207 protein-coding genes, 9 tRNA genes, 7 pseudogenes and 1 riboswitch (1 of these 224 only partly in view) are annotated in these 230,686 nt (G+C 43.4%); of the genes and pseudogenes, 155 read left to right on the top strand and 68 right to left on the bottom strand.

Annotated features, from left to right (window positions below; genetic code table 11):
* The 34 genes from TY03_RS22645 to TY03_RS11060 all read left to right on the top strand — a co-directional run.
* Positions 1 to 3,032, top strand: partial view of a hypothetical protein gene (locus tag TY03_RS22645; RefSeq protein WP_074434167.1) — the 3' portion only. The gene continues 115 nt to the left of window position 1, outside the view; only the last 3,032 of its 3,147 coding nucleotides appear in the window; the start codon falls outside the window, past its left edge; its stop codon occupies positions 3,030 to 3,032.
* 12 nt (positions 3,033 to 3,044) lie between these two features.
* Positions 3,045 to 4,082 carry a hypothetical protein gene (locus TY03_RS11225; protein ID WP_027317988.1) on the top strand — a complete coding sequence of 346 codons (1,038 nt, stop codon included), beginning with the start codon at positions 3,045 to 3,047 and terminating at the stop codon, positions 4,080 to 4,082.
* Entirely contained in the window at positions 4,082 to 9,331 is a 5,250-nt protein-coding gene (locus TY03_RS11220; RefSeq protein WP_024996425.1) for a beta strand repeat-containing protein, read from the top strand. The genes TY03_RS11225 and TY03_RS11220 overlap by 1 nt, the downstream gene beginning before the upstream one ends.
* 56 nt (positions 9,332 to 9,387) lie before the next feature.
* Positions 9,388 to 9,696: a hypothetical protein gene (locus TY03_RS11215; RefSeq protein ID WP_024996426.1), complete on the top strand. Its 309-nt coding sequence runs from the start codon at positions 9,388 to 9,390 to the stop codon at positions 9,694 to 9,696.
* A gap of 37 nt (positions 9,697 to 9,733) precedes the next feature.
* Positions 9,734 to 10,057 carry a hypothetical protein gene (locus tag TY03_RS11210; protein ID WP_024996427.1) on the top strand — a complete coding sequence of 108 codons (324 nt, stop codon included), beginning with the start codon at positions 9,734 to 9,736 and terminating at the stop codon, positions 10,055 to 10,057.
* Between the two features lie 89 nt (positions 10,058 to 10,146).
* Complete coding sequence (locus TY03_RS11205; RefSeq protein WP_051260477.1) at positions 10,147 to 10,827, top strand: hypothetical protein; 681 nt, start codon at positions 10,147 to 10,149, stop codon at positions 10,825 to 10,827.
* Positions 10,820 to 11,758: a hypothetical protein gene (locus TY03_RS11200; protein ID WP_024996429.1), complete on the top strand. Its 939-nt coding sequence runs from the start codon at positions 10,820 to 10,822 to the stop codon at positions 11,756 to 11,758. The genes TY03_RS11205 and TY03_RS11200 overlap by 8 nt, the downstream gene beginning before the upstream one ends.
* Entirely contained in the window at positions 11,742 to 12,638 is an 897-nt protein-coding gene (locus TY03_RS11195; protein WP_024996430.1) for a hypothetical protein, read from the top strand. Before TY03_RS11200 ends, TY03_RS11195 begins: the two co-directional genes overlap by 17 nt.
* Positions 12,628 to 13,194: a hypothetical protein gene (locus TY03_RS11190; RefSeq protein WP_024996431.1), complete on the top strand. Its 567-nt coding sequence runs from the start codon at positions 12,628 to 12,630 to the stop codon at positions 13,192 to 13,194. The genes TY03_RS11195 and TY03_RS11190 overlap by 11 nt, the downstream gene beginning before the upstream one ends.
* Positions 13,191 to 15,773 carry a hypothetical protein gene (locus tag TY03_RS11185; protein ID WP_024996432.1) on the top strand — a complete coding sequence of 861 codons (2,583 nt, stop codon included), beginning with the start codon at positions 13,191 to 13,193 and terminating at the stop codon, positions 15,771 to 15,773. Before TY03_RS11190 ends, TY03_RS11185 begins: the two co-directional genes overlap by 4 nt.
* A gap of 129 nt (positions 15,774 to 15,902) precedes the next feature.
* Positions 15,903 to 16,382, top strand: a complete 480-nt coding sequence (locus TY03_RS11180; protein WP_051260478.1) for a hypothetical protein — start codon at positions 15,903 to 15,905, stop codon at positions 16,380 to 16,382.
* A gap of 210 nt (positions 16,383 to 16,592) precedes the next feature.
* A complete protein-coding gene (locus TY03_RS11175) occupies positions 16,593 to 17,858 on the top strand; it encodes a hypothetical protein (RefSeq protein WP_027317989.1) in 1,266 nt (421 codons plus the stop codon).
* 83 nt (positions 17,859 to 17,941) lie between these two features.
* Complete coding sequence (locus TY03_RS11170) at positions 17,942 to 18,997, top strand: metallophosphoesterase family protein (protein WP_034781877.1); 1,056 nt, start codon at positions 17,942 to 17,944, stop codon at positions 18,995 to 18,997.
* A 2-nt stretch (positions 18,998 to 18,999) separates the two neighbouring features.
* Positions 19,000 to 21,315, top strand: a complete 2,316-nt coding sequence (locus TY03_RS11165; RefSeq protein ID WP_027317991.1) for a hypothetical protein — start codon at positions 19,000 to 19,002, stop codon at positions 21,313 to 21,315.
* Positions 21,293 to 21,766, top strand: a complete 474-nt coding sequence (locus TY03_RS11160) for a crossover junction endodeoxyribonuclease RuvC (protein ID WP_024996433.1) — start codon at positions 21,293 to 21,295, stop codon at positions 21,764 to 21,766. The genes TY03_RS11165 and TY03_RS11160 overlap by 23 nt, the downstream gene beginning before the upstream one ends.
* A gap of 101 nt (positions 21,767 to 21,867) precedes the next feature.
* Positions 21,868 to 22,476 carry an RNA polymerase sigma factor gene (locus tag TY03_RS11155; protein WP_024996434.1) on the top strand — a complete coding sequence of 203 codons (609 nt, stop codon included), beginning with the start codon at positions 21,868 to 21,870 and terminating at the stop codon, positions 22,474 to 22,476.
* A complete protein-coding gene (locus TY03_RS11150) occupies positions 22,460 to 23,074 on the top strand; it encodes a hypothetical protein (protein WP_024996435.1) in 615 nt (204 codons plus the stop codon). Before TY03_RS11155 ends, TY03_RS11150 begins: the two co-directional genes overlap by 17 nt.
* Positions 23,067 to 24,425 carry a DnaB-like helicase C-terminal domain-containing protein gene (locus TY03_RS11145; protein ID WP_024996436.1) on the top strand — a complete coding sequence of 453 codons (1,359 nt, stop codon included), beginning with the start codon at positions 23,067 to 23,069 and terminating at the stop codon, positions 24,423 to 24,425. Before TY03_RS11150 ends, TY03_RS11145 begins: the two co-directional genes overlap by 8 nt.
* A 4-nt stretch (positions 24,426 to 24,429) precedes the next feature.
* On the top strand, positions 24,430 to 25,458 hold the full coding sequence (locus tag TY03_RS11140; RefSeq protein ID WP_027317993.1) for a toprim domain-containing protein: 1,029 nt from the start codon (positions 24,430 to 24,432) through the stop codon (positions 25,456 to 25,458).
* On the top strand, positions 25,458 to 27,197 hold the full coding sequence (locus tag TY03_RS11135) for a PHP domain-containing protein (RefSeq protein ID WP_187373990.1): 1,740 nt from the start codon (positions 25,458 to 25,460) through the stop codon (positions 27,195 to 27,197). Before TY03_RS11140 ends, TY03_RS11135 begins: the two co-directional genes overlap by 1 nt.
* Positions 27,166 to 27,924 carry a DNA-methyltransferase gene (locus TY03_RS11130; RefSeq protein WP_024996438.1) on the top strand — a complete coding sequence of 253 codons (759 nt, stop codon included), beginning with the start codon at positions 27,166 to 27,168 and terminating at the stop codon, positions 27,922 to 27,924. The genes TY03_RS11135 and TY03_RS11130 overlap by 32 nt, the downstream gene beginning before the upstream one ends.
* 35 nt (positions 27,925 to 27,959) lie before the next feature.
* Entirely contained in the window at positions 27,960 to 28,862 is a 903-nt protein-coding gene (locus TY03_RS22180) for an NUMOD4 domain-containing protein (protein WP_051260479.1), read from the top strand.
* A complete protein-coding gene (locus tag TY03_RS11115) occupies positions 28,853 to 31,030 on the top strand; it encodes a helix-hairpin-helix domain-containing protein (protein ID WP_024996440.1) in 2,178 nt (725 codons plus the stop codon). Before TY03_RS22180 ends, TY03_RS11115 begins: the two co-directional genes overlap by 10 nt.
* Positions 31,031 to 31,564 (top strand): hypothetical protein, encoded by a 534-nt coding sequence (locus TY03_RS11110; RefSeq protein ID WP_024996441.1) that lies wholly within the window; start codon positions 31,031 to 31,033, stop codon positions 31,562 to 31,564. It begins immediately after the preceding gene.
* Positions 31,546 to 32,316, top strand: coding sequence for a 3'-5' exonuclease (locus TY03_RS11105; protein ID WP_024996442.1), 771 nt, complete (start codon positions 31,546 to 31,548; stop codon positions 32,314 to 32,316). The genes TY03_RS11110 and TY03_RS11105 overlap by 19 nt, the downstream gene beginning before the upstream one ends.
* A gap of 3 nt (positions 32,317 to 32,319) precedes the next feature.
* Entirely contained in the window at positions 32,320 to 32,598 is a 279-nt protein-coding gene (locus tag TY03_RS11100) for a hypothetical protein (RefSeq protein WP_024996443.1), read from the top strand.
* Positions 32,599 to 32,654: 56 nt separating this feature from the next.
* The gene (locus TY03_RS11095; RefSeq protein WP_024996444.1) at positions 32,655 to 33,143 is read left to right on the top strand and encodes a hypothetical protein; all 489 of its coding nucleotides are present in this window, start codon (positions 32,655 to 32,657) and stop codon (positions 33,141 to 33,143) included.
* A 141-nt stretch (positions 33,144 to 33,284) separates the two neighbouring features.
* Positions 33,285 to 33,572 carry a hypothetical protein gene (locus tag TY03_RS11090; protein WP_024996445.1) on the top strand — a complete coding sequence of 96 codons (288 nt, stop codon included), beginning with the start codon at positions 33,285 to 33,287 and terminating at the stop codon, positions 33,570 to 33,572.
* The gene (locus tag TY03_RS11085) at positions 33,569 to 34,021 is read left to right on the top strand and encodes a glycoside hydrolase family protein (protein ID WP_024996446.1); all 453 of its coding nucleotides are present in this window, start codon (positions 33,569 to 33,571) and stop codon (positions 34,019 to 34,021) included. Before TY03_RS11090 ends, TY03_RS11085 begins: the two co-directional genes overlap by 4 nt.
* A 12-nt stretch (positions 34,022 to 34,033) precedes the next feature.
* Positions 34,034 to 34,246 (top strand): hypothetical protein, encoded by a 213-nt coding sequence (locus tag TY03_RS11080; RefSeq protein ID WP_051260480.1) that lies wholly within the window; start codon positions 34,034 to 34,036, stop codon positions 34,244 to 34,246.
* Between the two features lie 34 nt (positions 34,247 to 34,280).
* The gene (locus TY03_RS11075) at positions 34,281 to 34,832 is read left to right on the top strand and encodes a DUF6549 family protein (RefSeq protein WP_230201965.1); all 552 of its coding nucleotides are present in this window, start codon (positions 34,281 to 34,283) and stop codon (positions 34,830 to 34,832) included.
* A gap of 6 nt (positions 34,833 to 34,838) precedes the next feature.
* Complete coding sequence (locus TY03_RS11070) at positions 34,839 to 35,054, top strand: hypothetical protein (protein WP_024996449.1); 216 nt, start codon at positions 34,839 to 34,841, stop codon at positions 35,052 to 35,054.
* Between the two features lie 289 nt (positions 35,055 to 35,343).
* On the top strand, positions 35,344 to 35,559 hold the full coding sequence (locus tag TY03_RS11065) for a winged helix-turn-helix domain-containing protein (RefSeq protein ID WP_024996450.1): 216 nt from the start codon (positions 35,344 to 35,346) through the stop codon (positions 35,557 to 35,559).
* A 36-nt stretch (positions 35,560 to 35,595) separates the two neighbouring features.
* Positions 35,596 to 36,552 carry a PCMD domain-containing protein gene (locus TY03_RS11060; protein WP_024996451.1) on the top strand — a complete coding sequence of 319 codons (957 nt, stop codon included), beginning with the start codon at positions 35,596 to 35,598 and terminating at the stop codon, positions 36,550 to 36,552.
* 153 nt (positions 36,553 to 36,705) lie between these two features.
* On the opposite strand, the gene TY03_RS11055 is transcribed toward TY03_RS11060, so the two are convergent.
* From TY03_RS11055 to TY03_RS11010, 10 genes are all read right to left on the bottom strand, one after another.
* Complete coding sequence (locus tag TY03_RS11055) at positions 36,706 to 37,473, bottom strand: LytR/AlgR family response regulator transcription factor (protein ID WP_042370023.1); 768 nt, start codon at positions 37,471 to 37,473, stop codon at positions 36,706 to 36,708.
* Positions 37,474 to 37,476: 3 nt separating this feature from the next.
* Entirely contained in the window at positions 37,477 to 38,541 is a 1,065-nt protein-coding gene (locus TY03_RS21465; protein WP_187373989.1) for a sensor histidine kinase, read from the bottom strand.
* A gap of 10 nt (positions 38,542 to 38,551) precedes the next feature.
* Positions 38,552 to 38,770: a winged helix-turn-helix domain-containing protein gene (locus TY03_RS11045; protein WP_024996454.1), complete on the bottom strand. Its 219-nt coding sequence runs from the start codon at positions 38,768 to 38,770 to the stop codon at positions 38,552 to 38,554.
* A gap of 243 nt (positions 38,771 to 39,013) precedes the next feature.
* Positions 39,014 to 42,082, bottom strand: coding sequence for an efflux RND transporter permease subunit (locus tag TY03_RS11040; protein WP_074434166.1), 3,069 nt, complete (start codon positions 42,080 to 42,082; stop codon positions 39,014 to 39,016).
* Positions 42,079 to 43,116: an efflux RND transporter periplasmic adaptor subunit gene (locus TY03_RS11035; RefSeq protein ID WP_027317996.1), complete on the bottom strand. Its 1,038-nt coding sequence runs from the start codon at positions 43,114 to 43,116 to the stop codon at positions 42,079 to 42,081. Before TY03_RS11035 ends, TY03_RS11040 begins: the two co-directional genes overlap by 4 nt.
* Positions 43,117 to 43,136: 20 nt before the next feature.
* The gene (locus TY03_RS11030; RefSeq protein WP_024996460.1) at positions 43,137 to 44,429 is read right to left on the bottom strand and encodes a TolC family protein; all 1,293 of its coding nucleotides are present in this window, start codon (positions 44,427 to 44,429) and stop codon (positions 43,137 to 43,139) included.
* A 245-nt stretch (positions 44,430 to 44,674) separates the two neighbouring features.
* Positions 44,675 to 45,223: a flavodoxin gene (locus TY03_RS11025; RefSeq protein WP_024996461.1), complete on the bottom strand. Its 549-nt coding sequence runs from the start codon at positions 45,221 to 45,223 to the stop codon at positions 44,675 to 44,677.
* Between the two features lie 38 nt (positions 45,224 to 45,261).
* Positions 45,262 to 45,813: a flavodoxin family protein gene (locus TY03_RS11020; protein ID WP_024996462.1), complete on the bottom strand. Its 552-nt coding sequence runs from the start codon at positions 45,811 to 45,813 to the stop codon at positions 45,262 to 45,264.
* Positions 45,814 to 45,821: 8 nt separating this feature from the next.
* The gene (locus tag TY03_RS11015) at positions 45,822 to 46,628 is read right to left on the bottom strand and encodes an AraC family transcriptional regulator (protein ID WP_187373988.1); all 807 of its coding nucleotides are present in this window, start codon (positions 46,626 to 46,628) and stop codon (positions 45,822 to 45,824) included.
* A 171-nt stretch (positions 46,629 to 46,799) separates the two neighbouring features.
* Positions 46,800 to 48,434 carry a phosphoethanolamine transferase gene (locus TY03_RS11010; protein ID WP_226992511.1) on the bottom strand — a complete coding sequence of 545 codons (1,635 nt, stop codon included), beginning with the start codon at positions 48,432 to 48,434 and terminating at the stop codon, positions 46,800 to 46,802.
* Positions 48,435 to 49,024: 590 nt separating this feature from the next.
* Here TY03_RS11010 and TY03_RS11005 point away from each other — a divergent pair.
* The 12 genes and pseudogenes from TY03_RS11005 to TY03_RS10950 all read left to right on the top strand — a co-directional run bounded on the left by TY03_RS11005 (position 49,025) and on the right by TY03_RS10950 (position 59,608).
* Positions 49,025 to 50,200, top strand: coding sequence for an acyloxyacyl hydrolase (locus TY03_RS11005; protein WP_081698277.1), 1,176 nt, complete (start codon positions 49,025 to 49,027; stop codon positions 50,198 to 50,200).
* A 277-nt stretch (positions 50,201 to 50,477) separates the two neighbouring features.
* Positions 50,478 to 50,726, top strand: a complete 249-nt coding sequence (locus TY03_RS11000; RefSeq protein ID WP_024996466.1) for a transporter suffix domain-containing protein — start codon at positions 50,478 to 50,480, stop codon at positions 50,724 to 50,726.
* A 301-nt stretch (positions 50,727 to 51,027) separates the two neighbouring features.
* The gene (locus TY03_RS10995) at positions 51,028 to 53,679 is read left to right on the top strand and encodes a DUF5686 and carboxypeptidase-like regulatory domain-containing protein (RefSeq protein ID WP_230201964.1); all 2,652 of its coding nucleotides are present in this window, start codon (positions 51,028 to 51,030) and stop codon (positions 53,677 to 53,679) included.
* 258 nt (positions 53,680 to 53,937) lie between these two features.
* Entirely contained in the window at positions 53,938 to 54,249 is a 312-nt protein-coding gene (locus tag TY03_RS10990; RefSeq protein ID WP_051260482.1) for an HU family DNA-binding protein, read from the top strand.
* A gap of 148 nt (positions 54,250 to 54,397) precedes the next feature.
* Positions 54,398 to 54,832 (top strand): DUF5675 family protein, encoded by a 435-nt coding sequence (locus TY03_RS10985; RefSeq protein WP_024996468.1) that lies wholly within the window; start codon positions 54,398 to 54,400, stop codon positions 54,830 to 54,832.
* Positions 54,832 to 55,098: a hypothetical protein gene (locus TY03_RS10980; protein WP_024996469.1), complete on the top strand. Its 267-nt coding sequence runs from the start codon at positions 54,832 to 54,834 to the stop codon at positions 55,096 to 55,098. The genes TY03_RS10985 and TY03_RS10980 overlap by 1 nt, the downstream gene beginning before the upstream one ends.
* Positions 55,099 to 55,333: 235 nt before the next feature.
* Positions 55,334 to 56,686: pseudogene (locus tag TY03_RS10975) on the top strand (phage terminase large subunit); the annotation flags it as partial.
* Positions 56,687 to 56,696: 10 nt separating this feature from the next.
* A complete protein-coding gene (locus TY03_RS10970; protein WP_024996470.1) occupies positions 56,697 to 57,716 on the top strand; it encodes a hypothetical protein in 1,020 nt (339 codons plus the stop codon).
* A gap of 169 nt (positions 57,717 to 57,885) precedes the next feature.
* Entirely contained in the window at positions 57,886 to 58,239 is a 354-nt protein-coding gene (locus TY03_RS10965; protein WP_024996471.1) for a hypothetical protein, read from the top strand.
* Between the two features lie 17 nt (positions 58,240 to 58,256).
* Entirely contained in the window at positions 58,257 to 58,844 is a 588-nt protein-coding gene (locus TY03_RS10960) for an SLOG family protein (RefSeq protein ID WP_074434165.1), read from the top strand.
* 213 nt (positions 58,845 to 59,057) lie between these two features.
* Positions 59,058 to 59,336 carry an HU family DNA-binding protein gene (locus TY03_RS10955; RefSeq protein ID WP_024996473.1) on the top strand — a complete coding sequence of 93 codons (279 nt, stop codon included), beginning with the start codon at positions 59,058 to 59,060 and terminating at the stop codon, positions 59,334 to 59,336.
* On the top strand, positions 59,336 to 59,608 hold the full coding sequence (locus TY03_RS10950; protein WP_024996474.1) for a hypothetical protein: 273 nt from the start codon (positions 59,336 to 59,338) through the stop codon (positions 59,606 to 59,608). The genes TY03_RS10955 and TY03_RS10950 overlap by 1 nt, the downstream gene beginning before the upstream one ends.
* Positions 59,609 to 59,660: 52 nt before the next feature.
* Here the strand turns inward: TY03_RS10950 and TY03_RS10945 are convergent, their stop codons facing one another.
* From TY03_RS10945 to gltB, 6 genes are all read right to left on the bottom strand, one after another.
* The gene (locus TY03_RS10945; RefSeq protein ID WP_024996475.1) at positions 59,661 to 59,837 is read right to left on the bottom strand and encodes a histone H1; all 177 of its coding nucleotides are present in this window, start codon (positions 59,835 to 59,837) and stop codon (positions 59,661 to 59,663) included.
* Positions 59,838 to 59,891: 54 nt separating this feature from the next.
* Complete coding sequence (locus TY03_RS10940) at positions 59,892 to 61,172, bottom strand: phage integrase SAM-like domain-containing protein (RefSeq protein WP_024996476.1); 1,281 nt, start codon at positions 61,170 to 61,172, stop codon at positions 59,892 to 59,894.
* A gap of 265 nt (positions 61,173 to 61,437) precedes the next feature.
* Positions 61,438 to 62,199, bottom strand: a complete 762-nt coding sequence (locus tag TY03_RS10935) for a glycerophosphodiester phosphodiesterase family protein (protein WP_042370210.1) — start codon at positions 62,197 to 62,199, stop codon at positions 61,438 to 61,440.
* A gap of 66 nt (positions 62,200 to 62,265) precedes the next feature.
* Positions 62,266 to 63,930: an asparagine synthase B gene (gene asnB, locus TY03_RS10930; RefSeq protein WP_042370014.1), complete on the bottom strand. Its 1,665-nt coding sequence runs from the start codon at positions 63,928 to 63,930 to the stop codon at positions 62,266 to 62,268.
* Between the two features lie 22 nt (positions 63,931 to 63,952).
* Positions 63,953 to 65,299, bottom strand: coding sequence for a glutamate synthase subunit beta (locus TY03_RS10925; protein WP_042370012.1), 1,347 nt, complete (start codon positions 65,297 to 65,299; stop codon positions 63,953 to 63,955).
* Between the two features lie 47 nt (positions 65,300 to 65,346).
* Entirely contained in the window at positions 65,347 to 69,888 is a 4,542-nt protein-coding gene (gene gltB / locus TY03_RS10920; protein WP_042370010.1) for a glutamate synthase large subunit, read from the bottom strand.
* A gap of 363 nt (positions 69,889 to 70,251) precedes the next feature.
* Between gltB and glmS the strand changes: the two genes are divergently transcribed.
* From glmS to carB, 4 genes are read left to right on the top strand one after another with little or no spacing between them, the layout of a single operon-like run.
* Positions 70,252 to 72,096 (top strand): glutamine--fructose-6-phosphate transaminase (isomerizing), encoded by a 1,845-nt coding sequence (gene glmS / locus TY03_RS10915; protein ID WP_042370008.1) that lies wholly within the window; start codon positions 70,252 to 70,254, stop codon positions 72,094 to 72,096.
* Entirely contained in the window at positions 72,096 to 73,979 is a 1,884-nt protein-coding gene (locus TY03_RS10910; protein WP_042370006.1) for an amidophosphoribosyltransferase, read from the top strand. The genes glmS and TY03_RS10910 overlap by 1 nt, the downstream gene beginning before the upstream one ends.
* A gap of 31 nt (positions 73,980 to 74,010) precedes the next feature.
* A complete protein-coding gene (carA, locus tag TY03_RS10905; protein ID WP_042370004.1) occupies positions 74,011 to 75,120 on the top strand; it encodes a glutamine-hydrolyzing carbamoyl-phosphate synthase small subunit in 1,110 nt (369 codons plus the stop codon).
* A gap of 4 nt (positions 75,121 to 75,124) precedes the next feature.
* Positions 75,125 to 78,376 carry a carbamoyl-phosphate synthase (glutamine-hydrolyzing) large subunit gene (carB, locus tag TY03_RS10900; protein ID WP_042370002.1) on the top strand — a complete coding sequence of 1,084 codons (3,252 nt, stop codon included), beginning with the start codon at positions 75,125 to 75,127 and terminating at the stop codon, positions 78,374 to 78,376.
* A 99-nt stretch (positions 78,377 to 78,475) separates the two neighbouring features.
* On the opposite strand, the gene TY03_RS10895 is transcribed toward carB, so the two are convergent.
* The 6 genes from TY03_RS10895 to TY03_RS10870 form a co-directional block, all read right to left on the bottom strand.
* Positions 78,476 to 80,290 carry a helix-turn-helix domain-containing protein gene (locus TY03_RS10895; RefSeq protein WP_042370000.1) on the bottom strand — a complete coding sequence of 605 codons (1,815 nt, stop codon included), beginning with the start codon at positions 80,288 to 80,290 and terminating at the stop codon, positions 78,476 to 78,478.
* A 203-nt stretch (positions 80,291 to 80,493) separates the two neighbouring features.
* Positions 80,494 to 81,792: a Na+/H+ antiporter NhaC family protein gene (locus TY03_RS10890; RefSeq protein ID WP_042369998.1), complete on the bottom strand. Its 1,299-nt coding sequence runs from the start codon at positions 81,790 to 81,792 to the stop codon at positions 80,494 to 80,496.
* Positions 81,793 to 81,963: 171 nt separating this feature from the next.
* Positions 81,964 to 83,628: a RagB/SusD family nutrient uptake outer membrane protein gene (locus TY03_RS10885; protein ID WP_042369996.1), complete on the bottom strand. Its 1,665-nt coding sequence runs from the start codon at positions 83,626 to 83,628 to the stop codon at positions 81,964 to 81,966.
* Positions 83,629 to 83,650: 22 nt separating this feature from the next.
* Entirely contained in the window at positions 83,651 to 86,983 is a 3,333-nt protein-coding gene (locus tag TY03_RS10880) for a TonB-dependent receptor (RefSeq protein WP_081713091.1), read from the bottom strand.
* Positions 86,984 to 87,151: 168 nt separating this feature from the next.
* Positions 87,152 to 88,141, bottom strand: a complete 990-nt coding sequence (locus tag TY03_RS10875) for a FecR family protein (protein WP_042369994.1) — start codon at positions 88,139 to 88,141, stop codon at positions 87,152 to 87,154.
* 170 nt (positions 88,142 to 88,311) lie between these two features.
* Entirely contained in the window at positions 88,312 to 88,860 is a 549-nt protein-coding gene (locus tag TY03_RS10870; protein ID WP_042369993.1) for an RNA polymerase sigma-70 factor, read from the bottom strand.
* 540 nt (positions 88,861 to 89,400) lie between these two features.
* On the opposite strand from TY03_RS10870, the gene TY03_RS10865 reads away from it, so the two are divergent.
* Positions 89,401 to 92,706 (top strand): TonB-dependent receptor, encoded by a 3,306-nt coding sequence (locus TY03_RS10865; RefSeq protein WP_042369992.1) that lies wholly within the window; start codon positions 89,401 to 89,403, stop codon positions 92,704 to 92,706.
* Between the two features lie 14 nt (positions 92,707 to 92,720).
* Entirely contained in the window at positions 92,721 to 94,493 is a 1,773-nt protein-coding gene (locus TY03_RS10860; RefSeq protein ID WP_042369991.1) for a RagB/SusD family nutrient uptake outer membrane protein, read from the top strand.
* A 117-nt stretch (positions 94,494 to 94,610) separates the two neighbouring features.
* Here the strand turns inward: TY03_RS10860 and TY03_RS10855 are convergent, their stop codons facing one another.
* Positions 94,611 to 95,507, bottom strand: coding sequence for an AraC family transcriptional regulator (locus TY03_RS10855; RefSeq protein WP_042369988.1), 897 nt, complete (start codon positions 95,505 to 95,507; stop codon positions 94,611 to 94,613).
* A gap of 137 nt (positions 95,508 to 95,644) precedes the next feature.
* On the opposite strand from TY03_RS10855, the gene TY03_RS10850 reads away from it, so the two are divergent.
* From TY03_RS10850 to TY03_RS10840, 3 genes are all read left to right on the top strand, one after another.
* The gene (locus TY03_RS10850) at positions 95,645 to 97,021 is read left to right on the top strand and encodes a sugar porter family MFS transporter (protein ID WP_042369986.1); all 1,377 of its coding nucleotides are present in this window, start codon (positions 95,645 to 95,647) and stop codon (positions 97,019 to 97,021) included.
* Positions 97,022 to 97,035: 14 nt separating this feature from the next.
* Positions 97,036 to 100,329, top strand: coding sequence for a DUF5107 domain-containing protein (locus tag TY03_RS10845; RefSeq protein ID WP_042369983.1), 3,294 nt, complete (start codon positions 97,036 to 97,038; stop codon positions 100,327 to 100,329).
* A 64-nt stretch (positions 100,330 to 100,393) separates the two neighbouring features.
* Positions 100,394 to 103,117 (top strand): sugar-binding domain-containing protein, encoded by a 2,724-nt coding sequence (locus TY03_RS10840; protein WP_230201971.1) that lies wholly within the window; start codon positions 100,394 to 100,396, stop codon positions 103,115 to 103,117.
* A 101-nt stretch (positions 103,118 to 103,218) separates the two neighbouring features.
* Here TY03_RS10840 and TY03_RS10835 read toward each other — a convergent pair whose 3' ends face one another.
* The gene (locus tag TY03_RS10835) at positions 103,219 to 104,283 is read right to left on the bottom strand and encodes a LacI family DNA-binding transcriptional regulator (RefSeq protein WP_042370206.1); all 1,065 of its coding nucleotides are present in this window, start codon (positions 104,281 to 104,283) and stop codon (positions 103,219 to 103,221) included.
* Between the two features lie 244 nt (positions 104,284 to 104,527).
* Here TY03_RS10835 and TY03_RS10830 point away from each other — a divergent pair, with 244 nt between their 5' ends.
* On the top strand, positions 104,528 to 105,553 hold the full coding sequence (locus TY03_RS10830) for a sugar kinase (protein WP_042369979.1): 1,026 nt from the start codon (positions 104,528 to 104,530) through the stop codon (positions 105,551 to 105,553).
* A 33-nt stretch (positions 105,554 to 105,586) separates the two neighbouring features.
* Positions 105,587 to 106,255: a bifunctional 4-hydroxy-2-oxoglutarate aldolase/2-dehydro-3-deoxy-phosphogluconate aldolase gene (locus TY03_RS10825; RefSeq protein ID WP_042369977.1), complete on the top strand. Its 669-nt coding sequence runs from the start codon at positions 105,587 to 105,589 to the stop codon at positions 106,253 to 106,255.
* A 140-nt stretch (positions 106,256 to 106,395) separates the two neighbouring features.
* On the opposite strand, the gene TY03_RS10820 is transcribed toward TY03_RS10825, so the two are convergent.
* Both TY03_RS10820 and TY03_RS10815 read right to left on the bottom strand, forming a co-directional pair.
* Entirely contained in the window at positions 106,396 to 106,929 is a 534-nt protein-coding gene (locus TY03_RS10820; RefSeq protein WP_148335643.1) for a threonine/serine exporter family protein, read from the bottom strand.
* Entirely contained in the window at positions 106,926 to 107,699 is a 774-nt protein-coding gene (locus TY03_RS10815; protein ID WP_042369973.1) for a threonine/serine exporter family protein, read from the bottom strand. The genes TY03_RS10820 and TY03_RS10815 overlap by 4 nt, the downstream gene beginning before the upstream one ends.
* 268 nt (positions 107,700 to 107,967) lie before the next feature.
* Between TY03_RS10815 and TY03_RS10810 the strand changes: the two genes are divergently transcribed.
* Positions 107,968 to 109,566, top strand: coding sequence for an aspartate:alanine exchanger family transporter (locus tag TY03_RS10810; RefSeq protein WP_042369970.1), 1,599 nt, complete (start codon positions 107,968 to 107,970; stop codon positions 109,564 to 109,566).
* 133 nt (positions 109,567 to 109,699) lie between these two features.
* On the top strand, positions 109,700 to 110,677 hold the full coding sequence (locus TY03_RS10805) for a uroporphyrinogen decarboxylase/cobalamine-independent methonine synthase family protein (protein WP_042369968.1): 978 nt from the start codon (positions 109,700 to 109,702) through the stop codon (positions 110,675 to 110,677).
* Here the strand turns inward: TY03_RS10805 and TY03_RS10800 are convergent.
* Positions 110,674 to 112,323 carry a B12-binding domain-containing radical SAM protein gene (locus tag TY03_RS10800; RefSeq protein ID WP_042369966.1) on the bottom strand — a complete coding sequence of 550 codons (1,650 nt, stop codon included), beginning with the start codon at positions 112,321 to 112,323 and terminating at the stop codon, positions 110,674 to 110,676. The two genes, TY03_RS10805 and TY03_RS10800, sit on opposite strands and share 4 nt — an antisense overlap.
* A gap of 114 nt (positions 112,324 to 112,437) precedes the next feature.
* On the opposite strand from TY03_RS10800, the gene TY03_RS10795 reads away from it, so the two are divergent.
* On the top strand, positions 112,438 to 112,842 hold the full coding sequence (locus tag TY03_RS10795) for a hypothetical protein (protein ID WP_042370204.1): 405 nt from the start codon (positions 112,438 to 112,440) through the stop codon (positions 112,840 to 112,842).
* A gap of 80 nt (positions 112,843 to 112,922) precedes the next feature.
* On the opposite strand, the gene TY03_RS10790 is transcribed toward TY03_RS10795, so the two are convergent.
* Together TY03_RS10790 and rlmD are read right to left on the bottom strand one after the other, a co-directional pair.
* Positions 112,923 to 113,870 (bottom strand): RluA family pseudouridine synthase, encoded by a 948-nt coding sequence (locus TY03_RS10790; RefSeq protein WP_042369963.1) that lies wholly within the window; start codon positions 113,868 to 113,870, stop codon positions 112,923 to 112,925.
* Positions 113,867 to 115,294, bottom strand: a complete 1,428-nt coding sequence (gene rlmD / locus TY03_RS10785) for a 23S rRNA (uracil(1939)-C(5))-methyltransferase RlmD (protein WP_042369960.1) — start codon at positions 115,292 to 115,294, stop codon at positions 113,867 to 113,869. Before rlmD ends, TY03_RS10790 begins: the two co-directional genes overlap by 4 nt.
* Positions 115,295 to 115,491: 197 nt before the next feature.
* Between rlmD and ppdK the strand changes: the two genes are divergently transcribed.
* Both ppdK and TY03_RS10775 read left to right on the top strand, forming a co-directional pair.
* Positions 115,492 to 118,212, top strand: a complete 2,721-nt coding sequence (gene ppdK, locus TY03_RS10780; RefSeq protein WP_042369959.1) for a pyruvate, phosphate dikinase — start codon at positions 115,492 to 115,494, stop codon at positions 118,210 to 118,212.
* A gap of 204 nt (positions 118,213 to 118,416) precedes the next feature.
* Positions 118,417 to 118,932, top strand: coding sequence for an outer membrane beta-barrel protein (locus TY03_RS10775; RefSeq protein ID WP_042370201.1), 516 nt, complete (start codon positions 118,417 to 118,419; stop codon positions 118,930 to 118,932).
* Between the two features lie 84 nt (positions 118,933 to 119,016).
* Here the strand turns inward: TY03_RS10775 and TY03_RS10770 are convergent, their stop codons facing one another.
* The 9 genes from TY03_RS10770 to TY03_RS10730 all read right to left on the bottom strand — a co-directional run bounded on the left by TY03_RS10770 (position 119,017) and on the right by TY03_RS10730 (position 127,908).
* Entirely contained in the window at positions 119,017 to 119,625 is a 609-nt protein-coding gene (locus TY03_RS10770) for a thiamine phosphate synthase (protein ID WP_042369958.1), read from the bottom strand.
* Between the two features lie 62 nt (positions 119,626 to 119,687).
* Entirely contained in the window at positions 119,688 to 120,380 is a 693-nt protein-coding gene (locus tag TY03_RS10765; RefSeq protein ID WP_042369956.1) for a HesA/MoeB/ThiF family protein, read from the bottom strand.
* The gene (gene thiH, locus TY03_RS10760) at positions 120,370 to 121,539 is read right to left on the bottom strand and encodes a 2-iminoacetate synthase ThiH (protein ID WP_042369954.1); all 1,170 of its coding nucleotides are present in this window, start codon (positions 121,537 to 121,539) and stop codon (positions 120,370 to 120,372) included. Before thiH ends, TY03_RS10765 begins: the two co-directional genes overlap by 11 nt.
* A 25-nt stretch (positions 121,540 to 121,564) precedes the next feature.
* Positions 121,565 to 123,259 (bottom strand): phosphomethylpyrimidine synthase ThiC, encoded by a 1,695-nt coding sequence (thiC, locus tag TY03_RS10755; protein ID WP_042369952.1) that lies wholly within the window; start codon positions 123,257 to 123,259, stop codon positions 121,565 to 121,567.
* A gap of 24 nt (positions 123,260 to 123,283) precedes the next feature.
* Positions 123,284 to 124,060: a thiazole synthase gene (locus TY03_RS10750; RefSeq protein WP_042369949.1), complete on the bottom strand. Its 777-nt coding sequence runs from the start codon at positions 124,058 to 124,060 to the stop codon at positions 123,284 to 123,286.
* 11 nt (positions 124,061 to 124,071) lie between these two features.
* Positions 124,072 to 124,692 (bottom strand): thiamine phosphate synthase, encoded by a 621-nt coding sequence (locus TY03_RS10745; RefSeq protein WP_042370200.1) that lies wholly within the window; start codon positions 124,690 to 124,692, stop codon positions 124,072 to 124,074.
* Between the two features lie 3 nt (positions 124,693 to 124,695).
* Entirely contained in the window at positions 124,696 to 124,896 is a 201-nt protein-coding gene (gene thiS / locus TY03_RS10740; protein WP_042369947.1) for a sulfur carrier protein ThiS, read from the bottom strand.
* A 58-nt stretch (positions 124,897 to 124,954) separates the two neighbouring features.
* Positions 124,955 to 125,048: riboswitch (TPP riboswitch) on the bottom strand.
* Between the two features lie 55 nt (positions 125,049 to 125,103).
* Positions 125,104 to 127,095: a sensor histidine kinase gene (locus tag TY03_RS10735; protein WP_042369945.1), complete on the bottom strand. Its 1,992-nt coding sequence runs from the start codon at positions 127,093 to 127,095 to the stop codon at positions 125,104 to 125,106.
* Positions 127,096 to 127,290: 195 nt separating this feature from the next.
* Positions 127,291 to 127,908 carry a superoxide dismutase gene (locus TY03_RS10730; protein ID WP_042369943.1) on the bottom strand — a complete coding sequence of 206 codons (618 nt, stop codon included), beginning with the start codon at positions 127,906 to 127,908 and terminating at the stop codon, positions 127,291 to 127,293.
* A 112-nt stretch (positions 127,909 to 128,020) separates the two neighbouring features.
* Here TY03_RS10730 and TY03_RS10725 point away from each other — a divergent pair, with 112 nt between their 5' ends.
* The 7 genes from TY03_RS10725 (at position 128,021) to TY03_RS10695 (ending at position 132,497) form a co-directional block, all read left to right on the top strand.
* A complete protein-coding gene (locus TY03_RS10725) occupies positions 128,021 to 130,336 on the top strand; it encodes an ATP-dependent helicase (RefSeq protein ID WP_042369941.1) in 2,316 nt (771 codons plus the stop codon).
* A 399-nt stretch (positions 130,337 to 130,735) separates the two neighbouring features.
* A complete protein-coding gene (nspC, locus tag TY03_RS10720; protein ID WP_042369939.1) occupies positions 130,736 to 131,875 on the top strand; it encodes a carboxynorspermidine decarboxylase in 1,140 nt (379 codons plus the stop codon).
* Positions 131,876 to 131,985: 110 nt separating this feature from the next.
* Positions 131,986 to 132,058, top strand: a tRNA-Gly gene (locus tag TY03_RS10715).
* A gap of 20 nt (positions 132,059 to 132,078) precedes the next feature.
* Positions 132,079 to 132,159 (top strand) — tRNA-Leu (locus TY03_RS10710).
* A 34-nt stretch (positions 132,160 to 132,193) separates the two neighbouring features.
* Positions 132,194 to 132,276 (top strand) — tRNA-Leu (locus TY03_RS10705).
* Positions 132,277 to 132,294: 18 nt separating this feature from the next.
* A tRNA-Gly gene (locus TY03_RS10700) sits at positions 132,295 to 132,367 on the top strand.
* Between the two features lie 57 nt (positions 132,368 to 132,424).
* A tRNA-Gly gene (locus tag TY03_RS10695) sits at positions 132,425 to 132,497 on the top strand.
* A gap of 223 nt (positions 132,498 to 132,720) precedes the next feature.
* On the opposite strand, the gene TY03_RS10690 is transcribed toward TY03_RS10695, so the two are convergent.
* The 4 genes from TY03_RS10690 to TY03_RS10675 all read right to left on the bottom strand — a co-directional run bounded on the left by TY03_RS10690 (position 132,721) and on the right by TY03_RS10675 (position 139,729).
* Positions 132,721 to 134,805 (bottom strand): S9 family peptidase, encoded by a 2,085-nt coding sequence (locus TY03_RS10690; protein WP_042369937.1) that lies wholly within the window; start codon positions 134,803 to 134,805, stop codon positions 132,721 to 132,723.
* Positions 134,806 to 134,841: 36 nt separating this feature from the next.
* Positions 134,842 to 136,173 (bottom strand): MATE family efflux transporter, encoded by a 1,332-nt coding sequence (locus tag TY03_RS10685; protein WP_042369935.1) that lies wholly within the window; start codon positions 136,171 to 136,173, stop codon positions 134,842 to 134,844.
* Positions 136,174 to 136,261: 88 nt separating this feature from the next.
* Positions 136,262 to 138,097 carry a membrane protein insertase YidC gene (gene yidC / locus TY03_RS10680; RefSeq protein ID WP_042369933.1) on the bottom strand — a complete coding sequence of 612 codons (1,836 nt, stop codon included), beginning with the start codon at positions 138,095 to 138,097 and terminating at the stop codon, positions 136,262 to 136,264.
* A gap of 30 nt (positions 138,098 to 138,127) precedes the next feature.
* On the bottom strand, positions 138,128 to 139,729 hold the full coding sequence (locus TY03_RS10675; RefSeq protein WP_042369930.1) for a CTP synthase: 1,602 nt from the start codon (positions 139,727 to 139,729) through the stop codon (positions 138,128 to 138,130).
* Positions 139,730 to 139,942: 213 nt separating this feature from the next.
* Between TY03_RS10675 and TY03_RS10670 the strand changes: the two genes are divergently transcribed.
* The 15 genes from TY03_RS10670 to TY03_RS10600 all read left to right on the top strand — a co-directional run bounded on the left by TY03_RS10670 (position 139,943) and on the right by TY03_RS10600 (position 153,402).
* Positions 139,943 to 141,373 carry a DUF3078 domain-containing protein gene (locus TY03_RS10670; protein ID WP_042369929.1) on the top strand — a complete coding sequence of 477 codons (1,431 nt, stop codon included), beginning with the start codon at positions 139,943 to 139,945 and terminating at the stop codon, positions 141,371 to 141,373.
* Positions 141,374 to 141,562: 189 nt separating this feature from the next.
* Complete coding sequence (locus TY03_RS10665) at positions 141,563 to 141,982, top strand: SoxR reducing system RseC family protein (protein ID WP_042369927.1); 420 nt, start codon at positions 141,563 to 141,565, stop codon at positions 141,980 to 141,982.
* 4 nt (positions 141,983 to 141,986) lie between these two features.
* Entirely contained in the window at positions 141,987 to 142,856 is an 870-nt protein-coding gene (locus TY03_RS10660) for a Fe-S cluster domain-containing protein (RefSeq protein ID WP_042369926.1), read from the top strand.
* 38 nt (positions 142,857 to 142,894) lie between these two features.
* Positions 142,895 to 144,232, top strand: coding sequence for an electron transport complex subunit RsxC (gene rsxC / locus TY03_RS10655; protein ID WP_042369924.1), 1,338 nt, complete (start codon positions 142,895 to 142,897; stop codon positions 144,230 to 144,232).
* A 5-nt stretch (positions 144,233 to 144,237) separates the two neighbouring features.
* On the top strand, positions 144,238 to 145,233 hold the full coding sequence (locus tag TY03_RS10650) for an RnfABCDGE type electron transport complex subunit D (protein WP_042369922.1): 996 nt from the start codon (positions 144,238 to 144,240) through the stop codon (positions 145,231 to 145,233).
* Positions 145,230 to 145,883 carry an RnfABCDGE type electron transport complex subunit G gene (locus TY03_RS10645; RefSeq protein WP_042369920.1) on the top strand — a complete coding sequence of 218 codons (654 nt, stop codon included), beginning with the start codon at positions 145,230 to 145,232 and terminating at the stop codon, positions 145,881 to 145,883. Before TY03_RS10650 ends, TY03_RS10645 begins: the two co-directional genes overlap by 4 nt.
* 17 nt (positions 145,884 to 145,900) lie before the next feature.
* Positions 145,901 to 146,485 (top strand): electron transport complex subunit RsxE, encoded by a 585-nt coding sequence (rsxE, locus tag TY03_RS10640; protein WP_042369919.1) that lies wholly within the window; start codon positions 145,901 to 145,903, stop codon positions 146,483 to 146,485.
* Positions 146,486 to 146,503: 18 nt separating this feature from the next.
* Positions 146,504 to 147,076 carry an electron transport complex subunit RsxA gene (gene rsxA, locus TY03_RS10635; RefSeq protein ID WP_042369917.1) on the top strand — a complete coding sequence of 191 codons (573 nt, stop codon included), beginning with the start codon at positions 146,504 to 146,506 and terminating at the stop codon, positions 147,074 to 147,076.
* A 191-nt stretch (positions 147,077 to 147,267) separates the two neighbouring features.
* On the top strand, positions 147,268 to 148,302 hold the full coding sequence (galE, locus tag TY03_RS10630) for a UDP-glucose 4-epimerase GalE (RefSeq protein ID WP_042370197.1): 1,035 nt from the start codon (positions 147,268 to 147,270) through the stop codon (positions 148,300 to 148,302).
* A 555-nt stretch (positions 148,303 to 148,857) separates the two neighbouring features.
* Entirely contained in the window at positions 148,858 to 149,061 is a 204-nt protein-coding gene (locus TY03_RS10625) for a DUF6132 family protein (RefSeq protein WP_042369915.1), read from the top strand.
* Positions 149,062 to 149,103: 42 nt separating this feature from the next.
* Positions 149,104 to 149,538, top strand: coding sequence for a thioredoxin (trxA, locus tag TY03_RS10620; protein ID WP_394330884.1), 435 nt, complete (start codon positions 149,104 to 149,106; stop codon positions 149,536 to 149,538).
* A 373-nt stretch (positions 149,539 to 149,911) separates the two neighbouring features.
* Positions 149,912 to 150,856, top strand: a complete 945-nt coding sequence (locus TY03_RS21860; protein WP_081713089.1) for a redoxin domain-containing protein — start codon at positions 149,912 to 149,914, stop codon at positions 150,854 to 150,856.
* A 150-nt stretch (positions 150,857 to 151,006) separates the two neighbouring features.
* Positions 151,007 to 152,290, top strand: coding sequence for an IS1380 family transposase (locus tag TY03_RS10610; protein ID WP_042366226.1), 1,284 nt, complete (start codon positions 151,007 to 151,009; stop codon positions 152,288 to 152,290).
* 241 nt (positions 152,291 to 152,531) lie between these two features.
* Entirely contained in the window at positions 152,532 to 153,101 is a 570-nt protein-coding gene (locus tag TY03_RS10605) for an RNA polymerase sigma factor (protein WP_042369911.1), read from the top strand.
* Positions 153,102 to 153,108: 7 nt separating this feature from the next.
* On the top strand, positions 153,109 to 153,402 hold the full coding sequence (locus tag TY03_RS10600) for a hypothetical protein (protein WP_042369909.1): 294 nt from the start codon (positions 153,109 to 153,111) through the stop codon (positions 153,400 to 153,402).
* Between the two features lie 58 nt (positions 153,403 to 153,460).
* Here the strand turns inward: TY03_RS10600 and TY03_RS10595 are convergent, their stop codons facing one another.
* The 4 genes from TY03_RS10595 to TY03_RS10580 are packed head-to-tail and all read right to left on the bottom strand — an operon-like array spanning position 153,461 to position 156,170.
* Positions 153,461 to 153,886: an FMN-binding protein gene (locus tag TY03_RS10595; RefSeq protein ID WP_042369907.1), complete on the bottom strand. Its 426-nt coding sequence runs from the start codon at positions 153,884 to 153,886 to the stop codon at positions 153,461 to 153,463.
* Positions 153,883 to 154,773 carry a dTDP-4-dehydrorhamnose reductase gene (gene rfbD / locus TY03_RS10590; RefSeq protein ID WP_042369905.1) on the bottom strand — a complete coding sequence of 297 codons (891 nt, stop codon included), beginning with the start codon at positions 154,771 to 154,773 and terminating at the stop codon, positions 153,883 to 153,885. Before rfbD ends, TY03_RS10595 begins: the two co-directional genes overlap by 4 nt.
* 12 nt (positions 154,774 to 154,785) lie before the next feature.
* Positions 154,786 to 155,328: a hypothetical protein gene (locus TY03_RS10585; protein ID WP_042369902.1), complete on the bottom strand. Its 543-nt coding sequence runs from the start codon at positions 155,326 to 155,328 to the stop codon at positions 154,786 to 154,788.
* Between the two features lie 59 nt (positions 155,329 to 155,387).
* Positions 155,388 to 156,170 (bottom strand): hypothetical protein, encoded by a 783-nt coding sequence (locus tag TY03_RS10580; RefSeq protein WP_042369901.1) that lies wholly within the window; start codon positions 156,168 to 156,170, stop codon positions 155,388 to 155,390.
* A 475-nt stretch (positions 156,171 to 156,645) separates the two neighbouring features.
* On the opposite strand from TY03_RS10580, the gene TY03_RS10575 reads away from it, so the two are divergent.
* Positions 156,646 to 158,313 carry a formate--tetrahydrofolate ligase gene (locus TY03_RS10575; RefSeq protein WP_042369898.1) on the top strand — a complete coding sequence of 556 codons (1,668 nt, stop codon included), beginning with the start codon at positions 156,646 to 156,648 and terminating at the stop codon, positions 158,311 to 158,313.
* A 159-nt stretch (positions 158,314 to 158,472) separates the two neighbouring features.
* Here TY03_RS10575 and glyA read toward each other — a convergent pair whose 3' ends face one another.
* From glyA to pyrB, 5 genes are all read right to left on the bottom strand, one after another.
* On the bottom strand, positions 158,473 to 159,753 hold the full coding sequence (gene glyA / locus TY03_RS10570; protein WP_042369896.1) for a serine hydroxymethyltransferase: 1,281 nt from the start codon (positions 159,751 to 159,753) through the stop codon (positions 158,473 to 158,475).
* A 103-nt stretch (positions 159,754 to 159,856) separates the two neighbouring features.
* The gene (locus tag TY03_RS10565; RefSeq protein WP_230201970.1) at positions 159,857 to 160,552 is read right to left on the bottom strand and encodes a porin family protein; all 696 of its coding nucleotides are present in this window, start codon (positions 160,550 to 160,552) and stop codon (positions 159,857 to 159,859) included.
* A gap of 47 nt (positions 160,553 to 160,599) precedes the next feature.
* The gene (locus TY03_RS10560; RefSeq protein ID WP_042369892.1) at positions 160,600 to 161,175 is read right to left on the bottom strand and encodes a flavin reductase family protein; all 576 of its coding nucleotides are present in this window, start codon (positions 161,173 to 161,175) and stop codon (positions 160,600 to 160,602) included.
* 11 nt (positions 161,176 to 161,186) lie between these two features.
* Complete coding sequence (gene pyrI, locus TY03_RS10555; protein ID WP_042369891.1) at positions 161,187 to 161,648, bottom strand: aspartate carbamoyltransferase regulatory subunit; 462 nt, start codon at positions 161,646 to 161,648, stop codon at positions 161,187 to 161,189.
* A 1-nt stretch (position 161,649) separates the two neighbouring features.
* Positions 161,650 to 162,579, bottom strand: coding sequence for an aspartate carbamoyltransferase (gene pyrB, locus TY03_RS10550; RefSeq protein ID WP_042369889.1), 930 nt, complete (start codon positions 162,577 to 162,579; stop codon positions 161,650 to 161,652).
* 438 nt (positions 162,580 to 163,017) lie between these two features.
* Between pyrB and TY03_RS10545 the strand changes: the two genes are divergently transcribed.
* The 5 genes and pseudogenes from TY03_RS10545 (at position 163,018) to TY03_RS10530 (ending at position 169,001) form a co-directional block, all read left to right on the top strand.
* The gene (locus TY03_RS10545; protein ID WP_042369886.1) at positions 163,018 to 165,345 is read left to right on the top strand and encodes a transglycosylase domain-containing protein; all 2,328 of its coding nucleotides are present in this window, start codon (positions 163,018 to 163,020) and stop codon (positions 165,343 to 165,345) included.
* Positions 165,329 to 165,694: pseudogene (locus TY03_RS22875) on the top strand (2-amino-4-hydroxy-6-hydroxymethyldihydropteridine diphosphokinase); the annotation flags it as partial. The gene TY03_RS10545 and the pseudogene TY03_RS22875, both read left to right, overlap by 17 nt.
* A gap of 30 nt (positions 165,695 to 165,724) precedes the next feature.
* Positions 165,725 to 166,477, top strand: coding sequence for a 3-deoxy-manno-octulosonate cytidylyltransferase (gene kdsB, locus TY03_RS10540; RefSeq protein WP_042370194.1), 753 nt, complete (start codon positions 165,725 to 165,727; stop codon positions 166,475 to 166,477).
* Positions 166,474 to 167,760, top strand: a complete 1,287-nt coding sequence (locus TY03_RS10535; protein WP_042369884.1) for a M16 family metallopeptidase — start codon at positions 166,474 to 166,476, stop codon at positions 167,758 to 167,760. The genes kdsB and TY03_RS10535 overlap by 4 nt, the downstream gene beginning before the upstream one ends.
* Before the next feature lie 86 nt (positions 167,761 to 167,846).
* Positions 167,847 to 169,001, top strand: coding sequence for an MORN repeat-containing protein (locus TY03_RS10530; RefSeq protein WP_042369882.1), 1,155 nt, complete (start codon positions 167,847 to 167,849; stop codon positions 168,999 to 169,001).
* 97 nt (positions 169,002 to 169,098) lie between these two features.
* Here the strand turns inward: TY03_RS10530 and TY03_RS10525 are convergent, their stop codons facing one another.
* Positions 169,099 to 170,052: a ribose-phosphate pyrophosphokinase gene (locus tag TY03_RS10525; RefSeq protein ID WP_042369881.1), complete on the bottom strand. Its 954-nt coding sequence runs from the start codon at positions 170,050 to 170,052 to the stop codon at positions 169,099 to 169,101.
* 150 nt (positions 170,053 to 170,202) lie between these two features.
* On the opposite strand from TY03_RS10525, the pseudogene TY03_RS10520 reads away from it, so the two are divergent.
* From TY03_RS10520 to TY03_RS10505, 4 genes and pseudogenes are all read left to right on the top strand, one after another.
* Positions 170,203 to 174,546 (top strand): annotated as a pseudogene (locus tag TY03_RS10520) (DUF5113 domain-containing protein).
* Between the two features lie 51 nt (positions 174,547 to 174,597).
* Positions 174,598 to 175,326, top strand: a complete 729-nt coding sequence (locus tag TY03_RS10515) for a DUF5932 domain-containing protein (RefSeq protein WP_042369879.1) — start codon at positions 174,598 to 174,600, stop codon at positions 175,324 to 175,326.
* Entirely contained in the window at positions 175,316 to 176,770 is a 1,455-nt protein-coding gene (locus tag TY03_RS10510) for an AbgT family transporter (protein WP_148335642.1), read from the top strand. The genes TY03_RS10515 and TY03_RS10510 overlap by 11 nt, the downstream gene beginning before the upstream one ends.
* 89 nt (positions 176,771 to 176,859) lie before the next feature.
* Positions 176,860 to 176,933 (top strand) — tRNA-Arg (locus tag TY03_RS10505).
* 386 nt (positions 176,934 to 177,319) lie between these two features.
* Here the strand turns inward: TY03_RS10505 and TY03_RS10500 are convergent.
* The 5 genes from TY03_RS10500 to TY03_RS10480 form a co-directional block, all read right to left on the bottom strand.
* On the bottom strand, positions 177,320 to 178,207 hold the full coding sequence (locus TY03_RS10500) for a hypothetical protein (protein WP_148335641.1): 888 nt from the start codon (positions 178,205 to 178,207) through the stop codon (positions 177,320 to 177,322).
* Positions 178,208 to 178,388: 181 nt separating this feature from the next.
* Entirely contained in the window at positions 178,389 to 179,255 is an 867-nt protein-coding gene (locus TY03_RS10495; RefSeq protein ID WP_042369873.1) for a hypothetical protein, read from the bottom strand.
* A 27-nt stretch (positions 179,256 to 179,282) separates the two neighbouring features.
* Positions 179,283 to 179,585, bottom strand: coding sequence for a hypothetical protein (locus TY03_RS10490; protein WP_042369871.1), 303 nt, complete (start codon positions 179,583 to 179,585; stop codon positions 179,283 to 179,285).
* A gap of 12 nt (positions 179,586 to 179,597) precedes the next feature.
* The gene (locus TY03_RS10485; protein ID WP_042369868.1) at positions 179,598 to 180,380 is read right to left on the bottom strand and encodes a LexA family transcriptional regulator; all 783 of its coding nucleotides are present in this window, start codon (positions 180,378 to 180,380) and stop codon (positions 179,598 to 179,600) included.
* A gap of 326 nt (positions 180,381 to 180,706) precedes the next feature.
* Positions 180,707 to 181,138, bottom strand: a complete 432-nt coding sequence (locus tag TY03_RS10480; protein ID WP_042369866.1) for a hypothetical protein — start codon at positions 181,136 to 181,138, stop codon at positions 180,707 to 180,709.
* Between the two features lie 189 nt (positions 181,139 to 181,327).
* Between TY03_RS10480 and TY03_RS10475 the strand changes: the two genes are divergently transcribed.
* The 14 genes and pseudogenes from TY03_RS10475 to TY03_RS22385 form a co-directional block, all read left to right on the top strand.
* Positions 181,328 to 181,531: a hypothetical protein gene (locus TY03_RS10475; protein WP_042369864.1), complete on the top strand. Its 204-nt coding sequence runs from the start codon at positions 181,328 to 181,330 to the stop codon at positions 181,529 to 181,531.
* 26 nt (positions 181,532 to 181,557) lie between these two features.
* Positions 181,558 to 181,881 carry an SH3 beta-barrel fold-containing protein gene (locus tag TY03_RS10470; RefSeq protein WP_042369862.1) on the top strand — a complete coding sequence of 108 codons (324 nt, stop codon included), beginning with the start codon at positions 181,558 to 181,560 and terminating at the stop codon, positions 181,879 to 181,881.
* Positions 181,882 to 182,587: 706 nt separating this feature from the next.
* Positions 182,588 to 182,683 (top strand) — tRNA-OTHER (locus tag TY03_RS22395).
* A 28-nt stretch (positions 182,684 to 182,711) separates the two neighbouring features.
* Positions 182,712 to 182,927 carry a hypothetical protein gene (locus TY03_RS10465; RefSeq protein ID WP_042369860.1) on the top strand — a complete coding sequence of 72 codons (216 nt, stop codon included), beginning with the start codon at positions 182,712 to 182,714 and terminating at the stop codon, positions 182,925 to 182,927.
* 19 nt (positions 182,928 to 182,946) lie between these two features.
* Positions 182,947 to 183,321, top strand: a complete 375-nt coding sequence (locus TY03_RS10460; protein WP_042369858.1) for a helix-turn-helix domain-containing protein — start codon at positions 182,947 to 182,949, stop codon at positions 183,319 to 183,321.
* Positions 183,318 to 183,614 carry a helix-turn-helix domain-containing protein gene (locus tag TY03_RS10455; RefSeq protein ID WP_042369856.1) on the top strand — a complete coding sequence of 99 codons (297 nt, stop codon included), beginning with the start codon at positions 183,318 to 183,320 and terminating at the stop codon, positions 183,612 to 183,614. The genes TY03_RS10460 and TY03_RS10455 overlap by 4 nt, the downstream gene beginning before the upstream one ends.
* Before the next feature lie 25 nt (positions 183,615 to 183,639).
* Positions 183,640 to 184,263, top strand: coding sequence for an ERF family protein (locus tag TY03_RS10450; RefSeq protein WP_042369854.1), 624 nt, complete (start codon positions 183,640 to 183,642; stop codon positions 184,261 to 184,263).
* Positions 184,260 to 184,898 (top strand): hypothetical protein, encoded by a 639-nt coding sequence (locus TY03_RS10445; protein WP_042369851.1) that lies wholly within the window; start codon positions 184,260 to 184,262, stop codon positions 184,896 to 184,898. The genes TY03_RS10450 and TY03_RS10445 overlap by 4 nt, the downstream gene beginning before the upstream one ends.
* Complete coding sequence (locus tag TY03_RS10440) at positions 184,870 to 185,307, top strand: hypothetical protein (protein ID WP_042369848.1); 438 nt, start codon at positions 184,870 to 184,872, stop codon at positions 185,305 to 185,307. Before TY03_RS10445 ends, TY03_RS10440 begins: the two co-directional genes overlap by 29 nt.
* A gap of 11 nt (positions 185,308 to 185,318) precedes the next feature.
* Positions 185,319 to 185,750: a hypothetical protein gene (locus TY03_RS10435; RefSeq protein ID WP_042369846.1), complete on the top strand. Its 432-nt coding sequence runs from the start codon at positions 185,319 to 185,321 to the stop codon at positions 185,748 to 185,750.
* Entirely contained in the window at positions 185,747 to 186,484 is a 738-nt protein-coding gene (locus TY03_RS10430; RefSeq protein ID WP_042369844.1) for a hypothetical protein, read from the top strand. The genes TY03_RS10435 and TY03_RS10430 overlap by 4 nt, the downstream gene beginning before the upstream one ends.
* 149 nt (positions 186,485 to 186,633) lie before the next feature.
* A tRNA-OTHER gene (locus TY03_RS22390) sits at positions 186,634 to 186,729 on the top strand.
* 240 nt (positions 186,730 to 186,969) lie between these two features.
* Entirely contained in the window at positions 186,970 to 187,431 is a 462-nt protein-coding gene (locus TY03_RS10425) for a recombination protein NinG (protein WP_042369842.1), read from the top strand.
* Positions 187,428 to 187,565, top strand: a pseudogene (locus tag TY03_RS22385) (DEAD/DEAH box helicase family protein); the annotation flags it as partial. The gene TY03_RS10425 and the pseudogene TY03_RS22385, both read left to right, overlap by 4 nt.
* A gap of 161 nt (positions 187,566 to 187,726) precedes the next feature.
* On the opposite strand, the gene TY03_RS10420 reads toward TY03_RS22385, so the two are convergent.
* Complete coding sequence (locus TY03_RS10420; protein ID WP_042366226.1) at positions 187,727 to 189,010, bottom strand: IS1380 family transposase; 1,284 nt, start codon at positions 189,008 to 189,010, stop codon at positions 187,727 to 187,729.
* A gap of 132 nt (positions 189,011 to 189,142) precedes the next feature.
* Between TY03_RS10420 and TY03_RS10415 the strand changes: the two are divergent.
* The 6 genes and pseudogenes from TY03_RS10415 to TY03_RS10385 form a co-directional block, all read left to right on the top strand.
* Positions 189,143 to 190,192: pseudogene (locus TY03_RS10415) on the top strand (DEAD/DEAH box helicase); the annotation flags it as partial.
* 176 nt (positions 190,193 to 190,368) lie between these two features.
* The gene (locus TY03_RS21460) at positions 190,369 to 191,268 is read left to right on the top strand and encodes a DUF4373 domain-containing protein (RefSeq protein ID WP_052332469.1); all 900 of its coding nucleotides are present in this window, start codon (positions 190,369 to 190,371) and stop codon (positions 191,266 to 191,268) included.
* Complete coding sequence (locus TY03_RS10405) at positions 191,198 to 191,905, top strand: P-loop NTPase family protein (RefSeq protein ID WP_148335640.1); 708 nt, start codon at positions 191,198 to 191,200, stop codon at positions 191,903 to 191,905. The genes TY03_RS21460 and TY03_RS10405 overlap by 71 nt, the downstream gene beginning before the upstream one ends.
* A 27-nt stretch (positions 191,906 to 191,932) precedes the next feature.
* A pseudogene (locus TY03_RS10400) lies at positions 191,933 to 192,397 on the top strand (PcfJ domain-containing protein); the annotation flags it as partial.
* A 107-nt stretch (positions 192,398 to 192,504) separates the two neighbouring features.
* The gene (locus tag TY03_RS10395) at positions 192,505 to 192,903 is read left to right on the top strand and encodes a hypothetical protein (protein ID WP_042369833.1); all 399 of its coding nucleotides are present in this window, start codon (positions 192,505 to 192,507) and stop codon (positions 192,901 to 192,903) included.
* Positions 192,904 to 193,256: 353 nt separating this feature from the next.
* Positions 193,257 to 193,604 (top strand): hypothetical protein, encoded by a 348-nt coding sequence (locus TY03_RS10385; RefSeq protein ID WP_042369829.1) that lies wholly within the window; start codon positions 193,257 to 193,259, stop codon positions 193,602 to 193,604.
* On the opposite strand, the gene TY03_RS21850 is transcribed toward TY03_RS10385, so the two are convergent.
* Positions 193,582 to 193,884 carry a PAAR domain-containing protein gene (locus TY03_RS21850; protein WP_042369827.1) on the bottom strand — a complete coding sequence of 101 codons (303 nt, stop codon included), beginning with the start codon at positions 193,882 to 193,884 and terminating at the stop codon, positions 193,582 to 193,584. The two genes, TY03_RS10385 and TY03_RS21850, sit on opposite strands and share 23 nt — an antisense overlap.
* A gap of 35 nt (positions 193,885 to 193,919) precedes the next feature.
* Complete coding sequence (locus TY03_RS10375) at positions 193,920 to 194,321, bottom strand: hypothetical protein (protein WP_042369826.1); 402 nt, start codon at positions 194,319 to 194,321, stop codon at positions 193,920 to 193,922.
* A 111-nt stretch (positions 194,322 to 194,432) separates the two neighbouring features.
* Between TY03_RS10375 and TY03_RS23115 the strand changes: the two are divergent.
* From TY03_RS23115 to TY03_RS10350, 5 genes and pseudogenes are all read left to right on the top strand, one after another.
* Positions 194,433 to 194,561 (top strand): annotated as a pseudogene (locus TY03_RS23115) (ASCH domain-containing protein); the annotation flags it as partial.
* 226 nt (positions 194,562 to 194,787) lie between these two features.
* Entirely contained in the window at positions 194,788 to 195,000 is a 213-nt protein-coding gene (locus TY03_RS10365) for a hypothetical protein (RefSeq protein ID WP_042369820.1), read from the top strand.
* Positions 195,000 to 195,299 (top strand): hypothetical protein, encoded by a 300-nt coding sequence (locus TY03_RS10360; RefSeq protein ID WP_042369817.1) that lies wholly within the window; start codon positions 195,000 to 195,002, stop codon positions 195,297 to 195,299. The genes TY03_RS10365 and TY03_RS10360 overlap by 1 nt, the downstream gene beginning before the upstream one ends.
* 43 nt (positions 195,300 to 195,342) lie before the next feature.
* Positions 195,343 to 196,065 carry a hypothetical protein gene (locus TY03_RS10355; protein WP_042369816.1) on the top strand — a complete coding sequence of 241 codons (723 nt, stop codon included), beginning with the start codon at positions 195,343 to 195,345 and terminating at the stop codon, positions 196,063 to 196,065.
* Positions 196,066 to 196,610: 545 nt separating this feature from the next.
* Positions 196,611 to 197,048, top strand: coding sequence for a hypothetical protein (locus TY03_RS10350; RefSeq protein ID WP_042369815.1), 438 nt, complete (start codon positions 196,611 to 196,613; stop codon positions 197,046 to 197,048).
* 60 nt (positions 197,049 to 197,108) lie between these two features.
* On the opposite strand, the gene TY03_RS10345 is transcribed toward TY03_RS10350, so the two are convergent.
* Genes TY03_RS10345 through TY03_RS10335 form a run of 3 tightly spaced genes read right to left on the bottom strand, consistent with a single transcriptional unit; the run spans position 197,109 to position 198,820 of the window.
* Complete coding sequence (locus TY03_RS10345) at positions 197,109 to 197,804, bottom strand: class I SAM-dependent methyltransferase (RefSeq protein ID WP_042369814.1); 696 nt, start codon at positions 197,802 to 197,804, stop codon at positions 197,109 to 197,111.
* Complete coding sequence (locus tag TY03_RS10340) at positions 197,791 to 198,594, bottom strand: dCTP deaminase domain-containing protein (RefSeq protein WP_042369813.1); 804 nt, start codon at positions 198,592 to 198,594, stop codon at positions 197,791 to 197,793. The genes TY03_RS10345 and TY03_RS10340 overlap by 14 nt, the downstream gene beginning before the upstream one ends.
* Positions 198,595 to 198,604: 10 nt before the next feature.
* Positions 198,605 to 198,820 (bottom strand): hypothetical protein, encoded by a 216-nt coding sequence (locus TY03_RS10335; protein ID WP_042369811.1) that lies wholly within the window; start codon positions 198,818 to 198,820, stop codon positions 198,605 to 198,607.
* A 153-nt stretch (positions 198,821 to 198,973) separates the two neighbouring features.
* Between TY03_RS10335 and TY03_RS10330 the strand changes: the two genes are divergently transcribed.
* The 26 genes from TY03_RS10330 to TY03_RS10200 all read left to right on the top strand — a co-directional run bounded on the left by TY03_RS10330 (position 198,974) and on the right by TY03_RS10200 (position 217,695).
* Complete coding sequence (locus TY03_RS10330) at positions 198,974 to 199,216, top strand: hypothetical protein (protein WP_042369809.1); 243 nt, start codon at positions 198,974 to 198,976, stop codon at positions 199,214 to 199,216.
* A 14-nt stretch (positions 199,217 to 199,230) separates the two neighbouring features.
* On the top strand, positions 199,231 to 199,416 hold the full coding sequence (locus TY03_RS10325; RefSeq protein ID WP_042369806.1) for a hypothetical protein: 186 nt from the start codon (positions 199,231 to 199,233) through the stop codon (positions 199,414 to 199,416).
* 156 nt (positions 199,417 to 199,572) lie between these two features.
* A complete protein-coding gene (locus TY03_RS21845) occupies positions 199,573 to 200,082 on the top strand; it encodes an HNH endonuclease (RefSeq protein WP_074434162.1) in 510 nt (169 codons plus the stop codon).
* Positions 200,060 to 200,133 (top strand) — tRNA-Val (locus tag TY03_RS10315). Before TY03_RS21845 ends, TY03_RS10315 begins: the two co-directional genes overlap by 23 nt.
* Before the next feature lie 32 nt (positions 200,134 to 200,165).
* Positions 200,166 to 200,564 carry a hypothetical protein gene (locus tag TY03_RS10310; protein WP_042369801.1) on the top strand — a complete coding sequence of 133 codons (399 nt, stop codon included), beginning with the start codon at positions 200,166 to 200,168 and terminating at the stop codon, positions 200,562 to 200,564.
* A gap of 160 nt (positions 200,565 to 200,724) precedes the next feature.
* Positions 200,725 to 201,399 (top strand): phosphoadenosine phosphosulfate reductase domain-containing protein, encoded by a 675-nt coding sequence (locus TY03_RS10305; protein ID WP_042369799.1) that lies wholly within the window; start codon positions 200,725 to 200,727, stop codon positions 201,397 to 201,399.
* Positions 201,386 to 202,069: a ParB N-terminal domain-containing protein gene (locus TY03_RS10300; protein WP_042369797.1), complete on the top strand. Its 684-nt coding sequence runs from the start codon at positions 201,386 to 201,388 to the stop codon at positions 202,067 to 202,069. The genes TY03_RS10305 and TY03_RS10300 overlap by 14 nt, the downstream gene beginning before the upstream one ends.
* 1 nt (position 202,070) lies before the next feature.
* Positions 202,071 to 202,565 (top strand): hypothetical protein, encoded by a 495-nt coding sequence (locus tag TY03_RS10295; protein WP_042369795.1) that lies wholly within the window; start codon positions 202,071 to 202,073, stop codon positions 202,563 to 202,565.
* Positions 202,562 to 203,830, top strand: coding sequence for a PBSX family phage terminase large subunit (locus TY03_RS10290; RefSeq protein WP_042369794.1), 1,269 nt, complete (start codon positions 202,562 to 202,564; stop codon positions 203,828 to 203,830). Before TY03_RS10295 ends, TY03_RS10290 begins: the two co-directional genes overlap by 4 nt.
* A gap of 11 nt (positions 203,831 to 203,841) precedes the next feature.
* Positions 203,842 to 205,338, top strand: coding sequence for a phage portal protein (locus TY03_RS10285; protein WP_042369792.1), 1,497 nt, complete (start codon positions 203,842 to 203,844; stop codon positions 205,336 to 205,338).
* Positions 205,339 to 205,531: 193 nt separating this feature from the next.
* Positions 205,532 to 206,197, top strand: a complete 666-nt coding sequence (locus TY03_RS10280; protein WP_042369790.1) for a DUF4145 domain-containing protein — start codon at positions 205,532 to 205,534, stop codon at positions 206,195 to 206,197.
* 223 nt (positions 206,198 to 206,420) lie between these two features.
* On the top strand, positions 206,421 to 206,720 hold the full coding sequence (locus TY03_RS10275) for a type II toxin-antitoxin system HigB family toxin (protein WP_042369788.1): 300 nt from the start codon (positions 206,421 to 206,423) through the stop codon (positions 206,718 to 206,720).
* Between the two features lie 10 nt (positions 206,721 to 206,730).
* The gene (locus tag TY03_RS10270; RefSeq protein WP_042369786.1) at positions 206,731 to 207,093 is read left to right on the top strand and encodes a helix-turn-helix domain-containing protein; all 363 of its coding nucleotides are present in this window, start codon (positions 206,731 to 206,733) and stop codon (positions 207,091 to 207,093) included.
* Positions 207,094 to 207,366: 273 nt separating this feature from the next.
* Positions 207,367 to 208,008: a hypothetical protein gene (locus tag TY03_RS10265; RefSeq protein ID WP_042369785.1), complete on the top strand. Its 642-nt coding sequence runs from the start codon at positions 207,367 to 207,369 to the stop codon at positions 208,006 to 208,008.
* Positions 208,009 to 208,010: 2 nt separating this feature from the next.
* Positions 208,011 to 208,598, top strand: a complete 588-nt coding sequence (locus TY03_RS10260; protein ID WP_042369784.1) for a head fiber protein — start codon at positions 208,011 to 208,013, stop codon at positions 208,596 to 208,598.
* A gap of 11 nt (positions 208,599 to 208,609) precedes the next feature.
* Positions 208,610 to 209,728, top strand: a complete 1,119-nt coding sequence (locus TY03_RS10255) for a hypothetical protein (RefSeq protein ID WP_042369783.1) — start codon at positions 208,610 to 208,612, stop codon at positions 209,726 to 209,728.
* 10 nt (positions 209,729 to 209,738) lie between these two features.
* Positions 209,739 to 210,062 carry a hypothetical protein gene (locus TY03_RS10250; protein ID WP_042369782.1) on the top strand — a complete coding sequence of 108 codons (324 nt, stop codon included), beginning with the start codon at positions 209,739 to 209,741 and terminating at the stop codon, positions 210,060 to 210,062.
* Positions 210,059 to 210,373: a DUF6706 family protein gene (locus TY03_RS10245; protein ID WP_042369781.1), complete on the top strand. Its 315-nt coding sequence runs from the start codon at positions 210,059 to 210,061 to the stop codon at positions 210,371 to 210,373. The genes TY03_RS10250 and TY03_RS10245 overlap by 4 nt, the downstream gene beginning before the upstream one ends.
* On the top strand, positions 210,370 to 210,693 hold the full coding sequence (locus TY03_RS10240) for a hypothetical protein (RefSeq protein WP_042369779.1): 324 nt from the start codon (positions 210,370 to 210,372) through the stop codon (positions 210,691 to 210,693). Before TY03_RS10245 ends, TY03_RS10240 begins: the two co-directional genes overlap by 4 nt.
* Positions 210,684 to 210,980 carry a hypothetical protein gene (locus TY03_RS10235; RefSeq protein ID WP_042369777.1) on the top strand — a complete coding sequence of 99 codons (297 nt, stop codon included), beginning with the start codon at positions 210,684 to 210,686 and terminating at the stop codon, positions 210,978 to 210,980. The genes TY03_RS10240 and TY03_RS10235 overlap by 10 nt, the downstream gene beginning before the upstream one ends.
* Complete coding sequence (locus TY03_RS10230; RefSeq protein WP_042369775.1) at positions 210,977 to 211,372, top strand: hypothetical protein; 396 nt, start codon at positions 210,977 to 210,979, stop codon at positions 211,370 to 211,372. Before TY03_RS10235 ends, TY03_RS10230 begins: the two co-directional genes overlap by 4 nt.
* Positions 211,369 to 211,920: a hypothetical protein gene (locus tag TY03_RS10225; RefSeq protein WP_042369773.1), complete on the top strand. Its 552-nt coding sequence runs from the start codon at positions 211,369 to 211,371 to the stop codon at positions 211,918 to 211,920. Before TY03_RS10230 ends, TY03_RS10225 begins: the two co-directional genes overlap by 4 nt.
* 69 nt (positions 211,921 to 211,989) lie before the next feature.
* Positions 211,990 to 212,403: a hypothetical protein gene (locus tag TY03_RS10220; protein WP_042369771.1), complete on the top strand. Its 414-nt coding sequence runs from the start codon at positions 211,990 to 211,992 to the stop codon at positions 212,401 to 212,403.
* Between the two features lie 197 nt (positions 212,404 to 212,600).
* The gene (locus tag TY03_RS21455) at positions 212,601 to 216,863 is read left to right on the top strand and encodes a hypothetical protein (RefSeq protein ID WP_052332466.1); all 4,263 of its coding nucleotides are present in this window, start codon (positions 212,601 to 212,603) and stop codon (positions 216,861 to 216,863) included.
* 17 nt (positions 216,864 to 216,880) lie between these two features.
* A complete protein-coding gene (locus TY03_RS10205) occupies positions 216,881 to 217,282 on the top strand; it encodes a hypothetical protein (RefSeq protein WP_230201962.1) in 402 nt (133 codons plus the stop codon).
* Positions 217,279 to 217,695 (top strand): hypothetical protein, encoded by a 417-nt coding sequence (locus TY03_RS10200; protein ID WP_042369768.1) that lies wholly within the window; start codon positions 217,279 to 217,281, stop codon positions 217,693 to 217,695. Before TY03_RS10205 ends, TY03_RS10200 begins: the two co-directional genes overlap by 4 nt.
* A gap of 32 nt (positions 217,696 to 217,727) precedes the next feature.
* Here the strand turns inward: TY03_RS10200 and TY03_RS10195 are convergent, their stop codons facing one another.
* The 5 genes from TY03_RS10195 to TY03_RS10180 all read right to left on the bottom strand — a co-directional run bounded on the left by TY03_RS10195 (position 217,728) and on the right by TY03_RS10180 (position 220,505).
* Positions 217,728 to 218,147 (bottom strand): protein-export chaperone SecB, encoded by a 420-nt coding sequence (locus tag TY03_RS10195; protein ID WP_042369767.1) that lies wholly within the window; start codon positions 218,145 to 218,147, stop codon positions 217,728 to 217,730.
* 2 nt (positions 218,148 to 218,149) lie between these two features.
* The gene (locus TY03_RS10190; RefSeq protein ID WP_148335638.1) at positions 218,150 to 218,530 is read right to left on the bottom strand and encodes a hypothetical protein; all 381 of its coding nucleotides are present in this window, start codon (positions 218,528 to 218,530) and stop codon (positions 218,150 to 218,152) included.
* Between the two features lie 2 nt (positions 218,531 to 218,532).
* Positions 218,533 to 218,928: a HEPN domain-containing protein gene (locus TY03_RS21840; protein ID WP_074434161.1), complete on the bottom strand. Its 396-nt coding sequence runs from the start codon at positions 218,926 to 218,928 to the stop codon at positions 218,533 to 218,535.
* 464 nt (positions 218,929 to 219,392) lie between these two features.
* The gene (locus tag TY03_RS10185; protein WP_042369764.1) at positions 219,393 to 219,872 is read right to left on the bottom strand and encodes a hypothetical protein; all 480 of its coding nucleotides are present in this window, start codon (positions 219,870 to 219,872) and stop codon (positions 219,393 to 219,395) included.
* 135 nt (positions 219,873 to 220,007) lie between these two features.
* The gene (locus TY03_RS10180; RefSeq protein ID WP_042369762.1) at positions 220,008 to 220,505 is read right to left on the bottom strand and encodes an FHA domain-containing protein; all 498 of its coding nucleotides are present in this window, start codon (positions 220,503 to 220,505) and stop codon (positions 220,008 to 220,010) included.
* Between the two features lie 311 nt (positions 220,506 to 220,816).
* On the opposite strand from TY03_RS10180, the gene TY03_RS22865 reads away from it, so the two are divergent.
* The 10 genes from TY03_RS22865 to TY03_RS10130 all read left to right on the top strand — a co-directional run.
* Positions 220,817 to 224,551 carry a collagen-like protein gene (locus TY03_RS22865; RefSeq protein WP_052332465.1) on the top strand — a complete coding sequence of 1,245 codons (3,735 nt, stop codon included), beginning with the start codon at positions 220,817 to 220,819 and terminating at the stop codon, positions 224,549 to 224,551.
* Positions 224,552 to 224,644: 93 nt separating this feature from the next.
* On the top strand, positions 224,645 to 224,902 hold the full coding sequence (locus tag TY03_RS10170) for a hypothetical protein (RefSeq protein ID WP_042369760.1): 258 nt from the start codon (positions 224,645 to 224,647) through the stop codon (positions 224,900 to 224,902).
* 8 nt (positions 224,903 to 224,910) lie between these two features.
* On the top strand, positions 224,911 to 225,345 hold the full coding sequence (locus TY03_RS10165) for a hypothetical protein (RefSeq protein ID WP_052332464.1): 435 nt from the start codon (positions 224,911 to 224,913) through the stop codon (positions 225,343 to 225,345).
* A 4-nt stretch (positions 225,346 to 225,349) separates the two neighbouring features.
* Positions 225,350 to 225,529 (top strand): hypothetical protein, encoded by a 180-nt coding sequence (locus tag TY03_RS10160; protein WP_042369758.1) that lies wholly within the window; start codon positions 225,350 to 225,352, stop codon positions 225,527 to 225,529.
* A 258-nt stretch (positions 225,530 to 225,787) separates the two neighbouring features.
* Positions 225,788 to 227,854 (top strand): hypothetical protein, encoded by a 2,067-nt coding sequence (locus TY03_RS10155; RefSeq protein ID WP_042369756.1) that lies wholly within the window; start codon positions 225,788 to 225,790, stop codon positions 227,852 to 227,854.
* A 35-nt stretch (positions 227,855 to 227,889) separates the two neighbouring features.
* A complete protein-coding gene (locus TY03_RS10150; RefSeq protein ID WP_042369754.1) occupies positions 227,890 to 228,768 on the top strand; it encodes an ATP-binding protein in 879 nt (292 codons plus the stop codon).
* A 2-nt stretch (positions 228,769 to 228,770) separates the two neighbouring features.
* A complete protein-coding gene (locus TY03_RS10145) occupies positions 228,771 to 229,427 on the top strand; it encodes a hypothetical protein (protein WP_042369752.1) in 657 nt (218 codons plus the stop codon).
* 63 nt (positions 229,428 to 229,490) lie between these two features.
* Positions 229,491 to 229,925 (top strand): hypothetical protein, encoded by a 435-nt coding sequence (locus tag TY03_RS10140; RefSeq protein ID WP_052332463.1) that lies wholly within the window; start codon positions 229,491 to 229,493, stop codon positions 229,923 to 229,925.
* Positions 229,909 to 230,202, top strand: coding sequence for a hypothetical protein (locus TY03_RS10135; RefSeq protein WP_042369748.1), 294 nt, complete (start codon positions 229,909 to 229,911; stop codon positions 230,200 to 230,202). The genes TY03_RS10140 and TY03_RS10135 overlap by 17 nt, the downstream gene beginning before the upstream one ends.
* Before the next feature lie 49 nt (positions 230,203 to 230,251).
* On the top strand, positions 230,252 to 230,686 hold a 435-nt coding region (locus TY03_RS10130), incomplete at its 3' end, for a Thoeris anti-defense Tad2 family protein (protein WP_148335650.1).

The raw sequence follows: 230,686 nt of genomic DNA, 5'->3' as shown, positions 1-230,686 counted from the left end.
TGATTTATTCGTTGATGATTGTACTTGAAACGGGTAGCGATATTGTCAGGGAGAAAGAGTCCCCCTATTTTATCGGAGCGTTAGTTGAGGGCGATGAACCTCAGCAGGGAGAACTACTCGACTTTGTACGTGTTACCAATCTTTTCAATAGCAATCGAAGTGGTGCGCTTTACCTGACCGCATCCGATTCGGAATCGCCTTATATGGATGTAATTGACGGTATGGCGACTGAGCATTCACTGTACCTTCAAGAAAAGCCTAAACGCATCACAGCCGGGAAATCGTTTAAATTCCCTGTCAACGGCACGGTTAGAAATCCCGAACGAATGGTCATTGCTTACAAAGTCAGAGCATCGAAAGCTCAGGCAGATGTGCCCCTCGCTTTTGGTTATACCGACGGCAGTGAAGAGGATGGCACAGACATGGTGGATATCTCAACCGACTGGCAATACAAGCTATCCCTTATCACGATTGATTATCCTGGGCAATATCCCCGTCAACTAACCATTGCTCCGGAGCTAACTGGTGATGACTGGTGCGAGATTTCAGATTTGAATATTGTTCGATTGTCGAGAATCGCCACCTTCGCAGATTCGACCAAAGCACGTATCGGCAAGATTACAGGGATCATTGACCCGGTGTTCGGCTTATTGGAGGGCTATGGGGCTTACTTTCAAAACCTATACGCTACCCGCAATGTGAACATTGCAGGAACATTAACAGCAGGTGATGAAAACGGATTCGCCTCTACTTTTTATGTGGGTAAGATTCACAAGAACGTGATTGCTAATTCAATTGGCGCACAGTTCTCTGGGGGAATAGTTGTGCAAGAGGTTGCTCCGGCAGGAATTGGCGATGTCGTTTGTACGGGTGGAGATACAGAACTATGTGTACAATCCTCTGCCTGGCGCATGGAACGTATCGGTAAACGATATACCTTTTCGATATGGGTAAAGGGAACGGAAGGAAGGATTGCTTTCTATCAAGACGAGCACTATATCCAAGATGTTGAAATAGATATTGCAGGAGAGTGGCGGCGTTATAAGGTCTCATTTGTCGTTCAAGACTCCCGGCAAGAGGCAATGTATATCCGATTCAAAACATCTCTTACAAATCTGCTCTTGACCGCTCCCCAACTCGAAAGTGGCAATAACGCTTCACAATACCAACCCACCGATGAACATTTGTCCTATGTAGAGGACTATGGAGCGTGGTTCAACAAAGGCGGTATAGGTGGTACCATTCAAAATCCGCTATTAAGGTTGAACGAGGATGGCTCTATCAGCTCCCGCAACGGTTCATTTATCATCAAGCCGGATGGTACGGGGTATTTTGCCGGAGGGAAATTCAAATGGACACTGGACGATATTGAACTGACAGATATCACTATTCGTTGGGGAGAACTGGACGATGAGGCCAAAGACCAGATACTGTCCCAAGCCAAACCATCAAATATTCGTGCGTTTGTTTCATCGAATTTATCCACCACACAGATATATGATAAAGAAACTCGCACATGGATGCCAAACTGGGCTCATACAAACCTGATATTGACCCCTTCACTTTTTATTAGCAACTATGGAGACAGTGACTTGATTGGTCAGCTCGCTGATCCGGCGACACAGCGTCCCGGCATTAAGTTGGGCTCTGCGTCGTGGAATAAAAACGGGAAACAAATCATATCGGGAACAGACAGTTGCTGGATTGGTGATACGACAGCTAAATACAACTTAACCATTAAAGCTAATCACATCGGCCAACACGCTCCCTATATGCGGTATGGTTTTCAAGCCATTTGGATCGACAGTAGTGGTAATGAGACTACTATTGCTGCCGACATCCAATTCTCACAGCTAACCAATCCGGGTGCAAGGGTGATGGCGTTGGCTTATGCGCCGGACGGCAATATCTTCAAAAATGGAGAATCGAAAAACTTAACGGCACGATGCGACCTGTGGCGAGGAGCACAGATAGACAGCACTAATGCAGAGTATCGTTGGGGTGTGCGTGATGAGTCTGTGTTTGCCAACGTTCAAATGGCGGCTCCTGTCAGCAAGGGCTCCTATACAATCAGTTTACGCTCGGTTGCCAATATGGTGCCGGGAGGCGTATTGTATTTGATTGGTGCAAACAAGCATATTATCCAATCGATAGATGAACTGACAAAGACAGTTACCCTAACCACCCCCTTAACACGGGATTATGTAACTAACTCTATTGTTACAACCCCTCTATATGACGCTCAACTTGGCCCCGGTTGGGCGGTTCTTAGTGAGACTTACCCACAGGGTGTTATTGCCGGATGGAGAACCTATGAGATTACTATAACGCCCAATGCCGTGCGTAATTTTGAGACCTTTAAGTGTGCCATCAAGGACACGGATACGACCATCGGTAACAGTTATGCCGGGCAGATCGTGTTTGATACTATCACCTTTACCGATATGACTGACCCCTTTGTGGTGGATATTGTCGGAACGAAAGGGTTTGTGATTAAGAACGGAGAGAATGATATTGAAGCTAAAGCACTGGTTTATCGCTCCGGCAAGGAAACAGATACCACCGGAACGGGATTCCATTATAGCTGGAAACTCTTTGACCCGGAAGGCATACAAGTTATTCACAATTATCAGGGAAAACAGATCCAAGTTCCTAAAACAGACATTGACACTCGTGGAGCTCTTGTCTGTGAAATTTATCAAGGGTTGAACCTGATAGCACGGGGACAAATCTCCATCGTGGAACTTTATGACGGAGAGGATGCCTACTCTGTGCAGATATTTACCAGTGACGGCAATCATTTTATCAATGGGAATATCTCAACGACATTAACAGCCAATGTCTATAAAGGAGCAAAAGAAATAACCGAAACCATTCCCGATAACCTATTCTGCTGGAAGAGAACATCACTCAATGCGGATGGCGATGCCGTTTGGAATGAACAGCACACCGGCATCGGTCGCCATCTGACGATTTCGGATGAAGATATTTTCCGCAGGGCGATGTTCACTTGTGAAGTGACTATCAATTAAAACTTTAGAAATATGGCAGTAATATCGAGAGGTCAGATTACCATTGTGGATCTTAACGATGGCAAATCCATCAACCTATATCTGGGCAGTAATGTAGCAACTACCCAGATTTTCAACAAAGAAAACTCAAGCTATGTTCCCAACTGGACGGCATCGCCCTTTTTGGTTATTACCCCGGAGGTGTATGTTACGGGAGTGGGTACCAATCAGGTTTCAAGACTTAAAGGTGTTCCGGTTTGGAAGATAAACGGTTCAACGACAATCGCTACTTTTGGGGCTACAGCAGCCACGATAGCTCCTTATGCGCTGACTATTAAAAACAACATGACTTCGGTGGGTCAGTTGCAGGTGGAGTGTGAGGTGATCTATGTAGACCCTGACACGACCGCAGAAACCAAGGCGAAAGCAAATATTACTTACACCAAAACGACCAATGCCGGACAACTCATCTGTGCAATCGCTTATGCTCCCAACGGAACGGTGTTCAAGAACGGTGATATAACGACTCTTAAAGCACACTGTGATATGTGGAGAGGGTCGGTTATTGACAATACTAACGTGACTTATAAATGGTACAAATTAGGTAGTGGCGCATGGACAGAAATAACCTCAGCAAATGCTGGTGGCATTACTGGATTTACTACCAATGAGATAGCCATACCGGAAGCGGCAGTATTGAACTTCGAATCGTTCAAGTGTGAAATCAAAGACACGGACGCGGCATCCGGCACTTACAATACGACCGTAAGTGATATTCTTTCGTTTGCCGACATGTCCGACCCGTATCAGGTAGAAATCATCGCCCCGGCAGGTACGACACTGACAAGCGGTTTGACTTCAACGAATTTGACCGTTAATTGTTGGCAAAATGGAGCTCTACTGCCTGATTCATTCTTTACGGGGGCTACTTGTACCTGGCGTAAGTTTAATAAACTTGGTGTACAAGATACCGCTTGGGGAACCGCCGGAGTCAAGACGGGTCGCTCATTGACTGTTACCCGTGACGAGGTTTCTGTTGCGGCTACATTTACTGTTGAAATCAGCAAGTAATGGCGGTAGTAGCGAGAGGACAAATAACCATCCGGATAGTTACCGACACCTATGCAGTTTATCAATCCATTGATAAGGCTGCCATTTCGTGTGACCATACTGGAAAGGTTCTCAGTACACTTACTGTTCATTCTGTCCTGTCTGTCCGATGTGGTGAAGCTCCGGTCACAGACTTTAGCATTGGAGCCATTGCTACACCTACCGGATTTTATTCCATCACGGTTAACCAGAGCACTAAAACCGTTTCCTTTACCATCTCTGGAAGCAATACGACACTTGCCGACACCGGAACGATTAGCATTCCTGTTATTATAAACGGACAAACGCTCAACGCTTCTTTTGGTTGGTACAAAGTAAAGTCGGGTGCTCCGGGAACACCCGGTACCGACAGTAACCAGCTTGATTGGGTAGCGGATTGGAACAGCGGAAAGACTGTGATCGATGCACAAAGCGTGATAACCCCCAAGATATTTGCAGGAACGAAGAATGCGAACGGTACTCTTACCGGTATGGCAATCGGTAAGTTTGTACTTAGCACCCAAAATGCAGCAGGAACGATAGCCAAAGAGACGGTAAACGGTATCTATGGTTTCAACAACGGAAAGAAGACCTTTGAAATTAATGCGACTGGCAATGTTCAGTTAGGTAATGGCAACGAGTTTATCAAGTACAATGCCGCAACCGGAAAGGTGGAGTTTGGTTCTGCGGTTGCTTTAGCATGGGTTGGGGCTACCTATATTGATGCGAGTGGAATATTTACAGGTACGTTGTCTGCAAATACGGTGAATGTGGTCAAGATTAATGCCTCTCAAATAACGGCAGGTACTATTGATGCTGCCCGAATCAACGTTGATGCACTTAAGGCAACGTTGATTACAGCAGGGAACATAGAGGCTTTGACTTTGAATGTAACCAAAGGGAAAATTGGCGGTTGGTCGCTGGATGCGGATTCCATTTTTCGAGGAACGAAAAACAACACATCAGGAGGACTGACGGCAGCTTCCGGTTCTATTACCATTGGCTCAAACGGAATCCGAGGATTGAAATGGCGGTTGGATGCAACAGGAGCCGGAGCGATAGCGGGTAGTCATATTACATGGGATACTGCGGGAAATATTACATTCTCCTCTTCCGTTTCTCTATTATGGACCAATGCGGCGGCTAATGCTGCCAACAGTGGAAAATTGTATGTACGGGGTACAGGGTTCAGTCATGCTGCTTCCCGTAAAGTGGTGCTGAATGGTACGACGGTTAATGAGACCAGTGCCAGAGGGCTAACATTGATTGTTATTGCCCGTGATACATTGGTTGCGAATTCTACTGTGAACTATGATGTTTATGGCAGTGAAGCGAACTGTGATACATTGGCAACAGCACTTAATGCACTGGGCAACGATAAAATTGTCATTTTGACTTCCTATGATGCCATCCGTATAAACGCAACACTGAATACAGCGATTCAACGTTGTGGTGGAAGTGACAGGATAGTTACCGACGAACGCATCCCTTTTGCTTTTATCGGTATTCCGGGAATCGGGAAAAACAACGGACTCTTTTCCATGTATGGTTTGGGCGCATCCGAACCTTACGCGGAACTATCTACAATTGTAATAAATGGCGTTCCGCAAGGAATTTCTATTAATGGCCAGCGTAACACGTTTATCAATGGGAATGGTATTTATACCGGAACACTTAATGCCAGTCAAATCACCGCAGGGACGATTGACACCGCCCGGCTGAATGTCGATGCGTTAAAAGCTACTCTGATTACCGCTGGAAATATCAATGCCCTTACCCTTACTGTAAATAAAGGAACTATCGGTGGCTGGACTATTAATTCCACATCTATCTCCGGCGGTCAAATTATTTTGGATAAGGCAAACAACCGTATTGCTGTTTATGGGGCATCATCGAGTCCGACCAGTGGAAATCGAGTACAAATATACCACAATAGCAATACCGATTTTGGGCTTTTCGCCACAGATACAGCAGGAAACACGGTTGTACAGTTGGGATATGTAAATCGCATTGCCGGTTGGACTATCAATGGCACACAAATTTACAAGAATAGTGTTTATCTCGGTGCTGACGGTTCGATTACCAACGGTACAAAATGGAAGTTGAACAATGATGGTTCGGGACAGGTTGCCAGTGGTAATATCGCTTGGGATGCCATCGGAAATGTCACATTTGGAGCATCCGTATCATTGCAATGGAAAAACGACATTGCAAACGCTCAAAAGGCAAACTTCGGCTATCCGTATTACCAGTCCATCGTGATTAACGGAGATGCCAATACCTATTATCCTGTCATTATCAAAGGTGGTGACCAGAACTTTAAACGAGAAATCGTAGTACGAAGAACATACAGCGAGCAAGCACCTGACTCATGGAATACAGCCACTCATAAAGGAGGTATTGTATTGCATCTGAAAACTAATTTTGGTGGATGGGGAGGAATTGAGTACTCGTGGGATATTTACGAGTTGTCGGAAACCTATTGCCGAATGTTTGCCGGTGCATTGCATTGTGGAAACAGTTGTATGTTCGCCATCTTTTTACGTGGCGGTGGTGCGACCGGAGCCAAGTATCATCTCTATTCAGATTTGCCTTTGGTCAGTTCGGAATTCAGCCCGTCTCCTATACCCGCAAGTCCGCAAATAGCCTACAATTCCGATTTGATGTTTCAAAGTGGCAGTACAACCGTGAATGCTCCTGCTCCTCGTACCTTGACTGTTGCTGTTGAGGAAGAGATTCGCAGGCGTAGATTTATCGGTCTGGCACAAGGCAATGATTCCACTTTATCCGCTCATCCGCTAACCTATATCAGTTCGACAGGCATCTATACGGGAACGCTGACTGCCAATCAAGTCAATGCGGTCGTTATCAATGCTTCAAGCATCACAACCGGAGTATTGAGTGCCGACCGTATTGCTGCCGGTAGTATCAATGCGACTAAACTGGATGCTGATAGTATCAGAGCCAATATCATCAATGTTGGTTACATAAATGGACTTAGTTGCACTTTTACCAAAGGAACTATTGGCGGCTTTACAATTGGAAGCGACCATATATCAACGGGAGGTATAGGAGGCGTAGGTACTATGCCGGTGCAAATAAGAACCGCTGCAAATGGTAGCGGATATTGGTACACTGGGGCATATAAGCCTGTGGGTATTTCTTTATTATGGCATCAGTCATCGAACGCAGGGCACATTGTGATTGGTCAGATAGCAGCTACCGGCAATACGGTTAAAACAGGATTTATGGGCATTCAAATGATGGCCTGGGACAATACTGAATACTTTTGTCTATCAACCAACTACTCCCGTTCCGGTAGTAAGGAGGTGTATAACCGTATTGCGGGTTGGGCTTTCGACAATGCGAATATTTGGAAAAATAGTGTTTATCTGGGTTCAGATGGCAGTGTTTACAACGGGACGAAATGGAGATTAAATAACGATGGTTCCGGACGATTGGCAAATGGCAATATCGTTTGGGATGCAGCCGGAAACGTTACGTTCGGCTCTTCCGTTTCCTTGAATTGGACAAATGCCGCCACCAATGCCCTAAACTCTGCCAAGAGCTATGCTGATACCAAGAAAGCAGAAGCCATTAGTAGTGCGGCCACAGATGCAACAAACAAAGCCAATGCCGCAAAAGAATTGGCATCTGCAATGGCTTACGGAAAGATGCTGTTCCGCGATCCGACATTCTTTGATGGTAATAACAGTACAAATGTCTACAATAATTTAGGCAATGGAACAGTGGCTGTTACCCGTGCCTATGACAGTACAGCCCCCAATGACAGCAAGTACCTGCTGAGGATTGTCAATACGGGTAGTGCATCTCCCGGATGCGGTGGCTTTCATTTTGGTCATGCTTGTTCCTATCGTAAAATTTTCATTACCCGAATCATTGCCAAAATCCCTACTGGACGAACAATTCAGTGGGCTTCCAATGCTATCGGTGATGGAGGTTGGAGTAAATGGCTTACTTCAAATGCAGGTACGGGAGACTGGTGTGAGTATGTGTATAAAGTAGTTTGTGGAACGGGAAACTTCTCCAGTACTAACTTCTTCTATATCGAAGGATCTGCAACACTAACATGGTATGTGGCTTATGCAACCGTGTTTGATGTAACTTCCACAGAGAAGTATACGACTACGATAGATTCCAATGGTATCTACACAGGGACATTGAGTGCCAACCAGATTACTGCCGGTACTATCAGTGCGGATCGTATTGCTGTCGGGAGCATCAACTCATCCAAATTAGATGCTGCCAGCATTAAAGCTAATATTATCAATGCGGGGTATATCAATGGCCTTAGCTGCACCTTTGATAAAGGAACAATCGGAGGGTGGTATATCAACTCTTATCAAATTTACAAAAATAGCGTGGCACTTTCCTCGGACGGTTCTATAATCAATGGTAGCCGCTGGCGGCTAAATAATGATGGTTCCGGACAACTGGCCAATGGAAACATATCATGGGACACAAAGGGGAATGTAACAGCTAAAGGTGCTGTATTCAATAATGTCCGTATTCAGGGTAGCGTGCGAAATAAGTTCGTATTAAACGACTCTTCGATTTGGATTGGCGGTGATACAGCAACACAGGAAAACTTTAATAACTACGACAACATTGTAGCCATTCGTGGTTCCTGGGATGAAAATATCTCTTTGCCGTGGTCTTTGGAACAGAGTGGACGTAGGGTTACACTGGTGAATTATAAATGGGGAGGTAATACCACGGTAGGATATATGACGATCTATGCCCCATCGGGAAAATATTTTTTTGAGGATGGCATACAGAAGACTTCCATCACTTTTTCACGGGAAATGGTTGAATTATTAGGCTATGGAGATAATGCAACTTTCTTTGGCTGGATTGTAATCAACAGGCGTGATGTAATGTGCAGTGGTAAGTATGGAAGTTATTTGCAGTGTCTGGCATCAGGTATCGCCACGGTTTCGGGCACCAGCGTTTCTCTTAAGCAGAAAACTTTTGATGGCACCAGAATGTCGATCAGTCGAACCGGAACAGGACGTTATACGGTTTATCTGCCTTGGGGGTTAAATAGTAACTACTTTGTTCAGATGACCGGATATTATACCGGTACACCCATTTACGCTACCATAATGGGTATATATAGTTCTTATTTCTATGTCCAAACACAAGATGATTCCAGTGCCAATGAAGGGTCGTTTTGTTTTCAGGTGTTTAGTACAGCCGATTGGTCTTAAAACTGATAAACTTTTGTCTTTGGATTATTCTATTCTACATGAAATAAAAGCAAATTATGAATATTACAAGCACAGTCCTAACAAAAACAGCGGAAGAGACTACCGCCAATGCCAGTTACCTCATAGAATATGTAACGGTCAACGATGTATTAACCCGTATCAATGCCAATGTTCAGGCAACAATGCTTGACGGAGTGGAAAAGTATAATGCGGGGTATATCACTTTTGAAAATGGAAACGTGTTCTGCAATCTGAATGGTCAGGCGAAAGTTTCTTTATTCTTCCTTGACTTCGAGCGATTTGTCGAAAAAATCAAGGAAAATGCAGGGGAAATGCAGCAACCTGAAAACTATGCCGACAGATAAGGGCTATACTACCTAAGTAAACTAAATCAAAAAGTATATGGAACTATCAATTAAAGACCGGTTGTACATTCCGGCATTTCTCCCCAAAGAGGGAAACTTCAAGCAGTTCAACCTAAAAAAGGAGATTCTGAAAAAGATTGAGATCAGTGATACTGAACGAGATGAAGTCAATCTGCGTGAGAACGAAGAAACCAAACGCATTGAATGGGACATCGAGAAAGAAACGCCCCTTCATGTCGATTTTTCCACCGATGAGATGGAATATCTTAAGATGATTTGTGAGAAAGTATCGGATGAACAGTTTCCGGATGACATGTGGATTTCCATTTCTAAGATATATGATTCAATAGCCGTAAATTAAACTATTCTGCCCGGTTCACTCTATTCTGCAAGAGAGTGAATGTTGCCGTTCACTTTCAAAAAAGGTGGGCGGTTTTTTATTACGCAACTATGGCAAGACAAGATATACAGATAGATACGAATTTTGGAGAGCTGGAAACAGCGGAGAATATTGTTGGCAAAAGCTACTACGATTTTGTATTGCTGGGGCGCGTCGATGGGTTGGATAACGATAATTTCTGCTATGGCGAGATTCTGATTCCCAAAGGCTTTGAAAAACGGGTCAAAGATGGGTTTCAAGTCCATATCCGTTTGCCCTATAAGCCACTGAACAAAGAGTTACAGGTGCGATTGCGGATGGATGTAGAGAACTCACAGCCGGAATATATTCTCAATCAAACGACCAATCGACCGTGGTATCGTGTGGTGTTGCCCGATAACAATATGATTCGGGTTGCCCAGTACCGGACACTCGGCAGCGAAGAGGTCTATAATTTCACGCTCAAGGAGGGAGTGTTTCAGATTTACAGTGGCCATGAGACCGATCTGCTTATCCAAGCTTCGTTGCCCCAGAATCAAAACTTCCTGCTCAAAGCCACAGCCGGAACACTCTACCAGCATCCACTTACGGGTGTCGGATTGATCGATTTTTTGCATGGTAATTTTGAGAATAGCGGACTGGCCGCCAAGCTGCAAAAAGAGTTTGAAGCGGACAATATGATTGTGGTAAACGCTTATATGAATTCTGAAACGGGAGAACTTTTACTGGAGGTCAAAGAGAAAAATGGGTAAATACATTGTCATACAAGGGCAAAACATCTATGATGTAGCCCTGCATATCTATGGAGCTGTGGAAGGCGTTACCGATTTGTTGGTGAACAATGAATCGGTATCGTTTGATACGGACTTGAAAGCCGGAGACGAGCTTATCTATTCAGATGATTATCAGATTAACAAGGAGGTGACCGCTTATTACAAGATGCACGGTATCACTCCGGCATCCGGAGAGCAGCATGTCTATCCGAAGGTGTTTTCGCTACCTAAAACGGTAGAGATCTATACATCCGCTAAAGAGGTTGGAGTCGAGTTTTCGGTTTCAGGTAATGGAAAAATCGAACTGGATTGGGGGGATAACTCCGAGGTTCAAACCATCACGTTGTCGGATAAGATAACTGTATTTAGTCATTTGTTCGATTCTACTATCGGGAATAAACGACACGTTTCAATGTATATGCAAGGGCATATCAATCAGCTTGATATTAGCGGATTGCGACCAATTGAACTGTATATATTAAAATCCATTCCGATTGAACGCTTTGTATTGAATAACGCTACTCTGTCAATTGATTCTCTACCGATGCTGGAAACTGCCTTTGGTGTGTCGCTCGATGGATTGAAAACAAACGACCTGACCCCACTCTTGGAGTTGAAAAACCTGATGTCACTCTCACTGACGCAAACCATCTATCGCCAGCCTACCATAGATGCCTACCTGATTGGATTAGTCCGGCAGCATGATAACCGTCGTAATTGTAAGGTGGTGATGACGGCCCGACCATCGGGAGAATATCGAGAACCGACCAGAGACAGCAACAGTCACTATCGCATCACTTCGGGTATGGAAGCCGTCTGGGTACTGACCCACGAGCCTGCATGGAACGAAGGTGGTATATGGGAATTTATCATTAATGAAACGACTTATAAATATGAGCAGAACCATTAAACAAATATACGAGAAGGCTATCAAGGAACGCAATAAACGCCTTGAGCTATCAGAGTTTGACAGTGACTCAAAGCTGTCTGTTCTAAACGGTATTACCTGGACTTTCGCTGCGGTAGTATTTAGCTTTGAAAGCATACTGGATGTCTTTGCCATTGACATTTCAAATGTAATCAACAATCGGATAAACGGTACGCCTACTTACTATATCAATGCCCTTATGCAGTATCAAAAGGGTGATGAACTGATGGTCAGGGAAGATGGCTTGGCGTTTGGTTATGCAGATATAGACGAAACCAAACAGATTATTACTCAGGCTTCGTACATGGAAAGTTCCAGTGATGTGAATTTGGATAATAAGCTGATATTAAAGGTGGCAACCGGAGAAAAGGGCAAGCTAAAAAGTATTCCACAGGAAGAGTTGATAATGATACAGGCATATATCAACAAGATAAAGTTTGCCGGAACGAGAATCGAAATAGCCAGTCAGGAGGGCGATGTACTGATACCCAGAGTATCGGTTTACCATGACGGTGCAGTGATGGAATCTGAGGTGTACGACCGCATTGAGGAGAAGTTGAACGAGTATATGATGAACATCAAGTTTGACTCTACCATCTATGTATCAGACATTATCGCTGCGATCCGTGGAGCGGAGCACGTGACGGATGTACACATCGATACGGACACGATCCCTACACAGGGAATTTTTATTGCCCCCTATGATTCGGACGGACATATCACACCTACCCGCAAAGTGGGCCGAATGACGCATACTTCATCCGGTTACTTGAAACAATCCGGTGGCAGCGGCGAAGAAAAAGAGATTCCGAACTTTCGTCAGGCTATCAAATTAATACTCGATGCAGGCAATGAGATATAAACTACCTACAGACAAACTCATCAACCGCTTAGTGCCCTATTATCTGAGTGGACGGCGGTACATTCTATTACTGCAAAGCTGGGTATGGCCGCTTCGGGTGCTGAACGACTGGTTCATGGGCTTTGCCCGTGAGAAACATATCGAAGCCCGGATGACTTCACAGGTAATGTACTTCGAGTGGTTTCTCAATTATAAATTCAGCAGGTATTTTGCCGATTCAACAGATCGAATTATCATTACCGAAAGCACTCCACTCGGTGTGGATATTTATCGGGAGAATGCCGTTAACAGCCGACCATTTACTGTCTGGAAGGAAAACGAACATGTAGCGACCGCCAACCCGTTGGAAGAGCCGCGCGAGTTTTATCAGATTGCTGAGGAACGAGCCATAAACAAAGTGAGTTTTATCGTGAATGTCCCCACGATTACCATTTCCACGAAAGAGTTTGTCTATATGCTCTCTTTTGGGGTAAACACCTATAAGGTTGCAGGTAAAACCTATCTGATTAAAATTGAAGGAGAAGAGATTAAGCCTACTAACAACATACATTTATGAAAGAATACATCGCAGAGACCGGAGGGCGTTATACCTACTCCGATGACATATTGAATTTGCAGGAACTTGCTCTGAGCATGACCGCCATTTTTGGCGAGTGTCCGGCATTTATTGTTTCCGGCTGTCAGATCGAAGGAACTGTTATAGCTCCAGGTTATGTCTGGCTGGGTGGAAAGGTTCGCTATTTTGAGGGAGCTAAAAACGCTGCATTTCCATACTTTATCTACGAGAAGAATAGTAATGAGTCTGTCGTTTATGCCAATGAGGTTAATAAACGAGGCCGCTCATGTTATCTATGTACAGGAGGGACTACTGTTCCGCAGATTACAGATCCTGTAACGGGATTTCCCCCTGTCTTTTTGGAGATTACCAAAGAATTTGCGCCCCGTCTGATTGATAAATTTTTCGGGCGTTATGCGCTACTGTTGGATTCTCCATCGCAACGGCAGCGGGTCAAAAAAGACGTAACCTTTGCGGGGGAAGTGTTAGTCGAGAAAGGTCTAAAATCATCCAAGGATGTATCGGTTCAATCCGCTGACGGGCGTAGCTTGCGTGGTCGAATCAAAGAGTCGGGAGCCACAACACTGGGGGCTTATCTGGGTGAGTTGTTAACCGCTGAGGTGGTAATAGATACAGATGGCTCTTTCCTGTTTATGAAAGGTGTGACTGAAATTGCCAAGCTGAGTGAAAGCGGGTTTATCTGTAATCATATCAACCTCAAGACGAGTCGCGTCGGCTCTGTGTACATCTACCAAACACATCTCATTAATATAGCGGATGATACGGACAATGGCTCTGTGAATATCAACCATGTCGGATTTAATCAGGGGACAAGCCGTTTTCGCAACTTCAATGTGTGGGACGGCAAAAGTTGTTCAGTACCACTATTCTCTGTCGAAGGAAAAACCAAAACCACGACCGTAAACGGAACATTCAAAGTTTGTGGCAATGGTCTGAGTGCTGTTTTGAAAAACACCTCGTTTGCCAAGGGAGATCCAGAACTGACAGCGTACTTTGAGTGGCAAGACCGGGATGGAGTATCGATAGCCTCTCTGGGGTATCTCTCTACCACCAATAATGATTTTACATTGGAAAACCTGTTCGGCAATCTGGTATTTACTTCTAAAGGGCATATTAATCTGAATGGTGAAGTCAAATTGAAGGGTGCGGATATTTATTCGGTATTTGTCACCCAAAAGAGCTTTACTGATGAATTGGCAAAGAAGGTGTCGGTAGTTACAGGCAAACAACTATCCACCGAAGATTTTACTTCCACTTACAAGAAAAAGCTCGATGCTATTTCGGGCGGTTCGATTAGTGGCGGTGGTGAAGGATATGTCACGGCTGACGATGTAGTTAAGGCACTTAAAGACAAGGCGGGGGTTGGTAATAACCTGAACGACCTTTTGGATAAAGGGGTTGCCCGAACGAATCTGTCTGTCTATTCCAAAAACGAGACGGACGAGAAATATCTTACAATTAACGGCAAATTGACAGAACTGGTCAATCTCTCTGCTGATGAGATTAACGGTATGTCACCAGAACAAGCTGCCGCCAAGAAAGCGGAGAAGCAAGCTGCGGTGCGGGGTGTAATCGATGCGGAGAAGACAGGCATCGGTGAACTGAAACTGACAAAAACAGCCAACCTCTCTGACCTTGCCAGTATGATTCAGGCACGAAAGAATCTTTGTGTTTATTCAACTGAGGAGATAGACGAAATGATGGCCGGGAAGCTCGGCAATGATGGTGCCTATCAGGGAGTGATATTTACCGATACGCTGAAAAAGAAGCTCGACGGTATTAAGACTGGGAACTTTGCATTTGTTGATAACTTCGGAGTGTCACAATCGCAAGTAGAAGGCTACGCTATGATTTCTGATATAGTGAAGGAATTAAAAAAATATGCTCCACGTCTGTTGGATGGTTATAACTCATCGGACAGAGACTCTGTAGCCACCAATATCGGAGTCTACACCAAGACAGCCGCAGATGGCAAGTTCGCAGCATTAGACCAACTCTTTCAGGATTATATTACTTATCTGGTTAAGAGTGGTAAAACCACCGCTCAGGCGCAACAGATGATGCGTGAGAAGTTTGATGTATTTTCTAAAAAAGAGGTTACGGACACTTATTTGACCAAAGATGGAAAACTTTCTGACTTGTCTTTGCCGAATGTTGATGCGAAAAAATTGGCTTGTCGCAATCTGGGGGCCGCTTATGCCGAGGAGTATCAGACCAAACTGATTGATACAGGTTGGTTGCAGATGAACAATTCCGGCGGTGGAACCGACACACGACAATTTTATGTGCGCCAAATTGGGAATGTGGTTTCTATACAAGGAATCATTAATACGGCGAAACGTGACGGTAGTAACCAAGGTGGTGTCATGGCTGTTATTCCCAACCAAATACAACCTCCCAAGTATGGGCTTCGGACGACTATTGCGGACTGGAATGATGATACGAAGTATAATCGTGGCTGTACTTTTATCATTCGAGGTAATTCACGTACCGTTCAGATATATGAGAGCGGCATGTATAATGTGTCTACTGAGATTAATTTCACCTATTTCGTTTAATAACAACTAATATGAAGAGAGTAAACATTCAATCAGACGTGGAGAGCAGGCGCAATATCGCCACAGCAATCCCAAATGCTCTGGTTACTAAACCGGAAATAGTAACAGAATCAAGAAATACCCAAGAAGATGGCAAAACCGAAGAAGTTCAAGGGGGCGAGAATCACGCTCCCACCCAAACCGAGTCCGACACCCCGTCGAAAAGAGGACGGAAGACCAAAGGGGACACTGAAAAAGTATAAGTTCGAGCAGACAAGATTGGGCTTTATGCTCAAGTATGAAGTTCCGGCAGTCTATGAAATAATTATGCGAATGACTCCCAAGGCTACTTATCCTGAACCTCGGGTGCGTACCATCGAAGTAGTTTGTCGGGCTTCGGATGATTCTGCGCTGAAAAAGCCCAAATTTTTCCGCTATTTGGAGGAATATCGAAAAAAAGGTATCTGCTGTAATCGACCTAAAAGATTGACAGCGGAGAGAGCGGTTTTTTATACTGCAATGCGTGAGAAAAAGCTCAATCAGTATATCCAGAGAAATAGCGATAAAGTACAGAAAATGAGAGTGGAAATGAAACAAAAAAGTAAAAAAAGTCATTGTGGTGACGAGTAAGTTTTGTACATTTGCACATCATCGGTCGAAAATGTGCCGATAGTTTTATTCTGACTGAGGCGCATGGTCGCCGAGAGAATCAAGGGAGCTCTCCCCGATTTCCTCCCATAATATAAACTGATTGTTAGTTGAGACGGACGGTGCAACCGAACTCGCCTGTCGTTTTGATTAGATTGCTTCGGGCAGTTTAATTTTTACACTATTGCAATCATGCAAGAATTCAATGAGGAAAAAGACCAACCCATGATGTCGGTCGAAGAGATGTTTTTAGCATCGCAAGAAAGTTATGAAGAGGCGCAAACCCGTGCCCTCGAAGAAAACAAGTCTTTTGCCAAGGCTGAGTTTTTCAGGATGGATAAGTTAGGTGTTTATCGCCTGCGTATCCTGCCTATCGCTCCGAATCGCGACGGAACGAATGATCGTCGCAGCTACGAGTATCCGGTTCGTCAACTGTTGATGGAACTGGAAAAACCGGCTACCGGTAATGGCAAGGTTACATCCATGTATGTGACAGTTCCCCGCACCACTGATGCGGGATTCACTGTTGACCTGATTGACACCTATCGTAAACTGGCGGTTGCCGAGGCCCAGAACCGGGGTGATGAGAAACTGGCAGAGAAGATTGGCGGTGGTTCATTTGGTGGTGGACTGAAGTTTAACTATGGACACGTGATGTATATCCTTGACCTGAACGAACGTGCCAAAGGTTTTCAGCTACTTACCCTTTCACACGCACAGTTTAAAGAACTTGACGAACGTAAGTTCAAGTTGTGGCAAAAGAAATTGGCAAAGTCTCCGGGCTTTCCATGTCCGATCTCATCGGTGTATAACGCTTATCCGGTAGAGATTGAAAAGAAGAAAAACGGTTCCAAAACCGAGTATTCGATTGAGATTGACAACGAATCAGAGAATGAAGTGTTGACCGGTGAAGAATTAACTAAACTGATGGCGGCAACCCGTATTCCTGAAATCATTTACCGTTATTCACGCTATCAGTACGAAGCTACCCTTGAGTATTTGAAGCAATGTGATGCCAAATACGGCATGTCAATTCTGGGTGATAGGGATATGCAGGAGGCTATCGAAACATTAGGCTCCGAGATTCCGAAGGAAGACACCAGCTCGTTCTCATTTGACAAACGCACCAAGGATGCCAAAGAGAACGCCTCGAACGGTACAGGTCTGCTGTTAGACGATCTTTTCAATCGCTACGATGAGTTACAAGACAAAGGACTTTCTGATAAGACCGAAGAGGGACAAGAACTCAGAGGGCTGATCCGTCAGTTTATTGAGCAGGAAAAACTATCTGTGCGTATCACCCGTTCTACTACCAACAAGGAACTGCTTGACCTGATTGAAGAGGCTTTGGAGACTGATCCCCAAGCAGAAGCCGAACAGGTTCCTACGCCTGAGCCGGAACCGGAGCTGGCAGCAGAACCGGCACAAGAATCAACTGAACGTCGCCGCCGTAGATAAGCGGATAATTCCAGATTATTTATTCACAAGTTTTGGAGAAGGCAGCCTTAAACTGCCTTTTCCATCACTCTTATACGCTTATTATGGCAGATAAAAGTTATCCGTACCTGCTTTTAATGAATGATTTGCACATTGGGAAGGAGAATATTCCCGAATTTGTGGCAAACTGGAATGAGGCACTATCAATATGTGAGAAATTAGATGTTAGGGAGATCGCCATTGGTGGAGATTTGTTTCTCTCGCGTGCTTCTCAAACTCTCGATATACTACTGGCTATACACGACTGCCTATTAACAGCCGCTGAAAACAACATCCGTGTGGTCTTGGCAAATGGCAACCATTGTAAAGTAAATCAAGAAGCAGTTCGGGGATATTGCCACGTTTTTGACCAACATCCAAATGTATTAGTAGCAGACAACTACGTTACCCTGCCCATTGGTGACGGGCAATATGCTTTACTGCACATCATCCCTTACTTTCCCGAAGATGGCAACTTCTCAGAAAAACTGGCTGAGGTAAAACAGAACGGTATTGACCCGGAGAAAAAGAATTTTCTCTATCTCCACGAGGGTATTAACGGCGCATTGTCTCAGCCCAGTGAGAAGGAGCTTCCGGCAAATATCTTTGATGAGTTTGAGCGTGTCTTTGTTGGGCATTACCACAATCGCTGTGTTATTCCTAAAACTCGAATTGAATACATCGGCAGTAGCCGTCAGCATAATTTTGGTGAGGATGAAGAGAAGGGATATACCGTATTGTATAGTGACGGCACCCACGAATTTATCCAGAACCGGGCTAATGTTCGATATAAAGTTATCGACATCGAAGCCGACAAGGTGGATATTCACTTGACAGATTTGCTGGACGAACTGAAAGAAACCGGGCGTTATCGTACCAAAGTAAGAGTTCACTCCACTTCTGCCAAAGCATCAGGTATCGACAAGGCAAAACTATTGGAAGCCGGAGCTTCGAAAGTGGAAATCATCACCGAAGAGCCGGAACAGGTGGATGTAGCCGCCTCGTCTTTGTTTGAGAAATTCGATAGCCATAAGATTCGCGAGACTTACACTGCGTTTTGTCGTGAGAAGGAGATTGAGGATGTGGAATTGGGATTGTCTTACCTTTCAAAAATCAGCTAACCATGTGGAAACTAAATAGAATTACAACACAGAATCTCTGTGCGTTTAAGGAATTGGATTACACGCTGACGCAAGGTGTAACCACGCTTATTTTCGGAGATAACCGGGATAACGAAAGCCAACGCTCGAACGGTTCCGGCAAGTCAGCACTTTTGGAGTGCATCGCTATCGGCATTACCGGCTCACCCCTTCGAAAAATAAAGAATGAGGAGATTATCAACGATGTAGCCGATGAATGCTATGTGTCGTTGGAGTTTGCCAATAGTTCGTCAAACGAAGTGTTTACCATTGAAAGATCCCTCTATCGCAAAGGGGCTTCAGGGGTTCGTTGTGTCATTGAAAGAGATGGTAAAACAGTCACTACTGACGAGGCAGTACAGCATTCAGTAGATGCCTACAACAAGTATATACTCGAAAAACTGGGTATTACCCGTGATGAACTCTTTAACAACTTTATCCTATCAAAACACCGCTACGAGGATTTCCTTTCGAGTTCCGACAAGGAGAAGAAAGAGATTATCAACCGTTTTTCAAATGGTATCGTAGTCGATGAAGCCATAGCTAAGATTACCGAGGATATTGCCCCCATTGAAAAGGAGCTGCACGAAGTGGATCTGGAACTGGCCGGAGTGGACGGGCGAATCAAGATGCTTGTTGAGCAGATAGAGCAGGAAGAAAACTTCAAGGAAGAGCGTGCTAAAAGCAAAGTTGAGAAGATTGCCGCCATTGAGAAAAGCATATCCGATAAACGGGAATTGCTCCGAGGCATGGGTGTCCAAATTGACGCTATTTCAGATGTGCTTCTTACTCTCGACACAACTGACAAGGAGATTCAGCTACTTGAAGATAGTGAAGAATCGTTGAAAATCTGTTTGAATGGCATTGAGGTGGTGCTTAAACCGTTCGGCAAGCTAACCGACTGGAATAGCGTTCTGCAAACAAAGACGAATGAATTATCACTGGCTGAGACTGAACAAGCGGCTCTTTCGGATGAGATTATTACTATCGGTGGTGAAGTTGAAAAGCAGACACATAAATGTGCCGAGATAAAATCTCTACACGCTCAGTTTGTTGTAGATGCCACCACCAAAAGCGAAGGCTATAAAAAACAGCTCGCTGATTTAGAAAAAGAGATGCAAGAGGCAAATAAACTCAGTACCTCACTTTTAGAAAAGAGGCGTGTACATAGTTCTACCATTGAATCACTTAAAAACAAAATTGCTGGAGTTATCACTTGCCCTAAGTGTGCATTTGAATTTGTGGCTTCAGACAAATCGTTCGATGTAGCTCAGGGTGAAGAAGAGTTAGAACTCCTAAAAACGGAGTTAGAAAAGACTACTCAGAAGCGTACTGAGACAGAAAAGACCATTGTCTTTATTGAGCAAGATCAGAAAGATATTCAACAGGCCAGACGCAAACTGAATACCGATAACAGCGAGTGGCTTGCCAAAGTGGATGTGGCGGAAAAGGAGTTGCAAACACTGAATTACAAATTCGAATCCTTGCAACGAAGGAGCCGACAGCTTTCAGACAAACTTGTCTCGATCCAAAATGACATAGAGAATACTCGCCGTAAAATGTTCGACCAAGCGTATGAGATTGTGGATGCTGCGACAACTTCCCGTAAGCGTGAAATTAAGAAGTTGGGAGAAGATATTGCTGCAATGGAAAGTTCTATCGAGACCTTATACATCACTATCGGGGAACTAAACAATGCTTTGCCGGATGAGGTGATTCTCTCTCTCAAAGCATCGCTTAAGACCTATCGTAAAAAGTCGGATGAGGTATTGAAGGAGAAAACGGAAATTGAGACGGAGCTGAGACGACTTCAGGAACAGGAACAACGGTTTATTCAGTTCCGTTCCTACCTCGCTAATACGAAGGTTGAAGCGTTGAGTAAGATTACCAACGAGTTTTTGGAGAGCATCGGCAGTGATTTGAGAATCCTATTTTCTGGATATACCCTGCTTAAAACAGGTAAGATGAGAGAAAAAATCTCTATCTCTATTTTGCGAGATGGCATTGATTGCGGCTCGTTTGGTAAGTTGAGCGCCGGAGAGTCTGCACGCCTGCAACTCGCCTCGATTCTTGCGATGCAGAAGCTGGTTAATAGCAACTGTGATACTGATAAAGGATTGTCGCTTATTGTGTTGGATGAAATTCTTAGTGCGGTTGACGAAGAAGGACTCGCAAAGATGTTTGAGTCATTGAACAAGCTTGGAATAACGGCACTTGTCGTTTCTCATAATCACGTGAGTGAGTCATACGCTCATACTTTAACTATACGCAAAGAGAATGGAGAATCAAGGATTGTGTAAGGAGCAAATACTCGCCATTGACATTGCTACCCAAACGGGATATTACTCTGTTCACGAATCGGGGGCATGGAATTTTTATGAATCCAAAGCCCGAAACGACAACAAGCAGCACAAGGCGTTTCGGGATACGTTGATTGATTTTATAACTAAGCACAGCATCAGGCTGGTAGTAGCCGAAGATGTTAATGTAAACAATCATTTCATTGATATGCGAAAGCTTTCCGAGTTCAGGGGTATTCTCTTAGAGGTGTGTGACACCCTGAACCTTCCGGAGCCTGTATTCTTAAACGTATCAAGTATCAAGAAATTCGGTGCAGGAAACGGCCGAGCGACCAAACTTGATATGATAAACGCCTGTGTTGCCAAATACAACTACCGTCCCCGAACGGACGATGAAGCGGATGCTTTCTGGGTGTTCAAATACTACTGCCACAAGTATCGTGTTTTCTAATGAATTGACCATTGCAAGAAGAGTTTAGATTGATGAATTGATGCGGATTAGCTGACAGATTGAGACGTAGTTTTTTTGTTTCACCATGTTGGCAAGAGCGTGTGAGAAAACAATCTTTACCCTCTGAGCGTGATTTAGACCCGGAGTCAATCAAGCGCAGAACCGAACTTTTTACTAAGTACATATTACCTCATAAGAGGTTGGTATATAGTATTTGTATCAAATACACATTCGAGGATGGCGATATAGAAGATAACTACAGCGAAGTGCTGGTTAATTTCTTTCGCTACATCGAGAGTTATAATCCGGAACGCCCACTCAAAAGCTGGATCTATGCCGTAGCGCAACGGCATGTGTTCGACCTGAACAAACGCAACAGCCTGATGAAGGTCAGCGATAATGTGGATGTCGTGGATCTTCCTGACACGGAAGATGATGATCACATCAGCGGTAACTGCATGGGGATGGAGAATTATCGGCAATATTACAATGACGATATTCTGGAAGCGTTGGATAAATTGGCTCCCATCCACAAAGAGGCACTGCTGCTTCAACAAGCAGGCTACAAGATGGAAGAGATTGTTGAAATCTCCTTCCAAAATGGCAATCTGAAAGCTAAGAATATGGACACCATCAAGAGCCGTATCTTCTTAGCCAAAAAGCAAATGCGAAACCTGATAACACGAGACGGCGATGCAAGAGAAGAGTAAGCTCATAAGCCGCTTGTTTGTGCTCCTCGTGCGTTTGAGCGTTCAATCCACTTTCGCCATGCCGGGTGGTCGGTTGGCGGAAAAGCAGATTGATGATGCACTGGACTACCTCACCAAACATTACGGTGAGGTAGGTCTGGAACGCATTGTCGATTACTGTGTGTGCCAGGTTCGTCAAATTTCCGAATATGGAGCAGATTATCTACCAAAATGGAAACTGCCTCATTCGTTTGGGATAAAGGCACTGACACGATTTGTAACCCGAAAGCCCGGACAGAAGTATTATGAAGATAGGTGGTTAGCGAATTTTAACCTGACTCGTGAGGATCTGCTACGTGAGATAGAAGACCGCAGCGTACATCCTCTGTTTCGGTTTATCTATCCCGATTATGAGGATTCGACCAAGCGCAGGGCACTATCCACAGAAGTCGGTTACTATATCTGTGGGGTTTCCACTTTGCTTTGGACACCTTTTTCTTCGGTATGCCGCAGTTGTGTAAAGTCGAAAGCGTGCAAGGTCAGAACCCAAAAGTTATACCCGGAGATATATCGTCTTCGGGTAGCCGAGTTTAAGGGGAAGGAGGTGCAAAATGGGTAAGCCGAAAACTAACCCACTAAGTGTGGAGTTCCTCTATGAACTGTATGCTACCGCCTTGCAAAGCGATACTATTTGTGGGGTATTGGTGCAATATATGGAGAAGGAGTTTTTGCCTGACCGCTCGTTTCAACGGATACAGGAGGTGGTGGCCAATCACTATCGCAACTATAAAAATCCTCCAACGTATGCTGTGCTTGCTCAGGCTTTCAGTACCGATTACGATGCCATTGAATTAATCAACACCTTTCAGGAGTATGATATTGACAGCAGTTCGGAAGCGGTGTTGGATATGTTTGAGAGTTATATCAAGGGAGTCAGACTACAAAATGTTTATTCGGAAGTTGGCAAACTCTATAATCAAAGCAAACAAGAGAAAGCGCAGGATTTACTGAAAGAGTACGCCGAGTGGTTGTCCGGCTTTACGCTTAAATCTTCTGCCTTTGTCGATGTTGCCAAGACCTTTACCGAGCGATTCCGACAAAACCAAGCCAAAGACCGGGAGGAACAAAACTCCTCGATGCCGCAAGTGACGCGATTTTATGTGCCATACCTCGATGCATTGAACGGTGGGCGTAACCTGCGTGGGCAGCTAACCTGCTTCCTGGCTTCTACAGGTGTAGGAAAATCCCACATTGTGAAACATATCGGCATCCGGGGTAACATTGATGACGGATTGCATATACTCCATTTCCAGTTGGAGGGTTCGGAGGAGGAGGCTCTGAATGCTTATTCGGGTGGTCTGGTATCAAAAAATGCCTACTACTTTGAGCGTGGCAAGATTTCCGAAACGGAGATGCGACAGTTTGAACGGACGGTAGAAGCCCTGAGCGGTTCGATTACCGTGCGTTGTTTTCCCCGTTTCAATGCCCGTGTCTCGACATTGGATATTAAAAACGGGATTGCCGAATACCGTAAAAAGTGCGGTCGTAATCCGGACATCGTGATTATCGACTCGATGGACTTGTTGACTGATGCCAGCCGCCGGGTATGGAATGCCGAACACGAACGCTCAAAACGTATTGCCGTTGCCAATGACCTGAAAGACCTTGCTGCCGACGAGAAGGTGTGGATGGTCGTGACTTATCAGGCGACCATCGAGAACCGGGACTGGCTTAACAACGAGAACAATGTACTGACCGAATACAACTGTTCGGAGGCAAAAGGATTGGCACGTCCATGTACTCACCTGATTTCATTGAACCAGTCATCGGCAGAACGTCAGGAGGATGTGATGCGGCTTCATATTGCGAAAGCCCGGTTTTTCAAAAAAGGTGATACGATTAAGATAGCCACAGACTACGACAATGAGGTATTCTGTGATTTCCAACGAACATTCTCTTTAAACAGCTAACCGTATGAATAAACACGAGACTGATTTTCTTATTGAGGAGATTACCCGCCATCTGGGAGCCAAACGGGACGGTGGTAATAAGAACCTGATTGCCCGTTGCCCCTACTGTGGCAAGGAAGATAAATACGGCATATACATAGGCAAAGAGACCCTTCGTAAAAAGCCGTTTATGGCACATTGTTTCAGTTGTGGTCGTTCTACGCTGACACGAGATAAATTGCTGGAAGAGATCGGTAGACCCGACCTGATGATAACGCCAACTGCGGATCTCTCGGCACCGCTTAATGCGAACCTATTGTTTCCCCTCGACAATGAAGAAGAGATAGACGATACGCTGGGAATAGTGGAATTACCGGATTTTTACAGACAGGTTTATACGCATCCATATCTCAAGGCAAGGGGTTTTGTCTATGACGATTACGAGCAGTTTCCGGTTGGTATTACCGCAGGGCTGAATCGCCGCTATGATGACTATGTGATTTTCCCGGTGATAGACTCCGGTGATGTGGTGGGTTATGTAGCCCGGCACACCTGGTCAAAAGAAGAGATTGATAACTATAACCGCAAAGCCAAACGAGCCGGAGAGTATCAGATACGCCGGTTTAACAACTCTACGCAGAATGATTTCGTGAAGCTACTCTATAACTACGATGCGGTGATTGAAGATGAAACCGATACGGTGATACTGGTTGAGGGCATCTTTGACGTAGTGGCGATCACCCGAAAGTTGGAATTGTACGACAACCCTCATTTTGTGGCGGTGGCAACTTTCGGCAAGAAGGTATCACAGGCACAGATTTACAAGCTACAAACGAAGGGAGTACGAACAGTGGTGCTGGGTTTTGATGGAGATGCAGTGTCGGCCATCAAACAGACCGCAACGGAACTATCACCATACTTTGAGGTCTTCATCGCAGATATTGCAGATCCTACAAAAGATTGGCAAGACCTGACCGATACCGATATTTTTGAGATTTTCTCAGGACGTCTCAGAAGTCCATTAGAATACAAACTATCAAAATTACAAGAATAATGAATGAATTAATCGCATGGCTGGAAGTGAATCGAATATGCTTTCGGAAGATAGACAGTGAATTGATAGAGATAGAAGATTTTGGGAAGATGCTACTCGCTGACTTATACGGGGTTAGCAGCATACTGAAAGTAACAGATTCCGGTGTCCGATTTAACCTGATGGAGTCGCCCGATGTATTGATGCAGGAAGAGATTTACTATGTAGTATTCCCATTCGGAAACAACTTTTACTATTACGATCTGCGTGAGGAGTTTCGGTTTAATCTGCTCCGCTACATTGGCAAACGGCAACCCACCCGGCTAAATGTTCCGTTTGTCAATCTGGGGGTACATACTTCGTTTGAACTCTTGAATGGTTCGGGTGATGTGGCTGACTGGGTACGAAAGGCTAAATATTTAGGGCATACGGCTCTCGGCATCTGTGATTACAATACGATGGCCGCCACGCTGACTTTACAGAAAGAGTGTGCCAAAGTAGAACTGAAATATGTCTTTGGGTACTCTTTTACGCTAAATCATCTGGATGAAAAGGTGGAAATGAAAGTTTATGCTCTTGCGGACAAGGGATTGCGAAACCTACTCCGTATTCAAAAGGCAATAATGGTTGACAGTGCTGACCAGACACTGACTTTCCGGCAACTGCTTGACTATGCCGAAGGGCTTGTATTGGTATTGGGTAAACGCTCCGGGCTATGGCTCAATCAGAGCAAGCACGTTGTAGCAATGCTTAAAGAAGCCTTTGGCAAGTTATACTTTCAGGTTGACCTTACCGAGTATAAAGCCGAGCGTATTGATGTGGAGGTGTTGCATTCTGTGGCGTGCTATTTTGAGAATTTTGCCGACCCCGTAACCTTTTCATTCGAGATTGAACCTATACTGATATGTGACTGCTACTATTTGGATAAGGAGGATGCGCGGAATAAGATTATTCTAAACAAGATAGCTACCAGTGCAGCCCATGAGCAGAGCGATGAGCAGTATTTTAAGGATGTAGATGAGCATTTTACGGTGATTGAGCCACTGTTCAGCAACAAATGGGATGTAGAAAAACTGTTTGAACGGATGTGTGGGGCAACGGTAGAAATAGCAGAGGCAGCGGAAGCAGCTTATGAGACCGACCGCAACTTTATGCCACGATACGATATGACCGATGAGGAGAAACAAAAATACGGCGACCGACACGCTATGTTCCTTGCCTTGCTGGAAGAAGGTTTTGAACGGTTGGTTCCCAAAGGAGAGGAAGAAGTGTATCGCAAACGGTTGGAGCACGAGATTTACATTTTGGAGAGTACGGATAATGTTGATTATTGCCTTGTGCAGTTTGATACCGTGAATTGGGCTCGAACGAATGGCATCTTGGTCGGGTGCGGTCGTGGTTCGGCTGGAGGTTGTCTGGCATTGTACCTGATGGGGATTACGCTCATTGACCCGATAAAGTACAACCTGCTTTTTGAGCGTTTCCTGCTTCCGGAACGAGCCGGGCTCTATCCGGCACAAGCGACGGTTCTTGCAGGTGAGATAGAATCAACCTCGCATGTCGAGTTGACGCTTGGAAATGGTAAGGTGCTGCGACTGGATAAGGATGCTCAGTTACTTGTTGTGCGAGACGAAACAGAGATAGTAGTATATGCAGATCAATTGAATGATGGTGACGATTTGGTTTTCGATCACAGAGATTATTTGTGGAACGTAAACTATTTCGACAATGAGAGACAATATAACGCTATATCACGGTGATTGTTTGGAGATAATGCCACAGCTTGCCCGGCAAGGGATAAAGGTCGATATGATTCTTTGCGACTTGCCCTACGGTGTCACTAATCACAAAGACGACAAACCTCTGTCTTTCGATAAACTCTGGGAGAGCTACAATGCCATCATCTCGGACAACGGAGTGATAGTCCTCTTTGCACAAGGACAGTTTTACGTGGATCTGGTGAATAGTAATCGCAAGATGTTTAAGTATGATCTTGTGTGGGACAAACAGCTCTCAACGGGATTTCTGAACGCCAGCCGTATGCCGCTGAGAAGACACGAGAGTATTGCCGTATTCTACAAGAAAGCCCCTGTCTACAATCCTCAAAAGAGTGTTGGAAAGCCAAATCACGATAAGGGAACAAAACACAAAACAGATGCACCGACCAATCAGAATTACGGAGTTTATAAGCCGGTTGACGCAGAATTGAGCAGGCTCAAACACCCTGCCAGTATCATATCGTTTCAGAAGCCTCACCCCAGCAAGTGTGTACATCGGACACAGAAGCCGGTTAGCCTCTTGGAGTATCTCATCAAAACCTATACCCATGAAGGTATGACTGTTCTTGACAACTGCTTTGGTTCCGGCTCAACGGGTATTGCTACTTTGAATACCAATCGGAAGTTTATCGGAATAGAAAAAGATAGCCACTACTTCAATGTGGCAAAAGAGATATTGATTGCTGAAATAAGCCTGAAGATTGAATAACAGATTATGTAGAAATTCAAGACAATTCAATTAGTATGGCTACAAAAAATGCAGTGCTGCTCTCAACGCAGCAAATTCTGAACCAGGAGGTTAATGTGTATGGTGATTTTGAGAATCCGCTATTTCTGGCTAAGGATGTGGCTGAGTGGATAGAACACGACAATTCCTCAGTGATGTTACGGTCAATCGACGATGACGAAAAGATACTAAACATTGTTTATACCATTGATGGTGAACAGGAGGCATGGATGCTGACAGAAAATGGAATATATGAAGTGCTAATGCAGAATTTCAATTCTAAGACGAAGGAAATTAGAAAAAATGTAAAAAACATCATTACAGGAATGCACAGAAAAGCAATGTTTCTGAAAGCAACTAAAATAATGGAAGATTCCATTATTCAAGAGAACTGGCGTAAGATTCCCGGATTTGAAGGATTTTATGAAGTGAGCAGCATTGGAAGAGTTAGAAGTACCGTTAGGTCGTTTATTGACAAGAATGGTAAAAAGACATCCTTCCCCTCAAAGATTTTAAGAGTTGGTAGTGGGAAAACATCTCCATACTTAGCGGTAAATTTAAGTATGCGTAATGTCGCCACAAAATACATGGTGCATAGATTGGTCGCAATGAGTTTTTTGTCAAACTGGGATTCTGAGTGCGAGATTAATCATATCGATGGTAATGTTTATAATAACTGCGTATGTAACTTGGAAATGTGCACTCGAAAAGAGAATTACCAACATGCAATTGACGAAAAGCTCAAAAAAGATTATGGTCAATTTAGTTCTAATGCCAAATTATCCAACATTGATGTCAAAAGGATTCGCAAACTGAATAATTTGGGAGTAGCGCAAAGAGATTTGGCCATAGCATTCGATGTATGCAAGCAAACTATATCCAGTATAGTTAATTTTAAAATATACAGGCAATGCAAATAGTATGTGTCAAACAAAAAATATCTAATAGTCCGATAGTCGTTCTTGATACAGTTGTTTTGGACGGTTATCGACAAGGGGGTGGTGGTAGCTGCGGTGATGTCGATTGTGATTTCCAAAGTGATAAAAGACAAGAAGTCAAGGAGTATCTGGAGAGACGATATAATGTCAATGGTAACCAACGTGTATTCTCAGCCGGAACGCTCGCCACACTAAAACTCAAAGCGGTGCTCAAAGATGTTTCGAGGGTGCATAAAGTGCCGTTGAGCATCGTAAACTACATCACAGCCATTTTTGAGGATGATAAGATGGGTTGGACGGAGCTATTTCAGTTGGCCGCAGTCAATAAGAAGGTAAACAAGTTTATTCAGGATTACCCACAGGTCATTGAGGACATTCGCCCTTTGATGGGGCAACCACGCTCGGCTTCGGTACACGCTTCGGCCATACTTATCACTCCGGAAACCAAAGATGGTGAAAAGATGGAGTGTTTTGATTACACGCCCATCAAGAAGGTTGATGATATGCTTGTCTCGGAGTTTGACGGCTATTCGCTGGACGAGGTGGGATTGCTCAAAAACGACTGTCTGGGCATCAAGGAATTATCTAAAATCCAATCCACCATCAACGAGTGTAACCGTGTGTATAATGCGGGAGTTACGTTTGAGGAGATTGTTAAGGGTGACCTAAATGATCCGAAGGCTTATAAGATACTTTCAAATGGATTTAGCCAAAACGTCTTTCAGTTCTCAGGCCGTGGTATGACCAAGTTCTTGATGGATATGCGTCCCGACTGTATAGGTGACCTGATTGCGGCAGCGGCTCTTTATCGTCCGGCTCCTATCGAGGCTGGCTCCACGGAGAAATATTTGGTTTACAAGCGTGGCGAGGTAGCGCCGGTTTATCTATGGGGCACATACGAGGCGTTGAAAAATACATACGGCTTGATTGTTATGCAGGAGCAGGTTGCCCAAATAGCCCGTGAAGTAGGTGGCTTTTCGTTAGGTGACGGTGTTAATCTGGTAAAGCTAATCTCTAAGAAGCGAATGGATAAGATTCACGCTATGAGAGAGCAGTTTATGTCAGGTGCGAAAGAGCGAGGTTGTCCTAAAGAAGATGCCGTGAAGATTTGGGATATTATACAACTGTCTGGCAGCTACCTTTTTAACTCCAGCCACGCCACTGCATACGCCATTACTGCCTATGTCGGAGCCTACCTTAAAGCCAACTATCCGACCGCATTCTACACCGTTGCCCTTCAATGGGCGGACGATAAAGAGATTCCCGCTTTGATGTCGGAAATGGAGCAATGTTCCAAGGCGAAGATTGTACCCCCGGATATAAATGTGTCCGACGTGAAGTTTTTTACCAACTATCAGACCGACGAGATATTTTGGTCGCTGACCCGCATTAAGATGCTCGGAGCAAAAGCAGTGGAGTATATTATAGCTGAAAGGAACCGAGGCGGTGTTTTTATTTCCATTGAAAACTTTATTCACCGGATATTCCGCTACAAACTGAAAAAATACAGTTACTGGGATGATCCGGACAATGCGGACGAAGTAACCCGTGTACCTGTCAATGCCCGGCATGTTAAGAATATGATTCTTGCAGGGTGCTTTGACAATATCGAACGGCTTGAAACCATCACTGACCGATACGGGATTGTGCAACGTGCTGCCAACGAGTTGGGCTTTGAGTTGCCGGAGAAAGATTTTCCGACCGATTTACTGGACAAACATTACTACTGGTCAATGCAACAGATAGCTGTTTCCGGTATCGGCTCTATTGATTACCGTAGAATTTTCGATGCCTCGAAGACTAAGCCGAAAGTCAAGGGTAAAGCCTCTTGGATGGAGCTTCGCAGCGCAATGGATTTGGATAACGAGGGCAAACGTATCGTTGTGTGTGCCACCGTGATCGAAGTCGAGGAGAAATCTTACAAAGACAAGACTAGCGGCGAGAAAAAGAAGTTTGCCAAGCTGACACTACAACAGAATAATGACCTGATGGAGTTGGTTTGTTGGAGCGACTTTCTCAACGAGTTCAAGGCTCCAATTACCACACTCAAAGATAAAGTGATTATCGTTACCGCCATCATTAAGTATAGTGATTACACGGGAGCGAACAGTTTGAACACTCATAAATCATCCATCATGGAACAAATGTAAATGAAACCCACCATCATTGCCATTGTGGGAGCTTCCGGTTCAGGCAAGACCTATCTTTCGAAGCTTCTGCAAAATGAATTGAACGTATTTCTGATCGTGTCATACACTACACGCCCGGCACGAGAGGGAGAGATTGAGGGCATTGATCACTATTACATCAGTAACACACACCGTTTCAGCTATTCGCAGATGTTGTCCTATACCCGATTTGCCGAGTATGAGTATTTTGCACTGGAAGACCAGGTACCACCACAAAAGCACTGCGCTTATGTGGTAGATGAACGAGGCTTGAAGTATCTGAAAGAGACAAAGAGCCACAAGTTCAATATTATTTCTATTCGGGTGGAATCAACAACAGACGCTTTGATTCAGCGGGGCATTGCACCGGATAGAATCAAGCGAGACGATGATAGAACACCACTGCCGCTGGATTATTACGATTACGTCATAGAGAACAACGGTACACTTGAAGAGTTTGAGCACAAGATTCGTGAAACCTATATAAAGATTCAGCAATGGCAGCACCTAAAGTAGAAGCAAAAATTTACACGGCCATCGTGCTGGATTTCGAGACCGGAGGATTGACCTGTGTTGATTCGGCTTGTACGCAGTTGGCTATGCAGGCGGTTCGAATGGATACATGGGAGGTGATTGACCGCTATGAGAAGTACATCACTCCCTACCGTAAACAAGAAGTCGGAGGCGTACCCAAACGCAAGGTACTTAAAACCCGTCAAACCCTTTTTGAGGAAGAACAAGGAGAGCCGATGAAATACGAACCCGCTGCTCTAACCTATTCAGGCATTACAATGGAAACTCTCAACCTGATGGGAGTGGATATAAAAGAAGTGGCAACCAGCGTGATAGAGTTTGCCAAACATAATACCCTGAGTAAGGGACATCAATCTAAACCCATACTCATCGGTCAGAACATCACATTTGATATTGGGTTCTTGCAACAGATGATGAATTACGCCGGATTGGTAAAAGAGTTTGAGAAAGTGTTCGCCGGAACAACTGATTTTTACGGAAACTTTCAGCCTCACTACGTCGATACCATTGATTTGGGACGATTCGCTTTTGCTCATCTGCCGGATGTAACCTCATACAAACTCGAACTATTAGCGGAACGATTAGGCATTGAACTCGATGATGCGCACGACGCGGGTGCCGACGTGACGGCTACGTTGAACGTGGCGGCTGTTTGCTCGGCCCGGCTCCGGCAAGAAGGTGGCGACGTTACTATTGCAAAAAAGGAAAAAACAAGAACCCATTTTAAGATTTAGAGTATGAATGAGGCCGAAAAGAACGAAGAGGTAGTTTCGTTCAAGCAATCAGACCGGATGACTTATGGAGCGGTGAACTATGATGGTACCGAGATGATGGCTGTAATATCAGGTTATGACCTGAATATAGCTTTTAATATGCGTACCATTAACTCTCTATCAGATGCCGAGGCCTCTGCCGATGCGTTGGCTCAGGTCTTTTATGAACTGTTGATGGAGCAATTAATCGAAGAAAAATCATATTTGGTTAAACCACCATCAGATGAAACCACTATTCCTTAATATACAAAGGAAACTAAGGCCTGGATTTCCTTCCGGGCTTTTTTTAGAAAGTAAGTATGGACGAGAAAGATATAAAATTAACCAATGCGGAGATTGAATTCTGCGAATTGTTTGTCGATGGTGATAAAGAGTTTGCCGGACAAGCTGAGGCGTGTTACAGGGAGGTGTTTGGAGAGGATAAGAAAAACATTGCCCTTGCTGCTCGCCGCCTGTTTGCCAAAGAGCATATTACCGCTTACATCAAGGAACTGATAGCCCAAAGGGATATAGATATTGAAGCGGCAGCCGTGAAACTGCAAGTCTCTGAGACGCTAAAGGCTGTAATGTCAGAAACGGCTAAAGGTGAGTATGTGGACAAATTTGGTGTCCCGCTTTCTCCGGCACCGCTTCGTGCCGTATCGGTTAATGCCGCTAAAGCTTTGATGGAGATTTATCCCATTAAGAACGTCCAGAGCCAAACGGGTAAGGGTGGTAATGAAAACAGCAATATTATTTTCAATGTCATTGTACCTCAAAATACACCGCCTCGTGAAACCGAAGATTAGTCAAAAAACAGCCGAAAGGATAGTATATGTTTTAATAATCATAATCCTTGTGATTTATGGAGTATTCAAAGATTCGGCTGCGGCAGATGCGCTTATCAGGGCAGTTAAAGACGCTTTTTCAATTTTAATACAATAATCATTATGACATCATTCAAAGACTTTGTTTCTAACAACATCCGCTCGCTCATTGTCGTCATTTCGTTCACGGTAACGATGTATGTGCAGCATGTAAACAACACCGCTCACATTCAGGAACTGACCACCAAGTGCAAGGCTCTCGAACTCAAAATTGCTGACCAGTACGACCGAATCGACGCTATCAAACTGGATAAAGCGGTATTCGAAGCCACTATGACGCAATTCGTATCTATCCAGACCGACTTGCGTGAGATGCGAGCAGATATAAAAGAACTGCTCAAACAGCGATGAGAAGAGTGTTGCTTGCCTTCGTATCGTCTTTATCGGTTCTCTCCGCTCAGGCTGGATCGCCCTTTGATGTTGCGGTAGAGTGCATCAAGCGATACGAGGGCTTGCACTCCTCAAAGCATCACCCGTATGTCGGCTATGGGCATAAACTATTACCAGGAGAACACTTTGCTAATATGAACGCACAAAGTGCCGATTCGTTGCTTCGTGCCGACTTGTTTCGCCGATGTAAAACATTTCGGGCATTTGGCAGAGATTCACTGCTACTGGCAACATTGGCTTACAACATGGGTGAGAGCAGAGTCCTGAAAAGCCGTTTGGCTCAAAAACTCAAAGCGGGATATCGAGACGTTTATCACGACTATATCACATTCCGACTCATTAATGGCAAGGTCTCAAGTCAACTTGAAAAGCGGAGAAAAGAAGAATTCAACCTATTATATAACGAATAATGAACAAAAGATATGATTACCACAGGAAGTCAAATAACAGTCATTCCTTCACAGGAACTGACGGAGCTGAAATTAGACGGGCTACTTGGTGAGGCCGGTATTGTTTTGGAGGCTTTAACAGAACCGGAACGTAAATCCAAAGGATATATGGTATTATTCCCCGATACCTATAAAGAAGAGTTTTTATGGTTTATCCCCCAAGAATCAGCCTATGAACAAGATTAAGTTATTAGGTGTGTTAGCCTTTATAGGGCTGGGAATGGCAGTATGGGTACAACAACGGCATATCGTCTCTATCAAAAAAGAGAGAGATCGATACCAGATGAACAGCAACGCTTTACTTTCTGAGATGAAGGAGTGGCGGATTGATTCCACGACGATGGCAACGGACGTAAAAACGCTTCGACTTACGGTTGATGAGATGGAGCGATACAGGGCTGAGGATTTAGTTAAAATCAAGCAGATGGGGGTCAAAATCAAAAACCTAAAAGCGGCTGCCAAGCATCAATTAGAGGTCAATGCCGATATAAAAGCATCCGTGAGAGATTCTATTGTCATTCGAGACACTGTTCCTGTGATAGTCAAATCGGTGTCGATGATTACACCCTATCTCCAGTTATCCGGTATTATCGAAAAGGATAGCCTGATAGGTAAAATTCATCTTCCTGTCACATTAAGACAAGCGGTATGGATAGAGTATAAACGCCGTTGGCTGTTTTGGAAAAAGGTAGTTGCGATTCATCAGACCATTACCAGTGACAATCCGCACGTGGAGATTAAATACTCAGAATACATCATCATTCAAAAATAAAAAAATATGTTTACGAAATCATTTCAAACGAGAATCGAAGAAGCGAATAAGGTATTTGTTTCAGCCATTGAGAAGTTAAAATCAGTTCATGCGGATATAACCAATCAGATTACCAATAACAATAGTCAAATTGAGATGCTGAAAGAAGATAATGCTTCTCTCGACACGATGAAGGTCAAAACGGAGAAACAGATTGAGGAAATCGGACGGTTTATTTGTTGATTTCTCGAAATGTATGGATAATATATATTTATTGATATATAGTTCCATAAGATCAAGCTTTCTGTGAAGTTGTTTTCCAATAAAATTCTTACTTAAAGCAAATACATCTACGATTATTTTCTGTCGTTTTATTATTTTATACAGTTGCTTTTGTAATTATCAGCTCATCTTTCCCATTTACAGTTTATTCGCCTTAAAAGGCAGCTTATTCCATAATCTATATGCAATTACATTTACTGATGTAACTTTGTTTTCAAATAGAAACTTATAAAACAGTAAACTACAAACCATGTACAACGATAAAATCCGTATTAATGCGGGTATTATTTCCCGCTTGATGAATAATACTGCTGGTCTCACATTTAATGAGTTGAAAGAAAAGAGTGGATTACCTGACAAAGACTTGTATTTGGCAATAGGTTTGTTAATTGGTGAAGACAAAGTAATATTCTCATCTACTCATGGTGAAGAAAGGTTGTATTTGAATATTTACTTCTACTTTTAAACGAGTGTTAGGATATATAAAACAAACTGCATAAAAATGGAATATATGAATAGATTATCAGCTATTGCAATAATTATTATTCCACTGTACAGTTGGCCTCAAGAAAAAATTGTACCTATAAAATATGGAGATATGGATCAGTGGGAAACCCGTAAGATTCATGAATCCAATATTATTGGAGGCAAATATAAGCTTCTTTATGAAATAGGTCCAGCGCGAAATATTGAAACCAACAATCCATACAAAAATCTGGGGGACTCTCCTTGGGGAACTTCCAACGTAATGGCGAAAGTAGCGGGAATTACAAAGACAAACACAACGGTTTATAAAGAGACACGCGATAAGGGATATTGTGCCCGCCTGGAAACTCATATTGAAAGCGTGAAGGTACTGGGCCTCGTTAATATAAGAGTTTTAGCAACAGGTTCCCTTTTCCTCGGTGATATGCAGGAACCGATTACAGGGACTTCAGATGCAGAGAAATATATAAATTGTGGAATTCCCTTTACTCAACGTCCCAGAGCTGTATGCTATGACTACAAAGTTAAAGTGTCTAATGCCGGAGACCGCATCCGGTTGACCGGTTTCAGTAAAAAAGGACAGGTGGAAGGACGTGATTGCGCAATCGTAGTTTTTTTTCTGCAAAAACGTACGGAGGATATTTATGGAAATATCACGGCAAAGCGAGTGGGAACAATGGTTGCGAAATATGATAAGAATTCGAATGATTGGATAAATGGTGCCATGTATGAAATCCTTTACGGTAACATTACCAGGCATTCTTCTTATGTATCAGAAATCATGGGATTAAGAACAGGAGATTATGCAAGGAACAGTAAAGGAGAAAGCGTTCCGATAAAAGAAATAGGATGGGCTGCTGCCGATGAAATCCCGACACACATGATGCTACAGTTTTCATCCAGTCATGGAGGCCCTTTCATCGGTTCGCCCGGGAACACTCTTTGGATTGATAATGTAAAATTAGTGTATTGAACGAAAGATTATTTCCTGCATCAGTAATTTGCGTATACAAATAACTCATTACATTGTTTATATACGTAAACAAAAAGTAAAAACAATGAATCTGGGAATAAGAGTTATCACAAGACTGGAGTCTGATTATGAAATTACTCTATGGTAATAATATTATTCCGTCAGCCACTTTTTCAATTCCTGCACATTGGTTCTGCTCACGATGATACGTTCTGGAACAGATACGTTAAGATTGACTATCATACGGTTGCTAAACCAAGTCGTAATATCAGTTATAGCTGCCTTTGACACTATGAACTGCCGGTTTGCCCGATAGAACATCGTAGGATCAAGTTGTTTCATCAAGTCATCCAGTAAACCGCCGATGCGACTTTTTGTACCGTCATATTGTATGGCAATAGCATTTTTATCTTCCAAATAAATATATGCGATACTGCTAACTTTGATGGGGATTAGTTTGTCTCGAACAGATACCAACAGCGATGATTTATAGGAAGTGGTTCTCTGTAGTATCGTATCGGCAACCTTTTTGATCAGTTCGGCAGTCTCCTGCGGTTGATAAACAGCAGAAAAACGTTTCAGTTTGTCCAATGCCCGTTGCAGGGACGTGCGACTGACGGGTTTTAGCAGGTAATCAATACTATTCACCTCAAATGCTTTTAAGGCATATTCGTCATAAGCAGTAGTAAAGATAATAGGGCATGTTATTTCCACACTTTCGAATATGGAGAAGGAAAGATTATCAGCCAAGTGTATGTCCATGAAAATCAAATCGGGCATCAGGTTATTCCCAAACCATTCAATACTTTCACTAACTGATTGCAATATGCCCATGACAACAGCATCAGGCGTTAATTCTTTTAACAAACCAACCAGCTTTTTGGCTGTCAGTTTTTCGTCTTCTATGATGATTACTCTCATGGCTTATGTGGTTTTAGGAGATTCGAATACTAAAGGTATTGTCACTTCAAATACATCTTCTGTCTGTTCGATAGTAATATCTTTTTGCCACTTTAACGCATATCGTTCCGACAAGTTTGCCAAACCGATGCCTACACCTGCACTTGGCATAGTTTTGGGTTGATAGTTATTGCTCACAATCAGTTGGCGATCGTTAGTCGTTTTGATTGTGATGCAGAGTGGATGCTGCCGGGAAATGATATTATGCTTCACCGCATTCTCGATTAGTATTTGCAAACTGAGCGGAACGACAGAATAGTTTTTGAGCGCAAAGTTTATCTCTGTTTTAAGCTGAAGACACTCGCCATAGCGGACTTGCAGTAGCCCGAAGTAATCATCAGTAAAATGGAGTTCTTCATCCAGAGTCACAATTTCCTTGGTCTGAAGAATGTAACGGTAAACGGAGGAAAAGCGCTGAATGTATTCATGTGTTCTTTGCTTATCTTCATCCACCAGTGAATCAAGAATACTCATTGTATTGAACAAAAAGTGCGGGTCGACTTGATTCTTAAGTGCCTGGTAGCGTATTTGCATATTCTCCACTTTGAGGGATTCGTACTGAAGAGCCAGGAACTGACGCTTCTCGGACAAATAAATAATGTACGAAACGGCTACCACCATTAAAGCAAGCGATACATTCATCAGAATGATTGATCCGAATATGTAGGAAGAGAAAGACCATACATTCTCCGATGTGAACAGGCTGTTATATAACGGCAACTGTAAAAAGCTGAATAGCAGCGTTATCAGGAGCACTCCGCCCATAAAATACCAGTTCCGCTCCGTTACTGCATATCTCCCCTTCAACAATTGAAAATCGAATACGAAGAGCAAAAATGTAAGGAGGAAGAAGCTCCCTGTACTGTAGAGCAAAGACACATATTTGGGTACAGAGTCTACAAAGCCGAACATCTCGCCTCCCATCATTTTGAGATACAAGGGAGAAAATACTGGTAACACGAATATCAGTGTGATAAAGGCGGCAAGACAGAAAGCTGTCTGCCAGTTCATATAACTTTTTTGTGCCATAACTTTGTTTTTAAAAGTAAAAGTAGACATTCAGATACAATCTATCATTATCCAGATCAGATAAATACATGATTTTATTTTCACGTACTAACCAGCCTATGGCCATACTTAAATCTTTATCTGATAAATGACACCTTTCTTTCAATTCATTATATGTCAAACCGGAGGGAGTATTGTTCATCAATTGTAGAACAATATCTGCATTGATGCTAATTTGATTATTATCCATAAACTTTGTTTTTAGGTATTATTATTTTCTCGACACAAAGATACGAAACCATTCACAACCACTCATAAGTTGACTGACAAACTGTTATTCTTGATAACTGAATTGCTCCTGACCAAAATAAACTGGTTGAATGAGTCGTTAAAAAGACAATATACTCTTAAAAAAAGCCCGTCAAGCGCAAGTGCCTGACGAACTAAATTACTACTCATCAAAAAACAGTACCCATCATTTGGAAGGTTTCTTTTATAATCCAGGTAATTTTGTACGCTTCTTCACCATGTAGAACAAAGCAGGAACTACATATAGTGTCAGGATAGTCGAGGTAATGATACCTCCGATAGTTACTAATGCCATCGGAGTACGGAAGGAAGCCCCGGCTCCTCCACCGAATTCCAGCGCATTGGGAAGTGTACCGACAGCGATAGCCACACTGGTCATGATAACCGTTTTCAACTTTGTCTTTGCCGACTGTATGGTTGCCTGGTGTAACGACTCTCCCCGGGCAAGCAGTTGCCGGTTGTAATCGTATATCAGGATACTATCATTCACCGCCAATCCCAATAAAGTGATAATGGCAATCAGCGAAAGCATATTCATTGATGTTCCGCTTAGGAAGATAAGTACCAGTACCCCGATCATAGCCATCGGCAAGGTGGTAAGCAATAGAAACGGATGCCAGAAGTTTTCCAGCAACGAAGCCATTAGCATATATAGTAGTATAATCGACAGGATTAGCGTAAATGAGAGATCGCGCAGCGACTCATCCATATCCTCTGCCATACCTGCCCATTTCACGGTCACGGATTTCGGTGCCTGAAGGTTGTCCATCAACTGATTGATTTTGCCCTGCATCTCCATGTCCGAAACATTGTCTTTAGGCATTATGCCAAATTCCACCGTCGGGAGTTTGTTGACGTGATAGATCTGCGCCTGCGAAATATCATAGGAGATGTCAGCCAACCGTTCCACCGTATAATGCTGCCCATTAGCCAGAACAGGAATATTCTTGATGCGCGCTAAGTCGCTAATATCATTTTCATTATAGCTGATTCGGATGTCGTATTCCTTTCCATTCTCCTTGTAAACACCCACTTTGATCCCATTTATGGCACTATTGATGGCTGTTGCGACATCGAATACCGATAGATTGAGCCGTGAAACGATTTCCGGCCTTGGAATAATGCGAATCAAACGGTTACCGTTACGGTTGCTCGCTTCGTAGCCGGAGATTCCTTCCATATCCAACAAAGCAGCCTCTACCTTGGCGCTTGTTGCTTTGAGCTCTTCCGTGTTTTCCGACTGTAACAGGAAAGCAATCGGCAGACCGCCTTCGATACCGCTGGCAGACACCAGTGCTTTCACTGACGGAATGCTGTCAAGTTGAGCTTTCAAAGTCTCGGCCAGTTGTATGTTGCTTCTCTCTCGTTCGTTAACTGGGTATAAGTGTGCCATTATCTTGAGCAGGTTTGGTCCTTTGGGCATGATGCCTTTCTCGCCAATCACTGTTTGCATGGCCGACACTTCGGGATGCCGCATGATGATCGCCTCCAGTTTTTTGGCATATTCGCCCGAAGTTTCCAGCGAGGAGCCTGCCGGAAGCTCGACTTCCACAAACACCAGGTTCATATCTTCTTTCGGCATGAAATTGAAGTCGATGAACTTCATCAGACCGAATGAAGCGATGAAGATTCCCATCATGGAGACAAAAAGTAATACACCCCTGCGTTTTTTGGCCAGTAGTTTTTCCAGCGAACGTCCATACCGTTCGGAGAGGTTGTCGAAGAAGCGATCCAGAAAACCGTTGAATTTAGTGGCTTTCAGGTCTTTTTTCAGCAAAACGCTGGCAAGCATGGGTGTCAACGTGAACGATACGAGCAGAGAGAATACGGTCGCAACAGAAATAGTCAGCGCATATTCCACAAAGTACACACCCACCATGGAGGTCATCATAGCCATCGGTAGGAATACCACTAAGTTGGTTCCTGTCGATGCAATCACCGCCATCGTAACTTCCGACGTACCATCTATTGCAGCTTGTTTGATCGGCATCCCCTCTTTTTTCAGGCGGATGATGTTTTCGATTACCACGATGGAATTGGATATCAGCGCACCGATAGAGACGGCAAAACTCATCAGCGTCATCATGTTGAGCGTAGCATTGAGTTGCTTCAGCACGATGAAGCTGGCGATGAGAGATATCGGAATGGATATGCTCACGATAATCACCGTCCGATAGTCCCCGATAAAGAGATAAAGGATGACCCCTGTCAGAATAATGCCGAGAATGACATTCACCAAAGCATCGTCTACGGCACTTTCCGTATATGCAGAATTATCGAACGGAATACTCAGCGTTACACCCTCGGGCAGCTCGTTCTCGAATTCAGGGAGTTTCTCCTTTATGGCTCTCGCCAATTTTACTTCATTGGCATTCGGTTCTTTGAGAATATTGAGCGTAACAACACTGCTGTAATAGTGGTCGTTTTTCAGATCGTGGAAAGTCGACTTATTGGTGGGACGCTTGACACTGTCGCTCACCACAGCGAACTCGCGGACAGACAACGGATAACCTTTGTGCGAGATCATCAGTTCGCTGATGGCTTGAGGGGAAGATGCTTCCTGGCCGGTTTCGATAGAAAAGTTCATTCCGTCGTAGTCGTACGTACCGCCGGGCAGTTTGGTGTTGGCAGCCTGAATGGCTGCTCCTACTTGAGTCAGGTCTAAACCTAATTCGGCGGCTCGCCGCATATCGGCCAGAATCTTGATCTCGCGTTTCTCGCCACCGATAATGTTCACTTTAGTGACACCGTTGATGCGAGTGAAGAGATTCTTCAATTTCTGATCTGCAAGGTCGTACAGCTCCTTGCCGGACTTATTGCCACTCATCACGATCGTCAGTACAGGAACATCGCTGATATTTGTTTTTTGTATCAGAGGACGCTCGATAGACTGCGGCATCTCAGCCATAGCCAGCTCTACTTTCTCCTTGACCTCGTTCATCGCTTCGTTCTCGTTCTTGCTGGAACGGAACTCGGCTTGTACGGTCGACACATTCTCCATCGAGTAGGAGATGACCCGTTTCAGATTGCTCAATCCGGAAATTTCTTTCTCTATTTTTTCGGTCACATTCTTTTCCAGCTCTTCAGGCGTAGCGCCGGGCAGGACGGTAGTGACCATAATGGAAGGGCTGTTCACTTTCGGCATCATATTGACACCTACGTTTACATAAGCCATTACCCCGAAAAATGCCAATGCAATGAAAAGCATCGTGGTGGTAACGGGACGTTCTATTGCAAATTTCGTTATTTTCATAAGTTTGAGTTCGTGGCTCTGATAGCCGATTTGTCGGATATTTTTTCTACGCCCACAGTGACATATTCATCTCCCGATTGTACGCCTGCTTCGATAATGGCCTGTTGTCCCACAATACGGACTATGCGGACGGGAGTGGCGGTAGCATATCCTTGAACACATTTGTAGATCAGGTCTTTCCCTCCGACAGAAGCAATAGCGGTCAGCGGTATGCGAATGGAATTACCGCTTCCCGCCAATTTCATCCTTATGTTGGCGGTCACTCCTCCGGCAGCTATGGCTTGCTGATTGCTGAATTCTGCCCTGATTCGATAAGCCTTGCGTGTGTCGTCCATAATGGTACTTTTCTGTGCCACCCTGCCTTTTAATTCAGGTAGTGAACCCAATTCAAGTGTCACGCCGTCGCCATCCTTAATTAGAAATGCCTCTTTCATTGACACAAAAAACTCTGCGGTCAGTTTGTCCGTTTCAGACAGAACAAAAAGTTGTGTCCCTGCCATCACATGGTCACCTTCGGTTACCGATACATCTGTTATAGTACCCGAGAACGGAGCTTTGACAACATATTGCTCTTCCAGTATCCGTATCTCTTTGGCTTTGTTCTTCACTTCCAGTTCAAGGTCTTCCACCGCCTGTCGTGCTACGAAACCTTTGGCAAGGAGCGTTTTCTGTTTCTCTAATTTACTCTGCATATCTTTATAAACAGCCTGTTGCTGTTCCATTTGAAGCTGATAATTCTGTACCGGGTAAGCGATAAGCGCTTGCCCTTCGGACACCTTTTGCCCGGGACTAATCATCACTTTTGTAGCAATGCCATTTGTTTGTGGTGCAAACTTAAAGGAGCGTGCATACTGCAAATCCGCATGATAGAGTTTCTCCTCACTACCATCATCATACGCTATCCGGGCAGTATTGACAATTACGGCCGCATCTTTTGAATTCTCTACAGGAGTCTGTGGTGTCGGGTTTCCACCGCAGGCAACCAATCCCAGCAAGGAAATAATTATTCCCCCTATCATTCCAATTTTTCTCATGATATAATTTGTTCTAATTTTTATTTCAGTAAGTTTTTAATATTCACAATTGCAGCCTGATAGTCGAGAGTAGCGTTGAGTAGTTGTAGCTTTGCCTGTATATAGGAAATACGCGTTTCGCGAAGTTCGAGATTTGAGACCAATCCCAAACGCAGTTTCTCTTCCGAAGCCTGTATTTCCTTGTCCGCCAGCTCCACCATCTTACGAATGGTGTTGATTTGGGTAGAGGCAACGGTTTTGTCAGCCAACAGGCTTTGATACTCCTTTTCCAGTTGGTTGCCAAGTTCCATATATTCCATCTTGCTCTTTTCGTAGGCAAGATGCGATTTCCGTACTTTGGAGCGATTGTATCCACCTGAAAAAATGGGGATGCTCAAGTTGATCGTTCCATAGCCGACTCCGTTTCTGTCTTTGAACCGGAATTTATCGTCATAAGCGTCCAGCGAGTAACCCAGATTGAAAGTGACTTTAGGAAGAAACGCCGCCTTGGATAAAGAGATCTCCTGCTTTGCTAAATCCATACGTTTGATGCTTTGTTCCATTTTCAGTGTACCGCCGGGGAAACGTTCTTGACCGGTTGCTTCAAGAGAGGCGTCCGGCAAGGCAATCTCACCTTTTATCTCGAACGGTTCCTCCTCCGTCATGTTGGCAAGCAAGCGAAGTTCACGTAATAGATTACCGACAGTTTTCCGTGCATTCTCAATATCGGGCAATGTCTGCTGATAGTAGAGTTCGGATTGCTTCATGGCAAACTCGCTGACAAGTCCGTTTGCAAACATTTCGCAGACTTGTTGGTATTGATTCTGTGCCAATGCACTATTTTCTAAAAAAATAGTGAGCGACTCTTTCGCATAGAGCGCCTGATAAAACAGGAGTGTACCTTGCTTAACCACCTGATTGGTCTGATCTGCCTGAGACAGTTTCATGTAGGCGTTTGCCAACTTGGCTATTTTTTGGTTGGCAAGGGCAGGGGCATTATAGATAGACTGCTCCAGAGTGACGGCACCATTGAGTGTATTTTTGAAATTCACAGGGAATTTGTTGGGAACCCCCTCCATCCCAGACTCTCCCTCGTTGATAAACATATAGCTGTTATTGAAATCCCTACGATAACCCGCCGTGGCTCCTATCTGCGGCAAATACTCGGAACGTGCCATTTTCACATCCTCTGCACTTTGCTGCGTTTCGTTCTGCGCTTTTTTGATACTTATATTCTCTCGTTCGACTTTCTCAAGATATTGCTCCAGAGAATATTCCTGTGCGTTCCCGACAAACGGAATAAGTACGGATAATAAGATTAAGACTTTTTTCATCAGAAATAATAATTAGTTTATTCTGACGCAAAATTACAGAGGTAATTATTGAGGTATATAGGCTATAGGATAAACAGTCATATTTGCCGAATGAGTTGCGTATAATGGGAATAAACTGCCGAAAACAAATAAAAATAGCGGAATAGGATTAATTATTCCGCTATAATTCCTGTTGATGAGGTTATTAAAGCATTCTGTTTTGTTGATTATCGGGTCAGGGGATAGGATAGGTTCTTCGCGTGTTTTCAGTTCTTCACCCTTCCGATTCGCTTCAACCATTGTTCGACGTTCGGTTTGTCTGAAGTAGCCCTGCTGCCTTTAACTTGGTATCCTTCAAGGTATTTAGCTGAGGAGGCATATTTCTTCACCTGGTCGAAAGCCTGTCCGGAGCCGCCACCACCATGCGTGCAGAACGGAACAACGGTTTTGCCTGTGAAGTCGTGGTTCTCCAGAAAAGTGGCGATGATCATCGGAGCGTCTTCCCACCAAATGGGGAATCCGATAAAGATGACGTCATACTCGTTCAGATTCTCTACTTCGGCTTTCAATGCAGGTCTTGCCTGTTCGTCCCTCTCTTTCTTTGCTATGGGTTCGTGCTGTTCGTATACCGAGGGATAGGGCATAACAGGTTCTATACGAAAAGTATCGGCATCGGTTAGAGATTGGATATATTCAGCAATAGTAGCCGTGTTATTGGTGTGCGAGAAGTAAACGACGAGCGTTTTTTCTTGTGCGTGCTGTCCGCAAGACGTGATAGCAAAAGCCGTAACCAACATTAAAAAAAGTTGTTTCATGATGTTCTGTATTTTTCTGTTAGAATAAAAGAGATGTTTCAGATGCTTTCCCCCAGATTTTCAGCCTGCGAGAGATAACCCGGCTGTTTCAAAATATCGTTTACAGCCAATACGCCTGGAACCAACAACGGTTCTTGGGCACTCCATTGAAGTGCTGAAACCGTCATTTTGTACTCCTGTAAAAGCAGGTCGAACACGGCTGTATTTTGATCTCCGGCGGCTGCCAGCAGAAGCGTCTCTTTGTTTTTGGTCTCCGGTCGATCCGTCATCAGGAATGAATAGAACTTATCGATGACAGCTTTCATTTTCGCAGGATAGGTATACCAATAGACTGGCGTCGCGAACACCACCATATCCGATTGCATAATGAGGGTTGCCGCTTCGTTAAAGTCATCCTTGGATATACAGGCACAATCCTCTTTTGAAAAACAATTATTGCAACCGATGCAGGGTTTTATCTCTTTGGACGAAGCGTCGAAGCGCGACACCTGATGTCCGGCTGAGGTTGCCCCTTTAATGAATGCTTCGGCCAACTTATTGCTGTTGCCGTCTTTGTGTGGGCTGGAGGTAATTACTACAATTCTTTTCATGTTGCTTTTTATTGATTATTTAATTTATAATGAGCGGGGGAATATCCGTACTGTTTCTTAAACGCACGGGAGAAATGGGCAGGACTCTCAAATCCCAGTGTGAAGCATATATCGGTAACGCTCATGGGTGTATTTTTCAGCATATCCGCTGCCCTCTCCAGCCGCTTGCCGAGGAGCCATTGTGCAGGCGGCATATTGTAGATGGCTTGAAATTCGCGTTTGAATCCCGACAGGCTGCGACCGGACAAATAAGCAAGTTCCGGTAAGATTAAAGGGTTGGTATAATTATGTTCGACTACGTGGCGAATATCGGCTTTTACGGGCTTCAGCAACTGTAACATCTGCCTGAACGCATCCTCACTGCATTCCGCCACATTGAAAAGCAGTTCCATGACTTTCAGTTTCAATAACGCCGGGTTTATTGTTACCGGGGCATTATAGTAGGGTGCGAGTGACTGCACGAAAGATATCAGTCGGCTATCCATCGGGTGTACCGCTGTTTTTACAATATCCTTTACTTGAGGTGTTTGGATCTTAGCAGTTGTGATAAACTCTTTCAGTAGTTCATTCTGAATGCAGATCATCGTCCCGTCATAAATATCCCCGTTTTCAGCGTCTCCCATCATCTCGAACTGCACAGAGGTCGCTTTTTTTAGCAAAATCATTTCGTTCTTGCGAACCACATGGGACTGTTTTCCATGTCTGAATGTGATCTGCCCGTCGAGCATCAGAATCAGCACGTGCGACTGCATAAACATCGTCCCGCTGCGAGCCATACTGTCGATGCACTGCTGGATGACGGTACAGCCGTCCATTTCGAGCGTGCCGTACAAGACGGGCTTGGCTACTAAAGTCGTCGGTACTTTGATAATTTTTTCCATCTTCATTTCTCAGTAACCACATTTCTAATTGATTGATGCTGCAAAGTTAGCGATAATCAAGCCTACTCATTTGACTTTTTGATTCAATTTACTTGACTAATTAGTCTATCTCGATGTATTATTGCAGTTACTCTGTTCCTCATTCAATAAACATGCCTTGTTGTGATCATTCAGATAGACTCCCGGTCTTCCCGCATAAAGATGACTAGTTACAGACAATGAATCATTGAGATAAGGTGTTTTGATCCCACCTAATTCCAGCATCGTTTGAAAAAATGATGCACTGGATGATACACGCTTTACCTTGTTTGCCTGAACTGCTTTGAGCGATTCCGGATAGGTCTGTTGGTATTTATCAGACATCCATATCAGAAACGGAACGTGCAACTGATAGCTGGAGGCTATCGGAGAGGCATGCAGGAAGAGATGTCTGTCATCGTCATAGATGTCTTCGCCGTGATCCGAAGTGTATAGCAGTGCGGCATTCATATCTTCTTCGTTCAACAACCGGATGAGCCGAGCTAAAAAATAGTCCGTATAGCGGATGGTATTATCATATGCGTTCAATAGCGAATTTCTATTTTTCGCAGTTGCATCCATAGGGGTATCAGGTTTGAAGAAAGCCATTTCTGAGGGATAACGCTCCTTGTAGTTGAAATGAGAACCGTATGTATGAAGCACGATAAACTGCTTCCGGTCACGACTCTTCAACTCGTTGGATACGAGCTCAAGGAGCTCGTCGTCATAAACGATATGGTTGGCATTGATAGCACGCTCTTTAAGGAAGTTCCAAGTGTCCGCTTCTTTACCCAAAAAGTCGATAAGCGAATTATTATAGCGTTGATTGGAGAAGAAAGCCGTCCGGAATCCTGCTTCCTTGAAAGCGGTGATGATACCTTTTTGATAATAGATAGAATCAAAATTGTAGGCTGTTATTGGTGAAAGTAGCATCGGAACGCTTTTGTGCGTCGTGTTAGTCTCCGTGAATGCCTGTGTAAAGGAAGTCAGCCCCTTTACTTTTCTTAGTTCGGGATTAGTGGGACGGTCGTATCCATTTAATGCCCAATTTTGGGAACGGGCAGTTTCGCCAACCACCATCACATAGACTTCTCGCTCTTTTAATGGGTGGGAGGCTTTTGCCTGATACGTGAAGCTGTCGGATGTCTGGTAGTAACGGCATGTTTTTGCATCCCGCTGAAAAGCAAGGTACACGTTATAACATACGTTTACCGGATATAAATCGGTCATTGGCTTGTAATTCTTATCTGCCAGATAAGATATCCCCAATGAGAATATGCCGATGATCAAAGCCAATATGGCTATAGGTCGTTCCCGGGAGAGGAATACGGATGACAGCTTCCGTTTCCCGATGATGGACATGGTAGCAAAGATTAATGCAGGGACATAGAGTAGTACAACGAGAGTGATTGCCGGCATCAGATTATCCAGCAGTTCCATCGCTTCGCCATAATTGGTTGTTATCAGGTTCAGGAACATGTCTACTGCAATAACCGATTGCCCGTACAAAAAAAGCAGTACGATCTGAAATGCACCGAAAAACAGAACAGGAAACAGTATCCAAAACGTCCTGCCATAATTCCTCGACAATGTCATTACCAGGTAATAAACACCAAACGGCAGTAGGACGTTACATATTTTAGCCATTAGTGACAAGGGTTCCGTATAACATAGGATGATATTCGGAATAACCAGGATGAGCAGAAAAAGATAGAAGTACATTTCCGCTTTCACAAAACGGCGCCACCCCTCAACAAGTATTCTTCCTAACTCTTCGGTAAATCTCATTATTAAACTAAAGGTTCTCATAGTTACTTCAATCTGTTAGAATGTGTTTATTGTGTAGTACTATCGAAATATGGAACAGATATATTTATAACAAAGTGATATAAGCAAGACAATGCCGAGCATTAGAATAGCTTCTGTAACCTTATATATCAGCAAGAAACATTTAGGCTGTTCCAAGCTAAAATGTTTGAGATATTTTCCTGTCTTCATATCCGGAGTTTTTAATTATGTGATTACTGACATTATCTTACCTTTCTCTGGCGCAAAGTTATAGTAATCCTTGCCGACACATAATAGACCTGTGCCTAAGTTGCAATTTTTACCAACTGAATTGCTAATAGCTAAAATGAACTGAGTTCTGAACTCTATTCCCTGAACTTTAAGCACAACAAGCAACTCAAATAAGAAATCTTACACATAAGTTGCCTATATTATCATCTGGGGAACCAGACTCATTCCACCTTCTTTAAATACGCTAAGTTTGTTGCCATCAAGATAAATTCAGAGAATAATCTCAGGAAATTATGAAACGAATAATTAACAGGATAATTGCAGTTTTATTTGCTGCCGGTCTATCTCTCAATGCAATGGGGACAGAGATTCAACAAGATTCAACAAGAAATTACATTCCATTTATGCAGATAAAATCAGCCGGAGGTACAGTTCTTCCTACCACACCTATCGTAAGGGGGAATAAACGTATTCCTTGGTTCAACGCTGTCAGTCTGCAATATGGTTATGCCTCTACCGGCAGAAGGTGGCAAGATGGAGTATATGGAATGCCTTATATGGGAGTCGGACTGCATCTTACAGATTTCTCCCGGAACAAAGATATTGGAACTCCCATCACTTTGTATCTTTTTTATGGAGCTGAGTTGAAAAGACTTTCTCCGAAGTTATCTATCGGCTATGAAGGTAATTTGGGATATTCTTTCAATTGGAAGCCTTACGATCCGGCACTTAATCCGGAAAATGGTGCTATTGGCGCCCGTTGGGCGGTTTTTATTGCCGTTGAACCTCATCTGCGCTGGAATATCAACCCACACCTGGACTTACAGGCAGGTGTCATGCTGTCGCATTACTCCAATGGGGGGACCCGGAAGCCTAATAATGGATTGAATATGTTTTCGCCTACCCTTTCTCTACGATACAAATTCCGGCAAGCCGACCGTCAGCCTTGGTCAATCGAGAAACCGCCTTTGTTTAAAAAGCATTTTGAGCATGATATTTCTGTTACCGCTTCATTGCGGCAGATAATGATCCACTCTGAAAAGTCGGATGTGAGGAGGCCACTCAATTACAATTTCGATGTAACGGGTTTGAACTATAACTTTTGCATTGTTCCCAATTATAATTATAAATACGGAATATCAGCCCATTTGGTATACGACGCAAGCAGTCATGCGGAAATAGAAGTAGATGGTGACCAACAATCGGTCAGATTAGCTCCATTTCACCGGAGGTTGTCACTTGGTGTGGCTGCTTACGGTGAATTGGTAGCAGAAGGCTTTTCTCTGTTTGCCAATTTAGGATATAATGTTGTCCATAACCAGCAGGATAAGCGTTTCTATCAAATCATAGGACTTAAATGTTATCTAAAAGAAAACTTATATGGAACTGTCGGTGTAAATGCCAGCAACCTCTCTTCAGCCAAGTTTCTGTTTCTGAGTCTGGGATATACTATCAGAAGTAAGCGTTAGTGAAGCGGACTATATTCATTCAATTTATTATCCGCCATCTACACTTCAGTAGGTAAAAACTGCACTTTAGAACAACTACCTTGATGAATCCACACAAGAGTTCTAATTTTGAAATCAGAAAGTCAATCAACAGGTTTTGATTATCATCTAAAAATATATTTTAATGGTGCCTGCCAGAGGTTTTATTGAATGTAAGCAGGAAAAATTCCAATTCATAAAAGGATCAGGCAGTACATTGACATGCAATTAATTTGTGTTGTAATTATAACTAAAGAAAATGAATATCAAAAAGAAAACCGGTCTAGCTCTTTTGGCATTTGTAGTATGTTGTTGGGGGATAACTCCTATACTTCCTTTTTTAGATTTCCCGAATAAGGCGATTATTATTACTACTTTGCTTATCACAAATGAAGTCCTGTTCATAATTACAATTGCCTTGTTGGGAAAAGAATACTGGAATAAAATTAAAAATGGAGTTTCACGCTTTTTTCTCTTCAGGAAAAAAGAGACAAATGACCAGCATTGAAAGAATTGTAGAAAAAAAACGGGAAAATAAAAAAAGCGCAAATGTTGAAAAATAATCCGTGGAGTATGGGAACAAGGCGTACCTATTTGCTTTTTAGTGACAGACCAATACGATATACATTTCATGACATAACTTTATTATCTGAATTCTGCTAATTTCTGTTTATTATCTCTAATCTACACCTCAGTAAGCAAAAACCGCATTTTAGGAAAACCACCTTGATGAATTAGCGCAAGAGCTCTACCTTTGAAATCTAAAAGTTAATTGCAAGTACAATTTAGCACTAAAAAAAATATTTCATATGATGATTTATGGAAAAAATACATTAAGATTTTTTGAAAAAACATCGTTCGAAGCCCATATATTTATAGAGTTTCCAAAAACGGTTCGTACCCAATGGCTCAAGAGTGCAATAGTATTGTCATTGTTGGTATTTACCATTCCGGCAAAAGGTCAGGATATCTTAATTAAAGGAGTAGTGACCGATTCTATCACGGGAGAACCATTGCCCTCGGTGTCACTAATATTAAAAGGAACAACAATTGGTGCCCCTACTGATTACGATGGTCGATTTTCTTTTTCCGCCCCTTCTAAAGCAGGTACGTTGAAGGTTTCCTATATTGGCTATACTGAGAAGGAAATACAATTAATTCCGGGAAAAACGGGTAATTTGTCGATATTACTGGTTCCAACGAGCATCAGCCTGTCGGAGGTCGTTGTTAAGCCAACCAGGGAGAGGTACACAAAAAAAGACAATCCTGCTGTTGCCTTCGTGAAAAACGTTATCCGGCAACGTGAGCAAAATGACCCGAGGAATAAGGAATTCTATAGCTATGACCAGTATGAGAAAATCATGTTTGCTATGAATGATTATAAACCCAAATCGAAAAAAGACGGTAAAGTCGGTCAGTTTGATTTTCTTAATGATTATATCGATACGCTGGAAATCGGAAAGACTATCCTGCCGGTATCCGAACGGGAGAAACTAATGTCCGTCTATTACAGAAAAGATCCTAAATCTGAAAAATGTGTGATGAAAGCGGCAAAGGCTGATGGTGTGGATGAATTATTGTCTCCCGATGGTATGCAAGAGTTTCTGAACGAAGTATTTAAAGAAGTAAACATCTTCCAAAATGATATCCCCTTATTCCTGAATCGTTTCGTGAGTCCTTTGTCTGCAATGGGACCTAATTTTTATAAGTATTATATGTTGGATACGCTAGAGGTGGCAGGACAAAAGTGTGTGGATTTGGGCTTTGCTCCCTTCACACCGGAATCATTCGGATTTACCGGGCATTTGTTTATCACGTTGGATTCAACCTATTTCGTACAGCGGGTTAAGTTAAATGTCCCGAAGAAGATTAATCTGAATTTTGTAGGAGGAATGACTATTGAGCAGACCTTTTGCCGTACCCCGGATGGAACTCGCCTTCTTACCAAGGATGACATCAAGGTCGATTTCAAAGTGACTGAAAAATCGAAAGGCATCTATGCCCAACGATTGAACATCTATACGAATCATGCATTCGACGCCCCCGTGAATATGTCAGTATTCAGTGAGGGCGCTCCTATCATTATCCCTCCGGAGGCTTATAAGCGTTCAAGTGAGTATTGGGAAGATCATCGCCCCGATGAAGCCGGGAAGCGAAAATCGAAATCAGTGGGTGAATTGATGGAGCGGTTGCGTACGGTCCCAGTCTTTTATGCTGCCGAGCAAGTGATTACGGCTTTTGTGAATGGCTACGTTCCAAGCAATTCCGATCCGGCTAAAAGCAAGTTCGAGTTAGGCCCGGTGAATACGATTATCAGCGGAAATTCAATTGAAGGCGCTCGTTTTCGTGTGGGTGGAACTACGACTACGGCTTTCAATAAGCGGCTATTCGTGAATGGTTATGTGGCATACGGTACAAGAGATCATAAATTAAAGTACGATGCGGCAGTGGAATATTCATTTATCGACAAAAAGAATTATCCAACAGAATTTCCGGTTCATTCTTTGCGTCTGGAATATATGTACGATGTGAACCAGTTAGGGCAACACTATCTTTATACGAATAAAGATAATATCTTCGTTGCTATAAAACGGCAGAGAGATACGCGCGCCACCTTTCAGCGAAAAGCAGAATTAACTTATTACAGAGAGCATTACAATGGGGTTTCCTATGGTGCTGCCTTACGGAACTTGACGGAGTATTCCACTCGTTATGCCGTTTTCGACCGCATCGACCGTGATCAGAAAGTCACTTCTCTGAAAGATTACCATATGACAGAACTTGAATTAAAGCTTCGCTATGCACCCAATGAGAAATTTTACCAGACTCGTGACTCCCGTTTCCCGATTACATTTGATGCCCCGGTGTTTACCTTAAGCCATACGATGTCTTTCAAGGATGTATTGGGCAGTTCTTATAACTATCAGAAAACGGAATTTGGAATAAGGAAACGGTTTTGGCTCTCGGCTTATGGAGCTGTCGATATCATTGGGAAAGTGGGTAAGGTATGGAGTACGGTACCGTATCCTTTGCTTATATTGCCTAATGCGAACTTGTCCTACCTTATTCAGTCGGAATCGTATACAAATATGAATGCGATGGAATTTATTAATGATGAGTATGCTTCATGGGACTTGACGTATAATATGAATGGCTTGATATTGAACAGTATCCCCTTGATTAAGAAACTGAAATGGCGGGAAGTAGTTACATTCCGGGGACTATTCGGGAATCTGACGAATAAGAATAATCCCTATTTGACAGAACGTAATGAGGGGCTATTTCAATTTCCAGAAGGTTCTTATATTATGGATAAAAAGGTTCCTTATATGGAAATGGGCGTTGGTATTGAGAATATTTTCAAGTTTATCCGAGTGGATTATACCTGGCGTCTGAGTTACAAGAATCATCCAGGTATACAAGACCGGGGTATCCGTATCCAGATGAAAATGACATTCTGACAAATAGCCCATTTATAGGTCTAAAAGGAGTGCTAATCGTAATAAAATAATAGATTTTCTTGCAAATAACCAGGTTGGCTGCAATATGATATCGAAGATAGTCTGATAAGTCAAATAAATTGAGCTGGCATGGTAGGCGTGAGTTTCATTTTTGTTATGCTCTTCATTGTGCAATAAAAAAGATTTATGTAATGATTAATCCGTACTATCACTTTGTATTCGGCTGTTTATGCACTATAGTAATATTAAATATGAATTATGGACAAAAGAAAACTTGTAGCAGAGGTAGCAAGAAAAACCAATTATGCAAAGTGGGAGATAAACTCGATGTTTGCTCCTCTCTGCCAGTCGATTCTTGCTGCTTTGCAAAATGGGGAGAAGGTTGCTATAAATGAATTTGGTTCCTTCGATCTCAAGGTCAAGAAAGAGAGGGCCTGGGTAGATCCGAAAACCAAAAGACGGAAAGTAATACCTGCAAAAGTACAAGTGGTTTTCACAGCCACCCCAAAATTTACTGTGGATGTAGAGGTTGTCGAACAACGAATCAACAAGCAAGTGGATACAAAATAGTCGGTATTAGCCAAGAATCTTAAATTATATGCCGGACAGCGAGAAAAAGCGTCACTTGTCCGGTGTCTTTTTTGCCCTCATATCAGCCAATCAAACTTCTATTCTATGGTATAGCTATTCTTCGGATGTAATCAAAAAACATTCGAAAATGAAGCTATTACTCAAAAGAAAATTCAAAGGAGAGACCTATACGATAGGTGATCTCTACATTGATGGTGTGTTTTTCTGTAACACCCTCGAAGACACTGTACGCTTACTACCTCTATTATGCCCCGATACGCCTCAAGGCATCGGCTGTCGCTGCAAAGAGAAAGTGTATGCCCGTACCGCCATTCCTTGCGGCACATACAAAATCACGATGGCTCACAGTCCCCGGTTCAAACGTGTGTTGCCATACCTGCACGATGTTCCCCATTTCTTAGGCATACTCATACATAGCGGCACCACCAATGCAGATTCAGCCGGGTGCATACTCGTGGGTAAAAACACCATCAAGGGGAAGGTTACAGAATCACGTGCCACCTCAGACCGGCTGAATGCGATATTGAGCAAAGAGAAGGATATTACCATTGAGATTGTGTAATGGGAAAGCTCCGTAAACTTAGAGCTCCCGACCATCTGCATATCGACTTTACCCCATCCCCCAAACAATACGAACTTTGGAAGTTGCTACAGCCGGAGTGCCCGAAGTGCGGAGGTGCAGTGAAACAACAATTAGTCGGATATGACGTAAGCCAGAATCCTCAATACAAGCCATTTTGTTACCAATGTGGTAACGCTAATATTCCACAACTCATTTTGGGTGGTGGAGCAGCCGGTAAACGACACCACTGCCGGCCTGTGCAGTAATGCACTGACAATAAATCTCTTTAACTGCTGGGAACTCTGACCGTGAGAGACGAAGACAATCAGCAACCAAGCCGGATAACCGGAAGGCTCAACGACTATCCCTACGGGGAGTACGGTCAAGCGACTGGAAACGGGAGACTCCTTAGAAATAAGGATGAAGATATAGTCTAATCCTTGTAGAAATACAAGGCGGCGAAAGCGATTATCAAGTAGCGATTGATAGTGAATTAGTTAGGGTGGGAAATCGTTTTTGGCTTCAGTATGGTTAGTAAGTAGCTGTATCCGTTTTCCGGAGATACGGGCGATTGTGGCACGTAAGACATTGAAATCGCTCAAAGAATCGACCTGGAATACGATACGAGCGGTTATTAAACGATGGGGGTTGATTGAAGATGTGCATTATCGGGTGAACAACCTTGCCGGAACGTTGACGTTCTGGAACGACTCGATAATACTGATGTTGGAGATGGCAGATTTGCCCTCAGACCCGAATTTCGAACGGTTCGGGTCGATGGAAGCAACTATCTGTGCCGTGGATGAGGTATCGGAAATTGGACAAAAAGCTATTGAGGTGCTGTTCTCCCGTTTGCGCTGGCGTACTCACGAAACGTTTATGGTCTCGAAAATGTTGCTCACTACGAACCCGACTACAAACTGGGTACGTGGACGGTTTGTGCAGGATGATAACGGTGATAAGGTGGAGTTGCGTGAGGGTGAGTATTATGTGCCTTTCAGTGTCTTTGACAATCCTGATGTAGGTTTCCGGCAGACGTATGAAGCGGCTCTGAATAAGATTTCAGACCAAGCCACTAAAGAGCGTCTGCTCTATGGGAACTGGGACTTTGTGGAAGCCAACGATATGGCGATATACAATCGCTTCGATGGTGCCAAGCATCTTATCGCCGGGTTGAAAGAAGGTGTATATGACCCTACAAAACCACTCATTACGGTGTGGGACTTTAACGTTGCTCCGCAGATGTCGGTACTGGCAGCTCAGATTGATTATGACAACAAGAAGGTCTATGTGTTAGAGGAAATCTTAGGCAAACCACAGGATAAGGAGAATAATACTCCGGCACTCTCTCGACGAGTTCAACAGAAATTCTATCGGGAAAAACATATCGGCGGCGTAGATGTAACGGGTGACCCATCGGGTTTACAGCGTTCGACAACTACCGAAGACGGCATCAACAACTACACCGTAATACTCGATACGTTTGGCAAGGGTATTCTTAGACCAAAGTTGAAGTTGATGAGAAAGCAACCGCCCCAAGTGACCCGATGCGAGTTTGTGAACGAGCTGTTTACCGGATACAACGGTTGGGCGATTGAGATAGACCTGAAATGTCGGAAGCTGACCGAGGATTTGATTTACCAGCTTAAAAACGAAGACGGCACAAAGTGTAAGCAAAAAGTTACTGACCCTAAAACGGGTGTGAAGTATGAGAAATACGGTCACTTATCGGACTGCTTGGACTACTTGCTTTGCTACTATTTGCGGGATAGCTGGTACAAATTTAAAAGCGGAGATAACAGCGGAAGCATTATAGCGACCACTCCCGCCGTATATGATGGATTTAACTACTAAAAAAACGAATATGTACAGACGATTTTTAAACGACGCTGATTATCTGGGTGTGATTACCGCCGAAGCCCTGGCACAAATGACACGGGGCAATGCCGACCGTTTTGCCCAAGCCGAAGAATCAGCAGAGATGAGTATCATTGAAAACCTCAGTGAGAACTACGAGATTGAACAGGAGTTGAACAAAGGCAAGTACATTGCCGAGCACGACCGCCGGATTACTTTCCCGGTAGGTGCGTTTATCTATCTGGAAGGACGCATCTATGAGGTGATACGCTCAATCAGTGGTTATAAAGTCCCTTCTACATTAGCGTATTGGGAAGAACACGTAGAGTTGAATTTCGATATCGGGAACACTGCCCGATACTCTCAGTTCGGCACCTACTACGTGGGAGACATTGTAGCGCATAACGGTGTGGCATATATCTGTAAGGAGGAGAACGGCTATAAATTTGGAGATATTCGTATTCCGATGGTAGAGGGTTGGTTTGAGGCGGCTACTACCGAGTGGTTACCGATTGAATACAATCTCTGGGAAGTAGTCTCGTTCAACGGGGCATTTTATACGTTGATGAAGCTCGATGAGTTCGATAATAATATCAACCCGTTTGACTCGCTCTGTTGGGGTGCGATTGCCGACTATGATCCTGCGTATAATGATTATGAGCTGGAGGAGCACGAATATGTAGTGTATGACGGACGGGTGTTCTATCCGGGGTTGGATGTGAACGCCGATATGCCTATCGTAGGACATAACATTGCACAGAATGACCCTCGTAACTACAATATCAAAAAGCACATGGTACGGCTGGCTATCTATGAGCTGACCAAACTGATTGCGCCCAACAATGTGAGTGCTGTGAGGCTGAAAGACCACGAGGAGTCAATGAAGTGGTTGAATGATGCGTCAAAGCTTCGACTCAATCCCCAGATCCCCCGCAAGCTGGCCGAAGACAATAAACCTGTTACGGATTGGCAACTATCGACGTTCCAGACCGATTACGACCCATATAAGAATCCGTGGCTGACATAAATAGTCGTCAAATTGCTTGTTATTCGCGGAGTTTGATTAAATTTGTATTTCAATCAAAGAAATAGCCTATGTAACAGAAAACTTAGAAACATAATATAATAGCTTTTTAGCTGTTTGTCCGCTCCAACAAAACGACCAATTTTAGCAGCAAGATAAACAGGGATAGCCAATGCTATATTCACATAGCACGGGCTTGACTTGTTTGCTGCGTGGTGCTTGGTCGTACCTGTTGGAGGAACTTGTCGAGTACCGTGCTTCTTTTTTAGGGTGCGGTTCAGCAAAAATCAATGTTCAACCAAGCACCCAATATTTTATGGAAATTATCAAAGAAAAGACGGTTGCCTTTACCGGAAATCGCACACTTACAACATCAACCGGACACCCGGATAACAATCTGGAGAATGTCATTCGAACTGAACTTTATTATGTCCTCGAAGAATTATATCAGGAAGGCAAAAATACCTTTCTCAGTGGTATGGCCATCGGCTTTGTAGGCTGGCAGCAGAGACAGTTCTTGATTTAAAGAGAAGTCACTCCGATGTGAAACTATATGCTATTATCCCTTTCGTTGGTCAGGAAGATAGATTTAATCACCGGGACAAAGTAAGATATAAGCAACTATGTGAAGCTGTCGACGAAAGGCATGTAATATGGAGTCGGGAGTATAGCAGAATATCATATTTGAAGCGGAATGACTTTATGGTAGATAACTGTTGTGAAGTGATAGCTTATAGCAACGGAGATGGAAGCGGCACACTTTATACTATTGACAGGGCCACAAAAAATAATATCAATGTACTGAACCTCTACGACGAACTGGCCGAATATTTTGCCATAGATTGTGATGTAAAGCGTTTCTTGCAGGAGCATACTCGTGTGCCCGATATGAAATACGGACGTGAAGGTGTAATATTCAGCGGAAACAATCAGCCATTTCCAGTAAACTTTGAACAAATCAATACTGTTGAGAGCAAACGAGGACGGCTGATTTTTACGCTTAAAAATGATACCGTGATTGGAAAGTCGCTCTTTTCGGAAGATTGTTGGATAAGGAGTTTTGGCGGAGAACCATTGACTAACAGTTCCAAATGGTTTTCTGCGTTAAAAAAACTACTGGGAAGACAATAGATGAGATAAATGACCTACTTTTTTTACTCAATTTGCTCTGAACTCGCACACTTGGGCTACTATCCGAATTAGCAGGTTGTTAGAGGTGTAAATGTATGTATATTCCGCTACTTGTGCGGCTTCCCATGCACTGCAATAAGTGGTGAAAATCAGTATTATCTTAGCCAAAAAGCATTATCTTTGTGGCTCTTAACAAAAAAATATTTGTAGAAAATGACAAAAGCTGATATTGTTAGCCAAATTGCTAAAACGACCGGAGTGGATAAAACTCAAGTGGCTTCTGTGGTGGAAGCGTTTATGGAGAGTGTGAAAGGAACGATGGCCTCCGGAGAGAATGTTTACCTGAGAGGATTCGGCACCTTTCAGATAAAGAAGCGTGCTGAGAAGACAGCCCGTAATATCTCGAAAAATACCACTATAATTATTCCGGCACATAGTGTTCCGGCTTTTAAACCAGCTAAAGAATTTATCTTAGCCGTTAAAAAGCAGTAGTGAATAACATTACGAAATATAACCTGAAAACAACACTAATATCAGTCGCAAAGCTGATATTGTTGTATAGTGCTCTGGCTTTCCTGATTGCGCCGCAGAGTGATGGCTTCGTGTGGAGCTCCATCAATCCGTTGGAGTTTCTGGAAGGAGTTGTTTTTGCTCTCGGTTTCGGATTGGGGGTTCCGGTGTGGCTATCGGTAATCGTGATCGGGTTGTTTTCGTTTTTGCTGTTTGTCGTCTTTTTGTGGGTTGCACGGAAGATGGTGAAATAAGAAAATGACATCGTGGTGATGTCCTTTCTTGTTTTCGGAGATTTTCAGAGTCTTATTTCTTAGACTCTTCCAATGACGCTTTACGAAACTCTTTCATAGCCTTTTCGATTTCCAAAGAAGCTTTGCGAGCACGAGTTCCGGCAGCTTTGTTTCCGTTTTCTGCTTGAGCAGCAGCATCAGTTTTGAAAGCCGTATATGCAGCTTCGATCTTTTCGATTAATTCTTTCATTTTTTGTTAATTTGTTAGTTTATACCTATTTGGCGGCAAAGATAATGATCCTCATTAAATTGTATTCATAACCTGATTGTCAATTGCTTTTTGAGTCGTATTTTTAAAGTAGTGTTTAAATATTGTTTGTGGGCTATTCCCTGCCATCTCAGCTACAATAGCCGGATGCACATTGTCTGCTATCATAGTTGTGATAAATGTTCCTCTGGCTGAATACCATGTTATTTTATCATTGTACTTAATTACTTCGGATAATTTCCGCAAAGTAATATTAACCTTTGTTCGAATCTTATTCATCCGGCTTCTCTTTTTGGATTCGGTTGTATGTCTGAAAGAGAAGATAGGTAGGACATAATTTCCAAAGCACTTGTTTTTATATTTTTCAGCAATAGCTCTCGCTTTGGGATGAAAAATAATAGATGCTTTTTTCGGGAATTTTGTACGCTCATAAGTCAATCTTCCATCTTTATCAATACAATCCCATGTCAGAAAACAAACATCGACGTTAGCCATGCCGCCCGTGTAAAAACTAAAAAGGAATAAATCAATGTGGAACTGTTCTATACGAGAGAAAAGGGTTCTATCGACATTCTCTATCTTTCGGATTACGTCTAAGGGGATTGTTTTGGGCTCAAACTTTTTTGGCTTCATTTTAGGCTGAACACGCTGGAAAATACTCATATCCGCATCAGGAACTCCCATTTTGTTCGCATAGTATACAATTCCTCTCAGCACTTTCATGTTGCCATATAAGTTACCTTCATTCCCATTCTCTGCACCTCGCTTTTGCAAGAAAAAGCAAAAAGCATCAGCAAATTCCTCTGTTATATCTTCAAAATAGTAGGAGGATAGAGCCCGATTGTATTTTTGCAGTGTAAATTCTTCTAATACACGCCGCATACATCTATAGCGTCGAGCTGTGCCAACACTGGTAAGAACATTGCCATTTTTGATTCGTTCTCTATGACAAAGCTTATCATTGAGGATATCGAACATTTGGCAAACAGAAATAACTTTTGTGGATTGACGCTTTTTATCGATATTGTCAAAGCTATGAGACCACTGAACAGGAGCCCATTGTTTGCATTCTGCTTCCCAATCCTCAGCAACTTTAAGGTACTTGGTTTTAAATTCAATTAGCTTCTGATTTTTCTCAGAAGCTTCTACTCCCTTGGACTTGAATTGTTGAGTCTGGCTATCCCAGTCTTTAATAGGACCAGTAATGTTTAATGCCTTTGTGACTCTTGCGTAACCAGTCTTGAAGAAGACTGCCTCCAGTTTTACTAACTGCGGGGTTTTTGGGTTTTCTTTTCCTTTGATGTTAATTGTAAACATAGCATACAAGTTTAATCGTTATACGTTTTTTGGGAATAATCCAGAGTCCAAACCAGACTACATGAATTACTACATCGGAATAGTACCTTTGCCCAAAAAAGGTTTAATTTTGCCATGAGAAACACCTCTATGGCTCTAAACCTGTATGATTGAATTAATCTAATATGCTATGTTTCTGTTATTTACAATATACTTGATTGTATATTGTAAAAAGGGGGTGTGTCGAGTAAAATCGAGACAGTCCCTTTTACTATGTATTCGATTTTTATTTGCTAAGTATTTCTTGCAACATCACCGGTTCGTTGGTTGTAATGAAATCGATGTTGTTATCGATCAGCCACTGCATGTCTTTGGGATCGTTTACAGTCCACGCATTCGTCTTTAGTCCCAGTTCGCGGCACTCTTTGAGCCATTCGGGGTTTTTGCGGAACACGCTATAATGATAATCAGGTCCTGCGCAGCCCATCTCTTTTAGTTCGCGTGGCGTGAGCTTTCCGTCGAGGTTAAACACCGGTGTACCCGCAGGTGCCAAGCGTACGAACTCTTTGGTGGCATGTAGCGAGAAAGTGATGTACTCCATGCGATCTTCCAAACCAAATTTCTTCACCAGAGCGATAATCTCTTCGATTGCTTTCGTTTCACGCTCGGGAGTGCTATGTCCTTTCAATTCGAGTATGAGACGTGTTTTGAGCGGTTTCGCCACTTGCAGGTATTTGGCAAGTGTAGGCAGACGTTCGCCGTTATCGAGCTTGAGGGTGGTGAGTACGGTCGAGGTCGTTTTTTCCATGCTGTGCGATTGAAAGCTGGGATCGTGATTAACCACTAACTGTCCGTCGGCAGCCAACCAAACATCGAACTCGGAACCATAGCAACCTACCGAATCGGCTTTGATGAGGGCGGCAATGCTGTTTTGTGCCGAACCGTTTGTTTTCCAATATCCGCGGTGAGCGATGACCTGAGTTTGCGCTAAAGCTCCGAGCGAAGCGAGGAAGAGGGTAGAGGTTAAAAGAACTTTTCTCATTTTCATAACAATCTTCATATTCGTTAGTAATAAATGCAAAGGTAGAAGAAATATATTGAAAATAAAAAAGAATCAATAGGCTTCTTCGTGAACTCCCTTGACGGCTCGTCCGCTCGGATCGTTTTGTCCTTGAAACGTAACATCCCATGCCAATGCTTCGGCGGTAGAGCAAGCTACGCTTGGTACGCTTGGTACACTGGTAGCAGCACTGTTACTCGGAAAGTGTTCGGCAAAAATACTACGATAATAATACTCTTCTTTGCTCATCGGCGTGTTGATCGGGAAGCGTTGGGCGGCATCTGCCATTTGCTCATCGCTGACAGCTTGTGCGGTAACCCTTTTGAGGGTGTCGATCCAGTTGTAACCAACACCGTCGCTGAACTGTTCTTTTTGTCGCCATGCCACACTGTGAGGCAGCTTGTCGGCGAAGGCTTCGCGCAGCACCTTCTTCTCAATCTCTTTACCTGTACAGCGTTTCACTTCGGGATCGAGACGCATGGCTACATCGAGAAACTCTTTATCAAGAAATGGTACACGCCCCTCTACACCCCAGGCCGATAGGCTTTTGTTGGCACGCAAACAGTCGTATAGGTGTAGCTTGGATAGCTTACGTATCGTCTCCTCGTGAAAAGACTTTGCATCGGGTGCTTTGTGAAAGTAGAGGTATCCGCCGAATATCTCGTCGGCACCCTCGCCGCTGAGTACCATTTTAATACCCATTGACTTGATGACTCGTGCCAGCAAGTACATGGGAGTAGAGGCACGCACGGTTGTAACGTCGTAGGTTTCGATGTAGTAGATAACATCGCGGATAGCGTCCAGACCTTCTTGAATGGTGTAATGTATTTCGTGATGCACGGTGCCGATGTGCTGGGCTACTTCGCGCGCTTTGGACAGATCGGGGGCATCTTTTAGTCCCACGGCAAAGGAGTGAAGCTGCGGCCACCAAGCATCACCGGTACCATCCGTCTCGATACGGCGGGCGGCATACTCTTTGGCAATGGCTGATATCACAGACGAGTCGAGTCCGCCACTGAGCAACACTCCATAGGGAACATCGCTCATTAATTGGCGTTGCACGGCTTTTTCAAGTGCCTCTTTGAGTCGATCGGTGCCAACAGGATGTTGCTTTACCGCTTCGTAATCGGTCCAGTCGCGCTTATACCATCGCTTCATCTTTCCTTCCCGGCTGTGATAATAATGTCCGGGCAAGAAGGGTTCATAGCTTTCACACTGCCCCTCGAGGGCTTTCAGCTCGGAGGCAAAATAGAGGTGTCCTTCGGCATCACGACCGATATAGAGGGGAATCACTCCGATCGGATCTCGTGCGAGAAGAAATTCATCACGCTCTTCATCGTATAGAGCAAAGGCGAATATTCCGTTCAGTTCTTCGAGAAAGTCGATACCTTTGTCACGATAGAGTGCCAGAATAACTTCACAGTCCGATCCGGTTTGGAAATCGTACGTATCGGCATAGCGTTTACGTAGATCGCGATGATTGTATATCTCGCCATTTACAGCCAGTATTTGCTTACGATTGGGCGAGTAAAGAGGTTGTCCGCCACTTTGAGGGTCGACAATTGAAAGTCGCTCGTGTGTAAGGATAGCACTCTGTCCGCAATAGATGCCACTCCAATCGGGGCCACGGTGACGAATTGTTCTTGACATGCCAAGGGCTTTACTTCTCAGCGCTTCGGTCTGAGTCTTGATTTGAAGGATACCTGCAATTCCACACATAGTTGTATTGTTTTAGAGGAGGTTATTTTGTTAAAAATGCATCGATGCTTGCTGCGACCCGGCGCCCTTCCATCATGGCACGTACTACCAGACTGGGACCTGTGGCTACATCGCCTGCACGAAACACATGGGCGGGCAGTTCGCTTAGCTCAGGTTTGAGATAGCCCATAGCGAGCAATACCAGATCGGCTTCGATCACTTCGGTTGTTGCAACGGGCTGTTGTTTTGTTCGAGCTAGTACTTGCTCAACTATGGGGGCTTCTGCCTGCTTTTCAACGACTACTCCGGTTATATGCCCCTCTTTGCCGATAAACTCTTTCGAGGCGAGACTCCATCGGCGTGTACAACCCTCTTCATGGCTTGAAGTCGTTTTACGTATCAATGGCCATTGAGGCCAGGGCGTGGCAGGGTTGTGATGGGTGGGTGGTTCGGGCATGATTTCGATCTGTGTTACGCTGATAGCCCCTTGCCGAATGGAAGTGCCGATGCAATCTGAGCCTGTATCGCCACCACCGATCACGAGTACCCGCTTACCTTTGGCAGTGATGCGTTCGTCTTCACCAAAGGATTGTCCGGCCAATACCCGGTTCTGCTGTGCCAGCAGGTCGAGTGCAAAATGAATGCCTTTAAGCTCGCGTCCCGGTATAGGAAGGTCGCGCGGTATCTCGGCTCCTGTGCATAGGCAATAAGCATCGAACCCGTGAGGCAACTGCTGCGTATCGATAGTAGTCTGCATAACAAACCGGATACCTTCCTGTTCGAGCAGTCTGATACGGCGGTCAATGACGGTTTTATCGAGCTTGAAGTTAGGAATACCGAAGCGAAGCAACCCACCCGGAGCTTCGGCCTTATCGAATACGGTAACCGAATATCCTTTGAGGTTAAGTTGATTGGCCACTGTAAGTCCGGCAGGACCTGCACCGATAATGGCTACCGAACGACCATTGCGAACCGGGTTGGCCGGAGTGATGTATCCTTCGCGAAAGGCTGCTTCTACAATGGCTGCTTCGTTTTCGCGGATTGTTACGGGTTCGTCGCACGAGAGGTTGAGCACGCAACTTTTCTCGCATGGGGCAGGGCAGATGCGTCCGGTAAACTCGGGAAAGTCGCAGGTTGAAGCCAATATCCGGTAGGCCTCCTGCCATTTGCCCCGGTATAGGGCATCTTGCCATTCGGGTTGTTTATTGCCAACAGGACAAGCCCAATGGCAAAACGGTACACCGCAATCCATACAGCGCGATGCCTGTTGCTTTCGGTCGTGCGTATTGAGTGTTTGCTCCACCTGGCTATAATCGGTAATACGTTCGAGTACGGGGCGATAGCCGGCCTCGTATCGGGGTATAGTTAGGAATGCTTTTGAATCTCCCATAATAATAAGCTAAAATGATAATACTAAAATGAAACCCGGTTTACGGTTTAATAATCTCTTTGCACATCTGCAATCTTTTGTTGCAACTTTTGCATCTGTTCCTCTTGCAGTACTTTTTTGTACTCGATGGGGACTACCTGAATAAACTGATCCAGGTAATGGTTCCAATTGTCGAGCATGGTTCGTGCCAGTTTGGAGTTGGTATACAAGTAGTGCTGTCGAATCAGTTCGTGCAGTTCCTTGCGGTGTCCGGCCTCCTCAATAAGTGAAAGCTCGACCATCTCCATGTTGCAGAAATAATCGAAATCACCCTGCTTGTTCCAAACGTAAGCCACACCACCGCTCATGCCGGCTGCAAAATTGCGTCCAGTCTCGCCCAGTACCACTACACGACCTCCTGTCATGTATTCACAGCAATGATCACCCACACCCTCCACTACGGCAATAGCACCTGAGTTGCGTACCGCAAAGCGTTCGCCTACGCGGCCGTTGATATATACTTCGCCGCTGGTAGCTCCATACAGCAGTGTATTGCCCGCAATAGTGTTCTGTTCTGCTTCGAAGTGACTGCGTATGGGGGGATGCACGGCAATGCGTCCGCCACTTAACCCTTTGCCCAGGTAGTCGTTGGCTTCGCCTTCGAGACGGAAATTGACACCGGCTGCAAGAAAAGCACCGAACGACTGTCCGGCCGATCCTTTAAAGCGGATGTTGAGTGTTTGGTCGGGCAAACCCTGCTCGCCATACTTACTGGCAATAACCCCCGACAGCATGGTTCCTACAGCCCTGTCGGTATTGGTAATGGTATATTCCAACGAAATCTCTCGCTGCTTCTCAATCGCTTCACGGGTAGCATGCAGCAGGGTGATGTCTTTCACAGCTTCTATGTTGTGCTCCTGACAACTGAGGTGACGGATGGCCGCACCGTTTTCAATACGGGTAAGCAGTTTATCAAATGAGAGCAGATTATGTTTGGGGTGTGTATCGGCTGATACACGCTCGATCAGGTCGGTACGCCCTACTATGTCGTCAAGACGTTCGACACCGATTTCGGCCAGATGCTCGCGTACCTCTTGTGCCAGAAAGGTGAAGAAGTTGACCAGATATTCGCTCCGTCCATGAAAACGACGACGCAACTCTTCGTTCTGTGTGGCAACACCTACGGGGCAGGTGTTGAGGTGGCATTTGCGCATCATCACACAACCCAGTACAATAAGTGCAGAGGTAGCAAAGCCAAACTCTTCGGCACCGAGCATAGCCATCAGTACAATGTCTCGACCGGTTTTGAGCTGTCCGTCTACCTGCAACATCACTTGTCCGCGCAATCCGTTCAGTACAAGGGTTTGTTGAGTTTCGCTCAACCCGAGCTCTGGCGAAATACCGGCATACCGAATGCTCGAAGCAGGTGAGGCACCCGTACCTCCTTCGGCTCCGGAGATAACGATAAGGTCGGCCTTAGCCTTTGCTACACCGGCGGCAATGGTACCTACACCGCTTTCGGCAACCAGCTTCACACTGATTTTGGCACTTGGGTTTACATTTTTCAGATCGAAGATAAGCTGTGCCAGGTCTTCGATGGAATAAATGTCGTGATGCGGTGGTGGTGAGATAAGCGAGATACCCGGAATGGAGTGGCGTGTACGGGCAATGACCTGATCGACTTTATAGCCGGGTAGTTGTCCACCTTCACCCGGTTTGGCTCCTTGGGCAATCTTGATCTGTATCTCGTCGGCATTGACCAGATATTCGGTTGTAACACCGAAGCGTCCCGATGCTACCTGTTTGATGGCACTACGCAGCGAACTACCGTCTGCCCGTGGGGTAAAACGAGCAGCATCTTCGCCCCCTTCGCCGGTATTGCTACGTCCGTGAATCTGATTCATGGCTACTGCTATTGCCTCGTGCGCCTCGCGACTAATGGAACCATAGCTCATAGCACCGCTTACGAAACGCTTGAGTATTTGTTCTACAGGTTCTACCCGGTCGATGGAAATGGGCGAATGCTTGAAGGAAAGAAAGTCGCGCAGAAATACGGGTGTCGTTTTGGTATCTACCATCGTGGTAAACTCCTTGAATTTCTTGTACGAACCCAGTCGGGTGGCTAGTTGCAGCGTACTGATGGTTTCGGGATTCCAGGCATGCTGTTCGCCATCTTTGCGAAAAGCGTATATACCCTTGTGCGGCAATAACGCAGCGAGATCGCCGGCAAATCCTTGTCGATGCATAATCAGTGCATCGCGTGCAATCTCGGTAAGACCGATGCCGCCGATCGTTGAATGTAATCCTCCGAAATAAGCTTTACTTAGTTCTTCGCTCAATCCTACTGCCTCGAATATCTTCGCCCCTCGATAAGAGCGGATGGTAGAGATACCCATCTTGCTCATAATCTTCAACAATCCTTTGCAGATGGCTTTGATGTAATTCTTTTCGGCAGTGGCATAATCGAGTTGAATCTCTTGGGCGGTCACTCCTTCGTGAAGTACGGCAAAAGCCAGATAAGGGTTTAGTGCACTGGCTCCGAATCCTAACAAGAGAGCGGCATGCATCACTTCGCGAATTTCTCCGCTCTCGACGATCAAGGCCGTTTGTACTCGTTTACCGACCGATATGAGGTGGTGATGCACTGCACTAACCGCGAGTAAGGAGGGAATGGCTGCATGGGTAGCATCTACATCACGGTCGGAGAGAATCAGGTAGTTGACACCGTTGGCAACAGACTCCTCTGCCTGTTTACACAGTTGGGTGAGTGCTTGCTGCAAGCTGCTCGTACCGCCGGATACTTCGAAAAGGATGGGTAGCTTCATTGTTTTGAAGCCTTTGTATCGAATGTTGCAAAGAATATCGAGTTGCGTATTGGTCAGGATGGGGTGATTTAATCGTACCATCTTGCAATGCCCCTCGTTGGGAGTGAGAATGTTCATTCCTACCGCGCCAATGTATTCGGTGAGCGACATTACCAGCTCTTCGCGAATAGGGTCGATGGGTGGGTTGGTGACTTGGGCAAATTGCTGTCTGAAATAGTTGTAAAGTAGTTGAGGCTCGGTCGAAAGTACGGCCAAAGGTGTGTCGTTGCCCATCGACTGAATGGGTTCTGCACCGGTAGAGGCCATGGGTAAGATGAGCTTCTCCACATCCTCTTTGGAATAACCAAAGTTGCGCAGCAAGCCGGGATAGTTTGCTACTGCATGAGCAACCTTTCGGCCACTCTTCAGTTCGTCGAGTTCGATGCGGTTGGTAGCTAGCCAAGTACGATAAGGTGCGCCCTCGGCCAGCTGTTTTTTTAGTTCACCATCGTAATAAATCTCCCCTTTTCGAGTATCGATGAGTAATATCTTTCCGGGTTGCAGGCGTCCCTTCTCTTGTATCTCGGTCGGTTCGATATCGATGGTTCCCACCTCAGAAGCTACTACCATCATGCCACTGCGTGTGATCAGATAACGAGCTGGGCGCAGTCCGTTGCGGTCGAGCATACCTCCTGCATAGCGTCCGTCACTAAAGAGTAGGGCGGCAGGGCCATCCCAAGGTTCCATCAAGATAGAATGGTATTCATAAAAAGCTTTCAACTCCTCTCCAATAGGATTTTTCTCGTTGAATGACTCAGGTATGAGCATGGCCATAGCATGAGGAAGGCTGAGTCCTGACATAACGAGAAACTCGAGTACATTATCCAACGAAGCACTATCGCTCATATCGGGTTGTACCACAGGATGCAATGCGCGGATATCGCCCAGAATAGGAGTGGAGAGTACGCTTTCACGTGCTTCCATCCAGCCGCGGTTACCGCGAATGGTATTGATCTCTCCGTTGTGTGCCAATAAACGGAAGGGCTGTGCCAATGCCCACGTAGGGAAAGTATTGGTGCTGAAACGTGAATGCACCAAAGCCAATCCGCTGGTGAAATAAGGATTGGTAAGGTCGGGAAAGTAAGTGCGTAGTTGCATGGATGAAAGCATGCCTTTATAAACGATGCTTTGGCTCGATAGTGATACGATATAGAAGATCTCACGCCCAGGGATGGCTGAACATCTGATACGGTTTTCGCACTTCTTGCGAACGGTATACAGTTTATGTTCGGGTGTAGCGTTATCTGTAAAACCGGTAATGAATACCTGCTTGATGTCCGGTTCGGTACTTAATGCAGCTTCGCCCAATACGGTAGAGCAGGTGGGAACGTTGCGTAGATGCATCAGTGTAAGTCCCTCTTTCTCTATCTCTTCGATGAGGATACTTAGCATTTCGGCCTGAGCCTTTTCTTCTTTGGGAAGAAAAAGCAGCCCTGTTCCGTATTGTCCTTTTTCCGGTACGGGGATACCCTGAAGTAAGATAAACTCGTGCGGTATTTGAAGTAGAATACCTGCTCCGTCGCCTGTTTTATTATCAGCTCCTTCGGCTCCTCGGTGGCGCATGTTTTCTAATACTTTCAGCGCCGACTCTACAATTTCATGTGATTTGTTGCCGTGGATGTTTACCAACATGCCTACACCGCAAGCGTCGTGCTCATTGGATGCATTATACAATCCCTGTTGTCTGTTTCCGAATGGTTCATTGAAACAATTGTTTTTGGTGCTAAAAAGATTTTCTTTTCTCATTATTTCTATCTTTATTCTATATTAGAAACTTTATTTGCATTAAAATGTTTTGCAAATATACGTATTTAATTTCAAAATGATATATTATTTATTGTATTTAATTTCATTTATACGCACGAGTAAGTTAGATTATGATAAATTGTAATTATAATGTAGTATCTTTGCTTCGATTTGAAAGTATTGAATAGAATAATTGAGTTGATTGTAATTTATTTCTTTTTGTATCAAAAATAATAGAAAAATTAACGTTTTGATATTAAAACAACTTTTTTCTATGTTTATGTCAAATAAGCTCAGAGAAGCTAATCTTTATGTCATAGGAATATGTATCTTTGCAAACAGAATTAAAATTAGGGATTGTATATGTGTGGAATAGTAGGTTATATTGGGAATAAAGAAGCCTACCCCATCCTCATCAAGGGACTGAAGCGACTGGAGTATCGTGGATATGACAGTGCCGGGGTAGCATTGATTAGTAAAGAGCATCAATTAAATGTCTACAAGACGAAGGGAAGGGTTTCCGATTTGGAAAGTTTCGTCACGCAGAAAGATATTTCCGGTAATATAGGTATCGCACATACACGTTGGGCCACCCACGGAGAACCTTGTTCCATTAACGCCCATCCCCATTATTCTACCTCCGAAACACTTGCCCTTATCCATAACGGTATTATCGAAAACTACGCAGTTCTAAAAGAAAAGCTCCAAGCCAAAGGCTATCTATTCAAAAGTAGTACCGACACCGAAGTACTTGTTCAACTCATCGAATACATCAAAACCACCAATCATTTTGATCTTTTATCAGCCGTACAGCTAGCGTTGGGCGAAGTAATCGGTGCTTATGCCATTGCTGTGTTAGAGAAGGATCATCCGAATGAAATCATTGCTGCCCGTAAAAGCAGCCCATTGGTGATCGGCATTGGTGAGGATGAGTTCTTTCTTGCTTCGGACGCTACTCCTATTGTTGAATACACCGATCGGGTAGTTTATCTCGAAGATGAAGAAATTGCCGTGATTCGCCGAGACGAAGAACTGAAGGTAGTCAACTTAAGCAATGTGGAAACGATACCGGCTGTGATACGTGTGAAGCTTAATCTGGGACAGCTCGAGAAAGGCGGATACCCGCACTTTATGCTCAAAGAGATTTTCGAACAGCCCGGTTGTATCACCGATTGTATGCGTGGACGCATCAACCTGGATAAAAATAATGTGGTACTCTCGGCTGTGATTGACCACAAAGAGAAGCTGTTGAGAGCCAAACGGTTTATTATTGTAGCTTGTGGCACTTCGTGGCATGCGGCATTGATTGGGAAGCATCTGATAGAGAGCTTTTGCCGTATACCGGTAGAGGTTGAGTATGCATCGGAGTTTCGCTATCGCGATCCGGTAATTGATGCCGACGATGTAGTGATTGCCATTTCACAGAGCGGTGAAACAGCCGATACCTTGGCAGCAGTAGAGTTGGCCAAGAGCCGGGGTGCCTTTATCTATGGAATCTGCAATGCAATTGGTTCGTCTATTCCGCGGGCTACTCATACGGGTTCGTATATCCATGTTGGTCCGGAGATAGGAGTGGCTTCAACCAAAGCTTTTACAGGGCAGGTTACTGTCTTGACTATGTTGGCACTAACGTTGGCGCGCGAAAAACAAACATTGAGCGAACCGGCATTTTTAGCTATTTTACAAGAGTTGGGCAATATACCGGCAAAGATGAAAGAGGTCATGGCATTGAACGATCAGATTGCAGAACTTGCCAAGATATTTACGTATGCTCATAATTTCATCTATCTGGGACGCGGATATAGCTATCCGGTAGCTTTGGAAGGAGCATTGAAATTAAAAGAGATTTCGTACATACATGCCGAAGGTTATCCGGCAGCAGAGATGAAGCATGGGCCTATTGCCTTGATTGATGCCAAAATGCCGGTAGTAGTCATTGCGACGCACAACGGACTGTACGAAAAGGTAATCAGTAATATACAAGAGATTAAAGCGCGCAAAGGCAAGGTAATTGCCATTGTGACGAAAGGAGATACCATCATTCGCCAAATAGCCGACTGCTGTATTGAATTGCCCGAAACATTGGAGTGTTTAGATTCGTTATTAACAACAATACCTCTTCAATTGCTGGCATATCACATAGCCGTGTGTAAAGGAATGGATGTGGATCAACCGAGAAATTTAGCAAAATCAGTAACAGTAGAATAATGGAACCATTAAAACATGAATGCGGCGTAGCGATGATACGCCTTTTGAAACCACTCGATTACTACGAGAAAAAGTATGGAACGTGGATGTATGGCTTAAACAAACTCTATCTACTGATGGAGAAACAACATAACCGTGGACAAGAAGGAGCCGGTTTGGCTTGTGTCAAGCTAGAAGCCAATCCCGGAGAGGAATATATGTTTCGTGAACGCGCCATGGGATCGGGAGCAATCACCGAGATATTTGATGCTGTACAGAGTAATTTCAAAGGATTAAGTAACGAGCAACTGCACGATGCCAACTACGCCAAACGCGAACTCCCTTTTGCCGGCGAGGCTTATATGGGGCACTTGCGTTACAGTACTACCGGACGGTCGGGGCTCTCTTACGTACATCCTTTTTTAAGAAGGAATAACTGGCGTGCCAAGAATCTGGCTCTCTGCGGTAACTTCAATATGACCAATGTCGATGAGATATTTGCCCGTATTACAGCCATCGGGCAGCATCCGCGCAAATATGCCGATACGTACATCATGCTCGAACAGGTGGGGCATCGTCTCGACCGTGAAGTAGAGCGTCTTTTCAATCAAGCCGAAGCCGAAGGGCTGACGGGTATGGGAGTAACCCACTACATCGAAGAGCATATCGACCTGGCCAACGTGTTGCGTACTTCGAGCCGTGAGTGGGATGGGGGATATGTCATCTGCGGACTGACCGGAAGCGGAGAATCCTTTGCATTGCGCGATCCGTGGGGTATTCGTCCGGCTTTCTGGTACAAAGACGATGAGATTGCCGTGATAGCCTCTGAGCGTCCGGTAATACAGACTGCACTCAACGTTCCTTTCGAAGAGATCAAAGAATTGCAACCGGGACAGGCTGTGTTTATTGACAAGGCGGGGCAATTGCGTACGGCACAAATAAACAAAGCCCGCCAAAAGAAGGCTTGCTCGTTCGAGCGAATCTATTTCTCACGCGGTAGTGATGTGGAAATCTACAGAGAACGCAAACGCTTAGGCGAAACCTTGGTTCCGCGCATTCTCAAAGCAATTGATAATGATCTGGATCATACCGTATTCTCTTTTATTCCCAATACCGCCGAGGTGGCTTTCTACGGCATGCTACAAGGACTCGACGATTACCTGAATGAAGAGAAAGTGCGACAGATAGCCGATTTAGGGCATCATGCCAATCTCGAAGAGTTGGAAGCGATACTCTCGCGTCGCATTCGTAGTGAAAAGGTAGCTATCAAAGACATCAAACTGCGTACGTTCATTGCCGAAGGGAATACCCGCAATGATCTGGCAGCTCATGTATACGACATCACTTATGGTAGCCTGCGGGCAGGGATCGATAACCTGGTGATTATCGACGACAGCATTGTACGTGGAACCACCTTAAAACAGAGTATTATCAGTATTCTCGACCGCTTAGGACCCAAGAAAATAGTTATTGTGTCTTCTTCGCCGCAGGTGCGTTACCCCGATTATTATGGCATTGATATGGCACGCATGAGTGAGTTTATCGCCTTCCGTGCCGCTATCGAACTGCTCAAAGAACGGGAGATGAAGGATGTGATTGAAGCTGCTTACCGCAAGTCGAAAGATCAGGTGAATCTTCCTAAAGAACAAATGATCAATCATGTAAAGGAGATTTATGCTCCCTTTACCGATGAAGAAATATCTGCCAAGATGGTAGAACTGCTCACTCCCAAAGGAACGAAGGCGAAAGTCGAAATCGTCTATCAACCCATTAGTGGGTTGCACGAGGCTTGTCCCGATCACCGGGGCGACTGGTACTTTAGTGGCGACTATCCCACACCGGGTGGAGTGAAACTGCTCAACGAAGCTTTTATCAGCTACATCGAGCAAGGATATCAATTTTAAAATCGTAATATCGTAATATAGAATCAGTGTGATGCGAAATGTAACTTTAATCCTTAACGACGGGAGCCGTTTTAGCGGCAAGTCGTTTGGCTACGAGAAGCCGGTGGCGGGCGAAGTAGTGTTTAATACCGCCATGACCGGTTATCCGGAGAGTCTTACAGACCCCTCGTATGCCGGGCAATTGATGACCCTCACTTACCCATTGGTGGGTAACTATGGTGTTCCGCCTTTCACGATCGAGTCCAATGGATTGCCTACGTTCATGGAGAGCGAGCGTATTCATGCACAGGCGATTATCGTGAGTGACTATTCCGAAGCGTTTAGCCATTGGAATGCAGCAGAGAGTTTGGGCGATTGGTTGAAGCGCGAACAGATACCTGGCATTACGGGGGTAGATACGCGTGAATTGACTAAGGTTCTTCGCGAGCATGGAGTGATGATGGGACGCATCGAGTTTGATGATGAAGTATCGGGCGATAAAGCTGATGCCGCAACGGATGCAGCCTTTGTGTATGATGAAGTAAACTTTGTGGATAAAGTAAGTTGCAAAGAAGTAATCACCTATACTCCGGCAACCGACGGACCGCACAAAAGAGTCGTGCTGGTAGATTGTGGTGTGAAAGCTAATATTATTCGCTGCCTACTGAAACGTAACGTTGAGGTGATTCGTGTGCCTTGGGATTATGACTATAACACGCTAGAGTTCGATGCTCTTTTCATCAGTAACGGCCCGGGCGATCCTGATACCTGCGATGCTGCCGTGCAGAACATCCGCAAGGCAATGGCGAATGAATCACTCCCGATATTTGGTATTTGTATGGGCAACCAGTTGCTGTCGAAAGCTGGAGGAGCAACGATTTACAAACTGAAGTACGGACACCGCAGCCACAATCAGCCCGTGCGTATGGTTGGTACTGATCGTTGTTTCATCACTTCGCAGAACCACGGTTATGCCGTAGATAATACTACGCTCGGTGCCGACTGGGAGCCACTCTTCATCAATATGAACGATGGTTCGAACGAAGGTATCCGTCACAAGAAGAATCCTTGGTTCTCGGCTCAGTTCCACCCCGAAGCGGCTAGCGGCCCTACGGATACAGAGTTTCTGTTCGATGAGTTTGTTTCATTAATTCGTAAATAATAGCATGAAAGATAATATAAAGAAAGTACTTCTATTGGGCTCGGGTGCTCTCAAGATTGGTGAAGCAGGTGAGTTTGACTATTCAGGTTCTCAAGCCCTCAAAGCCCTCAAAGAAGAAGGTATTGAAACCATTTTGATCAATCCCAACATTGCTACGGTTCAAACATCCGAAGGAGTGGCCGATCAGATTTATTTCCTTCCCGTTACTCCTTACTTTGTTGAGAAGGTGATTCAGAAGGAGAAGCCCGACGGCATCATGCTTGCTTTTGGCGGACAAACGGCACTGAACTGTGGAGTCGCCTTGTATCGTGAAGGAACGCTTGAAAAATACAATGTACGTGTATTGGGTACACCTGTACAAGCCATTATCGACACCGAAGACCGCGAGCTGTTTGTGAACAAGCTCAACGAGATTGATGTGAAGACCATTCAGAGCGAGGCTGTAGAGAACCTGAAGGATGCTCGTCGTGCTGCTGCAGAACTGGGTTATCCGGTTATTGTGCGTGCAGCTTATGCTCTCGGTGGACTTGGATCCGGTTTCTGTGACAACGAAGCCGAACTCAATATATTGGTCGAAAAGGCTTTTGCCTTCTCTCCTCAGGTACTTGTCGAGAAATCATTGCGTGGATGGAAAGAAGTGGAATACGAGGTGGTACGCGACCGTTTCGACAACTGCATCACCGTGTGTAACATGGAGAACTTCGACCCATTGGGTATCCATACAGGCGAAAGTATTGTGATCGCCCCTTCGCAAACATTGACCAATGCCGAATATCATAAATTGCGCGAACTTGCCATTCGTATCATCCGCCACATCGGTATCGTAGGCGAATGTAACGTACAATATGCATTCGATCCCGAAAGTGAAGACTATCGGGTGATTGAGGTTAACGCTCGTTTGAGCCGTTCGTCTGCTTTGGCTTCGAAAGCTACCGGTTATCCGCTGGCCTTTGTTGCTGCCAAACTCGGATTGGGTTACGGACTGTTCGACCTTAAGAATTCGGTAACGAAAACCACTACGGCCTTCTTTGAACCGGCACTCGACTATGTGGTGTGTAAAATACCCCGTTGGGACTTAGGCAAGTTTCACGGTGTAGATAAGGAACTGGGTTCATCGATGAAGTCGGTAGGCGAGGTAATGGCCATTGGGCGCACGTTCGAAGAAGCTATTCAGAAAGGTCTGCGTATGATCGGACAAGGTATGCACGGTTTCGTTGCCAACAAAGAACTCGTTATTGAAGATGTAGATAAGGCACTGCGCGAGCCTACCGATAAACGTATTTTCGTGATATCGAAAGCCTTCCGTGCCGGATATACCATTGATCAGATACACGACCTGACCAAGATTGACAAATGGTTCCTGCAAAAGCTGATGAACATTGTCGATACAGCCGAAGAGCTGGAGCAGCTCGCTAAGAGTAGTGCTGCTTCGGACGAATCATCGGCCATTGCTACCGAACAGCTAAGTAGCGAACTGCTTGGCAAAGCGAAACGACAAGGTTTCTCTGACTTCCAGATAGCACGCGCTCTGGGTTTCGACAACGATATGGAAGCAGCTCTTTTGCAGGTACGTGCTTATCGTAAGAAACTCGGTATTGTGCCTGTTGTGAAGCAGATTGATACGCTGGCAGGAGAGTTTCCCGCACAGACCAACTACCTATACCTTACCTACAGCGGTGTGACCAATGATGTTACCTATCTGGGCGATCATCGTTCCATCGTGGTACTCGGCTCGGGTGCTTACCGTATCGGTTCGTCGGTAGAGTTTGACTGGTGTGGTGTGCAGGCATTGGAGACTATCCGCAAGGAGGGCTTCCGCTCGGTGATGATCAACTACAACCCCGAAACAGTATCGACCGACTATGATATGTGCGATCGTTTGTACTTTGACGAACTTACCTTTGAGCGTGTGATGGATATCCTCGAACTGGAGAATCCGCACGGTGTCATTGTATCGACCGGTGGACAGATACCTAACAACTTGGCTTTACGCCTCGATCATCAACAAGTGCCTATCTTGGGTACGACTGCCAAGAGTATTGACAATGCCGAAGACCGCGAGAAGTTCTCGGCTATGCTCGATCGTATCGGAGTCGATCAGCCTCGCTGGCGTGAGTTGACTTCATTGTCGGATATCAATGAGTTTGTCGAAGAGGTAGGATTTCCTGTACTGGTTCGTCCCTCATACGTATTGAGTGGTGCCGCTATGAATGTATGTTCCAACCAGGAAGAGTTGGAACGCTTCTTGCAACTTGCTGCCAATGTTTCTAAGAAACACCCGGTGGTGGTGAGCCAGTTTATCGAACACGCCAAAGAAGTAGAAATGGACGCAGTAGCCTGCAACGGTGAGATTGTAGCCTATGCCATCTCCGAACATATTGAGTTTGCAGGTGTACATTCGGGTGATGCCACTATTCAGTTCCCTCCGCAGAAACTCTATGTCGAAACGGTTCGTCGTATCAAACGTATCAGTCGCGAGATTGCCAAGGAACTTAATATCTCCGGTCCGTTTAACATACAGTACCTGGCTCGCGAGAACGATATCAAAGTGATTGAGTGTAATCTACGTGCCTCTCGCTCGTTCCCCTTTGTGAGCAAAGTGCTTAAGATCAACTTTATCGAGTTGGCCACCAAGGTGATGCTTGGTCTACCTGTCGAGAAACCATCGAAGAACCTATTCGATCTGGACTATGTCGGTATCAAGGCTTCGCAATTCTCTTTTAGTCGTTTGCAAAAGGCCGACCCTGTGCTGGGTGTAGATATGGCATCTACCGGCGAGGTAGGTTGTATTGGCGACGATACCTCGTGTGCAGTACTTAAATCAATGCTTTCGGTTGGTTACCGTATTCCTAAAAAGAACATTCTACTCTCTACGGGTACGCCTAAGCAAAAGGTCGATATGATGGCTGCTGCCCGCATGTTGGTAGACAAAGGCTATAGCCTGTTTGCTACCGGAGGTACATACAAAGCGTTGGTTGAGAATGGTATCGAATGTACATTGGTGTACTGGCCTAGCGAAAGCGGCAAGCCACAGGCACTCGATATGTTGCACGAGAAGCAAATAGACATGGTGGTAAACATCCCGAAGAATCTTTCGGCAGGTGAGTTGACCAATGGATATAAAATCCGTCGGGCAGCCATCGACCTGAATATTCCGTTGATTACCAATGCTCGTTTGGCTAGTGCTTTCATTCACGCTTTCTGCACGATGAGCATCGACGATATCTCTATCAAGAGCTGGGAAGAGTATAAGTAAATACCCCCCTTGCTTATTTATTAAAATAGGTCGTTACTACATACGAAGTAACGACCTATTTTAATTATACCCCCAGACGGTTATGATTAATAGCTTTTTCTATTTGGCACTTTCATCTGTTTTCTCCATCACTTCTCGAATGTATCTTGTTGGCGAAACGTGATAATACTCTCTGAATTTCTTTCCGAAATATTTAGCATCACAATAACCCAATAGCATGGCTATTTCTGTGATATTATATTCCTGAGCAATCAATAGTCCTTTCGCTTTATTCATTTTGTAAGAGAACATATAGTACATAGGCGGCTTTCCGGTGATCTCTTTCATCTTGTTATAAAATCGTGTGCGGCTCATTCCCATGTCTGCACTCAATAGTTCCACTGTATACCCTTCAGTTGCCAGGTTTTTTTCCAATAGTTTTTCTACTCTATCCATGAACATGATTGTGGGATCGCTTTGCACTGTTTTGCCAAATAGATCTGCTGACGTGTTCTTTACCATTCGCTTTTTGATTCGTTCGAGTTGAGCCGTGTGATTGTTTATGAGCATCCAAATATCTGATTTGAGTTTACTGATATTGATCGCTCTCAATGTTAATTTATCCGCCTCATAGCCCGTATGCGCATCATGAGTTTCACTCTCATTGCTGCTCAATAATAAAATGATCGGTATATATGACATCCCGAGACCCAACTCTATCTTGGAACAAAGCTTATCCCCATGTAGCTTATTGATCGATTCGTCAATAATGATTGCGTCCGGAGTACCGATTTCCGGAGAAAGAGAAAGTTGCTCAACCTTGCTGAGAGTGTTCATCCGAAAAAGAGTCGATAGGGTATTATAAAGGTAATCGTTCAGTGCCTTATCGCCCATTATCAATAGAATATGGGGAGACTTATCCGCTTCAGGAGTTGTTTTTATAGGCTCGCTTCCGTTTCCTTGACTTGGATAAGTTGTTTTATCTCTTTTCTGCACAGCTCCATTTGTTCCACGTTGTTTAGGACTATTTTGATGGCAGTTTATCGGAACGATAATCAGGATTGTAAGTGTTCGCCTGCGTTTGTCTATAACGATCTTTCCACCGTGTAAATGAATGATTTGTTTTATTGTTCGCAGACTTCCGCATAAAGAGATAAAAATGGATGAGAGAATCTCTACTTTTTGCTTGTTGTTTTCTCTTTTGTATTGGGGATGATTGGTTATTTGCAAGTGCCAATATTTATCAAAATGAGACACGGTGATGTGTATTTGTCCCTCTTGCGGTGTCGTTTCTATTATTTTATTGAGAAGACACAGCAAAGCCGCGCTCATGGCAGTTTCATTAATATGGCAACTGATGTATCCGAAGTTCTTGCTGATGTTCAGCTTTATCTGTCGGTCATCGGCGTATTGCCTACATTGGTTCATAATCGATAGGATATAGGTGCAAAGTTCAAACTCAATCGTTAGGGTGGCCGGATAGGTTTTTTTCTTTATGTGATCGAATGCCATCACATGATTGTAATAGTCAATGACACGATGTTTGTTTTCGGTGGGTTGCTTTTTGCTTGTGTACAACTCGTCCGAAAATAGCCTCGAAACTCCCTCTTCTAATAATACTTGTTTTTCTTTTACTGAAAGTTGTGCTTTCTGGACGACATTGAGCAAGGGTTCCATCTTGTCTCGTAAACCGTGTCCTTTATTGTATATAATCCATTGCATCATGAAGCTAAATAGAACCAGAATAATAACCTCAATAGGATATAACCACGATATCGTAGATTGTGTGAATAAGGATAGGAGGATGGAGGCTACTTGCAGATCTGATACGATTGTATCAATTTCTAATGAACTGTAAATTTGCAAACAGAAAAATGACTGATGAAATAGTGTGTTCAGTGCGAAGAGTTGCGAAAACATTAATAATAGTTTCATGTAATCAATAGGTTAATGGTTAGACTGTTTATTTTCATAAAGATAGCTATGCATTCCCATGTTTTTATTACAATAAAATCTGGCTTTTATGATAGCTTATCAATGCAAGTATAACACTTTTCGCACATTTACACTGGGTATAAACTTTCAAAAAATAGGGGTAATATTTATCAATAAATGTTTTCGATCTGATTCGCAATCTCTTACGAGTACCTTCTCGGGTATCTAAATAGAATGGCTAGTAGTGCCAACGCCCCCATCGTAAATGGATAATAAAGATTGCCTATGATGCTGATGGGAGAGATGTTTGCCAATCCGGCGGCCATGAGCAATTGTGCACCATAGGGAATAATGCCTTGTATGAAGCAGGAAAATGTATCCAGAATACTGGCTGTTTTTCTGCGGTCGAGTTGATATTTGTTGGCAATGTCTCTGGCAATTGGCCCTGTTGTAATAATGGCAATCGTATTGTTGGCTGTGCAGAGATTGGCGATGCTTACCAACGCAGCAATGCTCAATTCGGCTCCGCGCTTACCGCTGACATGTTGTGTCAGTTTATGAATGATAAACTCGATACCTCCGTTATAACGGATTATTTCGAGCATACCACCTGCCAGCAAAGTAATGATAATAAGGTCGCCCATTCCGGCAATACCATTGCCTACGGCACCAAACCATTCGAATATGCCGAAGCTACCGGTTGCCAGCCCTATAATAGCTGTACTGGCAATACCCGTAAGAAGAACCAGCATCACGTTCATTCCCGCAATGGCCGTTCCCAATACGATCAGGTAAGGAATTACCTTGACCCATTCAATCTCTTGCATGTGTGTAGGAGCCGTAACCGAGAACCCTTGTACAATATAAACGCCCAATACGATAATGGCAGCAGGAACCACAATTTGCGAGTTGACACGGAACTTATCCCGCATTAAACAACCTTGCGTTTTGGTAGAGGCAATCGTTGTGTCCGAAATAAACGACAGGTTATCACCAAAGAACGAACCACCCACTACGATAGCTACCATGAAAGGGAGCTCAATACCTGTTTTTTCTGCCAGCCCAACAGCTACCGGGGTTAGTGCAACAATGGTACCTACGCTCGTACCGATTGAGAGGGATATAAAACAAGCTGCAATAAAGATACCTGCCAGTAGTAGATTATCGGGCAGTATGTGAAGTGTTAAATTAACAGTTGCATCAATGGCTCCCATTTCTTTGGCACTGTGGGCAAAAGCACCTGCCAAAATAAATATCCAGACCATGAGCATAATATTTTTATTAGAAGCACCCAGCGAGAATTGATAGATGCGCTGGTCGAGCTTAACTCCCCGCGTAATGGCTATGGCATAACACGAGGATAGTAAGAAAGCAACGGCAATAGGCACTTTATAGAAATCGTTGACAATGATCGATGTCAACAGATAGAGACATAGAAAAACAAATAGCGGACTCAGCGCCAACCAGCCTGAAAGCTTTACCGGGCTCATTTCTTTATTCATTGAGGATATTGTTATTTATTTAGACTTGCAAAGATAACAATACTGGTGGTATTTTTGTGCGAAGGAAGCGGTTGGCGATAAAAAACAGTAAAAAAACGAGGATGCTTCGATTGATAAAGCATCCTCGTCGACTTTTAAATGTAATTAAGTCTTAATGGTAGATTGTCGTTTTTAATATCCTGTGTTTTGTTCCAGCTTAGGATTTTTATCCCGATCGCCTTGTGGGATAGGCAGGTAGCGGAAGTGTGGTTTAAACACTCGGTCTTCTACTTTTTTATCTTCAGCCGAAGCATTTACATTGATTGTGGCGCGTAGAGTAGGATCTACGTTTTTATCCATATTTACAGTACCCATTACACGTTCCAAAGTACCGGTCATTACTTTTTCTGCCAATAGTTTTCCATCAGTCGTTTTCCAGCGAACCAGATCGGCACGGCGTAAACCTTCACCTGCAAATTCAACACCACGCTCACGACGAATTAACTCACGCAACGTCTCTTTCGTTCCATATTTGGTTTGATCTACATTGGGCATATTCACCCGATTGCGCACAAGATTAATTTTCTGATAAACAGCTGCCGATGGACCTGTCAATTCATTCTCTGCTTCGGCATATGTCAGCAACACTTCTGCATAACGGAACATTATGGGACAAGCATTGGAAGCCCAAATATCCGTATATTGATTCATCGGCTCCAAGTATTTGGCCCATGTCAACCCTGTTTTTGAAGAGTTATCGGCAGCGGTCATGTAGTTAGGATTCGTGCTTCCGTTAATTGTCTTATCCAGCGTATTGAATATAGCTATCGAGCCATCGTCTTTGGTATAATTGCATCCCGGATAAAGAACGCTAAAAGCTAAGCGAGGGTCACGGTTTGCATACGGATGAGTAGCGTCATAGCCCGATCCGGCTTCTTCCTTAGTTAAGCCATTCTTCATTTCATAGGCATCGATAAGTTTCTGTGTAGGAACGATCGAAGACCAACCACCATCTCCATTATTATACAATTGTCCGATGGTTCCAAGCGGTTTAACATTGGGGATATACTGAACAGCCGCAATGACTTCTTTAGAGTCTTGTCCGTTGACATTAAATAAGTTGGTGTAATTGGGCTCCAAATCATATTGTCCCAGATTGATTATCTTTTGTGCTCTGTCTTTGGCAGTCGCCCAATCGCCATAATACAATGCTTCGCGCATTCTGATGGCCAAGGCTGTTCCTTGAGCAATGCGTCCGCGAGCTGAAGGAGCTTTATTCAAATCGGGAGTCGACTCATCCAATTCTTTTTCTACAAACGCTCTTACCTCTGCCTCCGTATTACGAGGAACTTTGGCTTCGTCGGCCGTGCTATAATTGCTGATGATAGGCACGCCACCGTAATACCAGTTCATGATGAAGTAACGGTATGCACGTATCACACGAACTTGTGCAATCAAATCCTTCTTTACAGCCGGATCATTGAACGGAATAGCCTCAATGTTGTCCATAAACGTATTGCAACGCCGTATCACACTAAAATCATAGAAACTTGTTCCATAATTGCTTGCGGTCAAGGTACCATTGCCAAGAGGAGTATAACCTTCCCACGGGAAATTATTATAGCTAAAGTCCGAGGCACAATCTAAATAAAGAAGCGTGCTACCATCCTCCCAACCGGGAACCTGATCATTGTCGCCTCCGTAACAGCCAACAACAAATTTCTGTGCATCTTCCTCCGTTTTCCAGGTAGTGCCAGGAGATAATGCATCATAAGGAGCTGTATTTAGAAAATCAGAGCAAGATGTAGCCAGCACGGCTACCACTCCCATTATTATATAAGATTTTAATCGTTTCATATATTTATATTTTAAATAGTAATTAGAATGTTATATTGATACCAAACGCATGCGTGCGAAGCAATGGATAAGAAGATAGACGTTGGCTGGTAGCTTCAGGGTCAATATTAATCTTCATGCTGTCAAATGTAAATACGTTCTCTCCCGAATAGTAAATGCGTAGATTGCTTACTCCCAACGTGCTCAATACCGATTTCGGAAGCGTATAACCCAATTGTAAGTTTTTCAAACGTACATAGCTGGTGTTTTGCAGCCAGAATGTAGATTGAACTTGACGAGAGCTACTGGGCGAGTTGGTATCGGTATAGATGCGAGGCATGCTGGCGTTGTGATTTGTTTCCGTCCAAGCATCTTTCCAAATGCTGGCAGGATGTCCCGCATCACCCGAAAACGCACCGTATACTTCATGAGCATCAAACAAGCGGGCTACTTTGGCTGCTCCATTGAACATCATGGATAAGTCAAACCCTTTCCATTCGGCGTTCAATGCCAACCCAAACGTATAGGCTGGTTCCGGACTATTGGCAATAATGCGGTCATTGGCATCTAACTTACCATTTTTATCGGTATCGACATATCTGATATCACCAGCCTTGAAGCCGCCACCACCAAACGGATTACCATATTTAGCCGTAAATTCATCAGCTTCGGCTTGCGAATTAAAGAACCCATCCGCCTGATATAGATAGTATGAGTTGATCGCTTTGCCTACCACATTGCGCTGGCTATAACCACCTGATACATCCATATAACCTGCAGGAGTATCCAGATCTAAAACTTCATTCTTATTATAAGCAAAGTTTCCTGTTACGCCAAAGTTTACCTGACCGATTTTATCTTTATAACTCAAGATGACTTCGACTCCGCTGTTTCTCATTGCACCCACATTGTCTTTGTACGCATCGAGAGCAAACTCACTGGGCACATCTACATTCATGATGATACCGGTTGTTTTGCGGTTATAGTAGTCGATAGAACCATCTATTTTATTTCCCAGTAAGGAGAAGTCTAAACCAATGCCCCATGTAGTTGCCTTTTCCCAAGAGATCGTAGACAGACGGTATGCCTTTTGGTAATATCCCGAATTCAATGCCCCACCAAACGGATATGTTGCATTCAAGTTATAGGTATTCAATGCCGGATAATAATCATCCAATGCATCCTGATTTCCTAACTGTCCCCATGAAGCACGAAGTTTCAGGTTGCTCAACCAGTTTCTTGAACCTTCCATAAAGGCCTCTTCGCTCAGACGCCATGCACCCGAGAAGGAAGGGAAATATCCCCAACGATTGCCTTCGGCAAAACGAGATGAAGCATCTGAACGGATGTTAGCTTCGAGCAGATATTTTCCTGCATAATCATAGTTTACACGTGCAAACCATGAAATCATAGCCAATTCGCGTGTATATCCTTCATTCTTCTGCGTCGAAGCATCTCCGGCATTCATATCGGTTAGTTCATTGTTAGGGAAGTTTTTGCGATATGCTTTTTGGTATCTATAGTTATACTTTTCGGTATGCCATCCGGCTAAACCTTTTACATTGTGTTGTCCGAAGCTCTTGTCATAATTCAACAACGCATCATAGTTGGTACGATCCCAGCGATAATAACGTTCGTCCAGTGAATTCGGATCCGATTTCTTATTGGGGTTGTACTGAATAAATTTTTGAAAGTTCTGATAGTTCTGTAAGTTGTTTACGTATGATCCGCTCAGTGTCAGCTTCAGCCCATCCATAATTTGATAATCCAAAGCGGCCATACCGGTGAAGTTGTAATTATCACGCGTTACATTCATCTTCGAATCTAGCCAGGCAATCGGACTACCGTCGGAGATAGTACCCCAAGTACCATCCTCATGTCGTGCAACAATCCAAGGAGCTGCCAGATTTAATTGACGAATGACTTGATCGGAGCCTGAACCACCATAGGCTGCACTTGGCTCGGCATATTTATTCTTAATAAATGCCAGGTTCATGCGTGCTGTTAAGCGGTTTGTTATTTTCGATTCTAGATTCATACGTGCATTAAACTGTTCGCGTTCGGCATTGGGCAACACACCGGTTTGGTTCAAGTAACCCAACGAGGCCATGTATCTGGTACTTTCTGTACCGCCATTGATGTTTACATTGTGGCGATGAAGAATTCCTGTCTTGTAGGCCAAACCATACCAATCGGTGTTTGGGTAAAGAGGATCTGTGCCGTCGCGGAACTTCTGAATCTCTGTATCATCGAATCGGGGAGCCTTTCCTTGCGCTTTCAATGCATCATTATACATCGTAGCATATTCGACAGAGCTTAACCTCTCAACCATATCAGTTACATTTTGAAAGCTTGCGTAGCCACTGTATGAAACTTGTGCCTTACCTGTTTTACCACGTTTGGTCGTAATCAGGATAACACCGTTTGATGCCTTTGATCCGTAGATAGCGGCCGAAGCTGCATCTTTCAAAACAGAGATGCTTTCGATGTCGTTTGGATCGACCGAGTTCAGAGTTCCTGCTTCGATGCCATCGATCAGGATGTAAGGGCTGGCGGTATTGAGTGTACCTGTACCACGTACTCGGATATTACCATTGTCCATACCCGGAGCACCATTGGTTCCTGTAATCGTTACACCGGGTACCAAACCTTGCAAACCGTTGGTTAAGTTTTGAATCGGTCTGTTTTGAAGCTCTTTGCTATCTACCGATGCCACCGATCCCGAAAGGTTAGCCTTTTTCTGAGTACCATAACCCACTACGACAACTTCATCGAGTGTCTTGGCATCTTCTTTCATCACTACATTATACGACGTTGTGCCGGCTTTGATTGTAATAATCTGAGGGATAAAGCCAATATAACTTACTTGTAGTTCATTGCCCGAAACGGTTAGTGTGAATTTTCCCTCAAGATCAGTGATCGTTCCGTTGGATGAGGCTCCTTTTTCAATGATAGAAGCGCCAATGATCGGTTCGCCCGTCACATCTGTTATCACACCACTTACTTGTTGTTTTTTCTGCTGTTGAGCAGAGCGTGCAGCCATTGATTTGTTAGATGCAGCCGAAACTACAATCTGATTATCTACAATATGATATGTGTATCCCGAATTTTTAAATACTTCATCAAGCACATTGTTGATTGGTGCATTTTTCACGTTGATAGATATCTTCTTTGTCAGCTTCACTTGGTTGTCACTGTAAAAAAGAGTATAATCACTTTGTTTCTCTATCTCCTGAAGAATGGTCTCCATAGGTGCATTGTTCTTCTGAAGAGATACTTTGATAACTTGCGCAAAAGCGCTAACAGGAATCATACATACCAGCGAGATAGCCAATACATAGGCTAGCTGCTTTTTGAGTTGTTGTGTCTTAAACATTCTAAAATTGCATTTTTTCATAAATACGATTAATTATTAGATTACAATTCAGTAAATTAATAGATGATTCGTTTCTAAAACGGTTGTCATCCGGTTAACAGGTTTTTTCTATTTCATTTTACCATCATTTAGTTTAACATGTTATTATATAAGGTTCATTTTTGTTGTTTATCTAAGTTCTTTTAGAACGTAATCCTCATTACTGGTCAATTTATAGCTTAATGGGGCACTATGCGACATGATGTTTAATATCAGTTCAAGTGGCTCTGTGCGTACTGTGAACGTGAATCTATAGTAATCTGCCACCTTCTGCGAACAGTTGATTTTTTGCCCATACCACTTCTCCAGCCTCGGTAGAATCATGGATAACTTTTCGTTCTTAAATGAGAGTCGTCCACCCACTCTCCAAGCCGAATAGGAGTTAGCATCTACTTTCTCTATTTTTACATGCTGGTTGTCGGCATAACTCAATTTCTCATTCGGGTTCAGTACATATTCTCCTGTTACCTTGGCATCTGTCACACTCTTTGTTTGAACTTTTACTTTGCCATTGAGCAGAATAGCCTCTACATTTTTATCGTTATCAAAACTAAATACTTCAAACGAAGTACCCAAAGCGGTTACATCAAGCCCTTTCGTCTTAACGATAAACGGATGTTCGGTATCTTTCTGCACATGAAAAAATGCTTGTCCGGAAAGTGTTACTTCCCTATTGGCTCCCGTAAATGATTCGGGATAGGTTAGTCTACTCCCTGCATTGAGCATCACAAATGTACCATCGGGCAACCGTACGGAGTCCATTGATTGCCTGCCCGAATTAACTACGTACATAAACTCTTTGTTATCGGGGCGAGTCAGTAAGATAGTCGACAAAGTTCCACACACTAATAATAATGCCAACGAAGCCACCCAGGAATAACGAGTAACCGCTTTTCTGAAGCGGCCAGGCTTCTCCTGTCTGATTTCGCTCAGCACTTTATGTAGAATCTTTGTCTCTTTTGCTTTGTCGGTATATTGGTCACTTGCTTGCTCCCATTCATTCCGTATAGCCTTATTGACGCGCTCCATAGCATTAAGCTCTGCACGTTCTTCGGGTGACAGATGTCCTGTCAATAACTTTTTTACTAATAATTTATATCTTTCCGTATGTTGTTCCATTGTTTTCGCTAATTGCGACAGTTCGGTTGATTGACCTGTCTATTTATAAATACACGTCACTATATCATACCCCCCAAAGGTGATACAAATAAATTTGAAAATAATACAATATAAAAATAGATAAATGGTGAAAAGCGAGTAATTGGCTTCAATTGAAGTGTTTTTTACGTTTAAATAGAAAGAAACAAAGAGAAGAAATACACATTCTTTCTAAGGAACTTTAGTGCTTCATTGATATGACGCTCTACGGTCTTCTCCGTGATGTCGAGTTGTTGCGCAATCTCTTTATAACTAAGGTGTTGGTCTCTGCTCATCTGAAACACATCCCGTTGGCGGGGAGGTAATTCTTCAATTAATTTGTTGATGTATGATTGTAAATCGCTGGCTTCCATCTCCTCTTCAATGCCGTAGGTTTCGCTACTGCTTTTGAGTACGGCTAATTTATATGCACTTTCATTGAAGCTTTTACGAAACTGATTAAAAATAATGTTTCGAGTGATGATAAAAAGGAATCCTTTAAAGTTTTCATTTTCTTTTATGAAAATTCGCGCCTCCCATACCTTTACAAAAACATCTTGTACTACCTCTTCTATCTCTGACGAAGATGTTAAATATAGACGAGAGAAATTATACACTTTTGCCCAATAGGTTTGGTATAGGGTGGTAAATGCGTTTTCATTTCCTTCTTTCAATTGTAAGACTAGCGTTCGTTCATCCATATAGACTATCGTTCTGAAGAGATGCAAACTTACAAATTAATTTTGATTAATACAAAAAACTTGCTAAAGTAGATTGTATTTAGTCTTTTTCGGAAGAGATAGGTATTCTAATTCTTCTTTTTCCTAAACATAAGTTCGCTTTTCCTAAAGTTTAATATTTTTTCTTAGTTAGTTTTCATTGTCGCCTTATAAGCCGACCATTGTCGGCATGCAAGCCGATGATTGTCGCATTACAACACGACTATTATCGGCTTGTATGCCGACAACTAATTTGTAGAAAGAAAAAACAGATAAGTTTCCTAATAAATAGCAGGTAAGTTTCAGGTAATCTGACATTAAGTTATATGAGTTTTATTCCGTTTATGCCGTAGTTAGTTCTAAAAGAACTTAGATAACATCAAAAATGAACCTTATATAATAACATGTTAAACTAAATGATGGCAAAATGAAATAAAAAAACTTTGTTAACCGGGCGGTATTTGTTATGAAAACGAACCGTCTATAATTCACTGAATTACAATCTAATAATTAATCGTATTTATGAAAAAATGCAATTTGCGAATGTTTAATACACAGCAACTCAAAAAGCAGTTAGCGTACGTATTGGCTATCTCGCTGGTATGTATGATACCTGTTAGCGCTTTTGCGCAAGTTCTCAAAGTATCTCTTAAGAGAAACAATGTGCCTATTCAGGTCGTTCTTCAAGAGATAGAGAAACAGAGTGGATATACTCTTTTCTATAACGACAATCAGGTGAAATTAACGAAGAGAGTATCTATTGATGTAAAAGATGCTCCTTTAGAAACAGCCCTAAAGCAGGTGTTTGACAATTCGGGATACACGTACAGAATTGTCGAAAATCAAATTGTCGTTTCTGTAGCTAGCACAACTAGTGCACAAACGGTTACAGCCAACCAGCAACAGAAGCAACAAAAAATTTCCGGTGTGGTGAAAGATAATTTCGGAGAACCGATTATTGGTGCTTCCGTCATTGAGAAAGGTGTTGCCAGCAATGGAACGATAACCAATATTGATGGCGAGTTTACCTTGACCGTATCCGGCAAAGAACTACAGGTGAGCTACATTGGCTTTACGCCTCAGGTTATTACCATTAAGCCCGAAGTAAGTGTTTACAATGTGGTGATGAAAGAAGACACCAAGACATTAGACGAGGTCGTAGTAGTTGGTTATAGTACACAACGTAAAGAGAGTTTGACCGGCTCCATGCAAACACTCAAAAGTGAGAAACTCAAAGACATCACCAGTCCGTCTGTTACAAATATGCTGAATGGTAAAGCACCGGGCGTTTTTGTTGCCCCGGGATCGGGACAGCCGGGAGCCGAAGCAGCTATTGTTATTCGCGGTAAGTCGACTATCAATGGTAGCACAGATCCTTTATGGGTGATCGATGGGGTTATTGTAGGCTCGGGAGCAGGTGCATTGAACCCTGCCGATGTGGAAACAATGACGGTATTGAAAGATGCTGCTTCTACGGCTATTTATGGATCGCAAGGTGCAAATGGTGTTATCTTGGTAACCACAAAAAGCGCGAAAGCAGAAAAAATGACGGTAAGTGCCTCATTAAAAACGGGTATCAGTAATCTAAACAACGGTAACCTTGAAGTAATGAATGGCGCCGAATTGTACGATTATTATAAATCGTTTGCCAATTCTGAAGAGATCATTTTCCCACGTTGGAATGAGGAACTGCGTAATAGCGATTTTAGTTGGTGGGATTTGGCTACAACAACGGGAGTCACTCAAGACTACAACATTGCTATCTCCGGAGGTAATGAGAAATTAAAATCATTCTTATCTGTAGGTGTATATGACGAAACAGGTTCTGTTAAGGGATATAATTACACCCGTTACAATTTCCGCTATAAAACGGATTATAAATTGGGTAATTGGCTGACAATAAAACCCTCATTGGCCGGATCTCGCAGGGATATCGAAGACAAACAATACTCAACGACAGCGATGTATTCAATGTTCCCGTGGGATAATCCTTACGATGAAAATGGAAATATTGTAGGTCACTATTCTAAAACATGGGTCAATAGTAACAGCACCAACTACGTGTACGATTTACAATGGAATAAGTCAACTTCGACTACCTACGAATTCATGGGTAACTTAGACTTTGATATCAAATTGACCGACTGGTTGACCTTCTCTTCCATTAACAACTATAAATGGCAAGGACTCTTCTCAAGTGGCTACAACGATCCTCGCTCTTCGGGAGCATCGGGCGTTAAAGGCCGTTTGACCGAATATCAAACCAATATGGTTCGCCGCTATACCAACCAGATTCTTCGCTTCAACAAGCTGTTTGGCAAGCATTCGGTCAATGGATTGGTTGCTTATGAGTTTAATGATTATTGGACAAAGGTGATAGATATAGCTGCCACCGGATTCGTGCCTGGTTTTGAAGTACTTGACGTAACTGCCTTGCCCGAAAAGACAAAAGGAAGTATCACCGAGTGGGCTGTTCAATCCGTACTCTTCAATGCCAATTATGCTTACGACAATAAATACATGGCGCAGTTGTCTCTTCGCCGCGACGGTGCTTCAAACTTCGGTACCAATGCCAAGTATGGCAACTTCTTTTCTATAAGTGGAGGTTGGAATATTCATAAAGAAGACTTCTTTAAGGTTGACTGGATTAATTTACTGAAAGTACGTGCCTCTTATGGGTCGGTTGGTAACCGTCCGCGCGACCTTTATCCACAATATGATCTCTATTCCGTATCGCAAAAGTATAATGCAACTCCGGGAGCTTTGATTTCTCAAATCGGAAACAAAGAACTTACGTGGGAGAAAACACTTACCACCGGACTGGGAGTCGATGCAAGATTCTTCGATCGTTTGTATTTGACATTCGATTATTATATTAAAAATACAAGCAACTTGCTTTATGCCGTTCCGGTATCGGGCTTGACCGGTGTTACCTCTTTGTGGCAAAACGTAGGAGAATTGAAAAACACAGGTTTGGAGCTGACTTTGGGAGCTGATATCATTAAAAGCAAAGACTGGAACTGGAACGTTGATTTCAACTTCGGTAAGAACAACAATGAAATTAAGAAGCTGTATGGCGAACCGGTTGATGGAAAAGATCCTCAAATCATTGCAGGAGATGTGCTGAATATCGCAGGAAGTGCCGAAAAGCTATGGAAACCGGGCTTGGACAGTGATAGCTACTACATGAGAGAATGGGCCGGAGTAAACCCGGAAAATGGTGCTCCACAATGGTATATGACTGTGAAACAAGCAGACGGAACAACCACTCGCGAAGTAACTTCTGAATATTCGAAAGCAGATCAGGTTGTTTGTGGAGCTTCTACTCCCGATTTCTATGGTGGATTCTCTACGGCTCTAACTTATAAGAACATTGATTTTAATGCAAGTTTCGGCTATTCGGTAGGTGGAAAGATATATAACTACTCGCGTCAGGAATATGACTCGGACGGTGCTTATACCGACCGTAACCAAATGAAGCTGCCCAAGGGATGGAGCCGATGGGAAAAACCCGGCGATATGGCTACACACCCGGTTGCCAGATACAATAACAGCACCAACTCGAACAAGGTATCTTCGCGTTATCTCGAAGATGGAAGCTTCTTCAAGTTACGATCGATCTCTTTGGGATACAACCTGACTCTGCCTCAATATTACATTCAGAACTTACGCGTATATGTAGCAGGAGAAAATCTGTTCTGCATCACCGATTATTCCGGTGTAGATCCTGAGATAACTCCCATTGATGGTAAGCTGACCGGTTCGGTAGGCCCGGGTGTTTATCCTTCTGCTCGTAAATTTATGCTTGGTCTCAATGTTACATTTTAAAAACAGATGATATTATGAAGAAAATAGCTATACTACTTTTGGCAACTGCATGTTCATTCACAGCATGCGATATAGAGAGATTGCCTTATGGCTCAATGGCGGCAGAACAGATAAAAGGTGATCCGGACGGATCACTGGAATCGTTGTTGAATGGCTGTTATGCACAAATGAAAGCTTGGGCAGACGTGATGCACCGTTGCGGCGAATATGCCGGAGACAATATTGTGATTCGAGGAACCTCTACCGATGCATTTTATGAGTTTATCTCGTATTCACGCACGCCCAATAACTATCGTTTGCAAACTTTTTGGGACAATAGTTACAAGGTTATTGCGCAATCATCGAACATTCTTAAGATGATTAATGAAGGTCAAAGTGCCGAGGTTGATCATAAATTAGGTGAATGTTACTTCTTGCGTGGCATGATGTACTTCTACTTGTGTCGTGCTTACGGACGGCCTTACTATCAAAACCCCGAGAAGAACTTAGGTGTACCTATTGTAAACGGTACTCCCGATGATATGCTTAACCTTTCGTTGCCCGACCGCTCTACGGTAAAAGCCACTTATGAGCAAGCCATCAATGATTTGAAGAAAGGTGAAGAACTGATGACCTTGGACAATGGTCCGGCATTTGCTTCCAAAGAAGCGGCTCAGGCCATGCTGTCGCGTGTATATCTTTTTATGAGTGGAACCTATGGAACGCCTAATGTGGAATACGCAAAACTAGCTGTCGATTATGCTGATAAGGTAATTAAATCAACCAAATACATGTTGCTTCCCTACGAAGATTTTAAAGAGTATAACACGCTAACACCCGAAAACAATAAAGAATCGATTTTTGTGGTAAAACGTCTTGCTTCAGAGTTTTCCGGATTCGATCATTACTATGGTGTTGGCGGTATGTATTCGAATATCGGTGGTATGGGCTGGGGTGAAATGTATGCCAGTGCCAAATACATTGCTCTGCTCGATGAGACCGGTCGCAATGATTGGGCAAATAAGAAGTTGGTAGATGCTCGTGCAGCTTTTATTGAACCTCAGTATGTAGGTGTTGTGAGTGGAAAAAACTACCAGCAGAAGGTGTTCCGGTTTATCAAAGATTTAGTTAATAATGCAGGTACTCAAACAAATTTTAGCTACATGCAGGATACTCTTAATTATGATAAATCAACAGGCGCAATCATTAAAGAAGCAGATGGCTCTATAAAATGCTGGGAGGGCTATAAGAATACGCGTAAAGATTACGTTATTAAACCCAAAGATGAGGCTCAGGGAATTTATACAATTGCCTATAGTGATGGAAAGACCTATACAGGTGTTATTGATAACATCATGAAACTTAACCGGGCATATCCGATGTTTTACATCGTAAAATGTTCGCGTGAAGGGGAAGATTCTCAGCTTCACTCACCGGTTATTAGCCGCTTGGGCGAAATTTACTTGAATCGTGCCGAAGCATTAGCCAAATTAGGTAAATACGGAGAAGCTCTTCTTGATTTGAATAAAATTCGTGAGCGTTCTATCCCCGGTCATGGATACGCTTCAATTGATGCTACGAATGCAGGATTGCTAATCGATAAAGAACGACAACTGGAGTTAGCGTATCAGGCAGAACGCAGTTATGACGTGTTCCGCAACGGAGAAGCATTGACTCGTTTGTATCCCGGCCCTCACAATGCCATGGAGAAAGTATTGCCTACCGATTTTCGTGTAGTCTATTACATCCCGCAAAAAGCGATTAATTCTTATCCGGGTACTTTAACTCAAAATCCAACAAGTAATTGATAAATAAATAATTTGAATAGCTAAATGGTATGATCTCCCTGACAACCGTAAAAGGTTTCAGGGAGATTTTTATTTGTAACATACGTTGCAAGTAAACGTATTCTAAATCGGATTTTATCACCCTTTCTTTATCCTCCTGTATTCTTTCGGAGAAACGCCCATCACCTGACTGAAAAGCCGCGAGAAGTAATAGGCATCTTCGATACCTATTTTATAACACACCTGGTTAATTTTCATATCGGTGAAGTCGAGCAATTGGCATGCTTTCTGAATTTTGATTTGATTGAAATAATGTAGGGGAGCATAGCCGGTACGCTGCAAAAACAGGGTGGAGAAATGCGAGGATGAGTAGCCGGTATAACCAGCCAATTCGTTTAGCGTAATCTTTTTGTCGAGTTTCTCTTTCATATAATAGATGGCGGCATTGACCGGATCGGTATCATCTTGCAGATGAGGATCTGAAGATGCATCCCGGTATTGCTGTAAGTATCGCAAAGAGCCTAAGTAATGATGAAACACGGAGGTGGCATAAGATAGATTCTCCAAACTATATCCCATCTTCAGTATACGAAATATCTCTTCGAATAGTTCGGTTCGGTAATGAATACGCGAATGCATACCGGGCTTAATTTCGGTTAGCCGACAGATAGTGGGCGTACAAAAGGTAGGAGCCAATGATCCGCTGAAGTGAATCCAGTATATTGTCCATGGATTCTTTTCGTCCGAGCCATAAGCGTGGGGTATATGAGCGGGGAGTATGAAGTATTGATTGGAGTTTACGTTGTATTTTTGTCCGCCTAGGCTATACCATCCTTTTCCTTCGGTACAGTAAATAAAGATATATTGCTCGATAGCGGTTGTTCGCTCTCTAAAATGGTTGAATGCCTTTGGATAGAATCCGATATCGGTAATGTAGAGCAGGGAAGTGCTTGGCTCGGTTTTCATTCGCTGTACAATGGCCGGAGGCAAAATCAACGCCTGTTCGCCATGAAAGCCATCTTTCTGTTTTACCATTTCGATTAGATTTAAATGTGATTGTTGCAAAGATATGATAAAATAAGAATATTGTCCATCTATTTATATGTTTTCTCTATTTATTTATGCGTTGCGAGTGGTTTACTTTGCAACATTATTTTAAATACTAATAGGATATGAAACAAACACAAAGCTACTTGTTGTTGATCTGTATGGTTTCAGCCATGGGTGGCCTTCTTTTCGGTTATGACTGGGTAGTGATCGGAGGAGCGAAAATCTTTTATGAACCCTTCTTCGGTCTCGAAGGTTCTGCTGCCTTGCGAGGCTGGGCTATGAGCAGTGCATTGGTCGGTTGCCTCGTAGGAGCTCTTCTCTCAGGAGTGTGGAGTGATAAGTACGGACGTAAGAAGATGCTGATTATCGCCTCTTTTCTGTTTGTTCTTTCCTCGATAGGCACAGGGGCTGTCGATACGATCTCACCTTTCATCTTTTATCGCATTGTAGGTGGGCTCGGCATTGGAATCGCTTCCAATATTTCTCCGGTTTATATTGCCGAGGTGTCTCCGGCAAAGGTAAGGGGAAAGTTTGTGTCACTAAATCAACTGACTATTGTTTTGGGTATCCTTTTGGCTCAGCTTGCTAACTGGCAGATTGGGGAGTATTATACGCAAGGCTCCGAAGTGTTGAGCGCAACAAGTGTGGAGTGGGCTTGGCGATGGATGTTTTGGGCAGAACTGATTCCGGCAGGACTTTTTTTCGGGCTCTCGTTTGTGATTCCCGAAAGTCCGCGTTGGTTGGCAACCGTTCAGCGTTGGGATGCTGCTCGCAAAACACTGCAAAGAGTAGGGGGCGAGCAATATGCCCAAAGCACCTTGGATGAATTGAAACGCCTGACGGGAAATACCGAGGAGCATACGTTTGAGTGGAAAGCCTTGTTCCGTCCGCAGGTAAGGCTTGTGTTGATAATTGGTATTGTGTTGGCTGTTTTTCAGCAATGGTGTGGCATCAATGTGATCTTTAATTATGCGCACGAAATATTTTCATCGGCAGGCTATGCTGTTTCCGATGTATTGATGAACATCGTTGTGACGGGTGTAATCAATGTAGTGTTCACGCTTCTGGCAGTATATACGGTCGATAAATGGGGACGCCGCACACTCATGTGTGTGGGATCGGCCGGGCTGGCAACTATCTACCTCATACTGGGTACTTGTTATTATCTGGGGGTGAGCGGTTGGCCAATGCTATTATTGGTTGTACTGGCTATTGCCTGCTATGCCATGTCGTTGGCTCCTGTAGTCTGGGTGGTACTCTCCGAAATCTTTCCCGTCAAAATACGAGGTATGGCAATGGCTCTTTCCACCTTCTTTCTCTGGGTGGCTTGCTTTATCCTGACCTATACCTTCCCACTGCTCAATGAGGCGATAGGGGCTGCAGGTATCTTCTGGATTTACGGAGGTGTTTGCTTGGCCGGGCTGCTGTTTATACGCGCTTATCTTCCCGAGACAAAGGGGAAGACATTGGAGGAACTCGAAAAAGAATTAATCAAATAAAAAAATAAAGTAAAATGAATCATCAGGTAAATGTTTGGGAAGAGGAAATTCTTCTTCCTACCTATGGTGTGGGGAAACCGGAGAAGAATCCGATGTTTCTTGAGAAACGAGTCTATCAAGGCAGTAGTGGGGTGGTGTATCCTTACCCTGTCATCGAAAAGATCGAAGATACCTGCCAAAACAAAAAGTATCGAGCCGTATGGTTGGAGAATGAGTACCTTAAGGTAATGATTCTTCCCGAATTGGGTGGACGTGTACAGATGGCTTACGATAAGGTGAAGCAGCGTCATTTTATATATTACAACCGGGTGATAAAGCCGGCCTTAGTCGGGCTGACCGGACCTTGGATTTCGGGTGGTATTGAGTTTAACTGGCCTCAACACCATCGCCCCAGTACGTTTTTACCTGTCGATTACAGTATCGAACGGTGTAACGACGGGGGCATCATTGTATGGGTCAATGAACGGGAGAGAATGTTCGGGCAGAAAGGTATGGCCGGTTTTACGCTTCGGCCCGGAAGGGCTGTTCTTGAGATACAGGGACGCTTGTCGAACCCTACACCGGTTCCGCAAACGTTTCTTTGGTGGGCCAATCCGGCTGTTGCGGTCAATGAACACTATCAGTCCGTATTTCCTTCGGACGTAAATGCAGTGTTCGATCATGGTAAGCGCGATGTATCTCGCTATCCGGTTGCGAAGGGAACGTATTATAAGATGGATTATTCGGCCGGAGTCGATATTTCCAGGTATAAGAATATTCCCGTACCGACTTCGTACATGGCTATTCGGTCGGCATATAATTTTGTGGGTGGATATGAAAACGATACACAAGCGGGATTGCTGCATGTGGCCAATCATCATGTATCTCCCGGAAAGAAACAATGGACGTGGGGAAACGGAGACTTCGGTCAGGCTTGGGATCGTAACCTTACCGATGAGGACGGACCTTATATCGAATTAATGACGGGCGTTTATACCGACAATCAACCCGACTTTAGTTGGCTTCAGCCCTACGAAGAGAAACGGTTTACGCAATACTTCATGCCTTATCGCGAATTGGGAGTGGTTAAGAATGCTTCGTCGGAACTGTTGATGAACATTGAGCCCGAAGGTACTGCAAGTCGTTTGAAGATATTTGCTACCTCTCGTCAGCAGGCTTTGCACATTGTGGTGAAGAAGTCGGGAAATGTCTGTTTTGATGAGGTTCGCGATCTCTCGCCCGAGGAGGTGTTTGATACACTTGTTCCGGTAGAGGGATTGGATGAAGTCGAAGTACTGCTTTACGGAGCTTGTGGCAAAGAGAAACTCTCTTGGAAGGCTGTACCCGAAACAATCAAAGAGTTGCCCGAAGCTGCCAAAGCTGCTTTAGATCCTGCCGATGTACGGACTCAGGAGGAGTTATTCTTAACCGGACTGCACTTGGAGCAATATCGCCATGCCACGTATCAATCTACCGATTATTACCTCGAAGCTCTCCGCAGAGAGCCGGGTGATGTGCGTTGCAACAATGCCATGGGGCTGTGGCTTATTCGCAAAGGGCAGTTTGCACAGGCAGAACCTTATCTACGAAGAGCCATCAATACCCTTACCGATCGAAACCCCAATCCTTACGAGGGAGAGCCTTTCTATAACTTGGGCTTGGCTTTGAAATTTCAAGGGAAGAATGAAGAGGCTTATGAATATTTCTACAAATCGTGCTGGAATGGGGCATGGCAAGATGCAGGTTACTTTGCACTGGCGCAACTATCTGTGGCTGCCGAACGATGGGAGGAGGCACTCGAAGAGATTGAAAAGTCACTTGTGCGTAACTGGCACAATCTACGCGGACGTCACTTGAAGGCGATTATTCTTCGTCACCTCGAACGCAGACAGGAGGCTTTGGCATGGATCGAAGATTCGCTGCAAATAGATCGTTTTAACTACGGCTGTCTGTTCGAGAAATACATCCTCACCGGAGATGAAAGGGATAGAGACGCTCTTCGAACGTTGATGCGTCCCGAAGCGATGAACTATGAGAACCTGGTTCTCGATTATACTTCGGCCGGGTGTTTCCAAGAGGCTTTACTGGTGTCGCAACTGGCAATCGGCTTAGCGGTCAACGGACGGACACTGCTTCATTTCTACCAAAGCTGGTGTTTGATTCGGCTGGGTAGAACGGCAGAAGCGCGGAATGCAATAGCTACGGCAGAGAGTCAATCGGCCGATTGTTGCTTCCCCAATGCATTGGAGGCAATTGAAGCACTTCGTTCTGTGATCGACTTTGCTGTTACGGCTCCGAAGGCACATTATTATTTAGGCAATCTGTGGTACGATAAAAGACAATACGCCGATGCGATTGCTTTGTGGGAGGAGTCGATACGGCAAGATGCCTCGTTCCCTACCGTGCTTCGCAATCTGTCCTTGGCCTATTTCAATAAGCTCGGTCGTTGTGATGAAGCGGTGGCTTTGTTGGAGAGAGCCTTTGCATTGGATACGACGGATGCCCGTATCCTGATGGAGCTCGATCAGTTATACAAACGTCTCAACCGTTCGCATCAAGAGCGGATAGATCGGTTAGACCGTTACAAGGAAGTGGCTTTCTCGCGCGATGATTTGTATCTCGAATACGTCACCCTGCTCAATCAATTGGGGCGATACCAGGAAGCCATCGAACTGATCGATCTGCGTAAGTTCCATCCTTGGGAAGGGGGAGAAGGCAAAGTGCCCGCACAGTACCAGATAGCCCGCATGGAATGTGCCAAAGAGCTCTTGAAAGCAGGAGACTATGAGCAAGCTCTCCAACGAATAGATGAATGCTTTGTCTACCCGCCTCACTTGGGCGAAGGTAAGTTGCACGGTGCACAGGAGAATGATTTCAACTATTACAAGGCATTGGTACTACAACAGTTGGGACGTAGCGAAGAGGCACATTCACTCTTACTGAAAGCCTGTACCGGCAACAGTCAGCCGGCTGCTGCTATCTATTACAACGATCAGAAACCCGATAAGATATTCTATCAAGGATTGGCTCTTCGCCGGTTGGGACGTGAGGAGGAAGCACGCAGCCGTTTCAATCGCTTGGTTACGTATGGTGAGAAACACCTTTACGATACATTTAAAATGGATTATTTTGCCGTATCTTTACCCGATTTGCAGATATGGGAGGATGATATGAATAAGAAAAATACCATTCATTGTTATTACTTGATGGCACTGGGACATTTGGGACTTTCGGAGACAGAGAAAGCCGAACACTTCTTTGCATTGGCAGCCGGGATGGACAATAACCATCAGGGAGTTCAACTGCACCGTCGGGCATTAACCCATTAATAAAACCAAGGAAGACAAAATGAATAAACCAATGAAATACAAGCTGGCGACACTGCTTCTGGGTATGCTGTTAACAACACAACTACCCGCACAACAGCCCCTGCAACCGAATATTGATTTATCCGGTATGTGGCGTTTTCAACTCGACCCGATGGGGTTTGGAAAGACACCGGGCTCTGAGCTCTATTTGGATAAACTATCCGAAACGATTATGCTGCCCGGCTCTACCGATCAGGGAGGAAAAGGGATTAAAAACTCAGCTCGTTATGTAGATCGACTGAGCCGTAAGTTTGAATATCAGGGAGCTGCCTGGTATCAGCGTGAGGTTGTTATTCCCACTGCTTGGGCAGGTAAGGAGATTTACCTCGATCTGGAGAGATGCCATTGGGAAACAACAGTCTATGTGGATGGAAAGTTGGTAGGCATGGACGAACGTCTGAGTACCCCCAACCGTTTTCTAATGACGCCACTGCTCACTCCGGGCACTCATACGTTGACTCTATGTGTAGACAACCGTTTGAAATATCCGATGGATCAATGGGCACACGGAACAACCGAACATACGCAGACCAACTGGAACGGAATTGTAGGCCGTATGGCATTGCAAGTAAAAGAAAAAGCTCATATCCAACAGGTAAAGGTATCTACCGACGTGCCTGCGAAGCAGATCGAAGTAGCGGTGAAACTCTCTTCGCTCAAAGCCGGTCAAAAAGGAAGACTGGACTTGAACATCCGCGAGAAGAATAGCAGCAAAGTGATAGCTACCCGAAGCGTAGAGATAGACAGTCTTTCTGCTGCTTCGCCGATTCGTCAAACACTCTCTATGGGCAACGGGATGAAGTGTTGGGATGAATTCTCGCCCAACCTCTATGAACTCGATGCCGTATGGAATGTAGGCGAAACGCAGGATACCCAAACAGTGGTATATGGTATGCGTAGCGTAGAGCAAGGCAAGCATCACATTCGTCTCAACGGTAGAGATATTCATTTGCGCGGTGTGCTCGATTGTGCTGTGTTTCCTCTTACGGGCTACCCATCTGTAGATGTGGCCGACTGGAAACGTATCTTCTCTACCGTTAAGGAGTATGGAATGAATCACGTTCGCTTCCATTCCTGGTGTCCGCCCAAGGCAGCATTTACGGCTGCGGACGAACTGGGTTTGTATCTTCAAGCCGAGCTGCCGATGTGGATTAAAGATGTGGGACAATACCCTGCCCGCAGGGATTTCTTTGAAAAAGAGATGTATGCTATTTTAGATGAATACGGCAACCATCCCTCATTCATCCTGATGTGTAATGGTAATGAGAATGAAGGCGATTTTGCCGTTCTAGAAGATTTGGTGAAGAAGGCGCAGGCTTATGATTCGCGTAGACTTTACTCGGCTTCGACTGCTCGCACGCATACGGCTTCGGATCAGTATTATGTTTCGCATGTTACCAGCAAAGGATGGATTACTACTTATGAAGGCAAACCTTCTACCGACTGGGATCTGTGCAAACAGTCTGATATCGACGTTCCGGTCATTGCACACGAAACCGGACAGCGCTGTATGTACCCCAATTTCGAAGAGATCAAGAAATATACAGGTGTATTGGAACCACGCAATTTTGAAGTGTTTCGCGAAAGGCTGACCAAGAACGGTATGCTGCATCAGGCCGATGACTTCTTCCGGGCAACGGGAGCGCACACCGTACTTCAGTACAAAGAGGTCAACGAGTCGCTCTTGCGTACCAACAATTCGGGAGGTTTCCAATTACTCGGGTTGGCCGATTTCCCCGGGCAGGGTAGTGCCTTTGTCGGTATCCTCGATGCTTTCTGGGAAAGCAAAGGACTGGTTACTCCCGAGAAATACCGGGAGTCTTGTGCGCCGACTGTTCTATTGGCTCGTCTATCCAAACGTACCTATAGAGCGGGGGAGAAGTTCCGGCCCAAACTGGAACTGTATCACTATGGCGAAAAGGCGATAAAAGCACAGAAACTAAACTGGACATTGGTGGATGAGGCCGGTGTTGCATATCGCAAAGGAAGCTGTGCCGTTCGCACCATTCAGCCTGCAAGGGTCGATTCGTTGGGAGTAGTTGAAGTGATGCTCGACGGCATAGATACTGCCCGTAAGTTGACACTAAAAGCAGAACTGGCAGGAGTGAAGAATGAATGGGATATCTGGGTATATCCCCAATCGACAGCAACTGTTTCTGAAGGATTCTTATATACTCGCTCTTGGAACGAAGAAGCTAAAAGATGGTTGAGCGAAGGGAAAAACGTCTTGCTGGTTCCCGAAAAAGCAGAAGGGCGTAAAGCTCGTTTTGCCAGCCATTTCTGGAATCCGATCATGTTCAACTGGAATCCCATGATTGTGGGTACGCTGATTCGTAACCAGCATCCGGCATTCGGTCAATTCCCTACGCGTGAGTATGCCGACTGGCAATGGTTTGATGTGCTGAACGGTTCCACTGCATTGGAGTTGAATAATTTGAAAGAGATTACACCAATCATACAAAGCATCGACTCTTACGAAACCAATCAAAAGTTAGGAATTGCTTTCGAAGCCAAAGTAGGAAACGGTAACTTGTTTGTGCTCTGTATCGATCCCGAGAAAAACATCGACAAGCGTTTGGCAGCACAGCAGTTGTTGGTATCGGTCAAACAGTATGTTGCCTCGGCAGCATTCTTGCCCGAGAAGAGCTTACAGCTTTACGAGGTAGATGCGCTTTTTCCTGCCGTAGTTCAGCAAAAGAGTGATACCGGCAAAACCAACCAAGCCATTCAGCAATTGTTGAATAAGTAAACGTACTGCTTCTCCGGATAGATTATAAACCGGACAATAGCCTATACAAATGAAACGAGGATACCCGCTAAGAGTATCCTCGTTCCATTTAATGAGTGTTGCTATTTATTGCTATAATAATCAATCGTTTCTACCGTTAACAGGTCAATGGGCATGTAGTTAACATGTGTAACCTCTTTCTTAAAGATAAGGTGATCGCACAATGTTTTGATGCCATTGAAGCCCTGGAGTTCGGGTTGCTGCGCCAGTAGAAAAGAGATACTTCCCTGTTTCAGGCAGGTCACGTTGCGCTCAAGCAAGTCGTACCCAATGAGGTTAAACCCTTCGCGCTGATGCGCTTGCAGGTATTCTCCCAAAATGTATGCTTTTGAGTTGAACGTGATACCGCTGTTAATGGTCGGGTGCTGGCGGAAGAATTCGTCGAGCATCAGGCTGTCTTTGTTATCGCGCTCGGCATGCAAATCGAGCTCCAGTATATGACAAGACGGATGATGTTCTTCCATGTACTGCCTAAATCCTTTTTCTCTGTTCTCTTGTTGATTAGAACCGATAATTCCTTCGTGGATTTTACGGAAGATCACAATCTCTTTTTCATTGCCTGCCAATAACATAAGCATACGGGCAGCAAAGTATCCGCTCTGTCGCGAATTCTGCCCGAAGAAGGCTAATGGGGGAATCTCTTTGATATTAGAGTCTATATATATATAAGGTATATCTTGTTCGTTGAGTTTATCGGTAAGTTCTTTTGTATACTGGGTTACGGTAGGGGCTACCATTACGCCATCGGGGTGTGCATCAAGAATCGTATGGCTCGCGTCTACAAAGGATTGATAATTGTAGGGGTCGTAATAGGTAGTCTTGACTGATATATTGAAATCCGAATAAGCAACAACTGCTTCGCTGATGCCTGCTTCGACGGCCGACCAGTATTCTCCTTCGAGATGTTGAGGGAGGAGGCAGGTAAACGAGTATCGTTTGTTCGATGCCAATGCACTGGCATACATATTGGGCTGATAATCCAGTTGCTTCAATATCTCTTCCACTCGTTTTTTACTTGATTCTGAAACTCCGCTACGGCCGTGAATTACACGGTCTACTGTTCCGACTGATACGTCCGCCAAGCGGGCGATATCTTTGATTCTTATTCGATCTGGCAACTTATTCATAAGGTTATTTTCGATTTTGTGTCCGCACACACTGATAATCTTAATATTTCGGACACAAATATATAACAATTTTTGTAATTACGAAAATTGTTGTATCTTTGTGCCCGCACACGAAAGTTGTGTCATATAGCCTGTTCTTGATGGTATAGTGCATTGTATCAGTGTGTTATAGTCTAAAATAAGCTTAAAATGACAAATTGAAACTTAATAATATTAATTACTTATTTCATTAAAACATAGAATTATGAGAAAGAAAGTCGTTACGTTAGGCGAAATCATGCTAAGATTGTCTACTCCGGGTAACACGCGTTTTGTTCAATCAGACGCTTTTGATGTAGTGTACGGTGGGGGTGAAGCTAACGTTGCGGTAAGCTGCGCGAACTATGGGCACGATGCTTACTTTGTATCTAAACTGCCTACACACGAAATTGGCCAGTCGGCCGTTAATGCACTTCGCAAGTTTGGTGTAAAGACAGACTTTATAGCCCGTGGTGGCGACCGCGTAGGCATTTATTATCTTGAAACAGGCGCTTCTATGCGTCCAAGCAAAGTGATTTATGACCGTGCTCATTCATCGATTGCCGAGGCCGATGCTTCCGATTTTGACTTTGATGCCATTATGCAAGGTGCCGATTGGTTTCACTGGTCGGGCATTACACCGGCTATTTCGGACAAAGCTGCCGAGCTTACTATGCTGGCTTGCGAAGCTGCCAAACGTAACGGTGTAACGGTATCTGTCGATCTTAACTTCCGTAAGAAGCTATGGACCAAAGAGAAAGCTCAATCGATCATGAAACCTTTGATGAAGTATGTTGACGTATGTATTGGTAATGAAGAAGATGCCGAACTTTGCTTGGGCTTCAAACCCGATGCCGATGTGGAAGCAGGACATACCGATGCAGAAGGCTACAAAGGCATCTTCGAGCAGATGATGAAGGCGTTCGGATTCAAGTATGTTGTGTCGACTTTGCGCGAATCGTTCTCGGCTACACACAATGGCTGGAAGGCTATGATCTACGATGGCAACGAATTCTATATGTCAAAGCGTTACGATATCGATCCCATCATTGACCGTGTAGGGGGTGGCGACTCATTCTCGGGTGGTATCATCCATGGCCTGATGACGAAGCCCAACCAAGGCGAAGCACTGGAGTTTGCTGTGGCTGCTTCTGCTTTGAAACATACCGTGAACGGCGACTTCAACCTTGTTTCTATCGAAGAGGTAGAGGCTTTGTCGGGTGGTGATGCTTCGGGTCGTGTGCAACGCTAATAGATACTTCAATTTATAATATAGAAACTTAAGATGGCAAAATTTGATAAGATAGCCGTGTTGAACAAAATAGGTTCGACCGGTATGGTTCCGGTGTTTTATGATAAAGACGCAGAAGTGGCAAAGAAAGTAGTGAAGGCTTGCTATGATGGTGGTGTTCGTGCTTTTGAGTTCACCAACCGTGGCGACTTTGCTCACGAGGTGTTTGCCGAAATCGTGAAGTTCGCTGCCAAAGAGTGTCCCGAAATGGCTATGGGTATCGGCTCGATTGTCGATCCGGCTACGGCTGCTCTGTACTTGCAGTTGGGTGCTAACTTTATCGTAGGTCCACTGTTCAACCCCGAGATTGCAAAGATCTGTAACCGCCGTTTGGTGGCTTATACACCCGGTTGCGGTTCGGTATCCGAGGTTGGTTTTGCGCAGGAAGTAGGATGTGATCTTTGCAAGGTATTTCCGGGCGATGTGTACGGTCCTAACTTCGTAAAGGGACTGGTAGCTCCGATGCCTTGGTCTAAACTGATGGTTACAGGTGGTGTAGAGCCAACCAAAGAGAACCTGACCTCTTGGATCAAAGCCGGTGTATTTTGTGTAGGTATGGGTTCGAAGTTGTTCCCTAAAGACAAAGTAGCTGCCGAAGACTGGGCATATGTTACAGCTAAGTGCGAAGAAGCGTTAGGCTATATTGCCGAAGCTCGTAAATAAAGATATTTGCGTTAACGCAAATTTCAGAGTATGCCTCCTTAAAAGGGTTAGTTAGTGTTTTAGGAAAAGGAGGCATACTCGTCATTTTGTTTAAAGGTGTTTTAAAGGGGGCAAACCATCGGACTGATTTTGTTAGTGAATCATTTCGGTGGTTTGTTATTTATCAATAGTTTGATCGAACGGGTTGCCGTAAACGACTGGCGATGGAAAATAAATACCGGAATTGCTGCACCAACGACCAGTGCAAACAGTACAAAGATAGTGGTGCTACCGTTGTGGAAGAACTCGACCAAATATTTCAGCGAGGCCTCTTGATCGGTTGTATGCATGAACTTGGTCAATGCCAGAATGCTTTTATAAGCAAACATTCCCGGAATCATGGGCAACAACGAAGGAAACGAGAAAACCTCTGCCGGGCAGTGAATGAACTTGGCAAAAGGAATAGCCAACAGCCCAATCGTAATGGCTGCAAAGAAGGATGCAGGCGCAATACTCATCGTAAACAAATCGGTATGCATCAAGAAATACCGCATGGCATGTCCGGCAGCTGCCAATAGTGCCGATATCAATATAGCTTTACGTGGCGGGTTAGAGATGATCGCAAACCCAATAGCGGCAACCGCCGCAAATATGCCATCGAGAAGAATGGCTGTAATAAAATCTATGTTCATTATAATGCGCTTATACCGGTTATTAAAAGAGTAATGGAAAGACCTATCGCAATACAGATGATAAGCAGACAGGCGTTGATGAAACGCGATATGCCCGCCAGTACATGTCCGTCGATAATGTCCATAATCGAGTTAATGAGTGGTACGCCCGGAATGAGATAGAGCACGCTCGTACCCAATGCCATATCGGGTGTTTCGCCCCAATGCATCAGGTAGCCTGTGCTACCGATGATCGATGCTACGAAAGAGGAGATGATGAACACCGATAAGTGATTCCAATGTCGCCCCATCAGCACCGTGCGAATGTAAAAACCGGCCAGTGTGGCTGTAAAGACAATACCCATCGAAATAAAATCTCCCTGAAACAGCCTACAGAAGGCTGCATTGGCAAAGGCCACCAATATTAATACCAACCATTTGCTTTCGCGTGGCTTGCTTACAATGTCGAAATAACGCCGTTGCAGTTCGGTGAGCGATAGATGCTCATCGTATGCCTCCCAGCTCAAGGTGCTCAGTGCCGAGTTGATGGCAAAGTTCAGTCCCATCGGTTTAATTTTGTTGACGGTACTGTACGAGTGCGAGTTGTCTGCATCGCGCAGGGTCATGATGATGGTCTTCTGAAAGATAGTCATGTCGCATTCAAAGCCAAATGATTCGGCTATGCGTGATGTGTTGCGTACGATGCGGGAGGTTTGAACGCCCACTGCCATGAGACTGGTAGAGTACTCCGACAAGAAATTAGATAGTTCTTTTAGTTCCTGGTGAATATCCATGATGAAATCTTTTTCCTTTTTGGAGTGCAAAGGTAATTAAAAAAATGGCAAACCGGATGTTTTTTCTTCCTCTCTATTTTAACACTGTTAATCCTTATTTTATCCTTTGCTTTTGTTCCTATGCAAGAGTACGTACTTTTTACCGGAATGAATACGTATTCTTTGACACCAAGAGTACGTATTTAACGCACTGTTAAAATAGTACTTCTCAATCTCACTTTTTTATGCTATCTTTGTGCGCTTAAACCAAAAGAACCCCATTATTTTTATGTTAACAGATTTGTTAAATTCTTCTTATTTTGCATTATTCCTTATTGTAGCACTGGGTTTTATGTTGGGACGCATCCGTATTAAAGGTTTGTCGCTCGATGTCTCGGCTGTTATCTTCATCGCGTTATTATTCGGCCATTTTGGTGTGGTCATACCTAAGGAGTTGGGCAATTTCGGCTTAGTGCTTTTTATTTTTACGATTGGTATTCAGGCAGGTCCCGGATTCTTTGATTCGTTTCGAAGTAAGGGGAAAACGTTAATTCTTATCACGTTGCTCATCATTACCTCAGCTTGTCTTACAGCCGTAGGGTTGAAGTTTGCTTTCGATATTGATACCCCCAGTATTGTAGGGCTGATAGCCGGTGCGCTGACCAGTACCCCCGGTTTGGCTGTAGCCATCGATAGCACACACTCACCGCTCGCCTCTATCTCTTACGGTATTGCCTATCCGTTTGGAGTGATCGGAGTCATTCTTTTCGTTAAGCTCCTGCCCAAGGTGCTTCGTGTCGATCTTGATAAAGAAGCGCGACGACTCGAGAAGGAGCGTAGAGGACAGTTTCCCGATCTTACCACCGGTATGTTTCGTATCACCAACCCCAATGTATTTGGAAAGAACCTGACGCAACTCAATGTACGTGCCATGACCGGAGCGGTCATTTCGCGCCTCAAACACAAAGAACAATTGTCTATTCCCATGGCGCATACGGTACTGCGCGAAGGCGATTACATCAAAGCCGTCGGTAGCGAAGATTCCATGGTTCAGCTTGGCGTATTGGTAGGCGAGCGTGTGGAAGGTGATTTACCGTTGGATACTACGCAAGAGATCGAATCGTTGCTGCTTACTAAAAAGGACATGATTAATAAGACGATTGGTCACCTCAACCTGCAAAAGAATTTCGGCTGTACGGTTACCCGTGTGCGCCGAAGTGGTATTGATCTGGCTCCTTCGCCCGAACTCGAGTTGAAGTTTGGCGATAAGCTGATGGTTGTAGGAGAGAAGGAAGGGCTGAAGGGCGTAAGCCGTTTGCTGGGCAATGACGCAAAGAAGCTTTCGGATACGGATTTTTTCCCTATTGCCATGGGTATCGTATTAGGTGTTTTGTTCGGTAAGTTGAATATTTCCTTTTCCGATAGCCTGTCATTCTCGCCCGGACTTACGGGTGGTGTACTGATGGTGGCTCTTTTTCTGAGTGCTATCGGCAAAACAGGTCCTATTATGTGGTCCATGTCGGGTCCTGCCAATCAGCTTTTGCGTCAGCTCGGGTTGCTGCTTTTTCTTGCCGAAGTCGGAACTTCGGCCGGAACAAATCTGGTCTCCACCTTCCAGGAGAGTGGTTTGTTGCTCTTTGGAGTAGGGGCTGCCATTACTTTGGTGCCGATGTTTATTGCCGCCATTGTGGGGCATCTGGTGTTTAAAATCAGTCTGCTCGACTTGCTGGGAACCCTCACCGGAGGTATGACCAGTACCCCCGGTTTGGCTGCTGCCGACTCAATGACCGACAGTAATATTCCCAGTGTAGCCTATGCAACCGTTTATCCCATTGCTATGGTGTTTCTTATCTTGTTTATACAGATAATTGCCTCTACATTGTTCTAAATCGAATTATATTCCTATCTTTGGTCGGTTAGTATTCTTCCTTTTTGAATACTAACCGATTTCTTTAAGTATTTGTTGACGTGATTATTAGAGAGAAAGTGTAATTCATTTTTAACTAAAAACTGTAGCGTGTATGGAAAACGTTGTTCCTCCGTTCAAAGTAGATGTTGCCGGGGCTTTTTTGATGCCGAAAGTATTGATAGAGGCTCGCGAGCAATTACGAAACGGACAGTTAAGTCAGGTAGCATTACGTGCCATGGAAGATGCCGAAATCAGAACGCTGGTCGATCGGCTCAAAGCAATTGGTTCGAAAGTAGTAACAGATGGTCGTTTTCGTAGCGACTCATGGCCCCTCGATTTTATGTGCGGGTTTGAAGGAGTTCGATTAAGACCCACTAAGAAAAGCACGCTCGAGTTAACAGGTCGCATTGACTTGCACCATCACTTTATTATTGATGACTTCATGTTCCTGACCGGGATTACCGGTGGAGATATTATTGCCAAACAGGTGCTACCGGCCCCATCTCTTATGTTGGCCGAGTTGTTGAAGGAGGATAACCGCGAAGAGCTCGACCGTATCTACCCCGATCTCGAAGTATTGCTTGAAGATATTGCCATTGCCTATCATAAATTAATTACCGAATTGTACGGATCTGGTTGTCGCTATGTGCAATTTGATGATATCACACACATCGTAACAGACAACGCCATTCGCGTTAACAATATGTCTTTGGTCGATTATCCCAAAGATTTATTCGTGGCTTTCCATGCCTCCAGCGAAATGCTGTATGCCGTAAAAGGGATGGATGCCTTCTTTCTCGACTACGACTCGGCGAGTTGTGGTAAGAGCCGTTTGCTCTGGTTTATCCGTGAGAAACAAGCTACCTTTGGCTTCGTACTATCGCATTATCCGGACGAAGAGGAGTTGGATGAGCTATGTGCCAAGATCGAAGAGGTAAACCGCTACATTCCGTTGCGCCGCTTTACGCTGTGTATACCCAATCCGCAGCCATCCTCTTTCGAGTCTTACGAAACAACCCTGCAAAAGCAATGGGACACGTTGAGTATGGCCGAGATAGTAGCCAAACGATTTTGGCCTGAGGAGGGTTAAATAGAATCTCTCTGTAGATTCGTTGCCTTGAATACCGGCTGTAGTTTCTGTGCTTCCGATTCGAATCCGAACCAATAGCCTTTCTCTTCGTGGATGGGTAAGAAACATAAGCGGAGCGTCTCATGATACTCTCCATAAATGACTTGCCACTCCTCGAAGGGAACTTGCCTTTTGGTTCTGACTTTTTCGGCGGGAAGTTTCTTTAACGACATACCTGCCTCGATCCAGGCGATGCTTACTAGTGCCTGAGCCTCCGGATAAGCCTTTTGGCAGAACTCGTACAGAATTAAGCCCCTCTTTTCCATACTCAGGGGTTGGTCGATTAGTCCGAGTTGTATCACGTAGTGGAGTAAATCCGATAAGAATGCAGGATGGGCAAGCATCAGCTGTTGTGTGACGCTGCGCCACGTAGGTACATTGTAGAAACCATCGAGCAAACGAGAGAGGTAGCGAGCCGTTTGTAGCTCTTCTACCGTGATTTCCCGAGTCTGTAATACTTCGTAGGGTGGAAGGGGGGAGTATTGTATACCCAACTCTTCGGCTCTGCGACGCATCTCCGTGCCCGGTAGTAGTTTTAGTGATTCGAGTTGTATCTCGCCTGCTCCATAACCGGCAAGGGTATGTACATCCTCAAAGATTTCGCTCAAATGGTAAAGAGGAAGCCCGGCAATGAGGTCGGCATGTGTTTCCATTTGAGGCAGAGAGCAGAGAAACTGTAGTCCTTCGAGTGCTTTGGATAGTTTTCCCATACGCCGACTTTGTACCAATACCTCTTCTCGTAAGCTCTGAATACCGGCTTCGAGATGAAGCAAGCCTTGCGGAAGCTTTGCCAACTCTTCTTTCAGCTCTGCTGAGAGCAAAGCCGGATGTATCTCCAAGTGGAAACAGATATCGGGCGAGAATTCAAGAAACAAGGTAAGCAGTTCTTTGGCTCGTTTGTTGTCGTAGTTAAAGGTGCGGTCGAGCACTCTCACATTCTTTATTCCCCGTCGATGAATCTCTGTGAGCCGTTGGCGGATGGTTGCCATGTCAATGGTTCGAATAGGCTTTTCACCGCCACTTACGCAGAACGCACAGGTGTTAAAGCATCCCCGGGTCGTTTCGAGTTGTACGAAAGGTTTGCTCCAGTTGAAGAAACGACTCTCCTCGGGAGAGATTAAGCGGTCGAAGTTCATGACACGAGCTATCCCGTTGTCGCAATACCGTTCATCACTTTCGAGATAGCACAAGCCGGTGATGTGGCTCCATGAGTCGGGACGGTTCCATACCTTTAACCAACTCGGGAATACCTCTTCGCCTTCTCCCCTAAACACACCGTTTACGAATGGATTTTTGCGTAGAAAAGCTTCATTGTTGCCTAGGAACTCGGGGCCTCCCAAGATAATGGTACAGTGTGGAAGCAATGCTTTGGCTCTTGATACGATATGTAAGAGTTGTTCGTGATTGAAGAGCCAGGTAGTTGCAGCAATAATATCCGGACAATGACTGTAGATGTTGTTGACAATCATTCCAACATTTTCGCCAATGGTGGCCGATACCACCTCCCATTCAATGGAGGTATCGGTTGCTATTTGAGCGTGCAGAGCCGGTAAAGCAAGGGAAGAGTGTGCGTAAGAGCTATTTAAATCAAGCCAAAGAAGTTTCATGCGGGGTATTTATCGTTTATTCTTGCAAAGGTATGAAAAAAGTCAGCTTTAATTTCGTATTTGCTCTTAAAAAGATTATATTTGCCGCATATATTTGATAAAATGACAGGGATTATGAAAAAAATAAACTACGTAAAGATACTCCTTTTGACAACTCTCTTGTGGGGGTTTACTTCTTGTGAAAGCGATCATACCATTTTCGATGATTTGGTTGGCCGAACATGGGTAGGCGATTTGGGCTTTAACTACGGTGATGCTCCGGTAGAAAGTGGAATTTCATTTAGCAGCGATGGTTTCGCTACCGACAATCAATATTATTTCCCTGAGGATGGAGGTCGATTTGCAACCAGTTTACCTATTCGGTGGCGAATAGAATATGGCACTTTATACCTGGATTACGGTAATAGGTATCCTATGCTTGAAATACGAGGTGTCGATATCAGTGGACCTAATCTCAGAGGGCGGTTATATGCTGATGGTGTGGATGAAGGTAATATAACACTGACCATGCGGTATTAAACGATATATATAAAAGAGAGAAGAGGATGCCATAAGCATCCTCTTCTCTCTTTTATATAACTTAAGTCCTTATCGGACTTTTATTTCTTCTCGATCGGTGTAGCTATCTTCAGAAATAATTTCTTGAATGCGGGTGGGTAAGGTGTTTCAAATTCCATCAATTGCCCGGTTACGGGATGATAAAAGCTTAGTTTAAAAGCATGAAGAGCCAATCGGCCTATTGGGTTTTTACCATCGCCATACTTCACATCGCCCAGTACCGGATGTTGCAAATCTTTCATGTGTACACGAATCTGATTTTTACGTCCTGTTTCTAATTCAAGCTCTACCAAGGAGTAGCCATTGGCACGCTTAATGGTTTTGTAATGCGTGATGGCTTTCTCACCTCCGTTGTCTGTCATACTCGAATAGGTGATAAACACTTTATTGTCTGTCAGCCACGAAGTGACCGTACCGTGATCTTTCTCTACATCGCCCGAAAGTGCAGCTACGTAACGACGGTCTTTTACAATCTCGTCCCAATAATCCTGTAGCGTAAATTTTGTCTTTTCGTCTTTGGCGAATAGCATAAGTCCCGATGTATCCTTATCCAATCGATGTACGATGAAAACGCGGAATTGCTTGCCCGAACGTTGCACGTACTCATTCAGAATAGAGTGTGCGGTACGTTCCTTTTGTCGGTCGGTACCCATTGAAAGCAATCCCTCCCTTTTGTCTACCACAATCAGGTATTCATCTTCGAATACGATTTTCAATAGGTTGCTGTGGAACTCTTTTCTTCCTTTATCCTTGCTTATCTGCACCTTCATGCCCGGTTGCAAAGGGAAATTAAATTGTGTCGTTATCACGTTGTCTACGTAAACGACACGTTTGCTGAGTAGCGATTTTAGTTTGTTACGGCTCGCATCGGGCATTTGGCTGGCAAGAAATTCCATGAGTTCCATCGATTTCTTGACGGGGAAGGTGGTATACTTAGCCAAAGCGCGGGTAGCACGCTTTTCTTTATCTACTGCTTTTTTCTGTTTCATTCGGTGGGTCTTAATTCAAGTAAAACGACGTTCTCTACATGATGGGTATGCGGGAACATATCGACAGGCTGTATAGCCTTCACTGCATATTTGGCGTCGAGCAACTGCAAGTCGCGTGCTTGTGTGGCGGGATTACAGCTCACGTAAACAATGCGTTTGGGTTCGGCAAACAAGATGACATCTACTACATCCTGATGCATACCGGCACGAGGAGGATCGGTGATGATGACATCCGGGCGACCATATTCGTTGATGAAGTCCTGTGTAAGCATATCTTTCATATCGCCGGCAAAGAACAAGGTATTGTCAATTCCGTTGATCTCGGCGTTTACCTTGGCGTCTTCGATGGCTTCGGGCACATATTCGATGCCGATTACCTGACGAGCTTGGCGCGAAACAAAGTTGGCGATGGTACCCGTTCCGGTATAGAGGTCGTAGACCAATTCATTTCCGGTAAGTCCGGCAAATTCGCGGGTAATCTTATACAGGTTGTATGCCTGCTCGGAGTTGGTTTGATAGAAAGACTTCGGGCCGATTTTGAAACGCAGTCCTTCCATCTCCTCGAAGATGTGATCGTTGCCGCGGAACACATGAACATCAAGGTCATTGATGGTGTCGTTGCACTTATTGTTGATGATATAGAGTAGCGAAGTGATTTCGGGGAAGCTATCGGCAATAAATTGCAATATATTCTTGAAGAGTTCCATTTCGCTATCCTCTACAATCTTGCAGATGAGAATCACCATCAGCTCACCCGTAGTCGAGGTACGCACAATCATATTGCGTAACATACCTTCTTGTGAGCGGAGATTGATAAAGGAGTAATTATGCTCGTAGGCATAATCGCGTACTGCGTTGCGGATGCGGTTAGAAATATCATCTTGCAACCAGCATTTTTCAATAGCCAGTACCTTATCAAAGGCTCCGGGGATATGGAATCCCAAGCCATTCATCTGATCGTAAGTTACATTTTGCTGAATATCTTCCCAAGTAAGCCAGCGTTTGTTTGAGAACGTAAATTCAAGTTTGTTGCGATAGAATTCAGTTTTAGCTGAACCCAATATAGGAAGAATTTCGGGAAGTTCAATCTTACCAATGCGTTTCAGATTGTCTTCTACCTGTTTTTGCTTGTATTTGATTTGCTCCGAATAGGGCAATACTTGCCATTTACAACCTCCGCAAACACCATAATGTTCGCAGAAAGGAACAGCGCGCACTGAAGAGTATTCATGAAACTTCACTGCTTCGGCCTCGGCATAATGATTTTTTTTACGCTTAATTTGTAAGTCTACCACATCGCCCGGTACTACGTAGGGTACAAAAACTACCAGGTCGTTTACTTTTGCAATGGCTTTTCCTTCGGCAGCCACGTCCGTTATTGTCACCTTCTCCAGTAGGGGAAGTACTTTTTTGTTTCTTGCCACTTTTACACCAATCTAATAAATTATGTCGCAAAATTAGCTCTTTTTTCTGGATTTATCTCTATGTAAACACATAATAAAGATTGCAATGTGGAAATTGCAGTTCGGTCGAAAGTTTTTTCTTTAAAAGTTTTCTGATATGCGAAATATCGTTAGATTTGCGAAATAGAAAACCACAATCTAACTTTAAACATATACTTATGGACAAGAAAAGAGTTTATACCTTTGGAAACGGTCAGGCGGAAGGCAAGGCTGATATGAAGAATTTACTTGGAGGAAAAGGTGCCAACCTTGCCGAAATGAACCTTATCGGGGTTCCTGTACCTCCCGGATTTACCATTACTACCGAAGTTTGCACAGAATATTATCAATTAGGACAAGAGAAAGTGGTGGCTTTGCTTCAAAAGGAAGTAGAACAAGCCATTGCCAATGTGGAAGTATTGATGAAATCTAAATTCGGCGATATTGAGAACCCGTTACTTGTCTCCGTTCGTTCGGGTGCCCGCGCCTCTATGCCGGGTATGATGGATACCATTTTAAATTTGGGGCTGAATGATGAAGTAGTAGAGGGGTTGACTCGTAAGACCGGCAATGCTCGTTTTGCTTGGGATTCTTATCGCCGCTTTGTACAAATGTATGGCGACGTAGTACTTGGAATGAAACCTACCAATAAAGAAGATATAGACCCGTTCGAAGCAATCATTGAAGAAGTAAAGCATGCCCGCGGAGTAAAACTTGATAATCAACTCGAAGTAGAAGATTTGAAAGAATTAGTGAAACGCTTTAAAGCAGCCGTAACTGCCCAAACCGGAAAAGACTTTCCGACCGATGCTTACGAGCAACTTTGGGGAGCAATATGTTCCGTATTCAACTCTTGGATGAATGAGCGTGCTATTCTTTATCGTAAGATGGAGGGTATTCCCAGCGAATGGGGAACAGCTGTTAGTGTGCAGGCCATGGTTTTTGGTAATATGGGTGAAACATCGGCTACCGGTGTTTGTTTCTCGCGCGATGCAGGAACAGGCGAAGATATCTTTAACGGCGAATACCTGATCAATGCACAAGGCGAAGACGTGGTGGCCGGTATTCGTACCCCGCAGCAAATTACCAAAGAAGGATCACAACGTTGGGCTATACTGGCGGGTGTAACCGAAGATGTTCGTCTCGCCAAATTCCCATCGATGGAAGAAGCGATGCCCGAAATATATAAGCAACTCGATAAGTTGCAAACCAAACTCGAAAGCCATTACCGGGATATGCAAGACATGGAGTTTACCGTTCAGGAAGGTAAACTATGGTTCTTGCAGACACGTAACGGCAAGCGTACAGGAGCTGCCATGGTGAAGATCGCTATGGATCTGCTGCGTCAAGGAGTGATTGATGAAAAGACAGCGTTGCTCCGTGTAGAACCGAATAAGTTGGATGAACTCCTTCACCCTGTATTCGATAACAAGGCGTTAAAGAAAGCAACGGTATTAACTCGTGGACTTCCGGCTTCTCCGGGTGCTGCTACCGGACAGATTGTATTCTTTGCCGATGATGCTGCCGCTTGGTCGGCAGGTGGTGCTAAGGTGATTATGGTTCGTATCGAAACTTCACCCGAAGATCTTGCCGGTATGGCTGCCGCACAAGGTATCTTGACCGCCCGTGGTGGAATGACCTCTCATGCAGCAGTAGTAGCTCGTGGTATGGGCAAATGCTGTGTATCGGGTGCAGGTGCGTTGAATATAGATTACAAAGCTCGTACGGTAGAGATTGATGGCGTTGTACTGAATGAAGGCGACTATATTTCACTCAATGGAAGTACCGGCGAAATATATCAGGGTAAAGTCGAAACAAAAGCTGCCGAACTATCGGGCGATTTTGCAGAGTTGATGCAATTGGCCGATAAATATACCCGGTTGAAGGTACGTACCAATGCCGATACGCCTCATGATGCAGAGATTGCACGTAAGTTTGGTGCTGTTGGTATCGGACTCTGTCGTACCGAACATATGTTCTTCGATGGCGAGAAGATTAAAGCCATGCGCGAGATGATCTTAGCTGAGAATGTAGAAGATCGTCGCAAGGCTTTAGCCAAGATATTACCTTATCAGCAAGAAGACTTTATGGGAATCTTTCGTGCGATGGCGGGCTTCCCGGTAACAGTACGTTTGCTTGATCCTCCTTTGCACGAGTTTGTTCCCCATGATGTGAAGGGACAACAAGACATGGCTGATATGATGGGCGTTACACTGCAACAAATTCAACGTCGGGTCGAATCGCTTTGCGAACATAACCCCATGTTGGGACACCGTGGTTGCCGTTTAGGAAATACGTATCCTGAAATTACGCAGATGCAAACGCGGGCTATCTTGGGTGCAGCAGTTGCATTGAAAAAAGAGGGGGTAAAAACAATACCCGAAATCATGGTGCCATTAACAGGTATCTTATATGAATTTAAGGAACAAGAAACGATTATTCGTAAAGAAGCAGCCGACTTGTTTGCCGAATTGGGCGATAGTGTTGAATTCTCTGTAGGAACCATGATCGAGATTCCTCGTGCTGCTTTAACTGCCGATCGTATTGCTAGCTCTGCCGAATTCTTCTCCTTCGGAACCAACGATTTGACACAAATGACCTTCGGCTATTCTCGCGATGATATTGCTTCTTTCCTTCCCATATATCTGGAAAAGAAAATATTGAAAGTAGATCCTTTCCAAGTGCTCGATCAGAAGGGAGTAGGACAGCTTATTCGCATGGCTACTGAAAAAGGTAGGAGCATTCGTCCGGACTTGAAATGTGGCATTTGTGGAGAACATGGTGGAGAACCTTCTTCTGTCAAATTCTGCCATAGAGTGGGCTTAAACTACGTTAGTTGCTCACCCTTTAGAGTGCCGATTGCTCGTTTGGCAGCCGCACAAGCTGCTATAGAAGATTGATGAAAAATATTTAAATTAATAGGAGAGAGGAAGTTACGTTTATCGAAGCTTCCTCTCTTTTGTTGTGTCCAGTTGATACATTTATAAAAAACTAACTAAAAAGTTGTGTACTGTGAATATCTATTTTACCTTTGCACCCCGAAAAAAAAAGGTATTAGGCTTTTGCCTAAGAAAATGTTTAACTTAAAACCCCAAAAAAAGAAAATGAAAAAGATTGTTGTATTTTTATTTGTTGCTATGGCAACGTTGATGGTTAATGCACAGGATATTTATGTAGGTGGATCACTTGGCTTGTGGCACAATCACGATGCAGATGCAACTTCATTCACACTTACACCCGAAGTTGGTTATAACTTGAATGATAACTGGGCACTGGGTGTTACGCTGGCTTATGCTCACGGAGAAGTAAATTCGGCATGTGTAAACAAATTCGGATTGGCACCTTATGCTCGTTACTCTTTTTATCAGAACAAGGTAGTTCGCCTGTTTGTTGACGGTGGTTTTGGCTTTTCTACTTCTAAAGTAAAGCACCATGATGCAGTGAATGGTTTTGAAATTGGTGTAAAACCAGGTATCGCTATCAAGCTGAACAAAAGCTTTAGTCTGATCGCTAAATGTGGTTTCTTAGGCTACAGAGATGATTATATGGTGGGCGACAATGGCTATGGATTTGGCTTCACAAGTGAAGACCTGAGCTTTGGTTTTCACTATGAATTTTAATTGATATAGCGTCTCTTACGTTTAAGGGGAATGTAACAAGATAATTCTTTGTTGCATTCCCCTTATTCTTTGAATATAGCTTGATTAATCGGCTAGTTCCTGAAGCTTCTTAAAGTGTTCGATAACTCCTCGGTAGTCGCGATCGTTGCAGGCGTCAAATCGATTCCATATATCTCCCAGGATAGCAGCTCCCCCAAATCCGAAATCTTTTATTTCCAGCATATTATCAGCATCAATACCTCCAAGGGCAATTACATTACTATCGATGATTCGCTCTTTTTTTGCCTTTCTCAACTCCTCGGGAGTATACGCAGCGAAGTAATTTTCTTTTGATATACTGTCATATATCGGACTCATAAAAACATAATTATAAGAGTCTTTCTTCTCCTTTACTTCCTCTATCGAATGACATGAGCAACTGATTTGTCCTGAATAATTGTCAGGCTTTTCGGGGTTTCTAGCATTCAGGTGAATCCCTAACAGATTAAATTCCTTTTTTAAATAGAAATGCTCATGAGTCACTATGCGATGATGATATTTTTCGGGAATTAACGTCAGCAGGCGTTCTGCATAAACAGGAGCGGTATCGGGCTTTCTTAGATGTAGAATGTCCAATCCTTCTTCGAACAGAGCGGTTATTATTTTGTCTTCCTCTACGAAGAAAGTAGGGGTAGTAACTACAATTAATTTCATCTTATTTGTTAAACTATTTAAGTTTAGCAAAAGTACGAATTAACTCTATGACAAGCCAACGTTTATAGTGAAAAGATGTTAGATTGCAATGTTCGCAGATCAATAGTCCATAATTTGCCCGATAAAACATCACCAAAACCACCTATAATCTTCAAAACTTCGCTTGCTTCGATGCTACCGACAACTGCCGGTGTTACTCCCATTACCCCTTTGGAAGGAGGGGGCATACGTAGCATCTCCTCTTCATTCGGATATAAATCGCGATAGGTTTTTGGGCTACTGCCGTGGCTAAAGACGGATACCTGCCCTTCGAAACCACAAATGGCTCCGTATACATAGGGCTTATTCAAGGCCATGCAGGTATCACTGATCAGGTATCGGGTGGCAAAGTTGTCGCAACCATCTACCACGATGTCATACGAACTGATCAGCTCACGGGCATTCTGTTTACTAAGCCGTTCGGGATAGTAGTTAACGGTTATCTCACTGTTTAGTGAATGCAAATGTTCGGCTGCACAAGCGGCTTTCGGTTGGTCAAGCTCCTTCTCGGCATATAGAACCTGACGTTGCAGGTTGCTGATGCTTACGCAGTCATCATCAACCAGCCCGATAGTACCTATACCTGCACCTGCCAGATAGAGGGCAATGGGAGAACCGAGTCCTCCCACGCCAATAATCAATACCTTGGCTGCTTGTAGCTTCGCTTGTCCCTCTTCTCCAATTTCAGGCAGAAGAATTTGTCTGTCATAACGCATAAGATTTGCTATTGTTTTGTGTTTCGTTTTTGTGTTTCGATACTTTATTGTCAAAAGCCTGGTCCCAATCCTTCCACACCGGTTCGCGTCCCAGCTGCTTTAAGGCTCGTTCTACCTCTATCGCTTTGCGTTCGTCGCTTACGTGAAACTGTTCCAACGTTTGCGGATAGCTGTAATAACCACCCGGTTCCGTTTTACTCTCGGCACTCATGGTGGTTACACCCAGTGTTGCCATGTGGTTTCTAATCTCAGGACTTTCGCGGGTGGAGTAGGAGATGTCTACATCACGATCGAAGATACGCATGGCAAAGGTTAGCTGTGCCAGTTCACGGTCGCTAAGCACAACATTGGGTTGAAATCCTCCATTCTCCGAAGGGCGCATACGGGGGAAGTTGACACTGTATTTTGTCTTCCAATAGTGCTTCTGCAAGTAACGAAGGTGATGAGCCATCATCGTAACATCAGTTCGCCATTCCTCCAGTCCGATGAGAACGCCCATACCTATTTTGTGTACACCTGCTTGTCCCATACGGTCGAAACCGTTGACGCGCCATTCAAACTTCGACTTCATACCCCGAGGATGATACCGTTTGTAGTTCTCACTGTGGTACGTTTCCTGAAAACAAATGACCCCGTTTAGTCCGTGATGAGTCAGCTCTTCGTACTCCTCGGTTTGTAGTGGCATTACTTCGATTTGCAAATTGCTGAAGTATGGTTTGGCCAGATCGAGTGCACGAGCAATGTAGGGAACACCTGCTACGGCAGGATTCTCGCCTGTAACCAACAGCAGATTGTCAAAAGGTGCCAGCTTCTTGATGGCTTTGTATTCGTTGACGATTTCCTCTTCTGTGAGTATGGTACGTTTCATCGGGTTGCTGATGTGGAACCCACAGTAAACGCACGAGTTGGTGCATGAGTTGGTTAGATAGAGGGGAACGAACATCGAAATCGTTTTCCCGAAACGCTCGATGGTATATTGCTGACTAAGGCGTGCCATCACCTCTATATAAGGAGTTGCAGCAGGAGAGATAAGTGCCATGAAGTCATCCACGTCGCGATGTTCTTTCCCGAGTGCACGGCGCACATCGTCGTCTGTTTTGGAATAGATGGCTTTTGTCGTCTCTTCCCAAGATATTTTTTTTAATTCATCTGAGAACATAGTATTCTTCTTTATTAGTCTAAGCTCATTCCTTTGTTTTGGTATTCTTTAAGTCTCTGGACAAGCGCATGGCACAGAAGTTAGGACCGCACATCGTGCAATATTCTCCTTCGGTATGTTTGCCCGCATGGAAATAAGACAAAGCGCGTTCGGGGTCGAGCGACAGGTCGAACTGATCTTTCCATCTGAATTCGTAACGTGCTTTGCTCAATGCATTGTCGCGTACCTGTGCTCCGGGATGTCCTTTGGCCAGATCGGCTGCATGTGCAGCTATCTTGTAGGTGATGACTCCCACGCGTACATCCTCCTTATCGGGTAGTGCCAGATGTTCTTTGGGGGTTACGTAGCAGAGCATGGCCGTGCCCAACCATCCGATTTGTGCCGCACCAATGGCCGAGGTGATATGATCATACCCCGGTGCAATGTCGGTTACCAACGGGCCCAATGTATAAAAAGGTGCGTTGTGGCATTTCTCTATCTGCCGTTCCATGTTCTCTTTGATTTTATGCATGGGCACATGTCCGGGTCCTTCAATAAAGGCTTGTACATTCTTATCCCACGCGCGGAGCACCAATTCGCCCATCGTATCCAGCTCGGCAAACTGTGCTTCATCGTTTGCATCATGTATGGAGCCGGGACGCAAACCGTCTCCCAACGAAACGGCTACATCGTATTGTGCCAGAATATCGCAGATATCGTCAAAGTGTTCGTATAGGAAGCTCTCTTGATTGTGAACCAGACACCACTTACTCATGATGCTACCTCCACGGCTCACGATACCACAAAGGCGTTTCTCTGCCAGGTGCACGTTTTGCAGCCGAATACCTGCATGTATCGTAAAGTAGTCAACCCCTTGTTCGCATTGCTCAATCAGCGTATCGCGATAAATCTCCCAACTGAGCTCTTCTACCTTTCCGTTGACCTTTTCGAGTGCTTGATAGATGGGTACCGTACCCACCGGAACAGGGCAGTTACGGATAATCCATTCGCGGGTTTCGTGGATGTTTTCGCCTGTCGACAGATCCATTAACGTATCGCCTCCCCACTTACAACTCCAGATGGCCTTCTCTACCTCTTCGTCAATACCCGATGTGGTAGCCGAGTTGCCGATATTGGTGTTGATTTTAACCAGGAAGTTACGTCCGATAATCATCGGCTCTGCTTCGGGGTGATTGATGTTGGCCGGCAATACAGCTCTTCCCTCAGCAATCTCTTGTCGCACAAACTCGGGTGTGATGTGTGTTTCAATGCCCAAATCCTCGCAGTTCATGTTTTCACGAATGGATACATACTCCATTTCGGGGGTGATAATTCCCTGTTTGGCGTAAGCCATTTGAGTGATCGGTTGATTCGCTTTCGCCCGGTAAGGTAGGGCAATGTGCTCAAACCGCAAGGAGTCGAGCGTGTGGTCGTCACGACGCATGCGTCCGTATTGCGAACTTACTTCGGATAGCTGTTCCACGTCGCCACGGCTTTGTATCCACTCTTCGCGCAAGCGGGGTAATCCTTTCTTTAAGTCGATCGTTATCTGTTGGTCGCTAAAAGCACCGCTTGTGTCGTAGATGAAAATATCCGGGTTGGGAGTTATTATTTTCTCTTCGCCCTCGAAGGTGGTGCTGGGTACTTGCTCTACTTTGCGCATAGCTACGCGCATGTTGGGAAACAATTTACCGGGTATATATACTTTCTCTGAGCGTGGGAAGGTTATTTTTTGTTTCATTCTTCGTTCTTTTTTTAGGGATGTTTATTTGTTTAGAAAAGCCGTGAGTGGCGAGCTTGCCTCTGCCACAAAGTGACGGGCTTGTGTACCCAATCCGGCTTCATAAGCCATGCGTCCCGCTTCTGTGGCTTGTTTAAAGGCTTTGGCCATCTCTATCGGATTGCGTGCTACCGCAATGGCGGTGTTTACCAATACGGCTGCCGCACCCATCTCCATTGCTTCGGCAGCATGGCTTGGGGCACCAATTCCTGCATCGACTACAACGGGGATACCTGCCTGTTCGATAATAATCTGCAGAAATTCTTTGGTTTGCAATCCTCTGTTTGTTCCAATAGGTGCACCCAACGGCATCACGGTTGCTGCACCGGCTTCTTCCAGTTGTCTGCAAAGTACCGGGTCGGCCTGGCAATAAGGAAGTACCACGAACCCTAGTTTCGCCAACTGTTCGGTCGCTTTAAGTGTCTCTACCGAGTCGGGAAGAAGATAACGTGGATCGGGATGAATCTCCAGTTTGAGCCAATTGGTACCAAAAGCCTCTCGTGCCATTTGAGCTGCAAAAACAGCCTCTTCGGCATTGCGTACTCCCGACGTGTTGGGCAGTAATTGCAGACGCGGGTGGATGATGTGTTGTAGCATGTCATCCTCCTGATTATTCATGTCTATGCGTTTCATGGCTACTGTCACCATCTCTGTGCCCGATGTCAGTATAGCCTGTTCCATTTGTTCGTTGGAGTAGAATTTTCCTGTTCCCAGAAAGAGGCGCGAGTCGAATGCTCGCCCTGCAATAATTAGTTTTTCCATTCGTCTTTTATTTATAGGTATCCGTTGATTATTCGTTTTGTTTCTTCTCTTGGATCTTCGGCTTGGAGTATGCTGCCCGAGAGTGCAATACCGTTAACTCCCAGTTGTAGGAGTTCCGGAATATCCTCGTTCGTAATGCCGCCTATGGCTACTATGGGCAATGAGATGCCGGCCTCCTTCATCCGGTTGATGAGAGTTGCATATCCTTCGGCTCCCAATACGGGGCTTAGGTTTTTCTTTGTTCTTGTAAACCGATAAGGACCTACACCTACATAATCTGCACCTGCGCGGTAATGCATCAGTACATCTTCGAAATTATTGGCTGTTCCGCCGATAATGAAAGCCTCGCCCAGTATGCTTCGCGCCTGATCAACGGGCATATCTGTTTTTCCCAGATGTACCCCATCTACCTCGAGTTTTCGGGCAAGTTCTACGTGATCATCTATGACCAGAATCGCTTCGTGCTCCTTGCAAAGCGGTTTCAGTTTCAGGGCTACTCGCTCTATCTCTTCGAGTGTAGCTTCTTTCATGCGTAACTGAATCCATTTGCATCCCCCTTCGAGTGCCATGATTGCCGATTCGAGTGTGTTGTATCGATCGGTTTCGTGTGTGATAAACTGTAAACTAACCATCATTTACCCTCCGCATGCTGCTTTGATGATAACCAAATGATCGTTCTCGTGCAGGGTATGTTCGCCCCATTGCGTACGAGGAATGAGTTGATTGTTTACGGCTATAGCAATCCCTTGAGCAGGAAGCTCTAATTGTTTTGTCAGTTCTGAGATGGTTGAAGCAGAGATTAGTTCCACTTCTTTGTTGTTTACTTGTACTTTCATTGTTGCAGATAGATTATAAATGAAAGTAAATACAAAGAGAGTGCTTATATTGAATGGCGGTAAGAAGAAACACAATCCCTACGTCAGTACTAACTGAATCAGGTTCTAGGGTATAATCTCAGCTCCTTTTCGGGGCACCCCTTTGTTTTTACGTTGGCAAAGTAAATGAAAAAGGAGCAGAAAAACGATAATCTGCTCCTTTATTTTTTATGATTCTTTTATTTCCGGATTTTTGATTGGGTGAGAAAATATAAACCGGGCCCCTGTTTTATAGCTATTGTCAATCCAGATGTTGCCTCCCATGTGTTGAATGGTGAGCTTACAGATAGACAGCCCCAATCCGGTTCCTTGTACAAACTCATTCAGTTTCTCAAAACGATCGAATACCTGTTGTTGTTTCTCCTCAGGAATACCACATCCGGTATCGGTTACTGTGAACCGTACAAACTGATTGGTTTTATCGGGTTCGAAACTGAGCACAATTTCTCCTCCGTCGGGGGTAAACTTAACCGAGTTATTAAGCAGATTCATAATGATTTGTTGCAAGCGCAACGGATCGGTGTAGAGTATGTAAGATTCCAAATGAGTCTCCAGCCGTATATCAATCTGTTTGGTTTTGTTCTGGTTGACCAACATAATCATACTTTGGCAGTGTGCTACAATATCACACCATTCGTATGTAAACTGCAATTTGCCCGACTCCAATCTTGAAACATCCAAAATGTCATTGATTAACTGCAGCAACAGGTTTGAGTTGGTTTGAATGATAGAGGCATACTCTTCTTGTTCTTTATTGCATTGCACACTATTAATTAACAGGCTCGAGAAGCCCACAATGGCATTGAGCGGCGTACGTACCTCGTGGCTCATGTTCGACACAAAGGCACTTTTCATCCGGCTGGCTTCTTCGGCCTGATTTTTGGCAAGGAGCAACTCTACCTCCGACTCCTCCAGTTTCTTTTTATCTGCACGTAATTGTTGGGTCGATTCTTCCAGGTGGTTGCTTAGTATTTTGGTCTTGAAATAATAGTAGAGCGAAACGATAAGACCCAGTAGCAACGTCAGAATAATGGCAATGGCTGTTTGCACTTCTACTTTATATGCTTCGAAGAAACTGGGAGTAACGTTGATGACGGTCGAATTTTCTGGCAATTGCTTCTTGGCAAAGCCTAACTCTTCGAGCTTCTTTGCATCAAATTTATATTCGTTAGAGAGTGTTACCAGCTCCGGGTGAGTGGTGTCGTTTAGGTCCACAACCTCGTATGCTTTCTGCGCCATTCGTTGTGCTACTCCACTATAGTTAGGCACATATCCGCCGATAGCCCAGTAACCGATTCCGCTCGATGTAAGACTGAAAGTCGGCAAAAGAGGTCTCGCATTCGTAAATGCATAAGCCGAATTGTTGACATAAGCCATTTCCCGACAGTCGATTCGCCAGATACCTATCAGTATTACGCTGTTGTCCGGCACCCCTTTTAACTGTTTTACAGCCATATCTAAGGTCGATTTTCGTCCGTCGATAAAGGTTGATCCCAATTCCGGATGGCTTTGAATCTTTTTCTTGATTAACGCATATTGAATAAGCCCGTTGTATGTGTTGTCTGAGATGAAAGCTAAATGTTTCATTTTAGGGTAAAAATCTTTCATCAGACTGATCCCTTTGTCTAAGTTATACTCATATGAGAAGCAAGCTTGTATATTGAAAGGTTTCATTCGCTCAATCACATCGACACTAACGGGTTCATAGGTTTTGATATCTATATCCGGCGAAGGCACTTCAATACTGTAACGAGAAGCCATGGCGCAAATCGTTGGGATTTTTCGATATGAACTATCTTCTAGCTGGAGGAAGCTATACCATGCCTCTCCACCCAATAGAACGAGTAGCCGAATCTTTGGATGCTTGCCGATGATCCCTTCCACTATCTTGGGCCATTGCGGTGCTTGCGCCAAACTGGTAATGTTCATATTTTCAACAACAATAGGCAATTTTCCCCCTTTCTCTTGATAGGCACTGATGAAAGCAGTGATGTTGTCGTACGTATATTTCGTGTCGGAACTATAAGAAGTAATTATTAATATTTCGTCTTTTGCTTCCTCATTAATTTCCTCTCCATAAACCGACTGAGAAGCAGAAAGCAGAGTTGTGATAAGAACGAAAATGTAAATAACCTTGTTGATAGATTTTTGTAATATCATAAAATTAATACATTAATATGCATACAAAAATAACACTTAACTTTTAATAATCGGCTATGTAATAGCGTTTTTCTGACTATAATATATGTAGCAAAAACCGACCATACAGATTTAACCAGTATAAAGTCTGTATGATCGGTTAATAGTCTTTCATTAATCAAAGAAGTTTTGTGGTATAACTTCTTTACTTGACAACTACATACGTTGTTCTACCACATCCCAGTCGATAATGTCCCATAAGGCGTTGATATGGTCGGCTCTGCGGTTCTGGAAGTCCAGATAGTAAGAGTGTTCCCATACGTCAAAACCTAATAATGGTTTCAGCCCGGCGCGAAGCGGATTGCTTCCGTTTGCTTCTTTGGTGATGTGGAGTTTTCCAGCCTTATCAACCGATAGCCATCCCCAACCCGATCCGAATAAGCCTACCGAGGCTGCATTCATTTCTTTCTTGAAATTTTCGAAACTACCAAAATCGCGCTTAATTGCCTCGCCTAGTTTGCCTGTGGGCTCTTTTTTGGATGGTTTGTGAGCAAACTGCAAGAAATAAAGCGTATGGTTTAATACCTGACCGGCATTATTGAAAATAGCTCCGTCGGGTGCAGTAGCTACGATCTCTTCTACTGTTTTTCCTTCAAACTCAGTACCCGGAACGAGGCTGTTGAGGTTGTTTACATATGTCTGTAAGTGTTTACCGTAGTGAAAATCAATTGTTTGCTGACTGATTACAGGTTCCAATGCGTTATTCGCATAAGGAAGTGTTGGCATTTGATACGTCATAGTCATTAAAATTAGCGACATTAATAATGTATTCATCTTAAGTTATTTTGATTGAATATACTTTATTTATAACAAGCAAAGATTGCAGAATGTTCGGAGGTCTCCAAAGTTTCCTTTATCTTTGCGACAAATATCATATTTAAAACGAATGGCTGATTATTTAAATGAATTGAATGAAAGTCAGCGTGATGCGGTACTCTACAACGACGGCCCCTCGTTGGTTATAGCGGGTGCCGGATCGGGCAAAACGCGTGTACTTACTTATAAAATAGCCTATTTGCTCGAAAGCGGATACAATCCTTGGAATATTCTGGCTCTAACCTTTACCAACAAAGCGGCACGCGAAATGAAAGAGCGTATCGCCCGGCAAGTGGGTGAGCAACGGGCACAACGCTTGTGGATGGGCACCTTTCACTCTGTTTTCTCTCGTATTCTGCGTGCTGAAGCATCGTACATCGGTTTTACATCGCATTTTACCATATACGATACTTCCGATAGCAAAAGCTTGCTGCGCTCGATCATTAAAGAAATGGGACTCGACGAGAAGGTATATAAGCCGGGCAGTGTGCAGTCGCGTATCTCAAATGCGAAGAATCACCTGGTGCTTCCTTCGGCCTATGCTTCTAATAGAGAGGCTTATGAAGGTGATTTGGCGGCCAAAATGCCGGCCATACGCGATATCTACCGTCGGTATTGGGAGCGTTGCCGGCAAGCGGGAGCCATGGACTTTGACGACCTGTTGGTGTATACCTATGTGTTGTTTCGCGATTTTCCGGAGGTGGCCAAACGCTATTCCGAACAGTTTCGCTATGTGCTCGTCGATGAGTACCAAGACACGAACTATGCACAGCACAGCATTGTTTTGCAGCTTACCCAGCTCAATCAGCGCGTGTGTGTGGTAGGCGATGATGCACAGAGTATTTACTCTTTTCGCGGGGCAGATATCGACAATATTCTTTATTTTACCAAAATCTATCCCAATACCCGGGTATTTAAACTCGAACAGAACTATCGCTCTACCCAAACCATTGTGTGTGCGGCCAATAGCTTGATCGAAAAGAACGAACAGCAAATACGCAAGGAGGTCTTCTCCGAAAAAGAACGCGGCGAGCCTATAGGCGTTTTTCAGGCTTACAGCGACATGGAGGAGGGAGAGATTGTGGTCAATAAGATAGCCGAGCTGCGCCGTAAGCACGATGGCAGCTATAACGATTTCGCCATACTCTACCGTACCAATGCGCAGAGCCGTATCTTTGAAGAGTCTTTGCGCAAACGGGGCATGCCCTACAAAATCTATGGCGGACTTTCGTTTTATCAACGTAAGGAGATTAAAGACATCATCGCTTATTTCCGTCTGGTGGTAAACCCTAATGATGAAGAGGCTTTCAAGCGTATCATTAATTATCCGGCGCGCGGTATTGGCGACACAACTGTGGGCAAAGTCATTGCTGCCGCCAATGATAGGGGAGTGAGCCTTTGGGCGGTTCTTTGTGAGCCGATTACCTACGGCCTGACTATTAATAAAGGTACCCATACCAAACTGCAAGGTTTTCGCGAACTGATAGAAGGCTTTATCGAGCAGGTGAATGAGAAAAGTGCCTACGAGATCGGTACCGAAATTATTCGCCACTCGGGCATCATCAATGATGTTTGCCAAGATACATCGCCCGAGAACCTGAGCCGCAAAGAGAACATTGAAGAGCTGGTAACGGGGCTGAATGATTTCTGCGCCATGCGTCAGGAAGAAGGAAATACCAACCTCTCGCTCATCGATTTCCTTTCAGAAGTATCACTGCTCACCGATCAAGATTCGGACAAAGATGCGGATGGCGAAAAGGTAACACTGATGACTGTTCATTCGGCCAAGGGATTGGAGTTTCGGCATGTTTTTGTTGTAGGACTGGAGGAGAATCTTTTTCCCAGTAGCATGGTAGGCGATTCGCCAAGAGCGATGGAGGAGGAGCGGCGTTTGTTTTACGTAGCTATTACCCGTGCCGAGGAAAATTGCTTCTTATCGTTTGCCAAAAGCCGTTTCCGTTACGGTAAAACTGAGTTTGGCAACCCGAGCCGCTTTCTGAAAGACATTGATACCCGTTTTCTAAAGCTTCCGCAAGAGAGCATTCTGGGACGTAGGGTCGACGAAGGTGCCGGTCGTTTTCGCCGCGAGATGGAGGGAAGTTCGTTTAAAGAACGGCAACGTCCGCAGGCGCAAATTATTGCACCGACACTGCCTCGCAACTTGAAACGAATGGATTCCTCTCCCGTACCTCCTCCCGCTGCATCGACAGATGCTGCCGTGGCAGATATTCAAGTGGGACAATCCATCGAGCACGAGCGTTTCGGGCTGGGCGAAGTCGTAAAAGTAGAAGGAACGGGCGATAATGCCAAAGCAACCATCCGTTTCAAAAATGCCGGTGAAAAGCAGTTGCTGCTTCGCTTTGCTCGCTTTAAAGTCGTGAAGTAATACTTGCTTGCTTCTTCTTTGTTAGAGAAGATTCTGGGACATAAAATGTTTTATTTTTCTTACATTCGTTTCTTGTGTCTTGCAATGAGACTCCTCTTTCTTAACTTGTAAGTATTTGATTTTTAACAGATAAAGAAGTACGTACTCTTGCACTATAGAGTACGTACTCTATAGTGCAAGAGTACGTACTTTATCCATCAATGATATCTATCTCTTTTGTTCAATGAAATAGATAGATTATTCTCGGAAATAAAAGAATATTACAATTCTTAAAGTTGTTGATTCTAGCTCTTTTGAAAACACCCTGAATCAATCCCCCTTCATAATTAAGTAGAATATTGCTTGGTTGAAAAACATTCTGTATTTTTACGCCCAAATAATAATAAGCTTATTGCTGATATGATAGACTTTACCCATTTCCCTTCTCCTTGCTATATTATGGAGGAGGAATTATTGCGAAAAAACCTTAGCTTGATAAAAAGTGTAGCCGATAGGGCTGAAGTAGAAATTATTCTCGCCTTTAAATCGTTTGCCATGTGGCGTTCGTTTCCTATATTCCGTGAGTACATCGGGCACTCCACAGCCAGTTCGCTTTACGAAGCCCGTTTGGCACTCGAAGAGTTTGGAAGTAAAGCACACACATACTCTCCCGCTTATATCGAAGATGAGTTCTCCGAGATAATGCATTGCAGCAGCCACATTACTTTCAATTCGATGACACAGTTTAATCGTTTCTATCCTATGGTCAAAGCGGGTGGTGAAAGTGTGTCGTGTGGCATTCGCGTCAATCCCGAATACTCGGAGGTAGAAACCGAGCTATACAACCCCTGTGCACCGGGCACGCGCTTTGGCATCACTGCCGATTTGCTACCCGATACACTGCCTGTTGGTATCGAAGGTTTTCACTGCCATTGTCACTGTGAATCATCTTCCTTCGAGTTGGAGCATACGTTGGAACATCTGGAAGCAAAGTTTGGACGTTGGTTCTCACAAATCAAATGGCTGAATCTCGGAGGTGGACATTTGATGACCCGTAAGGACTATGACGTTGAACACTTAATTGCTTTGTTGCAAGGTTTGAAAGCCCGCTATCCGCATTTGCATCTTATTTTAGAGCCGGGATCGGCCTTTACGTGGCAAACGGGTGTATTGACCTCGGAAGTAGTCGATATAGTCGAGAGTCGCGGCATTCGTACAGCTATATTGAATGTCAGCTTCACTTGCCACATGCCCGATTGTTTGGAAATGCCCTATCAACCGACTGTGCGTGGTGCATCCATAGGCGATGATGGCCCTTATATATATAGGCTTGGTGGCAACTCATGTCTGAGTGGCGATTATATGGGTAATTGGAGTTTTGATCATGAATTGCAGATCGGCGAGCGAATTGTGTTCGAAGATATGATTCATTACACGATGGTAAAAACGAATATGTTTAATGGAATTCACCATCCCGGCATAGGCTTGTGGACAAAAGAAGGAAATGCCGAAATGTATAAGCGATTTTTTTACGAAGATTATCGGAACCGAATGAGTTGATAATCAAAAAGATTGTTTTGTAGGGAGTAGGATTCACTAATTTTCTGTTGAAAAAAGTAGGCTAAATGTTTGCAGATTTCGAAGAAATACCTACCTTTGCAACCGCAATCGCGAAAGTAGCTCAGTTGGTAGAGCATAACCTTGCCAAGGTTAGGGTCGCGGGTTCGAATCCCGTCTTTCGCTCGATTTGTTTGTTTTGTAATGCCCAGGTGGCGGAATGGTAGACGCGCTCGTTTCAGGTGCGAGTGTCGAAAGATGTGCAAGTTCGAGTCTTGTTCTGGGTACGAAACAAAAACAAACGAATGCTTTAATAATATTGGAGAGGTGGCGGAATTGGTAGACGCGCTACTTTGAGGTGGTAGTGACATTATGTTGTGGGAGTTCGAGTCTCCTCCTCTTCACTAAATATTAAAGGATTTGCGAAAGTAGCTCAGTTGGTAGAGCATAACCTTGCCAAGGTTAGGGTCGCGGGTTCGAATCCCGTCTTTCGCTCACAAAATAAATGAGTCTTCGAGAGAGAATGACTTGATTGAATAAAGCAGACATACTGCGAAAGTAGCTCAGTTGGTAGAGCATAACCTTGCCAAGGTTAGGGTCGCGGGTTCGAATCCCGTCTTTCGCTCAACAGATACCCATAGGAAAGTAGATTATCGTTAAACTGCTTTTTTATGGGTATATTTTTTATTATAACTTCTCGGGTAAGGATTAATAATGCTAAAGCGGAGAGACCGATTATCGTTTGGAGAGCGTCTATTGCTTTGTGTAAATAAAAAACTGCACGATTCAGGTTTATTAGCTGAATCGTGCAGTTTTGTTTATGTCTATTCTACTTCATACGGGCTGAATTACTTCAGCCATTTATCTAACCATTCAAAGAAGGTACGCTGCCAGAGTATACCGTTTTGGGGTTTGAGTACCCAGTGGTTCTCATCGGGATAAATTAGCAGTTCGGCTGGCACACCGCGCATTACAGCTGCATCGAAGGCAGCCATGGCTTGATTGGCCAGAATGCGATAATCCTTTTCGCCGTGGATACAAAGAATGGGTGTATCCCATTGATCGACAAATAGGTGGGGAGAATTGGCAAAGGTGCGTTGAGCAACCGGGTTTTGTTTCTCCCAATAAGCGCCACCCATATCCCAGTTGGCAAACCATTTCTCTTCGGTTTCGAGGTATTGCATTTCCATGTTGAAAATACCATCGTGTGAGATAAAGGCTTTGAAACGCTTGTCATGATGTCCGGCGAGCCAATATACGGAGAAACCGCCAAAGCTTGCACCTACGCATCCCAGACGATCTTTGTCAACAAAAGGCTCTTTGGCCATTTCATCGATGGCTGTGAAATAATCTTTCATACATTGGCCTCCGTAATCGCCACTGATCGCTTCGTTCCATTCGATGCCGAAGCCCGGAAGGCCGCGACGGTTGGGTGCTACTATAATGTAATCGTTGGCAGCCATGATCTGGAAGTTCCAACGGTAGCTCCAGAACTGACTCACGGGGCTTTGCGGACCACCTTCGCAGAATAATAGGGTAGGGTACTTCTTGTTGGGATCGAACTGTGGCGGATAGATCACCCATGTCAGCATGTCTTTGCCATCGGTCGTTTTCATCCAACGTGCTTCTACCTTACCCATTTCCAACTGGTCGTAAATTTGCTTGTTCTCCTGTGTCAGTTGCGTGGTCTGTCCGTCGAGTGTTACGGCATAAATCTCGTCGCCCATGCTGATGGAGTGACGCTTGGCTATCAACTTGTCGCCAAAAAGAGCTACACCTTCGTAATCATACATACCCGAGGTGATGGCTTTGATCGAATCGTTGGCCAGATCGAGGTTGTATATCTGTACTTCGCCATGCCATACGCCGGTGAAATAGATGTTCTTCGTATCGGCACTCCATACAAAAGCATCTACATTCGATTCGAATGCTTTGCTGGCAAAACGCTTCTCGCCGGTTTCAAGGTTCATGATGAACAGGCGGTTCTGATCGGCCTCGTATCCATCACGCTCCATGCTTTGCCAAGCGATGTATTTACCATCGGGCGAGTATTGAGGATTGGTATCATATCCCATCATCCCTTCGGTGATGTTTACGGTCTGCTTCGTTTTGAGGTCGTACACGTAGATGTCCGAATTGGTAGAGATGGCATATTCCTTACCGGTTTTCTTGCGCGAGGTATAAGCTATTTTATCCGAAGTGGTGTTCCATGCCAGTTGTTCGATGCCACCGAAAGGTTTCATGGGGCTTTCGTAAGGCTCACCTTCGAGCAGATCGAGCGGTTGGCCGATGCTGCTTCCATCGAAGTCGGCAATGAATGGGTGAGGAGCGGTTGTTACCCACTCGTCCCAATGTTTATACATGAGGTCGGTAATGATGATACCGGTTGCCTTGGGAAGGTCGGGGTATTTGTCAGCTGTACTTTTCACCGTTTTCACCTGTGATATAAAAAGAATTTTCTTTCCATCGGGAGAGATGGAGTAACCCTCGATGTCACCATCATATTGTGATAACTGTTTGCGTCCGCTACCATCGGGATTCATCTCCCAGAGCTGACTGCTTCCGCTCTCGTTGCTTAGGAATGCAATTTTACTCCCACCTTTGATCCAGGTGGCCTCGTTCTCGGCAAAAGAGGTATGGGTAATTTGTGTGTTCTCGCTTCCGTCTGCATTCATCACGAAGACTTCGCGGTTACTCTTGTTTTCGGGAACACTATAGTAGGCTACAGTGTAAACAACTTTTTTCCCATCGGGCGATACATTCAGTCCGCCAATACGACCCATTGCCCAAAGTGCTTCGGGGGTCATGCGCTTACCTTCAATCTTGATTGTCGATTTTTCGATAAGCGTTCCGGTTTGTCCTGCGTCTTTGGTTCCACCGCAGGCTGCTAACAACATCGTTGCTGACATAATGAATAGGTTTGCTCGTTTCATAAGTTTAAACGTTTTATACGGGACGAAGATACTAAATTAGATTTGCTTTTTCTGCCAATTACCTTTCTTAATATACAGATAAGAGAAAAGTAAAATAAAAATGGAATAGATATGTTCGGTAGTCCAACACAATGCCACATCGACTTTCAAGTACAGAATGAGGTAGGTGGTGTAGACAATGTAAATAGCCAGTACACCAAGCTCCAGTAGCAATGCGGTGCGTGTATTGCCTGTGCCCGATACGGCTTGAAAATAAATATTCGAAGGAATCATAAATAAATAAGAGGTGCACAACACCCATAAGGTGGGTATGGAAGCCATACGTAAATCGGGCATGTCTGTATAGATACCTAAAATAAGATTAGGGAACAAAGAGAAGAACACCAACAAGGGCACAATACAGAGATAGGCAATGCGTACATGTTGCCTGATGGTAACGGCTACGTAGGCTTTGTCGCCCTGGCCGATTAGGTTACTAACCAGCGAACCGCAGGTGGCCGCAAAGGCAATGGTGATCATAAACGGAATACCCGATACGTTTCGGATAATATTGCTGATGGCTAAGGCCCGTTCGCCCAGATGCTCCACGAAGAGGAAGAACATAAACCAGGTCGATAACGAAACCACGTTTTGAATCATCGTCCAAACGGAAGTGTTTAGAATCCGTTTCAATATGGTAGGTTGAAAGCGGGGTAGCTGATTTAGCCCGTACTTGGCACAATCTACCTTGCGCCAGGTATAAAGTATGAAGAATAAGACGGAAACCATCTCTGCCAGTGACGAACCGATCGCTGCTCCGGCAATGCCCAACGCCGGAAAGCCCAGCTTACCGAAAATGAGTACGTAGTTGAAAGCGATATTGGCTATCACCATTACAATCGAGTTCAGCGTCAGTGTTTTGGTTTGGGTAGTACCCACAAAGAACGCACGGAACATAACCATGACGAATGAGAAGAAGAACCCCAGCACGCGCCACTGGATATAACTCTCGGCAGCAGCGTTGATACGTGGCGATGAGAGAATACTGCTTAAAATCTGAGGGGAAAAATAGAGAGATAAACTAACCAGCAGTGCTGCCAGTGCCAACAGAAAGTAGACTCCTTGATAGAAAATGGAACCTATTTGCCGGTACTGCTGTTCACCGTTTCGGCGAGCTATGAGTATTTGTGCACCGATGCTGAAACCGAATGCCATCATAAAAATGGCCATATAGTATACGCCGGCAATGGCCGATGCACCGAGTTCGATTTCTCCTACTCGCCCCAGAAAAGCAGTATCGGTCATTCCAATCAGCTGTTCCATGAGTAAGCTGACGAGAATGGGGTAGCAGATAATCCAGATCTCTTTATAGCTGTATTTTGTTTTCATGCTTGGTATGGATATAAAAAAACACGCAGATGACACAAATCGTAGAATCCGTGTTACCTGCGTGCTCGTAGTTATGATATTAAATCACTTACTTTTTGTTTTGCTTCATCAGTTCTTGCTGTTTCTGCATAGCTTCCAAACGAGCCGCAAATCCTGTTTTCTTTGTTTTGGGATCTTTTTTATTGGCTTCCAGATCGGCCAATAACTTGCCTTCGTCTGTGGTACGGCGCAATACGATCATGGTTCCTACACTAATCAGGGTCGAGATGAAATAGTAGTAGTTCAACCCCGAAGGATAGTCGTTCAGTACGAACAGGAACATAATCGGCATCAAATACATCATCCATTTCATGGCTGCCATCTGAGGTTGTGCACCGGTATCTTGCATACTCATCGTGTACTTGGTGTTCAGTACATTGGTCACTGTCATCAGCAAGCAGAATAAGCTGAGGTGGTTGCCAAGGAACGGAACAGTAAACGGAAGCGTAATGAATGCATCGTAGGTCGAAAGGTCGGGAGCCCATAAGAAACTCTGTTGACGCAATTCGATAGCACTCGGTACGAACATGAACAACGCCATCAGGATAGGGAATTGCAACAGCATCGGCAAGCATCCGCCCATCGGGCTAACGCCGTATTGACTATACAGCCCCATTACCTCTTGTTGTTTCTTCATGGCATCTTCTTGCTTCGGATACTTCTTGCTGATCTCATCGATTTTGGGTTTCAATACACGCATCTTGGCAGATGACATATATGTTTTCCAGGTAGCAGGAAATACAACTACCTTGACAATGATCGTCAGAATAAGCAGAACAATACCCATGCTCAACCCCCAGCCCGAAAGCCAGTCGAAGATGTTGATGGTGATCCATTTGTTGATTTCACGAACAACGGGCCATCCCAGATAGACCAAATTATCGAGTTTCCATTTGTCGTCGCGTCCTTTATCCAAGGCCTTAAGCGTCTTGTAGTGGTTGGGGCCGAAGTAGAAATACATATCGGTTGCTTCTTTTCCGCTTGGGTCGAAGAAGGTGCTCATCTCGGCCGAATAGTCCTTGATGTAGCCACTTCCTTGTTTCTCCATTTTCGATTTCACAGTTGCCTTATCGAAGTCTTGATTGGCAATGAATACGGAAGAGAAGAATTGATTCTTGAAAGCTACCCAGTCGATACGGCCCGGAAGAGTCTTTTCATCGTCTTTGGCTGCCGACAGGTTGTCTGTTCCTTCGCCCACAGTCTTGTACATCAGCTCTGCCAATCGGTTCTCGTAGGTGAAACCCTTCTCTAACTGGCGTGCACGTTGTGTCCACTCAATGTCTACATACTTGGTCGTTGCAGCCAGCTTGTTCTCCATGCCGGTGGCTTGAATGGTGAAGCTCATCAAGTATTTATCCGGTTTGAGGGTATAGGTGAAGTCGATGTAGCTTGCACTGTCTGCTGCCAAACGCATGGTAACACTGCTGTCGGTTTTGTTTACAGCTTCAAAATAATAGTCTTTGGTTTGTATGGTTTCCTTCTTGTTGTAGAAGTTAAAGCTCATCGATGCATCCTCTGCGTTGAATAGCACCACAGGCTTTCCGTCTTGGCCGTTGTAGTCTTTCAGCATGGCCGAATAGACACGACCGCCCTTGTTGTCGAGTGTGATCTCTACCAGGTTGTTTTGAATGGTAGTGAAAGCCTCTTTTCCTTGAAGCGATTGGTGAAATAAAGAAGTAGAGTCAACGGTGGTTTCCTCTTTTTCATTGGCCAATGCAGCGGTGGCTTTCGCTTTGAGAGCTTCTTCCTGCTGCTGTACTACGGCAATCGAGTCGTAGTATCTTTTTTGAATGGCCAGATCTTTGTCACTTGGGCGACTAAGAAAGCTGAAACCCACCAGCAATGCTCCTATTAGTACAAGCCCCGTTATGGTGTTTTTATCCATCTTTAAATGTGTAGTTGTTAGTTTGTAATATTACTTTCCGATAGCTGCCTTGATAAACGAGACAAACAACGGATGCGGATTTAATACGGTACTGCTATACTCGGGGTGGAATTGCACTCCGATATACCATTTCAATGTCGGTATTTCAACGATCTCTACCAAGTCCGATTCAGGATTAATACCTACGCACTTCATGCCTGCTTTCTCGAATTCGGCACGATAATCGTTGTTGAACTCATAGCGATGACGGTGACGCTCCTGAATGTGCTCCTGACCGTATGCCTCGAACGCTTTAGAGCCTTGCTTCAATACGCATTCGAAAGCACCCAGACGCATCGTTCCACCCATATTGGTGATCGCTTTTTGCTCTTCCATGATATCGATTACGTTGTGTTTCGTCTTTTCGTCTATCTCTACCGAGTTGGCATCGGCGTATCCGAGTACGTTGCGAGCAAACTCAATGGCAATGCATTGCATACCTAAACAGATACCAAAAGTAGGTATGTTGTGATCGCGTGTGTATTTGGCAGCTACAAATTTACCTTCAATGCCTCTTGAGCCAAAGCCCGGACAGATCACCACTCCATCGACATGACCCAATAGTTCGGGTGCATTCTCTTTGGTTAGTGTTTCCGACGAAACATATTCAATCTTAATCTTACGATCGTTGTAGGTAGCAGCTTGTGAGAGCGACTCAAGGATCGACTTGTAAGCATCTTGCAGTTCTACGTACTTACCAACCAATGCAATGGTTACTTCTTCGGTAGCTTGTGTGCGACGGTTGAGGAAGTCTTTCCACGGTCCTAATGTAGGACGCTCTCCGAGTGGTAAACCCATCTTTTGAAGGATGGTTTCGTCCAATCCCTGCTCTTGCATCAACAAAGGTACTTCGTAAATGGTCGATGCATCGATTGACTGAACCACGGCGTTCTCGGCAACATTGCAAAACAAAGCTACTTTCTTACGTAGGTTGGTGCTTAAGTCATGTTCGGTACGAAGCACCAGAATATCGGGCTGTACACCCAGTGACTGCAATTCTTTAACAGAGTGCTGAGTCGGCTTTGTTTTTAATTCTTTGGCAGCAGCTAGGAAAGGAACATAGGTAAGATGTACGCAAAGGGCGTCTTTGCCTAATTCCCATTTGAGCTGACGGATACTTTCCAGGTAAGGAAGTGATTCAATATCGCCCACGGTTCCTCCGATCTCTGTAATAACGAAATCGAATTTGTATTTATTACCTAATAATTTGACGTTTCGCTTAATCTCGTCAGTGATGTGAGGGATGACCTGAATCGTCTTTCCTAAATAATCGCCGCGGCGTTCTTTATCGATAACGCTTTTGTAAATACGTCCCGTAGTGATATTGTTTGCTTTCGTAGTCTGTATACCCAGGAATCTTTCATAATGTCCCAAGTCAAGATCGGCCTCATGGCCGTCCACGGTCACGTAGCACTCACCGTGTTCATAAGGGTTTAATGTACCCGGATCGATATTGATATACGGGTCAAACTTTTGGATGGTTACTTTATAACCTCTTGCTTGTAGCAATTTACCGATAGAGGATGAGATGATGCCTTTTCCTAAAGAAGAGGCCACACCGCCGGTGACGAAAATATACTTTGTTTCTCCCACAGTTGTAACTGTTTTAATTATTTGTTTTCTGTTTCGCTTTCTAAATTCAGAAACTTTCCAGATTTAAAAAGCGCAAAAATACAAAAAAAGAAGCAAGAACATAGGCTTTAGATGAAACAAAATTATTAAAAAATGCAATTCAGCCTATTTTTTTGTCGTTATTATGTTTTCTGAAAATTTTAGCGTAAATTTGCAAACTAAATTTGTGTAAACATGAAGTACTATTACATATCATCCTTAGCATTAGCGATGTTTCTCTCTGTACCTGCTATGGCGCAGAGTACTCAAAAACCCGTGTTAAAAGAGCGTGTAGCAAAAGTGGATACATTGCAGGAATTTTTTCAGCAATATTGGGTGCTGAAGTTGAATACAAAAGATGAACACCCCAAAATAGACACTGTTTCTATTTTACATGAAAAGTATATCGGACAGTTGGACTACCTCAATGATCCCGCAGCTCCTATGCGTTACATGCCGTTACGTGCCGAATACTATCGGTTGTACTCTCCTTTGGCGTATTATTATGCGCCTATTGATCGATACTCTAAGTTAAAATGGAAGCGTGAGGAGCCTTTTGCTACTCCCGATTCTTTATTTGCAACGTTGCTCCCTTACGATAAAGAGCGGTTTACTAAATCCGAGCGTAGTAATAATCTGGTCGATAAAACCTTGATGAGTTTGTATCTTAATCATCCGGAATTAGTCGGTACTACCGAAGATCGCATCTTGAGCCGAAAGGTATTCCATGCAGCAGCGAAGCCCGAGATATCGCCTAAGGTAAGGGTGGTGAACTTATTTCATCCCGAAGAGGCAACGGTAGATGTAGGAGAAGCTTCCATGAAAATATCCAAGCCTAACTGGTGGGTTACCGGCGGTAACGGATCATTGCAAATTGCACAAAACTATGTTTCTGATAACTGGTATAAAGGTGGAGAAAGCAATAATGCCGTTATGGCTAATTTATTGCTGTTTGCCAATTATAATGATAGGGAGAAGGTTCAGTTCGAGAATTTACTCGAAGCAAAAGTAGGCTTTAACTCTACGCCATCCGACAAATATCATAAATATTTGGTTAATGCCGACCAGTTCCGTTTTTACAGTAAGTTAGGTGTTCAGGCTGCATCGAAATGGTATTATACAATGTCGGCCGAATTTAAAACACAGTTCTTTCAAGGCTATAAATCCAATAGCGAAGAGCTGGTATCATCGTTCTTGTCTCCGGCAGATTTGGTAGTCAGCATCGGTATGGATTATAAGTTGAAGAAGAAGAAGTTTAACTTGTCTTTATTCTTGGCGCCCTTGACCTATAATCTTCGTTATATTGGCAATAGTGAGGTGAATGAAGTGAAATTTGGTTTGGATGAAGGAAAATGTTCTAAGAACGATTTTGGTTCGCAAATTCAACCGACCATGTCATGGACTGTTATTCCCTCAATTGTTATTGATTCGCGCTTAAACTATCTGACAAATTATAATTGGGTACGCATTGACTGGGAAACAACCGCTAACTTCGTGCTTAATCGCTACCTTTCAACAAAGCTTTATGTCAATGCTCGCTTTGATGATAGCACCAAGCCGACTACCGGTAGTAGCTATTTTCAAGTAAAAGAATTGCTTAGTTTTGGTATCAACTACAAGTGGTGACAAGGCTACTCGAAATAGAATAAATGCAAAAAAAGAAGAATGGTAATTATGCTATTCTTCTTTTTTTGCATTTATATAGCCTTTTGAAACTTAAATGAACACTTTTTTACCGATAAAAAATCCTCGAATGCTTCTTTGTTCACAAATAATGCTTAAATTTGCGGCAATTTGTAATGTACAGTTTGCAAAATGGTAGATACGATCAAGCATCAAGGAATTGTGAAAAACATAAATGGCTCCCACGTATCAGTGAGAATCATTCAAACATCTGCATGCTCATCGTGCAGTGTGAAAGGTCATTGCTCGTCGGCAGATAGCAAAGAAAAAATCGTTGACGTCATAGCCCCCCCCGGTACCTACCGTATAGGTGAGGAAGTGATGCTTATCGGTGCCACTTCAATGGGGCTGAAGGCGGTTCTCTTAGCTTTTGTCGTACCATTTCTACTACTGGTTATCTCTTTATTTCTATTTATGGAAATCATGAATAATGACCTCTGGGCATCACTCTTCTCTTTGGGTATTCTTATACCTTATTATGCTATCTTGTGGCTTAATAAATCACGGCTCAAACAACAATTTTCATTTACTATTAAACCAATAAATAACTAAAATTATGAATTTAATTCTGATTGCAGTCATTTCCTTGGGATGCATTGCGCTGGTTCTGGCTGGCATTTTATATGCGGCTTCCAAGAAATTTGCTGTGTATGAAGACCCGCGGATTGCTCAGGTGGGCGAAGTATTACCTCAAGCCAATTGCGGTGGATGTGGTTATCCCGGCTGTAGTGGGTTTGCCGATGCTTGCGTCAAAGCCGGTTCACTGGATGGTAAGTTTTGTCCGGTAGGAGGGCAGCCTGTCATGTCTCAGGTAGCTTCGATCTTAGGCCTTGTAGCCGAAGAGGCGGAACCCAAGGTAGCTGTGGTAAGATGTAACGGATCGTGTGAGAATCGTCCCCGTACCAATCAGTATGACGGTGCGCCTAGTTGCGCTATTGCCGCTTCTCTGTATGGAGGTGAAACGGGTTGTAGCTTTGGTTGCTTAGGTTGTGGCGATTGTGTCAGTGTTTGTACTTTCGATGCTATTCGGATGAATCCCGAAACAGGGCTTCCCGAGGTAGATGAAGAGAAGTGTACTGCTTGTGGTGCCTGTGTGAAGGCTTGTCCTAAGATGATTATCGAAATCCGTCCGAAGGGTAAGAAATCTCGTAGAGTCTTTATCTCTTGTGTGAATAAGGATAAGGGTGCTGTGGCGCGAAAAGCTTGTACGGTAAGTTGTATCGGTTGCGGTAAATGCGTCAAGACATGTCCGTTCGAGGCAATTACGCTGGATAGCAATCTGGCATACATCAATCCGGATAAGTGCAAAGCTTGTAGGAAATGTGTCGAGGTGTGTCCGCAAAACACCATCATTGAACTCAACTTCCCACCGCGTAAACCCAAAGCGGAAGAAGCAGCTCAAACAACTCCTGTAGCTCAGGCGTAAGGTAAATGAATAATAAACAGATAAAATACTGAAATTGTATGTTGAAGACATTTTCAATTGGTGGTGTTCATCCACACGAAAATAAACTGTCGGCACATCAGCCTATTATCACAGCAGAAGTTCCTGCCAAAGCAGTTATTCTGTTGGGTCAGCACATTGGTGCTCCGGCCAAAGCAGTGGTAACTAAAGGTGATGTGGTAAAGGTGGGTACCAAAATAGCAGAGGCAAACGGGTTTGTTTCGGCAGCTATCCACTCTTCTGTTAGCGGAAAGGTAGCCAAGGTCGATACGATTGTAGATGCAAGCGGCTATGCCAAGCCGGCTATCTTTATTGATGTAGAGGGAGATGAATGGGAAGAAAACATTGATCGCAGCGAAGCATTAATCAAAGAATGCGATTTAGCATCGGATGTCATTGTGAAGAAGATTGCCGATGCCGGTATCGTAGGTCTGGGTGGAGCTTGTTTTCCCACACAAGTAAAATTGTGTCCGCCCCCTTCGTTCAAAGCAGAATGTGTGATTATCAATGCGGTTGAGTGCGAACCTTACTTAACTGCCGATCATCAGCTTATGCTCGAACATGCCGAAGAGATTATGGTCGGTATTTCCATTCTGATGAAAGCGGTAAAAGTAAACAAAGCTTTTATCGGTATAGAGAATAATAAACCCGATGCCATTGAACTGATGTCAAAAGTAGCTTCCAGCTATGCAGGCATTGAGGTGGTAGCACTGAAAGTGCAGTATCCGCAAGGAGGCGAAAAGCAATTGATCGATGCCGTAACGCGTCGTCAGGTAGCCAGTGGAGCCTTGCCTATATCTACAGGAGCAGTGGTTCAGAACGTAGGTACGGCATTTGCAGTATACGAGGCTGTGCAGAAAAATAAACCATTATTTGAACGTGTTATTACCGTAACCGGTAAGTCGGTGGCTAAGCCATCCAACTTTCTGGCACGTGTGGGTACGCCGATGCGTCAGTTGATTGATGCTTGCGGTGGTCTTCCCGAAGATACCGGTAAGGTGATCGGTGGTGGACCGATGATGGGTAAAGCACTGGTGAATATCGATGTTCCGACAGCTAAAGGTAGCTCGGGTATTTTGATTATGAATCAGAAAGAGGCTAAGCGTGGCGAAGTGAAAAACTGTATCCGCTGTGCCAAGTGTGTAAGTGTTTGTCCGATGGGACTGGAACCTTATCTGCTCTCTGCATTGGCCGAAAATACCGACTTTGAAAGAATGGAAACCGAAAGAATCATGGATTGCATCGAGTGTGGCTCTTGCCAGTTTACTTGTCCTGCCAATCGTCCGTTGCTCGACTATTGTCGTTTGGGCAAAGGCAAGGTAGGTGGTTTGATCCGTGCACGTCAAGCTAAAAAATAAAAAACATGGAAAATAAATTTATAGTATCCCTATCGCCCCACGTACACAGTGGAGACAGCGTACAGAAAAACATGTACGGTGTGCTCATTGCGCTCGTGCCAGCCTTTATCGTATCATTGATCTTTTTCGGTCTGGGTGCCTTAATCGTTATGGCTACTTCGGTAGCTGCCTGTTTGTTTTTCGAATGGGCCATTGTGAAGTATTTACTAAAGAAAGATGCAACTACCATTGGCGACGGTTCTGCGCTGATTACAGGTGTATTGCTGGCGTTTAACCTTCCGTCTAACTTGCCCATCTGGATTATTATCCTCGGTGCATTGTTTGCGATTGGTGTAGGCAAAATGTCGTTTGGCGGATTGGGCAATAACCCATTCAACCCTGCATTGGCCGGACGCGTGTTCTTGCTGCTTTCTTTCCCTGTACAAATGACTACCTGGCCTGTAGTAGGGCAACTTACTGCTTATGCCGATGCCACTACCGGAGCTACTCCGCTGGCCATCATGAAAGGAGTTATCACCGGTGCTCCGGGTGTATCTCTCGATCAGCTTCCCGACTCATTGAGTCTGTTTTTTGGAAACAACGGTGGGTGTTTAGGTGAGGTTAGTGCAGCAGCCCTGCTTTTAGGCTTATTCTATATGCTGTGGAAGAAGATTATCACCTGGCATATTCCCGTTTCTATTCTGGCTACGGTGTTTGTTTTCTCGGGGATTATGCATTTGGTGAACCCTGCACTGTATGTCTCTCCGGTCATTCAATTACTGTCGGGAGGTTTGATGTTGGGTGCTGTCTTTATGGCAACAGACTATGTCACCTCTCCGATGAGCCATAAAGGAATGCTTATTTACGGTGTTTGCATCGGTGTGCTGACAGTGGTGATTCGTTTGTTCGGTGCTTATCCCGAAGGTGTATCGTTTGCCATTCTGATTATGAATGCTTTCACACCGTTGATTAATACATATTGTAAACCAAAACGCTTTGGGGAGGTAGCAAAGAAGAAATGAAAAAGCTAGAATCATCTTTGAAGAATATGCTACTGGTACTCACCGGAGTGACTGCTATTTCGGTAGCATTACTGGCATATGTGAATGAATTGACCAAAGGTCCTATTGCCGAAGCCAATGCCAAGACATTGAATGAGGCACTGAAGCAGGTATTGCCCGCATTTACCAACAACCCGGTAGCAGAAAGCGATACGATATTCAGCGAAAAGGAGGGTAAGAAGATTGTCGATTTCATTTTGTATCCCGCCAAAGACGGCGATCAATGGATTGGTACAGCCGTACAAGCTACCTCTTTAGGATTTGGTGGTGAATTGAAAGTACTGGTAGGTTTTGATGCCGAAGGTAAAATCTATAATTACTCCTTGCTGTCGCATGCCGAAACACCGGGCTTAGGTTCGAAGGCTGCCGACTGGTTTAAAGAAGGAGGCAAAGGTAGCATCAAAGGGTTGAATCCGGGCGATGCACCGCTGGTAGTCAATAAAGACGGCGGACAAATCGATGCGATTACCGCTTCGACCATCACTACCCGTGCGTTTCTGAATGCAGTAAATGCTGCCTACGCAGCCTATAAGGGCGACGATACTGCCAACGGAATGACCGGAGCTACACAAAAAGTTGTTGAACCCGCTGATTCCATCAGTGCTAATTAAGAAAGGAGTATACGAATATGAATAACTTTAAAGTATTGATGAACGGTATAATCAAGGAGAATCCGATTTTTGTACTTTTGTTGGGTATGTGTCCCACTTTGGGAACTACCTCTTCGGCCATCAACGGTATGGGTATGGGATTGGCAACTATGTTTGTACTGATTTGTTCGAATGTGGTAATCTCGCTCATCAAGAACCTGATTCCCGATATGGTGCGTATCCCCTCGTTTATTGTCGTGATTGCTTCGTTCGTGACCTTATTGCAAATGATAATGCAAGCTTATGTTCCCGGATTGTATGCTACTCTCGGATTGTTTATTCCGCTTATTGTAGTAAACTGTATCGTACTGGGTCGTGCCGAAGCTTTTGCTGCTAAAAACAAACCGGTATCGGCTATGTTCGATGGTATCGGTATGGGACTTGGTTTCACTATTGCGCTCACTCTATTAGGTGCTGTACGCGAGTTCCTGGGAACCGGCAAAGTGTTTGATTTAAGAATTCTTCCCGAAGAGTATGGCATGCTTGTGTTTGTTCTTGCACCGGGTGCTTTCATTGCACTTGGGTATCTGATTGCACTGATTAACACGTTGAAGAAAAGCTAAATTTTTAATTTGATCATTATGGAATATATATTAATATTTATCTCAGCCATTTTCGTCAACAATATCGTGTTGTCGCAGTTCCTTGGCATTTGTCCTTTCTTGGGTGTATCTAAGAAAGTAGAAACAGCAATGGGTATGAGTGCTGCGGTAGCTTTCGTACTGACGATTGCTACCATCGTTACATTCCTTATTCAAAAATACGTACTCGACGCCTTCGGCTTAGGTTATTTGCAAACCATTACCTTTATTTTGGTTATTGCAGCTTTGGTACAAATGGTTGAGATTATTTTGAAAAAAGTTTCTCCCGCACTGTATCAGGCGTTGGGAGTATTTCTACCATTGATTACTACCAACTGTTGTATTCTTGGTGTTGCCATTCTTGTTATTCAAAAAGATTACGATTTATTGACGGGTGTGGTTTATGCATTTTCTACTGCCATCGGTTTTGGTTTGGCATTGGTGCTCTTTGCCGGCCTACGCGAACAGATGAGCTTGGTAAAGCTGCCAAAAGGTATGCAAGGAACACCTATTGCTCTTATTACAGCCGGTTTGTTGGCCATGGCATTCATGGGATTTTCGGGTGTAGTATAATCCTCTTATAGTCAATATTGGACATTGCGCCAATAAGATCATTATTATTTAAATATGAATCTTATTGGCGCACTCTTTTTTTTGACATTTTAGGAAATGTTTTTTTTTATTTTTATTTGTTTTCTCATTTATTATCTCTAAATTTGCAACGTAACAAACAAAAAACCGAAGAACTAATTAAACAAAAATTTATGAAAGATAGAATATTAGTCACAGGTGGAACCGGATATATTGGTTCTCATACTGTGGTTGAACTACAAAATAACGGTTATGAAGTAATCATCATTGATAACCTATCCAACTCTAATGCCGATGTTGTTGATAATATAGAGAAAGTATCAGGTATCCGTCCTGTTTTTGAGAAACTCGATTGCCTTGATTATGCAGGACTCGATGCTTTATTTGCAAAATACAAAGGAATCAAAGCCATCATTCACTTTGCCGCCAGTAAGGCTGTAGGCGAATCGGTAGAAAAACCATTGCTTTATTATCGTAACAACCTTGTTTCATTAATCAATTTACTGGAGCTGATGCCTAAGCATGGTGTAGGAGGTATTGTATTCTCTTCGTCTTGTACCGTATACGGTCAACCCGATGAGCTTCCGGTAACAGAGAAGGCTCCGATTAAGAAGGCCGAATCGCCTTACGGAAATACAAAGCAAATTAATGAAGAGATAGTAAGAGATACGGTTACCTCAGGTGCACCTATCAATGCTATTTTATTGCGCTACTTTAACCCCATAGGAGCACATCCTACTGCATTATTGGGCGAACTGCCGAATGGTGTTCCACAGAACCTCATTCCTTATCTAACGCAGACTGCGATGGGTATTCGTCAAGAGTTAAGTGTATTTGGCGATGACTACGATACACCCGATGGTTCTTGTATTCGTGACTTTATCAATGTAGTCGATTTGGCTAAGGCACACGTAATTGCCATCAAACGCATCCTCGAACAGAAACAGAAAGAACAAGTAGAGGTGTTTAATATCGGCACAGGTCGCGGACTGTCTGTTTTGGAATTGATCAATGCATTCGAAACAGCAACCGGTGTGAAATTGAATTATAAAATAGTAGGTCGCCGTACCGGAGATATAGAGAAAGTTTGGGCAAACCCTGACTTTGCTAATAATGAACTGGGATGGACTGCGACCGAAACGATTGAAGATACTTTACGCTCCGCTTGGAACTGGCAATTAAAATTGCGGGAGAGAGGTATCCAATAAAGAATGACACTGTTTTTTTAACATATAAGAAATAAACAAATGAATAAAAGCGTTTGTTTATACGATGCAAGTAGGCCTGATACCATTTATGAGTATGCGACATATACATAAATGCCACATATGCCTCCCCGGCATAGACAGGTAGAATTGCATAGTAGTTTTGTCGTGTTTTATTTTGTGTTTGTGTTGTGACGGTACTGCGACGTGAGTCGTGGTACCGTTTTTTTATGTTCACCGGGTATGTGTGGATAAACTTAAGTGTATGTATATGAGTAGTGTAATGTCTGCGTATTCAGCTTGCTGAAGTCATCGCAAAAAATACGATCAGTCTCCTGGCGAATACATGAGCCAGTGGCGAAAGATGTAACTGCTTTATTATTTGTTGTATCATCCTATCAGCATCTCTTTCTTGTATAAGTAAAGACGCTGATTTTTTTTGTTTATACACCGTCTGTTTTACACTTTTTCTAATCTATTCCAATAGATATTAATTCCAATGGAAACAATTTATGGTTTCATATTGTTATTACTATAACTAACTCAAAAAGTAGATTAATGAAGAAATTTATAATGAATAATATTCTCCCCCTGGTGGGTGGAGTGGTTGGAGCCCTTGCGGGATACTTGTACTACGTGTTTGTAGGATGCAACAGCGGCTCTTGTCCCATTACATCCTCGCCCGTTATGAGTATTATCTGGGGTGCAGTGATGGGTGCTTTGCTCTTTAGTATGTTTGATAAAAAGAAAAAATCAAATTAAACCCAATTAAAAATGAAGAAGCTAATTGTGCTGGTGGCATGTATGGCAGGAGCTTTGTTGAGCTCATGCAGTGGACAAAAAGACGGAAATAACAATAATAAAAAGGAAACAACAATGAAAACGATCAATTTAACCAAAGAAGAGTTCTTAACCAAAGTCGCTAATTTTGAAGCAAGCCCCAATGAATGGAAATATTTAGGCGATAAACCCGCCATTGTCGATTTCTATGCTTCGTGGTGCGGACCTTGTAAAACCATCGCTCCCATTCTCGAAGAATTGGCTCAGGAATATGGCGATAGCATTGTGATTTATAAAGTAGATACGGAGACAGAAGAGGAGTTGGCTGGGGCGTTCGGCATCCGCTCTATTCCTTCGTTGCTTTTCATCCCCATGAACGGGCAACCACAAATGGCACAAGGAGCCATGCCAAAAGCTTCCTTTAAAGAAGCAATCGACAAGGTGCTCTTAAATAAATAAAACCTCCTATAAGCTTGCATGCAAGCACGCTGGCAAAGACTTCGTTACATCTGGTAACGAAGCCTTTTGTTTTAACATTGTTAATCGTTTTACCCCTTTGGTATCTTCTTGTATGCAAGAGTACGTAGTTTTGGTATCAATGAATACGTATTCTTTGTATGCAAGAGTACGTAGTTAACGCTGTGTTAATATACTAGTCTTTTAAACAGAGAAATACCTAATGTTGAGAGAGCCGCTCGAAACATTAAAAAAGAAATAGTATAGAAAAAAAGTCTTTTTTTAGTCAGGATTTTGATGTAGTTCAGACTATGTAATTGAAGCGACACTCCCAAGGTGGTGACTTCAATATTTAATCCTAAAAAAATAAAGACGTATGAGAATTGTTAAACTATTCATTTTAATTATTATGACAGCCGGTACTTTAGCAGGCAATGCTCAAAATGCAGAACAAGGAATTCGCGTTGGCGATAAAGCGCCCGATTTTACGTTGAAAGATCAAAACGGGAAAGAGGTTAATCTTTATCAATTATTAAAGAAAGGACCGGTAGTACTCAATTGGTATCGTGGCGGCTGGTGTCCCTATTGCAATTTGGAGCTGAAAGGATTGGCAGACAAGGCGATGGAAATAACCCAACTGGGAGCTACGTTGATTGCTCTTTCGCCAGAGCTTCCCGATAGAAGCCTGACAACCATCGAAAAGAACGCTCTTCCTTTTACGGTATTATCAGATGCGGACAACAATGTGGCTCGTCAGTACGATCTGGTTTTCAAACTCGATACTGAAACGGCCAATCGGTATGAAAGCAAGTTCGGGTTAAGTCAATACAATGGCAATGACAATGCCGAATTGCCCATTCCGGCTACCTATATCATCGACCAGAAAGGTATAATACGGTATGCTTTTGTTAATCCCGATTATAAGAAAAGAGCCAACCCGGAGGATGTTGTGATGCAATTAACACAGCTTGTCCGGAGTGCGAACAATAACAAGCTGGTATTGGTATGGAGTAGCGATGATCCGATGGTGGCAGAGCGGGTGGCCCTCATGTTTCCGCATGCGGCACAGAAGAGCAAATGGTTTTCGGAAGTAACATTGGTTGTATGGGGTCCTTCGGCCAAGTTGATAGCCAATGATGCTGCCTTACAGAAAAAAATAGGGCAAATGCAGACCGATGGAGTGAAGGTAGAAGCCTGTATCGCTTGCGCAACTGCTTATGGAGTTGTCGATAAACTTAAAGCACTCAATTACGATGTATTGCCGATGGGAGAACCTTTGGCAAACTACCTGAAGAGAGGCTATCAGGTAATAACCTTTTGAATTGGCATTTGTAAGAACCTTAAATCCGCAGTCATATTATTTTCAGAGAATCCAAACACTTGAGGATGAATAACATCCTCAAGGTTTGGTTATGTCACAAGATTCACCTAAATTAGTGCTACCAAACAAACCATAAAGGTACTTGTGCATATGACAACAAAAATAGCCATAAAATCAGATAATATCACTCCTTTTGGGGGTATATTTTACGCAATGGATGAATTTTCTCGTTTAGGACTGAATTCCGTGATCGATAAATCTTTAGGATTACGTTCTTCCTACGCCGGTTACCAATATAGCGAAATTATTTCGAGCCTATTTTGGATCTACTATTGCGGCGGTGACCACATCGAAGATATCGGCAAACACCTTGGCAAACATCTTGAATTACGCCCGGATACTGAAATCCCCAGTCCGGATACTTTATTGAGAGGCATAAAAGAACTCGCAGAATTGGATATCCACTATACTTCCCAAAAAGGAGCAAGCTATGCTTTCAATAAGGCGGAACAGCTTAATAGTTTGATGCTCGATATGCTCCTTCAAACAGAACAACTCAAGCCAAACACGCTTTATAACTTGGACTTCGACCACCAGTTTATTCCCACAGAAAAGTATGACACTCAGTATTCTTACAAGAAAAAACGTGGTTATTTCCCCGGCACGGCAACTATTGGTGGTAACATTGTTGGTGTGGAAAATCGGGCCGCAAACGCAAATGTCCGTTTTCGTCAAGCGGATACGCTCCAACGGACTTTTCGTCGTTTGGCCGATAGGGGAATATTCATAGACCGTTGCCGGATGGACTGTGGTTCTTATTCGGAAGAGATTATCCGTATGACACATGGCTACTGCAACAAGTTCTACATACGAGCCGGCAAATGTCAGTCTCTGTATGAAGAAATGACGAAAATCACAGATTGGAAAAAAGAAGAAATCAACTTCGAGAATTATGAAGTGACCTCCATACCTTTTACTTCCTTTTTGCAAGAAGAAAACTACCGACTTGTTATTCAAAGGCAAAAGCGTAAGGACAACCAATTGGACCTATTTGATGGTGAATACACCTATCGGTGCATCTTAACCAATGACCATGAAAGTTCTGAAAAAGACATTGTACTCTTCTACAATGCTCGTGGAGCCTGTGAAAGAACATTCGACATGATGAATAACGATTTCGGGTGGAGTCATCTTCCCTGTTCATTCCTCAAAGAGAATACAGTATTCCTGCTACTTACAGCCATGGCTAAAAACTTTTATGCTTACCTTATTGAGAAGGTTGCAGCCGTGTTTGAAGATATTGAACCGGTAAGCCGAGTCAAACGATTTATCTTTCGATTCATTACAGTTCCTGCGAAATGGGTAAAGACAGGCAGACAATGGGTACTCAATATTTATTCCGACAAACCATACAAGTTGCTTTGGAGTCCGTAAAAACAACTTTTCGTGGGATTACTTATGCCTTCAGCTAACTGGGGAAAGGGGAAGCTATGCCCTATAACCTGAAATCAAGGAGAAAAGCAGGGGGAAAAGCTACGAGTAGGAACTATTAGGTGAATTAAATCGCTATTTGAATCAGTTATAAATTAGCTGCGGATTTGAGGAAGAATAATAATAGCCGATACAGATGAAAAATAATCGTGGAAAACTTATCTTTGCGTAAAAGAAGATAGATATGTCACACCCTCAATTAACAGATGCTCTGTTTGAGAGCCTGATAGAAACTTATTCTAAAAGGCTCTTGAATAGGGCATACTATTTGCTCTCAAATAAAGAAGATGCCGAAGATGCCGTTCAGGAGGTTTTTTTGGTAGCTTATGCCAAAAGAGATTCTTTCTCCGAAATACATTCGGTCGAGGCATGGCTGTTGGGAATACTTTATCACAAAGTAGTCGATATGTATAAAGAGCGTTATCGCAAACCCATGGTCGATCTAAACTTTGAACATGACTTCGACCGAAACGGCGAGTGGAGGCAAACCGATGTAGCCAACGTATGGGCGGAATCACCCAAATCTCTCGACGCATTATTAGATGATACCGATTTCAGGCAATCTTTTTACAGATGCCTCGATAATTTACCTCCACAATGGAAAGTAGCGGTTAAGCTCTGTTATCTCCGAAGCAAAAAAGCAGGTGACATCTGTAAGGAATTGAATATGACTTCGACTGCTTACTGGAAGCTGCTTCAACGCAGCCGGTTGCAGTTGAGAGAGTGTATAGATCTGAATTGGTTTAGTAAATAATTGTGTTATGTACAAAAGAATCATACATCTATTTGTCCTCTCTTGTCAAAAAGCCACCTTTTTGATAGAGAAGCAGTTGCACACACCGTTGTTGCCACTGGAGAAATGGCAACTTCGAACCCATTTGTCACTGTGCAAATACTGTACGGCTTATAAGCACAAAGCGGTATTTTTGGATAATATAATGGCCGATGAGAGAACGGCGGATGAGAGCAATCATTCATTTTCGGAGCAAGAAATCGATCGTTTGAAAGAAAAATACAAATCTTTAAGCGTAAATCGGCGCAAGCTTTGCAAATGATAAGACTCACTGCAAAAGCCTGTGCCGATTTGTAGTATGGCCTTATGCGGTTGCAGACCTATACTTTTGCTTGTTGCATACGGTGTTTTCTGCGGTTGCGCATAAAGAAATATCCCACGGCTATAAGCACAAATAAACTGATGCCGATCAGTACCTGCGATGTAGTAGCACTGCTGCGTTGCGCTTCGTACACTTCCAGCCGCTTTTGTACGGTTTGAATAATACCGCGTGAACTGAATGTAGCACCACTTACGGCATCTACTTGTTTGGCCAAGGCTTCTTGTGGTGTCAAGCCGTTCCATGCGTTGAGTAAACCGCCATCAATGGCTATCTGTACATAAGCGGGGGTGTCTTTGTTCTTCAGTAATTTAATATCGCTTATCTTGCCCGAATCATTGAGCGTAATCTCCAAAGGAGTAGGTCCGGCAAAACCGATTATTTTATCTGTATATGGACTTGATTGCAATACAATGGGTTGACTCATGAAAACATCTCTTTTATTCCCTTGTCGAGGGTGTGGGGTTTATAATTGATTTCTTGTTGTGCTTTGGCAATGCTCAGTCCGCTGAAACGGGGACGTGGCGTACTCTCTTGCATCTCCTCGGTCGTAATCGGTTGAATGAGCGAACGGTCGAGCTGTAAAAGATCGGCTACCCGGTAAGCCATGTCGGCAATCGTCACGCAGTCGCTGCCACAAAGATGGTAAACGCCATTGCCCGGATGAAACATCAGTTGCTCAATACCCCGGGCTACATCGCCCACAAAGGTAGGTGTGCGCCATTGATCTGACACAACACGGATGCTCTCTCCGGCTCTCAGCTTATTGGCTACCAGTTGCAGTATATTGCCGTGTTGTCCCGGCAATGCTTTGCCATATACCACCACCACACGGGCTATGGCGTAGTTGCGGCAAATGGCTGCAACACGTTGTTCGCCTTCGAGCTTGGTTACTCCGTAGAAGTTAATGGGATGGGGGAGATCGGTTTCTACATACAACTTGTCTGTTTGTCCGTCAAATACAAAGTCGGTCGATAGGTGGATGAAGCGGCTATTGTACTGTTCGCAGGCACGTGCCAGTTGCTCCACGGCTGTTACATTGACTACGTGCGCCTCCTCTTTATGGGTTTCGCAATAGTCGGGCACCGAGAGTGCCGCCGTATTGATGACAACATGCGGACGCACCTCTTCGAATAGGGCTGTTACGGAGATGGCATCGCGTATGTCGGTACGGATAAAACGGTGTTGCGGGTTCGGATCGATGTCTTCGTTCAGCGAACACCCAATGACGTTGTATGCCTTATTGGCCGACAGGTCATTCAATAGACGACGTCCGGTAAAACCATTGGCGCCGATAACCAGAATTTTTTTCATCTTTTGTTGGGGTTAAGGATAATATGATCCGCGTCCTTGTTGCACTTCGATACGAATGCCAAAAGCACCATTGCCGGATTTAAGTTCGAAAGCACCTTTGAAGTTGTTTTTCTCCCAAGGCAAAGCGCTACGGTTGGGTACCCGGTATCCATCGGCATTGTACTCGCCGTAGGTATTGATACGCATACCGTTCTTCAACTTAAAGCTTCCCATTTGAAGTTGATCGGATGTTGAACCGAATGCTCCGAATCCGCCAAATGCCCCGAACCCGCTTCCATAAGAGGTAAACACGTTCGACAAACCTTGCGTCATGGTAACATTGGGATCGAGACTGAATAATTGGTTGTAGTCTTTGGCCGGTTTGCCCGGATCGAAGTTAAATTTGGGTACTTTGGGAGCCTGTACAGCCATTAGTCCCATGTCGAGCAGAAATCCTCCGAATTCCTTATAATTACCCGCAGGCGAACGACGAAGAGAGTCGGAGGGTAGCTCCGTCTGAGCAGATACTGCAACAGCGAGCAGCAGTAAGGCAAAGAGTAAGAACAGCTTTTTCATATCCGTGGGGTTTGTTGTCTACGCAAAGATATGAAATTATCTTATAGGCCTTCCGCCTTTTATTTCTTTTTAAAGTTTATAACCGGATAAACTACGGGAATCGTTTTCCACTTCCCCCGTATCGGATCGAAAATCCGTTCCATGCCGCCATGTACTTCGAGCCAATCGGTTACCTTCAGCTCCATGATGGCACCGTAATAACTTTGTGGAGCAAGCGGAGTCAAGTAGCCTCGTGTGGAGTTTTGCTGTCCGTAGAGAGAGTACTGTCCTATCAGCCTGATTCTAAGTCGTTCATTGATGCGAAAGCCGAGTGCCGCATTAATACCCGCATCCAATTGCAACCCGTGTACAAAGGATGGCATACTGTATTTGGTTGCATACAATCCTCCGGTTATATCCAACCGTTCGCTGAGCCGATAGGTATAAGAACCTCCTGCTTCGATAAAAGTGCCTATGGTGGGATAGGTGTTGAACGTACTGTACGTATTCAAGTAGCTATCGGGTGTCAGTAGAAATATATCGTATTGATTGTAGTCATTGGCAAACGGATTGCCACCCGTTCCCAACCGAGGTGTGGGCCAGGGAGTGTGCAGAAATTCGGGTGTATGAATCCGAAAGGTGCTGTTCTCTTCTGAAGGTTTGGCAAAAGTAGATACGGGTTCTACTCGATCGGGAAGGATAAAATCGTTTTGATTCGTTCGTACGGTTTGGCGTCCTGTTTCCTGAATGGCAGGTACTTTGTCGGGCAGACGCTTTACGCTGTCATTAGCCACTTCGGTTTGTGCAAAAGCCGGAGTTGCTGTGGCGAGTACTAGTAAACAACTGAATAAAATCTTTTTCATATGTTTGCTTCTTTAAGTTGCTCAATTTCTCCCCGATCATTTGATTTTCAGTCGATCGCAATCAGTCTATAGTCGAATATACCCCAAGGGTAAGACAACAAAAAACGACAAAATAAAATGGTATTTTCATATTCACAAAGATAAGTGGAAAGCGGATAGGTTGTCTCTTTGAGTGATACTAAATAATATGCTTTATAACAGTAGGTAACACTACGTAAGTAGGCGATAACAAAAGGGTGTTGTTTTTCTTCCCTGCCCGACAACCGGACGTTCGTCCTCCTATTGAGCTATAAATTTGGAGGTTACAAAGAGAAAAAACGTCAGGAGGTAGATACGTCGCGCTTCAAATAACGCCTCGATGAGTCACCGCCCGATGCGCAATGCCATCATTCTGTACTCAAAACTCTCTCCGATCGAGTGTTAATACAGATTTAATTTGTACTTTTGCATGTATAATCTCATAACCCTTTACAACATGAAAGCAGATATAGAAATTGCTCGTGAGACAGAACTGACTAAAATAAAACAAGTAGCAGAACACATCGGCATTCCACGTGACGAAGTCGAGAACTATGGCCGCTACATCGCCAAGATTCCCGAACACCTTATCGATGAGGAGAAGGTGAAGAGAAGCAACCTTATTCTCGTAACTGCCATCACTGCCACCAAAGCCGGTATTGGTAAAACCACCGTTTCCATCGGACTGGCATTGGGGCTTAACAAAATAGGCAAGAAGGCTATTGTGGCGCTGCGCGAACCTTCGTTGGGGCCGTGCTTCGGTATGAAAGGTGGAGCTGCGGGTGGTGGATACGCACAGGTATTGCCCATGGAGAAAATCAACCTGCACTTTACAGGCGATTTTCATGCCATCACCTCGGCACACAATATGATATCGGCTCTGCTCGATAACTACCTTTATCAGAACCAATCCAAGGGATTTGGGTTGAAGGAGATTCTTTGGAAACGCGTGCTCGACGTTAACGACCGTTCGTTGCGAAACGTCGTGCTTGGACTGGGTGCCAAGACCGATGGTATCACACGACAGTCGGGTTTCGACATTACACCCGCTTCGGAGATCATGGCTATTCTTTGCCTGTCGAAAGACCTTGACGATCTTCGCCGCCGCATTGAAAACATCCTGCTCGGTTTCACCTACGACGGTAAGCCCTTTACCGTAAATGATTTGGGAGTGGCAGGTGCTATTACTGTATTGCTCAAAGACGCTATTCACCCCAATCTGGTGCAGACGACCGAGAACACGGCAGCCTTCGTTCACGGTGGTCCATTTGCCAATATCGCGCACGGATGTAACTCGTTACTAGCTACCAAAATGGCTATGACCTTTGGCGACTATGTAGTGACCGAGGCCGGCTTTGGTGCTGATCTGGGTGCAGAGAAGTTCTATAATATCAAATGCCGCAAGAGTGGCTTGCAACCTCGTCTGACGGTGATCGTAGCCACTACACAAGGATTGAAGATGCATGGTGGGGTGAGCCTCGATCGAATCAAAGAACCTAATATGGAAGGTTTACGCGAGGGGCTGCGCAACCTCGACAAGCACGTGCGTAATCTGCATTCGTTTGGTCAGACGGTGATTGTAGCCTTCAACCGCTATGCTACCGATACGGACGAGGAGATGGAATTGCTGCATCAGCACTGCGATAAGCTGGGAGTTGGTTTCGCTATCAACAACGCTTACAGCGAAGGAGGCGAAGGAGCGGTCGATTTGGCACGGTTGGTAGTCGATACCATCGAGCAGAAACCTTCGGAACCGTTACGTTTCACCTACAAAGACAGCGACAGCGTTGAGCAGAAGATCGAGAAAGTTGCTTTAGGGCTCTATGGTGCAAGTGTTGTTACGTATAGCAGCGAAACCCGCAAGAAGATAAAGCTGATCGAAGAGATGGGTATCGCTCATTATCCGGTGTGTATTGCCAAAACGCAGTACTCTTTCTCGGCTGATCCGAAGATCTACGGAGCGGTCAATAATTTCGAATTCCATATTAAAGATATCGTTATCAACAACGGAGCCGAGATGATTGTAGCTATTGCCGGAGAGATTATGCGTATGCCCGGGTTACCCAAAGAACCCCAAGCCAAATACATCGACATCGTAGACGGACAGATCGACGGACTGAGCTAACTGTTTCACAACAGAGAACACAGGGAGTAATTCACCATATAGGTCGCAGAGATTGACATTATTATAAAGAGAGAGGAAACCAAGTTTATTAACTAAACTCAGTTTCCTCTCTCTTTCTTTATCTGATTCCTTCTTTTTTTCCCTCTGTGTCCTCTGTGGTTAATAAGCAAAGATCGGATACTTTTCCATTGTCTTGTTCACACGGCTGCGTACCTGTGCAATGACTTCTTCGTTGTCTACATTAGACAAAACAGTCTCGATCATTTCGGCAATTTCGAGCATTAGGTCTTCCTTTGCACCACGGGTCGTGATGGCAGGTGTACCCAAGCGGATTCCCGATGTTTGGAAAGCCGAGCGGCTGTCAAACGGTACCATGTTTTTGTTGGCAGTAATATCAGCTGATACCAATGCCTTTTCGGCTACCTTACCTGTTAGTTCGGGGTATTTGCTGCGCAGGTCTACCAGCATCGAGTGGTTGTCCGTACCACCCGAAACGATGGTGAATCCACGATCTACCAATGCCTGTGCCAGTACGGCGGCATTTTTCTGTACCTGTTTCTGGTACTCTTTATATTCGGGTTGTAAGCATTCGCCGAAGGCTACAGCCTTAGCAGCGATCACATGTTCGAGCGGTCCGCCTTGTACACCGGGGAACACGGCCGAGTCGAGCAATTGTGACATCATTTTCACTTCACCCTTCGGAGTGGTTTTTCCCCATGGGTTGGGGAAGTCCTTGCCCATCATGATAACGCCTCCACGGGGTCCGCGTAGGGTTTTGTGGGTAGTAGAGGTTACAATGTGTGCATACTTCACCGGGTTTTCAAGTAGTCCGGCAGCAATTAATCCGGCAGGGTGTGCCATGTCAATCAGCAAGATGGCACCTACCTTGTCGGCTATTTCGCGCATACGGCGATAATCCCACTCGCGCGAGTAGGCCGATCCACCACCGATAATCATTTTCGGTTGCTCGCGTAGGGCGATCTCTTCCATTTGGTCGTAATCTACCCGTCCGGTTTCCTGATTCAAGTTGTATTCGCAAGGAGTATAGATGATGCCCGAGGTGTTGACCAGCGAGCCATGCGAGAGGTGTCCGCCGTGCGAAAGGTTCAATCCCATGAACTTGTCGCCGGGGTTCAGTACAGCCAAAAATACGGCAGCATTGGCTTGCGCACCCGAGTGAGGCTGTACGTTGGCCCATTCGGCTCCGAAAATCTCTTTCAAGCGGTCGATTGCAATTTGTTCGCTTTGATCGACTACTTCGCAACCGCCGTAGTAACGTTTGCCCGGATAGCCCTCGGCATACTTATTGGTTAAGCATGAACCCATGGCCTGCATAACCTGATCACTCACAAAGTTTTCTGATGCAATCAACTCGATACCTTTGAGCTGACGTTGATGTTCTTTTTCGATGATGTCGAAGATTAAATCGTCTCTTTTCATTCCGTATTATAATAAAAATAAATATTATTGGAGATTCGTTGTTAAGCGTACAAATATATAGAAAAAGAATGATAATCTGATGAAAAAAAGTAAGAATAGTCTATTAAAAAATAACACCAAGTGAGAAACTAAGCACATTGTCGCGGCGGTGAAACGTGATATCACTTACCCCCAGACTTCCGTCGGGGTTCAAGCTGTCGTAGGTAACCGACTTGGAGATGTTGCGCACCCCTTGTTCGTAGCGGAAATCGAAGAAAATACGCGAAATGTTGACTGCTACACCTACCACTATATTGACGTTGAACGGGTATAGCTCTTCTCGAATGCCTTTTTGATCGAAGTTGTCGAACGTGATCGTGTTCTGTTTCCCCCAGATATAGCGCAACTTAGGTCCGGCAAAGAGTGACATGCCATAAGGGCCTTCTTTAACTACGTTGTATCCGTACAGCACCGGAAAGTCGATGCTGTGGATACTCGATGCCACTGATGCATATTCGGGTTCGATGTCGGGGTGTTGCGATCCCAGCTTATCAAACGTGATCTCGCACCGGCTGATGTTGTACGATATCTCAGGTTGCAGAAAGTGCTTCTTCATATTGAGGCGCATGAAGAACGCACCGAAATATCCGATCTGAAAATTATTTTGAATCTCGTCGATGGTTACGTCTTTGATCTTAAAATCCGACACCAGAAACATAGACGAGTTGAAACCCGCCTTGATTCCGAAATTTACTTTTCGGGTATTGGGACGTTCTATCTTATCCTGATGTGTCTGTTGTGCATTGACCCAACCGATCATCAAGAGGGATAATAAAAGAAGAAGCGTTCGTCTCATAAGCGTATGGTTTATTTCTTTTTCTTTTTCTTATGGACCGACCAGCCGAACCTGCCTATCTTGCTACCCAGTTCGTAGTAGCCGCCATGCACGTAGACTAGTGGGTTAGCTTCGGCTAGCTCCAACTTGCCCGTTTGGAGGTTGAGGTGGCGTTCATCGGCTCGCACGTTCACAACGTCGGCGATGAACATATCGTGTGATCCCAGTGATACGATCTCCTTAACGCGGCACTCGATACACAGAGGTGATTCTTCGATAAGCGGCGCGCTAACCATGGTACTGGAGCCGGGGGTGAGCTTCATTTCGTTGAACTTATGGTAATCTTTACCCGACTTCACCCCGCACCAATCGGTGGCAAAAGCCATGTCGGCGGTGGTGAGGTTGATGACGAACTCCATGTTCCGCTTGATGATGTCGTACGAATACCGTTCGGGACGCACGGAGATATAGCACATCGGTGGGTTAGTGCAGATCGTTCCTGTCCATGCTACGGTTAGTATGTTGTACTCGTCGGGATGACTACCGCAGCTCACCATAACGGCGGGCAGCGGGTAGATCATTGTTCCGGGTTTCCAGTCTTGTTTCATTCAATATTTTGTTAGATGATGGTAAACTCTTCTTTGCGTTGCTCTTTTTCGCAATAGTGGCATTTTACAACGCAGTTCTCTTTGTCTGACACATGAAACAGTGTTTCCATAGGTTCGTTGTTAGTGATGCACTTGGGATTGGCACACCTGAGTATACCCTTGAGTTCGTCGGGCATTTGTACCTCTTTCTTCTCGACCACTTTATAGTCGCGAATGATGTTGAGTTTAATATGCGGTGCTACTACCGAAATGCGGTTAATCTCTTCGTCGTCGAAGAATTTATCGGCTATTTTGATGATTCCCTTCCGTCCCAATTTCTTGCTGTCGAGGTTGAACCCGATGGTGATGTTGTTGTCCATGTGTTCTAGTCCCAATAGCGAAACCACCGTAAAGAGCCGGTTGCTGGGGATGTGGTCGATAACCGTTCCGTTTTTGAGAGCGGCTACTTGCAATTCTTGATTATTCTGATTCATATCACTCTTTGATGTCTTCTAATGTTATACCTAATACGTCGCACAATATTGCTTCGCGGGCATACAGCCCGTTAAGTGCTTGTTGAAAGTAGTATGCTTTGGGGCTTTCGTCTACATCGTATGCAATCTCGTTGACACGGGGTAGGGGATGGAGTATACGCATATTGTCGCGCGTGCCTTCGAGCATCTTCTTACGCAGGATATACACATTTTTAACTCTTTCGTACTCCATCAGGTCGGTAAACCGTTCGCGTTGCACGCGAGTCATGTAGAGGATGTCAGCCTCAGAAATCACCTCTTCGTTGAATTCAGTATGCTCGATGTACTTGATCCTGTGCTCCTTGCAGTAGAGTTTGTACTCTTCGGGCATTTTCAGTTCTTCGGGCGCGATGAAGTGAAATGTAGGGTTGAAGTGGCGCATGGCCATCAGTAGCGAGTGTACGGTGCGTCCGTACTTGAGGTCGCCCACTAAGTAAATATTAAGATTTTCGAGCGTTCCTTGCGTTTTGTAGATGGAGTAGAGGTCGAGCATGGTTTGCGAGGGGTGTTGGTTCGCTCCATCTCCGGCATTGACAATGGGCACGGGTGCCACTTCGCTGGCATAACGTGCCGCTCCTTCGAGGTAGTGCCGCATCACGATGATGTCGGCATAGTTGCTAACCATCATAATCGTGTCTTTCAGTGTTTCGCCTTTCGACGAACTGGTTGCTTTCGGGTCGCTGAATCCGATTACCCGTGCTCCCAATCGGTTGGCAGCAGTTTCAAAACTCAGGCGGGTGCGGGTGGAGGGTTCAAAGAACAGGGTTGCCACGATTTTTCCTTCAAGAATCTTTCGGTTCGGATTCTTTTCAAACTCCTTGGCCATTTCCAGCATATAGAGTATTTTCTCTTTCGAATGCTCTGCGATGGTTACTAAACTTCTGTTTTCCATTCTGTTATCTTTGTTGTTGATAGAACTTGTTTTCAGTCTGTAAAGATACGAAGAAAAAAGGCGAATCACAAGTGGAAAGCGACGTTTTTTACTGTTTTTCGCTGGCTCTTGGCGTATTCTTGGAGATGTTTTGTTGCTTTTGGAGGTGCTTTTTTCAGAGTGTTTTTTTTTATTGCGAATGAGTGGCGTAATTGCTCGGGCACGAATAGTGCGCTTGTTTTAAACGAACGGCTTAGACGGCGTATTTGTTTTGGGTGAACCGTACGTCCGTTTAGTAATTGTCGGTCTTATTGTTTCTGTTTTAGTGAAATGTTACCCCAGTTGCTTTTTTGTTTATTTTGGGACGATAAGCCACATAGAAAAGTGCCTTTATTTGGCTGTTTGCCGAATTATAGCTATCTTTGCGTCAAGTATTGATAACACTGCAAATCAACGAGAATGATTAAAAAAATTATAAAAGCCCTTTGGGTTTTTCTGGCAGCCATGGTGTTGCTATGTGTCGTTATTTTCGCCTCCATTTCGTACGGATGGATTGGCTATATGCCTCCTGTTGAGGAGCTTGAAAATCCTAACTACAAGTTTGCCACCGAGGTGCTTTCGGAAGACGGTAAAGTGCTCGGCACCTGGTCTCTCAGTAAAGAAAACCGAATTTATACTGCTTACAACGAATTGTCGCCTAACATTGTCAACGCTCTGATCGCTACCGAGGATGTGCGTTTTGCTGATCACTCGGGCATTGACATGAAAGCTCTGGTTCGTGCTGTGGTTAAGCGCGGACTACTCTTTCAAAAAAATGCCGGTGGGGGTAGTACTATTACTCAACAGCTTGCCAAACAGTTATTCACCGATGAAGTTGCTAAGAATTCCTTGCAACGCCTTTTTCAAAAGCCCATTGAATGGGTGATAGCTGTGAAACTTGAACGCTACTACACGAAAGAGGAAATTCTGAGTATGTATCTTAATAAGTTTGACTTTCTCAACAATGCTGTGGGTATTAAAACGGCTGCTTACACCTACTTTGGTCGTGAGCCCAAAGACCTCACCATCGAAGAAGCTGCTACCTTGGTCGGTATGTGCAAAAATCCGTCGCTCTACAACCCGGTGCGTTTCAATGAACGTTCGAAAGGGCGTCGTGATGTGGTGCTCAGTCAGATGGAAAAAGCGGACTATCTTACCGAGCAAGAACGCGATTCGCTGCAAGCCCTACCCTTGAAATTGGCCTACCACCGGGTCGATCACAAAGAAGGATTGGCCACTTACTTCCGCGAATACCTGCGCGGAATGATGACTGCCGGTAAACCTGATCGTAGCGAGTATCGTGCATGGCAGAAACAGAAGTACTATGAAGATTCACTCAACTGGGAAACCAATCCTCTGTACGGCTGGTGTGCCAAAAACAAGAAAAAAGACGGTAGCAATTACAATATTTACACCGACGGGTTGAAGATATACACCACCATTGACTCGCGCATGCAGAAGTATGCTGAAGAGGCGGTAGAGGAGCATTTAGGAGGATACCTACAACCGCAATTCTTCAAGGAGAAGAAAGGACGTAAAAGCGCTCCGTATAGTAAAAATTTAACTACTGAACAGGTGGCGCAGATTCTCGATCGCTCTATGAAGCAAACCGATCGCTATCGGTTGATGAAAGAGGCAGGAGCCTCTGAGGCCGAGATTCGCAAGGCTTTCAATACCAAACAAGAGATGACCGTGTTTTCCTGGACGGGAGACAAGGATACCATCATGACTCCAATGGACTCGATTAAGTACTACAAGCACTTCCTGCGTGCCGGATTTATGTCAATGGATCCTATCAACGGATATGTCAAAGCCTACGTGGGAGGTCCCAATTATACGAACTTCCAGTACGATATGGCCATGGTAGGTCGTCGGCAGGTAGGATCGACCATCAAACCCTATCTCTATGCCTTGGCGATGGAGAACGGATTCTCGCCTTGCGATCAGGTGCGCCACGTAGAGCAAACGCTGATCGACGAAAACGGAACACCTTGGACACCGCGCAATGCCAACAACAAGCGTTACGGCGAAATGGTGACTATCAAGTGGGGACTGGCAAACTCGGACAACTGGGTGACGGCTTACTTGATGAGCAAACTCAATCCCTATGCCTTGGCCGGATTGATCCATAACTTCGGGGTGCGCAACCGCGAAATTGTACCTTCAGTATCGCTCAGCCTCGGCCCGTGCGAAATATCAGTGGGTGAGATGGTGAGTGCCTATACCGCTTTTGCCAACAAGGGTATTCGGGTGGCACCGCTCTTCGTAACCCGCATCGAAGATAGTGACGGCAACGTGATATCGACCTTCACTCCGCAGATGGAGGAGGTTATCAGTGCCTCGACCGCCTACAAAATGCTTGTGATGCTGCGTGCCGTGATCAACGAAGGAACCGGTGGACGTGTGCGTCGTCTGGGTGTTCCCACTGCCGATATGGGCGGTAAAACGGGTACGACCAACTTCAATGCCGATGGTTGGTTTATGGGCTTCACCCCTTCGCTTGTATCAGGCGTATGGGTGGGAGGCGAAGATCGCGACATTCACTTCGATGGTATGGCCTACGGTCAAGGCGCTTCGCTGGCACTGCCCGTATGGACGAAGTACATGAAGAAAGTATTCGACGATAAGTCATTGGGCTATGACGAGAAAGAGCGGTTCAAGTTGCCCGAGGGGTTTGATCCCTGTGCCGAAGCGTCTGGTGAGGGAGTAGTGGTCGAAGAACCGGGGTTGGATGAACTCTTTAACTAATAATCGCCAAGCGCTCTGCATCGGCAGTAATTACGAGCCGGAGCAGAACGTGGCGTTAGCGCGTGCCCGATTGCAGCAACTGCTTCCGGGCATTCGTTTTGCTGCATGCCGCTACACGGAACCGCTGCACATGACCCATTCTGCCTCGTTTCTCAATCAGGTAGCCGTGTTCGACACCGATCGCCCCATCGCAGAGTTGCGTGCTTTGTTCAAAGCGATAGAGCACGAAGCCGGCCGTCTGCCCGGCGACAAGAAGCGCGAGCGCGTATGTCTCGATATTGATTTGCTATACTACGACAACAACATCTTAAAGCCTGTCGACATGGAGCTCGACTACGTGCAACGGGGACTGAATGAGTTGTCAAACAAAAATAATGATATGAAATTTTTAGGAATAATCCCTGCTCGGTATGCATCCACCCGCTTTCCGGCAAAGCCACTGGCGTTGCTCGGTGGAAAAACGGTAATACAACGGGTGTATGAACAGGTGGCGGGTGTCCTCGACGACGCCTATGTGGCGACCGACGACGAACGCATCGAGGCGGCTGTGAAAGCTTTTGGAGGTAAGGTGGTAATGACCTCGGTCGATCATAAAAGCGGAACAGACCGCTGCTATGAGGCCGCTTGCAAGATCGGAGGCGATTTTGATGTGGTGGTCAATATTCAGGGTGACGAACCATTCATTCAATCCTTGCAGCTAAACGCCGTCAAAGCCTGCTTCGACGATGCCACTACGCAGATTGCCACATTGGTCAAACCCTTTGCCGCAAGCGATACCGTGGCTGCGCTGGAAAACGTGAACAGCCCCAAGGTAGTGGTCAATCGCAACTGGAATGCACTTTACTTTAGCCGCTCCATCATTCCCTATCAGCGCAATGCCGACAAGCAGGAGTGGTTGCAACACCACACTTATTACAAGCACATCGGGCTGTATGCTTATCGCACCGAGGTACTCAAGGAAATTACCTCGTTACCTCAATCGTCGCTCGAAGTGGCAGAGTCGCTTGAGCAGCTCCGTTGGCTTGAAAATGGCTACACTATCAAGGTGGGCATCAGCACGATCGAGACGATAGGGATTGATACACCCGAAGATTTAGCTCACGCCGAAAAGTATTTAAATACCCTGCCATGAACCGTACTCTGCCTCCCGAAATACAAGACCTGAAGGAGTTCAATCTTCTTCCACCCGTTCGCACTACGCTGTCCAACGGGGTTCCGCTTACTATCGTCAATGCCGGAGAGCAGGAGGTGGTACGCATTGATATTCTCTTTGCCGGTGGCCGCTGGCACCAGTCGCACCGTTTGCAAGCCTTGTTTGCTAATCGAATGCTACGTGAAGGATCGCGCAGTTTTACTGCTGCCGACATAGCGGAGAAACTCGATTACTATGGTGCGTGGCTCGAACTATCCAGTTCGTCGGAGTATGCTTACATCACCCTCTACTCGCTTAATAAATACATCACCGAAACAGTAGCGATACTGGAGTCGATCATCAAAGAGCCCGTGTTTCCCGAAAAGGAACTCGGCACAGTGCTTGAGAACAATGTGCAGCAATTTTTGGTCAACCGCTCGAAAGTCGATTTTTTGGCACAGCGCAGCCTGCTCTGCTCGCTTTACGGGGCGGGGCATCCCTGTGGACAACTGATCGAAGAGGCCGATTACCGTAACATCAACGTGCCGATGCTGCAATCGTTTTACGACACCTATTATCATTCAGGCAACTGTTCCGTGTTCCTAGCGGGCAAAGTGACCGACGAGGTGGTATGCTGCATCGAACGGGCCTTTGGTACAGCTCCCTTTGGGCGGTACGATCAGTTGCTGGTCGATACCCACTATACGTTTGAGACGGTGCAGAATAAGCGTATTTTTACCGAGCGCGATGATGCCATGCAAAGTGGGGTGAAGCTGGGTGCTACCACACTGACTCGGCAAAACCCTGATTACTTGAAAATGCGCGTGCTTATGACATTATTCGGAGGATATTTCGGTAGCCGCCTCATGTCGAATATTCGTGAAGAGAAAGGCTACACCTACGGCATCTCTGCCGGTATTCAATGTTACCCCGATAGTGGAATGCTGGTCATCAGTACCGAAACCGACAACGAATACGTAGAGCCGCTTATTAAAGAGGTCTACCACGAAATAGACCGTTTGCACAACGACCTCGTACCCGAAGAGGAGCTCACTTTAGTGCGCAATTACATGCTGGGCGAGATGTGCCGCAACTACGAATCGCCCTTCTCGCTGTCGGATGCCTGGATGTTTATCCAGACTTCGCATCTCGACGACAGTTATTTTTCGCGCTCGCTGCAAGCGTTGAAAGAGGTCTCGCCCGACGAGCTTCGCGAATTGGCACGCCGCTATTTCTGCAAAGAGACATTAAAAGAGGTCATCGCAGGTAAAAAGATAGGCTAAAAAGGGACAAAAAATAGGGATTTTGACACGGAATTTGTATCTTTGTAAATCACATATACTTAATAATAATTCGTAAATGTAACTCAATGAAATATATATATACTGCACTTCTGTTTGCTTGTATGACGCATGGAAATGCCGCTGCACAAGACAAAGGGGGCTTCTTCGGAAAAATAAAAGACTCCTTTTCGACAGAAATTAAAATCGGAAACTACACCTTTAAAGATGGTTCGGTTTACATCGGCGAGATGAAGTCGCGTAAGCCTAACGGCAAAGGAATCACTACCTTTAAGAATGGTGATAAGTACGAAGGAGAGTATGTTAAAGGCAAGCGAGAAGGGTTTGGTATCTACACCTTCCCCGATGGCGAGAAGTACGAAGGGCAGTGGTTTCAAGACCAACAACACGGCAAAGGAATCTTTTATTTCATGAACAACAACCGTTACGACGGAATGTGGTTTCAGGATTATCAGCATGGCCAAGGCATTATGTACTACCACAACGGCGACCTCTACGAAGGCAACTGGGCAAACGACAAGCGCGAAGGCCAAGGTACTTATACGTGGAAGAACGGGGCACAATACGTAGGCGGATGGAAGAACGATAAGAAGAGCGGCAAAGGCGTCATGAAATGGGACGATGCCAGCAAATACGAAGGTGACTGGAAGAACGATGTGCGCGACGGAAAGGGTACGTTCGAATATACTAACGGCGATAAGTACGTAGGAGACTGGTCGGAAGATATGCAACACGGCAAGGGTATCTACTTCTTCCATACTGGCGACCGCTACGAAGGGGCTTACCTGCAAGGCGAACGCACCGGAGCCGGGATCTACCACCATGCCAATGGCGATAAATATGTAGGCAACTTTAAAGACGGTATGCAGGACGGACAAGGAACGTTTACTTGGGCCAACGGCGCTGTGTACGAAGGAAGCTGGAAAGATAATAAACGCAGCGGTCACGGTGTGTACAAGTGGAACAACGGCGATACTTACGATGGAGAATGGAAGAACAACCAACCCAACGGTCAGGGCACACTGGTGCTGCAAAACGGCACGCGTTATAAAGGCGAATTTGTAAACGGTTTCGAAGAGGGCAAGGGTGTGCAGGAAGATAAGGACGGGAATCGTTACGACGGATTTTTTAAGCAAGGCAAGAAGCACGGTCCGTTTGTCGAAACAGATGCCAAAGGAAAAGTGATCCGCAAAGGTACCTATACATTTGGTAAACTAAACTAGCCGAAACACACACATCTAACTAAAAATGGCTGCACAAGTTAATTCTGTGCAGCCATTTTTTAGTTGAATATCGGAGTAGAAATGCTCCTTTACGATTTTAGAGTACGTATTGCGAGCTGATCGACTCGTTGTTCATTACGCGCTTGATGGTTTCGGCAAACATGCTGGCAATGCTCAGTTGTTTCACCTTGTCGCATTTTTTAGCGTAAGGAATACTGTCGGTGAATACCATCTCGGTGAGTGCCGACTCTTGTACGCGGAACGAGGCCGGATCGGACATCACACAATGGCTGGCAATGGCACGTACCGATTTGGCACCCGCTTCGAGCATGATGTTGGCTGCTTTGGTAATCGTACCTGCCGTATCGACAATATCGTCGATCAAGAGTACATCTTTGCCTTTTACATCACCGATAATTTGCATGGTGGCTACCTCGTTGGCTTTCTCACGCGATTTGTTGCACAGTACCAATGGCACACCCAGGTATTTAGAGTATGTGCTGGCTCTCTTAGAACCGCCTACGTCGGGGGTTGCAATCACCAGACTGTCTTCCAAGCCATTCTCCAGCTCCAACGACTGGATGTAAGGAAGGAATACGGCCGAAGCATACAGGTGGTCTACCGGTATGTTGAAGAAGCCTTGAATTTGATCGGCATGGAGGTCCATGGTGATTAAACGGTCGATACCTGCCACCGACAGCAAGTCGGCTACCAGCTTAGCGCCGATAGATACACGGGGTTTATCTTTTCTGTCCTGACGGGCCCATCCGAAGTAAGGAATTACTGCTACGACGCTCTTGGCCGATGCTCTTTTGGCTGCATCGATCATCAATAACAATTCCATCAGGTTGTCGGAGTTGGGGAAGGTAGATTGAACCAGGAAGACATGCGCGCCACGAATGGACTCTTCGTAAGAAACGGCAAACTCTCCGTCGGCAAAGTGGGTGATATTCATGTTGCCCAGCGGACAATTCAGGCTGGCGCAGATTTTCTCTGCCAGGTATCTCGAATTGGTTCCCGAGAATACCATAAAGGGTGCTTTTTCGCTCATTTTGTAATAGTTGTTACCTATTTGTTAATTTAGGCGCAAAGGTAGGAATTCTCTAAGCATTATAAAAGAGTTATCGTAGAAAAAAACATTTTCGGCTCAACTTATCAGAAATATTTGTAGATTTGCCTACCGAACAAAGAGACTTTATATATGAACCGACATCTTCCGCTATACGTCTTGGGATTATTGTTGCTGACGACTTGCTTTTCGTGTGTCGACACTGCCCCCATTCGCGAAGTGCGCCTGATCGATTCGTTGAATCTCCGGGCGTATGAGTGGCGCTACAAGAACCTCGATTCTTCTTATCGAGCTGCCCGAAAGGCGTATGACGAGGTGGGGATGTTTTATCAGCACGGCAAGGCCGAAGCGTGCAACAACCTCGGCTTCTGCGCCTTTATGCGCATGGACTTTGACCGGGCGGAGCGGTGGCACAAAGAGGTGTACGATCTGAGCAAGAACGAACTAAAACTGCTCATTGCCGATATTGGGCTGATGAAAATCTATCAGCGCACGGCTATGAACAAGGAGTATTACGACTACCGCAACAGTGCTGTCAGGCGGATGAAGCGCATCCGCGAGGAGAGCGACCTATTTGTCGACCAGCATGAAAAGTTGCAACTCAACTACGCTTTCAGCGAATTCTACATCGTTTCTGCCATTTATTATTACTATCTGCGCCAACGTAGCGAGGCCATCGAATCGCTTGACAATATCGTCCAAAACGAGGAGTTGGCAGCTGATACGAACCAGTGGCTTTACTTTCACTACATCAAAGGTTCGGCCTCGCTGTGCAATGGCGACTCGCCCGATCAGAACAGGCTCGACGAGTTCGACGAACTCTACAAGACGTGGAAGATAGCCGCACCGAAAGGATACCTTTACTTCGAGGGAAACAGTGTGCAAGGGTTGGCCAACCTGATGGCTTCGCCCTCGGAGTTCGGCTTCTTTCGCGACAGGAGATCGCACGCGCTGATGCAGTTTGGCCTTCCGGTAGACTCGCTGCTGCCGTTGCGTCTGGGGCAGATGGCGCTGCGCAGCTTTCTGCAATACGAAGATGTGTACCAGATAGCGGGTGCATACGTCTCTATTGGCAAGTACCTCAACGCCCACGGACGCTACGCCGAGGCACTCGACACGCTGACCAAGGCACTGGGATGTGTCAACTACCATCACCTGAAGTATTATCATACTGAGAAAGATACGCTCGATAAGCTGAAAACCTACCTCGATCGCGACACCATCTACACCGAACTGACTTGGATCGGGAAGGAGAGGGTGAAGACGTCTCCCGAATGGATTTCGCGTATACGCGAGCAACTTAGTGTGTCGTATGCCGGACTGGGCATGAAGGTATCATCGAACAACAACCGGAACATCTACCTCGACATCCTCAATGACACCCGTCAGGATAAGGAGCTCGAAAGCCGCTACCGCTCGCTCGAAGCCGAGTCGAAGCAGCTCAACGGGGTGCTGTTTGTCTTCATTATCGGCTTGGTGCTGGTGGTGATTCTCTTTTGGTTCTTCAATAAACGTTCGAAGATGCGCAACCTCGTCTACACCGAACGTCTGCAACAGACCCTGGCGCTCTGCCGCGACATCACGGCATCGATACCGATGAACGTGGAGCTGGTGCAGCAAGGCATTGACCGTCTCCTAGGTAAGGGACGAATGACGCTCCGTGTAACCGAAGAGGGAAGGGCCGACTTCAGACCCGGACACCGCCTGAACCGCGACGAACAGGCCTTGATTAAGGTGCTTATGCCCTACGTGGAGTGGGCGCTGGAGAACGAACAGACCGTTGCCTCGCTGAGCGACGAGCGCAGCCAGCTCGAAAAGCAACGCTATGTGTACGAACAGCACATTGCTGCCAATAAGCGCCAGAACCTGATTAAGAAGTCGTGCATGGCGATTGTCAACGGCATCAACCCCTACATAGACCGTATTCTGAACGAGGTGCATAAGTTGACCGACAAAGGTTTCATCAACGATGCCGCCATCAAGAAGGAGAAGTATATATACATCGACGAACTGGTGACGACCATCAATGAGTACAACGACATACTGGCGCTCTGGATTAAGATGAAGCAGGGCTCGCTGAGCTTGAACATCGAGACGTTTGCCCTGAACGACCTCTTCGAGCTGCTCTCGAAAGGCCGGCGGTCGTTCGAGATGAAGCACCAGAGGCTCGACATCGAACCGACCGATGCGTGGGTCAAAGCCGATAAAGCACTGACGCTGTTTATGATTAACACGCTGGCGGAGAACTCGCGCAAATATACCCCCGAAGGGGGAAGCATCCGGATCTATGCCCGTGCCACGGCCGACTACGTCGAGATATCGGTAGCCGACAACGGACAAGGATTCTCGCAAGAAGACGTGACGCGTATTCTTGGTGAGAAGGTGTACGACCCGCAGGCCATCGGCATGAAAGATGCTCCTGACCCCGAACGGTTGCGGAAGAATAAGGGGAGCGGTTTCGGACTGATGAACTGCAAAGGTATCATTGAGAAATACCGCAAGACCAATCAGCTGTTTCGGGTGTGTACCTTTTCAGTCGAGAGCGAACTAGGCAAGGGAAGCCGTATCTACTTCCGCCTGCCGCCGGGAGTGCGGAAGACGATCGGGGTGTGGCTCTGTATGCTGCTCCCGCTGGGGCTTGCCGGCTGCCACTCGCGCACCAACGACCGCCCGCTGTCCGACCGACCCGAGCGACCGGTAACGGCAGTGACGGACACCACCGCTGCTGCTGCCGATGTGGTGTACGAACGCTTGCTCAACAGAGCGTCCGACTTTGCCAATGCCGCCTACTTTGCCAACATCGACGAGGATTAAGAGCGCGCGCTCCAATACATCGACTCGGCCATGACACTACTCAATCGGCACTACAAACAGTACGCCCCCTCGCCCCGCCGCTACATGAAGCTGGTATCGGAGGAACCGCCTGCCGAGATAAGCTGGTGGAACGAGTTGTTTGACTCCGACTTTCACGTCATTCTCGATATCCGCAACGAAGCGGCTGTCGCCTTTCTAGCTTTGAAGCAACTGGACGGATATACGTACAACAATGCTGCATACACGGCACTCTATAAACTCTCGGGCGAAGACCAAACCATTGAAGGCTACTGCCGACAGTTGGAACGCTCAACCAACAATAAAACCGTGGGGTTGATTTTGTGCATTATCCTCTTGGTGGCGGTGATTTTCGGTTACTATGTGCTCTACGTGCGCAAGCGCTTGGTGTATCGGATGAATCTGGAACAGGTGCTTGAGATCAATAAGAAGATATTCGCCTCTTCGTTGGTGCGCACACAAGAGTCTGTCGAGGCATTGCAGCGCGAAGAGGATATGTTGCAAGACATTCCGCAGCGTATCATCAACGAGGCGTTCGATGCCATCAACGAGCTGCTAGGTATTAATGCGCTCGGCATTGCCGTGTACAATGAAACGACCCGCATACTGACGTATGCATCGAATCCTGGTACCCAATCGGTGCCGGCGTTGGTGCAGCGTTGTTTCGACGAGCAAACATACCTGTGTGGAGATGATTCGCAGGCATTGCCCCTGTTAATCGAAGCCATGGGCGAGCATCAATGTGTAGGGGTACTCTATTTGGAAAGACGCGAAGGCAGCAGATGGGAGGCCGACCGCCTATTGGTCGAACTGGTGGCGCGTTACGTTGCCATCGTCGTATTCAACGTGGTGGTGAAGCTCTCTGTCAAGTACCGCGATATTGAGTCTGCCCACGAAGAAGCACATCGAGCATCGTGGGAAGACAGTATGCTTCATGTACAGAATATGGTGCTCGACAACTGCCTGTCTACCATCAAACACGAAACCATTTATTACCCCAATAAAATAAAGCAGATTGTAGATCGTCTCACTACTCAATCACTCTCCGAAGCCGAAGAGCGTGAGAGCGTGGCGGCAATCAGCGAGCTGATCGAGTATTACAAAGGCATCTTCACCATATTAAGTTCGTGTGCTTCGCGACAATTGGAAGAGGTTACCTTTCGCCGTTCTACCCTTTCTGTTGAAGAGTTGCTGGTGGCTGCCGAAAAGTACTTTCGCAAGGTAAGCAAGAGCCATTCTGGTAAGATAATATTCGAAGTAGAACCTGTCGATGAAGGCCTTCGGGTGATTGGCGATGTCAACCAGCTGAAGTTTCTCTTCGAGAACCTGATCGACGAAGCAGCAAGCGTATCCATAGACGGGTTGCTCAAACTAAGCGTGATGCCCGACGGAGAGTACATCCGCTTTCTCTTTACCGACACCCGCAGAGCCAAGAGCGTAGAGGAACTGAATCAACTTTTCTATCCGAATCTGGCACGCATGACCGCCGGAGCGGGAGGAGAGCTTCGCGGTACGGAGTATTTGGTTTGCAAACAGATTATCCGTGACCATGACGAGTTTGCCGGGCGCAGGGGATGCCGCATCAATGCCGAACCATCGCCCAAAGGAGGGTTTACGGTGTATTTCACCGTGCCCCGGCGGTAAACAAAGCAGAAAGAACGAAAAACAGAATCATAAGCATATAACAGAATAACCATGAACGATAAGAAATTTAAAGTAATCATCGTCGAAGATGTAAAGCTCGAACTCAAAGGAACCGAAGAGATATTTCGCCACGAGATACCCAACGCCGAAGTGATCGGTACGGCTATGACCGAAAGCGAATTTTGGCCCTTGATAGAGGCCGAAGTGCCCGATCTGGTACTGCTTGATCTGGGACTTGGCGGATCGACCACCATTGGTGTGGATATCTGTCGCAATATATTTAAGCGGTACAAGGGGGTACGCGTGCTCATCTTTACCGGCGAAATTCTCAACGAGAAGCTCTGGGTCGATGTGCTCGATGCCGGAGCCGACGGTATCATCCTGAAAACAGGTGAACTGCTGACCAAAACTGATGTACAAGCCGTGATCGACGGCAAAAGACTGGTCTTCAACTATCCGATTCTGGAGAAGATTGTAGACCGCTTTAAGAAGTCAATCTCGAATGATGCCAAGCGGCAAGAAGCAGTTATCGGCTATGATATCGACGAGTACGACGAACGTTTCCTGCGTCATCTGGCTTTGGGTTATACCAAGGAGATGATTGCCAATCTCAAAGGGATGCCCTTTGGCGTTAAATCGCTCGAGAAGCGGCAAAACGATTTGGTAGGCCGTCTCTTCCCCAACGGCGAAAGAGTAGGGGTGAATGCCACCCGGTTAGTGGTACGTGCCCTCGAACTACGCATCATTGATATTGATAATCTGGAGGCGGATGAGGAGTAAATGGCGCATGCCCCATCCGGCTACGATGTTCTTCCTACTCACATTGGTGGTCATCTTTCTTTCGTGGATATGCGATATCTACGGGATGGGAGTGAGGTTGCCTCAAACGGGCGAGTACATCCGGGTGCAGAGCCTGCTGAGCCCCGAAGGTATCCGGTGGTTGCTGCGCCATGTGATTACCAATTTTACCGGTTTTGCTCCATTAGGCATGGTGGTTATTGCCATGTTCGGTGTAGGTTTAGCACAACATTCAGGCTTTATTGATGCCTGTATTCGCCGTGGACTACGAAACCGGCAGGAAAAACGTAAGATCATTCTCGGGGTTATTCTCTTGGGGCTGCTGTCCAACGTGGTAGGAGACGCCGGCTACATCATCCTCTTGCCCATTGCTGCCACACTGTTTCACTCGGTGGGGTTGCATCCCGTTGCAGGTATCATCACTGCTTATGCCTCGGTGTCCTGCGGGTACAGTGCCAATGTTATGCTTACAACGGTCGACCCATTGATTGCGCGCACCACGCAGGAAGCTGCTCTTATCGGTGGTGTTTTGCAAGGTAGTATAGGCCCTTTGAGCAATTATTACTTTATGCTGGCCTCGACATTTCTGATTGCAGGCATTGTTTACTGGATCACCCGTCGTAGTCTCATTCCTTCGCTAGGTGTTTATAACGGAGGTACCCGCTTCGAAAGTTATAAACAGCTCTCTTACAAAGAACGTCGTGCTCTGCTGATGGCGATGTTTGTCGGTATGCTCTATCTGGTGCTTATCTTTTGCTTGACCTTTACTTCTTTCGGTATTCTTCGTGGCGTCAATGGCGGGCTAATCCATTCGCCCTTCATTGCCGGTATCCTTTTTCTTATTTCGTTGGGCATCGGGCTTATTGGTATGACTTACGGGTTCAGTTCCGGTCGTTATCGTAGCGATGGTGATGTGATTAATGCCTTAGCCCAACCGATGAAGTTGCTGGGTGTATATTTCGTCATTGCCTTTTTTGCGGCACAGATGTTTGCTTGCTTTGAGTACTCGCGCCTTGATAAGTGTCTCGCCATCTTGGGAGCTAACCTGCTGTCGTCTGTTGAGCTGGGTGCATTGCCTACCTTGGTGCTGTTTATCTTATTCAGTGCAATGATTAACCTGATCATGGTCTCTGCCACTGCCAAGTGGGCTTTCATGGCTTTTATCTTTATTCCGATGTTTGCTCGTATGGGTATTTCACCCGATGTAACACAATGTGCTTTCCGCATCGGTGATAGTGTAACCAATCCGATTGCTCCTTTTATGTTTTACATGCCTTTAGTCTTAACTTATATGCAGCAATACGATAAGCACGCTACCTACGGTTCTTTATTAAAATATACCTGGCGATACTCTTTCTATGTTTTAATAGCCTGGACCCTGCTATTTATTTTTTGGTATATAACCCACTTACCACTAGGTTTATAGGGCGATTGATAAAAAAAAGATGTAAAAAAAGTATCGGAATCCTTTTGAAATTTCAGAAAAAGCACTACCTTTGCACCGCAATTAAGGATGGTTCCGTAGCTCAGCTGGATAGAGCAACGCCCTTCTAAGGCGTGGGTCAAGCGTTCGAATCGCTTCGGAATCACAATAGAAAACCGCAAATAGCTTGTAATAAGGCTTTTGCGGTTCTCTTGTTTTATGTATTGTCCCCGAATTGTCCACATTGCTAATACTATTTATGTTAGTATGAGCTTATTGTTTATTTAAATACACTTTTGAGTGGATAGATCCCGGGTTCTGTTGATAAGGAATCTTTTGATGCAGATGGTTTATTCCTCCATCTTTCCATTCTTGAATACCATCACCCACCACCTGGTACCTTTACTTTCTGCTCCTCTCTTCTATGCATAACATTACTAATACCTATCTCAAGCAAGATTTTCCAGAATTGACGATGTAATAAATAAAGTGGTGCAGTTCATGTTTGGAGAAAAGAAATAAGCCGGGGAGTGATCCACCGGCTTTAATTGTTTACTCTGTGATTTTACCTGTTTCGATATCTATCCATATATTAATAGATTCTTTTTTACCCGAGTGGTATGTGAGATCAAATGATATGTTGCATTTATCTACTTTGAATAAAGCTTTAGTATTTGATATACGAATATACTTGTCAGAGCTTGCAATGTCTGTGCTCCAAATACTGAGTTCCTTCATAATGTTTTTTCTCTCTATTGACACTGTATTGCCTGTTGAAATACGCAGATAATCATACATTGAGAAAGGAAAGTCTGCTTCTCCACTTATTCCTATGTGGTAATATGGAACTTCTGCAATCAATTCTCCATCTAATGAATATAAATGTTTTTTAGAATAACGTCCGTATATTACGGAGTTAAACCACTTGTAAATATTGCTGCCATTCGGGTTACGTGCATCTTCAGTGTTAAATAAGCTTTTTATAACCCCATTTTTATTCATAAAGTCAAGTCTCTTGTTTATGTAATCAGCACCTATGAAAGCTATAGCCGTGCAATTGACTCCATTAATCTCAACTGTATTAAAGGCTCTTACATCTTTGATTTCAACCTCTTTTGTATCTCCATACCCAAGATCTACTGTGAAAGTCTTATCAAATAACTCTTTGTCATTGTGTTCGAATATTGGCTTTTTGGTCGTGTTACTAAATTTTCCATACCATAATTTCCCATTTCGTATTCCCGTCAATAAAACGCATGAGGTATCTGATGCTATGCCCGATCCTTTTATACTGTGTAATCCAGTCGTATCAGTAGGCATAAATCCTCCAAACATGTGGTATGGAGGCAGTTCCTCAGTGAGTGTTGTATCCTCTGCTTCATCATTACCACATCCTACAAATAGAAGTGTAGCCATGATTAAAAATAAAATCGGTTTCATTGTTTTAAGTATTTAGTTTATCACTATCTTTGCGTTATAAATCAATTTGTTATGGATAAGGAAGAAGTGATTATAAAGGAGCTTTCAAAGCTGAACAGTCGGCTATTCATTATAATGGTAGTTGTTTCAGCCATATTCGGATGCCTTCTCACGATAGCAATGAAGTTATAATAGAGCTTAGTTACTCTATCGCTCCTGTTTTGCTATTAATTTTTATGTTTAGCTTTTTGTTTGTACCATTTTTGGTGGTAACATCGATTTCTGCAAGAACATATTCACTGCTTAGCGAATACTTGATGCTATTTACCTTTATATCTTCTTCGGTGTATTTTGTTCTCCATAACTCTTCTTTGTTGCCTATCTCGTTTGGGTTTACTGACATATCAGCACAGAATATTTTATTTGAGTCGACAAAAATAGATTTTTTCTCACTAATAAGAATATGTCTTTTTTTTATGATGTTTTCAACCATAAATTCGCTTGATTCATTGAAATATATTTCATTGAAATTCTCATCTAAAACCCCAAAGGCATTCCCAGATGTACGTGTTGATACATAAAAAGCTATATATCCTTTATACCAATCGATAAGCTTTTCTGGATAAAATTTATGTGTTTGTGGAATAAATACGTCATTAAAATACTTTGTCTGATATACAACTCCGCCTTTTGTTTTGAGTATAAATTTATTTGGTACATGAGCTAAGTTAGAGGTTAAGCTGATAAGAATATATGTAAACTCGGGCTTGGCTACTACTCCTAAGATATAGCATCCTTGCGGAGTGTATTCTCTTGTTTCTCCATAGCCTAAGTCTTCAATATACGTTTCAGCTTTTTCTTTTATTTCGTAGATTTTCTTCTGATTTAATGAGTTGTATGCTATGATATGATAATCTCCCTCGAATAAAAAAGATTCATATTTTATGTTATTAATAGTTACTGAGCTATTTATCTCATATTTCAGTTGATTTGGTTCGGTGACTGGTTCTTCTTTGCTGCATCCAATAAATAGGGATGCTGCCATAATAAAAAATAAAATATGTTTCATGTTTATGTTTTGAGGTTTTATTTATTTCTATTCCGAAAATAGTTCCATATTGTCAATACATTCTTCGCATCTATCCCACTTCTCCTTCATTGTTGGATATTCTTTTCTGAGAATATCCAGTGCATTCTTTCTGTTTTTAGGCTTACCTACTCCATCTAACCCGGTAGCTACGTTAACTAGGCTATCAATATATGCTTCATGAGTTAACAGATATGCATCTCTTTGTGCTTTTTGGGCGTTGAATTTGTCTTGTGCTTTTTGAGCTGGTGTTCTTGAGTCGCATCCAAAAAAGATGAATAGACAGGTGATGATAAAAATTGTTTTTTTCATATTATTTTAAATTTATAATGCAGTTGATATCTTCTGTATAATATTGAATATCCTATAAACTTTACTGAGATTAATATTGAAATCTGAGTATTCTGGAGATGGATTTAAGGAGTGGCATGTAATGTCACATGTTTCCATGTTATGATCGATTATTTGTTTGCACAAAATGGTTCCTTCCAATACAATAATCCAAAAAGGATATTTCTCATACCGTAGACCATCTTTCCAATGCACTTTATCGAGTTCTCTAGCAAGTACGATATCGCCTTGAGTAAAACTGCGCTTACTGTCATCGTCCATGCTGTCACCCTTGATCTCAAATCCCATATAATTGCCATGACCGATTTTGTCTACAATGAATTCAACTTCATCCCACGCTTCTCTTTCTTGTATTACTTCCGAGCACACTTCATTTGCATACCGTGCGTAAGCGTTGAAAGGAACTAAGGGAACTCTCATTCGATACTTATTGCCACTTAGTTCGAAGTACTTGATTCCTGAACTGGTTTCCAGATAAACATCGTTTCCTTTCGTTCTTACAAAAGTAGCATTGGTTTGAGTGGAGGGATTTGATTCTTCACTATTTTGAAGCATTTCTCCTTCACCGGTAAGAAGCCAGTTTGTATTAACATTGGGGAATTTTGATAATATTTTGTTTAGTACATTTTTCCCAGCTCCACGAGATACCCAATTGCTAACCGCTTGCGGGCTTTCTTCCATCGTTCTTGCAAATTCAGCTTTTGATTTGCAGAAATGTGAAATTATACTCGAAATTCTTTCTCCTTCTGTTTGCATATAAACAAAACTGTGTATATTTGCATTGTAATCACGTTGCGGATGATTCCAACTAATCTATTTATTAACCGACTTCCTCAAACCGCAACTTTGAAGATGGTCGCTTTAACTTTATTACTATTATGGACGAACTTATTATTCCCTATTGTATATTGAGCGATAATAAACATATCCCGGATCCACGTTCAGTTATCCAAATTGCTATCTCTGATTATAGGAATAGTAATATTTCTGATAAGGAACTTTCTGAGTATATTTGTCGTTCACTTGCTCTTTTAATGCAGGATCATTGTATGAGGATTGTGTGTTACAACGATACATCTCATTTAGTTTTTAGCGAAAATAAGGATTAATCCAACTATGGTTGTGATTGCCCAGGATACTGCTTCAATATATTTGTGTATGCGTATTGTATCCTCTTGATGCCGTATCTTTTTTTTATATTCAAAATCATCATTTTGTAACCTTAGATTTTCAGCCGTTAGCTTTTCTATAATTAGCCTTGCTTCATTCATCTCATCTTCCTCTTCTTTTAACTTGCTGAATCCACCGGCTTGTAGAAAATCTATCCCCTTTTGTGATATCTCACAAATATAATGTTCTGGGCAAATCAGTTTCATAGGCTTTTCTACTAATCCTTCGGGGTATAGATATTCATCGATAATTGACATATATCTTTTATTATCAATAGATGCGCGCCTTTCTGATGAAATAGCTTTCAGTGCATTGTCTTTTTCTTCTGCTGTGTATATATCCATATAATAAGGTATAAACTACTGTAATAGTTAAACTATGTTCATATACACTCTTTTGTTTATATATTACTTGCGGTATAAACAAAAGTGTGTATATTTGCATCATTGAAACGAAGCAATGATGCTGCGCAACAAAGATAGGTAATGCCTATTTAATTATCAATAGTATAAACGTATTAAAATCGCACGACCATGAAAGATTTAGATGCAAGATTAGAGATAGCTGAAATAAACTCAATGAGTTTAGCAGAAGTTCAGGTGATCTACAATGTAGATACTAAAGAAGAAGCTATTCAAGGTTTACTTGAATCTATTGAGCCTGAATCAGATTATGAAGATGATGGTATGGACTACGATGCGCTATGCGCTGTTCAAGGTCTCGCGCGATATTGCTGATTACTCACCTTATTATACACACGATTATGAAAAAGAATTTATTACACGAAGTTATGCTGCTTGCTTGGCAGTTTGTAAAAAAGAACGGCTTCTCAATGAGTGAAGCACTCAAATGCGCTTGGGCTAATATAAAGCTAAAGGTAGCTATGAAAAGTAAGATCGTTAAGTTCTACTTTCAAAAGGTTGACGGTTCGCCACGTGAGGCATACGGTACTTTGAATGAAAAGCTGATGCCAACTACTACGGGTACCGACAAGCGAGCAAAGAACGATACCGTTCAGACTTACTTTGATACAGAGGTAAACGATTTTAGATGCTTCAAGAAAGCGAACCTCTTAAAAATGGCATAAGCCAATAGGGTAGGCAGACGTAGCGAATATTCTACCTATCCACTTGATTAGCTCTTTGACATTCTGTGAAACCCCTTATAGCGTAATTCATAAACTATTTGGGTGAACAAAGATAAGTAAATGTAGGCAGAGAGGTTGGAGCCTCTTTGTTTGCAAAGTATTAACAATTAATAGATGTGTAACCATAGTCTTTGAGGTGTAAGTAATGACGGATTAGGCGACCGACACGCACATCGACAATTATAATCCCGTGGCATAGTTTAAACCGCTTAAAGCGAATACCGAGATATGTCAGCAAGCGTTCTCACCGGAACACGCACGGGAACTAACTTTTAAATTACACGATTATGAAAGTATTACCATTGTCACTTATTTGGTTAATGTCATTTTTAGGCATGCTGTTTACCTGTGTGAGTCTAACTAATCCTACGTTCTGGATTTCATTATTTGCACTTGGTTCTGTGAGTGTATATATGAGTAAAAACCAGAAGAAATTGAAGCGAGAACTTGATGAACTATTTGGTGAGTAGATACAAGGAATTAAACGTCTGAAAGTGGTAGTCCTTGACCCTATACAATTGGCGCACTACTGTCCGGCCGGCAGAAAGGAGATACCGTATAGGCGGACGTTTAGAAATTATTATGTGTCGTGTTTATTCGTGTGTATGGTGTACCGTTCGTGAGAATAGTGCACCTTTCTTATTTTGGCTACATGGCGAAATTGGTAGACGCTATAAGGGGTTGATGTGCGCCCTTATGATTACCGCATAGTAAATTCGGGTTCGAATCCCGATGTAGGCCACTCTATTATCAATTAAAAAATAAATTTTATGGCAAAAGAAACTATTGAAGGTACTTTCAGAAAAATGAAAGTAGGTCAAAAACATGATTTTCCGTTTGCAAGCTATACGGGAGTGAGATCGGAAGCGGTCCGGCAGAATAAAGAAGCGAGGCTTTTGAAAAGGATCACCGAGCACGAAGTAGCCTTTCGAGTTTCTTCTTTGAAGAAGAACGAAGGTTTTTGTTCCGTGATTCGGGTTAAGTAATTCTTCCATTTACACGATTATGGAACGGGTACTGACTGAACTCACACATGAATGTGAGATAACTGCCCAGATGTATGCGGCAGGTTATGAGAAGAAAGAGATTGCTTCATTGAAATGTAGGGCTGTTAGCACGATAAACAACCAGCTACAAGAGGCTTTTAAAATTCTGAATGTGAGAAATGGCAGGGAGCTTGCTATGAAGTTAGCTGAAAGGTTATCCGGGATAAAGATTCAATTGGACTTTTCACCAACACTTCGAGTAGCGGTTTCTTGTTTTCTGCTATGTTTATTCCTCGTTGATATGCAGTTTGAGCAACAGGATATGAGAAGAACCCGAAGAACTGCAAAATCAGAGAGGGTTTATAGAACACGAACAAGAAGATTGGAAACATGAGTATAGAAGATATTATTCATAGTGGCGCAAATGTTTCGATAACAGTTTGTGCAGATGATTTGATACAGTTCGCAAATCATTTGGTAAAAACAACCAGAGAAGAGTTGGAAGCTGTGATATCATCAAAGAACGAGGAAGCATATAAAACTCCTGCCGAAGCAAGTGAGATACTACACGTTGATAAATCTACATTGTGGAGATGGGCGAAAATAGGCTACTTAATACCTGTTGAGGTCGGAGGAAAGAGACTGTATAAACAGTCAGACATCAATGCTATTTTGCGAAAGAATTAAAATAACCCTTTAACAAATAACGATTATGAGTGAATTGAATTTGTATCAAAAAATACAGGCAGTATCTAATGATATAAAGAATATTGAAAAGAACATGACAGTAGGCAAAGGAAGCTATTCCTACAAAGCCGTTCAGGATATAGATGTTACCCTTGAAGTGAAAGATGCCGAAACCAAACACGGTCTTGTTAGCATCCCAATCAAACAAGAGTTAGTAAGGTCGGACATCGTCAAGGTGATGAAAGACGGTGGCGGGGAATCAATAAGCTATGTCGATATAGTGAAAATGACACTTAGAATCATCAATCTTGGAAAGCCGGAAGAGTTCATCGACGTAGAGAGTTTCGGGCGAGGTCTTGATCCCGGCGACAAAGGATTCGGAAAGGCTGCAACCTATGCAAGAAAGTATGCGCTACTGAATGCCTACAAGATTGCCACCGGAGAAGACCCGGACGACGGAAAATCAAAAGAACAAACAGCCGTTAAAACGCCGGACGAAAAGAGAATCGCTGTAACCAACTTCTTGATGTCCAACTCAAATACTTGCTCTGCTATGCTTCAACGCTTCAACAAGGGGACAGTAGACGAGCTTTCGGCAAATGAAATTGACGACATCTTTAAAGGCATGAAAACTCGTGGAATGGTATGACAGAAACAATGTATATCGGTTCTGGTGATGTCGCTGCCTTGATGGCAGGGAAGAACACCAAAGCGCATATATCCTTAATGCAAAGATTTGTCAGTGGGGTAAAGCCCCACTACAATGCAAAAGCAAGTCCAATCGACGCATTAAGGACGGGTTCCATATTAGAAGATAGATACCTCGCATCACTTCCAATGTGGTTTATTCCTCAATATGTGGTTTATTCGGATGAGATGGATGTCTTTAAAGCCTCTTTGGACTTTGCTGAGATAAAGGACGGAAAGCTATTCGACTTTAGGGAGCTAAAAACGCTCTATCTAAATGACTATGTAGACAATATCCAGCCCATCAAAGGAGACAATGAAAAACTTGTTGCGTATGTAAAGAAGAGCCATAAAAAGTATTACGAGCAGGTGCAAGAACAGTTATACTGCACAAGACTTGATTCCTGCTATATGGTATTCCTTTGCGTAAATAATTATGACGACGAAATCAATTATCACCGGGTGATAACGGATGATGATGTTACTCTTATACGTATCCATAGGGACGAAAGAGTCATTTCAAAAATAAAAGAGCGAGGAGTTATTTTCCAACAAATAAAAGATTGCTATGATATTCAACCTCGACAATCCGCATGAGCATGCTAAGTATAAAGAGTATGTAAATAAGATGTTTCAGCAAAGAGCGGTTGTAGAAGTCAAAAAGAGGCTTCCCAACCGCACGTTAGCTCAAAATTCATACCTTCATTTAATATTGTCCTTCTTCGCTTGTGAAACGGGGTACAGCCTCGAAGAAGTTAAGTTGGATTATTTTAAAAAGGCTTGTAATCGTGACCTATTCGAGCGCAAGAAGGTCAACAAGCAAGGCGTGGAGATAACTCACATGCGAAGCAGTTCAGAACTCACCACGGGCGAAATGACTACAGCTATTGAACGATTCAGAAACTATTCTTCAGCTCAAGCAGGGATTTACTTACCAGCTCCGAATGAGAATCAGTTCCTAATCCATATACAACAGGAAATAGAAAGAAACAAAGAATTTATTTAATCAACAAATTTATGGAGAAATTTTTAGGTCAAGACATCCCCGAAAAGGATAGATGGCAGTTTCTGCAAGACAATGCGGATGCCGTAGAAGAAATTGGCTATACTCACCGGTTCAGCCCCGAAGAGTTATCTCAAAAGAAAGAGTTGCTAGCTGAAACCTCTATTAAGATAAACGACATCGAGATAGAGAAGAAAGAAGTTGCCGACGGCTACAAGGAGCAGCTAAAGCCTCTCAATGAAGAGAAGCAGACGCTTCTTGAGAATATCAAGAAAGGTACGGAATATATTCCTCATGAAGAGTGTGTGAAGATACTCGACCATAGCGAAAAGATGGCAGGGTATTACAACAAGCTCGGTGAATTGGTTTATTCTCGCCCTATCATGCCACAAGAAATGCAGAAAACGATGTTTAGTATTAACCGTAAAACAGGAACAGAATCATGACTGAAAGTAAATTAAATGTAGTAGTACCGAAGGATTACAACGGTACACCGATTGAAGTAGTATTGAGAGAAGGTAAAGCACCCGTAGCACTCGATCCGAGAGACCCTATACCTGTAAATATTACCGGGACGATTGATAGTCCATTTCGTTGGCTTGAAAAACGTATAGGACTTATCGACCAAAAGCAAGCGAATATCACCGTTGATCGTGATGATATGAAAATCAGTTTAGTCGATAAAGAAACGGATTATTATAACAACGGTATTCGTGGGGTATTACTGACATCCAAAGAAATGGAAGAGTTTGGTATCAACTCTGAAAAGAAATGGGAGCCTATAAAGCTTTCCAAGTTTATCAAGATGCACCGTGCTTTCTTTACTGATAAATCACAAAACATGATGCTTGTTTCCACTTTGAAGAATTTCAAGGCAAAGGTAAATCAAGACATTGAACGCAGCAAAGAAGAGAACGGAAGCAAAACGGATAATTACTCACAAGTAGTAGATTCCAACTTGCCGAAATCTTTCAAACTAAACATCCCTCTATTCAAGGGCTTTGCCTGTGAAGAAATCGAAGTTGAAATCTATGCGGACGTTGACGGTCGTGATGTTTCTCTTTCTCTTGTATCTGCAGGTGCTAATGAAGCCATCGAAGAGTACAAGAACAAGGTGATTGATGAACAGCTGGATTCAATCCGAGAGATTGCACCAGACATTGTAATCATTGAAGTATAATTAATCATTCAACAATGCCGGCATAATGGATGCCGTCGGGAGTATGCCCCGGTTTTAATTTAGTTTTATCATAGTAGTAGAAAGGAAGCCGTATATCCTTTATGCGTAGCGTAGCTTGCAAGTAGCAGAAGTAGTTGGAACTTGCACATGGAGAAGTGGCGGAATTGGTAGACGCACGGAACGTATGCCGGGGCTATCGCTTATTGGCAGTAAAGCCCATCCCCGTTCGAATCGGGGCTTCTCCACAATCTCACGTAGTAACGTGTTGGTTTGAACTCATACTAATGTATTAAGTCGATATGGGTACGGGTTAGATGCTCACATAGGTAGAAACTGATACATAAAATTGTTCGTAATAAAAATTCATAGTGTTTCAGTTGCTTGTGAAAGTAGCTGAAAAACGGGCGGTTGCATGGAACTGACCGACTTATGGTCGCTCTGGGGAGTTCGATTCTCTCACCGTCCACAAATCAAAAAATAATCTTATGATGTTCAATCGAAAGAAGAAGAAAGAAAAGCCCTTGTTTGATATAACGGGAGCTAAGGTAAAGAAGAAGCCGGATTTAAAAGCCAAACTCGACAAAGAGTTTTCCCTTTTCATCCGGCTTCGTGATGCAATGCCAAATGGGTATTTCAAATGTATCTCATGCGGACAGATAAAGCCATTTGAGCAAGCCGATAACGGGCACTACATTAATCGGCAACACATGAACACCCGTTTCGATGAAACGAACTGCAATGCTCAATGTAGGCACTGCAATCGCTTCATGGAAGGGAACATTCAGAACTACCGAAAAGGATTGATTGCCAAGTATGGCGAACAGAGGATTATCTTACTTGAAGCGAAACAGGCTATCAGTAGGCAGTTTACAGAGTTTGAGTATAAACAGTTAATCAAGTACTACAAGGCACTGAGTGCTAAATTACGAAAGGAGAAAGGAATATGAGTTTTGTCTTGCGTGATTACCAACAAAAAGCCTCTGATGCAGCAACAACCTTCTTTCAAGACACCAAGAAGAAAACCAATGCCATCATGGTGTTGCCTACCGGTTCGGGAAAGAGTTTAATCATACCTCAAATCCGCAGCTAATTTATAACTGATTCAAATAGCGATTTAATTCACCTAATAGTTCCTACTCGTAGCTTTTCCCCCTGCTTTTCTCCTTGATTTCAGGTTATAGGGCATAGCTTCCCCTTTCCCCAGTTAGCTGAAGGCATAAGTAATCCCACGAAAAGTTGTTTTTACGGACTCCAAAGCAACTTGTATGGTTTGTCGGAATAAATATTGAGTACCCATTGTCTGCCTGTCTTTACCCATTTCGCAGGAACTGTAATGAATCGAAAGATAAATCGTTTGACTCGGCTTACCGGTTCAATATCTTCAAACACGGCTGCAACCTTCTCAATAAGGTAAGCATAAAAGTTTTTAGCCATGGCTGTAAGTAGCAGGAATACTGTATTCTCTTTGAGGAATGAACAGGGAAGATGACTCCACCCGAAATCGTTATTCATCATGTCGAATGTTCTTTCACAGGCTCCACGAGCATTGTAGAAGAGTACAATGTCTTTTTCAGAACTTTCATGGTCATTGGTTAAGATGCACCGATAGGTGTATTCACCATCAAATAGGTCCAATTGGTTGTCCTTACGCTTTTGCCTTTGAATAACAAGTCGGTAGTTTTCTTCTTGCAAAAAGGAAGTAAAAGGTATGGAGGTCACTTCATAATTCTCGAAGTTGATTTCTTCTTTTTTCCAATCTGTGATTTTCGTCATTTCTTCATACAGAGACTGACATTTGCCGGCTCGTATGTAGAACTTGTTGCAGTAGCCATGTGTCATACGGATAATCTCTTCCGAATAAGAACCACAGTCCATCCGGCAACGGTCTATGAATATTCCCCTATCGGCCAAACGACGAAAAGTCCGTTGGAGCGTATCCGCTTGACGAAAACGGACATTTGCGTTTGCGGCCCGATTTTCCACACCAACAATGTTACCACCAATAGTTGCCGTGCCGGGGAAATAACCACGTTTTTTCTTGTAAGAATACTGAGTGTCATACTTTTCTGTGGGAATAAACTGGTGGTCGAAGTCCAAGTTATAAAGCGTGTTTGGCTTGAGTTGTTCTGTTTGAAGGAGCATATCGAGCATCAAACTATTAAGCTGTTCCGCCTTATTGAAAGCATAGCTTGCTCCTTTTTGGGAAGTATAGTGGATATCCAATTCTGCGAGTTCTTTTATGCCTCTCAATAAAGTATCCGGACTGGGGATTTCAGTATCCGGGCGTAATTCAAGATGTTTGCCAAGGTGTTTGCCGATATCTTCGATGTGGTCACCGCCGCAATAGTAGATCCAAAATAGGCTCGAAATAATTTCGCTATATTGGTAACCGGCGTAGGAAGAACGTAATCCTAAAGATTTATCGATCACGGAATTCAGTCCTAAACGAGAAAATTCATCCATTGCGTAAAATATACCCCCAAAAGGAGTGATATTATCTGATTTTATGGCTATTTTTGTTGTCATATGCACAAGTACCTTTATGGTTTGTTTGGTAGCACTAATTTAGGTGAATCTTGTGACATAACCAAACCTTGAGGATGTTATTCATCCTCAAGTGTTTGGATTCTCTGAAAATAATATGACTGCGGATTTAAGGTCATAGCTGATATTGCGTCACGACTTGATGGGCACACCTTAGTGTTTCAACCATCGAAAGAAATACTTGAGCAAAACTTCAAAAAGCTCTGTTCATACGGTATTCTTGATTGCTCCATCTATTCCGCTTCTTTCAATTCAAAAGAGATTTCAAGAATAACCTTTGCCACCATCGGATCGGTTAAAGGGCATCCCGAACTATTCGGTCACTTTAAGAACGTGATAATTGACGAATGCCACTTGGTTAACCCAAAAGAGGGAATGTACAGAGACTTTCTTTCAATGCTGAAATGCAAGGTTCTTGGATTAACAGCAACCCCTTACCGCTTATCGTCCAGCCGTGACTTTGGTTCTATGTTGAAGTTCATCACCCGGACTAATCCGCATATCTTTTACGATGTTATCTACCATGTTCAGGTATCTACTCTCTTAGATATGGGCTATTTGGCAAAGCTGAACTACTTCCCAATGAACCCTATCGGATGGAACGAACTCAACTTGAAAGTGAATACCACTGGTGCCGATTACACGGAAAAGTCAGTTCAACGAGAATATGAACGAATAGACTTCTATGGATACATCGTTCATATCGTACAACGGTTGATGAATCCAAAGATAGGAGGGAAGCGTAAAGGCATCTTAGTCTTTACCCGGTTCTTGAAAGAAGCTGAAAGGTTAACTTGGTCGATACCAGGCTGCGCTATTGTTTCGGGTGATACTCCAAAGAAAGAACGTGAACAGAGACTTGAATCGTTTAAATCAGGCGAAATACCAGTTGTTGCCAATGTTGGAGTATTAACGACAGGCTTTGATTATCCAGAGCTTGATACTATCGTTATGGCACGCCCTACAATGTCACTCGCTATGTATTATCAGATTGTAGGTCGGGCAATACGCCCTCACCCGTCTAAAGAATCCGGATGGTTCGTTGACCTTTGCGGAAACATTAAGCGGTTCGGTGAGGTATCTGACTTACGCCTCGTAGATGGCGGTAATGGTAAATGGGCAGTTTACTCTAAGGGTAGGCAATTAACTAACGTAAGATTCTGATATGGCAAAGAAATCACCACCTCCGAAGATTATTCGGTTCCCGGATTGCGCCAAGTGCGTAAACGGTATTCCTCACAACTCTTACAGTTTTCTCTGTCCGGCTACAAATACTTACATACCTCAACAGAACTGTAATGTGAGAAAAGTAATGTGCATTTATTTTAAACTGAAGTAATATGGCAAGACCTTTAAAACAGGGGATAGAATACTTTTCATTTGACGTTGATTTCTTCTCAGATGTCAAGATTAGAAAGATTGCCAGAGCTTGTGGTCCAGCTTCGACTTCCATACTTATTTGCCTGCTATGTAATATCTACCGAGATAAAGGGTATTACATATCGTGGGACGAAGATTTACCTTTTGTAGTGGCTGACAGCATTGGTGCTGTTGGTATTACCGAGGGTGCAGTAGAAGAAGTAATAAAGAAAGCTCTACAAGTCGGTTTCTTCAATCAAGAACTCTATGAGAAGTACAAAATCCTCACTTCAAATGGTATTCAAAGTAGATTTAAAAGTGCCGTAGTACGAAGGGAAGAAATTGAATATATCACCGAATACTTAGTTACTGACATCAAAAACGAGGTTATTGCATACAATAACTCAATAGATGACAACGGAAGTACACAAAGTAAAGTAAAAGTAAAGAGAAAGAAAAGTAATATACCCCCCACACCCCCCAAGGGGGGAGGTGATAAGCCAAAAAGAGTTTCTAAAAAAGGAAAACCTGCTATTTTAAACTCTAGCGCAAGAAGTGTATTCGAAGATTACTATCTCAATACTTTCGGTTCTTCCTACTATTGGACGGCTAAAGATGCTGGTTCCATGGCTGATTTACTTAAAAAGATAGCCTACTCACGGACACAAAAGGAAATGTCCGTTGACGATGATTCTATGTTGTACGCACTTAAAATGCTCCTCTCTTCGGTAAAAGAAGGGTGGATATTTGAAAATTTCAGCGTAACTAATATCAATTCAAAATACAACGAAATTGTAGCTAAAGCAAAAAATGGAAACCATAGCTCAGGCAATAAAGACGGCACGGGAAAGCCTGCCGGTATCAAGTCCCACACCTTCTAAATTTCATCTATCCGGGAAATCCATCAACTGGTCCAAGCAAGAATTAGAAAGGTTCTGGAAGATTCAATTGATTGAATCCATGAAGGAGATAGAACCTCGTTTCATTGTGGATCACAGGAACGAAAAACTCCTTTCCGCTATCTATGGTTGGGTATGGGGATTGAACTCTGTGTTAGATCATAGTAAAGGCCTTCTCTTTTGGGGGCCGATTGGTGTCGGAAAATCAGTTCTACTCCGTGGTTTGCAAGTTTATGAGTCAAGAATAAACCGAATTAGATTTGGATGTAGCAATAATAAGCTTGGATTCAAATTCACTTCTGCCGCAGAAATAGCACTGTTATATGCAGAGAAAGGGATGGAGGGTATTTCTAAATTTACCGATAGAGAACGTATGTGCAATCTTGCCATAGATGAAATTGGAAGAGAGGCAACCGACTCCAAACATTTTGGTACGGGTATCAATGTCGTGCAAACTATCCTGCAACTTCGCTATGAACACAGGAGAGAGTTTATAACCCATGGTACTACAAACCTAGACCCTAATACTCAATTCTCAGACACCTATGGCGATTATATTGCAGATCGGGTAAAGGAATTATTTAATGTAATTGAAATCAAAGGAGAAACAAGGAGATGAAAAATACATTGATCGAGAGCGCTTGGACGTGATATGCGCTCACCGAAATATCTTGTTCCGGATGATCTGCATAAAGCACACCTAAAGGTAGTAAAACTCAAAACAAAACAGGATGAGAAATTACGTCTTGAAAAGAATATTAAAGAAGCCATGAAGTATGAAGAGCAGTATCTTAAAGATAAAGCAAAGTACTTAGGAATAATAATACAAGAGGGAAATATTGTGATACATGTACTTCAGAGCGTACAGGAGTTTGCCGAAGAAGGGGCAACAATGCATCATTGCGTGTATGCGTGCAACTATTTCAAGAAAAAAGATTCTCTTATCTTGTCAGCTTCGGTCGATGGAAAACGAACTGAAACAATCGAGCTAAACTTAAGAACATTCGAGATTGTACAGTCAAGATCAATTTGTAACAAAAACAGTAAGTATCACGATAAGATACTCAAGGCAGTAAAAGGAAATATTAATCTTATAAAGCAAGTTGCATGAAAAAAAATACAGAATACCATGACCGTATCATCAGCCTTGTAAACAAGAATATCAACCTTATTCGTCGTAAGTTGACGGCATAAAAACAATTTTAAAAATAAGCAATTATGATACCAATAAAATTAAAAATGTGGGACACGGAACGGAAAGAGATGTTCACATCCCCACAATCTGTTGAGAGAGGAATGCGCAATTTATTAGGAATACCTGCTAGATCTGGTTTTTCCTCTGTTGATGTGCGTCCTCGCCCGCAGAAATACATTCCCTTAATGTGTACCGGTATGTCAGATAAAAATGGTGTATTGCTCTGGGAAAGTGATTACGTAGAATTTAAGTTTGACGAAAACGATGAGTTTGATATTGAGGGAGAAATCGTTTATGAGCCTGAAAATGCTTGTTTCTCTGTCAAGTTTGAATCGTTTAGTGAATTTGTTCTTATGCCATTACTCGGGCTGACTCCGACAATCTGGGCAACCGGGAAGAACGCATACGAACATAGTAAGTAACTTCATAACAATTTAGAAATGAATCTATTTCCAGTTATAAAATTAAGAGGATGTTATTTTTCAAACATCCTCAAAAATCGCAAAAGAGGATCGCTACTCAAATTTAAGGTTGCACCTAATAACTGTATGCGTGGATTTAGTATCAAAGTCATATTGCTCTTTATACAATTTTACAAATTGCTTAATATTGCCTTGTACTATACTGTTGTCATAATTACCGCTTTCATAAAGTTCTTTGCTTGGATAAGACGATTCTCCTGTACAACTATGAATTCTACCATTCATAGAAAAAATGATACTGTAAATAGCCATAATATTTTATTTTAAAGTTAAGTTACAAAAATAATGAAAATATGATAATAGCATGGTTTTCTTGCGGTGTAACATCCGCAGTCGCTTGCAAAATAGCCTTAAGTCTGTACGAAGATGTGCATATCTATTACATCGATACTGGTGAATGGATATTCGGGTACTATCTTGAATTCTCGCTATTCGATGGAGAAGGTAGGTGCTCATACATTCAAGTCGATGGATGCCAGCCGATAAAAGTTGATCCCGATACCGTCAGTCAGTTCACCGAACTACTGAAAGGATGTGAAGAACAGATTGGATGCGTCTCACTAAGAAAACGATCGCCTGCCAACTTGAAAGATGGAGGCGATCGTTTGTATTCTAAAATTATCCACCTATTATCACCGTAGGACATCCTGCCACTATCGTTCCGCCGTGTGCGGTGCTGTCTCCCATGCGTGCTGCCGGTTTTCCACCAATCATGACGGTGGAAGAGCCTTTTACGATTGTGTCTGGCGGTCCTACACATACGCACATATCGCCCACTGTTACAGCGGGCATTTTCCCTATTAATACATTCGGTACACCCGGACCAACTATCGGTCCGCCCACGTGAGGTATCGGCGAGGGAAACGCCGGGGTCTGCATGGGGCAGGTGTGCATGTCGGTTATTCTTGCTGCTGGAGGCATTGTTTTCAGATTAAAAGTTAATCATTCATTGTTTATTAGTTTATCATGACCATCGCACCTTTTACGGTGGTTTGTCCGCTTGCCGAGAGTTCCGCGGTAGCGTTACCCTTGACGGAGGCACCTACCTTCGCTTGTACTTTCACGTTCAGCCCATCGAGGTTGACGTCCTGTTTGGCAGCTCCACTGATTTTCATGTTGGCATCCATGCTAATGTTGCCTTTGGCTTTTAGGATGATGTCTTTAGTAGAACTTAGAGTGATACCGTTGCTGTCCATTACAATCTCATTATTGTGTTGATCGGTGAGTGTAATAGACTTTTTTTCGTCACTAATTTCAATCTTGTTACTTCCAGGAGTGCTAATTCTTACTAGCTTCTTTTCTTCATCATATTCGATAAGAAATTTTCCTCCAATATCAAGTATACCATTGTTTTCCATACTGATTATATTTGGTTATGTGAATCTATACTAAACTAGGTACTTAACTCAAGAATGTACCATTCACTTTTATAGTACAAAAATAGAATAAATAAAATAATAATACCGATTATGAAAACTATTTCTATCAAACAGCCTTGGGCGTCCTTAATCGTCCACGGCATCAAAGACATCGAGAACCGAACTTGGGCGTGTCCTAAGAAGTATATCGGGCAAAGAGTACTGATCCATGCAAGTGGTTTCCGTGGGAAGAAATTTAAAATCAATTTGACTGATGAACAAGCTAAAGACGCATTTGCTACGATTGCAAAGGAATGCATGTTTGGTAGTCTCGGTCAAGGTGCTGTTTACAAAGAAACTTACATAGTTGAAATTGACAATTTACCGCAACAAGTTATAGATGCAATTGAAGGCAAACGATATTGCGGTTGTGTGAGTGATATGTCATTTGTAAAGGAGGTGATCAATGACAGCCCCAATTGAAGCCTTATTAGATAGCATTCAATACGAATATATTGAAAAAGGCGATAATATTTCCAATGATGACGGTACCCTATATGCCGTAAAGAAAGGAATACTTGACATTGAAGGATATAAATTAACCGTGTATGTCCTCAATAACGGACAGCGTATTTTTGATGCCAATGATTTTGAAAACTTTTTAACTGAAAAACGATAATGAAAGAATTAGAAAAAGCAGCAAGAGAATTTCAAGAGAAAGAATTTTCATTTTTTAGTGGGAAGGGTATGGCAGTAGACCTGCATCATGCGTTTGCAGCCGGTGCAGAGTGGCAAGCCAAGCAATCCCCATGGATCAGTGTAGAAGATTGCTTACCTAAAGAGAGTGCCAAAGGGCTTGCTAGAGTCAAGCATGTTGATGGTCACGAAGAGGAAATGGTTATGAGACATATATGCAATTGGGTGTACCCTTATATCGAAACAGGATATATTACCCACTGGATCAAAATTTCCGAATAACAACTTTAAAAACCTTACGGTGTATAGGTAACCGTACGAAACAATGGAACTTAACATTAATAAAATTGCAAACGAGAAAATAAACTCATTACTTGAGAGTGGAGAAATTGAAAAACTTATTGCTGATGGTGTAGAAAGCAACGTAAAAAAAGCCATCACAGCAGCTACCGAAAACTATCAATGGAAAAGATCCATTGAAGAAAATATTGGAAAGGTCATTAGCGAAGTTGCATCCAATGTGAACTTCTCCGCTTATGCTAACTTCCTTAGAGATAGAATGAACGAGCAAATTGAAATGTATGTAAAGAATGACATGATTAATCTCATGCGTGATTCCTTTGAGAAAGTATACTTCAATATGCCCGAAGACATCAAGATGTCTGACATTCTCAATAAATACAAAGAGTATATAGAGAATCATTTGGATTCTGACGACAAAAGAGAATGGGGGCGCATTGATTTCTCTTTCGAAACAGAATACTCTTCCTTCATAAGAATAAAAGCCGGTAGTCCAAAAGATACAAGATATGAAAGATACGATAAAGGCATTGAATTGAATCTATTCAAGCCACGTTCGGAAGAAAAAGCAACAATATCATGGATTCGATTCAACGGAAGCGACTTCAAAACCTGTATGGACTTAGGCAAGCTGAGCGAATTTGAAATACTGATGTTCAATCTTATGTTTACCCGGAAAGAGATCGAAGTTGATATTGATGAAGACTTCTCCTTCGATGCCTCCTTTGACGAAGAAGAATACGATTAATCATTCACCCAGTCCCCGTCCTTTCATTAACCTTTGGTTAGTAATCAGCATAGAGGACGGGGCTACCTCCCGTATGGGCATAAAAAAAGGAGCAACGCCTTGCTCCAACCTTTGTTAACCTTAAATCTAATACTATGAAAAACACATTGCAAAGGTACTGGTTTTCTGGAAACCTCCAAATTTATCAAGCAAATCAGCGTGTCTTATAACATGGTTTAATAGATGTAATAAACTTGTTAACAGTTAACGTAATTAATTTCGGTTTTAACTTATGGGAAAAGAAAAAGCAATATTGAATGATGCAAAGAGTGCAGCCATTCGAGTAGAGTTCCTCACCACGAAAGAGGAACTCTTTTTATATGCAGGTGCTATCTATTCTGCTATGAGGTGAGGTAGGAGTATTGATGAAAAGAATAAGACTATTCGAGAAAGAGATAAGTCGGTAAAATAGAAAGAGAAGAAGCAGACAGCACGACCAATCTTAACTTCTTCTCCTTACACGATTATGATGCAAATATACTATTTACTTTTAAAATAATCGTGTTATGGAACTGAATTTTGATAAAATTATTCGCCTGAAAAAGATTAGAATCGAGAAATCGGAACTATCTGAAGAAGAGAATGAAATATCTACGCCTATACTATCCGATAAGAGCCTTATCTATGAAATCTACAAGATATTCGCTGAAATATTGAGCGAAAGAGATTGTCCCCCATGTCTCGAAAATGTCACCCAACGAAAGAAGTTTATTTTTATCATCCTGTACCTGTTTTCACCCAGTACGCTTGCCGGCGGAAAGATGGCTCCCGGATTGAGAGAAGAAATGTCAAATGTGCTTGAGGTACGGTCGAAGAGTACAATTTCCGACAATTGCGCTGATGTCGTGTTTCTGTACCAGAATTACGATGATTTTTGTATGGATATCGAGTATATTTACACCGAAATTCTAAATCGTTTGAAATTCAAAGGGCTAATCAATTGAAGGTGCTACCATAGCACGAAAAAGAAAGCCGGGGTTTAAGAGGCTCCGGCTTTTTAATTACTATCCTTTATATCTTAGTATAAGATAATAGAAGATGGGCGTTTCTTGATTTAATAGTTGTGGAAAATCTCTAATTATATCTCCATTTATTAAATCATTAGTAGAAACTTCTTTGAATTTTATTACTTCAAACCCGTTTTTAATAAATTGCTGGGTTACATACTCTATATTATGTTTGTATGTTTCAATACGTATTTCTTCTTCCTTTATGGTGAAGTTTGTATATTGATAATGATGTAATGGATGGATGTCAGAAATAAAGCATTGTCCTCCATATTTGATTATGTGTGACATCTTTTTGACGATTTCTTCCATGTGTTTAATATGTGATAAAACTCTGTTTGATATAATCCAATCATATTTTCTTTCATACTCAGGTAGGCTATATACATTCTGTTCTAAACATTTTAAGGATTTGTTAAGAATATACTTTTCAAATTTCTGTTTGCAAATTTTTAGCATTTCGGAACTTATATCAAGCGCATCTACCTTATTACCTTTCAAAAGGAAACAGGATAGATTATTGCCACTGCCAGTTCCTAAATCAAGACCTAAACCGATAGAAAGAGTGTTACACCATTTTTCTATATATGGGTATTCATTATTATGCCAAAATTTCTGCCACTTCCAACTATCATAATATGGTGCTATTATGTTATACCCTTCTTTAGGATTATATATTTTATTTTTTGCCATTCTTTGATTTGATTATTTGTCTTAAGCTATCTATTTGAATTTGCATATCTTTCAATTTAGTATTTTCTTCTTGCGCCTTTTTTATTTCTATCAAAACCTTTTCGATCCTAACTTGTTCAGAGGTAGTTGGAATTCCTGTTTTTTCCCATATCCATCGAGAAAAAAGAGGCTCTAGTGTAGCAAATGTTATGAGAAAAAATATTAGGATTCCACTTCTTGTAAATAAACCTCTAACCTTTCCTAAAATGCTTGATTCTATGTCTTTTTCTAAACCAGAGATATTAAGAAATGATTTTTGGTAATTATTCGTTGCCTTTTCTACTAATCTGCTAATGTATTCATTATCATCAATCGTTTCTGAAACAAAGCCACTGACATCTCCACTAACTTTATAAAAGTTCAATTTTGCAATTTCTGTTTTTTCTGTGATAGCAATAGATTTTGAGGAAAAGTTTAATAGCACTCCACTTAGTGCACCGGAATATTTAGGCTCTATCATACTTGAATTTATTAATAAAACACCTTTAGATGATATTGAGTATAACGCTGAATATGAGGCTGTAATGTCTTCTGGCAGATTTATCTTTTCAATAGATTGAAAAATTACAACTTTAGAAGGCTCGAGTAAATAAGGCTTTCTTGAAAAATCAATAATTTCTCCTGTGCCAACTTCTATTAGTTTACCTATTCTAATTTTGTAAGAACTATTTTTAATGCTATTTGGTATAGAATAACTAATCATATTATGATTAGTTATTCTATACTGTATTTCAGTTCTGCTTAGTATCATATTTAAATATTTATATTTTTTTCTTTCGTTCTAATTCTCCTTTTCGTATTATGCAAATAGCATTCTCATAAGGTTCCTCCGTTTTCTGCCAATAGTTCAAAAGAGACTGTCGAGCTATTCCAAGTTCTTGACTCGTGAAATGCTCGTACATGGCAGATGGTGACCCGAAATACCGATGCGCACCTGTCTCTTTCATTTCAAGATGTATTACTCCTTTTGCTTCCATATTGCAAATGTAGAAAATAAGTATTATATATTATAAATAATACCCTGTTTTTTGATTTATTAACGCATGGATAGTATTTTATATTATAAATGATACTATATTTACAGCATGATAATCAAAACAGAATTTGAATAACTAATAAAATATACGATCATGGCACGTTACATTGAAACATTATTAGAAGAGAAGAATATCAGTTCAGAAACTTCACTCTTAGAGAACGAAGGCAATATAGGCTTAACAGTAGATATGTTGGTAGACTTCATCTATTCAATGCCTAAAAACATCGTTAACCAGGTAGAAACCACTTTCAGAAAGATCGACTTCAAGAATGGTGACGTTATGCCATACATAGAGTTCTTGGCAAAGGGTATGGTTCAATCAGTGGAATATTAACTAAATACACGATTATGAAAATCAAAAGACAACCTATTAAAGTCAGTAAGTCAAGAGCCATTGAACTGGCTATGAATACCAACGGTATAAGTCGTGAAATGGCTGAAAAGTACACTGATAGCGAACTGAAAGAGGTTCTGAGATTATTGAAACTGAAAGCAAATTTTTATCCTGGTAGCCCGAAGGCTATCAGGATATAGATGATTATGGAAATGATACAACAAGTTCTTTCAATAGAACAAATGAACCATCTAAAAGAGCTTAGTTCACGACAATAACCCGATTGTCGTGAATAGCGATTGAAGATATTTCGTTATCTTTGGTTGTGGTAGTATCTTTGAGGTAATGTTTAAAATATGAAGAGTAGATATGAGATATTAGCGAAAGATAAAGGGTATTATGTCGATTCACAAGGCAATGCCTTTTCTGCACGTGGCAAAAAAGTTGGTACACGTGGCAGCGACCCATATATGTATATTGGCATAAGGGTGAGTGAAACGAAAGTTATCAAAGTCTATGTACATAGATTGCAGGCTTATCAAAAATTTGGTGATGCTATTTTTGACAAATACATTGAAGTTAGACATTTAAATGGTGATTCTTTTGATAATTCGTATGAGAATATAGCAATAGGTACACCGTTTGAAAATGCGATGGATAAGGCTGAAGAAACAAGAATGCGTTGCGCTAAAAAAGCATCAGAGGCAATTAAAAAATACTCAGATGAATTAGCACAACAGATTCAATTAGAATACTCAAAGGGGGCTACTTATAGAGAGCTTATGAATAAATATTCGATAAGTAGCAAAGGCACATTGAATTATATACTTAAAAGAAATATATCGCGGAATGGAGCAGTTGGTTAGCTTATCGCTTTGACTTGGCGATGGTCACAGGTTCGAGTCCTGTTTCCGCAACTACGATTATTAACCAATAAAATTACACGATTATGAAAGTATTGACGCTTAGCATTAAGCAAAAGCCTTTTGATGATATTCTTTCTGGCAAGAAAGATTTTGAAAGGCGTGAGATTACACCCCGAAATGTTTGTGATTACGTTTCTTTCATCGTTGACGATAACGAGTATGATAAAGAAGAAGACATTCCGGAAGGTGATTCGGAAGTGATGGTCAAAGCTAAAGAATATGACAGACTAAAGCTGGTAACTGGTGAGTACAAAGGGAAACGTCCATATCTTGTTGTTGAAGTAAAAGACGCTCGTGTTGAATTTCTGTATGATGAGAATGGCGATTTTATCATAGCTGAAAAAGATGGTAAAGAATACGCATTGGCTTATATAATATTCGAGTTAGGTAACATAGTAGAAACTTTTAAAGGGGAGAAATAAGCAGAGTCGGAAGTATTAGAAAACGTATCAATCGCACCACTGGAGTTACGACTCATGGGCGTAGAGTAAATGCCGGTAAAGCGGCAGTAGGTCATCAAGCTGGTTTCGGAACAAGAGCGCAAAAGCGTTCCGACCTTACAGCGGCATTCGGGGGAGATTAATGAATGCTTCAGTAATGCGGAAAACGAGAGAAACAATATTGCACGCATCGCAGAAAAGTGATACGGCAATATTGTTTTTTTCTGCAACTGGCAAAGACAGTATTGTTTTGTTGCATTTGCTCCAAAATCACTTCAAAAAGGTTGTATGTTGCTTTTTGTATCATGTTAAAGGTCTGAATATTGTAGAGCCTTTCTTTAATTGGGCACGTTCTTATGGCAATGTAGAAATAGTCCAGCTTCCCCATACTGATTTATATAACTTCAAAACTCAAGGTTTGTTGAGTGTGAAGCATATTGATGGGCTAAAAAGATTGAAGTTGCGTGATATTGAAGACTATCTCAAAATTAAGTATCAATCGGATGTTATTGTATATGGGATGAAAATTTCAGATTCTTTTGTCCGTAGAGGTATGTTCAACAAAGCCGCAAAATCTGATATTCATTTTGACTATGGTAAGTATTATCCTATTGTAAATTGGGCCAATAAAGATTGTTTGTCGTACATCAAATTGCATAAATTGCCTGATCCATTAAAACTTGGAAGCAAGAGGGGAAGCTCTGGTATAAACTTCCGTCCTGAAACGATACTCTATATTAAAGACCATTACCCAGAAGACTATAAAAAGATAATCAAGGAGTTTAATTTAATAGAAGCTAAATATGGAAATCAGTAAATATCAGAAATTTGAAACGGCAACAATTAGTCGGGGTGAGATTAAAAATGCCGATTACAATCCACGTAAAATATCCGAAGCAGCTAAGAAGAAGTTGAAGGAGAATATAAAGCGAGTTGGATTGCTTGATACTATTGTGGTTAATAAGAATACCATGAATATAGTATCAGGTCATCAACGTATATCTATATTAGATTCTCTTGAGAGAGGTAAAGATTATAATCTCACTGTATCAATGGTTGATTTATCAGAGAAAGAAGAAAAAGAGCAAAATATCTTTTTCAACAATACAAAAACTCAAGGTGAGTTTGATACTGATATTTTGGCTGCAATGTTGAGTGATATAGATTTCGAGTGTGCTGGTCTTGATATTAATGATGTTGGCATTTTAGGTGTTGAAGTGGATTTGCCCTCAATAGAAGAGCCGAGCGAAGCGGATAAAGAAGTAATGAAGCTGAATAATGAAATCTATGATAACAAAAGGGAAATGAGAAAAGCGGTGATGAACCATTCTCAAACGAAGAATGAAGAATCGGTAGATACATTCGTGGTTTTGACATTCAGCAATCAGAATAACAAAGAAGTATTCCTTCAGCGTTTTGGATTCAGACCTCAAGAGAAATATGTCAAAGGTGAAGTTTTGTCTGATATGGTAGAAAGGGTAGATTAATATGGCAAAGCCGAAGTTTGATTTTAAAGACCCTCACAATCTCATTCGTATAGAAGGATGGGCAAGAGATGGATTAGACGATAAGCAAATCGCTGCAAACATCGGCTACAATGAAACGTATTTCTCTGAACTGAAAGGAAAGTTATCCGAATTATCCAAAGCATTAAAAAACGGGCGCGCGCCTCTTGAACTTAAAGTTGAAAATACCTTGTACAAGAAAGCAACTGGTATGACTATTAAGGTTCAGCAGGCTATCAAAGTGAAGGAGGTGTATTTCGATGAGGAAGGTCGAAGATGCGAGAAGGAAAGAATAGAGGTTGTCGAGCTTGAACAGGAAGTTCCACCTGATACAACAGCCGGTATCTTCTGGTTGAAAAACCGTAAGCCCGAACAATGGAATAAGCCGGCTCCGAGGATAGAAGAAGATGATGATATTCCAAAGAGCCCCAATAAGGGTATCAGTATTGACGAATGGATTAAAGGTAAGATTGAATGATAACTCCACAGAACATATATCATCCGCTATACGAGGATAAGGAAAAGTTTATCATTCTTATCACTGGCGGTCGCGGCTCTGGTAAGTCTTTCAATGCTTCCACCTTTGTAGAAAGATTGACCTTTGAACTTACTCCGTCCGAAAAGATTGTTCATCAGATTCTATATACCCGTTACACGATGGTTTCTGCCGGTATGTCTATCATTCCTGAAATGATGGAGAAGATAGAATTGGATGGAACTACCAAGTATTTCAAGACCACCAAGACGGATATAGTCAACAAAATGACTAATAGCCGTATCATGTTTCGGGGTATAAAAACTTCCTCCGGTAATCAGACGGCAAAGCTGAAATCTATTCAGGGTATAACTACTTTCGTATGTGATGAAGCGGAGGAGTGGACCAGTGAAGATGAATTTGATAAGATCATGTTCTCCATTCGTAAGAAGGGAATACAGAACCGGATCATTATCATTATGAACCCTTCTGATTCAAATCACTTCATCTACAAAAAGTATATTGAGAAAACCCACAAGCTGGTAGAGATCGACGGGGTACAGGTGCAGATAAGTACTCACCCGAATGTACTTCATATTCATACCACTTACTTTGATAACTTAGAAAATCTTTCTCCTGAGTTCTTGAGAGAGGTTCAGGATATGAGAGAAAAGAATCCTGAGAAGTATGCTCATGTTGTTATCGGTCGTTGGGCTGACGTAGCTGAGGGTGCGATATTCAAGAAGTGGGGCATTGTGAAAGAGTTCCCACAATGGGCTAAGAAAGTAGCTATCGGACAAGATTTTGGGTACACTACAGACGTTTCAGCAGCCGTGAAGTGTGGTATTGTAGATAATGCATTCTATGTCGATGAACTATGTTATCAATCGGGAATGCTCACAAATGCGCTTGCTGACAAGGTTCGTCCTTATGGTTTGAAAGTGTTTGCCGAATCCGCTGATCCTCGACTTGTGGACGAAATCAAACTTCGTGGTGTGAATATTTATGGCGTAGATAAGTCGGGCCCATCAATCAAGGCGGGAATAGATAAAATCCTCTCTATGGATTTGTATGTAACGGAACGTTCTTACAACCTTATGAAGGAATTGAGAACCTACGTGTGGGACAAGGACAAGGATGGAAATTATATCAACGAGCCAGTAGATAAGGATAATCACCTTATGGATGCAATGAGGTACTATGTCTTAGGCTGTTTGCTTGGCAAGATTCTCAAGCCAAAAGATTTAACAGGAATATTCAATCATTAAAATATAATCGTATGACACTCGAAGAAATATTAGCATTAGAGGACATTGGAATAAAGATTCAATACCTCAAGAAAGGAAGAAGAACCAATCTTCCGGATTGCGCAGAGCTTTGGAACGATTGGAATCCAGAGAAGCACGAGATAATGGCGAATAAGAAGAAGTACCCGGATAGGAAGGTTCTCAAAAGTGGAGCGGAATCAATCTTCGATGAGAAAACAGGCAAAACGATTGAAGTTCCTGCCGAGTACGAGACTGAAGAAGTGAACCGTATCACCATTCCCTTGGAACAGGACATCGTGAATATCCAAACAGCTTTCACGGTTGGCACAGAGCCGAAGATGGACTGCAATACAGAGGATGAAGACGAAAAAGGCTTGTTAGCTGCTCTCAAATCCACTCTTCAGAAGAATAAAATCAAGTATCAGAATAAGAAAGTTGTTCGTTCTTGGTTATCCGAACAAGAAGTGGCCGAGTATTGGTATGTAGTCGATGCTGATTCTTTCTGGGATAAGCTATGGTCTGGCATAAAGAAGACGTTCGGTGGAAAGACTAAGCCTTCTAAGAAGCTTAAAAGCGTACTTTGGTCGCCTTTCCGTGGCGATAAGCTCTATCCATTCTTTGATGATAACGGGGATATGATTGCTTTCTCCCGTGAGTATAAAAAGAAGGACTTAAACGATCACGAAATCACCTGCTTTATGACTATCGACAAAGGTTCGGTCTATCAATGGGAGCTTAAGAATGGATGGGAACAACCAGAAGGAAAGACTTTCAATCATGGATTTCCAAAACTCCCTGTTATTTACGCATATCGCCCGGAACCTTACTGCAAGAAGATTAAAACCTTCCGTGTAAGATTGGAAAAATTGCTTTCAAACTATGCCGACTGTATCGATTATCATTTCTTCCCAATCCTTCAGTTGGTTGGTGATGTGGAAGGGTTCGCAGGTAAAGTCAAAGACCGTATTGTAAAGCTTACAGGAGACGGGGCAGGGGCTTCTTATTTAACATGGAATCAAGTACCAGATACGATTAAATTCGAGGCTGAAACGCTTACCAATAACGCATACGACATGACAAACACACCTCGTATATCCTTTGAAACATTGAAAGGTGTTGGCAAAGCGTCTGGTACAGCTTTCCGCTTTATGTTCATGGGTGCTCACATGGCGGTAGAAAACCATGCCGAGGTGATAGGAGAGTTCATGCAAAGAAGAACGAACTTTCTCGTGTCTGCTCTGGGGGCTATCAATCCTTATGAGTTTGACAAGGCATCCAAGACGATTGATATTGATGTGGAACTTGTACCATACATGATTGATGATCTTTCCGACAAGGTTGCTACTGCTGTCTCCGCTGTGGCTGGTGGTATATGGTCTACACGTGAGGGTATCATGTTTGTTGGAAACAGTGACAGAATTGAGGAAGAGATTGCAGAGATAAAAGAAGAACAAGAAGAAAAGAGAAATTCCGAAATGCAAAGGCAGGCCATAAAGAAAGAGGAGTGAATTCACTCCTTTTCTTTTTCATAAAATTTCCTTGATGTAAAATTGGCAATTTGGAGCTTTTCTTATATATTTGTTGCTTGCATCTGTAATTTGGTTTCATGATGTGGTAGAAGATACCGTACATGAGGTAAAGTCTGCGGAGGATGTGAGAAATTTAGCAGGAAAATTATAGTAACTTTAAAATAATACGATTATGAAATGTCCACATTGTCAAGTAGAGATAAATCCCGATTTTAAAGAATATTATATTGGAGGATATGAAAATGAAATGTTTTATAGTGTATTTTATATGCGTTGCCAAAATCCAAAGTGTAAAAGCCCTATAATAACTTTAGGAAAATCAAAACAAGCAGATAGAGGTACGGGGATGCTATATGGAAGCTCTATTACATACCAACAGATATATCCGATAGGTAGCAATAGAGCTCCTGCCCCAGTAGAAGTTGAATCCAAATTTGCAGAGGACTATAATGAAGCTTGTTTTGTACTTCCGTTCAGTCCTAAAGCTAGTGCAGCCTTGAGTCGTAGATGCTTGCAGAATATAATTCGTTTGAAAGAAGGTATTAGAGAGCGTAATCTAAAAACAGAAATTGACAAGTTAATAGCGACTAATAAACTTCCTTCCTATATAAGTGATAATCTGGAAATAATACGTGGTTTTGGGAATATTGCTGCTCATGGAATGGAAGACCAGGTTTCTGGTGAAATATTAGATGTAGAACCTAACGAAGCAGAGTTCTTGTTGGACGTTTTGGAACTTCTTTTTGATTTGTATTTTGTTCAAGCTGCTAAAGCCGCCAAGATGAAAGCTGCGTTAAATCAAAAACTGACAAGTGCAGGACAAAAGCCTATACCATAAGTCGACTGGATGAAGAACTGAAAGAAATCAAAGAAGAACAGGAAGCAAGAAAGAAAGATATTCCCCCTCCTTATACGAAGTAATAATGTTAGGCTATTTATAATTGGCGGAGTTTTTACTTCGCCTTTTTTATTTGAATTAATTCTATTTTATAAAATATTTATGCTGAATTAATTCTATAATTCAAAATTAATTCGTATTTTTGCATCAAATGATATAATACATGAGAATAGTATCACATAAAAAGCTGAAAGAGTTCTACGAAACCAAAGGTTATGAAGATTCACGCATAGCTCTTGAACGTTGGTATGATGTAGCTGAAAAAGCGGAATGGAAAAATCTGTCTGATATTAAGGTAGATTTTCTTTCAGTCGATTATGTAGGCAACCAACACTATGTTTTCAATATCAAAGGCAACAATTATCGACTGATAGTCGTTGTTAAGTTTACGATGGGATATATTTTTATTCGTAAGGTGTGTACCCATAAAGAGTATGATAAAATAGATTGTTCAACCATTTAAAATATAGGATATGACTAAAATAACGAAAGAACAATACGAATTCGCATTGGAAAGAGTAGAGGAACTCTTACCATTGGTTGACGATAGTACACCCGCAAACGACAAGAACGCGGTTGAGCTCTCTGTTGTGTCCGATCTAGTGATTGCCTATGAAAAGGAACATTATCCAATTGCAAAGCCAACCGTTTCAGAACTGATTGAATTATCCCTTGAAGAAAAGGGAATGACACAAAGGCAACTTGCAGGTGAAATAGGAGTAAGTCCTTCGCGTGTCAATGACTATCTTTCCGGACGATCAGAACCGACTTTAAAGATTGCCCGTTTGCTCTGCCGTGTATTAAATATACCTCCGGCTGCGATGCTGGGATTTTAAATTCAAATTATGCCGTGCTCTTTTATTGGTGCACGGCTTTTTTTATGCTCTATTACTTCGGTTTTAGAGCCTTTTTATGTTTATTTTCCCACAATAACCGAATTGTGAAGACTCTCCCTCTCAATTATTTCCATTCCAACTACTTACCTAGTACTTTTATACCGTATTCACGACAATGGATTGATTGTCGTGAATGGGAAACCTAAATATTTATCAATTCTCTAAATTGATAGTATTTTTGAGTTACGAAATTTATAATCAAATTCATACGGTATGACAATTTTAGAACAAATCTTAGCAGGGCTACAAACGAAGTTTTCGGGTGTGGACGCTGCTACGCTTACTCGAATAGCCACTAAAAAGGCAGAGGGTGTAACGGACGCAAGCCAAGTACCTACCATTGTGGAGGGAGTAGGTTTTACGGACGTGCTAAATTCCTATGGTGATTTCCGTGCCGGGGATGCTACATTCAAGTCAGTTCAGAACTACGAGAAGAAGCATAACCTTAAAGACGGTAAACCAATCGAGAATCCAAATCCGAACCCTAACCCAAATCCGCAAGAGAAGAAAGAAGATGTTCCCGCATGGGCACAGTCGCTTATTGATTCCAATAAGACCCTTTCTGAAAAACTTGCCGGTTACGAGCAGAAGGAAGCGCAGAACATCCGTGGTGCGCAGATTCAAGCTAAGGCAAAAGAGTATGGTATTCCCGAAACCCTTTTACCCATGTTGAAAATCGCTGATGATGCGGACTTAGACACTTATTTCAAGGACGCGAAGCAGACGTTTACCAATGAAGGGCTCAAAGGAGTAATCCCTCCTGATACTGGTGGCGAAGTGAAAACGGAAACGGAGAACATCGCCAATATGATTAACGAGGGTACAAAAACTATTGTTGAACAAAACAAGAATTAATTATGGCATCAGGATTTAAGTATGATTTGGAGCCTGTCGTGGAAACGGAAGAACGCTATGACGTTCAGACCGGAATCCGCAGACGTGGACCGTTCAAGCTCGTAACAACGAACTTGGTAGAGGGAAGTTTCCTTCCTTCTTTTGTGCCGATTTATGCAGACTTGAAGAATAAGTTTGCATATCCGGTGAGAAATGTGAAAGTAATCGAAGCGTATACTTCCGGTACAGCTATCAAGGTAGCTAAGAACTCATTGGCTTATGCCGGTATGTTCATTGGTAACGGTTCTAAGGGCGCGAAGGTTGCAGCTATCGACAAGTCTAACAAGGCTTATGACGTATTGACTACCGAAGCCGCTTTCGGTGAAGCTGTTGTAAAAGATGCTGTTCTTTTCGAGTCTGTAGCCGTTGACGGGCTGAAGCAGAAATACACCGCTAACTCTGCCCTTTACGAAAGAACGAAGGTTGAAAGCGGTATCGTGTTAGTGGCATTGCTCCGTACTGCCGCAGAGATAGAGCCTGACAAGTTGGCTATGCCATTCTCCGAGAAAGACAAGGAGAGCTTGAAAGGTTGGTTTGAATTTAACGAATAAGGAGGTAAGACATGTTTTTAACTATTGAAACCCTATTTAGTGATGCCGGTATCGTAAGTGCCATCATCCAACGTGTTAATCAGACACGTAAAGACGCAATTTATTGGCAACAGTATCTTACCTTCCGTCAAGTAACAACCCGTGTGTTCAAAGACTATATCGGTCAGATATCTGGTGTGATGGCAGGTTCTATCAATTCCCGTTTCGGAGAAAAACCGATCCGCGAACGCAGAAACATCGGTTCCGGCTATGGTGAAATCGCCTACCTGGGTGACGCTTACCAGATGTCTATCGACCGCCTTTCTGAGTTGCAGGATTTGATTGACAAGTTCAATCAAGCCAAGGCAGCCGACCAGGCTACTGCAATGAACGAGATTGTGAACTTCATTCAAGACGACTTCCGTCAAACGATGTTAGCCGCTCACAAGCGTATGGATATTGTTGTGGCTTCTTTGATTATGACTGGTTCGGCTCTTGTGAAGAACAAAGACGCTGCCAAGAGTGAACAGAATGCACCGGACTTGTTGGAAATCGAGCTTCCGTTCAACTTTATCACTCCGGCAGCTTCCGATGTAGTTGTAGATGGAAAAAACAAATTTATCTCTTACTTGAGAGAGAGACTGAATGCCATCGCTCCTGACTACGGACGTTACCAGAAGATGGTTATGACCCGTGCCACGTTCAATAAGAACATTCTTGGTTCTTCTGAATTTGGTGATAGCTACAAGATGATTCTCGGCTCCAACGAAATGAACTTGAGCACCGGCTTGATTTCTTCTGCTTTGGCTTCTCAGGTATTTACAGGTATTGGACTTCCGGCAATCGACATCAAGGAGGACTACGTAAAAGACCAGACAGGTAAGAATGTGCAGATTTATGCGGACAACCGTATCTCTCTGTTGCCTCAAGACCAAATCGGTTATATGCGCCACCACACTCCGTATGAAGCTACTGACCCCGTACAGGGACGTACCTATACTAAGGCAGACGGTCAGATGCTTATCTCTAACTACCGTGACAAGAATGGTCGTTACATGGAGTACACCGCAGAGTGGATTCCGCAGATCAGCAATCCTAACCTGATTACAAACTTCGATTTATCAACCATTAACAACATCCCGCAGGGATAAGGAGGTGCTTATGAAACTAAATGTAATCAGTGAATTTCAAGACAAGTTTACCAAGCAGTTGTACAAACCGGGGCAGATTATTGAAATAGAGGACGAATCCCGTGTTGAGGACTTGAAAGCTCGTGGACTGGCAGATCCTATCGAAGAGAAGAAGGAAGTTAAAATCCCCCTCTTTGAAAAGGAGTTCGAGAAGAAAGAGTTGGTTGAAGCATTGAAGTCTATCAATGAGCAAGCTACCATGAACATGAAGGAGGAAACTCTTTTGGTAAAAGTAACAGGGCTTGATGAAGAAAAGACTTCCGCTTTGAAGAAAGCATTAGCTATTGAGATATGACAGTAAAAGACTACATAACACAGAAGTTCCAGACCTTCGGCATTCAGCTGTCGGAGGCTGACCTTTTGGATGTGTGTCTGAACTCGAAGATAAGCGGAGAGGATGAGATGAATCAGGATTGCCACAGTCGTGTTACGGTGGCGATTGCGAAGTTCATCCCCTCTCTTTTGCTTCGTGCTACTTCAATCGGTGAAAGCGGTTTCTCTATGTCTTGGAACATCGAAGGGATTAAGCAATACTATTCTTTTGCCTGCAAACAGTACGGTTTGAAAGATGAACTCAATGTTAAACCTAAAGTTACGTTCTTATGATTTATTCACCTCACACATTACAAGTTAAGGTAGTCAAGCCACTTGAAAAAGATGATTATGGCAGACCTATTCCCGGAACAGGTGGTGAGAGTTGGGTAGATGTATGCAAGTGCCGTTGTGATGACAACTCGACCAAAGAGTTTACTTCTGACAATGGATCCGTTTACCGTCCGGCTTATCATATTGTGTGCAGCGGGAAGATATCTGTAAAAGCAGGTGATTCTATTCGCTGTATGAATGGTGAAGAAGTAAGAGGTAAGGGCTTGGTTTACATGGTGAAGCAATTGAATATGCTTAACTACTCCGAGGTATGGGTGTAGAGTTTGATTTTTCGGATGTGGATGCTTTCTTTCAAGAAGGTGAATGGGAAGTTGAGAAGAAGATGATTGACGTAGGCGATGAAGCCGTTAAGTACGCAGAGGAACATGGAAATTATCAAGACCATACGCTGACTTTGAGAACGTCCAATGAGTACGATGTAGACGAAACGGGTTTAACGCTGAAAAACGAAGTAGAATACGCTTCTTTCGTTGAAGCTAAAGGGTTTGATGTTTTGAGTAGTGCCGCTTTATTTGCGGAGAAACGATTAAAAGAAGAATTTGAATGATAACCACTACCGACATAGGAAACATTCTCTATCGGGACTGCAAGGTTTTCGGAATAGATATAGTGCCATCTGGGGAAACTCTGACGGGTGAATTGACCTCTGAAAGAATTGCCATCCATACAAAGAAACAGCAGCCGGGAACTTATTGGAAAAAGTCTTTCGCTGAAGTGAATCTTTGTGTCCCTGATTTAAGTGAGAACTCCGCTAATTCCATTCGCTTGAATGAGCTTGAGAGACAGGCCAACAAACTATTGGATGATGTAGTAAATACCTATGACGTAACTAGGTATCGTTATTCTATCGACTCAATCGGAACGGAAGCGGACACAGCTTTGAAGTGTCATTTTGTGAATGTGAGAATTTTATTTGAAATATTAAACGTAAAGTTATGATTAGCGCAGTAGGAATTAAAAGATTATTGTACGCTGCAACCAGTGTCGTTACAGCAGACTTGACAGGTATCTCATTGGAGAAAATTATTGCAGCGGCTACCGAGATAGATAACGTTCACGGTGAGACGTGGCAAGTTGAAGAAACAGAGGCAAGCAGAACTCCTTATACGAATCAACTCACTGGTAAAACATATCGTGAGGATCTTAAGATGGGAGAGGTGAAAATTAACTTTACCATCGGTGCCTATGACTATAAGACGAAAGCTGACCTTATGGGTGGTCTTGTGATTGAGACGGGTTCAGATGGTAATAAAAAAGCTACCGGTTGGAAGCGTGCAGATGGTAAGGTGAATATCCATAAATGCCTTATCGCACTAACCGAAGATAATGTTTGGTTGGTGTTCCCTAAAGCTTCCATCTCAGCCCGTCAGGCCAACACAGACAAAGCTATTGGTCTGGCCGTATCCGCGACTCAACTCGAACCGGGGATCACTGGTGTAAGCTCTGAGTATTGGTTTGATGATTCGGAAGTAACACCGGCTGGTTAAAGTCTATTGTATTGTATAATAAAGGGCGGAGTAGTGAGAAAGCTGCCTCGCCCTTTTTAATTAAATCGTATGAATAAAGCAGCTGAGTTAATTTCTGATAGCATTTTAGAAAACAGCTTTGTCACCGTTATGATTGGAAAGCAAGTGTACACTGTTTATCCGCCAACTATCAAGGTGATTTGTAGAGCTATTTCTTCATTCTCGAAAATTGGGATAGATGGCGAATATACTAGGTTGAGTGTAATTGGTGAGATTCCCGGGAACGCTTCCCATATCATTAAAGGGTTGGCGGCTCTTATTGTTGGTGATGTAAGATTTTGGAGATGGAAGGCTAGCAAGATTGAGAAAGTGTTGGAATCTGCCACACTGCAAGAGCTGAAAATGGCCACAGATAACATAATCCCATTGATCGGAGGAGATGATTTTTTCGAATGTGCCGCTTGTCTGAAGAACGTGACAGGGATGGCGGCAAAAGCGAAATAGCAGGTAATGAAACCATGTTAGGGCAGATATCCTCGTTTATAGAGAATCTTCATCTTTCTTATAGAGAGGTTTATGAGATCATCCCTTATCGTAATTTAATTCTGATGCAGAAAGATAAATTACACATTGTCACCGGTAGTATTGTGAAAAAAGAATCAGGAAAAGAAATGGCAGAAAGAAGAAGGAGGAAAAAGTAGATGGCAAAATTATACTTCAAAGTCGGTTCAGATGTGGATCGCGTTATTCAGCTTAGACAGGAAATTTCCAAGCTAAAGCAGGAACTTATGTCTATGGATGTGAACAAGGCACCAGCGGCCGCAAAAGCATTGCAGACTCAAATTGGTGCCGCTACACAAGAGTTCACAAAACTAACGACTGAAGCCGCCAAGGCAGGTGCCATAATGGAGAGTGATTTTAAGACAAAGATATATCAATCATCGCAGTCGGTAAATGATCTCACGCAAAAGATAACCAATCAGAAAGTAGTTATCAAAGATGTGGAGGCAGATGTAAGAAAGCTATCTGATGCATATCGTTCTGTCCGAAATAACCCCTTGCAGTCAAGCAACGCTTTGGGCGAACTCAATGCGGCAAGAAAGGCTTTACAAGAAGAAAAATCTGTTCTTTTTGGATTACAGACAGAGCAATCGAACGCCCGTTTGTCTGTGAAGAAGCTACGTGATGAATATGCTCTTTATAAGGATGAGACAAAGAGTGTGGTAGATGCCAATGGTGGTATGTCAATCTCTTTCAAGAAAGTTCTTGCATCTATTGGTGGAGTGTATGCGGTCAAGGAGCTACTTGGGCAGATAACTTCTGTTACCGGCATGTTTCAGAAGTATGAATCTGTTTTAACCAATGCACTGAATGGAGATTCTGCTTTAGCCAAGCGGTATATGAGCGATATCGCCACTTTCGCGGCCGAAACAAACTTCCAGTTAGATGATCTTACGGATAATTTCATCAAATTAGTAAATCGTGGAGTTACTCCTACTATTGATACATTCGGTAAATTGGGAGACTTTGCCAATGTTACCGCCAAACCCATGGGGCAACTAAACGAGGCCATCCTTGACATAAACAACCCGGAACGCTGGAAAGAGTTTGGGGTACAAGTTTCTACTGAAGGGAAAAAGGTGAGTCTTACATTCCGTGGTATGAAGATAGAGGCTGAACGCTCTGTCGAGTCAGTGATGAAGGCTATTGAGCAATTTGCTTCTATGGATGGAGTTGCAGGTACCACAAAATCAATTGCCGGGACAATTGAGGGTCAGATGTCAAACTTCCAAGATACAGTAACCACTGCGTTAAATGAGATAGGACAGCACAATAAGGACTTTATAGCAGGAAGTATAGAGGCAGCATCGGTTGTTGTACAGAATTACGACAAGATCGGCAAGGCAACCATGGCATTAGTGGCTACCTACGGAGCGTATAGAGCGGCCGTTGCTCTTGCTGCTGCTACCTCAAAAGGATATACCATTGCTCAAGTAGCTCAATATAATATTCTATTGCTATCTGAAAAGGCTCAAAAAGCTTTGAATTTAGCTGTATTGAAGAATCCCTATGTTATAGCTGCGGTTGCTATTGTTGGCGTTGCTTCTGCAATGTGGGCATTTCACGATAGCACTACTGCTGCCGAGAAAGCACAAAAACGTTTTAATGAAACATCCTCCAATCAAAAGAAACAATTGGACGATCTCAAGAATGGTGTGGATGGTCTAATCTCTGTGATTAAGAGTGAGACATCTACGCAGTACGATAAGATTAAATCATACAAGGAACTTCAGAAGTTAATGCCAGCCGTTTTCTCAAACATGGATATAGAAACTTTGAAGTTGATGGATATACTCTCTCTAAACAAGCAGATTGCAGAAGAGGTCAACAGACGAGAAAGAGTAGGAGCCAAAACAAATGCAGTTCTTCGCCAAAATGAACTTAATGATATCAATGCACGGATTGATAAGATGAAAAATACTCCGGGTAGAGGTGAGTATTTGATGCGTTTGGAAGAAGAAAAGAAGGTTGCAGAGGAGTCTGTTAAGATTGCCAACAAGGCTGTTGAGGATATCGTTAAAATTCAAAACGAAGCGAATAAACCGAAATCTGAAAAATCTAAGATTCAGAATAAAGAGTATTGGGAAGATCAGAAGAAGTCCGCAGAGAAAGCCTTAGCAGATATTGATTCAAAGCAGAAAAAGCTTCTTGATTCTGGTAAATTTGATGGGATTGATGCCAAGGTTGTTCAAAATTACAAGAGCCAAAGTAAGATGCTGAAAGAGGCTCAGGAGGAGTTGAAGGTTTATGATATGCCTGGCAAAAATAATAAAGAAGAATCTGCTGCCGAGAAACTTCGTAAGCAAAATGATAAAGTATCTGGCATTGAAGAAAAGAATGCACGTGAGCGCATCAGGAGAACAGAGGATATTTGGAATCAACTCTGGCAAGGTTATATTGATTTGATGGACGAAGGAGGTGATAAGACTCTCGCTCAAATGGAACTTAATCATGAGAAAGAACTTCAAGCTATTGACCGGGAAAAAGAAGATTTGATTGAGAAATATAAAGAAGTTGCGAAAGCGGAGTTTGACGCAAAGGAAAACGTAAAAAAGATTGAGAACCCACAGTATAAGATGAAGTCCTTTAATGGTTCTGGTATTTCCCTTTCCTCCATAGACACCACTCAGCTGGATGAAAAGTATAAAGTGGCTCTTGACAGGCAGTCAAAAGCTGTGAAAGCCTATTATGAGTTGGAGAAGCAAGCCTTGAACGAGTATTTGATAGAGTATGGTACTTACCAACAGAAGAGGCAAGCGATCATCGATAACGGTGAAGTAAAGAAGAAAGGTAAGAATGATTGGGAAAAGAAATCTATTGACCAAGAAACGAAGAAGTTGCTTGCAGGAATAGATGACGAAGCTCAACGAAAAACGTCAATCATAACCAAGCTGTTCTCAGACATGAGTATGCGGACTGTGGCAGATATTCGTTTGATCGCCAATGAAGCTAAGAATATGCTTGACTACGTCAATGGTGGTGAGTTCAAGACTGATAGTAATGGGATTGGGTTGTTCGGGATTACGAAAGAGCAGTTCGATATTCTAAGTAAGTCTCCTGAAAAACTTGAATCAATAAAGAATGAAATAGCCAATGTAAATAGAGAAGCTGATGCCGCCGAAACTGCTTTGGGCAAGATGGCCACTGGGCTAAAGAAGGTGTTCTCTAGTAACCCTGTTAAGTTCAAGGAAGGGCTTTCAAACCTATCAGATGGCATGAATCAACTGACGCAATCCGGTAAGTTTCTTTCTGAATCTCTTTCATCTCTTGGTGATTCACTCGGAAGTGGCGCACTTAATGAAATTGCAAGCGGGGTAGATGTAGCTATGGATGCCATGAGTTCCACAATGGACGGTGCTAAAGCTGGCGCGGCATTCGGTCCGTGGGGTGCTCCTGCCGGAGCTGCTATCGGCATGGTTACCTCTCTTGCTTCATCGTTCGCAAAAATACATGATGCCAAGAATGAAAAGAGAATACAGGTGCTACAGGGGCAAATAGAGGTTCTTGAGAAAACGTATGATACACTAGGGGAGTCAATCGAGAAGGCTTATTCGAAAGATGCGTCCAGATTGATTGCTCAACAAAACACATTGCTTGAGCAACAAAAAGTTCTTATTCGTAATCAGATAGCAGAGGAAGAACAAAAAAAGAAATCAGATAGCGGCCGTATAGAGGATTGGAAGAAGCAAATTGAGGATATCAATAAGCTAATCGGTGAGAATAAGGTAAAGCTTGTCGATGCTATTTTCGGTGAAGATATTAAGTCTGCCATTGATAATTTTGCACAGTCCTATGCTGATACATGGACATCCAACGAAAATAGAGCAAAATCAGCCAAAGACACGGTAAAGGATATGATGCGTCAGATGGTAACTGAGTCCATTAAAGCGGCCATACAGTCTTCGAAAAGCATGGAACAGATTCGAACCAAACTTCAAGAATTTTATGCAGACAACGTACTTAGCGGATGGGAGCAAAACTATATTTACAATATGGCCGAAGAGCTACAAAAAGAGCTTGACAAACAGTTCGGTTGGGCCGATAGCTTGATGAAGGATGATAAATCATCACAAGATTCAACCAAAGGAACTTTTCAAGCTATGTCGCAAGACACTGGGGATGAATTGAACGGAAGGTTTACAGCTTTGCAGATATCAAATGAAGAGATAAAGAATCAAGGGATTCTTCAAGCTCAGTCTTTGGAGATTCTTTCTGCGAAAACTGATGCCATTCTTTTTGTGAGTACCGAAACAAGGGATATAGCTGACGAAACACGTACTATTCTCGCAAATTCTTATATTGAATTGTTGCAGATTTCAGAGAATACCGGTGAATCGGCCAAACACCTAAAAGATATAAAGTCAGATATAGCAGAGGTTAAACGTAATACAGGCAGGATATGAAAACAGTAGATGATATTATGAAATCAGCATTGCTCTATGGAGCTTGTAGTAAATCGGCTGAAGTAAGTGATTGGAAAAGTCTTTCATGGCTTTTCTTCACTCCACAAGGACGTGAATTTTGCGAAGAAAACAGTTTTCCTACGCTTGAGATGTTCCGAGGAATGAGTGGCGAGATAGAGAATTATGGCGTACACGTGGACGCTGGAGCCGTCAGGTTGTCTAATGATGATAACGTTGCACTAATCGGGAATACCGAAGGGGAACTTATTTTCAGTGATAACACTAGAGTTCATAAGGTGATTCTCATGCACGGAGCTAAGGCGAAGGTTACGGCTTCAAACTATACCGTTATTCTCTTGGTGAATATCGGTAGTTGCGAAGTAGAAGTTATCAAAGACGAAACAGTAGTGATATTATGAATGAGTTAATAATCAATGGTAAAGACGCCTTTTTAGAATACGGCATTAAGATGGGAGAGGGGTTCTTAGATGCAATCTTTTCCCCTGCTCCTATAAAGGATTTTGTTGAGAACAAATCTCGCTTGACGGGTGGCAAGCAAGTAATTTACAATAATCCAAAAGTGGACGAACGAGATATAACACTCACTTTCAATTTAGAGGGGGATTCTCCTGGGGATTATCTTGTTAAGTGTAAGAAGTTCAAAGAGGAACTTTCAAAAGGTCTGATAATTATTGAAGTGCCAGTTCTTGGCGAGACCTATCGGCTTACTTATGGAAAATCTGTCACGTTTGCGATGAATACCGAACGGACGTTTTCGAAGATTTCGTGTAAGTTTAACGAACCAAATCCAAGTTCGGAAGGTCGAAGATAAAAATAGGCGGATGGTTAGTCCGCCTATTTGATTTATTCAACTTGATTATTAATCTTTGTAGCTAATTCTCTACCAACATCTACTAAGTTTAGAGTTGGAAGAACTACACTTCCTGCTCCAGATAATGATGTAAGCATACAAACATATGCTCTGATATAAGGAAATATCAATGCGGGAGCATTTGCTGTAAAAAATATACCTAGTTTATTGTTTTCTAAATCTTCCTTGAAGATAAAGGAGCCATCTACGGTTAAATCTACACAAAAATCACCTGTTCTATCTTTTATAGAAACCTCAAGAGTTAAAACAAACTTCTCTTTATATCGTACTCCACTCGGAATAATTGATATTCCCAATTCAGTGCTATCATTCACTTCTTTATTTATCTTGATAGATGATTCTTTTATTAAATATCCATCGAATCGAAATTCGGAATTGTTTACTTTTTCCATAATTATGCTGCTAATGCGTAATTAATTTCACCCGCTTTTTCTTCCATAACCCAATCATCATAATTAAATTCAAAAATCTGATTATTTTTCTTATATTCTATAGGAGATTCATATCCAATTTCAAATAAGACATCGTTAACTTTACATAAGCCCTCTTCGGATACAAATATTATATCATAATCAGAATAATCAATATCAAATTGAGTAGTAAAAAGAAATTCCTCCTTTGCATAATTTTCGTTATTGTTAAATTCTGACAAAGGCTTTACTTCTATTATAAATGTATGGTTTGAAGAACCGTATCCACATCTAAATTTTAGTTTTTTAAATTGAGAATTCATCTCAATTAAAAATATCTTGATTTTATCTATTCTTTCATCCATAATTATATTGAATTTATTTTTGATCTTATTTCTTTTGCTAATCTGATACATTCCTTACTTTGGTCATGAGAAATTCTCTTCTCATGATAGTCGGCATTTTCTCTTTTTTCTTTTAGCTGTTTGATGTTGTTAGTGTAGTTTTGTCTATCTCTAACTCCTTCAAAACTTAAGAATTTACATGTTTCATATATTAAACATTTATGAGAACTACCATGGTAAGTTGAACTTGAAATTGTCCCTTGAGTACTAAGGGAAACGCCTTTTCTTATTAACTTATGACTCATAAGTTGCAAACATGAATAATAGGAAGGGTGACAAACAGAATCATACAACCCCGCTTGATGTAGCTTTTCTGCTGCCTCTAAATTTATCTCAGATTTATCATATAATTCGTTCATATATAGCAAAATTGCATACAATCAAAGGACTTATTATAACGAATAAATAAGAAAAATTCAAAAAAAATATCAGAATTTTTCTTTATAAACATCAAGTAATACAAATTTCTAACTTGTATTTCCATTTGTGGAATCAAGTTTATCATCATGTTTAGAGGAATAATCCTTTTACTGTTTTAGTCTAATATCCTCCATTTTTGTATTATTAAGGCATAAATAAATGCCTTAAAGTAATGTTAGTTACGTTGCTTCGTTTCTATAATGCAAATATAGTTGTTTTTATAAAAATAACAATAACAATAGCATCAAAATCATCACTACTATAAAAAGTTTAACCATTTTCTCATAGAATATCAGCTTTATTAATGATGTTTACACCTTTAATAGCATTAATTTCTCTACCACTATAACAATTGGAAGAATATCTTTGTTCAGAGTATCTAAATGAACTATATGTATGTAGATCATTTCATTAATTCCAAGAAATTACTGTATTCTTTATCGTTTCCCATTATGATTCTTAGAATATCTTTCGCGGTTAATTTACTCTTTTGGTATCCCATATCTTTTCTTATGAGGATGAATAAAGATAGATAGTTCTGGAAGTTTTGTAGTTGATTAGGACTGTCGCAGTTGACATTCCATTCTGTAAATTTCCTTATGATTTCGTCCGTTCCATAAATAAGTAAGTCCTTCTTTACATTAATGATTCTATCTGGTAAATCGTTTGGCTTAAACTTCTTGTACCCTTTTCCTTCTCTCATAATATCGAAGAAAATTGAGAATACTTCATTGTATACACGGTATTTCTTATCTGAAATTTGGTCTTTTATTGCTGATATTTTATCATGCTGGATTTTAATTATACATCCCAAAAGAACAGATGTAAAGGTTAAAAATCCGACAATCAACTCTGAATACGAAAAGGCAAACTCTTTAATCATAGCTAGTTTTTTTATGATGGTTATTTTGCAAAGTTAAGTTAGAATAGCATTTGTACTATATAAACGCTCGCACATAGTTTTGCCGACCTGTGCGGGTGCTTGGTGGGTAAAGAGGAATCCAGGTTCCTTCGGTTTTTACTTAAGTTGTATGTATTCAAAGATGCTATTTCCAATTTTGATTTTATCTTTATTATTGAGCTTACAGCATTTTATTATTTCTTTTTCATTAATTTTCGTTTTATGCAAAGGTGATAGGTCTTGATAATAAACACTATGTCCTTTACTGAAAAAAAGTCCGTGATCTCTTGACGCATAATTATCATTGCAAATTATATCATTATCAACGTTTCTCCCTATGGATAATTTAAACTGATTTGGAATATAATATTTGTTAATAGTTCGTTCCATTTCATCTATATGTATAATTAATCCTATGGAGAATTGTTTTAACAAAACTTTTGTTGCTGGTGGATCATTAGAATACAATTTTGAATAATTTACAGCAAATTCGCTATTCCAAATTTTTGTTTTTTGATTTAATTGTAATTTAGTTACTATAAATGAGGAAATAGCACCTGAAATACCTGCAATTAGAGCAGATAATAAGCTAATATCGATTATGTTTAAGTCCATAGTATTGGTTTTATTGGTTTATAAATTTTCCGCCAACTTCTTAATATCCTCCTTACTATTGATTACATAAGCTCTTGATCTCTTGAAAGGCATTATTGACGATCTTTCGTATATGATTTTGTAAAAAGTTTGTGCAAATGTAATATTTAAATGCATACATCGCCTATATATGAAGCTTAAATTAATCGTATATCGGTAAAATCCAGCAAACAGAGACGCTGAAAAAGTTTAATTTACGACAATGTTGCGAATGTCGTATATGGAAGCCTCATTTATTGTGGCTTCCTTTTTTTATATACGAACTTTGGGGTATGATTGACATAAAAGACATATCCGGCAATATTCGTTTCTCTACTCCGATCAATCAAGGTAGTAAGAGAAGGCATACATTGATGAAAGAGGACTACGTATCTCTTAGGTTCAGTGTAGAGAACCCTATCTCATTCAAGCTAGGTGACTATATCGATAATGAGATAGGCTTGTTTGAACTCGTAGACTTACAGAAGCCTATATATAATGAAACCAACGGTGGGTATGATTACGAACTTCGCTTGGATGCTTATTACTGGAAGTGGAAGAATAAGAAGTTCTTCTACTCTCCCGAAGTGGGTGGAAGCGAAGCCGGTTGGAATCTAACGGCAACGCTCGATATCCATTTGAATGTGTTTTTAAAAAACCTATCCACACTTGGATATACATACAAAGGAAAACCATTTGAACCTAAAATTGATCAGACCGTAGAGAAGTCATCTAAGATGATCGTATATGAAAGCATGAATCTTATAGATGCTCTTACGAAAATGGCAGAAGCGTGGGGCTGTGAATGGTGGATCATAAATGAAGAGATCCATTTTGGACGTTGTGAGCATGGAGAGGCAGTGGCTTTTGATTCCACCACTAATGTTCTGTCAATGTCTCGCAGTGATAGTAAGACAAACTATGCCACACGTGTATATGCCTTCGGAGGAACGAAGAATATTCCACTGTCTTATCGTAAGCCCTTGGTGTTTGATGCGACCGTTGACGGATTGTTTGTACACGATGAAAAACGAAAGTTAGAAGGGGCTTATTTCCCTGCAAGCAGCAAGATTACGCCAACTGCAACTACCGTTGATCAAACGCAAGCATATTCTGTATCTAATGGAAAACTTGCGCTTAAGAATAGTGCTCCAGCAGATTTACCCGCTGGTTCGTACGCTATTGATTTCACTGAGTTATCTATAAAGATGGCTTCAAGGTACCGTCCAGGTAACGATTATATCCCCGTTAACGTGAATATAGACGTAGTAATCGAGGTTACTTATAAAGGATCGACCATTGTCGGAGCCAGACGGACTATCGTAAAGTCGCTAAAGAATGTAAATATCGTTGCAGCCGGTAATGGTTGGACATACTTAGACGCAAAAGAAACTTTTGACATTACAACGAATGATCTATCTGGAGGTACGACACTCTGCCTAGACATATATAATCTGGATGGCACCCCATATATGAACAGACTTGACGTGTCTTGTGAAGGGAAGTCTAATATTTGGGTAGAAAGAATACGATACAACACATCAATAGAGATTCTTTCTGGTTTAAGTAAAGGTACGAAATACACGTGTCTTTACTATCCTGAGATTCTAGGTAAGAAGAACGTTATTCAACTACCTAAAGGCTCTACTGTTTCAACTGGAGATACCTATACTATTGAAAATATCATTAGGTCTAAGGTGCCGGCTTCTCACTTCTCTAAGCCAAATACAGAACAAACGGTTGAAGGTGTCGTAACAACACGCTTGATGCTTCCTGAAGGAATAAGTTACGTGGATGCGTACGAGAACATGAGCCAGGAAGAACGTGTCGAGGAGATTGTAACTTTTGATGATGTGTTTCCTCATAGGGTTGGTATAATGGCCGGCGTCCATGCAGATAAACGTTTACCCGAAGGTTCTAAGGATGAGGCCGATAAATACGATGCGTATTTGTTTAATGATTCTGATAATAGCTTTATCTTCTCGAATACCTATATGATTCGAGGGAAGGAACTTAGGATTAAGTTTCAATCAGGAGCGTTGAACGGTTTGGATTTTGCTGTTATATTTAACCCAAACGAGAAGGAAAACCCGGAAGAGCAGCAATTCGAAATCAAGCCCAATGAGGATTACGGTCGCCAACTACCTGATATCATGGCCGCACCAAAAGACGGTGACAAATACGTTCTATATGGTTTTGACCCTGAGTTCGTACTTAACACAATGATCCCTAATGCCGAGGCAGAGTTACTCAAGAGAGCACAAGAATATGTAGATAAGTCAAAGATAGACCCATCTACATACGACTGCAAGATGGCACCTAACTTCATTTACAACAACGGTAAGTACAAGAACTTCCCTATCGGGAATAAGGTAAATCTTATCAATAAGACCTATTTCGACAACGGTAGACAATCGCGTATTATTGGGTACGAGTACTCTCTTGATTTTCCTTACGATCATCCAACCTATACGGTAGGAGAAACTGTTGCATATTCAAGGATAGCAGCCTTAGAAGAGAAGGTAGAGTCACTTACCTATAAGGGGCAAACATATAGCGGTGGCTCGGTCAGTGGAGGAAGCTCTTCCAGTGGTGCATCGGCTGTATATGTTATTAAAAAAGAAGACGATACTATTCCATCAGATAGTAATGTACTTTCTGCTGTACGTACTCTAGCAGAGATATTGAACAACAATGAAGAGCTAAAGAAACTCTTCTTATCCAAGACCGGCCCCGAGCAAACCGATTTCCTATTAAAGCTGTTGGGTGGTGCTGAAATAAGGAGTGGTTTAACCGTTGATAGCCTCATTGCCGAAGAACTGGCAAAGTTAAAGAAGGGGTTAAACGTCACAGGTGGTGCGGATATTGACTACTTGCGTGTCCTTGAAACAATCTCTGCAAAGTTAGTTGACGCGGTACAGGTGAATGTTACGAATGTAACCGCCACTGATAAGGTAAAAGGCGCAAAGGGTGAGTTCAATCTACTTGAAGCATTAGAAAGGATCATTGCGAAAGATGCAACCTTTTCCGGTGACCTCTCTTCATTCGATTACGTCGAAAAACTAATCGGATGGGCTATCAACAAAAAAGGGGATATTGATGCCGGATCACTTCGTTTACGTGACTTTCTTGAAGTACCTGAGTTACGATACAATCGAGTAACCGTTGTTTCCGGTGAACAATGGAGTGCTCCGGGTGGCGGTATTATCGCCGAGGTAGATACAGCTAATCGCATCATTACGATGAAACTTGAACCGGGAGAGCTGGCGGCTATTGCGATAGACGACATTTGCAAAGCAAAGTTCAATAACAACACAGGCTTTCAGACTGCCTACTTCCGCATCGTTGAAAAGATTGAAGAAGGAAAGTATAAATATACCCTTCGCACCGATTACGATTTTCATCCACAGAAAGCGATGCACTTTGTGGCGTATGGTAACTTTACAGACAAAGAGCGTCAAACATCGGCATATACCACACGTACCTATCAGCGTTATTTGTCCGGGGTGAATAACTGGGAGATTACCAAAGATATGGTGATGATGCAATTGGGGGATTTATCCAATTTGAAGCTATTCGGTATCGATATGACCGGGCATAGTGCCTATTTGCGTAACATCTATGCTACCGGGTCTATTCGTGTACTTTCTGCCGATGGTACCACCGAAGTGCCCGTTCCTGTATTTAAGGGTGATTGGATAGCCGGAAAATACTATTATTACGACGAAGTAACTCATAATGGCAGTACATGGATTTGTATCGCCGAAAGCTTTACTACGCAAGTGCCGGGCGACAATGCTACGGACTGGCTCAAATCTATATCAAAGGGCGATACTGGCGCAACAGGTGCCACCGGAGCGGTAGGCCCAACAGGGGCAACGGGTCCTACAGGATCACAAGGTATACCGGGTACATCTCAATTCTTTCATGTACGCTATTCTACTGCTGCCAACGGTAACCCAATGCTTACCACACCAAGCACCTACATCGGCAACGCAGTGAAATCGGTTTACATCGTCCAAAGATAAGAATTAAACTCTAAATAATAATAAGTATGGAAAAGGTTTTAGAACACGCTTCTGAAATGATTGATAAGCTAACAAACGTAAAAAAGTAGATATATGCAAAGAATTGACTGGGAAGACCCCAAAAAGAAAGGTGAGGCTTATGCCTATTTGGCAAAAGTGTTCGGTGTGAAAAAATCGGCTGTCAGCCTGGCCATGAGTTTTAAACGCAACAGCCTAAAGGCTGCACAAATGAGAAGTGTCGCTATTTGCGAACTAGGTGCAAAGTTGCTGAGTGATTCCGGATCGGAGGTTAGATCAACTAAGATACTGGACTCCAAAGGTAATGTGGTAAAAGTAGTAACTTTTAAATAGTACATATTATGATTTACTGGAAAGAAGAGTGCAAGAAATTGGCATCTGCCAACGCCAAGGTGGTAGTGGTAGATGGGTACGATCAGGAGGGTGTTCCCCAATTTGTGATTTTTGACGTGTGGTCTGCCATTGGTAGCAAAAGTGGCCGTAATTCATATTGGAATGTGTTGATCGGTGCTGAATTGAGCGATGGTTGCTGCTGTGTGACATATCCCCATATCCTTGCCTACAATGACGGCAAAAAGGTAGAGGTCGAAAAGTTGGAACAGTACCACCCCGCATGGAAACTCAGTGAGGAAGGCGAGCGAAAACTTGAACTAGCACGCAGTATAACAATGACGGTAATCAGAAGTGAATTTACCCAAATTCCGTCCGTGGATATTTTCCCGATGAGCGATCAGGAACGTGAGATATTAAAAGATCGGTTTTTAAATAAAATGTAAAATCATGAAAACATTACGTTGGATTCAGAATGTAGCAGCCGTAGTAGCGATGTTTATGGCATTGTACCTGGCTGATGGTATTGAGGTTAGTCGTAAGGATGCGTTATCCGCATCGGTAATCGTATTGTTGGCAGTATTGATGCTGCTTAGCAGAGCTTGGGATGAAGAAAGGAGGGCCGAGTAATGAAGCTAACCAGGCTATTTATTATCATATTCTTACCTCATTTGGCAATATGGATGCAAACAAGAGTTATAAAACAGTTTAGACGGGATATCTCTCAGATCAAAGAATATGGAATTTGCATGAAGTAACAAAACAAGCAAGCTAAGACCTTTCCGGTTTTCAGGATACAGTTTTCAATAGGATTATTTAAGGTATGGAAAGTGGCTTACTATCTCGGGTCGGAGCCGGGACTTGCACTCAATATAAATATTAACCGATATGGAATATTACAATGGAATATTATGCATCTCTCATGATGACCTGACGCGCAACGATGCCCCCGAAGGAAAACCGAGCGATGCTATAATGGGCGAAAGCAACTACAAGAAACTGGCGTCGGGAAAGAAATGCAAAGAGAAGATCAATGTCGTACGGGATGCCCGTGGACTTGGAAGATATGCACTCGTCGAAGTTTCCAGCATTCCATCCCGCTTCCTGCAACTCGTGAATCAAAAATACCCTAATCAAGGAATTAATATGATACTACGCAAATGGTTTGACGAACATTACTACCCGGACACAGAAGCGCGGGAAGTGTACAGCTCGTTCCGTTTCGACAACGGAAAACCCATACCGGCCGAAACACAAATAGAATACGTAACCAACGCCAGTGTGCTGGGTGCGGTTATCTCCCTGTTCAATGATCGTAAAATAATGAAAAAGGCAATGGGCGGTCGTGTGAGGTGGGATGAGATGGCAGAAGCCGTTGCTTACTACCAAGAGAAATACGGGCACACTCTACCCGGTAATCCGGCACGATTCAAAGAAAAAGTACAGCAGTTTCAGAGTGGCGGATACGGTGCGCTGATCAGTAAGAAGTTTCGTAACCAGAATACCCGTAAGGTATCTGTTCAGATCGAAAAACTGATACTCTCTATTGCCGCACAGCCTACGAATCCGTACAACAATACAATTCACGAATTATTCACCCAATTTATGAGTGGCGAGATTGATATCTGCGATCCGCAGACAGGTGAACTCTTCGATCGAAAGGATTTCTTCGACAAGAAAGGAAAACCTCTGGAACTAAGCGAAGCCACTATCTGGAATTACGTAAACAACCCCAAGAATCAAATTCTTTTGGGCAAACTACGCAATACGCAGTGGGATTTTAATAATAAATATACTCCGCACCACAATCGGCACAGCCCATTCTTCTCGTTCAGTAAAATATCACTGGACGACCGCGATCTTCCACGCAAAGCACACGGAGGACAACGCCCAAAGGCTTATTACGTATACGACGTGACCAGTGGATGTGTGATCGGTTATGCTCATAGTCGCACCAAAGACGTAGATTTATTCATTGATTGCGTCCGCAACATGTTTCGCACCATTGAACGTAACGGTTGGTGCATGCCTGCACAGGCAGAGGTGGAGCATCATTTGGTGAACAACTTCGCTGACGGGCTCATGAAAGCCGGTGTTGTTTTCCCGTTCGTTCGTTGGTGTAACCCCGGAAACTCACAGGAAAAGAGAGCCGAGCACGGGAACCGTGCCAAAAAGTACGGTGTAGAGAAAAACAATCATGTAGGTATTGGTCGGTGGTATAATAAAAAGGAGGTGAATCGCCCCAAGATCGATAAAGAGTACGATGAGCTGAATAATACCTATAAAGAAAAGACATTCAGCTATGAAGAATTAGTAGCCGATGATATCAGGGATATTTATGAGTACAACAATGAAAATCATCCGAACAATAAGTTGTATCCGAACATGACCCGATGGCAGGTATTGTGCGACAATATGAACCCCGATCTACGGCCGATGGACAAAGCCATCCTGTATCGATTCATCGGTGAACATACGCAAACAACCATTCGCCGAACGCAGTACATGCAGGTGGCAAACAGGAAGTTTGCTCTATCCTCTCCGAACGTAGTAGAGGCGTTGGCGTCCAACGATTATAAAGTAGACGCCTATTACCTACCCGATGAAGAGGGTAACATTGATGAAGTGTACATCTATCAGGGAGATTCATATATAGATACATGCAAGCCGCTAGGCTCCTATAATGAAGCTACCTGCGAGCAGACCGATGAGGATGTAACGGAGTATATCGAGCAATCGAAGTACGTTTCCCAATTCCGCAAGATGGTAAAGGATGAAAAGATACAGAAGGTGGTCATCATCCCCAAGGAGGAAAAAGAGGCATTAGAATCCGTAGAAGCCAAAGCGGTGATGATACCTGCTCCTGTGGAGCACGAAGAGGAAGAAGGCGCGGAAGAATACAACCCCTTCCTAAACTCCGATTATATGAAAAGCTACGCTCGCGCAGCATTGTAAAAATTAGATTCAAACAACAATTAAATACTATTATAATGGAACTTGGAATTAAAACTAGAAATCGCATCCTGGATGCTATCAAAGAAGATCGTAAGAACTATCCCAGTAACAACAAACATGCCATTGCATTAGGTATCAATACCAGTGTATACGGGTATATTGATTCGGGAGCCACAGAGGGAAAGATAAGCGATGCCTTGCTGCTGAGCGTATCCCGTAGGTTGGGTGTGTCTATTCGTCGCGAAACCCCTTGGAAAGTAGCCGAAACCCCTGTATTTGTTTACATTACCGAACAGTTGGAGCTATGCCAGCGAAGCAGCTTAAGCGGATTGTTATGCGACATTCCTAATATCGGGAAGACCTTCACTGCCAAGGTGTATGTAAAAAACCACCCTAATTCCATATACGTGGATTGCGGACAGGTGAAAACTAAGATGCGCATGATCCGATTTATAGCCAAGGAATTCGGTCTCAACAGTAATGGCCGGTATGCCGATGTGTACGATGATCTGGTGTATTACCTCAGAAGCATCGAAAGTCCAATGATCATTCTGGACGAAGCCGGAGACATGAACGCTGAAACCTTTCTGGAACTCAAAGCCCTATGGAACGCTACCGACCGCACCTGCGGATGGTATATGATGGGAGCCAACGGGTTGAAAGCTAAGATTCAGAGAAACCGGAACTGTGATACACTTGGTTACGAAGAGATGTTCAGCCGATACGGTGACAACTACAACCGGGTGACTCCTGAAGATGAAAAAACTCGTGCCCTATTCTTGAAGGCACAGGCCACCATTGTAGCCAAAGTAAATGCCCCCAAGGGAGCCAATATTAATCAGATCGTAACACTGAGCGATGGTAAGCTTCGCCGCGTGTACACTGAAATTGAAAAACTATCAGTGGAGGAATAAACATGGAAGAAACAACAAAGAAGCCCCGCAAAAAAAGTATCAAGCGTGCCTACTCACCCAGCGAGTTGATGCGCATAAAACGTCCGGGGATGGATTTTACGGGCGAATGGAAAGAGGCTTTCGGTTGCCCGGCTTCCACAGGACTTTGGTGTATCTGGGGGAATAGTGCCAACGGTAAAAGCTCATTCGTGATGCAGCTAGCCAAATATCTCTGCCGATTCGGAAAGGTGTTTTACAATAGTGTGGAGGAAGGGAAAGAGGCTTCGTTTATCAACAACATCGCACGCAATAATATGCAAGAAGTCGATGGCAGGTTTCGCACCGCAACTCTTTCTATGGAAGAACTGGATGAACGAATGAGCGACCCCCGAAAAGAAGATATCTATATTATTGATAGTTTCCAGGCTGCCGGGTACACTGTAAAAGGAGCTACAGGATTCCGTCCATTGGTAGAGAGACATCCCGACAAACTGATCATTTTCGTTAGTCGCGCTGATGGAAGTAAGCCACAGGGGAAACCTGCTATCACTTGTCTTTATGATGCTGGCATGAAAATATTTGTCGAGTGTTTCCGGGCTAAATGTATGGGACGCTTTAATCCCGATGGTGCATCCTTTGTGATCTGGGAAGAGGGAGCGGCCAAGTATGGAGAACAGTAATTTATAGCAATATCTACGTAATAAAGTATTCACGTATAATATCAATCGAAAGGAGAAAATAAGATGAGAACAACCAACCCACATTCCATTGAAAAGAAAATGATAGGACGTTTACACGCTCTATACGCGAGAAAAGGTATCTCTAACGAGCAAAAAGAAGCCATGTTGCTTGATCTTACCGATGGGCGCACCTCTCATACCAATGAATTAAGCTATAAAGAGGCTATTTATCTTTGGGGCTATCTGAATGGTCATTCGGATTCATTGAAGCCTTCTACGGGCAACGAATTAATGAAACGTCGCCGTTCCGGATGCCTAAAAACGATGCAAAAGATAGGGGTCGATACAACGGATTGGAAGCGGATCAATGCTTACTGCATGCAACCGACTATTGCCGGAAAACCTTTTTCCGATATCTCTTTTGAAGAGTTGGTGAACTTGCGTGAGAAGTTGGAAAGTATTTTAAAAAAGAACAGGGAATATGGCACTGAGCAATAACAATTTATCCTTGCGCAAGCTCGAGACAAAGCGTATTAGCGAGCGTATGTCAGAAACAGCCAAGCGAATTGACGCTATTACCGACATTCTGTACAACGGTTCTGCTCATATCCCTGCTTCCGAGTATGACGATCTGCTCGCTGAATACCACACTGCTCTTCGTAGATACGAGTTGGATGAGATGTATCTGGAGCAACTCAATTCGAGGGCGAACCTCACCGAAGAAGAGAGGAAACGCACTAATAAAAAGGATTACAAAGGAAATTATAAGTATTAATAATAAAGAAATGAGCCTTGGGCGGGCTTTGTAAAACCCATATATCATAATGAAAACATCAGATGAAAAATCGGCTGAATATTCAGCAAAGTTATGCAATCAGAGCGGTAGCTATACCAAAGGAGAAATTGAAACAGCTTATGTTATAGGTGCTGCTGAAAGCCAAGAATTAACCAGTGGTGAATCCGGCACATTTGGGCAAGCTATTGCATCTATGCAAAGAGGAAATCTTGTAACTCGTCAAGGATGGAACGGCAAAGGCATGTTTATCTTCATGCGCCCTGCCGATGAGTTGCATGTTTCTTTCGTATCTAAAGATATAAAATCCTTACCCCAAAAAGTTAAGGATTACTTCTACCAAGACTGCGTTGACGAAAGTGGTAATCCGATTGATTTAAAGAAAGATGATGTCGTTAAGTTTACTGCATACCTCTGTATGAAAGCAGCTGACGGCACTATCGTAAACGGATGGTTAGCATCTCAA

Origin of the sequence: Bacteroides neonati (assembly GCF_000499785.1) — a bacterium.
Classification (GTDB): Bacteria; Bacteroidota; Bacteroidia; order Bacteroidales; family Bacteroidaceae; genus Bacteroides; species Bacteroides neonati.
This window is presented reverse-complemented; position numbering and strand designations above follow the sequence as displayed.

Bases quoted from the DNA above. Each gene is read 5' to 3' on its own strand.
- TY03_RS11225 (WP_027317988.1), top strand. From the start codon at position 3,045: ATGGCAGTAATATCGAGAGGTCAGATTACCATTGTGGATCTTAACGAT.
- TY03_RS11220 (WP_024996425.1), top strand. From the start codon at position 4,082: ATGGCGGTAGTAGCGAGAGGACAAATAACCATCCGGATAGTTACCGAC.
- TY03_RS11215 (WP_024996426.1), top strand. From the start codon at position 9,388: ATGAATATTACAAGCACAGTCCTAACAAAAACAGCGGAAGAGACTACC.
- TY03_RS11210 (WP_024996427.1), top strand. From the start codon at position 9,734: ATGGAACTATCAATTAAAGACCGGTTGTACATTCCGGCATTTCTCCCC.
- TY03_RS11205 (WP_051260477.1), top strand. From the start codon at position 10,147: ATGGCAAGACAAGATATACAGATAGATACGAATTTTGGAGAGCTGGAA.
- TY03_RS11200 (WP_024996429.1), top strand. From the start codon at position 10,820: ATGGGTAAATACATTGTCATACAAGGGCAAAACATCTATGATGTAGCC.
- TY03_RS11195 (WP_024996430.1), top strand. From the start codon at position 11,742: ATGAGCAGAACCATTAAACAAATATACGAGAAGGCTATCAAGGAACGC.
- TY03_RS11190 (WP_024996431.1), top strand. From the start codon at position 12,628: ATGAGATATAAACTACCTACAGACAAACTCATCAACCGCTTAGTGCCC.
- TY03_RS11185 (WP_024996432.1), top strand. From the start codon at position 13,191: ATGAAAGAATACATCGCAGAGACCGGAGGGCGTTATACCTACTCCGAT.
- TY03_RS11180 (WP_051260478.1), top strand. From the start codon at position 15,903: ATGGCAAAACCGAAGAAGTTCAAGGGGGCGAGAATCACGCTCCCACCC.
- TY03_RS11175 (WP_027317989.1), top strand. From the start codon at position 16,593: ATGCAAGAATTCAATGAGGAAAAAGACCAACCCATGATGTCGGTCGAA.
- TY03_RS11170 (WP_034781877.1), top strand. From the start codon at position 17,942: ATGGCAGATAAAAGTTATCCGTACCTGCTTTTAATGAATGATTTGCAC.
- TY03_RS11165 (WP_027317991.1), top strand. From the start codon at position 19,000: ATGTGGAAACTAAATAGAATTACAACACAGAATCTCTGTGCGTTTAAG.
- TY03_RS11160 (WP_024996433.1), top strand. From the start codon at position 21,293: ATGGAGAATCAAGGATTGTGTAAGGAGCAAATACTCGCCATTGACATT.
- TY03_RS11150 (WP_024996435.1), top strand. From the start codon at position 22,460: ATGCAAGAGAAGAGTAAGCTCATAAGCCGCTTGTTTGTGCTCCTCGTG.
- TY03_RS11145 (WP_024996436.1), top strand. From the start codon at position 23,067: ATGGGTAAGCCGAAAACTAACCCACTAAGTGTGGAGTTCCTCTATGAA.
- TY03_RS11140 (WP_027317993.1), top strand. From the start codon at position 24,430: ATGAATAAACACGAGACTGATTTTCTTATTGAGGAGATTACCCGCCAT.
- TY03_RS11135 (WP_187373990.1), top strand. From the start codon at position 25,458: ATGAATGAATTAATCGCATGGCTGGAAGTGAATCGAATATGCTTTCGG.
- TY03_RS11130 (WP_024996438.1), top strand. From the start codon at position 27,166: ATGAGAGACAATATAACGCTATATCACGGTGATTGTTTGGAGATAATG.
- TY03_RS22180 (WP_051260479.1), top strand. From the start codon at position 27,960: ATGGCTACAAAAAATGCAGTGCTGCTCTCAACGCAGCAAATTCTGAAC.
- TY03_RS11115 (WP_024996440.1), top strand. From the start codon at position 28,853: ATGCAAATAGTATGTGTCAAACAAAAAATATCTAATAGTCCGATAGTC.
- TY03_RS11110 (WP_024996441.1), top strand. From the start codon at position 31,031: ATGAAACCCACCATCATTGCCATTGTGGGAGCTTCCGGTTCAGGCAAG.
- TY03_RS11105 (WP_024996442.1), top strand. From the start codon at position 31,546: ATGGCAGCACCTAAAGTAGAAGCAAAAATTTACACGGCCATCGTGCTG.
- TY03_RS11100 (WP_024996443.1), top strand. From the start codon at position 32,320: ATGAATGAGGCCGAAAAGAACGAAGAGGTAGTTTCGTTCAAGCAATCA.
- TY03_RS11095 (WP_024996444.1), top strand. From the start codon at position 32,655: ATGGACGAGAAAGATATAAAATTAACCAATGCGGAGATTGAATTCTGC.
- TY03_RS11090 (WP_024996445.1), top strand. From the start codon at position 33,285: ATGACATCATTCAAAGACTTTGTTTCTAACAACATCCGCTCGCTCATT.
- TY03_RS11085 (WP_024996446.1), top strand. From the start codon at position 33,569: ATGAGAAGAGTGTTGCTTGCCTTCGTATCGTCTTTATCGGTTCTCTCC.
- TY03_RS11080 (WP_051260480.1), top strand. From the start codon at position 34,034: ATGATTACCACAGGAAGTCAAATAACAGTCATTCCTTCACAGGAACTG.
- TY03_RS11075 (WP_230201965.1), top strand. From the start codon at position 34,281: ATGGCAGTATGGGTACAACAACGGCATATCGTCTCTATCAAAAAAGAG.
- TY03_RS11070 (WP_024996449.1), top strand. From the start codon at position 34,839: ATGTTTACGAAATCATTTCAAACGAGAATCGAAGAAGCGAATAAGGTA.
- TY03_RS11065 (WP_024996450.1), top strand. From the start codon at position 35,344: ATGTACAACGATAAAATCCGTATTAATGCGGGTATTATTTCCCGCTTG.
- TY03_RS11060 (WP_024996451.1), top strand. From the start codon at position 35,596: ATGGAATATATGAATAGATTATCAGCTATTGCAATAATTATTATTCCA.
- TY03_RS11055 (WP_042370023.1), bottom strand. From the start codon at position 37,473: ATGAGAGTAATCATCATAGAAGACGAAAAACTGACAGCCAAAAAGCTG.
- TY03_RS21465 (WP_187373989.1), bottom strand. From the start codon at position 38,541: ATGGCACAAAAAAGTTATATGAACTGGCAGACAGCTTTCTGTCTTGCC.
- TY03_RS11045 (WP_024996454.1), bottom strand. From the start codon at position 38,770: ATGGATAATAATCAAATTAGCATCAATGCAGATATTGTTCTACAATTG.
- TY03_RS11040 (WP_074434166.1), bottom strand. From the start codon at position 42,082: ATGAAAATAACGAAATTTGCAATAGAACGTCCCGTTACCACCACGATG.
- TY03_RS11035 (WP_027317996.1), bottom strand. From the start codon at position 43,116: ATGAGAAAAATTGGAATGATAGGGGGAATAATTATTTCCTTGCTGGGA.
- TY03_RS11030 (WP_024996460.1), bottom strand. From the start codon at position 44,429: ATGAAAAAAGTCTTAATCTTATTATCCGTACTTATTCCGTTTGTCGGG.
- TY03_RS11025 (WP_024996461.1), bottom strand. From the start codon at position 45,223: ATGAAACAACTTTTTTTAATGTTGGTTACGGCTTTTGCTATCACGTCT.
- TY03_RS11020 (WP_024996462.1), bottom strand. From the start codon at position 45,813: ATGAAAAGAATTGTAGTAATTACCTCCAGCCCACACAAAGACGGCAAC.
- TY03_RS11015 (WP_187373988.1), bottom strand. From the start codon at position 46,628: ATGGACGGCTGTACCGTCATCCAGCAGTGCATCGACAGTATGGCTCGC.
- TY03_RS11010 (WP_226992511.1), bottom strand. From the start codon at position 48,434: ATGTACTTCTATCTTTTTCTGCTCATCCTGGTTATTCCGAATATCATC.
- TY03_RS11005 (WP_081698277.1), top strand. From the start codon at position 49,025: ATGAAACGAATAATTAACAGGATAATTGCAGTTTTATTTGCTGCCGGT.
- TY03_RS11000 (WP_024996466.1), top strand. From the start codon at position 50,478: ATGAATATCAAAAAGAAAACCGGTCTAGCTCTTTTGGCATTTGTAGTA.
- TY03_RS10995 (WP_230201964.1), top strand. From the start codon at position 51,028: ATGATGATTTATGGAAAAAATACATTAAGATTTTTTGAAAAAACATCG.
- TY03_RS10990 (WP_051260482.1), top strand. From the start codon at position 53,938: ATGGACAAAAGAAAACTTGTAGCAGAGGTAGCAAGAAAAACCAATTAT.
- TY03_RS10985 (WP_024996468.1), top strand. From the start codon at position 54,398: ATGAAGCTATTACTCAAAAGAAAATTCAAAGGAGAGACCTATACGATA.
- TY03_RS10980 (WP_024996469.1), top strand. From the start codon at position 54,832: ATGGGAAAGCTCCGTAAACTTAGAGCTCCCGACCATCTGCATATCGAC.
- TY03_RS10970 (WP_024996470.1), top strand. From the start codon at position 56,697: ATGTACAGACGATTTTTAAACGACGCTGATTATCTGGGTGTGATTACC.
- TY03_RS10965 (WP_024996471.1), top strand. From the start codon at position 57,886: ATGCTATATTCACATAGCACGGGCTTGACTTGTTTGCTGCGTGGTGCT.
- TY03_RS10955 (WP_024996473.1), top strand. From the start codon at position 59,058: ATGACAAAAGCTGATATTGTTAGCCAAATTGCTAAAACGACCGGAGTG.
- TY03_RS10945 (WP_024996475.1), bottom strand. From the start codon at position 59,837: ATGAAAGAATTAATCGAAAAGATCGAAGCTGCATATACGGCTTTCAAA.
- TY03_RS10940 (WP_024996476.1), bottom strand. From the start codon at position 61,172: ATGTTTACAATTAACATCAAAGGAAAAGAAAACCCAAAAACCCCGCAG.
- TY03_RS10935 (WP_042370210.1), bottom strand. From the start codon at position 62,199: ATGAAAATGAGAAAAGTTCTTTTAACCTCTACCCTCTTCCTCGCTTCG.
- asnB (WP_042370014.1), bottom strand. From the start codon at position 63,930: ATGTGTGGAATTGCAGGTATCCTTCAAATCAAGACTCAGACCGAAGCG.
- TY03_RS10925 (WP_042370012.1), bottom strand. From the start codon at position 65,299: ATGGGAGATTCAAAAGCATTCCTAACTATACCCCGATACGAGGCCGGC.
- gltB (WP_042370010.1), bottom strand. From the start codon at position 69,888: ATGAGAAAAGAAAATCTTTTTAGCACCAAAAACAATTGTTTCAATGAA.
- glmS (WP_042370008.1), top strand. From the start codon at position 70,252: ATGTGTGGAATAGTAGGTTATATTGGGAATAAAGAAGCCTACCCCATC.
- TY03_RS10910 (WP_042370006.1), top strand. From the start codon at position 72,096: ATGGAACCATTAAAACATGAATGCGGCGTAGCGATGATACGCCTTTTG.
- carA (WP_042370004.1), top strand. From the start codon at position 74,011: ATGCGAAATGTAACTTTAATCCTTAACGACGGGAGCCGTTTTAGCGGC.
- carB (WP_042370002.1), top strand. From the start codon at position 75,125: ATGAAAGATAATATAAAGAAAGTACTTCTATTGGGCTCGGGTGCTCTC.
- TY03_RS10895 (WP_042370000.1), bottom strand. From the start codon at position 80,290: ATGAAACTATTATTAATGTTTTCGCAACTCTTCGCACTGAACACACTA.
- TY03_RS10890 (WP_042369998.1), bottom strand. From the start codon at position 81,792: ATGAATAAAGAAATGAGCCCGGTAAAGCTTTCAGGCTGGTTGGCGCTG.
- TY03_RS10885 (WP_042369996.1), bottom strand. From the start codon at position 83,628: ATGAAACGATTAAAATCTTATATAATAATGGGAGTGGTAGCCGTGCTG.
- TY03_RS10880 (WP_081713091.1), bottom strand. From the start codon at position 86,983: ATGTTTAAGACACAACAACTCAAAAAGCAGCTAGCCTATGTATTGGCT.
- TY03_RS10875 (WP_042369994.1), bottom strand. From the start codon at position 88,141: ATGGAACAACATACGGAAAGATATAAATTATTAGTAAAAAAGTTATTG.
- TY03_RS10870 (WP_042369993.1), bottom strand. From the start codon at position 88,860: ATGGATGAACGAACGCTAGTCTTACAATTGAAAGAAGGAAATGAAAAC.
- TY03_RS10865 (WP_042369992.1), top strand. From the start codon at position 89,401: ATGAAAAAATGCAATTTGCGAATGTTTAATACACAGCAACTCAAAAAG.
- TY03_RS10860 (WP_042369991.1), top strand. From the start codon at position 92,721: ATGAAGAAAATAGCTATACTACTTTTGGCAACTGCATGTTCATTCACA.
- TY03_RS10855 (WP_042369988.1), bottom strand. From the start codon at position 95,507: ATGGTAAAACAGAAAGATGGCTTTCATGGCGAACAGGCGTTGATTTTG.
- TY03_RS10850 (WP_042369986.1), top strand. From the start codon at position 95,645: ATGAAACAAACACAAAGCTACTTGTTGTTGATCTGTATGGTTTCAGCC.
- TY03_RS10845 (WP_042369983.1), top strand. From the start codon at position 97,036: ATGAATCATCAGGTAAATGTTTGGGAAGAGGAAATTCTTCTTCCTACC.
- TY03_RS10840 (WP_230201971.1), top strand. From the start codon at position 100,394: ATGCTGTTAACAACACAACTACCCGCACAACAGCCCCTGCAACCGAAT.
- TY03_RS10835 (WP_042370206.1), bottom strand. From the start codon at position 104,283: ATGAATAAGTTGCCAGATCGAATAAGAATCAAAGATATCGCCCGCTTG.
- TY03_RS10830 (WP_042369979.1), top strand. From the start codon at position 104,528: ATGAGAAAGAAAGTCGTTACGTTAGGCGAAATCATGCTAAGATTGTCT.
- TY03_RS10825 (WP_042369977.1), top strand. From the start codon at position 105,587: ATGGCAAAATTTGATAAGATAGCCGTGTTGAACAAAATAGGTTCGACC.
- TY03_RS10815 (WP_042369973.1), bottom strand. From the start codon at position 107,699: ATGGATATTCACCAGGAACTAAAAGAACTATCTAATTTCTTGTCGGAG.
- TY03_RS10810 (WP_042369970.1), top strand. From the start codon at position 107,968: ATGTTAACAGATTTGTTAAATTCTTCTTATTTTGCATTATTCCTTATT.
- TY03_RS10805 (WP_042369968.1), top strand. From the start codon at position 109,700: ATGGAAAACGTTGTTCCTCCGTTCAAAGTAGATGTTGCCGGGGCTTTT.
- TY03_RS10800 (WP_042369966.1), bottom strand. From the start codon at position 112,323: ATGAAACTTCTTTGGCTTGATTTAAATAGCTCTTACGCACACTCTTCC.
- TY03_RS10795 (WP_042370204.1), top strand. From the start codon at position 112,438: ATGAAAAAAATAAACTACGTAAAGATACTCCTTTTGACAACTCTCTTG.
- TY03_RS10790 (WP_042369963.1), bottom strand. From the start codon at position 113,870: ATGAAACAGAAAAAAGCAGTAGATAAAGAAAAGCGTGCTACCCGCGCT.
- ppdK (WP_042369959.1), top strand. From the start codon at position 115,492: ATGGACAAGAAAAGAGTTTATACCTTTGGAAACGGTCAGGCGGAAGGC.
- TY03_RS10775 (WP_042370201.1), top strand. From the start codon at position 118,417: ATGAAAAAGATTGTTGTATTTTTATTTGTTGCTATGGCAACGTTGATG.
- TY03_RS10770 (WP_042369958.1), bottom strand. From the start codon at position 119,625: ATGAAATTAATTGTAGTTACTACCCCTACTTTCTTCGTAGAGGAAGAC.
- TY03_RS10765 (WP_042369956.1), bottom strand. From the start codon at position 120,380: ATGCGTTATGACAGACAAATTCTTCTGCCTGAAATTGGAGAAGAGGGA.
- thiH (WP_042369954.1), bottom strand. From the start codon at position 121,539: ATGTTCTCAGATGAATTAAAAAAAATATCTTGGGAAGAGACGACAAAA.
- thiC (WP_042369952.1), bottom strand. From the start codon at position 123,259: ATGAAACAAAAAATAACCTTCCCACGCTCAGAGAAAGTATATATACCC.
- TY03_RS10750 (WP_042369949.1), bottom strand. From the start codon at position 124,060: ATGGAAAAACTAATTATTGCAGGGCGAGCATTCGACTCGCGCCTCTTT.
- TY03_RS10745 (WP_042370200.1), bottom strand. From the start codon at position 124,692: ATGGTTAGTTTACAGTTTATCACACACGAAACCGATCGATACAACACA.
- thiS (WP_042369947.1), bottom strand. From the start codon at position 124,896: ATGAAAGTACAAGTAAACAACAAAGAAGTGGAACTAATCTCTGCTTCA.
- TY03_RS10735 (WP_042369945.1), bottom strand. From the start codon at position 127,095: ATGATATTACAAAAATCTATCAACAAGGTTATTTACATTTTCGTTCTT.
- TY03_RS10730 (WP_042369943.1), bottom strand. From the start codon at position 127,908: ATGAATACATTATTAATGTCGCTAATTTTAATGACTATGACGTATCAA.
- TY03_RS10725 (WP_042369941.1), top strand. From the start codon at position 128,021: ATGGCTGATTATTTAAATGAATTGAATGAAAGTCAGCGTGATGCGGTA.
- nspC (WP_042369939.1), top strand. From the start codon at position 130,736: ATGATAGACTTTACCCATTTCCCTTCTCCTTGCTATATTATGGAGGAG.
- TY03_RS10690 (WP_042369937.1), bottom strand. From the start codon at position 134,805: ATGAAACGAGCAAACCTATTCATTATGTCAGCAACGATGTTGTTAGCA.
- TY03_RS10685 (WP_042369935.1), bottom strand. From the start codon at position 136,173: ATGAAAACAAAATACAGCTATAAAGAGATCTGGATTATCTGCTACCCC.
- yidC (WP_042369933.1), bottom strand. From the start codon at position 138,097: ATGGATAAAAACACCATAACGGGGCTTGTACTAATAGGAGCATTGCTG.
- TY03_RS10670 (WP_042369929.1), top strand. From the start codon at position 139,943: ATGAAGTACTATTACATATCATCCTTAGCATTAGCGATGTTTCTCTCT.
- TY03_RS10665 (WP_042369927.1), top strand. From the start codon at position 141,563: ATGGTAGATACGATCAAGCATCAAGGAATTGTGAAAAACATAAATGGC.
- TY03_RS10660 (WP_042369926.1), top strand. From the start codon at position 141,987: ATGAATTTAATTCTGATTGCAGTCATTTCCTTGGGATGCATTGCGCTG.
- rsxC (WP_042369924.1), top strand. From the start codon at position 142,895: ATGTTGAAGACATTTTCAATTGGTGGTGTTCATCCACACGAAAATAAA.
- TY03_RS10650 (WP_042369922.1), top strand. From the start codon at position 144,238: ATGGAAAATAAATTTATAGTATCCCTATCGCCCCACGTACACAGTGGA.
- TY03_RS10645 (WP_042369920.1), top strand. From the start codon at position 145,230: ATGAAAAAGCTAGAATCATCTTTGAAGAATATGCTACTGGTACTCACC.
- rsxE (WP_042369919.1), top strand. From the start codon at position 145,901: ATGAATAACTTTAAAGTATTGATGAACGGTATAATCAAGGAGAATCCG.
- rsxA (WP_042369917.1), top strand. From the start codon at position 146,504: ATGGAATATATATTAATATTTATCTCAGCCATTTTCGTCAACAATATC.
- galE (WP_042370197.1), top strand. From the start codon at position 147,268: ATGAAAGATAGAATATTAGTCACAGGTGGAACCGGATATATTGGTTCT.
- TY03_RS10625 (WP_042369915.1), top strand. From the start codon at position 148,858: ATGAAGAAATTTATAATGAATAATATTCTCCCCCTGGTGGGTGGAGTG.
- trxA (WP_394330884.1), top strand. From the start codon at position 149,104: ATGGCAGGAGCTTTGTTGAGCTCATGCAGTGGACAAAAAGACGGAAAT.
- TY03_RS21860 (WP_081713089.1), top strand. From the start codon at position 149,912: ATGAGAATTGTTAAACTATTCATTTTAATTATTATGACAGCCGGTACT.
- TY03_RS10610 (WP_042366226.1), top strand. From the start codon at position 151,007: ATGACAACAAAAATAGCCATAAAATCAGATAATATCACTCCTTTTGGG.
- TY03_RS10605 (WP_042369911.1), top strand. From the start codon at position 152,532: ATGTCACACCCTCAATTAACAGATGCTCTGTTTGAGAGCCTGATAGAA.
- TY03_RS10600 (WP_042369909.1), top strand. From the start codon at position 153,109: ATGTACAAAAGAATCATACATCTATTTGTCCTCTCTTGTCAAAAAGCC.
- TY03_RS10595 (WP_042369907.1), bottom strand. From the start codon at position 153,886: ATGAGTCAACCCATTGTATTGCAATCAAGTCCATATACAGATAAAATA.
- rfbD (WP_042369905.1), bottom strand. From the start codon at position 154,773: ATGAAAAAAATTCTGGTTATCGGCGCCAATGGTTTTACCGGACGTCGT.
- TY03_RS10585 (WP_042369902.1), bottom strand. From the start codon at position 155,328: ATGAAAAAGCTGTTCTTACTCTTTGCCTTACTGCTGCTCGCTGTTGCA.
- TY03_RS10580 (WP_042369901.1), bottom strand. From the start codon at position 156,170: ATGAAAAAGATTTTATTCAGTTGTTTACTAGTACTCGCCACAGCAACT.
- TY03_RS10575 (WP_042369898.1), top strand. From the start codon at position 156,646: ATGAAAGCAGATATAGAAATTGCTCGTGAGACAGAACTGACTAAAATA.
- glyA (WP_042369896.1), bottom strand. From the start codon at position 159,753: ATGAAAAGAGACGATTTAATCTTCGACATCATCGAAAAAGAACATCAA.
- TY03_RS10565 (WP_230201970.1), bottom strand. From the start codon at position 160,552: ATGATCGGTTGGGTCAATGCACAACAGACACATCAGGATAAGATAGAA.
- TY03_RS10560 (WP_042369892.1), bottom strand. From the start codon at position 161,175: ATGAAACAAGACTGGAAACCCGGAACAATGATCTACCCGCTGCCCGCC.
- pyrI (WP_042369891.1), bottom strand. From the start codon at position 161,648: ATGAATCAGAATAATCAAGAATTGCAAGTAGCCGCTCTCAAAAACGGA.
- pyrB (WP_042369889.1), bottom strand. From the start codon at position 162,579: ATGGAAAACAGAAGTTTAGTAACCATCGCAGAGCATTCGAAAGAGAAA.
- TY03_RS10545 (WP_042369886.1), top strand. From the start codon at position 163,018: ATGATTAAAAAAATTATAAAAGCCCTTTGGGTTTTTCTGGCAGCCATG.
- kdsB (WP_042370194.1), top strand. From the start codon at position 165,725: ATGAAATTTTTAGGAATAATCCCTGCTCGGTATGCATCCACCCGCTTT.
- TY03_RS10535 (WP_042369884.1), top strand. From the start codon at position 166,474: ATGAACCGTACTCTGCCTCCCGAAATACAAGACCTGAAGGAGTTCAAT.
- TY03_RS10530 (WP_042369882.1), top strand. From the start codon at position 167,847: ATGAAATATATATATACTGCACTTCTGTTTGCTTGTATGACGCATGGA.
- TY03_RS10525 (WP_042369881.1), bottom strand. From the start codon at position 170,052: ATGAGCGAAAAAGCACCCTTTATGGTATTCTCGGGAACCAATTCGAGA.
- TY03_RS10515 (WP_042369879.1), top strand. From the start codon at position 174,598: ATGAACGATAAGAAATTTAAAGTAATCATCGTCGAAGATGTAAAGCTC.
- TY03_RS10510 (WP_148335642.1), top strand. From the start codon at position 175,316: ATGAGGAGTAAATGGCGCATGCCCCATCCGGCTACGATGTTCTTCCTA.
- TY03_RS10500 (WP_148335641.1), bottom strand. From the start codon at position 178,207: ATGAAACCGATTTTATTTTTAATCATGGCTACACTTCTATTTGTAGGA.
- TY03_RS10495 (WP_042369873.1), bottom strand. From the start codon at position 179,255: ATGAAACATATTTTATTTTTTATTATGGCAGCATCCCTATTTATTGGA.
- TY03_RS10490 (WP_042369871.1), bottom strand. From the start codon at position 179,585: ATGAAAAAAACAATTTTTATCATCACCTGTCTATTCATCTTTTTTGGA.
- TY03_RS10485 (WP_042369868.1), bottom strand. From the start codon at position 180,380: ATGCAAACAGAAGGAGAAAGAATTTCGAGTATAATTTCACATTTCTGC.
- TY03_RS10480 (WP_042369866.1), bottom strand. From the start codon at position 181,138: ATGGATATATACACAGCAGAAGAAAAAGACAATGCACTGAAAGCTATT.
- TY03_RS10475 (WP_042369864.1), top strand. From the start codon at position 181,328: ATGAAAGATTTAGATGCAAGATTAGAGATAGCTGAAATAAACTCAATG.
- TY03_RS10470 (WP_042369862.1), top strand. From the start codon at position 181,558: ATGAAAAAGAATTTATTACACGAAGTTATGCTGCTTGCTTGGCAGTTT.
- TY03_RS10465 (WP_042369860.1), top strand. From the start codon at position 182,712: ATGGCAAAAGAAACTATTGAAGGTACTTTCAGAAAAATGAAAGTAGGT.
- TY03_RS10460 (WP_042369858.1), top strand. From the start codon at position 182,947: ATGGAACGGGTACTGACTGAACTCACACATGAATGTGAGATAACTGCC.
- TY03_RS10455 (WP_042369856.1), top strand. From the start codon at position 183,318: ATGAGTATAGAAGATATTATTCATAGTGGCGCAAATGTTTCGATAACA.
- TY03_RS10450 (WP_042369854.1), top strand. From the start codon at position 183,640: ATGAGTGAATTGAATTTGTATCAAAAAATACAGGCAGTATCTAATGAT.
- TY03_RS10445 (WP_042369851.1), top strand. From the start codon at position 184,260: ATGACAGAAACAATGTATATCGGTTCTGGTGATGTCGCTGCCTTGATG.
- TY03_RS10440 (WP_042369848.1), top strand. From the start codon at position 184,870: ATGATATTCAACCTCGACAATCCGCATGAGCATGCTAAGTATAAAGAG.
- TY03_RS10435 (WP_042369846.1), top strand. From the start codon at position 185,319: ATGGAGAAATTTTTAGGTCAAGACATCCCCGAAAAGGATAGATGGCAG.
- TY03_RS10430 (WP_042369844.1), top strand. From the start codon at position 185,747: ATGACTGAAAGTAAATTAAATGTAGTAGTACCGAAGGATTACAACGGT.
- TY03_RS10425 (WP_042369842.1), top strand. From the start codon at position 186,970: ATGATGTTCAATCGAAAGAAGAAGAAAGAAAAGCCCTTGTTTGATATA.
- TY03_RS10420 (WP_042366226.1), bottom strand. From the start codon at position 189,010: ATGACAACAAAAATAGCCATAAAATCAGATAATATCACTCCTTTTGGG.
- TY03_RS21460 (WP_052332469.1), top strand. From the start codon at position 190,369: ATGGCAAGACCTTTAAAACAGGGGATAGAATACTTTTCATTTGACGTT.
- TY03_RS10405 (WP_148335640.1), top strand. From the start codon at position 191,198: ATGGAAACCATAGCTCAGGCAATAAAGACGGCACGGGAAAGCCTGCCG.
- TY03_RS10395 (WP_042369833.1), top strand. From the start codon at position 192,505: ATGATACCAATAAAATTAAAAATGTGGGACACGGAACGGAAAGAGATG.
- TY03_RS10385 (WP_042369829.1), top strand. From the start codon at position 193,257: ATGATAATAGCATGGTTTTCTTGCGGTGTAACATCCGCAGTCGCTTGC.
- TY03_RS21850 (WP_042369827.1), bottom strand. From the start codon at position 193,884: ATGCCTCCAGCAGCAAGAATAACCGACATGCACACCTGCCCCATGCAG.
- TY03_RS10375 (WP_042369826.1), bottom strand. From the start codon at position 194,321: ATGGAAAACAATGGTATACTTGATATTGGAGGAAAATTTCTTATCGAA.
- TY03_RS10365 (WP_042369820.1), top strand. From the start codon at position 194,788: ATGACAGCCCCAATTGAAGCCTTATTAGATAGCATTCAATACGAATAT.
- TY03_RS10360 (WP_042369817.1), top strand. From the start codon at position 195,000: ATGAAAGAATTAGAAAAAGCAGCAAGAGAATTTCAAGAGAAAGAATTT.
- TY03_RS10355 (WP_042369816.1), top strand. From the start codon at position 195,343: ATGGAACTTAACATTAATAAAATTGCAAACGAGAAAATAAACTCATTA.
- TY03_RS10350 (WP_042369815.1), top strand. From the start codon at position 196,611: ATGGAACTGAATTTTGATAAAATTATTCGCCTGAAAAAGATTAGAATC.
- TY03_RS10345 (WP_042369814.1), bottom strand. From the start codon at position 197,804: ATGGCAAAAAATAAAATATATAATCCTAAAGAAGGGTATAACATAATA.
- TY03_RS10340 (WP_042369813.1), bottom strand. From the start codon at position 198,594: ATGATACTAAGCAGAACTGAAATACAGTATAGAATAACTAATCATAAT.
- TY03_RS10335 (WP_042369811.1), bottom strand. From the start codon at position 198,820: ATGGAAGCAAAAGGAGTAATACATCTTGAAATGAAAGAGACAGGTGCG.
- TY03_RS10330 (WP_042369809.1), top strand. From the start codon at position 198,974: ATGGCACGTTACATTGAAACATTATTAGAAGAGAAGAATATCAGTTCA.
- TY03_RS10325 (WP_042369806.1), top strand. From the start codon at position 199,231: ATGAAAATCAAAAGACAACCTATTAAAGTCAGTAAGTCAAGAGCCATT.
- TY03_RS21845 (WP_074434162.1), top strand. From the start codon at position 199,573: ATGAAGAGTAGATATGAGATATTAGCGAAAGATAAAGGGTATTATGTC.
- TY03_RS10310 (WP_042369801.1), top strand. From the start codon at position 200,166: ATGAAAGTATTGACGCTTAGCATTAAGCAAAAGCCTTTTGATGATATT.
- TY03_RS10305 (WP_042369799.1), top strand. From the start codon at position 200,725: ATGAATGCTTCAGTAATGCGGAAAACGAGAGAAACAATATTGCACGCA.
- TY03_RS10300 (WP_042369797.1), top strand. From the start codon at position 201,386: ATGGAAATCAGTAAATATCAGAAATTTGAAACGGCAACAATTAGTCGG.
- TY03_RS10295 (WP_042369795.1), top strand. From the start codon at position 202,071: ATGGCAAAGCCGAAGTTTGATTTTAAAGACCCTCACAATCTCATTCGT.
- TY03_RS10290 (WP_042369794.1), top strand. From the start codon at position 202,562: ATGATAACTCCACAGAACATATATCATCCGCTATACGAGGATAAGGAA.
- TY03_RS10285 (WP_042369792.1), top strand. From the start codon at position 203,842: ATGACACTCGAAGAAATATTAGCATTAGAGGACATTGGAATAAAGATT.
- TY03_RS10280 (WP_042369790.1), top strand. From the start codon at position 205,532: ATGAAATGTCCACATTGTCAAGTAGAGATAAATCCCGATTTTAAAGAA.
- TY03_RS10275 (WP_042369788.1), top strand. From the start codon at position 206,421: ATGAGAATAGTATCACATAAAAAGCTGAAAGAGTTCTACGAAACCAAA.
- TY03_RS10270 (WP_042369786.1), top strand. From the start codon at position 206,731: ATGACTAAAATAACGAAAGAACAATACGAATTCGCATTGGAAAGAGTA.
- TY03_RS10265 (WP_042369785.1), top strand. From the start codon at position 207,367: ATGACAATTTTAGAACAAATCTTAGCAGGGCTACAAACGAAGTTTTCG.
- TY03_RS10260 (WP_042369784.1), top strand. From the start codon at position 208,011: ATGGCATCAGGATTTAAGTATGATTTGGAGCCTGTCGTGGAAACGGAA.
- TY03_RS10255 (WP_042369783.1), top strand. From the start codon at position 208,610: ATGTTTTTAACTATTGAAACCCTATTTAGTGATGCCGGTATCGTAAGT.
- TY03_RS10250 (WP_042369782.1), top strand. From the start codon at position 209,739: ATGAAACTAAATGTAATCAGTGAATTTCAAGACAAGTTTACCAAGCAG.
- TY03_RS10245 (WP_042369781.1), top strand. From the start codon at position 210,059: ATGACAGTAAAAGACTACATAACACAGAAGTTCCAGACCTTCGGCATT.
- TY03_RS10240 (WP_042369779.1), top strand. From the start codon at position 210,370: ATGATTTATTCACCTCACACATTACAAGTTAAGGTAGTCAAGCCACTT.
- TY03_RS10235 (WP_042369777.1), top strand. From the start codon at position 210,684: ATGGGTGTAGAGTTTGATTTTTCGGATGTGGATGCTTTCTTTCAAGAA.
- TY03_RS10230 (WP_042369775.1), top strand. From the start codon at position 210,977: ATGATAACCACTACCGACATAGGAAACATTCTCTATCGGGACTGCAAG.
- TY03_RS10225 (WP_042369773.1), top strand. From the start codon at position 211,369: ATGATTAGCGCAGTAGGAATTAAAAGATTATTGTACGCTGCAACCAGT.
- TY03_RS10220 (WP_042369771.1), top strand. From the start codon at position 211,990: ATGAATAAAGCAGCTGAGTTAATTTCTGATAGCATTTTAGAAAACAGC.
- TY03_RS21455 (WP_052332466.1), top strand. From the start codon at position 212,601: ATGGCAAAATTATACTTCAAAGTCGGTTCAGATGTGGATCGCGTTATT.
- TY03_RS10205 (WP_230201962.1), top strand. From the start codon at position 216,881: ATGAAATCAGCATTGCTCTATGGAGCTTGTAGTAAATCGGCTGAAGTA.
- TY03_RS10200 (WP_042369768.1), top strand. From the start codon at position 217,279: ATGAATGAGTTAATAATCAATGGTAAAGACGCCTTTTTAGAATACGGC.
- TY03_RS10195 (WP_042369767.1), bottom strand. From the start codon at position 218,147: ATGGAAAAAGTAAACAATTCCGAATTTCGATTCGATGGATATTTAATA.
- TY03_RS10190 (WP_148335638.1), bottom strand. From the start codon at position 218,530: ATGGATGAAAGAATAGATAAAATCAAGATATTTTTAATTGAGATGAAT.
- TY03_RS21840 (WP_074434161.1), bottom strand. From the start codon at position 218,928: ATGAACGAATTATATGATAAATCTGAGATAAATTTAGAGGCAGCAGAA.
- TY03_RS10185 (WP_042369764.1), bottom strand. From the start codon at position 219,872: ATGATTAAAGAGTTTGCCTTTTCGTATTCAGAGTTGATTGTCGGATTT.
- TY03_RS10180 (WP_042369762.1), bottom strand. From the start codon at position 220,505: ATGGACTTAAACATAATCGATATTAGCTTATTATCTGCTCTAATTGCA.
- TY03_RS22865 (WP_052332465.1), top strand. From the start codon at position 220,817: ATGATTGACATAAAAGACATATCCGGCAATATTCGTTTCTCTACTCCG.
- TY03_RS10170 (WP_042369760.1), top strand. From the start codon at position 224,645: ATGCAAAGAATTGACTGGGAAGACCCCAAAAAGAAAGGTGAGGCTTAT.
- TY03_RS10165 (WP_052332464.1), top strand. From the start codon at position 224,911: ATGATTTACTGGAAAGAAGAGTGCAAGAAATTGGCATCTGCCAACGCC.
- TY03_RS10160 (WP_042369758.1), top strand. From the start codon at position 225,350: ATGAAAACATTACGTTGGATTCAGAATGTAGCAGCCGTAGTAGCGATG.
- TY03_RS10155 (WP_042369756.1), top strand. From the start codon at position 225,788: ATGGAATATTACAATGGAATATTATGCATCTCTCATGATGACCTGACG.
- TY03_RS10150 (WP_042369754.1), top strand. From the start codon at position 227,890: ATGGAACTTGGAATTAAAACTAGAAATCGCATCCTGGATGCTATCAAA.
- TY03_RS10145 (WP_042369752.1), top strand. From the start codon at position 228,771: ATGGAAGAAACAACAAAGAAGCCCCGCAAAAAAAGTATCAAGCGTGCC.
- TY03_RS10140 (WP_052332463.1), top strand. From the start codon at position 229,491: ATGAGAACAACCAACCCACATTCCATTGAAAAGAAAATGATAGGACGT.
- TY03_RS10135 (WP_042369748.1), top strand. From the start codon at position 229,909: ATGGCACTGAGCAATAACAATTTATCCTTGCGCAAGCTCGAGACAAAG.